Origin of the sequence: Staphylococcus sp. IVB6214 (assembly GCF_025558585.1) — a bacterium.
Classification (GTDB): Bacteria; Bacillota; Bacilli; order Staphylococcales; family Staphylococcaceae; genus Staphylococcus.
In genome coordinates this window covers 1,845,489-2,076,174 of the sequence record NZ_CP094723.1, presented here as the reverse complement: position 1 = coordinate 2,076,174, position 230,686 = coordinate 1,845,489, and the positions used below count along the sequence as shown (strand labels likewise).

Below are 230,686 nucleotides of genomic sequence, written 5' to 3'. Positions count from 1 at the left end.
TTGTTTGGAAATGTGTTAGTGGTGGAACGGCTGCATAACTGACACCTAAAAAGTCGACGCCTATATGATTACGTTGATCTGCCCAATACTGACGAATTGTTGGTGTAAGTGGCACTTGGTTGGTGCTTTCCAAGGCAACCATATCAATGGGGATGTCTGTTTCAAAAACACGTGCGACAGCTTCTGGATCCCAAAAAGCGTTCCATTCGGCTGTCCCGTCATGCTCAGGTTCTTCAACATTCCCTCTATCTAAAAATGTTCCACCCATCCATACGAGACGTTCGATATTATTTGTAATGTCTGGCGCTACATCTAAAGCTTTCGCAAGATCAGTTAACGGTCCAGTGAATAAGAGTATCACAGGTTGCTGAGAACCTTGTACCTTTTCAATAATATCTTCGTAAGCATGAGTTTTGAGTGCATGTGATTGTGTCGGGCGTTGTTCATTTAAGATGGGTAAGGCATCCATGAAGAATGCGTGCATGCGCCAATCTTTTGGAAAAGGGTTCTTTCCACGTTCATAAGAAGTGGCAACATCAATCGGATAGTGGCTAAAGCGATTGATCATTTTACGTGAAGCACTTTCAGCAGGTTCGACATAACAATCGGCACCGATTGCACTCACGCCAATCAACTCGATATTCTCCATATGTAGGAGTAGGAAGAGTGAGACTAGGTCATCCACACCACCATCGTGATTAAAGTAAACAGGTTTCATTATTTTTCTCCTTTATCTGTGATAGTTCTATCATAAGTGACACAATTCGAAAAATCACGAATTCATATGCGTCAAAAAATCGCCACAAAATAATCGAGACAGAAATTTTTATGACATGCTATAATAATGATAATCATTATCAATTAAGAGGTGGTACGATGAGAAAAGAAGGGGGTCATACATTTTTAGCAAAACTAGGGAAAACACGATTACGTCCAGGTGGAAAGCGTGCAACGGATTGGTTAATCGATAAAGGACAGTTTGCTTCAGATAAAAAGGTGTTAGAAGTAGCATGCAATATGTGTACGACGTCGATACATTTAGCGAAAACTTATGGCTGTCAAATCGAAGGTGTTGACTTGAATAAGACGGCGTTGGCACAAGGTAAGAAGAACGTAGAGGCGGCAGGGTTGTCAGATAAGATTCATTTACAACAAGCAAATGCGATGAACTTACCATTCGATGACAATAGTTTTGATATCGTACTGAATGAAGCGATGTTGACGATGTTGCCTGTTAAAGCAAAACAACAAGCATTAAAAGAATATTACCGTGTATTGAAGCCGGGTGGTGTGTTACTGACACATGATATTGTTATTCAATCGCCTGCTAAAGAAACAGAAATTATCAATGACTTGTCTCAAGCTATCAATGTAAATGTGTCACCACAATTGAAAGAGAAATGGCATGAATTATACCATCAAGCAGGTTTTGATCATATTGAAACACAACATGGGCCGATGACACTTATGACGCCAAAAGGAATGATTTATGATGAAGGTGTCAAAGGAACGTTGAAGATTGTCAAAAATGCACTTAAGAAAGAAAATAGACCAATGTTTATGCAAATGTTTAAGACGTTCAAACGTCATAAAGATGGTTTGAATTATATTGTACATGCAGCGCATAAATCGCAATAGAATTTCTATTACAAATAATGACTACATGATCGTTACGTACGAAGCGATGATGTAGTCATTTTATTTATGTGCGTGTTCACATTGCCACCACAAAGTAGTAGTATTAAGACAAATGATGTGGGAGGATAATCGAGTGGAATCATCAGTTAAAGAAACTAAGTTTAATTTTGTTGCGCTACTTTTGCTTATCGGTGTTTTTATGGCGGCATTGGATAACGGAATTATTAGTGCAGCATTGACAACGATTAATCAGTCGTTTGAAATACAGCCACAGATGGGCGCATGGGGAATTGCCATTTATACATTAGGGATGGCAGTTGCAACACCGATAGCTGGTAAGTTGGCTGACATGTATGGTCGCAAGAAAGTCTATATCGTTGAAGTTGTCTTATTCGGCGCCGGCTCGTTACTAGTCGCATTAAGTCCCAACTATACATTTTTCATCATTGCACGACTCATTCAGTCACTCGGCGGTGGGGGACTCTTTGTGATAGCAAGTGCACACTTTATTTCAACATATGATCGCTCTAAACAAGGGACGATGTTAGGTGCACTCGGTGCGATGAATGGGATTGCTTCTGTACTTGGCCCGAACTTAGGTAGCTTACTTATTAAGGTAACAGGTACATGGCATTGGTTGTTCTTGATTAATGTGCCAATCGCAGTATTTATTACAATATTTGTGATGCTAAAAATGACAGAAACACAACGTCCTGTACAGAAAAAGATGGATACATATGCGATTATCATGTTCTCACTTTCAACATTGTTTGTGATGTTCGGAATTTATAACATTCGCACAAGTAGTGCGATGAGTAGTACGATGCGATGGTCTGTCGTCGCCTTCTTTATACTCGCAATTCTTGGTTATGCGATGATGATTTGGATTGAAAAACGTAATGAAAATAAAAATATTGATGCATTTTTATCATATGAATTATTGCGTAAACCAACATTTTCAGCAATTCTCGTCATGGGGATTTGTTCAGGTATGTTGATCGGTGCTATTATTTTCATTCCATCTTTTGTCGAAAATGTCTTGCATGTGAGTGCGGCAGATAGTGGTTTCTGGCTCACTCCTCTTGCGCTTGCTTCTGGTGTTGGAGCATCAATGGGTGGTCGTATGGTGGATAAGAAGGGGCCGGTCTTTGCCTTAGTCGTTGCTAGTCTTATTAGTATTTTAGGATATGGTGGGTTAGCATTACTAACATCAGGTGTCATTACATTCTTAATCTTTTCTATCATAGCCGGTCTAGGGTTTGGCTTTACCATTGGTGCGCCGATGACTGTATTGGCAACACGAACGGCAGGTTATGGTGATGACCGAAACAGCACAGTCATTGCGACATTATCCGTCTCACGTCAAATGGGGATTACTATCGCTCCAACACTTTTTGCGACATTAATTCAACTCGGCTTCAGCAAAACGGTTTCAAAAGTGACGACAGCATTAACTGATCGACATTTGACACAACAAGACGTTCCGCAACCATTGATGTCCCAGGTTGAACAGGTGAACGGCAGTACTTATGCGTTATGGCAGAAACTTGAAACGATACCGAATACACCTGTGCGCCAAGCATTAATGGAAGGTTTGGATGCGGTTGCGAGCGCTGCATTTATGCCCGTATTCTTAACGGCAGCATTTGCGTCTGTTGTAATATTAATACTAACGTTATTCTTTAGACGTTCATTTAGTGAATAACAAATAATGAAGGAAGACTACCGTCATAGAGCGGGAAGTCTTCCTTTTTCACATTAAGAAGATATGTTTCATGTGGAACTTAAAAAAACACCTTAACAAAATCTTTATATTCACTTCAAATTCCCTTCAAAAATTAAAACTATAATGACATTGAATCTAATATTGAAAAGGGGTTTTTGAAGCATGAAATTACGTTCATCTTTAGGCAGTATCATGATTGCAAGTTCATTAGTCAGTGCATCTATTTTAGGGACAGCACCTGAAGTCAAAGCAAACAGTCATCAGCAAGGTCAAGTGACTGTCTATGGCGATAAAGAAAGTCCTAAAAATATTATTTTCATGGTAGGCGATGGTATGGGACCGTCCTACCAAACAGCATATCGATATTTTGCTGATAATCCGGATACAGAAGAGATGGAAGAAACAGCTTTTGATGATTATTTTGTCGGAAGTCAACGTACATACTCTGCAGATAAAGAAGAAAATGTCACAGATTCAGCAGCGGCAGGTACAGCTATTAGTTCAGGACATAAAACATACAACGGTGCTATTGGTGTTGATGCCAATCAAAAGAAAGTGGAGACTGTATTAGAACGTGCTAAGTCAATCGGTAAGTCAACAGGGTTGGTGACAACAGCTGAATTGACAGATGCAACACCTGCAGCATATGCAGCACACGTGACAGATCGAGATAAAAAGAATGAGATTGCGCAACAATTTTATGACGAACGCATTGATGAAGCGCATAAGGTAGATGTGTTACTCGGTGGTGGTGCAAAATATTTTGGTAAAGAAAACGGAAACCTTGATAAACAATTTGAAAAAGATGGTTATGATGTTGTGACGAACAAAGAAGGGTTAGCTGAATCAGATAGTGATCAAGTACTAGGCTTATTTGCAGATGAGAATATGCCACTACAAATTGATGCACCTGATGATGATCCGAGTCTAGCTGATATGCAGAAATCGGCTTTGGATCGTTTGTCTAAAGATGAAGATGGATTTTTCTTAATGGTAGAAGGCGCATCTATTGATAAGCAAGGTCATACACATGATGTAACAGGTGTGATGTCAGAGATGAAAGGATTCGAGAAGGCGTTTGAAGATGCGATGACATATGCCAAGTCAAATCCAGACACACTCGTTGTAGCAACAGCGGATCATTCAACAGGTGGTTTATCGGTAGGAAAAGATGGAACATATGCGTGGGATGCAGAGCCGATCCGCAATATGAAGCATTCGGCACAATGGATGACAGAACAGATTGCATCAGGAGAATCAATCGATGATACGATTCAGGCAGGTTATGGTTTTGATGTGGATAAGAAAGCAATGAAACAGATAAAACGAGAAGCAGATCAGTTAGCGAAAATCAATAAGAAGAAGGATGAAGAGAAATACGAACAGCAATATCAAGCGTTGCAAGATGCGATTCAAGAGCCAGTCAATCATGCCTCTAATACAGGATGGACATCATCTGGACACACTGGTGTAGACACGAATACTTATGCTTACGGTCCAGGATCTGAAGCCTTTCGAGGGAATATGAACAATGTAGAGAACGCAGATCGCATCTTTAAATTTTACGAAAATAAATAACATGACAACAGCCCATTCACACAAAACGAAGTGAATGGGCTGTTAGTGTTCAGAGGTTCTGCTCAATCCCTAAGCGCTTCTCTCACAACCTCGTGTTGTCAGTGTTCAAAGTACAGAGTTTGCGACAGAACTTTGTGGCTCTACAAAATAAAAAAGCGACTTTGCTCACCGCTCGGGTTCTGCTTAAATTCTAACCGTACTTTTCACAACATCGTTTGATGTCAGTGTTCGAGAAGCAGGGCTTTCGACAGAACGTCGCAATTCCCCAAAATAAAAAAGCTATTTTGAGAATTGCTTGGGTTCTGCTCAACCCCTAAGCGCTTCTCTCACAACCTCGTTATCTATTCGGCTTGGTGGATGTCTTCGGCGATATCTTGATAGTCGAATGTCTTATTGATGAAGCTTGGATCGGTTGATAAGTGTTGTTCCAAGGTTGCGCAGTTTTGAATTTGAACGGTTCCTTCTGCCAAGTCAAAGCCTAAAATATGCCCAACAAACTGCTGATCTTCTGAAATGAAGTGTGCATGAAAGCCAGCGGCACCAATACCGTGAAAAGCTTCGGGTGTATAGACTGCAACGATTGTGCCTGAGATGTGTTGACGGTGATATTCAGGTTGTACTTTTGCAGATGTAATCAAACGTGTATACGGTGGATCTTGTTTTGGCATGATGCGTATGTGCATGTGGCTGAATGTCCCTTTAATTTTAATCATTGCAAATAGGTTCTCACTCAGCATGTGTTGACGAATTTGTTGATATAGCGTTTCGTGATTTGCGGCAGTTGCTTCAAAAGTCGTATCTGCTGAGAATTTTGAGACAGATGCATAAGGTGTGAGTGCTTCCCCAGAAAGCACGCGCACCTTATCTTCTGTTGTTGTCGCATGAAATGCTTGACCGTCTACAAAAATCACTTCGCCATCGGAGCCAGTGAGTGTCGCAATACCATGATCGCCGTGCTCAAGTAACGTGTCGATACGGCATGTTCCTTCAAGTGCACCTGCCATCAATGTGCCTAATGTACCATGTTGATATAACGTATGTTGCATAAGTTGTTGCCACCTTTATTTTTATTGGTTAATGATAGTGTATAAGGCATCTATATCGGACACAAGTTTAAAGTTTGTGCGATAATGGAGGTAATGGTTGCTATATAGTAATGCAAAGAAAGGGGAGATACGATGACACGTCAAATTCAAAAGCTTTATATAGGTAAAGTAAAAGAATATGGGGACCCGAGCGCTGAAGACCTGATGTCACAAACATGGACGACTGCGGCTTTTAAACAAGAAACTTCAGAACCAGTATGGCTTGGTAAAGAAGGACTTCAAGGAGATGCTGTTGGAGATACACGTCATCATGGTGGCGCTGAAAAAGCATTATTTGCGTATGCTGCAGATCATTACGCAGTGTTTAGCACGCAATATGAACAAGATATTCCTGTTGGGAGTAATGGAGAAAATATTTCTGTGGTAGGAATGGATGAACAAACGGTTTGTATCAGTGATGTTTATCAAGTAGGAGAAGCGGTGATACAGGTTTCTCAACCGAGACGACCCTGCTGGAAACCTAGCCGTCGTTTAGGTATTCTGGACTTTGCTAAGATGCTAGAAGACACAGGCAAGACAGGCTGGTACTATCGCGTGCTAAAGGAAGGGCATATCCAACAAGGAGATGCATTATTACTGCAAGAACGACCACATCCTGATTGGACGATTCAGCGCATGAATGACACGCTACAAGGAAAGGCAGATAAGACAGACATACAAGCATTGCAAGAAGCAGGTTTTACGCCTAAAAGTTGGCATGCTAGCTTAGAGAAACGTCTGACTGGTGCATCGGTTGACGACAGTGCGAGATTGTATGGTCCCAATATCTAACCGAATATAATGAAATATCTACTTTTCTGAAAAGGTAGGTATTTTTAATGATTTTAAAATAAATAATTATTACCTTTGAATGTATAAAAATACAACGTTAAGTAATTACTTAACGTTATTAACCTACTTTACACCATTGTTTTGACAATGTTTAATTGTTGTTTTAGTTATATATATTCATAATAAAACATGTATGTTATTGAATCGAATTTGCATTAAAATGTAATCTTCGTTAGTCTAAAGCAGAAGTTATCTCATATTGTGCGACAGATTAATGAAGGGGGATTCATTGTGCATAAAGATAATAAATTGATGGATTGGATCGTCTTTTGCGGTGCAGCGTTTGTGTTGTTACTCGCTGTTATACCAATGATGGTATTTCCAAAACAAAGCCGTTCCGTCGTTGTTGCGATGAATGAGTTCGTTACAACAAATTTAGGTGCGACATATCTCGTGTTAGGTCTCGCCATTTTTTGTTTTGTATTATATATTGCGTTCGGTAAATATGGCTCGGTCACATTAGGACGTGCAAGCGATCGACCGGAATTTAGCGACTTTGCATGGGCATCTATGCTTTTCTGTGCCGGTATTGGTTCAGATATTTTATACTGGGGTGTCATCGAGTGGGCGTATTACTATCAAGGACCGCCACAAGGCGCAAAACCAATGAGTGATGCAGCTTTAAGCTATGCGACAATGTATGGCATGTTCCATTGGGGACCGATTGCATGGGCGATTTATGTCTTGCCTGCGTTGCCGATTGGTTATTTAGTTTTCGTAAAGAAACAACCTATTTTTAAAATTAGCCAAGCATGCCGTCCCATTTTAAAAGGACAAACAGATGGGTTTATTGGTAAACTCGTCGATATTTTATTCATTTTTGGTTTGATCGGTGGGACTGCGACATCACTTGCACTCGGTGTACCGATGATTTCAGCAGGACTCGAGAAATTGACAGGCATCGATGGCTCCAGCATGGTTGTAAAGAGTTGTGTTTTAGTAGGCATTACAATCGCCTTCGCATACAGTTCTTATCGTGGATTGAAGAAAGGGATTCAAGTATTAAGCGACTTGAATGTTTGGTTGTCGTTCCTATTACTCGGTTTTATTTTTATTATTGGACCAACTATTTTTATTATGGAAACAACAGTTACAAGCTTCGGGAATATGATTAAAAACTTCTTCCAAATGGCAACATGGCTAGAACCGTTTGGCGGTGTAGGCGGCCGTGAAGAGACAAACTTCCCACAACAATGGACGATTTTCTATTGGGCTTGGTGGATTGTATATGCACCATTTATTGGGTTGTTCATTGCACGTATTTCAAGAGGACGTACATTGAAAGAGGTCATTCTCGGAACAATTGTCTATGGGACATTTGGCTGTGTGCTGTTCTTTGGTATTTTTGGAAACTATGCGACATACCTACAAATCACAGGTCAATTTGATGTTGTATCATTTTTAAATTCACATGGTACGGAAGCAACGATTATTGAAGTGGTCAATCATTTACCATTTGCGCCGGTATTGATCGCATTGTTTATTCTATCAGCCTTTTTATTCTTAGTTACAACGTTTGATTCTGCGTCATATATCGTAGCGGCAGCAACACAATTACGTGTGAAGGGTGAACCGCTCAAAATGAATCGATTATTCTGGGCATTCGCATTGTGCTTATTGCCATTCTCATTAATGCTCGTCGGTGGTGAACGTGCGCTTGAAATATTGCAAACAGCTTCAATCGTCGCCGGTGTACCACTCATTATCATCTTTGTTATTATCATGATATCATTTATGATGATCTTGTCTGGTGACCGCATTGCATTACAAACACGTGCAGAACGTTTTAAAAAGATTGAGCGTCGTTCACTACGAATTTTACAGGTTAGTGAAAAAGATGACGAAGACAATAATTTATAGCAAAAAAAGAAGTCTGACACACGCTTGTCAGACTTCTTTTTTTAAGCATTTTCATCTGGAATTGGAAAGTAGTTAAAGATTTCCCCGGATTTAATCGCATCGCTGATTGAGTTGAGCCATTGATAATACAGTCTTGAGTGTGTCATGTGTGCTTTGACTTCTTCTGCTTCTTGTCTCACATCATCTTCTACATCATCAGCTGTTATAATCACATCAATCATCGCTTCTGCTTCTTGCAAGGCAGCCATATTAATCTTGATTTCACGATACCATTTTTGTGTGAAAAAGTTGCTGAAAAAAGCAAAGAAGTCCTTTTCAGCTTCAAAGTGTTGTTTACGGCTTCCACGTGTAAAGCGTTGTTTGACCACATCAAACTCTTGTAGCTTTTTGACCCCTGCACTCATACTCGGTTTACTCATCTGTAATTCGCTACGCATCTCATCCAAAGTCATGCTGTCTTCAAACAACATTGTGCCATATAAATTGCCTGTGCTGCGGTTGATCCCATATAAATCCATCGTCTCTGCGATAGAGTTGATAACGATATCTTTCGCTTCTTCTAATTGTGATGCGTAATCTGCCCCATTTGTCATTTTATGGTCACCTCCCTTAAGAAACCTATCGGCTAAATTGTACGCTTCTTTTTAACAGAAACACAAGTTTTTCTAAAAAAAAGAGTCATTTTAAAAAAAGTGCTGTGTATTTAATAGTACACCATAGGGAAAGTTGACACTATTTTAACATATGTGTTAGAGTTAAGTTTGTGAGATTCGTTAAATAAAAACTTAACAAACTTAACAGAGGTGTATAGGATGGAATCAATTAAAAATTTATCACGCCGTCAATTTATCGATGGTGAGTGGGTTGAAAGTAGTAATCAAAACACACGTGACATTATTAATCCATACAATCAAGAAGTCATTTTAACTGTTGCAGAAGGTACAACAGAAGATGTGGAACGTGCCATTCTAGCAGCACGTCGTTCATTTGATGAAGGAGAATATGCGCAAGCAACAGCTGAATATAAAGGGCAAAAAGTACGTGAACTTGCCGACAAAATTAAAGAAAATCGTGAAAATTTAGCAGAGTTAGAGTCATTAGATACAGGTAAGACGTTAGAAGAGTCTCGTGCTGACATGGATGATATCCATAATGTATTCATGTATTTTGCTGGTTTAGCTGATAAAGAGGGGGGTGAGTTAATTGACTCACCGATTCCAAATACTGAGAGTAAAGTTGTGAAAGAACCTATTGGTGTTGTCACACAAATCACACCTTGGAATTATCCTTTACTTCAAGCATCATGGAAGATTGCGCCAGCTTTAGCAACAGGTTGTTCACTCGTGATGAAACCTAGTGAGATCACACCATTAACAACAATTCGCGTATTTCAATTGATGGAAGAAGTTGGTTTCCCGAAAGGCGTTATCAACCTTGTATTAGGTGCAGGTTCTGAGATTGGCGACATCATGTCAACACATCCAGAAGTAGACTTAGTGTCATTTACAGGTGGTATCAAAACTGGTAAGCGCATTATGAAACAAGCTGCTGACCATGTAACAAAAGTTGCGTTAGAGCTTGGTGGTAAAAATCCAAACGTCGTATTTGATGATGCAGACTTTGACTTAGCCGTTGATCAAGCATTGAACGGAGCCTATTTCCATGCAGGACAAGTATGTTCAGCGGGTTCTCGTTTAATCGTGCACAATGCCATCAAAGATGAATTTGAAAAGGCGTTAATTGATCGCGTTAAACATATCAAATTGGGTAACGGCTTTGATGATTCAACAGAAATGGGTCCACTTATTTCTGCAGAACATCGTGAAAAGCTAGAAAGCTATATGGAAGTGGCGAAAGAAGATGGTGCAACAATTGCTATCGGTGGAAAACGCCCTGACCGTGAAGATTTACAAGATGGCTTTTTCTTTGAACCAACAGTGATTACAAACTGTGATACATCAATGCGCATCGTTCAAGAAGAAGTATTCGGACCTGTTGTGACAATTGAAGGATTCGACACAGAAGAAGAAGCCGTTCGCCTTGCTAACGACTCAATCTATGGCCTTGCAGGCGGTGTGTTCTCAAAAGATATTGGTAAAGCACAACGTGTCGCAAACAAACTACGCATGGGAACAGTTTGGATTAACGACTTCCACCCATACTTTGCACAAGCACCATGGGGTGGTTACAAACAATCTGGTATCGGTCGTGAACTCGGTTCAGCTGGTTTAGAAGAATATCTTGAAATGAAACATATTTTGACAAATACAAACCCAGAGCCAGTCAATTGGTTTAAAAAATAAGTTACACAGAGAGACAATCACTTGAAGTTAAACTGAAGGAGGATGTTCAATGGGTAAAGCATACGATAAAATGTACGACTATATTATTATTGGTGGCGGTAGCGCTGGATCAGTATTAGGTGCACGCTTAAGTGAAGAAAAAGATAAAAAGGTGTTAGTACTTGAAGCTGGTCGCAGTGACTATCCTTGGGACTTATTTATTCAAATGCCTGCAGCGCTGATGTATCCATCAGGCAATCGTTTCTATGATTGGAAATACGAAACAGATGGCGAACCACACATGGGTGGACGTAAAGTCTTCCATACACGTGGTAAAGTTCTTGGTGGATCAAGCTCAATTAACGGCATGATTTATCAACGTGGTAATCCATTAGACTATGAAAAATGGGGAAGCCCTAAAGGTATGGAAACTTGGGATTATGCACATTGCCTTCCATACTTCAAACGCTTAGAAACAGCATTCGGAGCGACACCTAATGATCCAATTCGTGGGTTGAACGGTCCAATTAAGTTACGTCGTGGACCAGCAGACAATCCACTCTTTCACTCATTCTTTGACGCAGCTGTGGAAGCGGGTTATAAGAAGACGCAAGACGTGAATGGTTACCGTCAAGAAGGTTTTGGTCCATTCGATAGTCAAATTCATAACGGACGTCGTGTGTCAGCATCACGTGCATATTTGCGTCCTGCAATGAAACGTAAAAACTTAACAGTCAAAACACGTGCCTTTGTAGAGAAGCTACACTTTGACGGAAATACCGTGACAGGCGTAACTTATAAACGAAACGGTCGCTTGCACAAAGTATTAGCACGTGAAGTGATCTTATCAGGTGGCGCATTTAACACACCACAACTATTACAACTTTCAGGTATTGGTGACACAGAATACTTAAAAACATTAGGTATCGAGCCACGCTTGCACTTACCAGGTGTCGGTGAAAACTTTGAAGATCACCTTGAAGTATACATTCAACATACTTGTAAGGAACCTGTGTCTATGCAACCAAGCTTAGATAAGTGGAAAATGCCATTCATCGGTTTAGAATGGATCACACGTCGTACAGGTGCAGCGTCAAGTAACCACTTTGAAGGTGGCGGATTCGTACGCTCAAATGATGACGTATCTTATCCAAACTTAATGTTCCACTTCTTGCCACTTGCTGTCCGCTACGATGGACAAAAAGCAGAAACAGCACATGGTTACCAAGTGCACGTTGGTCCAATGTACTCAAACTCACGTGGTAGCTTGAAGATTACATCAACAAATCCATACGTAAAACCTAAGTTTGTCTTCAACTACTTATCAACAGAAGAAGACAAGCGTGAATGGGTAGAAGCTATTCGTGTTGCACGTAACATCTTGAACCAACCAGCAATGGATCGCTTTAACGGTGGAGAAATCTCTCCAGGACCAAGCGTTCAAACAGATGAAGAGATTTTAGATTGGGTACGTCGTGATGCAGAAACAGCATTGCACCCTTCATGTAGTGCGAAAATGGGACCTGCTTCAGATCCAATGGCAGTTGTAGACCCATTAACAATGAAAGTACACGGCATGGAAAACTTACGTGTTGTTGATGCATCTGTTATGCCAACAACAACAAATGGTAACATCCATTCACCTGTACTTATGTTAGCTGAGAAAGCGGCAGATATTATCAAAGGTGTAAAACCATTAGAACCAGAACATGTTGATTACTATGTTCATGGTAAAAATGACCCAGAAGATGGCGCTGTAACATCATATCGTATTTAAAAATATAGGTCTTTAACGGCATATAGTTTGTGTCGTTAAAGGCTTTTTTGTTAGATGTAAGTTTTATAAAAAATAATTTACATAAATGAGGTATACGAACACAAGAACATCTAACGATAGTTGAGCCAAAAAGAGGATGTTATGTTGTTTTTGGTGAATAGAGATCAACTCTGATATCTTTTAGATCTTCTGTTTTGATTTCAGTTGAATAGCCATGTGCAAATGAATGTGCACATAACAATTCACATGATGCCAATACATACGAAAGTGATAAGTTTCATCATTGAATACCTAAAGGAAGGGGCTGGGACATAATAAATTTGTTTTCTTGGGAAGCAATATACGGTGTCTCAACCTTTTTAGTTCCATAAGGAAACATTGTTATTTGTTAAAGATAATGCATATTGAAGAATCGAACTGTACAAATAGTTATAAAAACCATGCCGCAATGATTTTGGGCATGGTTTTTACGGTTATCACCAATTCTCAATATCTTGGCGTTCGCCTTTAAAGTTGTTTTGTGTATTGTGTCGTTCGCTAAGCAATGATTCAACTTCTTCAATTGTTACGCCTTGTTCATGTAAGAGTACGAACAAGTGGTACAGTAGGTCGGCACTTTCTGCAATGAGTTCGGAACGGTCATTTTTCATAGCGGCAATGACGACTTCAAATGCCTCTTCACCGAACTTCTTAGTGATTTTTTCTTTACCTTCTGCTAATAGGTATTGTGTGTATGACTTATCTGATTGCTCGGCTGCACGTTGTTGAATCGTTGTTTCGAGTTGTTGCAGTTGGTAAGGTGCTGTTGTGTTGAAGCAACTTTGTGAGCCAGTATGACATGTGGGTCCTTGCGGGCGTACAAATAATAAGATCGTATCATCGTCACAGTCGAGTCGAATGTCGACAACCTGTTGTGTATGTCCGGAAGTTTCGCCTTTCTTCCATAAACGTTGCTTAGAGCGTGAGTAGAACCATGCGACACCGTCATTCACAGTACGTTCAAACGCTTCTTCATTCATATATCCTAGCATCAATACTTGTTGTGTTGTTGCATCTTGTAAAATAGCAGGTAAGAGTCCTTTGGAAAAGTCTGGTTTTAGTGCCATCTAACTGGAATCCCTCCTTGATCGAGTGTCGTTTTAATCGCTTTAACGGTTGTTTCTTTATCGTGTAGTATACTCGCAGCCAATCCAGCTGAGACAGGCGTTTCATTGAATAGCTCTACAAAGTGTTCGGCGTTTCCACCGCCTCCCGATGCGATGATTGGAATGTTCACACGTTGCGCAATGCCGTTTAAATGTTCAAGATCAAAACCATTTTTCATACCATCATAGGCCATACTTGTTACGAGTAATTCGCCTGCACCAAGTGCTTCTACTTCTTGTACCCATTCATACACACGCTTGTCTGTACGTTGTTTGCCACCATGTGTACAACAGTAGTAATCATCTGTTTCAGGATCATATTGGCTATCAATCGCAATACAGATACATTGACGTCCGAATTTTTCACTTGCTTGGCGAATAAGGTCGGGATTTTTGAGTGCTGCAGAGTTAAGAGATACTTTGTCAGCACCATGTTTGAGTAGCTGAGAAATATCATCTAGTGATGAAATGCCACCACCGACTGTTAGTGGAATAAACAGCTGGGATGCTGTTTTTTCAATAATATCTAATGTTAGATCGTGACCTTGTTCAGTTTTAGAAATATCTAGGAAAACAAGTTCATCAGCACCGCTATCGTTATAATACATCGCTAGTGCCACGGGATCTCCAATGTCGCGTAAACCTTTGAACTGGATGCCTTTTACGACCCGTCCATCCTTAACATCGAGGCAGGGGATGATGCGTTTTTTAATCATCGCAATCCCTCCCAGAAATCAGGTTGATTTGCGGCTTTTCCTACAATAGCTGCAGCAACACCTGTCTCTTCAAGTTGTTGCAAGTCTGCTTGATGACGAATGCCACCTGAAGCAACCACAGGAAGATGTGTATGTGCTGCAAGTTGTGCTGTTCGTTCAAAGTTAGGTCCTTGTAGCTTACCGTCTTTTGAGATGTCCGTATAAATCACACCACCGAGCGGTAAGTGTTCAATGGCAGATACATAATCAAATAAGTTCAATTTGGCATCTTCTAACCAACCGTTGATTTTAATATCTGTATCATACGCATCAACGGACACATAAAGTTTCCCGGGAAATAACGTTGCCATTTCTGTCAGCCAGTCAATATCTTGAATGGCTTTTGTGCCTACAATACAATAGTCAACGCCATGGGAGAAGTAATTGCGAATCGTATCAACATCACGAATCCCACCACCGACTTCGATAGGTTTTGTACTGCTATTGATCAATTGGCGAATGTAGTCCATTTCGATTGCACGTTGTGACTTGGCACCTATTAAGTCAATGATATGAATACGGTCGACACATTCGAACTGCTGATAAAATTGAATGCTGTCTTCTGCTGAACGTGTCATTGTCTCTGATGTGTTATAATCTCCCTCTGTTAAGCGCACGCTTTGTCCTTCGATAAGGTCAATTGCTGGCCATAGTTTAAGCATGTTGCCATCCTCCTTTAAGTGTTTGTGCGAGTATATCTAAGCCACTTTCACCACTTTTTTCCGGATGAAATTGAATACCGATATAACGTCCATTTTGCACAATACCTGGAATATCTGTGCCATATTCTGCATAAGCCACGACATCTTCATTCATCGGTGCTTGATAGCTATGAACGAAATAAACATCTTGAGTTAAGTCAGTTTTAGATGAGATTAAATTATTCCAACCAAGATGTGGAACGGTATAAGGGGTTTGTATTTCTGTAATACGCCCTTTTAGAAGTCCAAGACCAGACACATGACCTTCTTCACCCTCTTCATACATCAGTTGCATGCCGAGACAAATGCCGATGATCGGTTTGTCGTATTGTTGAAGGACTTGATCAAGTTCATATTGACGAATTGCTGTCATCGCATCTTTGAAATGTCCGACACCGGGTAAAATAAGTTGGTCAGCAGCTTGAATGGTTGTTGGATCACGTGATAAGACAACTTCGTATCCTAGGTGTGCCACGGCTCGTTTAACGTTATGAATATTACCGAGTCCATAATCTACAATGACAATCATGATTCAATCACACCTTTAGATGATGGAATACGTTGTGATTGCGCAGGTGCCAGTGCTTGCTTCAGTGCACGGGCAAAGGCTTTGAAAATCGCTTCGATCTCATGGTGTGTATTACCTTGGTGTAACAAATCGATATGCACCGTTAAGCGTGCATTAATCACAAATGCTCGGAAAAATTCTTCAACGAGTTCGGTATCAAATTGACCGACTTTCTCTTTACTGAATGTCGCATTGAAGTTGAGATAAGGACGCCCGCTAATATCTACAACAGCACGTGCGAGTGTTTCATCCATCGGTAAATATTGTTGGCCATAACGTTCATAGTAAGGATTTTCTTGTGTGAATTGTAATAGCAACTGACCTAAGACGATACCGATATCTTCTGTTGTATGGTGATCATCGACCCATGTATCCCCTTGAACATTAATATTCAGAGAAAGGCCACTGTGAAAGCTGAAGAGTGTCAGCATATGATCCAAAAATCCAACCCCCGTATGGATGGAGCTCTCTTGATTGGACTGCGATAGGCTCATATCAATTTTTGTCTCTTTCGTTTCACGTTTAATTTGAAAGGTCATGTTGTTCACTCCATTCTTTCACGATAGTTTCAAAACGATCCATATCTTCATCGCTTACAATCGAATAACGGACACAATCACTCATCTGTTGCTCTGTAATTGGATTATAGAATCGTGGTTGAAAACCATGTGATTTTACATATTCACCAAGTGCCACAGCTTGTGTTCCTGCTGTTAAAATAAAGTTTGTTTCACTTGGGTAGAGCACTAATTTTTCATCAACGTAGCGTTTGAAAATATCTTTAAGACGTTCGCTTAAAGCACGTTGTTTAGCGACAAATTTCTTCGTTGAATCTGGATGTTCAAACAAATATGTCGCAATACGCAGTGACAAAATGTTGAGTGGATACGGTTGTTCGATTTGACGTACAAGATCAAGTGTTGTTTCTGTCCCCACTAATACACCTATACGCAAACCGGCAAGCCCAAAAGCTTTTGATAATGTATGCATCACAACGATATGGTCTTCTAATGTGATATCAAGTGGTGTTGAAAAGTCGATATATGCTTCATCAATCACAAGATAACCACCAAGCATTTTCATTTTATCTGCAATTTGTAAGAGGTATGTTTCATCAAAACGCTGACCTGTTGGATTGTGTGGATTGCTTAAAATAAAGAAACTTGGCTTGACTTCATCGATACGTGTTAATACAGCTTCAATTGGAAATTGTAAATCTGTCGTTGCATCTACAAATTCAATTGGACGTCCCACTTGCTCAGCGAATGATTGATACATAAAGAAGTCGGGGTTTAATGTAAGACAAGGTCCTTCAGGCATAATAAACATCAATTTTTGAATGAGTTCATCAGAGCCATTGGCGGCACAGACCTGTTCTTTAGAAAAGCCGCCGAAATAGTTGGCATACGCTGTGCGGAAGCGGTCATAGTCATCATCATGATATAAGTTGTAATCTTGATTGTTGAGTATATCAAAGTATATTTCCGGTGATAAAGGTGTCATCGGACTTTCATTTTTATCCATTTTAATCATTGTGTTCCCCTCGCATTCTCACTATTAGAGATTGTTGATGATTGTATAACTGTTCGTCTTGTGCAATTGTTGCTGCGGCACGATACGTGTCTTGATACGTGTCTTGTGATAGTTGAATGACTGTATGTTTGGTTAAAAAGTCGTTGACTGACAAGCCGTGTTGAAAGCGTGCAGTACGGTTTGTTGGTAATACATGGCTAGGGCCCGCAATGTAGTCGCCAATGGCTTCGGGTGCATAGCCACCTAAAAATAGACTACCGACATAGTGAATATATGGTACAAATTGCTCTGGTTGTGCAGTTTGAATCGATGCATGTTCTGGTGCAATGTCATTCATCAGTTGACAGCATACATGAAAGTCCTCTGCATGAATGGCATAGTGATAGTTACGTAAACTTGCTACAACGATATCTCGACGCTCAGATGTTGTAACAAGTGCTTCTAATCGTGCTTCCAATTGTTCAAGCAAGTTCCAGTCTGTGGAAATGACATAAGTACGTGCCATTTCATCATGTTCGGCTTGTGCTAATACGTCATAAGCAACGGCTTCTACATCACATGTGTTATCAATGATAAGTGCAATTTCGCTAGGTCCAGCAATCTGGTCAATCCCCACTTCGCCGTAGACATATTTTTTGGCATAGGCAACGTATTGGTTTCCGGGGCCAACAATTTTATCTACTTTTGGAATTGTTTCTGTCCCATAAGCCAATGCAGCGATACTTTGCGCACCACCGACTTGATAGACATGATCGACACCGACAATATGACAAGCAGCTAACACGCTTTGAGCAACACCATTTTTCTGTGGGGGTGTTACAACAATGATCTCTTTGACACCTGCCACTTTAGCGAGCGTTGCAGTCATTAACACAGTAGAAGGGTAGCTTGCTTTACCACCTGGTACATAGACACCAACACGTTCAATGGGATGATATACTTCATACATTTCTTGGTTATTTTGTTGATTTTGGTAACGAATACTTGATTGATAGTCACGAATACGTGAATAACTCAGCTCTAAAGATTGGCGTAAGTCTGCATCTAATGTGTCATATGCTTGTTGTAATTGAACTTGTGGGACTTCAAGCGCCTCCACTGTTACACGATCAAACTGTTCATTATATTGATATAATGCACGGTCACCTTGTTGCTGTACGGTCTCACAAATTGCCGTAATTTGCTCATGCAAGCGAGTATCTAATTGGGCTGTTGTTTGGTATTGGTTAAGAAATTGTTGTGTATTATAAATCAATGAGCGACACTCCTAACATCTTAATAAAAGCATCAATCTCTGCCGATGCTGTAAAAAAGCTTTGACGGTTTGTAATGAGTTGTGCTTGCACATCTGTAATAAATTCCTTCTCGACCAGTCCGTTTGAACGTAACGTGTTACCTGTTTGAACGATATCAACAATCCCATCTACCATCCCGATAACACAAGCAAGCTCAATCGACCCAGACAATTCAATCAATGATACATCTCGGCCAGTTTCTTTAAAGTAGCGTTGTGCCGTTTTAGGAAACGATGTTGCAATTTTTCGGTATTCTGTCGTGTCTTCAAAGGCAGCTACTGAGAAATGGCAAGCACCAAATGGTAGTCGAATCAGCTGGTTCACATCATAGGATTGTTCAGCTAAAATATCGCTTCCTGTAATGCCGATATCCGCAATCCCTTGTTCCACATAAATCGGCACATCATTGCCTTTTACAAATAAGAAGTGATATTGCTCTGTTTGAATTTGAAGTTGCCGATCGCGAGACTCAATTAATTGAACTAATTCTTCTTCTCCTTGTTGCTTCAAATAAGCGATAAAACTTTTTAATAATCGTCCCTTGGCTAATGCAATTGTCAGCATGCCAGTACCCCCTTTGTATCCTTATAAAGTGAGACCGAGTCCAAATCCTTCAAGTGCACCCTTGTAGTAACCGCCATTTAATGTTGTTTGACGCTCTTTTAGCACCGCATTGATAAAAATTCCTTTGTAGTAAGAGCGTGGTGGTTGAGGCGTTAAGTCCAAATGGATTTTGTGAATTCCAAGAGAACGGAAGAAACGATCCCAGTGGTTGAGTGTTGCCACAATTTGATGGCTTGCATCAAAACGTGTATTGAGTTGTTGTAACTGTTCATGTGTCGGTGTCAACAACAGTTGCACAAGCGGATGATCGACACCGAGTTCCGTCTTCAATGCAGAGATGTTTCGTTGTGTAATCCACGTCATCACATTATCCGTTTGTTGATTGCCTAACAATAAATGAACAAGTTCGTAATGACCGATAATCACATAATCAATGCTATCGTTTAACGTGTCACGAATATAGTCATAGAATGTCGTGAAAGCTTGATGCATCGCTTGAATCGTCGGTTGATAACATTCGAGACCGAGTTGAGTGGAAACTTTTTGATGTCGAACAATCGGTCCAGAATATGCGACGGATTGATGTCGACGGTCATACTGCTGATAGTAGCGCACAAGTTGATCTGTAAAGTCATTGCGTAGGGCAAACAACTTCTCGTGATCTTGCCACACACTCCGTTCTTGCATTTGTTTCAAATCATCTGAAGTTAACGTCTCCCAATTCAACGTTTCAATAAACGATGTGTCAATCAGCTGAAATTCACGTTGTTCAGCTAAACGTAAAAAGGCAACTTCATTTAACTTCGACGTAATCAAAGCATTTTCCATTTTGCCAACCTCGCTTTCACTCTCTACCAAACTAAAGTGTTTTTATAATATGAATATCGTAGCATACAGAAATAGAGTTTTCAACAGAATAATCAGAAAAATATTTCAATTCTGTCTTGTAAGGGGTTGAATTTTGATGCGAGTCATAGAATGTTATAGTGAAAGGTGTTATGTTTTCAAATAGGGAAGTAAATACGGATAGTGGAACATCATTCAATGGGCATATAAATTTGATTAAAACTAAAAAAGAAAGTGAGTGGTTTAAATGAATCATGAAGAATTAGAATCTCAACTTTTATTAATCAAGCAATCCATAGATGTTTTACAAGAAACATTAGCACCTGATTTAAAAACAAAAGACTTAGTTTTATTGCGATACGGTTATCGTGTTCATGAAATTCAACGTTTAAATGATTACTTGTTCAAATTAACAACGAATAATGAAAAAGTGCCTAAGCAGGAATTTAGAAATAAACTATGTGAAATAAGAAGTCTTCCTACAATTCCAATGAGACAAGTAAATGATATTTTAGAAGGTTACAAAAATAGTCACTTACATGTGAAAGTGATCAACGATATGTTGCGTCATGATTAATTGAGGTGATTTATAAAAAATGAATAGAAGAAAAGTGTACTTAATATTGTTAATCGTGACATTTATTCTATTTAAACTTGTATTACCAGAAATAACAGGTAATTATAACTTTATCACACGCTTATTTGGTGTGATTCCATTTGTATTCTTTATTTTATTTATATGTAGCAGGGATAAAAAAGAAAAATAGGAATATGTATTGATAATGTAAAGAAAAAAGCAAAACTGAGCTTTTAGGAATGATACGCCGTACTCAATCAATCGGCTTTTGCCATACACAATGTTATAATTAAAATATCAAATAGAGAAATAGGAGCAGGATAACATGAACTACGAAAAATATATTGACCACACATTATTAAAACCAGAATCAACACGTCAACAAATTGATAAAATTATTGAAGAAGCGAAGGAATATCACTTCAAATCAGTATGTGTCAACCCAACACATGTGGCATATGCGGCAGACAAATTAGCAGATTCAGATGTACTTGTTTGTACAGTCATCGGGTTCCCATTGGGTGCTTCAACATCTGAAGTGAAAGCATGTGAAACGAAAGATGCTATTTCAAAAGGTGCAGATGAAATCGACATGGTGATCAATATCGGCGCATTGAAAGATGGACGTTACGATGATGTACAAGCAGATATCGCCGCAGTGGTAGAAGCATCTGGCGATAAAACAGTGAAAGTGATTATCGAAACAGTGTTATTAACAGACGAAGAAAAAGTGAAAGCATGTGAATTATCTAAAGCAGCAGGCGCAGACTTCGTGAAGACATCAACAGGTTTCGCAGGCGGTGGTGCAACACCGGAAGATGTGAAGTTGATGAAAGACACAGTCGGTGATGCCCTTGAAGTGAAAGCCTCAGGTGGTGTGCGTAACTTGGCAGACTTCCAAGCGATGTTAGAAGCAGGAGCAACACGTGTAGGCGCAAGTGCAGGCGTACAAATTATGCAAGGATTAGAAGCAGACACGGATTACTAAGAGAGACAAATCATACGAGGAGTGATTGTGATGACAGCACCATTTCAACGTGTTCATTTGATCGTGATGGACTCAGTCGGCATCGGGGAAGCGCCTGATGCGAAGGCATTCAACGATGAAGGATCACATACGTTAAAACATACATTAGAAGGCTTCGACCAAAAGCTACCGAACTTGGAACGTCTTGGACTCGGTAATATCGATGACTTACCCGTCATCGGTCGTGTAGACGAGACAGCGGCGTACTATACGAAGATGAGTGAAGCATCTGTTGGGAAAGATACGATGACAGGTCACTGGGAAATCATGGGCTTAAACATTAACGAACCATTCAAAGTGTACCCGGACGGCTTCCCAGACGAACTCGTTACGGAAATTGAACGTCTCACTGGACGTAAAGTCGTGGCGAACCGTCCAGCGTCAGGCACACAAATCATTGACGAGTGGGGTGCCCACCAGATGGAGACAGGCGACTTGATCGTCTACACATCTGCGGATCCCGTGCTACAAATCGCGGCACACGAAGAGATCATCCCGCTCGAAGAACTGTATGATATCTGCGAGAAAGTCCGCGAGTTAACGAAAGATCCGAAGTACTTGATTGGACGTATTATTGCCCGTCCGTATGTCGGTGAACCGGGCAACTTCACACGTACGAGTAACCGTCACGACTATGCGTTGAAACCGTTCGGTCGTACGGTGATGAATACATTGAAGGATACCGATCATGATGTCATTGCGATTGGTAAGATCAATGACATCTATGACGGTGAAGGTGTGACGGAAGCGATTCGTACGAAGAGTAACATGGACGGTATGGATCAGCTGATGAACGTTGTGAAGAAGGATTTCAAAGGCTTGAGTTTCTTGAACTTGGTAGACTTTGATGCGCTCTACGGTCACCGTAGAGACAAGCCAGGCTATGCGCAAGCGTTGAAGGATTTCGACGAACGTTTGCCTGAACTGATGGACAACATGCGTGAAGACGACTTGTTGATCATTACCGCTGACCATGGTAATGACCCGACAGCAGAAGGTACAGACCATACACGTGAATATATTCCGGTATTGTTTTACAGTCCAAAGTTTAAAGGCGGCGCAGCGCTTGAAGGCGACACAACATTCAGTTCAATCGGCGCAACAATTGCTGATAACTTCGGTGTTGAATTACCAGAATTTGGACGCAGTTATTTAGCTGAATTGAAATAATCCTATTAGAAGGGGCTGGGACATAGTACTCAGCTCCTATTTTTTAATGTAGTAATAAGTGTAATGGCAGTAGGTGTCTGAATTGAAAATGCGTTTATACAAACTTTTTCACTTCTAGTCACATTTGCCGGGGTAGGACGACGAAATCTTTTATAGCAAAAAAGATTCCTGTCCTACTCCCTTTTTTTGAATTGCTGAAGCATTAAAAATACAACGCCTTGTGAAATATTATTCAAATTTGATTGAAAGCGTTATACTAAAAATGATAAAGAGAAAGGGTGATGTATATGAAAAAGTTAATTCAAGATAAAACATATTTTTTGAAGGACATGCTTGAGGGTATGAAATTGACGAACCCTGATGTAGATGTGATTGAGGACACAGTTGTCGTTCGTGCTGAGAAAAAACAAAAAGGTGTGGCACTTGTATCGGGTGGTGGCAGCGGTCATGAACCTGCGCATGCGGGATATGTCGCACAAGGGATGCTAGATGCGGCAGTATGTGGTGAAGTATTCACATCACCAACGCCTGACAAAGTCTTAGCAGCGATCAAGGCGGTTGATAATGGTGATGGTGTGTTATTAATTGTGAAGAACTACGCCGGAGATGTAATGAACTTTGAAATGGCACAAGAGATGGCACAAATGGAAGATATCGCTGTGGAAATGGTTGTTGTAGCGGATGATATTGCGATTGAAGACATTGATAAACGCCGTGGTGTGGCAGGTACGGTACTCGTACATAAATACGCAGGATACCTATCTGAACAAGGCGTATCATTAACTGATTTGAAAGAAAAAGTAGAAACATTATTAACTGGTATTCGCTCTATTGGTATGGCATTGACACCACCGCTTGTACCAACAACAGGTAAATATGGCTTTGATATCGAAGCTGATGAGATGGAAATTGGTATCGGTATTCATGGTGAGCGTGGTATTACGCGTACGACAGTTGAAAGTGCAGAAGACATTGCAAAACGTTTAGTGACACGTTTGGTTGCTGAAGTTGAAGCAACAGAAGTGATTGTTATGCTGAATGGTATGGGCGGTACACCGCTATCTGAATTACAAATTATGGCGAAGTATGTATCAGAACAATTGACGGCACAAGGTAAGAAAGTGACGCATTGGTTGGTTGGTGACTATATGACAGCGTTGGATATGCAAGGCTTCTCAATTACGCTTGCACCACATGATGACAGCTTGCTAACAGCACTTAAAGCAGCGACAGACAGTCGTTATTTCAACTAAGGAGAGATGATGATGAATACAGCAACATTAAAAGAACGATTATTGGCATTAAGAGAAACATTTAAAACGGAAGAAGAAACATTGACGGACTTGGATCGTGCTATTGGTGACGGAGACCACGGTGTCAATATGTTGCGTGGTTTTGAAGCATTGCCAGATAAGTTGGACGATAGTTCAATGGCGAACTTATTAAAATCTACTGGTATGACACTGATGTCGAATGTTGGTGGTGCATCAGGACCGTTGTATGGATTTAGTTTTGTGAAGATGTCTCAAGTGGCAGAAGAAGAGATTGATCGTGAACAGTTAGGTGTATTAATTAATGCGTTTGCTGAAGCAGTAGCGCAACGTGGAAAAGTGATACGTGGCGAAAAGACGATGTTTGATGTGATAGACCGCGCACGTGAAGCTGTTCAAAATGGTGACACTGTGACATTAGAAACGCTACAAGGTTATGCGGAAGATACGAAAGCATTAGAAGCAACAAAAGGACGTGCCGCATACTTTAAGTCCGATTCTATTGGTCATATGGATCCAGGTGCCCAAAGTAGTGTCTACATCTTAAATGCATTGATTGGAGATGAATAAGATGACACAAATTGTACTCGTGAGTCATAGTGAAAAAATCGCACAAGGTACAAAAGATCTCCTTGAACAGATGGCACCGGGTGTATCAGTCGTTGCCATAGGTGGACATGACGGTGGTATTGGGACTTCATTTGATACAATCTTTACGACTATTGAAAGCTTAGAAGACGATGCTGTTTGCTTCTTTGATATCGGTTCATCTGAAATGAACTTGGATATGGCGCTTGAGATGTATGCAGGCAGTCACCGTGTTGAAAAGATAACGGCACCAATTGTCGAAGGTAGTTTTATCGCAGCAGTATCGATTTCAACAGGAAATGATATGGATGCAGTGATTCAAGCAGTGAATACAGAATTTTAAAAGCACACAAAAAGCCATTGGGACAGTCAGTATGGACTGACTACCAATGGCTTTTCGCATATTAGTTTATTTTTTTCACAACTTCTGATTTTAGACCAATTTGACCAAAACCAGGAATTTTACAATCGATGTCATGACCATCTTCTGGGTCGACGAGTTTGATGTTTTTCACTTTTGTACCTTGCTTAATTGCATTTGAACTTCCTTTGACTTTCAAGTCACGAATAACTGTAACAGTATCGCCGTCTTGTAGGATATTACCATTCGCATCACGTACAATCGCAGCTTCTTCTGCTTCAGCAACAGATTCAGCTGTCCATTCGTGTGCACACATTGGACATACGTATAAAGCACCATCTTCGTATGTATATTCAGAGCCACAACTTGGGCAATTTGGTAAAGCTGTCGTCATAATTTACTGAGACCTACTTTCATCATTTGATATTACTAATCTAGCATAATCATAGTGAAAGCACTAGTGTTGTTTAAGTGAAATGTTTGTATAGTATCATCTTGAGACAATCAGATGCGTCACATCAACATTTTCCATTCCGATTAGGTCGTCATTTGCCTTATAATAGAAGTGAATGGGGTGATGATATGAAGCGATATTCTGAGCAGGATGGCAAGCGTATCTTAAAACAGTATTTGACAATTAATGGTGTGAAACAAGGGATTATTATCGAAACACGTGATTTTGCGAATCCAATTCTATTTGTCATACACGGTGGGCCGGGTTTTCCGCTGTATCCGTTCTTTCGTGCACATCATATTGATTTGACACACTGGTTTACGGTTGTTTTTTGGGATCAACGAGGTACTGGGATGTCTTATACGAAACAACCAGTCAAAATGGAAGAAGTCATTCAAGATGCAGAATGGTTGATTCAATATTTATGTTATCACTACCACAAGGAACAAGTGTTTTTAATGTGCCACTCTTTTGGAACGATTATCGGGGCGATGTTGGCACATAGACGTCCATCTTGGATTACGGCTTATATCGGTGTTGGCCAACTTGGAGACGTGTATCGTAACGAGCGTGTGATTTTAGAAAGACTGCGTCGGTACGCACAGCTTGAAGAGGATACACGTGCCATTCAAGCACTTCAAAAGGTCAATCTTAGTCGTTACTTTAACAAAGATAAATATTATGACAAAATTCGGATGCGTTATACAGAACGGTATAAGAGTGGCTTTTCACGAAAAGGTTATTCAGCATTAAAGATGTTCCGTGCGATGATGTCGACACCTTATTACACATTGCAAGAACGTATGAACATTGTCAGAGGCAGTTTATCATCGTTTGAACAATTGACGACAGAGATGGTCGAGACGAATTTAATAACAATTGCCCGGGAAATAAAAATCCCATTTTATTTAATACAAGGGGAGCACGATTTACAAACAACCGACGTAGATAGTCGCGCGCTTTTTGACAATATCGGATCACAAGATAAACGCTATTACTATTTTGAAGAGAGCGCGCATGCACCATTTATTGATGAACGTGAGAAATTTTTAAAAATCATACGTGAAATTCTTGACCTTCACGCGACGTCATAGACTATAACGAAGGTAGGAGGTGAAGATCCATGGCGAATTATTCAATCGGTGAATTGGCACGCATGTTTGATATTTCAACACGGACTTTACATTATTATGATGAAAAAGGTGTCCTATCGCCCGCATCTGTTAACAAAAACGATTACCGTGTTTATACAGATACAGAAGTTGAAAAGTTAAAGCTCATACAAATTATGAAAGCCCTTGGCATGCAGTTGAAAGAGATTAAAACATTATTTGCATCAGAAGGAACACTTGATACAGTTCGTTTAATTTTGGATCAAAAAAATAAAATGTTAGAAGAAAATATCCAGAAACAAAAAATGCAACAAAAACAGATTCGAGCGATGCAAAACATGATTCATGAAACGTCTCAATCACCGGTCAATCATTTACAAGAGATGGATCAAATGCTTATGAAAAACAAAAATCTCAAACCATTAAGAATGAAAATGATCGCATTCGGAAGTGTGGGTACATTATGCTTGTGGTCAGGCATATGGACAGGTATTAAAACCAACCACTTGTTATATCCTGCCTTAGGAATAGGTGTGAGTATCGGTATTGCTGGTTATTTAACACATACCTATTATCATCAAGTTCAATATATGTGTCCGACATGCCAACATGTTTTTAGTCCTAGTATGAAAAATTTTATATTTGCTTCACATACACCATCGACCCGTTACTTAACGTGCCCATCGTGTCAGTCTAAAGGATACTGTGTCGAAGTGTATCAGCCACATTGAGCAAACCATATGCCAAACAAGGTGTTGTCATTGAAAGTTTTGTGAGAAACAAGCTTTCAATACGTGGCTAGCGATTGAGAAGAATCAGAGCAGCGAGTAGTAGGTGATGAATATGCGCCTACAAGTGTAGCAGAAGAAAATGATGTTTTTTACATCGATGAAGGGTTGGAAGTAATGACTTCCAACCCTTTATTATGCAATAGAGATATGATTTTTAGCGTACGATGTAGTCTAAAGATTGTGCACTTGTTGCATCAATTGTGCGGTATGAAATCACACCAAGCCCTTTTACGTTAGATTCTGAAATGACAATTGAACCATCATCATGTACTTGTTCTACAAAAGCAACGTGTCCGTAATAATTGTTTGCGCCTAGCTGACCAGGACGGAAAACAACAGTACTCTGTTTTGTTGGTTGTTTTGTCACTTTGTATCCTTTTGTATGTGCAGCGTTTGTCCATTCCCCAGCGTTCCCCATGTTCCCCGCAATTGGTTTGCCGAATTGTGCCATGCGATGGTAAACGTACCATGTACATTGTCCTTGTGGGTATGGAGAGTGACCTGATGTGTGGAAAGTTTTGAAACCACTGCCACTAACATCTTTGCCAGTTGATACAATATTAGATTCTAACAGTCTCGGCATTTTTTTCTGATCAAAGCGTGTTAAGTCGTAAGTTTGAATCAGTTGTTTTAGCTTTGTATCATAGTTTGGATCTGTTGCATAAGTTCCGACAAGTTCTGTCACGGCTGTACGATAGCTACTGCTTTCACTTTTCCAGACACCTTTATATATCGTTGGGTTTCCATCGATGCCACCTTTTATCAAATGCGCATAGTCTTCAAGAGAAGCTTTTTTATTCGGATATTTACGAAAGTCTGCTTGAATTTGATACATGTTGCGCCCATTTGACTCCAGTGTGTTAAAACCTGCTTTTTGTCCGTGATAAGTGCCTTTAATCCCAAACAAATTATGATTCGGTGACTGTGCTAAGGCGCTACGCCCAGAATCTGATTCTAAGATAGCTTGTGCAATCATAATAGAAGCATACAAATCTTGTTCTTGACCGATGCGATGTGCATCTTCAGCAATATCATTAATAAATTCACGTGTCGACTGATTCGGTGCTACACGAATATCCGAAATTGCGCCTGTATCCGCTCCATGTTTCGCCGGTGCATACTCTTGGAACCAAGTTGTTTGTCTTGCTGGTGAATGCTTCGGTAAATCATCGAATGTTTGAGCAGGTGCTTGTTGACGTGAACCAGTGTAAGCATCTTTCGACGGAATTTGTGGATTTTGCACATTCTGTTTCTCACTTTGTGTCTTTTGCTGTTTTGCCTGCGTTTTCTCAGCTTTGTCACTATATTGATCTAACAAAGCTTCGATTATGACATCGTCCTTCTTAGACGTCTCGCCTTCCTGAGTTACAGTATTCGTATCATCAGTCGGCGCGTCTGTTATATCATTCTCATCGTCAGATTCGGCACCTTCGTTTGTTATGTCATCCGAATCATCTGATTGCGTGTTGTCATCAGTTGTTTCTTCCCCTTCATCATCAGCAGGCGTTTCGAGTGTTTCATCAATGTCATCTTGCGTTGTGTCTGTCTCATCATCGACGGAGTTTGTTTCAGTCGGTTCATCTTGCGTTGTGTTTGTCTCATCGTCGACGGGGTCTGTTTCAGTCGGTTCATCTTCTGTTTGTATGTCGTCTGTCATGTCGTCGTCTTCTGAGACAATATCGTCAAATGGCGTTTCTTCATTCAATATGGCACTAAGATTATCGAAAAAGTCACGTTCATCCGTAGAAAGTCCTTCTGTCGGTGCAGGTGAAACACCTATTGATGGTGCATGTTCTGTGTCTACGTCAACATTTTGCGGTGATTCATTTTGTATATCTGGGTAATCGGTGTCATTCGCAGATGGACTTGGACGCCCTAATGCTGTTTGATAGAGCCATTGATCAAAAGCATCCATCATGAGTGACGAATCCGTCGTGTTGTCGTCTTGTGTTACAGATGATTTTTCTCGTTTATGGGTTTTAGCATCTTGATCCTCTTTTTCATGTGACGTATCGTTATTGTCGTCATCCGGTAGCATATCTAAAGGAGAGTCTGTGGTTGTGTCATCTAAACGTTGTGTCTCATCTTGTTCAAGTGCTGTTTGTGCCTTTTGCGTGACAGCTTCTGCAAGACCACTTGTTGTAGGAGTTGCAACAAGTGCTGTCGATAATAGAGCGGTGCACAATACTTTGCCTTTCATATATAACTGCCTCCTAAATTGAACTACTTCGCATCATATAAAAAATGGTCTGAGTGTACAAATGCGATGTGAAATTGTATACTATGTAAGGTTACCTAGTTAGTTGATAAGTGTCAACTAAAAATTACTATAAAAAGAGACGTATTTTTAGAATAGATGATAAGATGAATGTTGAATAGAGGTGTCAGAAGATGAAACAAGCATTCAAGTTGTTTTTAACGGACTTAAAAGGAATTGGGAAAGCACCGGGTGCATTGATATTGTTAGCAGGACTTGCTATTTTACCTTCATTTTATGCATGGTTTAACCTTGAAGCAACATGGGATCCATATTCTAACACAGGCAATATTAAGATTGCGGTCGTCAATGAAGATGAAGGGGATATGGTACGCAACGAGAAAATCAATGTAGGAAATAAAATAGAAGAGACTTTGCATAAAGATGATCATTTTGATTGGCAGTTCGTCAATCGAGAAGAAGCAGATAAAGGATTATACAAAGGGAAGTATTATGCTGCGCTGTATATTCCTAAGCAATTCTCCCATCAGATTACAGGTACATTAAGGAAAGATCCGCAACAAGCAAAGGTCACTTATAAAGTGAATCAAAAGCTGAATGCGATCGCACCTAAGATGACAGATGCAGGAACGAGTGAAATTGTTAAAAAGGCAAATGAAAGCTTTGATAAGGTCGTCACGAAAGTGTTGTTAGACGAAGCGAATCGACTAGGTATAAAACTCGAAGAACAAGTGCCAACGTATGAAAAAATTCGGGACGGTGTCGATACCGCATATCAAGCCTTACCTAAGATTGAAAAGTTCCGAAAAGCTATTATATATATTGATGAAAATCAAGGTAAGATTGATCAATATGCCGATCAGTTCCGCCATTTAGGTAGTTATAAAGATGAAGCAATGACGGCTGCGGAGAAACTCAACCAATTGAATGCGAGTATTCCTGCGATTAACGAGCGTGCCAAGTTGATATTAAAAGTCAATGAATATATGCCGGAAATCGAGCGTGTTTTACAAGTTGCAAGTGGTGTGCCAGATCATTTCCCACAGATCAATCAAGGTGTCGACACAGCGATTACCGGTACGGAAAAAGGCATGAAAACATTGGATACAGCGAGTCAATTGTTACCGACGATAGAGCAAAGAATCAATGTTTATGAAAAGGGTATTGATCAAGCAAGAGAAATTAATCGTGACTTTGCGGACAACTTGACACAACGCCAAGAACAGGGGACGCAAGGGAATATACCATCAGGAAGTGGCAACCTACAAAACTTCGGAGACAGCTTTACCGGTCATCAAGGACAAGCAAACCAGGGTGCGCCACAGAGAAATGGTTCTAATAACCAGACACCTACACAACCAGAAAGACAAACGAATCCAACAGCACCTCAACCAAATACTAATCAACAAGAAGGCAGTCAGCCATCTTCATCAGCGCCATCATCAAACGAAAATAGTTCAGGTGCTGAAGCGCAACCAGCAGAAAATAGTGAAACGAATGATACAGGTCGTGTCGAAACGGCACAACAAAGTGCCAAAGGGACACATTATCATACACTTCAGACGAGTACACAAGCAGAGCAAGATGTCACACCGTTACCTGACGGTCAAGTGATAACTGCAGATGAAGCGCAGCAAATGGGGAGTGACTATGAGCTTGCGTTGAATGGCGTCAATGACACCATTGCTTCACAACTAGAAGCGACACAACAAGATCTTGATGCGGCGAAAAATATAAGCTATGGTATTTTAGGAAGTAATCGACCTGATACATTTGAGCAACCGTTAGCACACTTGATTGCACGTATGAATCATGCGAGCAAGACGTTGCGTGATTATCGTGATTGGTTAACAGAGATTGAACAGTCGGAAGGTATTGATTTAAGCAATGAACAGGAGAAGTTGAAAAATACACAACAAGAGATTAAGGCAATGACGAAGCGTTTGAATGACTTACAAGATGCGATTACTTCTGGAAATACAGGTAAGGCAGAAGCGCAAGATGTCATTGATGCACTGGATGCATTGCGACAACGTTTGGCAGATGCAAATACGACAATTAAAAACGATATCACGCAAGCGTTGTTAGACGTATCAAAACGTGTAGACAGTTCACTTGAACAAGGTGCGGCGACGATAGATACGGTCCAAGAAAAATTACAAACAACGAAAGATATTGTGCGCAAAGGACAAGTCATCTTATCTGATGCGAATGAAAGACTGACGAAGTTGCGTGACGTATTGCCGACTGTTGAAGCAAAATACAATAAAGCGATGTCTATTGCACAGGCCTATTTCCCTGAATTTAAACAAAGTGTTGCACGTGCATCTGATTTTATAAGAAATGACTTACCAGAACTAGAAGCTAACATTGCGAAAGCAACAGATACAGTGAACACAAAGCTACCAGAAGCTTTCGAGAAATATGATACGTTGAATGCATTGTTAGATCGTAATCAACCAAAAGCAAAACGTATATTGTCTAACTTGGCAGACTTTGCACGAAATGATTTACCAGCGGTGGAACAAGATCTGATTAAGGCAGAGAAAGTTTTTAAAGAGTTGGATGAAGAAAATACACTAGAAGACTTGATCAGTTTATTACGCAACGACTTGAAGAAACAAGCGGGTGTCATTGCGCATCCAATCGAAATTGATCAGCACAATGTCTTCCCAGTCAAAGATTACGGTTCTGCGAGTACACCGTTCTACACAGCCCTTGCAATATGGGTTGGAACACTGTTACTCGTGAGTTTATTAACCGTACATAACAAGCATGAAGAACTAAAACCATATTTAACGATTCGTGAAACATATCTCGGCAAAATGGGACTCTTCCTGATGATGAATATGATTCAGGCCTTTATCGTTTCGGTAGGTGATATTGTGATACTTAAAGCATCTGTCGAATCTGTATCACTCTTCATCGCAGTGAGTGTTTATTCGGCGATGATTTTCACAACGATTGTTTATACACTTGTATCTGTATTAGGAAATCCAGGTAAAGCTTTAGCGATCGTTATTTTAGTATTACAAATTGCAGGGGGCGGTGGGACGTTCCCAATCGAAGTGACACCTGAATTTTTCCAAAAGATACATCCATTCCTCCCATTCTCTTACAGTATTGATGCACTGAGAGAAGCGGTAGGTGGACCTGTGCCAGAAATACTCATGCATAAATTGACGATGCTGACAGTCTTTGGTATTGTCTTCTTCTTAATCGGTATCATCGGCAAGCCATATTTAAATCCGGTGGTACATAAACTGGCTGAAAGAGCAGAGAAAAGTAATCTTTTTGAATAGTATTATAAAAACCCTATTGGATCGACGTTGAGCTGACCCCATATAGTGGGAACTTTATAAAAACACTTTCGTTGAATTCAGTTAAAATGAATTTACGGAGGTGTTTTTTCTATGCGCAGAGTGGCGTATTCAGTTGAAACAAAGTTTAAAGCAGTGAAGATGAAAGCAGAAGGTTATACAACTAAAGAAATTATGTGTGAATTAAATATTAGAAATAGCACACAGGTAAAAACATGGTGGAGATGGTATAGAAAGGGTGAAACATATCGATTTAGTCAACAAGTAGGCAAACAATACTCCTATAATAAAGGATTAGTGGAACTTTCTGAACTGGAACAATTAAAGTTAAAGAATAGAAGAAATCAAGCCGAAATAGATATTTTAAAAAAGTACAAGGAATTGGAAAGGAAGTGGTACCTGAAGTAGTGATAGAATTAGTGGATGAGTTAAAGCACAGGCATCCTGTGAAGCTGATTTTGGAAGTGTTGAATGTCCCTAAATCAAATTACTACCGTTGGAAAAATAAGAAGAAAACGGAAGATACAACAGTTAAAAAGGTTAAGGAATTATGTGAAGATAATCATTACACGTACGGCTATCGCAAGATAACTGCTCTGATGAATCAGGCCTCTAAACAACCGATAAACCATAAACGTGTACAAAGAATTATGAGAGAAAATAATTTGAATTGTAGAGTTAGAATTAAGAAATCTAAACGTCGAGGGAAGGCATATTATCTTACAAGCAATAAACTGAATGGTAACTTTAGAGCAAATCAACCTCTACAAGTACTGACTACTGATATTACGTATCTTCCCTTTGGTAATTCAATGTTGTATTTATCTTCAATCATCGATTTATATAACGGTGAAATTGTGGCTTATAAGATTAGCGATACACAAGATCAAAGTTTGGTAAATGACACCTTAAACCAAATTGATATTCCAGAAGGATGTCTACTTCATAGCGATCAAGGAAGCGTCTATACATCGCATGCTTACTACCAATTATGCGAAGAAAAGGGCATTATCAGAAGTATGTCTCGCAAAGGTACACCTGCTGATAACGCCCCGATAGAATGTTTCCATTCCTCGCTAAAGTGTGAAACATTTTATCTTAACAATGAGTTAAATAACTCTAATTTCATTGTAAAGGATATTGTCGAAAAGTACATTGAAAACTATAATAATAATCGAATTCAACAAAAATTAGGCTACTTATCCCCTGTGCAATACAGAAAATTAGCAGCCTAATTCAAGTGTTTTTATGTGAGTCCCATATTAAGGGTGCAGTGCCACGTCCAATAGGGTTTGTTATGTTATTGCTCAGTTGTATCACTTTGATCATCACTAGGTTGTGTCGATACATCAGATGATGCATCCGTTTGTGGTGCATCTTGTGTGTCATCATTAGTATTTTGTGATGGCTGCGGTTGAGCGGATGCACGATATTGTGGTGCTGTGTAAGCAGGTGCTTGTTCAACAGGTTGCGCATATGATGTATCTGGCTGTTGAACACTTTGTCCGGATTGTGCAGATGGATCTGTTACATCTTCAGTAGGTGTGTCATATGATTCTGTTGTGTAAGTGTCTTCTTGCGGTACGTCAGCATCATATACCGGTATTTCTTCTTCGGCTGTCTGCTCTTTTTTCGTCTGTTTAGGTTTTTCTTTCTTTTCTTTATCCTTGTTAGGCTTTTCCTTTTTTTCTTCTTTTTGTTTCGATTGCGTCTGTTCTTTTTTCGGTTCCGTATCATTATCAGTGATTGCTTTTGCTCCGAAAAAAACCATGCCAATCAAAATGAGCAGGATGACAAGGATGTTGACTAATTTTTGCATATTGAGCACCTCTTGCTAGTATGGTTTAACCATAGTATAGCGTTTTATCAGCTAAATACAAGTGTAGTCAGTGTGAATAACTCAAAAAAATAACGAGTTAAAGATTACGATTGTGATATAATATTCAATAGCTCGTGAATGAGGTGAAGTTTAACTTGAGCTTTTATGAATATATGCAAATTTACATTGGTGATGATACCCCATTAGGTGATTTGGCGAGATGCATTCATCTAGATTCTGAATTCCCTAAGGAGCTTCATAATTCCGATGAGATATTAGCGTGGTTTCGTGAAGGCTCTCGTCTCGGTCAATTGAATTTAGCGGACATTAAACGAGCAATTGCGATTTATACGCAATTTGGTGCCGCTAAGTGACGACCCAGCATAATCACATAAGTGTGCATGTGTCACCTGTACAAGGCGTCTCCTACCACTCAAGTTGGGGGGCGTCGTATTTTAATATTATTTCGTTAATAGGTAGGGATACAATGATTCAAGCAGATACAATATTAGAGAAAATGAAGAATCAAAAGATTAACTATGACAAAGTTTTGCGTAAAATGATTGTAAACTGGACGCGCAATGAAGAACGCCCAAGCATTTTGTTGCATAGTTGTTGTGCGCCATGCAGTACATATACATTGGAATTTTTAACAGAACATGCAGATGTAGCAATATATTTTGCCAATCCAAATATTCATCCAAAAAATGAATATTTGCGTCGTGCACGTGTACAAGAACAGTTTGTGAAAGACTTTAATGAACGTACAGGCGCAAATGTAAAGTATATTGAAGCACCTTATAAGCCGCATGAATTTATGAAAATGGCAAAAACACGAGGCCTTACAGATGCCCCTGAAGGCGGAGAACGTTGTTCAGCATGTTTTGGCATGCGTCTTGAGATGGTGGCAGAAGCAGCAGTTGAATTAGGGTATGATTACTTCGGTAGTGCCATTACATTATCTCCGAAGAAAAACGCACAGCTAATCAATGAAATCGGACTCGATGTACAACAACTTTATGATGTGAATTACTTACCGAGTGACTTTAAAAAGAACAAAGGGTATGAGCGTTCAATCACGATGTGCAATGACTACAATATCTTCCGTCAATGTTACTGTGGTTGTGTATTTGCAGCACAACAACAAGGCATAGACTTTAAAGAAGTGAACCAACAAGCGAAAGCATTTTTAGATGCACTCGCAGAAAAAAATAAAGTGCAATCCTAAAATGAAGCCACCCCTTTCTGTTATATGAAAAGAGGTGGTTTTTTAGTGTTTAATTTAACTGCTTTTCACGTGCTTGGACATCTTTGACAATCGCATCAATTGTGACGTTCTCAAGCACTTGTTCTAACGCATTTTGTGCTAAGTGAAAGATAGGTTCGATGGTTGCTTGAATATTTCGACCGACATCACAATTTGGATTAGGGTTGTCATGTATATTGAATAACGCATCATCTTTAACTGCACTGACCGCCTTGTATACATCTAACAACGTGATTGCCGTCAATTCCTTAGCCAATCGTGCGCCAGCAACACCCGGACGCACATCAATCAGTTCGGACTTTTTCAACATCCCCATAATTTTGCGTATCATTGCTGGATTCGTATTGACACTTCCGGCAATATATTCAGATGAGACGACTTCATCTTTAGTTGTTTCGATTAGCGTTAAAATATGAATTCCGATAGAAAAACGACTACTAATAGACATGATGAACTCCTTCTATTTTGGACATGTAATGATTTTAGTTACAAGTACAGTATAACGTAAATGACCTTAAGAACAAATCATCAGAATTATTGACAACAAGAACACCTGTAACTATAATAATTACAAGTAATTAAAATAGTTACAGGTAAAAGTGAGGAGACTATTAATATGAAATTAGGTATTATTGGAGCAAGTGGGAAATTAGGTCAGTTGATTACAAAAGAAGCAGTAGACAGAGGGCATGAAGTCACAGCGATTGTACGTAATAAAGCAAAAGTGACGAACGATAACGTTGCAGTGATTGAGAAAGACATCTTTGATTTAACGCAAAGTGACCTTAAAGATTTTGATGTGGTTATCAATGCATTTGGTGCGCCATTGGGTGAAGAACAAATTCATGTAGATGCCGGGAATGTATTAATTGAAGCTGCGAAAGGCACGGAGGTAAGAGTCATTGTTGTAGGAGGAGCGGGAAGCTTATTTGTAGATGAAGACAAAACAACACGTTTACTTGAGACACCTGAGTTCCCAGAAATATTCAAACCGACAGCAATCGGTTCATTGCGTAACTTAGAGATTTTAGAAAAAACAACAGACATGACATGGACATTTTTAAGTCCGGCAGCTGACTTTGACTATGAAGGAAAACGTACAGGTACGTATCAATTAGGCAAAGACAACGTGATCGTTAACGCAAAAGGGGACAGCTATATTAGTTATGCAGACTATGCGATTGCGATTGTAGATGAAGCTGAGCAAGGTCAATTTATCAATACACGTTTTACAGTTGTTGGAGAAGTAGAATAAGGGAATAAGATATCAACTCTTAAAAATAAAGATGAGAGGTTTTATACACGAAATATGTGCATAGAACTTCTCATCTTTTACTTATTTACGAGACTCTATATGTTGATGTATAAAGTCCCCTATAAATTTTGAAGCGGTACCTGTTTCAAAAGAACAGAAGCGCTGATGAAATGATTCTATCTGCTCTCGATAGTTTATTGCTACTTCAGACATATTTTGTAATCCTGTCAATAATTCATCAGTCGTTTGATAAATAGGACCTGGTAAATCTTTATGGTAATTCATGTAAAACCCACGAAGTTCTTGGTTATATTTATCAATATCATATGCAAAGAAGAATTGTGGACGTTTTAAGATGCCGTAGTCAAACATCACTGATGAATAATCTGTAATAAGTGCGTCACTGATTAAAAATAACTCAGAAATATCTGGGTGACCAGATACATCAATTGCAAATCCTTCTAGACCTGATAAGTCAAGCCGATTAGCGATGAAATAATGCATGCGTAATAATATAACATAATTATCCCCTAATGATTTTTGAAGTTTAGATAGGTCTAAAGTTAGTTCAAACTTGTAGCTGCCGACATAAAAATAATCATCATCACGCCATGTTGGGGCATAAAGTATAACTTTTTTACCATCAGGTATTTTTAGAGACTGTCGGATGTCTTGTTGTAATATTTTGTCGTCTTGATGATTTACGAGCAGATCATTACGAGGGTACCCAACTTCTAATATTCGATCAGTATCCATCCAAAATGCAGAACGAAAAATCTCCGTAGAATATTTATTTGGTGAAATGAGATAATCCCATCGACGTGTTGCTCTGTAAAAATTCTTTTTATATAGTGCTGTTGTAGTATTGGGAATGCGTACTTTATGCATATCGTTTGCTAGGCGTTTTAATGGTGTTCCGTGCCATGTTTGAATATAAAGCTGATTCTCTTTTTTCTGCATATGCAGTGGTAAACGAGAATTTAGTACCCAAACATGCGCTTTTTTATAAAGGTTGTAGTATGCTCTACTGTTCTTTACTACTATGTTTAGGTTATTTGGTGATTTAAACGTCTCTGAATTTTGGGCGACCCAATAGTACTTATACTGTGGATATCGTAATTTCATATATTCGTAAATACACTTAGGGTTATCACTATAACTTTTCCCACCAAAGGATTCAAATACGATAGTGTTGTTTTTAACTGCTCTCTTGGAGTTATACAGCATATAGTATGAAGCGTGTTTTGTTGGTTTATTTAATACAATGTTTTTTAGTAATCGGCTACGATATCGTAGTTTGTTGATCATCCATGCTGCTGGTACAAAATGATATTTTAACATCAACATTTCTAGTTGAAATAATAAGTTCTTTTTTTTGAGTATAACAGGCTTTAATAAAGGTAATATTTGAGATATAGATTTGTGATGATGATAGTAGCGTTCTTTAATATCTGGATGACTTGGATCAAATGAATGATAAATTGTATCGAGCATCATATTCAATAAATATCTACGTATAACAGGTTTTTTAGTAACATCAAGTGCATGGCAAAAAGATGAAATATAGTCTTTAAATTTTCTGTTGAACTCTTGTTCACGTATTTGCGTCGAATTAAAAGGGTTATAAACTTCCCCACAATAATAAAAAGAAACTCCAGATAAGCTAATATAATTTTGTATTAATTGTGAATACGAAATTAGAAAAGCAAAATCACTATATATGTGTTGAGAAGTGCTAAATTTTATGTTGTATTGTTTTATTATATTTGTTTTGAAAACAATATTACTCACCGATTTTTGATCAATAAGTGCCGTTGGATTATTTGCAATTGATTCTTTTACAACGTTTAATGATGATGATTCAAATTGATTAGGCACATTTACTGTAAATGGAGAAATAGGTGCAATCAAAGCATCATATTTTCCTAAATACTGTAAATATACATCTATGGCATATGGTGCAAGTGTATCATCTGCATCTAGAAACATTACATAAGGTGTTTCAACATAACTTAACGCGATATTCCTTGCGTGAGCATGGCCGCTATTTTTATCTAAATCCAACCATGTAAAGTCTCTACCATATCGTGAAAGTAATTGTTTAAGAGTGTTATCAGAACCATCTGTTGTTTTATCATTTATAATTAATAACTCGAACTTTTGGTTTGTTTGATTGATGACTGACGATATACAACTATCTATGTATTCAGCAGCATTATAAAATGGAATGATAATTGTAAGTTGATGTTCCATAAGTTCCCCTCACTTTTTAATATTAAAATATATACAAATATATCATACACTAATTGCGTAACCATTTCATAAAGTGATTGAGAGATTGCTATATTTGCTAATCTATTTAACGATTAAAATATCATACTAGAAATAGAAGATGTACTAAAAATATCAAAACCTTTCATTTTTTAAATCCAATGCTTTGGGAGGATAAAGATTATACTTTATTAGATTCTACTCGTTGAAATACATAAATCTTAAGGTTGTGATCATATTTTTTGACGTCGCTAATACTACTTAAACTGATTTATTTTTGTATGACGTAATCAATTACCAATTTAATATGTCGGTTATTGAGTCTTATACCGTGTGTCTATCTGTTTTGAATAATGTGTTATACTTTATGTTGCTTGAAATAGGTGATGCTTTATACTTATAATGAAGGTATTAAGAGAAACTTTTTTGAAGGGACTATAAAATAATGAAAAATGAACAAAACGTAAAGGTTAAGAAAGCGGTTATTCCAGCTGCAGGTTTAGGTACACGTTTCTTACCTGCCACAAAAGCAATGCCAAAAGAAATGTTACCTATTTTGGATAAACCGACAATTCAATATATTGTTGAAGAGGCATCTAAGGCAGGTATAGAAGATATTATTATTGTAACTGGTAAGCATAAGCGTGCGATAGAAGATCATTTTGACACACAAAAAGAATTAGAAACAGCATTATCTGAAAAAGGGAAACTTGAGTTGCTTGATAAAGTACAGTATTCAACAGACCTTGCTAATATTTTTTATGTTCGCCAGAAGGAACAGAAAGGTTTAGGTCATGCCATTTCAACAGCTAAGCAATTTATTGGAAATGAGCCTTTTGCAGTATTGCTTGGAGATGATATTGTAGATTCAGAAACACCAGCAATTCAACAATTAATGGAGAAATATGAAGAAACTGGAAAATCTGTCATTGGTGTTCAAACCGTACCAGAATCTGAAACACATCGCTATGGTATTATTTCGCCAAAATCTCAAACTAATCGCTTATATGAAGTGGAGAAATTTGTCGAAAAACCAGAACAAGGCACTGCACCATCAAATCTTGCGATTATGGGTAGATATGTATTGTCTCCGGAAATATTTGAATACTTAGAAACTCAAAGCGAAGGAAGCGGCGGAGAAATCCAATTAACAGATGCGATTGAACGTTTAAATAAAGATGATAAGGTATATGCATATGACTTTGAAGGTACACGTTATGATGTAGGTGAAAAAATCGGATTTGTAAAAACTACGATAGAATATGCATTAAAAAATGAAGAAATGAATGAAGAAATTAAAGATTATATTCGTTCACTAAACTTATAAATAAGAGGTGAGTAAGTTGAGAACACGATGGGAAGAGAAACTTTCAGAAAGCCTCATTGAACCATTCTATAATATTCAATCTGAAAAAGAAATTGAAGCTGGTTTCTCAGACGTTTTATCTTTTGGAACAGCAGGTATTAGAAGTACTTTTGGAATTGGTCCAGGTCGATTGAACAAGTTTACCATCCAAAAATTTGCATTGGGATTTTCCAAATATTTATTGAAGAAAACAACAAATCCTAAAGTTGTAATTCATTTTGATACAAGACATTTATCTAAAGAATTTGCGATAGAAATTGCAAAAGTATTAGGAACAAATGGTGTAAAAGTGATTTTACCAGAAGGTTTCAACTCCACACCTGAATTGTCTTTTGCAGTGAGACAATTAAATGTAACGGCTGGCATTATGATTACAGCAAGTCATAACCCTAAAAATTATAATGGCATAAAAGTATATGGATCAGATGGTGGACAATTATTAACAGAAGCATCTTTAGAGTTAAGTCAATATATTGATTCTGTTAAAGATGCTTTAAATATTACGGTAGAAGATTTTGAAAAATTAAAGCATCAAAATATGATTGTATCTTTTGACGAAGAGACAACAAATTTATATAAAAAAGCTGTGGGAAATCTAGTAGGTCCAATCAAGACGGCTTCTACAAAGACAGTACTAACAAGTCTACATGGGACAAGTTTGCCATTATTGTCGAATATTTTAGATGAAGTTGGTTATACAAATTATGTTATTGCGCAAGAACAATCTATACCAAATGGAGACTTTCCTACTGTTCCAATTGCTAATCCTGAAGTAGAAGATACTTTTGAAATAGGTAGACGACTTGCAGAAAAAGAAAATGCACAGTTAGTTATTGCAACAGATCCAGATGCAGATAGATTAGGTATTGTTGAGAGATATCAAGATGGAGCAACTCGTTATTTTAATGGGAACGAAATTGGTCTATTGTTACTTAAGTTAAGACATGATGACTTAGTGACAAAACAATCTCTGTATATGATTAAATCAGTTGTCTCTGGTGCTTTAAGTGAAAAATTCGCAAAGACATTAGACATAGAAGTGATTAATGTTTTAACAGGATTTAAATATATTTCAGAACAATTAAGAAATATGGAGCAATCATCTTCTCAGTTATTATTGGCTTATGAAGAGAGTCATGGATATTTAGTAGAAGACTTTTCTAGAGATAAAGATGCCATACAAATTGCACCATTATTAATTAAATATAAAGAGCAGCTTGCACAAGATAATAAAACGTTTAAAGATGTTTTAACAGAGATATATCACCAATATGGATATTATCATGATAAGACACTGTCCCCAACATTTGCTGGTGCGGAAGGGCAACAAAAAATTGAACGTATTATGACGTGTCTCAAGCAGCTGAAATCCGTTGAGATTGAGGGTTTAACACCACTATTTATTGAGAATTATAATAGCAGGATTTCATTAAATGTTGAAACAGGTCAAGAAGAATCAATTAACTTACCTGAGGCAAATTTAATTAAGTTTATTTTTGAAGAAGGATTTATTGCTGTACGTCCGTCTGGAACAGAGCCTAAAATGAAATTGTATTTTTCTTTAAATACTGATGATTTAGATCGAATTATAGAAGATTTTCACAGTAAATATATTGAAAAAATGTAAAAGTTTTTACTTTTGATAGTTATGTGAGTTAAACAGCGTAAGGTTATATGCCCTTATGCTGTTTTTTTAGTCGAATAAATCATGAGCATTTTTTTACATTTACAATAGGTTAAATATAAAAAAGTGGGACAGCATTTCATGCCATCCCACTAAGAAATTAAAAGTGTTTTTTGTATTATCTAATCGAATAAATTATTGAATTGTGTCAAAGCAATATCATTATACTTTTGAACGTTGTATTTTTCATATATTGGAGTTTCTTCTTTTAAAAATAGCTCTATTCCATCAGCAAGTGATCGAGCATCATTATTTTTTAACATACCATATTTACCGTTCTCTAAAATTTCTTTAGTAACCTCTAATTCTGAAGAGAGAACATTTTTGCCGAGAGCTAATGCTTCTAAAACAACCAGACCTTGCCCCTCATAGTGGGATGATAAGACAAAGAGATCTGCTTTATTTATTAAACTAAATGGATTTGATTGATGTCCTAGTAAATAAACTCTTTCTGACAGTCCACGACTATGGATCATTGTCTCTAATTTTGTGCGATCCTTACCTTCCCCTAATATATATAACATAGCATTAGGATAATCGTTAGCTATATAAGAGAATGCTTCAATTAAATTATCAAACCCTTTTTCTGGTGATAATCGGCCACTTGCAAATATATTGAAGTTATTATTATCAAAGTTGATAATTTCGACACCTGTTGGTGAATTTCCAATAAGAAGTTGTTTGTTTGGGTCCAATGTTTTAATAATATTCTCTTCTTTTTTGGCACCTTCATAAATTCTATTTAAATCAAGAAGGTTATTTACTGTTACAAATTTATTGTCTATATTAAATCGTTTTAATTTCTTTTTGTTAATTTGATGAATATTTTCTGAAACATTTATCAAATTATCGAATTTAGGATAAATAGTCATCAAGGATTTTAAGTTAATGATATGTGGTTTTTTATTACCTACAACTTTATGTAAATCTTCCATCATATCACTATGTAAGTATATAAATTTCTTTTTAGAAGGTGTTGCTAATATCAAATTAGACCAAAACATAGAATACCCACTAAAATCGATTACATAATCAAATCGACTATTCCCAAAAAGTCTTCTGAATTCTCTCCGATATGCCTTGTCAGGATACAGGAGACTTTCTTTAAGTGTAATGATACCTCTTTTTCTAACATAATTATTTCGATAATTCTCTATAAACGTTGCAAAAAATCCACCACTTCTCAAAAGGATTTTAACATTTTTATTTACTTTCGACATGTTATCTAATGCAATTTTATTTGCTCTTCTTTGAAGGAAAATAGTCACTTCAAATCGATTGTAATCTATATTTTGTAAAAGATTTAACAAAGAACTAGTAATACCATTATTCATTAATCCACCGGCATATATCAGTATTCTTTCTTTGTTATTTGATTGTTTTACAGGAGTACTAAAAATTTTATTTACAACTCTTTCTGTGACTCTACCATCATCATGAGGAACATATTGTTTTTTAAATTGCTTATACAAATCTAAGTATTTTTCTTCTTTATAGATAGCATTATTAATAGTAGTGATTAAATCATCAATATTAGTTGTAGTAGGACCAGGTAATGTATTAACATCAATGTATAGTCCACGTTCTTCTTTATACTTTTCATAGTCGGATGTAAAAAATATAATAGGTTTATCTGTAACTAAAAAGTCAAAGAAGATACTTGAATAGTCTGTAACTAATAAGTCAGCTAAACATAATACTTCATTAGGGTCTAATGAATCAGGTATTAAATATTTTTTAAACCTTGAATCTTCAACAACATTTGAATACATAAAAGGATGAACTTTCAATAAAATATTGTAGTCCGCGTTTTTTTCTAACAGTTTTACATTGTCTAATAATTCATCTATATCGTCTGAAGGGTCCATGAAGTTACCTCTATATGTTGGTGCAAACAAGAGTGTTTTTTCTTTCTTGAATTTAATGTTCTTATTATTGGAAATAAGATCTTCTTTAACTTCATCATATGGTGTGTTTATTGTTAAGTCAGTTCGTGGATAACCGTCTTCTACAAATTCTCCATGATATAAGCCATCTAGTTGGAATCCTTTTTTAAATACATTAGTTGTATGTTCATTCTGTGTAAGAAAATATTTGGTATGTAGAAAGTTACGCGTTAAATTTTGTATAGCAAGGATACTATTATCTAAATCCAATCCCAAATATTTTAATGGTGTTCCATGCCAAGTATTTATATAGACTTGCTCAGGTTTAGAGCAGAAATAAATTGAGAATGATGAGTTGTTAATTAAATATTTACATTGAGCCAGCTCTTTTAAATACTCATCGCCATGAATAACTACAAAAACAACTTGCTCTAAGTGACTGTATTTCTTTTTATAATATTTTCTAATTTCATTTGATTCGCATGCCCATACGTGTATAAAATCCTTATATTCAGGATTTGACATAAGATATTTAAATATAGCATAAGGAGAATCAGACATACTCTTTCCATCTCTTGATTGATATAAAATTCTATTTTCTTGAACAGGTAATTTTTCATAGTATTTTGCGTAATCCATAATAATTGAGATGTTATTGATGCCATAATAAGATTTTAAAGGTTCCATTAAAAATTGTAACTTGCGATCTGCATGTACTACAAATTTACCTTTTAATGACAACTCATTATAATTAAGAGCCAACTTTATCCCTCCTAAATAACTTTATTACTCTCTTAAAGAAATTTTTGACATTATAAAACATAATAGCATATAATCAATATATTTTCTATATAACATTAATTTGTTTTTATAATTGGTTATGCCATTTATAGAATTGATTATATATAGTTACTAATATAAATAATATTTATATATATACATCCATTCGTGACGCAATAAAATTTATTGAAGGTTAGTCATGTTAGACTGAATAACGGCATGGTTAATTTGTAATAAAAGTAATCAATTCACTGGAATGTTAGTTAATTCTAAAAGAAGATATAACAATGATTTTAAGATGGAGGCATTTCATTAGTAGAGTTTGGTGAGAAAGGTAATGGAAGTTTCAAGAGATATAGATATCCTATTCAGACATTAACAAGATGGTTACGTGTTAATTGTGAAGACGTTGAAAAATAAACCTCAATGAGAATGTATGTATAATATTATCCTAAAATAATTTATCTCTGTGATTTTAAAATGAGAAATGAAGCAATGTTCAGTGTTATAGGATCCATTCTTATTATTACAAATTAAAAAAGATTCATTCGATCCTAAATTATATGGACTTAATTAAAATTGACAAAAAATGTATAAAAACAATTTCATGATTTAGGTATTTCAAAAATTAAAAAGCACATAAATTGTGAGACAAGCTAAGCGTGATAAAATTCTCTTTTTACTGTATCTGTATTTTTAACATAAATCCAAAATTAAATAAGTCAAAAAAGTATGATTACTATTTTTTAAAAGTGTTTCCTTATTTTAAAGTTAATAGATTGATTTAATATCAGAATATTCGATGTAATTCAATGTGAAACTAACAATTATAAGTAAAAGATAATAATAATGATGAACAAAGTTAGTCTTTTTTGTATTTGAGTAAGCAGATGTTCTTTATTTTTGAAGGTATTTTCTCAGGATGTTTTCCAAGAGTATAGGTTTTATATAATTATTTTACATGATAGAATAAAGTAATGGTATATACTGTATTTGTGACCAGCAATGGTCTGAAATTAACATGTATTTCAAAAACAAATCTCAAAAAGATAAGTGTAAAAAATAATGATTAATTAGTTAAAGGAGATGTCTCTTTGAACAAAGTAAAAGAAATAAAGGATTTTTTATTGAATCCGGTGAAAGAAAACTTAAAAAATAAAAGAGTAAGGGATAATGCTTTTTATATCAATACAATCAGAACTTCACCAGTGAAAAAAAACGCCATATTATTTGAATCATATCATGGTGTCAATTTTACAGGGAATGTATATGCAATTTTTCGTAAAATGGTTGATGTATACCCCAATATGAAATTTTATATAGCAATTAAAGATACAAATGATCCAATGATTAAATGGATTAAAAAAACGCTAGATAATAAAAATATATTTGTTGTTAAGTATGAAAGTCGTGAGTATTTAAGGTTACTTGCGACCTGTAAGTACCTAATTAACGATACATCTTTTATGCCTTATTTTATAAAGAGAGATAATCAAGTATACGTTAATACATGGCATGGTACACCTCTTAAAACTTTAGGGATTGACATTAAAGATAGAGGGTTTAATGATCATAAAAACATTCAAAAGAACTTATTTTCAGCAGACAAATTGATTTTGCCAAACAAGTTTACTGCAGATAAATTAATTAAAAGTCATGACTTAGAGGGTATTTTAAATGCGGAAGTTGGTATTTATGGGAATCCAAGAGTGGACTTAACCTTAAATAGTAACCGAGAAGATGTTATAAATAAATATGGTTTGAATCAATCAAAAAAAATATTACTTTATGCACCTACATGGAAAAAAACGCTCAAAGATACAACAGATGAAGATATTCAAAATTTAGTAGATGAGGTTATCTTACTTCAAGAAAAAATGGGCGGGGATTATAAAGTATATCTTAAAGCACACTATTTTATTTATGAAAAGTTTAAAGAACTTGGTTTAGACTCACTCATGGTACCGAATTGGGTGGATACAAATGAGTTGTTATGTGCAGTTGATACATTAATTACAGATTATTCAAGTCTATTCTTTGATTACTTACCTTTGCAAAGACCAATTTATTTTTATATGCCAGATAAAGAAGAATATGAAGAGACGCGTGGATTTTATCTTGACATTGAAGGCTTACCAGGGAGCAAAGCTTATACCTTAAACGAACTCATGGATAATATCGATAAATATCAAGATGAGTATACTAAGATTTTTAAATCTGAGATTAACAGATACTTAGAAGATTTTTGCTTGTTTGATAATGGTATCACAGCAGGCCAGTCTTTAGACTTTATCATTGGCAAACGAAAAGAGCTGACTCGTTACAAATCAAATAAAAAAGTAATCGTATTTTATGGTGGAGGGTTCTATAATAATGGGATTACTAACTCTATTATTAATTTAAGTAAAAAAATAGATTATGATAAGTATGAAGTTATTTTAATCGAAAATGATAAAAAGTTTGATGATAAGATTAATAATATGAACAGACTTGATCAGAGAGTTCATGTTATAAGCAGATTTTCTAGGACAAATAGAAATGTAATTGATACAATAACGCAAAATTTATTGTACAGACAGGGTTACGACTCAAAATATATTTATAAGAAAATGATGAAAGCATACTTCAAGTTAGATTATAAAAGAATTTTTGGTAACTTAAATCCAGATATCATGATTGATTATGGTGGTTATAACAAGATGTTTACTGCTTTGTTCGCCTTTGCACCCGTAAAAAGAAAAGCTATATTCTTACATAATGATATGCAGGGTGAATATGATAAAGTTATAAATGGTCGTTATAAACACAGATGGAATCTAAAAGTTATTTTTAGCTTGTATGACCATTTTGACAAAATAGTTTCAGTGACTGAAAGTGCAAATGAAGCAAATAAGAAGAATTTAGCAAAATATATTACTCATCCAGAAAGTAAAATGGTGTCAATTAGTAATATTATAAATGGTGATGAAATCATAGAAATGGCAACTTCGGAAGACCATAGTCATTATTTTGATAAAGAGAATAGAAAGAACTATTTAATCTTCAAGAAAAATATTGAAGACAGTCAAGTAGCTATTAAAGCAGTTGAAATGCCTGATTCTAATTACCATAATTTTGTGAATGTAGCTAGGCTTTCACCAGAAAAAAATCACGAAGAGTTAATTAAAGCCTTTGTAAAGGTTGTTCAACGTCATAGTAACAGCCGATTGTATATCATAGGTGATGGACCATTGAAAAGAGAGCTAAAACAGTTGATTGCAAGACTGGGTATGCAAAACCATATATTCTTACTAGGATTCATTGAAAACCCATTTATTTTTATAAATAAATGTGATTGTTTTGTGTTGCCTTCTAATTATGAAGGGCAAGGAATGGTTGTTTTAGAAGCACAAGTTCTAGGTATTCCAGTCATAGGTACAAATGTTCCTGGAATCAATTCAATTATTAATGAAAAAAATGGATTATTAATAGAGAAGAATGTGGAGTCAATTGCAGATGGCATGAATCAATTTATTGAGAAGGGTATAGTCAAACCATATTTTGATTATCAAAAGTATAATGAAAAGGTTATCGATGATTTCAAAAAATATGTTTTAGAATAAAAAACAATAATACCAAACTTTTGAAGAGTTGTTTCAAAAGTTTGGTATTTTATTTATTCTTCCAATTGACGTTCCATTTCATCTGCTACTTGTTGCACATGTGTACCAATGATAATTTGTGCAGCGTGTTGTCCATTTTTAATGACACCTGCAGCTCCCGCAGATTTAATTTGTGCTTCGTTTAACTTTGTATTGTCTGCTACTTCTAAGCGTAAACGTGTGGCACAATTTGTAAGAGACGTAATATTTTCTTTACCACCCAGTCCTTCGATAATCGTAGTTGCAGTTTGCGTATATCTACTTACTGATGGTGATTCAGTTGTTGCGGCTGTATCTGTTACTTGTGATGTTGGAATGTTTGTTCCACGTCCAGGTGTGTTTAAGTTAAGTTTGATGATAAGAAAACGGAAAATAACATAGTATAAGACAAAGAACACAAGTCCTTGAATGATAAGCATAAATGGGTGATTAGCGAATGGATTGATCAATGATAAGACGAAGTCAATCAACCCAGCACTGAATGCAAATCCTGCTGTCCAATGGAACAATGCAGCGATAAAGAGTGACAATCCTGTCAACAATGCGTGTACGACATACAATAATGGCGCAACGAACATGAAGACGAACTCGATTGGTTCAGTAATCCCTACAATAAATGCGGAGATGGCACCAGCAAACATAATACTACCAATTTGTTTTTGGTATTTTGTTTGTGCAGTGTGATACATCGCAAGTGCAGCTGCTGGGATACCAAACATCATGATTGGGAAGAATCCAGCCATGTAGCGTCCTGTGATTCCTTTTGTACCCGTTTGTGATTGGAAGTTTGCGACATCATTGATGCCAGCAATATCGAACCAGAATACGGCGTTAAGTGCATGATGTAGACCGAGCGGAATGAGAAGACGGTTCGCAACACCATATATACCCGCACCAATTGCACCTAAGTCAATGATGCTCTTACCAAATGCAACGAGTGCGCTGTATACGAATGGCCAGATGAAGAGCAATAAGAATGCAAAGATAACTGAGAACAATGCAGTCATGATTGGAACGAGACGTTTACCACTGAAAAAGGCAAAAGCATCCGGTAATTCGACAGATGAGAACTTGTTATAAGAATGTGCGGCGATTAGCCCAACAGCGATTCCAACAAAGACATTACCAAAGCCGATATTTGCAAATCCAGGGTTAACCGTTTTTTCACTAATCCCTAAGTAGACTGAAATATTGGCTGGATCCAACAGCTTATCAACGACTAAAAAGCCGACGATTGCTGCGAGTGCCGTGGCACCATCATTTTTCTTCGCCATACCGATTGCGACACCAATAGCAAAGAGAAGCCCAAGATTTTCAAGAACGCCCATGCCTGCATTGAAGAAAAAGGCATAAGCTGCATTTTGCCCGATTGTTGCATCAATGATATTGGCAATTGCGACAAGAATTGCTGCAGCAGGTAAAACGGCAACCGGCAACATGAGTGATCGTCCAATGCGTTGTAAGTAATTAAGCATAAGAAAACTCCTTTTCATATAATATTTTTTATTTTGTATTATTGTGAAATAACATCATATCTCATTATATAATACTTTGTAAGAGCTTACAGCCTTTTGTAAAAAAATAAAGCCTACAAGAACTTGATTATTTAGGTTCTTGTAGGTTTAATGTCATCAATCATTCAGTTTATTTTCAATAAGCCAACCAGAGAATAAGAGACCGACTGGAATGCCTAACAATGGCGTCATAACTGAGCTTGCGAAGAAGGTAATAACCCCAGTAATGATCAGGTTTTTAGCATTAACTTTCATGTTTAAAAAGTCATCAAAAGCATTTTGAATTACATGTTTTAAACGCATGAAAAACACTCCTTTATCAAATTGATCTTAGTTTCAGTATAAAAGAATGAATTGGGTATGTCATCCGACTGTGGGTGTAAGCTATATTTTAGTTGAATCTACGACAGCTAGGCACTGAAATCTAACAGTTACGACATGGTGCACGCATTTCAAAGCGTATTTGCTATATTAGGAGTAAACGATTGATCCAAAAGTTGGGAGATGAATTTATGAAAAAACAAAATAATCGCTTTTCCATTAGAAAGTCTGTGTATGGCGCAGTATCTGTTGTTGTCGCAACGTGTTTCTTTGTCATTGAAGCACCTCAAGTGCAAGCTGAAGAAACATTACAAGCAGATGCATTTTCACAACACGTACAGGTGGAAAATGTTTCACAACAAGATCAAACGCAACAGATACAAGAGCGAGTAGCATCACCTGTATTAGAAAAAAAGGCATCAATAGAAGAAAGTCCATCTAAAGACCAACTAAGTCAAAAGAATATAGAAGAAACGGCGCAACATAACAATGTCGTAATGTTAAAAGAAAACAAGCAAATATCGGATATGAATGTTCAGCAATCTGATAGTGAAGTTGTACCTAGTCTTAAGAGCAAAGAGAAACAATCAGCAGTTGATCATAAAGCAGAACCTATTCTAGCGCCAGTTGATGATTCAGCAGATATACATAAAGAGACACAAGCAAAAAACACTGTGACGGATGTACCACGATTGGAAGAAAAGGATCAAGAGAAAGTAACTTCTTTGGATGCGGTAAAGACATCAGAAGTTAAAGAAAATACTAAGCAAATTGATCAAGCATGCGTATTAAGAAAAGCAGAAACACCTGTTCAAACAGCAAATCCAGAACAACCACAAAACCAACACCCATTTGTCTTTGTACATGGATTTATGGGGTTGGTCGGAGATGTTGCGCCTAAAGGAATGAACTATTGGGGTGGGACAAAAGCAAACTTACAAGAGTACTTGCGTAACAAAGGCTATGAAACATATGAGGCAAGTGTGAGTGCCTTGGCAAGTAATCATGAACGTGTGGTTGATCTGTACCACTATATTGTAGGTGGACGTGCAGATTATGGTGCAGCACATGCGGAGAAATATGGACATGAACGCTATGGTAAGACGTACAAAGGCATTCTACCTAACTGGCAACCTGGTCATCCGATTCATTTAGTGGGTCATAGTATGGGGGGACAAACCATTCGCTTATTAGAACATTATTTGCGTAATGGTAATCAAGATGAAATGGCGTATCAACAGCAACATGGTGGTACATTAAGTCCGCTATATCAAGGTGGTCATGAAGATATGATTACATCTATTACAACAATCGCCACACCGCATAATGGCACACATGCTGCAGATCAACTTGGAAATACACCATTCATTCGTCACTTGTTATATGGCTTTACCCGTACATTTGGGAATCATTTAGGCGATCTTGATTTAGGAATGTATCATTGGGGATTCAAACAGCGTGAAGGCGAGTCGCTGATTGATTACGGAAAACGTGTTGCTAAAAGCAACCTTTGGGATTCTGAGGATACAGCACTTTATGATCTGACAACGACAGGTGCTGAAAAGTTGAATCAACAAACAACGGTAAATCCAGATATTTACTACAAAACATTTAATGGTCAAGCGACACATAAAACGCTATCTGGCAAGCACATGATTGATTTTGGTATGGCTTTTGCCCACGTACTAACAGGGAATTTAATTGGCTCAGTGAAGGATGATATGTGGAGACCGAATGATGGTTTAGTATCAGTTGTTTCAGCACAACATCCAACAGGAGAGGCGCATGTTGATGTGACTGCGACTTCACCAATAAGAAAAGGAATCTGGCAGGTTATGCCGACAATGATAGGATGGGATCATAGTGATTTTACAGGCAATGATGCCATTGATACAAAGCATACGACGAAACAATTAACTGATTTTTATGATGAGATTACAACGTATCTTATGCGTATTGAAACGGAGAAGTCCAAAGCTCAAACAGCTTAAATAGCTATAAAAATAACCCCATTCATATATATAATCACTTCTAAGTATGAATGGGGAACATTGTTTTGATGGTTAAAAGGGCTTGGGTTCTGCTCAACCCCTAAACGCTTCTCTCACAACCTTGAGATGTCAGTGTTCGAGAAGCAGGGCTTTCGACAGAACTTCGCGGCTCTACAAAATTAAAAAGCAATTTTGCTCACCGCTCGGGTTCTGCTCAATCCCTAAGCGCTTCTCTCACAACCTCGTTGTTAGATCCATTGTATGACGTCTTCGGCTGGGCGACGTGTTTTTGCACGCTTTGGCTCTGCGTCGCGATAACCAAATGCCACCATGACAGATGGCCAGAACTCGTCTGTGTCAAGGTAGCCTTTGTCAGCTAACACCTTCGCAACATCTTCATATTGGAATCCTTCTATTGGGCATGAGTCGATACCTAAGAAGGCTGCGGCAGTCATCATGTTGCCGAGTGGGATATATGTTTGTTTGCTTGCCCAGTCCCATAACGCACGATCGCTCTCATAAAGGTGAAGATTGTCTCGTTGGAAGTTCGCTGTTTTTTCTACCATAGCAGAAACCATTTCTTCTGACATATGTCTAATCTCACGGACATGATATTGGAAGTAAGGTGATTCAGGACGAACGTTTTTACGTGCTAACAGTATGACGAAGTGACTTGCTGTATCCAGTTGTCCTTGTGCACCCCAGCTGATAGGCTTTAATGCTTGTCGTAACTCAGGGTCTTGTACAACAAGAAATTTCCAAGGTTCTAAGCCAAGTGAACTTGGTGACAGACGACCAGTTTCTAAAATTGTTTCGAAGTCTTTGTCGTCGATTTTTTTATCAGCATCAAAACGCTTTGATGCGAAACGATAGTTGAATGTGTCTAATAATTGTTGACGTTTATTTGTCATAATAGCGCACTCCTTTACGATATTTGATACAAAATAAGTATAGCGAATTGACTAGGAGTTTCAAACCAATCTGATTGCTTAGCTAGGCAGTAGGGTATGGTTATGATAAGAAGTGAATGAGGTGATTTTATGAAACAGCAATGGTATGAACAATTGCCGCTTGAAGATATCAAAACAATTACGCCAGTCAGTGGGGGTGATGTGAATCAAGCATACCGTGTTGAAACTGCGAAGGATGTATATTTTTTACTTGTACAATCACAACAACCGTCAGAATTTTATGCGGCAGAAATTGCAGGATTAAATGCTTTTGAACAGGCGAACATTACAGCACCACAAGTTATCGCAAATGGTTGCATCGAAGGGGATGCGTATTTATTGTTAAGCTATTTGGAAGAAGGGGTGATAGGAAGCCAAGAAGCATTGGGGCGTTGCGTGGCACACCTTCATCAAGTTAAGAGTCCAAATAATCAGTTTGGTTTTGATTTGCCGTATCATGGCAGTGCCATCAGCTTCGACAATCAGTGGCGAGCCACTTGGCATGACTTGTTTCTTCAGCAACGCATACAGCCACTCGTTCAGCGCATTGAAGCAGAAGGTCTATGGACGGAGCACGACTCTGTACAATTTGAACAGGTGTACAACCTAATGAGTCAGACGTTAAAAGTACATGAGAGTGAGCCATCGTTGCTACATGGCGATCTCTGGGCGGGGAATTACATGTTTTTAACAGATGGAACACCTGCGCTTTTTGATCCGTCTCCACTGTATGGAGATCGCGAGTTTGATTTAGGTGCGACCAAGGTGTTCGGTGGATTTTCGCCAGATTTTTATCGTGCTTATCATCAGGCTTATCCATTGAAAGAAGGAGCAACATTCCGCATACAATTTTACGAACTTTATCTGCTACTCGTCCATCTTGTAAAATTTGGGACGATTTATCTACCTACTGTAAGAGAAAAAATGGAGGGGATTATCAATGAAAAAAGTTAATTTATTCATACCTGTACTATGGTTAGGAGCTGTGATTTATTTAACAGACGTTTACGGGAATATCCCAAGTCAAATTGGAACACATTACGGTGCGCATGGGATGCCTGATCAGTATGGGGCAAAGTCATCGTTATGGAGTCTTCCACTGATTTTTATGTTGATTTGGACAATTATTACGATAATGGTGCGCTATCTTCCTAAAATAGAACGCAACCTTAAAGGAAAGAATGAAAGGAACACAGCAACACTTGGGACAGAGATGATTACCACTTTATTCATGATTGAAGTGGGTGTATGGCTACTCTTTGTGACGAATGTTTATTATTTATCACACGGTAAGAGTTACTTACCACCATATTTATTAACAGCTGTGCTCATTGTATTGTTAGTCTATATCATTGGTTTATTTTTGAAGCGTCTCATTCGTACAAGAAATTTAAAAAGAGACTGAGACATAATAAACTTGTACGCTACGAAATCAATTGTTAGTGCTCGAGATGTCAGTGTTCGAGAAGCAGGGCTTTCGACAGAACGTCGCAATTCTCCAAAATAAAAAAGCTATTTTGAGAATTGCTTGGGTTCTGCTCAACCCCTAAGCGCTTCTCTCACAACCTCGAGATGTCAGTGTTCAAAGTACAGAATTTGCGACAGAACTTCGCGGCTCTACAAAATTAAAAAGCAATTTTGCTCACCGCTCGGGTTCTGCTTAAATTCTAAACGTACTTTTCACAACCTCGAGATGTCAGTGTTCGAGAAGCAGGGCTTTCGACAGAACGTCGCGGCTCTACAAAATCAAAAAGCGATTTTGCTTGCCGCTCTCGTCCTGTTAAAATCCTAACCACTTTTGTTCCAATCTTGTATTAGATAAATTAAATGAGTGCAAAAATAAGTGGTAGTCCCATAAATAAAAGAAGATAAATGAATGTTAAAATCAATGACCAACGCTTATTGATATGCATTGTTGAATGAAGTGTTACGCCAAACAACCATGCAGAAACAAGAGTTGTCAGGCTGATTGCACGTAAAGCGTCATTATCAGGATCAAAGACATTCAATGAAGTGATTGAATACTGCGTCGCATCTATCCCAACTATCCATTGAATGGTAATTGCGACAAGCTGAATCAGTTGAATAATGATGACACGTAAAAGAAGGGAAGCGAAAATACTCTTCGGACGCGTTTCAGATTTGGAAATTTTATCAATAATGAATAAGACAAGGAACATAAAGCCAAGTGCGAAAAGTGCACCGATGACAATGCCAATTAAGGAAAAGTATTTTGTATAGGTTGCAAGTTGTTCGGAATCAACACCTTGTATGTTACTTTGTTCTGCAGTGAGTGCGTTGAAATCCAGCGCAAATCCAGAAACGACTGTGCTCGCTGCGAGAATGATAAGAAGGATTAAAAATTTGATTCCTACTTTAGGTTCGGAACGTTGCTTTTCAAAACTTTCAATATGTAATGGTTTAAAAAAATCCATAAAATAAACACCCCTTTCAAAGAATAATGTCATTATAACATAAGAAAAAATTCCGAAAATATTTGTATTCAAACACAAATATACGATATAACTGGAGATGGGAGTGTAACATAGAATTTTTTAGAAGTTGTTTTAGAATGATGTTCAAAAAATATTCAGGAGGTTATTCCATTGAAAAAACGCACGTTGATCATTTTAGCGGTCGCTGGTTTTGTTCTACTGTTAGGGATTGCTTTGGCAGTTAAGGCATTTGGCGATAATAAGACAGAGAAAGACGGTTATGATACATATCAAGTAAAAGAGGAGAAACCGATACGGGTAACAGGGAAGGTGTCACCTCATACAATTAAAACATATCAAAACAACAGTCAGCTAGGAGATTTTGTGAGCGTACAAGTAGAAGATGGTCAGTACGTACAACAAGGTACGCCGTTGATCAACTATGCCATTGATGGTGCGCAACGTCAGTCACTTGTTGACCAAGTGAATCAAGCGCAATCACAAGGCGATCAGAATGCGATTGATAAGGCATGGCGCCAGTTAAATCGTTATGACGGGCAAGTGAATAATAGCATTTATGCAACGTTCCCTGGTACCGTATCTCTTCAAAATTCAGAGAACGTAGGAGATGGTGAGGCGATTTTACAATTGATTTCTGATAATCCTGAGATTAAAACAACGGTATCGGAATATGACTTGGATAAGCTCAAGGTCGGAGATAAAGTGAATTTTGAAGTGAACAGTACAGGTAAAAAAGGAATGGGTAAAATTGTAAAAATTGATCAGTTGCCAACAAGCTATCAACAGCAAGAGAGTGGTGCTGCACAAGCAGGTGGCGCAGGTGCACAACTCGGTGGTGAAGAAGGCGAAGAAGGTGGTGCTTCACTAACGACGAGCAATCCAATTCAGAACAGCCCATCGGGTGGCAATGCGAATGAAACGTCTAAATATGAAGTGGTAGTCGGTGACTTAGACTTCAAGGTGCGCAATGGTTATTCAGTAGAAGCCAGTATTCCGCAAGACACATTAAAGTTACCAAAGTCTGTTTTAACAAAAGATGATCATGTGTATGTAGTCGATAAGCAAGGCAAAGCGCATAAAGTAAAAGTAGAATACAATGAAGAAAATGAGACACTGATTGTAACAAAAGGTGTGAAGAAAGGTGACAAGCTCATCAAAAACCCTGACAGCAAAGTGCAAGATGGCAAAAAAGTTGAGGTGTCTGAATGATAGAACTAGTAGATGTGAATCGTCACTTCAAGAATGGTAACGAAACGAATCATATTTTAAAGGATATCAACTTGCGCATAGAAGCGGGAGAGTTTGTAGCGATTATGGGGCCATCTGGTTCGGGTAAGAGTACTTTGATCAACATTCTAGGTTTTATTGATCGTGGCTATGATGGTGAGTATCGTTTTGGTGGTGCCAATTACAAAGAAAAATCAGACAATGCACTGGCTGAGATTCGAAATGAAACTGTTGGCTTCGTCTTTCAAAACTTCAAATTGATTCAAAACAATACAATTTTGGAGAATGTCAGTATCCCGCTGTTGTATGCGGGGTTAGGTGCACGTCAGCGAAAGCAGCGTGTTATTGATGTGTTGCATCAAGTCGGACTGTATGACAAAGAGAATCTTGTTCCGAACAAACTTTCAGGAGGACAACAACAACGTGTTGCCATTGCTCGTGCGATTGTTAATCAACCGAAGTTTATTATTGCGGATGAACCGACGGGGGCATTAGATTCTAAAACGTCTCAAGATATTATGGATTTGTTTTTGCAGTTGAATAAGGAACGTGGGACGACCATGATTGTCGTAACCCATGATCCAAGAGTGGCAGAACAAGCAGATCGTGTCATTCATATTTTAGATGGCCGTATTCAGCGAGAAGAGGTGAACCAGCATGAATAGCTTAGCGAATATCATTCATGTATCCCTGTTATCGATTATGAAGAATAAGCGGCGTAATATTTTCACGATGATTGGGATTATTATCGGGATTGCAGCCGTTATTACAATTATGTCTTTGGGAAATGGTTTCAAGAAGACGGCGAACGAAGAGTTCAGCAATGCTGGTGCATCCAAAGGAGCGGCACTGATCAATTACTTTGCGAAGGATCCGAATGCGCCGAACCGTGATCCGTTTACGGAAAGTGATATGGAGTTGGCACGCCAAGTGAAGGGTGTCAAAGATGCCCGTGTGAAAGAAGACGATACGTTTGGTTTGTCTTCTAAAGCGAGCACTGAGAAGAAGGAAACAGACATTGCGGTCGTGAAGAAAAAATCTGTAACGAGCCCAGAAGAAGGGGAAGGTTTTACAGAAGATGACAATCTGATGGAAAATCGTGTTGCCACGATATCATCGAATGTTGCAGACGAGTTGTTTAAAGGTAAAGCAATAGGCAAGACGATTTATATTGATGGTATGGGATTTGAAGTAGTCGGTATTCAAAATAACGGACAAATTCAAAATGCAGTAAGTATACCGACACGAACGGTGAAGCATTATTTACCCAATCTCAAGCCAGACGCACCTCAGCTAGAAATATTATTTGATGAAAAGCAAAACAAAAAGAAAATTGCCAATCAAGTTGCTAAAAAGTTGAATCAAAGTGGTTCAGCGGCAGGGCTTGGTGAATATCAATATACTGACTTAGAAGAAATGATGAAGAGTATCGGTAAAATCTTTGACTCTATCACATATTTCGTCGCAGCTGTTGCAGGTATTTCACTTTTCATTGCAGGTATTGGTGTAATGAATGTGATGTACATTTCTGTTGCAGAACGAACGGAAGAAATTGCGATTCGTCGTGCGTTTGGAGCAAAGAGTCGACATATCGAATTTCAATTCTTAATTGAAAGTGTGATTCTCTGTCTAATCGGTGGTATCATTGGGCTATTGCTTGGTATCTTGCTTGCATCGTTAGTTGATGCACTCACACCGGAATATATTAAGAGTGCCGTAAGTCTCGGTTCTATCTTATTAGCAGTCGGCGTATCAACATTGATCGGTGTGGTTTTTGGTTGGATTCCAGCACGCTCGGCTTCCAAGAAAGAATTAATTGATATTATTAAATAGAACAATGTGGAAAAGTGAACCGATGCATCGGTTCACTTTTTTGTTTTGATACTGTCTATTTTAGAACGAGAATGACTATGATTTCTTGTTTTTTGTAGTATAGTAGAGAGTAATAAAAGGAGATGATGATATGGCAAGACATCAATATTTTCATCATGTCGAGCACCGAAAACAACAAACGCATTCTAAGTCAACATTATGGCTCTCACTGATTATTACGCTAGTGTTTACAATTGTTGAATTTGTAGGGGGACTTGTGTCTAATTCATTGGCATTACTGTCGGACTCATTTCATATGTTGAGTGACGTTGCAGCACTTGGCTTATCGATGGTCGCCATTTATTTTGCGAGTCGTCCACCAACGTCACGTTACACATTCGGTTTTTTACGTTTAGAGATCTTGGCAGCCTTTCTGAATGGTCTGGCACTTGTATTAATCTCACTGTGGATTTTTTATGAAGCTGTGATTCGAATGATTTATCCGAAGCCAATCGATAGTCAGTTAATGCTTGTTGTGGCAATGATCGGCTTGCTCGTGAATATCATTCTAACAGTGATTCTTGTACGTTCGCTGAAGACGGAAAATAACATCAATATTCAAAGTGCACTTTGGCATTTTATAGGAGACTTGTTGAATTCAGTAGGGGTTATCGTAGCTGTGATTCTCATTCATTTGACGGGTATTCAACTGATTGACCCCATTTTAAGTATTGTTATCGCACTCGTTATTCTACGTGGGGGCTATAAAATTATGCACAATACATGGCAAATTCTGATGGAAGCCGTGCCAGAAGGATTGGATATCGATGACATTATCGATACGATGACTTCTGTTGAAGGTGTGTTAGATGTTCATGAATTTCATCTATGGTCTGTTACAACGGAGCATCATTCGTTAAGTGCGCACGTAGTATTGGAAAGTCTTGATAGTATCGATGCTTATGAAACCATTAATAAGCTTGAGCAGTTATTGAAAGAAAAATATCATTTGGCGCATACGACCTTACAAGTAGAACATCTCGATATCAATCACCTTGATGCACAATACTTTGAACATATGCGACAATAGCATAAAAGAGCGACAGGAACCGCCTGTCGCTCTTTTATTATGACATGTATCCGAGATAGTAGGGTTCGAGTGGCATTTGTGAAAGTGTTTTCAAAGTGTTACAATAGAAGTGAGAAGAATAAGTATTACAAAGACTTATGGCGTACACAGTCATGAGTCATGGATTATCAGTTCGAAATATTTGAGGAGGAATTGCTATGTATAACAACATTCTTGTACCATATGACTTTGGAAATAGCTTCAAAAATGTACCAGAACAACTCGTGAACTTAACGCATGCGAATGACAAAAGTAATATTGTCATTTTCAATGTTATTTCTGAAACAGAATTAGCAAATTATGTACGTTATCAAGGCAAGCATTTTGATGATGTGGTTAAAGAAAAAGAAGAAGAACTAAAGCCTTTCTTAGATAAGCTCGAAGCATTGAACTTGGCTTACAAAGTTAAGTTCACAACAGGTGCAGCAACAAAAGAAATTGTTACCGAAGTAGAACAAGGCGATTATGACCTTGTCGTGATGAGTAACAAGCGTTCAGAAATGGATATCAAGCACGTTTTAGGACATGTTACACACAAAATTGCGAAACGTGTAAACATCCCAGTATTGATTGTTAAATAATGAGATAATCCTGTCAAAAGAAGCGCAGTAGACAATTAAGTGTCTATTGCGCTTTTATCGTGTTATGCTCTAAGCAATCACGTAAGATGATGGCATGATTGTATGTCGTATCTTTTGCAGCATAAAGTAGAATGACTGTTTCGTCAGTTGCATTAATCATGTCTGCAAGTTCCTGATATGCGGCATGTTGCTTGTCATTATGTTGAAGTTCGGAGATGTACTTGTCTTTAAATGACTCAAACTTATCAGGATCATGATCAAACCACTGTCTGAGTGCTTTAGTGGGACCTACTTCTTTGAGCCATTGATCGAGTTGAGCGTCTTTTTTCGATACACCACGTGGCCATACACGATCCACTAAAATGCGCAAACCTTTACTCGGTTGTTTGTTGTAGATACGTTCGATTTTGACTGTCATTGGAACGGCTCCTTTCATAAAATGAATAGCATAAAGCTGTACATACCTTTATTATAGAATAGTTAGGACATCATAGTCACAAGTGAGGTGCAAAAATGGATATTAAACAGATGACATATTTTGTAGAAGTGGTAAAGCAAGGCGGCATGACACGAGCGGCAGAGACCTTGTATATCGCACAGCCAACCATTAGTAAGGCGATTAAAGAATTAGAGACAGAGTTGGGTGAGCCGCTCTTTGATCGAACGAAGCGACAATTGAGTTTGACGGATGTAGGGCGTGTTTTTTTCGATAAAGCCTCTGAAATTTTGTTGCTCTACGAAAACTTACCGAGTGCAATCCAAAGTATATTAGGGGTTGAAACAGGGCATATTTCGATTGCGCTATCTGCCATTATGGATATGCCGCGTTTCACAGAAGTGTTAGGGCTCTTCCACCAAAGATACCCGAATGTAACATTCAATCTTGTAGAGAATGGTGGGAAAACGATAGAAGCAAAAGTATTTAACGGGGATATCAATTTGGGCGTTACATCGCTACCTGTTGACAGCACACGTTTTGATGCCTTCCCGCTCTATGCTGAGCGATTCCAAGTCGTTGTGCATCGCTCACACCGTCTCGCACAACGAGAAATTGTATCACTCACTGACTTGCAAAATGAAGACTTTATTCTTTTTAATGAAGATTTCTATTTGAATGATCGCATTATCGCTGCGACACGTAAAGCTGGATTTGTTCCGAATATCGTCTCGCGTATTTCCCAATGGCATTTTATCGAACATTTGTTGATAGCAAAGATGGGGATCAGCATTTTACCCGAAACGATTTGCCGCATTATTCACCAAAATGATGAAGTGCGCGTTATTCAATTGCAAGATGAGATGTTGCATTGGGAGATGGGTGTGATTTGGAAGAAAGGGACACCGCTCAATCATGCGGCAAAGACATTTTTAGATTATTTAAATATTCACTTACCATTAACAGAAGGAATACAAACAGATGATATATAGCTAAAAGTAATAGGTTATATGAAAAAGATGTATTTTTATGATGGATCTATCAACGCTATAATGTATGTATCGAAACGAAGAGAGGTGAGTTGGATGAACGTATTGAAGTACTTAAATGTGATATGGCAAATTTCCCTGATTTATGGTATCACACGTCTAGGTAGTTGGCTTCAAACTTTCTTCCATGTGCCTTTAGCAGGAAGCATTGTAGGACTAATCCTATTCTATGTGTTACTGCAACTCAAAATTGTTCGCGTATCGTGGGTGAAAGATGGTGCAAATTTCCTACTTGCAACAATGGTGTTTTTCTTCGTTCCGTCTGTGATAGGTGTGATGGACGTCATCACTGAGATTGATATGAACTTTATTATCTTTTTCGCATTAGTTGTTGTAGGTACAGTACTCGTCGCATTAACTTCAGGAATAGTGGCTGAAAAGATGACGATGGGTAAAGTCTTCGATAAAGGACCCCATCGAAACATATGACAACATTAGAAACGATAACAATGATTGCACTCACAATCGTTATGTATATCATTGCGAAAAAGCTTTATAACAAGTTCAAGTCACCAATCTTGAACCCCGCATTGGTGGCATCTCTTGGTGTGATAGCCATACTTCTTCTATTCCAAATAGACTATCATACCTACATGGTTGGCGGTAAATGGATTAACCATTTACTGAGCTGTACTGTGGTATGCTTAGCATACCCGTTGTATGTAAACAGACATAAGATCGTAAAAAACTTTAAAACTATCTTCATGAGTGTAGTAACAGCAGTCATTTTGAACTTTTCCCTGATATTTTTCTCACTCAAATTACTCGGTTACCATCGTGAAGAGATTGTGACACTATTACCCCGTTCGATTACCGCAGCAGTCGGTATTCAAGTGTCACATCAACTCGGCGGTGAAGATACCATCACCATCATGTTCATCATCGCCACTGGCTTACTCGGAAGTATGTTAGGTGCCTTTCTAATCCGCATGACACATTTCAAATCTGCCATTGCGCGTGGTATGACTTTTGGAAATGCTTCTCATGCCTTTGGGACTGCCCGAGCCCTAGAGATGGATTTGGAATCTGGTGCATTTAGCTCAATTGGTATGATACTCTCTGCTGTATTGAGTTCAGTTATGCTTCCCGTATTATTAATGTTGTTTTATTAAATGATTCGTATCACCATGGCAATCCCCCAAGTTGCTATGGTGATTTTTTTATACAAATTGAGTCGTCACAATTTGTACATATTTTAATGATATAATAACCTTGTTTTATGATTTAAAAGGGTATGTATCTAAGGCTTTTATCAGTCCCATTTCTTTTGTTTTTATGGTAAGATAATCAAGAAAATCTTCAGAATGAGGAGTGTGTGGATGGCGTGACAGTATTATTGATCGTCCTAGCGATTGCTGTTATTGTCAGCTGGGTCATTGCAGTACGTTCTTTAGTAACAGCAACAAAAGGCGACAATTCAACAAATTTAGTGATAGTAGCAGCTATCTTGACAACTTTATATTTAATGTTGTTATTTATTGGAAGAGGTTAACAAATAAAAAGAAACGAAGTGTGAAATTGTGTACACCTACTATGAGGAATGTGCATGATTTCACACTTTTTTCATTGTTATAAAAAGACATAAAAAGTCAATATTATATTTGGATAAATTTGAAAATAAGTTTTGGCAAAATAAGAAATTGCCCAATAAATAATAAAAAAATACGATTGCGATTTGAGTGTATTGATGTTAAAATTCAATTGATAATGATTTTCATTTACATTATCATTGATTGTTTGTTAAAAGGAGACAGAGTGATGCGTAATTTAATGAATGGCTATGTGTTGTTTGCAGTACTCTGTGTTCTGACTGTGTGTTCTTTGTTTATTGGTGTGAGTAGTGTGCCGATTAGTGCGCTATTTACGTTCAATGACCATCAACTTAATATTTTGTTCGCAAGTCGAATTCCACGTACGGTGAGTATTTTAATCTCAGGAAGTACGTTGGCACTTGCAGGTTTGATTATGCAACAGATGATGCAGAACAAGTTTGTGAGTCCAACGACTGCCGGCACAATGGAATGGGCAAAGTTAGGGATACTGATCTCGCTACTGTTTTTCCCATCACAACATATTCTTGTCAAACTTGGTTTTGCAGTTGTATGTAGTGTAGGTGGCACTTTCCTATTCGTCCAAATGATTCAACGCATTAAGTTTAAAGATGTCATCTTTGTTCCACTGATTGGAATTATGTTGGGTGGAATCGTTTCAAGTTTTTCAACATTTTTGGCATTGCGTACAAACGCAGTTCAAAGTCTTGGGAACTGGTTAAACGGTAACTTCGCAGTGATTACGAGTGGCCGTTATGAGATTCTTTATCTCAGCATACCGCTACTCATACTTACATATGTTTTTGCCAATCAATTTACCATTGCAGGTATGGGGCGTGACTTCAGTAGAAACTTAGGATTGAATTATGATCTGATCATGAATATCGGTTTGTTTATTACAGCAACAATTACAGCATTAGTTGTAGTAACGGTCGGAACATTGCCGTTTCTAGGGTTAATTGTTCCGAATGTCGTGTCTATATTTCGTGGGGATCATTTGAAGAATGCTTTGCCACATACAGCAATGCTCGGTGCGATATTTGTATTGTTCTCGGACATTTTAGGACGTGTCATCGTATACCCATATGAGATTAACATCGGCTTAACGATTGGTGTTTTCGGGACATTCATCTTTATCATCATGTTGATAAGGGGGCGACGTCATTATGTCCAATAAGCCATTACAAAAACTACTCATCTTAGGTGTGGTGACACTTGTCGTTGCACTAGGCTATTTGTTAATCGGTATTGATTTTGAAATATTTGAATATCAATTGACGAGTCGTCTGCGTAAGTTCATATTGATTATCCTTGTAGGCGCTGCAATTGCGGCATCCACGGTCGTTTTCCAAGCGATTACAGTCAATCGTTTACTAACACCGTCGATTATGGGATTAGATGCAGTTTATCTATTTAGTAAAGTCTTGATATTATTTGTGTTTGGCACAGGTTCTATCTTCGTTACAAACTTCTATTTAAACTTTTCAATCTCACTCGTCGCTATGGTTATTTTTGCGCTGGTTTTATTTGAAGGGATTTTCAGAGTAGGACAATTTTCCGTGTATTTTATTCTTTTAATTGGTGTGATACTTGGGACATTCTTCCGCAGCATTACAGGGTTTTTCGAACTGTTAATCAATCCGGAAGACTTCCTTGTCGTACAAAGTGCGATGTTCGCCAATTTTGATGCATCCAATCCGAAACTTGTGACAATCTGTGGAGTGATTCTTGTTATATTGCTGATTGTGACAGTCATTATGATGCCGTACATGGATGTATTGCTGCTCGGACGTGCGCAAGCGATAAACTTAGGTATTTCGTACAGCAATTTGACACGTTTCTTATTGATTATCGTGGCGTTGATGGTTGCGATTGCGACTGCTTTAGTGGGTCCAATCACATTTCTCGGATTGCTGACTGTGAACTTGGCACATGAGTTGATGAAAACATTTGAACACAAATATATGTTACCAGCGACAGTATTTATTAGCTGGATTAGCTTATTTATTGCACAGTGGATCGTAGAGAATCTCTTTGAAGCAACGACGCAAATTAGTATTTTGATTAATTTGATTGGTGGTATTTACTTTATTTATCTATTGATGAGAAGGAGGACAACAACATGATTAGTATTCGAGGATTGAATCAATCAATTGATAACAAACAGATATTGACGGATATCAATGTCGATGTACATAAAGGTAGACTCACTTCACTCATCGGACCGAACGGAGCAGGTAAGAGTACACTGTTATCAGCAATCAGTCGATTGAACGATTATGATTCAGGTGATATCAAAATCGAAGGGAAGCGCTTAGAAGATTACGGTGATAATGTTTTAGCGAAACAACTTTCAATTTTGAAACAAACGAATCATACAGAATTGAATATTACGGTTGAACAGCTGGTGAACTTTGGACGTTTTCCTTATTCAAAAGGTTATATGAAAAAAGAAGATAAAGAAAAAGTGAATGAAGCGATTTCGTTGCTCAAGTTAGATGAGATTCGCCATCGATATTTGAAGACGCTATCAGGCGGACAGCGTCAACGTGCCTACATCGCAATGACGATTGCACAAGATACGGATTATATCTTACTCGACGAACCGTTGAATAATTTAGATATGAAACACTCTGTACAAATCATGCAGACGTTACGTGAGTTGGCTGCTTTTCATAACAAAACGATTATCGTTGTTTTACACGACATTAACTTTGCATCTGTTTATTCTGACGACATTGTCGCGTTGAAAGACGGTAAAATTGTCAAAGCTGCAGATAAACGAGATGTGATTCATTCATCTGTTTTAAGAGAATTATATGAAATGGATGTTAAAATCGAAACAATTCGAGGACAACAAATTTGTATTTATTTTGATGAATTACCATGTATGTATCATCAAATTCAAAATAAAAATTTAGCTGAGTTAACAGGAGGAAAATGATGAAAAAGTTAGGTTTATTAGTTGTATTCGCAATGATGCTTATTTTAGTAGCATGTGGCAATAACAGTAACAGTGATGAAAAATCAGAAAGTAAAGAAAGTAGTGAACCAAAAACAGTCGAAGTTAAAAATGACTTTATGATTGCTGGTGAAGCGGAAGACGGCAGCGAAGACAAAGCGTACAAAGATACAGTGAAAGTACCAGTGAAACCTAAAAAAGCAGTTGTATTTGACTATGGTACAGTAGATACAATGAAAGAATTAGGCTTACAAAGTAGTATTGCAGCATTACCAAAAGGTGAAGATAATGCATCATTACCTGACTTTTTATCAGAATTCAAAGACGAAAAATATGAAAATGTAGGTAGCTTAAAAGAAGTGAACTACGATGCAGTAGCAAAAGTAAAACCAGACGTAATCTTCTTATCATCACGTACAGCAAACCAACAAACAATTGATGAGTTGAAAAAAGCAGCACCTAAAGCAGCACTTGTATATATGGGTGCAGATTACAGCAAATATGTAGATTCAATGAAAATGAATGCTGAAACACTTGGCAAAATTTATGACAAAGCAGACGATGTTAAAAAGTTAAATGAAGATATGGATAAGAAAATTGCTGACATGAAAAAGAAAACAAAAGACTTAGACAAGAAAGCAATGTACTTATTAGTGAACGAAGGTGAATTATCAACATACGGTACTGGTGACCGTTTCGGTGGTATCATCTATGACACGTTAGGTTTTAAACCTGCAGACAACAATGTTAAATCAAGTGGACATGGCCAAAACGTAACGAATGAATATGTGAGCGAGAAAAACCCAGATATCATCTTTGCGATGGACCGTGGACAAGCAATTGGTGGCAAATCAACTGCAAAACAAGTACTTGGTAACGATGTCTTAAAAGATGTTAAAGCAATTAAAAATGATGAAGTTGTAGAAGTTGATCCGAAGTTATGGTACTTCGCATCAGGTTCAGTAACAACAACAATGAAACAAGTTGATGAACTTGAAAAAGGTCTAAACTTAGATAAATAAGATGATAAAGGCTAGGACGATATCGTTCTAGCCTTTTATGTGATGCCAAGGTTATAATGGCTGATGGAAGAGTGTGTCTACAAATTTTGTTATAATGAAGACAATTAATTGATTAAATGAGAGTGTGAGAGAAATGGTAAAAGTACTCGTTTTAACAGACGGTCGTGCGTTTACAGATCGTTATGTCAATGCATTGCTTTCTGAAGGGCATGATGTGTATGTCCAAGTGGCACCCGGTGTTACACAAACAACAAAAGGTAAAACCAAAGTCATTGATTTATTCAATACAGCTGACTTACAACAAGCGTTAGTAGATGTATCGTTTGTAGCCATCATCGGCGAGCCAATCCGTTCTTATACGGCCTTGACACAAGTGAGAAAACAAGACAGACAGCAATTGGTATATGACAATCTTGCACAAGCAATCAGTCAATCTCATGTTCAGCACGTCCTTGTCATGCAGTCAAAGCCTGTGAAGTGCTTAAAAGAGATATTTGCAGCATATGAGATACCTGTCACATATGCGTTACGACATAAAAACTATTTGCAGCAAGGTCGCAATGTGCTATCACAAGTGTCTAGGGACATCCATACAGTTCGTTCCGTACAAAGTCTCACGATACCTGAAGGCATTACAATGGAAGGCGCACTATCGTTCTATGGGCGTTTTTTGAGAACTTTAAACGGTCGGCTGATCAATGGGGTGTATGATGGTGAAAACTTCACAATTTTATTGGCGCCATTTAATCTTCCACTCATTCGAATGCAACATGCACAACAGAGTGATCGAGTGAATCGTGTTGTGATGAACATTACTGGTGGTTTAATGGTAGGGGCGAGTGAGCGTCAACCAAGGTTTGAGATACGACGCTGTCCACAAGACGCAGCACAATGCTTGATTGGACTGCATGATTTCGTGCCACGTCTACCGTGGGGAATTTACAAATATACGCAAGCTCCGATACATGTTATCGTATCGTTTTTGTTCGGAAAGTACTGGGAGAAGTTTCAACAATAAAATGTATCGTAACGTATTGAGATGCATCATCACATCTTGATACGTTTTTTTAATGTAATGTCGAGTTATTATATAAGCTTTATATTTGAATGTATGTACTGCATAAAATATAATATGGGCATACTTAGATTGTGATAAACAAAAGGAGACAGCATCATGACAGTGAAAAATGATTTTGAAGATATATTAATGGGTCGACGTTCTGTAAAAGTATTCGATCCAGAAGTGAAAATTCCACATGAAGAAATGGATGAAATCATCCGAAAAGCAACGAAAGCACCGTCTTCAATCAATATGCAACCTTGGCGTTTTGTCGTTGTAGAGTCAGAAGAAGGAAAAGATAAGTTGCGCCCGCTCGTTCAATTTAATACTCGCCAAAACGATACATCTGCAGCGATGATTGTTATTTTTGGTGATATGTTAAATTATGAATATGCCGAAGATATTTATGGTGCGGCAGTAGCACAAGGTTATATGCCACAAGAGATTAAAGATGATCTTGTAGGTCGCTTTGTAGAAATGTATAAGCAACTCACACCGGCGCAGATGAATGATATTGTCAAAGTGGATAGTAGTTTAGCAGCGATGCAATTGATGCTTGTAGCACGTCAATACGGTTATGATACAAATCCAATCGGTGGCTTTGATCATGCACATATCGCTGAAACATTCGGATTAGATCCGGAACGTTACGTACCTGTTGTAATTGTAGCAATAGGTAAGGGTGTCGAAGAAGGGAAGCGCACATCACGCTTGCCAGTCGACAAGATCCGCAGTTATCACTAATACAAACAATAAGAGTCATTAACGTAAGAGACGTTAGTGGCTTTTTATTTGGTGTGATCAACACGCTTTCATCTTAGAACGTTACATAGTAATCTAGAATAGAACAGAAGAAAGATTGGAGTGAATGTCATGTTTGTTGAAAAAACAGTCCCACTTAACATTGAAAATTTGAAAAAAGAAATTGCGGCTTATTCTCATCAAAGTCTTGAGATGACAGATAGCTTTGAACAAGTCTTGCAATTTGTGGAGTTAGAACATATATACGGTGCTGCTTTGGAAGAAATCAGTACCAAGCTACGTATTCTCGATGAAGACTTTCAATTAAAAACCGCACACAATCCAATCCATCATATGGAACGTCGTGTGAAAAAGCTACCCAGTCTCATCCAAAAACTAAAGCGTAAAGGACTTGAACTCACGGCAGACACAGCGAAAGAAACGATTCATGATATTGCAGGTATCCGTGTGATTTGTAATTACTTGGATGATATTTATACAGTAGAGAAGCTATTACTACAACAGTCAGATATTAAACTTTTAAAACGCAAAGATTATGTAGAGACGCCTAAAGAAAATGGCTATAAGAGCTTACATCTTGTTGTCACAGTTCCGTTGTTTTTAACAGATGGTGTTGTAGAAACGCCTGTGGAAATTCAATTGCGAACAATTGGTATGGATATGTGGGCAAGTTTAGAACATAAACTACATTATAAAACAGATAAAAACACAGATAGTTATCGTCATTTGCTGAAAGAATGCGCTGATGAGATTGCAAGTGTGGAAGATAAAATGCAACGTGTACATATGGAAATTCAAGAAGATAACCAGTATTAAAATGGTGTCCATAAATCAAAGCCCTTATCAGTTTAAAGTTGATAAGGGCTTTGATATGTCACTATTTAATATGAAAGAGACTATACTGTTTATCTGGAAGTGATTCGACATAAGGTTCTGGATCGATGGCATACGCATTACCGATTCCGCTTTTCATGCGTTGAAAGTGCAGATGCGGGCCTGTGGTGAATTCTCCTGTATTGCCAGACATGCCAATGACATCTCCTTGGCGTACAGTATCTCCTTCTTCAACTGAAAAAGTATTGAGATGGCCATACCATTGATAGTATGTGTGACCGGCTTCTTGCAGTTCAATCATTTTACCGCCATAACGGTCATTCATTGTTCGTGTAATCGTGCCATCTGAAGCGGCTAGGACTGGTGTATTCTTGGGTAGGTGATAATCCACACCATAATGGCGGTTGTCACCGTTGAATGAGAGACCGTTTTTATAATGCCCAAATGGTTGGGTTTGTCGATCAGGCTTCAGCATATGGCGTCCTGTCTCTTCGTACCACTCTGTCACAGGTTTGAAGAGCTGCTCTTGGTATTTATACGTTAAGAAAATAAGTATAGAAAAGCTACATATATAACAAAATACGATGATGATTCGTTTCATAGAGAATTCCTTTATTTATTCTGAGAAAGCAATGTAATATGCGTTTTATTGTAGCGGTATTGTAGCGCAAAGACAAATGAACCGCTTGATAAGAAAGAAGAAACCAAAAAAAGAGAGTGACGTTAATCACTCTCTTGAATCGTTTATGTTATGAAATTAGTGAATGTAGTTATATGAAGCAGCTTGGCTAGCTGATAAAGTACGTGAACTTACTTGACCAACACCAGTATAGTTCATTTCTGAAACTGTAACTGAACCATTAGCACCTACGTTTTCAACGTAAGCAACGTGACCATAACCACCAGCTGTTGTTTGCATGATTGCACCAGCTGCAGGTGTGTTATTTACTGTGTAACCAGCTGAACGCGCAGCGCTAGCCCAGTTATTTGCATTGCCCCAAAGTGAACCTACACGGCCACCTGAACGCTCGTATGCATAGTAAGTACATTGACCTGAAGTGTAAAGGTTACCTTGTCCACCTTTACCGTATGTTAAACCAGTTGCTGCAGGAGCACTTGTAGTTGTAGTTGTTGTAGTATTTGTTGTAGTTGTTGTGTAGTTGTAATCAGTGTTGTTGTTTGCTGGTGCAGCTGCAGGTTGTTGTGTGTAGTTAGCTGTAGTTGTTGTGTAAGGAACAGCTTCTACATAGTCAGCTGATTGTACGTTGTAGTCAGCGTTGTTTACAACAGGTGTTGCAACAGCTGTATTTTGAGTTGCATAGCTGTAATCAGCGTTATCATTTGAATAGTAGTAGTAGTTGTAAGTACCGTTTTCATCAACAACCCAGAATTTGTATGATTCGTTGTTGAACATTGATGGATCCCAGTTACCATCTAAAGTGTGGTGTTTGTTACCATTGACGTCAACAGTTACGTAGTCACCAGTAGCTTCAGAGTATGTAGTTGTATATTGAGAGTTTACGTTAAGTTGTTCAGCTGCTGATGCGTCATCTGCAGTAGCAGCACCAAATGTAACTAAGCCTAAAGTAGCGATTGTAGCAGTAGTTAATTTTTTCATGATTAAAAAGTCTCCTCTTGTCGTTTCTTTTTTTCATATTGTCTGAAAGCATCATAGCACATAACATTTCCGAATTGAACAGTTGTAAACATTTTTACGTCTGAATGTAACATAATTGAAATAAATGCTAATATACTGACTTATTCTCTATACGGAATGTTTGTCTGCTTGATGTTTCTATGTCGTCGTGTCAAAGTGGCGGGTTACAATAAATAAGATAAGGTTGAGACATCATAAAATCTTGCTTGTGTCTCAACCACATGAGATTGCTTGATTCATACTGGGATAAAACCCATAAAAAAAGAGCCTCTATCACGAGACTCTTTTAAGTTGTTAATGGTTCTTTAGATTAGAAGCCCCAAGCACTTAAACCTTGTGCATTGTAAGCTTTTGTTGCAGCAGCGATTTGTTGATCATAAGTGTTTGTAGCACCCCAACCTGGCATTGTTTGGAATAAACCAGAAGCACCTGATGGGTTGTATGCATTCAATTGACCGTTAGATTCACGCGCAATGATTGCTTCCCAAGTTGATGCCGCAACACCTGTACGTGAAGCCATTTCTTGAGCTGCACGTGATCCAACAGAACCAGCAGTGTTACCGTTTGATAATCTTACGCTTGAAGTTTGTGCAGTGTTGTAGTTGTATGATGGTGCTGCTTGAGCCGCTGGTTGGTTTGAATATGATTGTTGTTGTGTTTGAACGTATGATGCATTGTTTGATTCAGATTGAGTCATTGCAACATTGTTCACATCAGCAATTTCAGTTGGTTGTGCCATTGAAGATGCTGCTTCTACACTACCGTTTTCATTGTATTCATAACCGAAGTAAACACCATCTGACCAGAAGTGGTAGTTTACGCCGTCTAATGAGAATTTGTAGTCATATGCACCAGCGTGAATCGCACTTTCATTTAATGATGCATCGTTATTTAATGCTAATTGCGCTAATTCAGCTTTGTTGATTTGTTCTTCAGCTGCATTTGCGTCTGTTGTATGTGTAGCAACGCCTGTTGCTCCGATTGCTAAAGCTAATGATGAAGCTAATAATGTTTTTTTCATAATAAATAAGTCCTCCAATAATAGTTGCTTATTTTCATTTTCAAAAAATCACTTGTAAAAAATTCAACAACCACACTCTACCAAGCGAGAACCATTTTGTAAATGACGGGCAAGTAACAAAAAATTACAGTATGATGTCATTGTCTGCCTTTGTAATATGCACGACATGTATTTTTAGAATTAAAAATTATTTGAGAGATTGTTTAATTGACTGATATGAAGGTGTTTTTCGATTGATATCTGAAATATCTGTTATATTACAAATATTACAAGAAGAAGTGGAATTGTAATGTAAAAAGTCATCAAAAAAGTTCGAAATTCATTGGGCATTTGCCAAAAGTTAATGAAAATAACCCAATCATAACATGACAAATCTTCCTTTTACTGGAGAATATTTTGATATGGAAGAAGTAAATAATTACAGGAGTTAGGATTTGATTCGTCGTTGCTAAGCTGATTTTTAATTCAGTATAATAGAAGAATAGGGGTGAAATTATGAGCGAAAAGATTGAAAGATTACAATTGAAAGCAGCTGAGTTAACACGAAAAACACATGTATTAGGTATTCCGGTAATGATTGTTTTTGAAGGTGTACCCGCATCAGGGAAAACAAGACTTGCCAACGAACTATTACTAACATTAGATGCCAAGTATACACATTTTATTGCGACCAAGACACCATCCGATGAAGATTTACGCTATCAATTTTTACAGAAGTTTTGGCATACGTTGCCGTCTAAAGGGGATATCAATATCTATTTCCGAAGTTGGTATGCGCAATATATTGACTATAAAGTGCATGGCATTAAACAGAAGGTATTGAAAGACTATGACCACTTATATGATGATATACAGTCATTTGAGCAAATGCTTGTAGACGATCATCATGAAGTCATCAAGTACTACATCAATATAGATGAAGAAAAGCGTCAAGAACATATTGCGCAGATGAAAGAAAACCCTCTGACAAGTTGGAAAGCACAAGAATATGAAAATGTTGTACCAACGGATGTATATCAAGAAAAGTTTGCATCATTGTTAAGTTCGGATTGGAAAGTAATCGACTATACCGAACGTGAAGTGGCTATTGAAAAGATGTACAAACATTTCATTACACGCTTAGAAACTGCCATCGCACATCATGAAAAACGTGAACGCACCGTAGATGGCGCATTCACAGAAAACTTCCATACAGATCTGTTTGGACCCATAGACACAAAAGTAAAAAAACGGACTTACGAGTCCATCATAGAATCATTACAGTTACGTTTGAGAGAGTTGCAATTTGCGCTTTATGAACGCAAAATTCCGCTCGTACTTGTCTACGAAGGCATGGATGCGGCAGGCAAAGGGGGCAATATTAAGCGTGTACGTGAACTGCTTGATCCAACAGGATATGAAGTGAATACAACAAGTGCTCCAACGGATGTCGAGTTGAATCATCATTATTTATGGCGTTTTGCGAAAGTGATGCCAAAGAGTGGACATATTAGTATTTTTGATCGCAGTTGGTATGGTCGTGTCCTTGTTGAACGTGTAGAAGGTTTTGCGACGAAGGATGAATGGTCACGTGCGTACGATGAGATTAATCAGTTTGAGAAGATGTGGACGCATGATGGCGCTATTGTGTTGAAGTTCTTTTTGTCACTTGATAAAGATGAACAGTTAAAACGCTTTGAAGATCGTCAAAAAGATCCAACGAAGCAATGGAAGATTACAGATGAAGATTGGCGTAATCGTGAGAAGTGGGATGTGTATTTGGAAGCAAGCCATGACATGATCAACAAGACGAACACGGCACATGCACCTTGGCTTGTTGTACCAGCTGATCATAAAAAAACAGCACGTATTCAAGTGTTGAAATATATCATTCAAAAATGTGAAGAAAAGCTTTGGGGTGTCAAACAATATTAACAATTACGTCTCACGCACCATTCTCAAAATGACGTGTATCTACTATAATATATGAGTGTTATAATTATTGAAAACAATCATATTTAGAATAGTAAGAGGATAGAATATGTCACTAAACAATTATGAACAGACAGTTATGACATTAAAAGACCATGACGATGCACAGTTAGAGATTGTGACAATGGGAGATATGACATCAGATAAGGCAGTCGTATTGATACACGGTGCGGTGATGAATTATAAAATAATGACGGTATTTGCCAAATATATTCATCATGTAAGATTGATTTTTATCAATTGCCCTGGGCGTGGTGAGAGTAGTGAGCTAGCACGTGCATCCCACAGCTTAGTGGATTATGCCACACGTATTAATGAAGCATTGGTATCAATTGTCAATGAGACAAAACTTCAAGAGTTAGCGATTATTGGCTACTCAATGGGTGGACTGATTGCGACGAAGCTTGCAGGTTATAACACGTTACCGATTAAACAGTTGGTCTATCTTAATAGTGCTGCCAAAATTGATATTAAAGAATTGCGCATTTCTAAGCTACTAATGGAACTCGTTAAAGACATGAAGTCGGACAATCAAGATGGCATGATCAAGAGTATTCCAGAGTTAGTATTAGATCAAGGTATCTCTAAGAAGCATGAAAACAACACAAACTTTACAGATTACTTTGCACCAGTTGATGCAATGGTGACAGATTTGTTATATACGCTCGGATCAGATTATCTTGCGGACATTGATAAGATTGTTGATATGCCAAATGTGTTGTTTTTATTAGGAGAAGATGATGTAATCTTTCCGAACAAAGACTCTAAAGAAACACTCGAAAAGTTTGAGTCGCTCGGTGCAAGTGTGAAAAGTGTCATATATCCAGAAGTTGGACATTTAGACTTTTTACGTGTACTCGATAAAACGCATGACGGTGCGTTAAAAAGTATTGAATCGAATATTAACGAATGGCTACATATATAAATACAATTCAGCGTATAGAGAACAGCGATGCACTTACAACAGGTTAGATACCGCAAATGACAATGAGTTGAACGATAGAGATGTGCAAGAGATTGATCGCACGGAGACTTCATTGATGCACGAGTGGTTTCTTAGAGCAGAGACAAATGATGGCTCAACCTGTGTAGTGCATCTTTTTTATATTAAATTTTTAAAAATTTGTATTGTCAATCTGTCTGTTGACGTTTACGCTTATTAAATAAGATATTTGGGACAAGGGGGGATGACGATGTGGATAGATATTACACATACACTACATGAAGATATTGCACCGTGGCCGGGGGACCCTGCTTTTAAGTTAGAATATTTTACAACTAAAAAAGAAAATGGGAGTGCGAACATTGCGCATATCTCTGGCAGTAATCATATTGGTACGCATATCGATGCAGCCAAGCACGTCTCAGATGACGGATGGACTGCTGATGAAATAGACATTCAACGTCTTATTGGAGATGCAACGATATTGGTGTTTACTGACCAAACACATATCACACGTGAAGATTTGGAACGTTCACACATAGAAGGTACGATATTATTGTTGAAAACACGAACGGTGTCGCAGCCAACGGTCTTTCCAAATGAAATTACGGTGTTGACTAAGGATGCGATTGATTATCTTGCGACATGTGGGATTCAAGTCGTCGGTGTAGACGTCCCTTCAGTAGATGCACTTGACTCTGAAACATTAGATAATCATCATCAGCTTGCACAACATCAAATGTATCATATTGAGAACTTACGTTTAGATGATGTGATGGAAGGGCAATATCGTTTTATAGGATTACCGCTGAAGATTCAAGGTGGAGATGCGGCATATTTACGTGCAGTCGTAGATAAAAAGTAACATTATATTAAGAGAGATATGGGGAACTTTATATGACAAAGACAAAGCTTGATCTATCACATTTATCATTCATTATTTTATTAGGGGCAATGACAGCATTTGGACCGATGTTATCAGATATGTACAGTCCTGCTTTACCGCTTGTTCAAAAAGACTTGGGTACTTCTACTTCACAAGTACAATTAACATTATCAATCGCGATGATTGGTATTGCGTTCGGTCAATTTATATTCGGCGTCATTGCGGATCGTGTGCCGCGTAAAACTTTAGTATTGACGATCTTATCCCTTGTTGTTGTTGCATCATTAGCAAGTGCAATAAGTAGTAGTGTCAGCTTATTCATTATGGCACGTTTGGTACAAGGGTTAGCAGGAGGTGGAGCGATTGTAATTGCTCGTGCAACAGTAGCTGAATTGTATCATGGAGAAATTCTGAGCCGTTTTTTCACTGCTTTAATGGTCGTGAATGGTATCATTTCAATCTTAGCGCCATTAGTGAGTGCGTTGATTCTAACAGTGGCTGAATGGAGAGCGATATTCGTTGCACTTGCAGTGATCGGTGCAGTGATGTTTTTAGTAGTATTGACACATCCAAAAATGAAGACATTGAATACAACGCATGAAGCACATGATAACTTTGGAGCAATCTTTAAAGACTTTGGTCGTTTGCTGAAAACACCACACTTTCTCGTACCAATGTTTTTACAAGGTGTTACTTATATTATGATATTTAGTTATGGAGCGGGCGCACCGTTCATAACACAGAATGTTTACGGCTTATCGCCGCAAAACTTTAGTATGTTGATGGTATTGACGGGAATTGGTCTGATTATTTCGAGCCAATTGGCAAATATTCTATTACGTTTTTACAATCAATTGAATGTATTAGCAGGCTTCATTATTTTGCAAGTCATCGGTGCGACACTTGTGATGGTCGTATTGTTATTACACTTGCCACTTGTCGTCCTAATCATCGGGTTTATGCTTTGTGTGGCGCCAGTTACTGCAATTGGACCGTTGGCATATTCACTCGCAATGCAAGCAAGAACAGGTGGAAGTGGTAGCGCATCAAGTTTACTGGGGCTATTCCAGTTCGTCTTAGGGAGTTCGGTTGCGCCATTGATTGGTATTCAAGGACCAGACAGCGTCATTCCATACAGTGTTGTGCTTGGAACGACAATTGTCTTGCTATTAGTATTGATGTTTTTAACACGTGTCTTATTGAGAACAACATTGAATAAAGCATAAAGAAAAGTCCGTGCATGTTGACTGTTAGGTCAAGGTGCACAGATTTTTTCAAGTTAATAGAAGTCTGAAGACATCCATTCGACAAGTTTAAACTAAAGAAGGACTTAAAAGTTATCGTTTACTTCTGTATAATAGTATTTTCGTTCAAAAAAAGTGATATGTAATAAAAGTCACCTTAATTCGAGATGTAAAATAAAGTATCATAAAATTATTTTAAAAAATATATTGATTTTTCAAACTAATTAATGCAATATATAATGAAAGCGCTCGTATTAGGGGAGAGTTTTGATTCGATTATAGTATTATGGAGGGGGACAGACCGATGAAACTAATTGGAAAGTTATTATTAGGGATTATTGCGGGTATTTTACTTGGGATGTTAGATGTTGAAATTCTCAATAAAGTACTTGTAACAGTGAAGGGCGTCTTCGGACAAATCATCAACTACATGATTCCGTTGATTATCTTTTTCTTTATTGCTTCTGGTATTACATCACTCGGCAAAGGTTCAGGAAGACTTGTTGGTATGACAGTAGGTGTCGCATATACATCAACGATTTTAGCAGGTTTAATGGCGTTAACTGTTTCTTATAATTTGATGCCAGTGATTGCATCAAGTGGTAAAGTGCCTGGGGAAGCACCTGAGATTATGCCATTCTTCTCTTTTGAATTTGATCCATTAATGGGTGTATTAACAGCATTGATTACAGCATTTGCATTCGGTATTATTGCGCACAAAGTTGAAGCATTCACGATGATTAAGTTAATCGATGAAGGTCAGCGCATTGTAGAAGTATTAATTGAAAAAATTATTATTCCATTCTTACCATTCTATATCGCAACAATCTTTGCTGAAATGACAGCACAAGGGACAGTTGTCAGTATCCTAAAAGTATTTGGCATTGTATTGATCATTGCGATTGTTATGCACTGGGTATGGTTGACAGTTCTCTATGTGATTGCAGGTATTTTAAGCAAGAAAAGTCCGCTTACGTTGCTTAAAACAATGTTACCATCTTACTTCACAGCATTAGGTACAATGAGTAGTGCAGCTACAATTCCAGTTACATTGAAACAAGCGAAAAAGAACAATGTAACACCAGCTGTTGCAGACTTTAGTGTGCCATTACTTGCAACGATTCACTTATCAGGTTCTACAATTACATTAGTGAGTTGTTCAGTTGCGGCGATGATTGTTTTACCAAGCTTATCATTAGTAAGTGTGCCGACAATGATTGGATTCATCTTTATGCTTGGCGTTATCATGATCGCAGCACCGGGCGTTCCGGGTGGATCTGTAATGGCAGCAAGTGGTATCTTAGGTTCAATCTTAGGCTTTAACGAAGCAGCGATTGGCCTGATGATTGCATTGTACATGGCGCAAGATAGCTTTGGTACAGCAACGAACGTAACAGGTGACGGCGCAATCTCAGCGATTGTCGATCGTTTAGGTAAAAAGTATACAGAATAACCAATGAACTCAGAAGGGCAACTTGTTTTGCTTTTCTGAGTTTTTTTGCTACTTTTAAGGAGAACATTATAGGAAGAGAGGTTTTAAATATGTCTAGCCAAAATCCATTAACACAATATTTCCATGATACGTACGAAAAACAACCCCAACCTTATCCAGGTATTCAACGTGAAATGACACCAGTGCCAGACTGCGGTGAAACATCTTACCGTGGTGCTGAAAAATTAGTGGGTAAGAAGGCACTTGTGACGGGTGGTGATTCAGGTATTGGCCGTGCTGCAGCTATTGCTTATGCAAGAGAAGGGGCAGATGTTGCAATTGCATACCACCCTGACGAACAAGTAGACGCAGAAGATGTGAAAGCATTCATTGAAGCAGCAGGACAAAAAGCAGTATTGTTACCAGGAGACTTGCGTGATGCAGACTATGCGCGACAAATGGTTAAAGATGCCTATGAACAATTGGGTGGTCTTGATATTTTAGTACTCAATGCTGGTATGCAACAGTTCGAGTTCGATATTCAAAAGTTAGATCCGAAGCAGCTAACAGATACATTTGAAGTGAATGTATTTTCAACTGTCTATTCTATTCAAGAAGCATTAAATTACCTTGAAGCAGGTGCTAGCATTATCTTAACGTCGTCTATTCAAGCAGTAAAACCAAGTCCACAATTATTGGACTATGCGATGACAAAATCTTGTAACGTATCATTGGCGAAGGGATTGGCTGCACAGTTAGGGCCTAAAGGAATTCGTGTGAATGCTGTTGCACCAGGACCTGTCTGGACGCCACTACAAATTTCCGGCGGACAACCACAAGAAAAAATTCCTAACTTTGGTAAAAATCAACCGTTACAACGCGCAGGACAACCTGTTGAGTTAGCGGATGTATATGTATTACTTGCATCTGAAGGTGGTAGTTTCATTACAGGTCAAGTATATGGGATTACAGGTGGTGCACCGATCGTTTAATCACACGCAATAAAGGATTCGATAAGAAGTCATTTACTGATGAGTCGGTAAGTGGCTTTTTTTAGTGGAAAATTTCTCTCATGTTCTTACTTGTATTCTTTAGTCATCTTTATTATTATAAAACGTAATCATTTCGATTTACGTGGAGGCGTATCATTTATGTATGAATGGATTATTATAGGCGGTGGTGTCCATGCGACAACACTTGCATTACAACTACGATATTCAGGACTTCCTGGCGAACAACTGGCAATTATAGATTCACATGATGAACTGATGGGGAATTTTAAGATGCAAACATCACGATTAAGCATGCCTTATCTAAGATCTCCGCTTGTACATCATTGCTATCCTGAAGCGTTTGACCTTAAAAAGTTTGCAAAACAACAACAGTATACGCAAGCTATGATTGGTCAATTTCAACGCCCACGCTTAGATATGTTTTTAGACCATACTGAAAAATGGATTCATCACTATGCGTTAGATAAAGCACATATTCATCAAGAGTCAGTAAATATACAGCAGAAGGATCAGTATTGGGAAGTCACTTTGAATAATGGAGAGCAAGTTCAAGGGCATTATGTCGTATTAGCGATGGGCACACACCACACACCGAATATTCCTGATCTCTATGTTGAACAACCAGACGTGCAGCATATTCATCAAAAAGATTTTGATGCATCTATTACATCTTCTCATGTAGTAGGAAATGGAATATCTGCAGCCCACTTAGTAATTAAGTTGTTATCCGAAGAACGTTCTGAACCGATACATTTATGGTTGAAAAAGCCATTAGAAGTTTTTGATTTTGATGCAGAACCAGGGTGGTTAGGTCCTAAATATATGCGTTGTTTTCAATGTGAAAAGGATTTGGCAAAACGTGCTGAAATTAATCGCCAAGAGAGACATAAAGGGTCTATGCCAAAAGAAATGCATTTGAAGTTAAGACATGCACAAGAAGAAGGAAAGCTGATAATTCATCAAACACCTATTGTCAAAGTAGCTGATCATATGATTCATACCGAAGATCAAGTGATTCCATACGATGGTATTTACTTGGCAACAGGCTTCAAATTTGACTTAATGGAGCAGCCATTGATTCAATCCATCTTAAATCGTGAAGATGCCGATGTAGTTTCAGGTTTCCCTGTAATCACATCAACACTTGAATGGGTACCGAACCTCTATGTAACAGGTATGTTAGCAGATCTTGAATTAGGCCCATTTGCTCGCAGTATTACTGGCGGACGCATGGCAGCCCAACGCATTAGCGAAGTTTTTTTAAATGATCAACAAAATATGAAAAACGTCATATAAAATGATATGTTATCTTAGTAAAAAGGAATATCATTATGAACGGGATGGGATATTATGATTCATTGTGTATGCTTAGTAGAAAGAAAAGAAAACTACTTACGATTAGTTCAAGTACGAAATAGAGAAAAATGGTACTTTCCAGGTGGCAAAATAGAACAAGGCGAGTCGCATAAAGCCGCGCTTGTTCGAGAATTGAAAGAAGAGTTACAACTAGAATTAACTGAAAACCAACTCGAGTATGTCGGAACGGTTGTAGGACCTGCATATCCACAAGAGGGACAACTAACAGAGCTGAACGGCTTTCGTTCTAACAAACCTATCGATTGGTCCAAGATTCAGATAGATGCAGAGATTACAAACATTGATTGGGTAGAAATGTCTGACCCAGTCAGAATTGCACCAGCAGTCTGTCGATGGATTGAAAAGTTTGAATCAGAATAAAAATAATGACTGATATGAAAGCTAGATGATGGCTGTTTCATATCAGTCATTGAATTGTTAGGGTTGTATATCAATTCGATACAAGTTTGGGTATATACCAAAACGTGGATAATCAAATCCGACAGTATATACTTTTACTTGTTGGCCTTCTCGCAATGATTGATGAATATCTTTACTGTTAAATTTTGCATGTAACAAAATATCGGTATTTTCAATGGTTGTTTTTGTTTGTCCGTGTTGAACAACAATGTAATGGGATGTGCCAGTCGTCATCGCATGATTCTCGGTATATTTCTCAATGATTTCTCCCTTATAGACCGTACGATTCAGTTCGGGAATGACTGTTCCCAAAGCCAAGAACAAAATGAGAAGTAACCCAAAGATAACAAATATTGTCCGCATCATGCGTTGTCCAAGTCGTTCAAATAACGCATAAAAGAATTCGTTTAACTTTTTCATATGATCGCTCCTAATAATCGTATTATAACGAAAAAAGGAAATTCATCATAGGAAAGATACTGTGGGTCATCAACACAGTAATATATAACATTTTACAATTCTTTTGTGCAGATGACTAAAATGAGAAAAAACGCACAAATCATTGAATCTTTATTAAATATTGATAATAAAGTGCTCAAACGTTTAGGTTGCGCAACGCTTATTATTTTTAGCCCGCTATAAAATAATCACACCAAACTTATACGATGATTAATGATATAGTGTAATCATTGCGACAGATTGTGGTGGTAGCTGCACCGTATAAGCCCCTTCTTCAAAATCATGTTCATCCACGTTGAAAAGTGGCGTGTTGTATTGATTGAGTTTGAACTTCAACGAACTTGGAAACCTTCTTTTATCTTTAATCCCAGGTGCAATCATACTTTCAGCAGTGCCATGTTGATGGTTTAATACTTCGCTAGAAACAAGCATCGTCGTAGGCATACTCACATCTTGTAATGTAATATGAAAGTTTTGTACAGATGTGTTCGTATTGTATAGAAGGATATGATAATTATGCAAAGTCCGTGTGATGACGAAGTTTTTACCATAGTGACATGGATATTTTGAAAAGTTAAGAAGCATCATACCGAGAAAATAAAAGGTTGTCTTATTTTCGATACTATCAAAAAGAGAGACAGTTGGATTTGATACCTTTTTTTGTGTGAATGAAATGGATGCGCCTGCGATATAGCCTCTACATTTCAAAATTTCTTCTAAAAATAAACTTGTATGGCGCATGATTTCCGGTTTGTAAAATGTATCGTAATTTAAAAAGATTGTTTTGTTCGCATCGATGTTTTCCTTTAAAAAACGGCAAAGCGAATACTGTATTTTCTTCGAGTGATGACTCTTAGGTGATGATGGATAATGATTTTTAATTTTTTGAAAATCTATGATGTAAAAATCCGGATTAATTGCGCGAATCTCTTCTCCAATGGACTGAGAACTTAAATAATAGTCTGTCATATCTAGTGCTACTTCAATATGTATGCCGTACACATGTCTTTGTATATGATGAATATCGTGTATGTTGATGTTGTTTAAATCAAGTAACAAAAGTATTTTTTCGTCGTGAATGGAAGGCATGGGTAAATATTCACTCTCTAAATAATATAAATCCTCTAGTGCTTGCAAGATGAAATGATAGCTTTTAATATCTGTCAACCGCATAGCAATCGGTATTTTGACTTGAAACAACTTTCTAAGTTTTACAATCGTTTCATGTGTGTTTTCAGTGATGACATTTTCAATAGGTTCGTTGATATAGATGTATGACGCAAGTTTGCACGTTGAAAAATTTTTATAAAAGAAGTTCGGTTCGCTGATGATGGTGTCAATGTTAGCAAAGGGGCCGATATCCACTAAGTTAAAAAAGGAAAAGGGTGTTTCTTTGATAGCACGATCACTTAGGAACACAGTTGTCTTTTGTTCTGCTTCAATCAACGCTGGTGTTAATAGAGCAAGTTGACTTGGGTCAGATACCAAATTCGGAATATGTAATGCTTTGTTAGCAACGGGTAAAGATTTGTACTTCTTAGGAGTCATCCCAAGATATTTTTTGAAATGAATAATATAGTTCGTCGCACTCGGATACAGCCATTGATCTGCAATTGTTTTAATCTTGTCATCATGAATCGACACGTTCTCCAACGTCTTAGCAATTCTTAAAGAAGACGTATAGTCATAAAAGTTAATATTAAGGTTCTGTTTGCAGAGTGTTGAAATATAAGAAATAGATACGTGAAAATGCTTCGACAGTTTTTCTAGTGTTATACGTTCATGTATGTATGTGCGAATATAATGAATGATTTGTTGGAACATATCATCGGATGATGGTTTACGCACATATTTGAGCCTTGTGAGTTCTTTAACAAGATGTTGTATAACGTTGTGTGCCTGTTCTGTTTGTTGTTGATTTGTCAGGTGTAGTTTGAATAACAGAGATAAGTCAGACTTGATAATATCATACTGCTGAATAATGAAATCCTGCTTGAAGATATTTGTGTCATATGTGTTGAACAAATTGCTGGATAAGTAAAATAAGACGGCCGAATGTGAATGGATTTCGTATAAATCGGATTCGTTAATTAAATAGAGTGGTTGATTGTTAAGTGTTCGGCCCTCTATCTTAATGGTGGTATGTTTATCAACTGGCCAAACAAGTACTAACCCATCGAAGCATCTCACAGGTTCTATCATCGGTTCTGTTAAGTGATAGACTTTTGGAAACATCGCCATAACCTCCTTACATTTGAAATATAATTATTTGTTAGTCAATAAAATTGCGCAAAACTATATTAGCATAATCTTATGCAATTAACTACAATTTATATAATATTTTTTCAAATTTGTCTATAAAAATTTGAAAAATCCCATCAATCGCGTGAAAAAATTGAGTTTAATGAGAAAAATGCAAGGATTTATAGGATTTGTATCAATTATTTTATCTTGTCTATCATTGGTTGTTTTTACTTCGTTAATCGCAGTATAGGTAGAATTTGATTTGTATTAAAGACAGCATAATACTATTTTGGAATAGAAATAATATGTTGTGCAACTTAAAAAGTGGAGTGGAAGAGAAAAGTGTAATAAAAAAAGAAAAACCCGAGACCATTTATAGTAGTCTCGGGTTATATGTGTTTAACGTCTTTTGTAGAGATATTGTGCAATGCGAAGTAGGACAATACCATCAATTGTGTTCGGGTCCCAACCTGTGATCTCGTGAATTTTCTTAATACGATAATTCAAAGTATTACGGTGTATAAATAGGTCATTCGCTGTTTTGACAAGTTTTCCGTGATTTTTAAAATAGGCTTCAACCGTATCGTTCAAATACTTGTCTCCACCAAAAGAGACGAGTTTGTGATAATTTGCAATGAGTGACGCTTCCAGATTAGGTGTGTGGCGCTTAATATTTTGACAGATAAGGTCTAATTCATAATCTTTATAAGTATAAAGACCTTCTACTTTATTCAATGACTCTATTAAGTGTTTTAGTGTTTTTGCTTCATTATATGATTGAATTAAGCCGTCAATTCCAGTGTTAAAGTCACCTAAAGTAATGACCGTGCGTTCGAATAATTCATCATCCATCGCCTTTTGTATGAAGTGTTTCAGTTCTTCCTGTGTATTACCACGATGTGCATTGGCTTTGAAGATGAAGATGAGCTCCTGCGGTGTCAGTTCGAGTAGATCGTCATCATGTAGCTGCCAATTGCTCAAAACACTTTTTAATGCACTGATTTTTGATTTGCTCGTACTATGAATAGAGATGGTCGCAACAGCCAATCGACTGTTCAAACCGAGCGCTTCTACAATTTGTTTACGGTTATAACTATGTACAGAATGATCACGATTAAATAGAAGATTAGAAAGTGTTTGCGTTCGAGACATTTCATTCTTAAAGCGGTCAGAACGCTCGAATTCTTGTTCAATAATAAACTCTGCAGTAATTTTAAGAATATGAGAGAACTCTCTAACTTCTTCAGGTGGACCGGAGATAATGAGCGCACCGTAAGTTTCTTCATTATATTCAAAAGGCAAAATAATGCCGGGTGCTTTCACCTTCCAAAAGTTGAGATCTTGTTCTTCAATCTCAATTGGCAGATGACGCTGGATAGAGTGCAGCGCTGCACTATGAATTTCACCTAGTCTTTTAGAATTAGATGTTGCAATAATTTGCCCGCTTTGATTTGTGACTTGCACATTCCTTTTAATAATTGTTGCTACTTTTTTTACTACTTTTTGTGCCCAATGTTGGTTTACCATTACAAGCTAGCTCCCTCTAGAAATTAGTTATCGCTATGATTGTCTTTCGCACATGATGTATTGTGATGTTGGATTTGCTAGATGCCTGCGCTATCTATGAATGTCTGATGCCATACGACCATACATTTTATATACCCAATTTATAACACACAACAAACTTAATATAAATATTAATTATATTTTGTCATTTTGACTTGTGCATATGAACAAATGTATCGATGTTTTAGTCTGTTAAAGTGAAACGCTGAAACGCACTTGTGACGCAACTTTTTGTTAAAGAAATCACAAAAAATATCAATAATTCCAATTTCAAAAAGAAAATAATGATATAAAGCATAATTAGTTTAAAAATTGTATGTTAGAATTTTAATTGTAGTGCTCAATGTAACTTAAAATATAGGATATATTGAGCGGAAAAATTATATATTGTTAAGGGAGTAATGAAATGGCTAACAAAAAAACAAAAGGTTCAACGCGTTTCGACTTTTTGCCTAACAAGCAAAACAAATACTCGATTCGTAAATTCACAGTTGGCACAGCCTCAATCTTAGTAGGGGCGACACTTGTATTCGGCGCATATAATGATGCACAAGCTGAAGAATTAGATGGAACAACAACAGAAGCGGCATCTACAACAGATGAAGAAGCATCTTTAGATGAAGCAACAGCAACAGAAGCTGAGACACCAGCAGTAGAAGAAGCAACTACTGAAGAAACAGCACCTGCCGAAGAAACAACAACAGAAGAAGCGGCGACAGAAGCTGAGACACCAGTAGAAGAAGCGACTGCTGAAGAAGAAGCAACTACTGAAGAGACAGCACCTGTTGAAGAAGCAACATCAGAAGAAGCGACAACAGAAGATGCAGCAAGTACAACACCTGTTAAACCAGCTAACGTAGTAAAAGCGGCTGATACAGTAGAAACGCCAGCTGCAGCAACAGAAGCAGTAGCACCAGCAGAAAAAGCTCCAGCTACAACAGCTACGGAAACAGCACCTGCAACGACACCAGAAACTACTTCTAACACACCTGCCGAAGTACCTGCAACAGACATCAAAACTGTACAAGATGAAACAACAGCTTCAGATTATTTAGCAGCTGAAAAGAACATCTCTACAGAAGAAGCGAACAAAATTGCAAGTAACTTAAATGCAAGTTTAACTGAAGTAACACCTGAAGCATTGCAACAAGCAATTGTTGATTATTTAGCGAATGAGCAAAATAAATACAATGTTGATGGTACATTGGCAGCAGTGCGTGAAGAATCAGCATTAACAAATGAAGATGTTGTCACTGAAGAACCAGTAGCAGCAACAATGTTCCGTTCTGCAACGGCTACACGTGCAGCAGGAGACACAGTTGCAACAGCACCACGTGCGCATGAGAGTCAATTACAAAAAGACGCACAATCAGGCGCAATCTATGCACCTGGTACAGAAGGTCAAAAACAAAGCTACTCTGGTAAAGCATGGGTTTACAGAGATGGTAACATCAGTAACTTTAATGACAAAGAACCATTAGCAAACGCAAAAGTTTATTTACAATGGGTAAACGGTAAAGGTTTTGTATCACCTGTTTATTACACTACAACAAATCCAGACGGTTCTTACGTATTTGATTTATCTCAAAAATTAACAGACCCAGCTGGTCAAGAGCATCAATTCCAATTAGCGGGCGATTCTAAGTTCGCAGTAAGAACTTGGGTAGAAAATCCAGACCCATCAAAATACAATGTCATTAAACATGGTGACCAAAAATATGGTTTCCACACACGTACAAGCCGTACGAATGAATCTTGGGACTTTACAGCAGGCATCAACCGTATCGTTAACGGTCAAGTACTTATTCAAGAAATTCCACATCAAAACGACTGGTTAATGAAATCAGAAGATCAGTGGACAACAGCGCCTACTTCAGACGGCGTGTGGCCAAATGAAGGAATTTACGGTAAAGTTTCAGGTAACGTATGGTATGAAACAGGCGACCCAAGTGGTTCAGATGCACGTGCATGGAAAAAAGATTCATATGATGTAAATGCAACAGGCGTTAAAGTGGTTGCTTCATACGTCAATGATGATATCGCACGTCAATTCGATGCATGGAAAGCAGAACACAAAGGATACACTGTTGAAGATTTCAAAGCAGCACAACAAGAAATCGTGAATGCTTACCAAGCAGAAAACGGTCAAGGTTCTCACATTGCTGAAACAGTTGTTGGTACGGTTGAATCAGACGGTTCATACTATATTCCATTCAAAGGTTTATATGGTATTAGTGCTGATCGACAAGGTGGTAAAACGACTGATGAACAATATGGCAAAGTTCTTGCGGATGAAGATGTTAGTCATAGTGCATTAAATCAATGGATTGGCGGACCTCTCGCTAAAGTACACAGTCATATTAACTCTGACTATATGTATGTCACTGCACTTATTGATGACTATGCAATTTGGAGTAACAACTACCAAAACAACATGTTCACAACTGCAGATGCAGGACGTGATATTCACGATGCACAAATGCTAGCAGGTTCAAACGGAAGCAAACAAAACTTCGCGGCATTAGCACCACAACCAATGCACGATGTTATAGATTATGATTCTGATAAAAACTTTGCAATTCCTGGTGACACAGTTGAATCAACATCAGGTGGTTTATTACCATCACGTGAATACCAAATTCAATGGTTTAAAGATGGTGAGCCAATTGGTAATCCAGTGACGAAAACATCTAATGTTGACGGTACAATCGGTTCAGTACCTATTACAGTACCAGCAGACTTAGATAAGAACGCAACATACACATCAGCAATCTTCCAACCAAACGAATCTACAACTAACTTATATGATGCGTTAGCAGTAGACTCATTTACAGCAGTTGTTGATGACGATATTATCAACGAACCAGCTTATGAAGATACAGACGCTACAGCAGGAGAAGAAGCAAAAGTAACGCCAAAATTCACTAACAAAAATGGTGAAGAAGTTGCAACAAGTGATGTTCCATTATCATCAGAAGCACCATTCATTCTTGATCCTGAAGCAACTGATGTTCCTGAAGGCGTAACAGTAGATCCAAAAACAGGTGAAATTACATTCAAACCATCAGCAGATCAAATTGGTAAAACAATTACAGTACCAGTTGTTGTAACTTATGAAGACGGTACAACTGAAACAGTTAAAGCGAAATTCACTGTTACATCACAAGCTGACAAATATGATCCAGCAGTAACATCTGAAGAAGTAGCAAAAGGTGGAGAAGTTGACTTAAAAGACAACGTAGATTTAACTAAGTTACCAGAAGGTACAACAGTTAAAGACGTAACACCAGAAGGTACGATTAATACAGACCAACCTGGAGACTACACAGGTAAAGTAGAAGTAACATATCCAGATGGATCAAAAGAAACAGTAGATGTACCAGTAACGGTTAAACCATCACAAGCAGATGAAAACGATCCAACAGTAACACCTGAAGAAGTAGCAAAAGGTGGAGAAGTTGACTTAAAAGACAACGTAGATTTAACTAAGTTACCAGAAGGTACAACAGTTAAAGACGTAACACCAGAAGGTACGATTAATACAGACAAACCTGGAGACTACACAGGTAAAGTAGAAGTAACATATCCAGATGGATCAAAAGAAACAGTAGATGTACCAGTAACGGTTAAACCATCACAAGCAGACGAAAATGATCCAGCAGTAACACCTGAAGTAGTGGAAAAAGGTGGAGAAGTTGACTTAAAAGACAACGTAGATTTAACTAAGTTACCAGAAGGTACAAAAGTTGAAGATGTTACACCAGAAGGTACGATTAATACAGATCAACCTGGAGACTACACAGGTAAAGTAGAAGTAACATATCCAGATGGATCAAAAGAAACAGTAGATGTACCAGTAACAGTTAAAGAAAAATTAACAGATGCTGATAAAAATGACCCAACAGTAACGCCTGAAGAAGTAGTCAAAGGTGGAGAAGTTGACTTAAAAGACAACGTAGATGTAACTAAGTTGCCAGAAGGTACAACAGTTAAAGACGTAACACCAGAAGGTACGATTAATACAGACCAACCTGGAGACTACACAGGTAAAGTGGAAGTAACATATCCAGATGGATCAAAAGAAACAGTAGATGTACCAGTAACAGTTAAACCATCACAAGCAGATGAAAATGATCCAGCAGTAACACCTGAAGTAGTAGAAAAAGGTGGAAAAGTTGATTTAACAGACAACGTAGATGTAACTAAGTTGCCAGAAGGTACAACAGTTAAAGACGTAACACCAGAAGGTACGATTGATACAGACAAAACTGGAGATTACACAGGTAAAGTAGAAGTAACATATCTAGATGGATCAAAAGAAACAGTAGATGTACCAGTAACGGTTAAAGATGAGTTAACTGACGCTGATAAAAATGATCCAACAGTAACACCTGAAGTAGTAGAAAAAGGTGGAAAAGTTGATTTAACAGACAACGTAGATTTAACTGAGTTACCAGAAGGTACAAAAGTTGAAGATGTTACACCAGAAGGTGATGTTAATACAGACGAAACTGGAGATTACACAGGTAAAGTAGAAGTAACATATCCAGATGGATCAAAAGAAACAGTAGATGTACCAGTAACAGTTAAAGATGAGTTAACTGACGCTGATAAAAATGATCCAACAGTAACACCTGAAGAAGTGGAAAAAGGTGGAGAAGTTGACTTAACAGACAACGTAGATGTAACTAAGTTACCAGAAGGTACGATTGATACAGACAAACCTGGAGACTACACAGGTAAAGTAGAAGTAACATATCCAGATGGATCAAAAGAAACAGTAGATGTACCAGTTAGCGTAAAAGATACAGTAGCACCAGAAGCACCAACAGTAGACCCAGTGAAAGCTGGAGATACAACTGTAACAGGTAAAGGTGAACCAGGATCAACAATCACTGTTAAATTCCCTAACGGAGAAGAAGGAACAGCAACAGTAGATGAAAATGGTAACTGGACAGTAGACGTACCAAAAGGTACAGAAATCAAACCAGGTGACGAATTAGATGTAACAGCGACAGATGAAGCTGGTAACACATCAGACGTTACAAAAGTAAAAGTACCAGATACTGAAAAAGACATGGTAGCACCAGAAGCACCAATAGTAGACCCAGTGAAAGCTGGAGATACAACTGTAACAGGTAAAGGTGAACCAGGATCAACAATCACTGTTAAATTCCCTAACGGAGAAGAAGGAACAGCAACAGTAGATGAAAATGGTAACTGGACAGTAGACGTACCAAAAGGTACAGAAATCAAACCAGGTGACGAATTAGATGTAACAGCGACAGATGAAGCTGGTAACACATCAGACGTTACAAAAGTAAAAGTACCAGATACTGAAAAAGACATGGTAGCACCAGAAGCACCAACAGTAGACCCAGTGAAAGCTGGAGACAAAACTGTAACAGGTAAAGGTGAACCAGGATCAACAATCACTGTTAAATTCCCTAACGGAGAAGAAGGAACAGCGAAAGTAGATAAAGATGGTAACTGGACAGTAGACGTACCAAAAGGTACAGAAATCAAACCAGGTGACGAATTAGATGTAACAGCGACAGATGAAGCTGGTAACACATCAGACGTTACAAAAGTAAAAGTACCAGATACTGAAAAAGACATGGTAGCACCAGAAGCACCAACAGTAGACCCAGTGAAAGCTGGAGACAAAACTGTAACAGGTAAAGGTGAACCAGGATCAACAATCACTGTTAAATTCCCTAACGGAGAAGAAGGAACAGCGAAAGTAGATGAAAATGGTAACTGGACAGTAGACGTACCAAAAGGTACAGAAATCAAACCAGGTGACGAATTAGATGTAACAGCGACAGACGAAGCTGGTAACACATCAGACGTTACAAAAGTAAAAGTTCCAACTGATAAAGATACAGTTGCACCTGAAAAACCACAAGTAAACCCTGTAAACCCAGGCGACAAAGAGGTAACAGGTAAAGGTGAACCAGGATCAACAATCACTGTTAAATTCCCTAACGGAGAAGAAGGAACAGCGAAAGTAGATAAAGATGGTAACTGGACAGTGAAAGTACCAAAAGGTACAGAAATCAAGCCAGGTGACAAACTTATCGTTACAGCAACAGACGAAGCTGGTAACACATCAGAACCAACTGAAGTTATTGTTGGTGGTATGGCTGATAACGGTATGGCTGATATGGATCAAAATGGTAAAGACATGGGCGACATGGATAACAACATGAAAGACATGGATAACATGGATGCAATGCCTGGAATGAAAGCTGACATGAAATCGTCTAAAGATATGAACAATAACGGCAAAGAAATGAAAGAATTACCTGAAACAGGTAACGAATCAACAAATGCACCATTGTTCGGTAGCTTAATCGCTGCACTTGGTTCATTATTCTTACTTGGTAGACGCCGTAAGGAAAATGAAGAAAAATAATAAACGACTTTTCGTTTAGGAGAGGGGCTCGAGTATATTGCACGAGTTCTTTTCTTTTGTAGAATAAGATTATTTGAATATACAAATGGGGCTGAGACATAGGCGCTCAATTTCCCTTCAAAAAAAGCCGTTAAAATTCTTTTTTAAGATTTTAACGGCTTTTTTCTTATTATTTACTAAAAAACTAGCACTTATCTGGCTAGTTTTCTGATGTTTACTGCCATAAGTGCGATTCCTAATTCGCATTCAACCTTTGATTGAGTGCGAACTGATAACCTTTGGAAACCCAAATTAGCCTTCAGATTTCCAAATGCTGATTCGACATCTATTTTTCGTTTTTTGTAGATGCCTTTCGTTTTTGGATCTGAAAGCTGCTTATTTGTGAATGCTTTAAAATAATCCCAAGTTGGATTTTTATATAAGCTTTTTGTTGTAGTTGGGTTGGTTCTGTAATTCATACATTCATTTCGTAAAGGACATCCAACACAATCTTCACATTTATATAATTTGAAATCTCTCTGATAACCATATCCGTCTCTTCTTTTTCTATAACTTTTGAAATGCAATTCTTTGTTATTCGGACATACATAATAGTCATCTATTTCATTATATTTCCAATTAGCTGTTATGAATGGATTATTTTTATATTTTCTTTTCTTCTCTTTTAAATACATACTATATGTGATGAGTAGTGTTTTCTCGAATTCATCAAGAATCATCGTATAGTTTTGTTCGCTACCATATCCCGCATCAGCTACAATGTACTCTGGAATGTCACCGTATAATTCTTTGATTGATTTTAAAAAAGAAGGAAGTGTTCGCGTATCACCCGGATTACTATACACACCAAATGCCAAAATGAACTGATTGTTCGTCGCAATCTGCAGATTATAGCCAGGCTTTAATTGTCCATTCTTCATATGATCATTTTTCATTCTCATAAAGGTCGCATCATGATCTGTTTTAGAATAGCTTTTTCTGTCACCATAAATTTCCATCTGCTCATCATATTTTATTTTACGATCTTTAAAATCTTTGATTGCTTTTTTATATTTTCTAACTTTACTTCTTTGTTTTCTTAATGTCTTTCTTATTTCTACACTTTGAGATGCTTCAATTTTAGAAGTGAGCGTTTCATTTTTATCATCTAAATGCATCTCAATACGATTTAATTCTTCTTTCGTTAGTTCATCAGAAGATTCTCTCTTAATTTCAGGTATGATCTTCTCTGAAATTAACTGTTTATACACCGCATTGGATTTTTCAATAACCCCTTTACTAAAATGCTTAGTGCTACCTAGCCATTGAAAAGTATATTTATTGGCATTAGCCTCTATCTTCGTTCCATCTATATAAAGGGCGTCTTCTGTAATCACTTTGTCTTCTAATAATTGCGCTCTAAGACCCACAAATAGAACTTGTATAAAATCTATCATGTGTGGATTAACTCTAAAGCGATTGATTGTACGATATGAAGGGACTTGTCCTTGAGCTAACCACATCATACGACAACTATCTTTAAGTAGAAATTCCATTTTTCTACCAGAAAAGACAGACTGTGTATAGCTGTATAAAACGATTTTTAACATCATTTTAGGATGATAAGATGAAGGACCTCTATGGTTGTAATATTGATTAAAAGTTTCTTGGGGAATAGATTCTACAAGTTTATTAATAATGAGGGCAATATCACTCTCGGGAAAAGAAATTTCAGTTTCAATTGGCAGACTAAGCTGAGAAATGTTATACTCTTTATACATATAAGGCACTTCCTTTCATTGTTTTTGTGGTTATTAACAATTATACGGGAAGTGTTTTATTTTTTTAAATGATATCTATAAAAAAGGTCTAATTTAGTGTTTTTCGACACCAAATTAGACCTTTTTTGTAAAAGAGCTGGGAATTATGTCCCAGCCCCGTTTACCATTTAAGGAATCATATAGTTTAAGATGATTAAGCTGACAATTGTCAGACTGCTCCATAAGAGAAGGCCGAACAAGATGGGTTTAAAGCCAGCTTGTTTGAAATGTTGGAATTTGACGGTTAAGCCAACACCTGCCAGCGCGATAGTGATTAAGAAGTGTGCAAGCTGACGGAATACAGCGATAACAGAATCTGAGAAGTGGAAGATAGAACTCATCAACGCAGCGACTAAAAACCATAGAATAAACTTAGGAATCGCACGATACCATGGTTGTTTGGAATGTTGTGTGGTTGTTTGTTGTTTAGCTATCCAAAGTGCAAGGCCTAGTGTGATGGGAATGATAAATAATGTCCGTGTCAGTTTTACAATTGTTGCAACTTCTAATGCTTTAGGGCCGTATACAGCACTTGCAGCGACAACGCTAGATGTATCGTTAATGGCTGTTCCTGCAAAAAAACCGAATGTTTCTTGACTCATATGAAAGAGATGGCCGAGCGGTGGAAAGATGATGACACCGAGCAAATTGAATAGAAAGACGGTTGATAAGCTCAAAGCAATGACTTCTTCTTTGGCTTTGATGACAGGGCTTGTTGCAGCAATTGCAGAGCCACCACAGATAGATGTGCCAACGCCGATCAAAATACCGAGTGAGGATTCAATCTTCAACAGTTTCATCAATAGGATGCTTGCAACGAGACAGAACAATAAAGTAATCATTAGTATCGGTAAAGATTTTAAACCAATTGTGCCGATAGCATGAAAGCTCAATGTAAAACCGAGTGTGATAATACTATAATGTAACACTTTTTTACTGCTGTATTGGATAGCAGGTCGAAATGAATCAGGTAAGTTGACGATGTTGTTGATTATCATCCCTAGTACAATTGCGAAGACGGCACTACCTATAATAGGAAAAGACGTCCCCATAACAGTTGCGACTAATGCTATGATGACAGTGAGCAATAATCCTTTAATGTATGCCATAAAAAGACTCCTTTTTGATATGTTAGCTCAAGTATAAGCATCTCTATTCAGTTGTGCAATAGACCATAGGTGGTTAATAGAATGAATATTTTTACTAAAAAGTGTTGACATGTATATGAAACATCTGTATAGTATGAATTATCAAAAAATTAAGTGGTTGATAAGTAGTATTTGCAGCGTGTAGCATATAGAAAACTAACGGGTGATGTAAGTTAGTACACAGCAAAGATGAATTGGGCAATCGTTGACGACAAAAGAATGAATGATGTCAAAGAGAACATGTGAATCATGTTAATTAAGGTGGCACCACGGTAACGCGTCCTTAACAATGCGTTTTCTGTGGTGTTTTTAATTTGTAAAGAAGTATTCTGTGAGGATAAAGGAAGTAGCCGTTAGTCTCGGTAGTGTCAGAAAGTGAACGGGTGATGTGAGTTCACACCAACTAATGATGAAATGGGTTTGTCTGGAAGCAGCCAATGAAATAACTGTATGAGTGGATAGCTGAATGAAGGTTATCAAGAGAGGTGGTACCGCGTGTAAACGTCCTTTTTAGGATGTGACATGCGGTTTTTATTTTGTAATGGGAAGGGATGATGGAGATGGAAATATGTTATCGCGTGATAGATGCGCCTGTTAATCCAGAGACGTTAGCACGTCATAAGCAGCATAAAATTTTGTTTGAGAGTGCGACGACGAAACAAACGAAAGGACGGTTTTCAATTTTAGCATTTGATGTATATGGTGAGATGATTTTGACTGATAGCACATTGACGATAAAGACGCCAAAACAAATAGAAGTGATCGAACAACAACCATTTCAAGCGTTAAAAGAACGTGTAGCACAACAGAAAGCATCCGTTACAGATGTAGAACTAGCACAATTACCGTTTGTATCGGGCTTTATGGGGACGTTTAGCTTTGACTTTGTACGTCACGCTTATCCAGTATTACAACAATACCCGATAAAAGGTTCGAGTTCAGACGTGCAACTTTATATGGTGGAACAGGTGTATGTTTTTGATCATTTTAAAGAAAGTGTGTATGTGATTGCGACGAACTTATTTTCAGGTGTGGGCATAGAGGTGCTAGAACAGCGTGTTGAAAAAATGATAGCAGAGTTTGAAAATATAGCATTATTTGAGCCACCATTACCCAAAATATTGCCTGACAAAGAGATTAAAACTTCTGTGGATGATGAGACATTTAAACAATATGTGATGGACTTTAAGCGCTATATTTGTCAAGGAGATATGTTCCAAGTGGTACCGTCGCGCATTTATCACTATGCACATCATTTTGGTGATCAGCGTGATCCGTTGACTTTCCGATTGTTTCAAAGACTCAAGCGTAACAATCCGAGCCCGTACTTGTTTTATGTGAATATGGGAGAAGACATATTGGTGGGAAGTTCTCCAGAAAGCTTTGTGAAGGTGAAAGGGCTGGAAGTGTTAACGAATCCAATCGCAGGCACAATACGTCGTGGACAAAATGTACGAGAAGATGAGCAACTTGCAGATACGTTACTTGCTGATGAAAAGGAACTGAGTGAACATCGAATGCTTGTCGATCTGGGACGCAACGATATTTTAAGAATTGCGGAACCTGGTTCGCTCAAAATACCACAATTGATGACAATTGAACGTTATGAACATGTCATGCACATCGTCAGTGAAGTAACAGGACGTTTGCCACAAGATTATTCGCCGATTGATGTCATCGCCAGTCTACTACCGACAGGCACTGTATCCGGTGCGCCGAAGCTACGAGCGATTCAACGCATTTATGAACAACAACCTGTCCGACGTGGTGTATACAGTGGGGGTGTCGGCTACATTAACTGTAATCATGATCTCGACTTGGCATTAGCAATTCGTACGATGGTCATCGATGACACAGATGTCCGTGTTGAAGCGGGATGTGGCGTGGTGTATGATTCGATTCCGGAAAAAGAACTTGAAGAGACACGCTTAAAAGCAAAAAGCCTATTGGAGGTGGAACTATGATACTGATGATTGATAACTATGATTCATTTACATATAACTTAGTCGACTTGTTAAGAAAGCACGACGAAGTAGTCATCGTGTATCCTGATGACCCCAATGTTTATGATTATGAACCATCGGCTGTTGTATTGTCGCCAGGGCCAGGTCATCCGAATGAAAATGACTTGCTGCGACGTATTATTGAGTACTATCATGACTGTCCTATTTTAGGAATTTGTCTAGGAGCACAAGCACTGTATGATTACTATGGTGGTGTTGTCGAAGTCGGTGAGCGTATTGTTCATGGTAAGATTGATCAGCTTAAATACGAAGCACCATCGATACTATACAATGATATATCGGAATATTCTGACATTATGCGCTATCACTCACTCATCTGCCAGGAAGACACATTGCCTGATGCGTTAATAGTGACAGGACGAACACGTGATAGCATTCAATCGTTTGAGCATCGTAGCTATCCACACTTTGGTGTGCAATATCATCCAGAGTCATTTGCGAGTCCAGATGTTGCAAAGGTTGTCTCAAACTTTATGAATAGGGCAGTACAGGAGGAACGAAAAGATGACGTTACTTAAACAATTAATACATCAGCAAAACTTAAGCACCAGTCAAATAGAGCAATTTACGAAGACACTATTGTCGGATAGTACAGAACTCGCTGAAAAATTAGCATTACTGACAGCATTTACAATGAAAGGAACAACAGCAGACGAACTTTATGACCTCAGTCGTGCGATGATTCGAACGATGTATCCAGAACAACCGCATCTAACAGATAGTATTTGTGTTTGTGGAACAGGGGGCGACGACTCGAATAGCTTCAATATCTCGACGACAGTCGCTTTTGTAGTCGCGGCAGCAGGGGCTAAGGTTGTTAAACATGGTAATAAAAGCGTCACGTCACAGTCGGGCAGTGTCGATATTTTACAAGCGTTAGACGTTCCAATCACACAGGTAGCGGATGTGGCGAAACAAGTCGCATCTACCAATCTTGCCTTTTTGAATGCAACGAACACTTATCCGATTATGCGTCATCTACAACCTGTGCGTCAACAACTGCCTGTGCCAACTGTATTTAATTTGCTCGGTCCGATTATTAATCCATTTGCTTTAGATTATCAAGTGATGGGCGTGTATGATAAGACGAAAATGAACGATATTGCACATGCACTATATAAATTAGGGCGTCAACGTGCACTCGTTGTACATGGGGCAAATGGGATGGATGAAGCAACGTTGTCAGGTGATAATACGATTGTAGAGGTGAATCAAGAGACAGGAATGCGAATATACACGTTGAATGCACGTGAAGTAGGGTTACGTACCGCTGAAGATGCAGCTTTAGTTGGTGGCACACCTGAAGAGAACAAAGAGATTACGCTAGGAATTTTAAAGGGAGAAGACATGTCGTGTCGTCGAGATGTTGTGTTGCTGAATGCTGGATTGGCATTGTATGCCGCAAAACGTGCCGAAACAATTGAAGCGGGTGTAGCACTCGCACGTCAAACTATCGATGAAGGGCGCGCATATACACAATATGAAAAGAGTAGGAGTGTAGCAGTATGACAATATTAGATGACATCGTCGCATATAAAAGAACGCTATTACAGTCGGGATATTACGAGACATTACTTGGGCAGTTACCACGTAATGATGCCAATCATAAACCGACATTGGAATCATTGATTGAACAAGATGAACGAATTGCCGTAATTGCTGAAGTGAAATCGAAAAGTCCATCTGTATCAGATATTCCAACTCGTAACTTGGAAGGACAAGTGGCAGCGTATACAGAAGCAGGAGCGTCAGCGATTTCGATATTAACAGATGAACGATATTTTGGTGGGAGCTTTGAACGCTTAGCGACACTTACACAAAAAACATCATTACCTGTGTTATGCAAAGACTTTATCATTGATCGTCGGCAAATTGATGTGGCGGTTCATGCAGGCGCATCCATTGTGTTATTAATCGTCAATATTCTGTCAGATGTTGAATTGGAATCACTCCACACCTATGCACAACAACAAGGGCTAGAAGTTCTTGTAGAAGTCCACGATGAAGACGAACTCTCTCGTGCTTTGCGCATACAACCCACTTTTATCGGTATTAACAACCGAGATTTAAAGACTTTTAAAACAGACGTACAACATACTGTTAATATTTTAAAGTCACGTCAAGCAGGCATCCACTATATCTCAGAAAGTGGTATTCGCACGGTGGCAGATGTGTCACAAGTAGCGCAAGTGGGTGTCGATGGTGTACTCGTCGGTGAGACGTTGATGAAGGCAAATCACGTATCTGAGACGTTGGCTCGCTTGAAAGTGACGAAGAGAGCGAACTAAATGTACGTTAAGTACTGTGGTTTTACTCGTCTACAAGATGTACAAGATGCATGTGCGTGTGGTGTGGATGCGATTGGCTTTGTCATGTATCCACCAAGTGCGCGCTACGTTGATTTTGCAACAGTTAAAGCATTAACAATGTCTATTCCTGAGTCGATTGATCGTGTGGCAGTGACGGTTAATATGCCGTTACACATGGTAGAACAACTCATTGATGATACACGAATTAATACGATACAACTGCATGGTGACGAAACGATTGCATATATCGAATGTTTGCAGGCAATGTGTCCTAACATACAAATATTCAAAGCCCTTCATGGAAAGGAAGCACTTCAACAACAAGTGATGCAGTATGCGCCATTTGTAGATCGTATCATTATCGATACACCGTCAGAAACATACGGGGGTGTCGGGACGACATTCGATTGGCGTGTGTTACAAGACATCTCGTTGGATGATGTTGTCATTGCGGGTGGATTGAATCAAGAGACATTGCCTGCACTCTTATCACAAGTGCAACATGTGCGTGCGGTAGACATTGCCAGTGGTATTGAAGGCGCAAGGAAAGGTTATAAGTCACGAAATAAAATGATCGCAATTAAAAACGAATTAGGAGGCAGTAATGATGACAAATATACAACTACATGCAGATGAACAAGGATTTTTTGGGCGTTATGGTGGACGTTATGTCCCGGAAACATTAATGCCAGCAATTTTAGAGTTGAAAGAAGCATACGAAGCGGCGAAAGCGGATGAGACATTTCAAGCGGAATACCATCGCTACTTACAAGAATATGTCGGACGTGAGTCACCGCTTACTTATGCAGCATCGTTAACTGAGCAATTGGGCGGTGCAAAAATTTACTTGAAACGTGAAGATTTGAATCATACAGGTGCGCATAAAATTAATAATGCACTCGGACAAGCATTACTTGCACAACGAATGGGTAAGAAGAAGCTTGTTGCTGAAACAGGGGCAGGTCAACATGGGGTAGCAAGTGCGACTGTTGCAGCTTTGTTCGATATGGAACTTATCGTGTTTATGGGAGAAGAAGATATTAAACGACAACAATTGAATGTTTTTCGTATGGAACTTCTCGGTGCCAAAGTTGTCTCTGTGACGGATGGGCAAGGAACGTTATCTGATGCGGTGAACAAGGCACTTCAATACTGGGTGGCACATGTGGACGACACGCACTATTTATTAGGGTCAGCGTTAGGGCCGGATCCGTTCCCGACGATGGTGCGTGACTTCCAACGTGTCATTGGAGATGAGATTAAAACAGCGGTACAAGAACGAGAAGGACGCTTGCCGGATGCCGTTGTGGCATGCATTGGTGGCGGCTCCAATGCGATTGGAACATTCTATCCATTCATTGAAGATACAGATGTAAAGCTGTATGGTGTTGAAGCGGCAGGTGAAGGTGCGGAAACGGGACGACATGCACTCGCCTTGAACTGTGGAGAGGTCGGTGTGCTGCATGGTGCGAAAATGTATCTTATCCAAGATGATAATCATCAAATTGCACAAGCACACTCTATTTCAGCAGGATTAGACTACCCGGGTGTCGGACCGGAACATAGCTATTATCACGAAATTGGGCGTGTGGATTATGTTTCGGCGACGGATGATGAAGCAATGCAAGCGCTGATTCGCTTCTCTCAAGCGGAAGGTATTATTCCAGCTATCGAAAGTGCGCACGCAATCAGTTATGTAGAAAAGCTTGCGCCACAAATGTCTAAAGAAGAAATTATCGTTGTAACGGTATCTGGACGTGGTGATAAAGATATGGAGACGATTCGAACATACATGAAGGAACAGGAGGGGAACAAGCATGCGTAAACAATTTGTAGCTTATATCATGGGAGATGAGAACTTTGTTGAAAACTTAAAAATATTAGAGCAAGCAGGGGCTGATTTTGTAGAAATTGGTATTCCGTTTTCAGACCCAGTGGCAGATGGACCAGTCATTATGGCGGCAGGTCAACGTGCGATTCAACAAGGTATGACGGCGCAGCGTATTTTAGAAACGCTAAAGGCAGAACAACACCATGTACGAGTGCGTTATTTGTTGATGACGTATATGCATACGATTGAAGCTTACGGTGAATCGGACTTTATGCGTGATGCAGAAGAAGCTGGTGTCTATGGACTCATTATTCCTGACATGCCGGCAGAATATATTGTTGACATGAAATCACGCTATTCTAAGCGCAAACTGAAGCTGATTTCGTTGATTGCGATGACAGCGAATACGGAACGCATCGAGCATATTGCACGACAAGCAGAAGGCTTTATTTATACGGTGACGATGAATCAGATAACGGGGCAGAACGGAGAATTTCATCCGGAACTGAAAGAGAAGTTGGCACTTATTCAACAAAATAGTTCGGTTCCTGTGTTTACAGGGTTTGGTATTCGTACACCAGAACAAGTCCAACAGCTTGCGACATTGGCGGATGGTATTATTATTGGAAGTGAAATCGTACGCTGTTTTGAGATGGAAGGACGAAAGGATACGGAAAGTTACTTGTCGAGCATTCGTCAAGCATTGAATGAAATACAATAGAGTGCAAAAGGGAGTGGGACAGTCGTCCCACCTCGGTAAGGGTGACTAGAAGTGAAAAAGTTTGTAAAACCGCATTTCACTTCAGACACCTACTGCCATTACAATGATTTCTACATCTTAAAAACAGGAGCTAGGCACTATGTCTCAGTTCCTTTTGTATGTGTATCTACGACCACATGCCATGTGTTAGTTGAATCCCTTGTTCAGGTTTTTCATATAACACCAATGTTTGAAGTGACACATCATGCGGTAGTACAGCCGTTAATTGCTCCCATATCCAATAAGCAATGTTTTCGGCAGTTGTACTCATTTCGGAAAGGGTCTCGTTTAATAATTGCCCGTCTAAATAAGGCGCGAGATGTGTGTGATAGAGCTTATCAATGTGATGGAAGTCGACTGCAATCCCTTGTGCATTCGTTGTCGCTTGTAGTGTGAGTTCAAGATGATACGTATGGTGAGACAAGTCAACATGAGCCGTTTCTGAAAAATAGATGCGGTTATCACATGTGAATTGATAGTGTTTGATCACGTGAACAGTTGATTGTCGATATGCGAAGGTCTTAGGTGCTTGAAGATGATCGAATTGAGACATGTATTCTCCTCCTTTCTATTTAGACTATCATATCTTAGGTGATTTATAATATTTCTATAAAATTCGAAATAATGTGGCAAAATTGTGAAAAATCAAACGCCAAATACTTTTTCTGTTGATATATTTTGTATATGATAGTATACAAAGGTTATTTTTTGTAACTTTACATAAAAGTGGGAAATAACATAAAAGAAAGGATGGTGGTGATGCACCTTGAAAGTATTTCGAGATTTGAGTTGGTTTTTTAAACAAGAGAGAAAGAGATTTGTGATCGCACTTGTCGCAATGCTCATCACAACATTTTGTAGTTTAATACCGCCAAGAATGATTGGCTTTGTGATTGATCACATTACAGAAGGAACATTGACACCGCGTTTGTTAACCATCTGTTTACTCATCATGATTGGATTAGGTGTGATCATCTATCTTTTGCGTTTTGTATCTCGCATGCAATTGTTTGGTGCAAGTGCAAAGTTAGGGCGTATTTTGCGTGAGCGTCTCTATGAGAAATATACGATGATGAGTCCATCATTTTATCAACAATATCGTACGGGAGATTTGATGGCACATGCGACTAATGATATTCGTGCAGTTCAAAGCTCAGCCGGTATCGGTGTGATGACAATTGGTGATGCATTGATTACTGGCGGGATGACGTTGGCAATGATGGCAATCACTGTCAGTCCGAAATTGACATTGATTGCGATTATTCCATTGCCGATTCTCGTTTTAGCGACGAATTATTATGGCCGGTTGTTACACGATACTTTCAAAAATGCTCAAGCAGCTTTTAGTCAATTGAACGATAAGACACAAGAAAGTATTTCGGGTATCAAAGTAACGAAGTCTTTTGGCTATGAAGAAGATGATGAAGCGGACTTCCGTGAGTTGAGTGATGAAGTTGTAGGGAAAAATATACGTGTTGCAAAAATTGATGCACTGTTTGATCCAACGATACAGTTAGTACTAGGGACGAGTTATCTGTTAAGTATGATCTTTGGTTCAATTATGACGCTTAATGGAGAAATAACGATTGGTGATTTGGTGACATTTACGACATATCTCAATATGCTCGTATGGCCACTGTTAGCGCTAGGTTTCTTTTTCAACATTGTACAGCGTGGACATGCATCATATGATCGAATTCGTCAGATAGAAAGTGTTGAGAACGATGTCAAGCTGATAGAGAATATTGAAACGAAACCTACTGGAGATATCGTATTTCAAATGGATGCATTTCAGTTTCCCGATGAGCAAGTGGCACGTCTACACGATATTCACTTTACATTAAAACAAGGGATGACGCTTGGTATTGTCGGAAGTACGGGATCAGGCAAAAGCTTGATGTTACGTCTCTTGTTACGTGAATTCGATACCGATCATCCCGACGATATACAATATGGCGGTCGAGCAATTCGTTCGTATGGTATCGACCAGTTACGTGCACAGTTCGGTTATGTCCCACAAGAACACTTCTTATTTTCGTCGACGATCCGTGCCAATATCGCTTTCAGTCAACCGAATGTATCGGATGAGACGTTATATCATGCCAGTCAAATGAGTCACATTCATCGCGATATAATGGGACTACCAGAAGCATATGATACAGTCGTTGGTGAACGTGGGGTGTCGTTGTCTGGTGGACAAAAGCAACGTATTTCGATTGCACGTGCACTGATCAAAGACCCAGATGTGCTCATTTTAGACGACGCATTGTCAGCAGTAGATGCTGAGACAGAAGCGGCGATACTTCATAATTTGAAAGAGACACGTCAAGGCAAGACGAATATGATTACCGCACATCGCATGAGTGCTGTGATGCATGCGGATATGATTTTAGTTATGCGTGAAGGCACCATTGTTGAACGGGGAACACACGATGAATTACTCGCACAAAATGGTTGGTATGCAGAAACATTCCATGCACAGGCCATGCAAGCACGTTACACTGAAGATTTAACGGCGCAAGTAGAAAGAGGGGGTCAACATGGGGAAACACACTAAAGAAGTCGTTCAATTATCCGCCAAAGAACAATTACATGTACTTATACGACTGCTTCAGTATACGCTACCGTTTAAGAAATTAATTGCTGTATCATTGTTGACACTCAGTATTTCCATTGCTGCGAGTATGAGTATTCCGTATATTGTTAAGATTTTTATCGATGAGTATTTATTACAATCGAGACTATCAAATCAACAAGTAATCGGTTTGTTAATAGCTTTTATCGTTATTCAAATTGTGGGTGCAATGACGACCTATTTAAGTGTGTATTACTTAGAATATTTAGCACTAAAGGTCATCCAACAACTACGAATTGATGCATTCCATGATATTACACGATTAGGTATGGCATTTTTTGATGAAACGCCAAGTGGGAGTATTGTATCAAGGTTGACGAATGATACAGAAGCCATTATTGAGATGTTTACAGGTGTTTTAACTTCCTTTTTACAAGCTTTTTTGATGGTTATTGCAAGCTTTGTCATGATGTTTGTATTGGATATTCGTGTCGCATTATTTGCACTGCTGTTTGTGCCGGTGATTATCATAATACTCGCATGTTATCGTAAGTTCGCATCTGTATACTTTAACGAAACACGTCAGCGATTATCGGATTTGAATGCGAAGTTGGCTGAGTCGATTGAAGGTATGAAGATCATTCAAGTATTCAATCAGCAACAGCGTCTAAGAGAAGAGTTTGGAGCGATCAATGCTGAACATTATGAAAAGTCTATGAAGACGATTCAATTGGACAGTCTGATGTTACGTCCTGCGATGACGATGTTAGCCACATTTGCGACGGTGATGATTTTAGGGTACTTTGGTCTTTTAAGTTTCAGTGAGACCGTTACTGCAGGTGTGGTGTATGCGTTTATTCAATATATGCAACGCTTTTTTGAGCCGATTAATCAAGTGAGCCAGAACTTGAATATCTTCCAACAAGCGATTGTATCAGCGAGCCGTGTGTTTAAAATGATGGACAACGAGACGCATGCGCCAACACAACAAGAAGATGAAACAGCGACAATTCAACAAGGACGCATTGAATTCAAAAATGTGAGCTTCAGTTATGACGGTACACATGATGTGTTACATGATATTTCTTTCGTAGCGGAACCGGGCCAAACGGTGGCATTGGTAGGCCACACGGGATCGGGTAAAAGTACGATTGCGAATCTATTTATGCGTTTTTATGAGTTTGAACGTGGAGATATTTTAATTGATGGAAAATCTATCAAGTCTTATGCGCAACAGACGTTGAAGCAAAGTATCGGCCTTGTGTTACAAGACCCGTTTATCTTTTATGGTACAGTTGCATCGAATATCCGACTGTATCATCCGACGATGACGTTTGAACAAGTGGAAGCGGCAGCGAAGTTTGTTCATGCACATGATTTTATTATGCAGCTATCAGATGGCTATGATCATCAAGTAATTGAACAAGGGCGTGCATTTTCTAGCGGACAACGTCAATTGATTGCCTTTGCACGTACGATGGCAATGGATCCTAAAATCTTACTTCTGGATGAAGCAACCGCGAATATCGACTCTGAGACTGAAGAAGCCATTCAGAAGTCATTGGCGAAAATGAGACATGGACGTACGACTTTAGCAATTGCGCACCGCTTGTCTACGATTCAAGATGCAGATCAAATACTCGTGTTGAACAAAGGTGTTATTGCAGAAAGAGGGACACACGAAACGTTGCTAGCACAACGAGGCATTTACTATAACTTGTATCAGTTACAGTTGAGAGGCGAGTTATTATAAGAGGAAGTCCATTTTTTGTGGTGGGCAGATAATAAAAAGTAACTAATTTTATTTTTAACTTAATCATAACATGTAGTCATCTCTACATTCATTTAAGCGTACAGTTTAATTATTAATTGTGCGCTTTTTCTATACCATCATTTCTTTAATACTCGCTTGCCAAGGCGCCTCACTTCAACTAATTTTGGCTTTATTGAATAAAAGAAGCCAAAATGGATTTTCCGTTCGGCTTGTTGCCTTAGGCGTCTCGTATTAGAAATGATTTTAGATACACATCTCTAAGTGTGTTAGGACATATTAGATAGCGATTACTACGTAATATATTTATGCAGCGTTATTTATTAGTAAACTATCCTTTTTACGTCGTTGATATAGCTTAAAAATAATCAGTATCCTTGCCTTGAAGTTATTAAAGTTTCGATAGCCATATGATACACGTTTAATAAGCTTAATTTTATTATTGATACCTTCAATCGCTCCATTGTTTAACTTAGGGTGTTTAATTGTTGAATAAAGGATATACTCGTATTTTTTATAGAACCGAATGACACGCCAAACACCACGTGATACATGCTTCTTATCAACACTCATTAAAGTTTCTTTGAAACGTAACCAATCACATTGTTTTAATGCTTCTCGAAGGTGATGAACTAACATATATGTGTCATAGAGCTGCTGATCAAGATTTAATAGATACTCTAAAATATCTCTTGATGTCGTATACGTTTTGAAGGACTTCGACCAAAAGTATTCATAGCTGTTGATATCTTGTCTGTCAGAAAGGAAAAGTTTCCAGTGTTTTTTCATTTTCGTGTAATCTGTTGATGACTTATAGCGACAAGTATTCATTATAGAAATACGTTGCTTATTAAGTTCACGGTTAAGGTGCTGAACAATGTGAAAACGATCAAAGATTAAAATCGCATTCGGGAATACTTCATGAATGAAGTTAATGTAGGGTTCATACATATCGGCTGTGACCGTTTTGACAGCTAATCGTTCACGACGATCAAAACGATAGAAGTACTCTTTAAGTTTGTGAATACGTCTATCTTCTAAGATATCGATAATCTGATTCGTTTCATTATTTATAAACAGAAAACTCATCGCTGTTGTCACATTTTTAACGCTTTTAAATTCATCTATGGAGAGATGTTTAGGCAATCCAGATGAAGGTTTTACTATTAATGATTGTGAGATATGGTGAATACATCTCTTAACTGTGCTTGGTGAAACACTACAATCATTAGCAATGTCTATCTCAGACTGTACACGTGTGAGTTTGTCCTGAATCGCTAATTTCACACGGTTAGTAATAAAGCAATTACTATCAACAATGTTTGTTTGAGCCGTAAAAGTCTTTAAACAATGTAGACACTTAAAGCGTTCTTTCGCTAAATTAAGATAAACATTAGACTCTTGAGATTTTAATAGTGTTAAACGCGAAACACGTTTACCGTGCTTATGTATTTGTCCGTCATTGACACAACCACACTTCATACATGCCTTTGGTGTATAAGAAAGTGTTCCATAAACAACCGTAGAAAGCTGACCACGCACTTCTACATCTTCTTCCACTTTAAGAACTTGAATATTTTCATCTTTTATTTTTAATAGTTTTAATATATCATTACACATAGGCGCATCATGTCTCCTCTCATTTTTTGTTTAGGCACTTAAAATTATAGAGGCATGAGCGCTTTTTTTGTATCAAAATGATTTAAAAAACAAAAAAGGGCGGGACAGCAGTTCATGCCATCCCACCACAAAAGATTAAGACCCTTATAAGAAAGCACAGAAAAACGACTATTGCGAGATGGCAATAGTCGTTTTTGTATTTTATGATACTTTACGTAAGGATGGTTTAAAGTAATCTTCTGTTTCTTCCTTAACAACTTTGTACAACAGTAAGATACCGATTAAGTTTGGAATCATCATCATCGCATTGGCAACGTCAGCAAAAAGCCATACAGTACGCAAGTCTGCAACAGTTCCTAAGAACGTTGCTGCAACGTAAATCACGCCATATAACATCACGTATTTTACACCAAATAAGTATTCGAAACATTTCGCACCGTATACGAACCACGCAATAATTGTTGAGAAGCCAAAGAAGATAACAGAGAGTGATACCACGTATTCACCTAGCATGCCAAGACTAGAACCAAAGGCAACGCTTGTTAATGCGCCAGCTTCGAGTTTTGGATCGTGTGACACGCCTGATAATAAACCACCGCTCGGATCCCAGTAACCTGTCACAAGTAACACAAGTGCTGTCATCGTACAAACAACGATTGTTACGATGAATGTTCCTGTCATTGCAACGAGTGCTTGAATGGCAGGATGACCTGACTTCGCATTACCTGAGATTAAGGCAACCGTCCCTAAACCAGCTTCGTTCGAGAAAATCCCTTTTGATACACCGTTTTGAACGGCTTGCATCACCATAATACCTGTGAATCCCCCTGCAGCTGATACAGGTGTGAATGCATATTGGAAGATTAATCCGAATGCTGGAATGATTTTGTCGTAATTAATCAAAATAATTGTGACAGCAGCACCGATATAGAAAATTGCCATCATCGGTACAAAAACACCAGCGACGTTACTAATACGTTTAAGTCCACCGAAAATAATCAATGAGATAAGAATAGCTAAAATGATCCCTGTGATAAAGCCACTCACATTGAATGAGTTTGTCATAACGTCAGCGATTGTATTAGATTGAACACTGTTTCCGATACCAAGTGAGGCAAAGGCGCCAAACATGGCGAAAGCTACTGCTAAGAACTTGTAGCGAGAACCGAGTCCTTTTTCGATATAGTACATTGGACCACTTGAATACTCGCCATTTGCATTTTGCTCGCGATATTTCATCGCTAGTAATGCTTCGGCATACTTCGTTGTCATACCGAGTAAACCAACGACCCACATCCAGAATACAGCACCGGGGCCACCTAATGTAACGGCTGTCGCAACACCTGCGATATTCCCATTACCGATCATTCCGGCAAGTGATGTCATGAGTGCTTTGAAGTTACTGATGTCTCCTTCGCTATCATCTTGGCTCTTGTCTGGGACGAAAGCCAGTTTGAACGCATGAAGTAACTTCGTGAACTGCATACCTTTTAAGACAAAGGTTAAAAATAAACCTGTCCCAGATAATAAAATTAAACTTGGTGCTCCCCATAAAACACCATTAATTTTTTCTAGGATTTCTAACACACATAACCCCTCCAGTATATTCAATTCATAAGTAAACGCTTTCATTATTATATTATATAAATGATCTAGATGTAAAATCTCATCAAGGATGTTGGAATAGTACAATGTGTTCAGAGCCTATTGGCACTAAGGACATTGTATCCCGAACAATTCTCAACATAGGCATCAGTGATAAAGAGGCGCTTTATTATGAAATGGTACGATTTAATATTGGTATCGCACTCTAAAATTTTACATCTTTCATGATTAAAAAGCTACTTAAAATTAAAAAATAATAATGGTGTTTTCAAATGAATAAAAGGTTTTGGTTTTCTTTTATACAAAAGAATTCAAGAAGTTTTTATCATTTATTAAGACTGAATATCTGCAAAGAAAAAAACAGCAAAACCTATTGTGAAAATAGTGTTTCGCTGTTTCGATACATATGTTATTTCATATAGCGATATGTCATCAGTTCTTTCAACATATCAATTTCTTTTTGTAATTCAATGCCTTTATTTGTGTCGCGAATGAGCTTGCGTTCTAACTCTTCATCTACGACACGACGAATTGATAGCTCGTCTTCACCCGTTTCAAGGACGTTTTCTTTTGAGTTAAACTGTTGGTGTGCAACAAGCTGCATCCCGAACGAGTTATATAGCAAGGTGTAACCTGCAATCCCCGTTGTAGATTGATATGCTTTAGAGAAACCACCATCAATAACTAACATCTTACCATTCGCCTTGATTGGGTCTTCGCCATCACGTTCTTTAACAGGGGTGTGCCCGTTAATAATACGTCCTTGTTCAGGATCCATATCGAATTCTTTTAACATTGATTTGACGTATGATTCTTGTTCGCGCAAGTGATAATATGGATTTTTCTCTTCTTTATGGGTTGCCTTATCTTTGATGAAGTAACGTTCAAATGTTGTCATCGCACGCTTTCCGAAGAGTGATGAATATTTCCCGGTCCATAAGTACCAAATCAAGTCGGTAGAAAGGTCATCTTGTTCATCTAAGTGCTCATAAGCATGACGTACGTGTACTTCGAAGGCATCGATGAGTTCCCGGCCTGCTGCATATTGACCATCAATGATCATGCCTTCCATTTCGCCAGATTCATCAACTGGGATACAGCCATGAATGAGTAGGTTCCCATTATAGCGCAAATAGAGATTTCCTTTTTTCATTAAAAAGTCAATATGGCGGCGCAATTTCTCAGATTCTTGGAATGCGAGAATGAGTCGATCCATCACCTCTTGCTCTTCTTCTAAAAGTGCTGTTGGATTACGTGGGTCGACCGTTTTGAAACATGTATTTTCCAATGGATAAACGGTACCATTCAGTTCGAGTGTTTGTTCACGATAGTTCACTTTATCTAATAGTAGACGCGCATCCATGTCGAACTCCGGACGACGTTTGATAATCGGACCTTCAAGTTTGAACTGAATCATCGCAATTGCTTGATGAATTTTCGTGATTTGTAATTGTTCAGATACAGATGGTGTTTTTTCAGGATGTTTTTTCGGACGGAAAGCCGGATTGTCGTCATAGTATTTTTCGGCCAATGTAAGGAGTGGACGTAAGTTAATACCATAAGCATCTTCAATAATGTCTAAGTTGTCGTAGCGCGCGCAAATACGTAATAAGTTAGCGAGACAAACTTTTGAGCCGGCATATGCACCCATCCATAGCACATCGTGATTTCCCCACTGAATATCAACCGAATGATAGTCGATAAGTGTATCCATGATTTTGTCGGGATGTGGCCCACGGTCATAAATATCTCCGACAACATGTAAATGGTCAACTACAAGTCTTTGAATGGTGTTAGAGAGCCCGATAATTAATTTATCGGATTGGTTTAATTCAATGACTTGATGAATAATTGTTGAATAATAGTTACTTTTATTGTTGTAGCGATTTGTTTTATATAACAATTCTTCAATAATAAAAACGAATTGTTTCGGTAAAGCTTTTCTTAATTTTGAACGTGTATATTTTGAAGAAGTGAATGTAACTAACTCTAGTAGTTGATGAATCGTACATTGATACCATTCATTGCGGGCATCTTTAGAGTCGAAGTTTGCCTTGATACGTTTTATCTTATCTTCGGGATAGTATACTAAGGCAATCAATTCATTGATATCATCTTCAGAAAGACGCTCATCAAAAATATCATGAATTTTTGATTGGATATTTCCAGAACCATTGCGTAACACGTGCTGGAACGCATGATATTCCCCGTGCAAATCACTGACAAAATGTTCTGTCCCCTTTGGTAACTCTAAAATAGACGCCAAGCTGATCAGTTCTGTTGCAACTTTTTCTTCTGAATCGTATTTTTCAGCGAGCAAGTCGAGATACTGTTTCTTGAGTTCTGTTTCTTTTGCTGAATGCATGTGATAGACACCTCTTACTCAATCATTAATTTTATTTTAAGCGCTTCCATCTCTATTAAACCACATTATTCTTGTTACGTTAATAAACAACATTTGAACATTGAATGATTCATCATAAGGCATGGATTACGGAGGATAAAAGTATTGCAATAAGTAGAAAAAATGATGAGGATGAGTGTGTATGTCAAAAAAGTTTTTAGATATTTCGCATAAAATTATTTACTATTGCAATATAGTAAATAATTTGTATTAATGCTTGGTTTATAAGGTCTTCCAAACGCCTTGATGATGGTCTATGATACTAGTTTAATTGTGATAAAATGCACAAACTGAAACCGGTTTCTGAAGTGTTGAAAATTTTCTTGTAAACGTTTTACACCTGTGGTATATTCAAATTGCTAATTTGAAAGGTCATCTGATGACCTAATGAAAGCGGGGTAAAAATCATGACTAGAAAGAAAACAAATATCCGTTGGATGTTTGCAGGGTTTTTCTTCTTAATCGGGGTTATTGCTTATATGGACAGGGCTAATATCTCATATATCGCTGTTCCGATGATGGAAGATTTAAATTTAACAAAGACGCAATTTGGGTTCTTAGCGTCATTCTTCTCACTTGGTTATGCATTAATGCAAGTACCTTCAGGGGTCTTAGCTGAGAAGTTCGGACCGAAAAAAATGATTTCGGTCGCTTTAATTTGGTGGAGCGCATTCACAATCTTAACAGGATTAGTGAAAAACCACGGTTTACTATACTTAGTACGTTTCTTATTCGGTGTTGGGGAAGCACCGATGTATCCATCGAATGCTGTGTTCAATACACATTGGTTTGGTAAGAATGAAAAAGGACGTGCATCAAGTGCGTTATTAGCAGGTTCATACTTTGGTCCTGTATTAGCGCCATTTATTACAGTTGCTATCTACAACACATTCGGTTGGCAAGCCGTATTTTATATCTTTGGGGCAATCGGTTTCTTAATCGCTATGTTGTGGGCAATTATTGCAAAAGACTTACCTGAGCATCATAAAATGGTGAGCGAAGCAGAAAAACAATTCATCATGGAAAACCGTGATGTTGTTTCAACTGAAAAATCATCAGCACCATGGGGAATCTTTTTCACACGTTTTAGCTTCTATGCAATTGCGGCACAATACTTTATTGTACAATTCGCAATTACATTATTCTTAATGTGGTTACCAACATACTTAATGGAAACATTCCATATCGATAACTTAACAATGAGTAAAATCGCTGGTATTCCATGGTTTGTCATGTTCCTTTTAATTCTATCAGGTGGTTTTATTTCAGATAGAATTTTAAGCGCAGGAAAGTCACGCTTCATGGCACGTGCGTCTATCGCAATTGCAGGCTTCGTTGTTTTCGGTGTTGCGTTGAACTTTGCAGTAGGTGCGCAAACATTGGCAATGAATATTTTCTGGATGTCAGTATGTTTAGGTGGTATTGGACTTTCAATGGTTATGAGCTGGGCATCAGCAACTGACTTAGGTCGTAACTTTGCGGGTACAGTATCAGGTTGGATGAACTTATGGGGGAACATTGGAGCGATGTTAAGTCCGATTCTTGCAGGTTATCTTGCAACAATCATGGGCTGGCCTACAACATTACGTTTAATGTTAGTCTTGGTAGTCATTGCAATTATTTTATGGTTCTTTGTAAGACCAGATCATCCATTGATTAGAGAAGAATCAGAAGTTTAATCATATATGAATTTGAAAGTCAGGATACGCGCAATATCCTGGCTTTTTTGTATGGAAAGAAATCTCTGAACTTGATAACGAACCTCGAATAGCTTGTTAACTTATCGTGTCAAACGAATTCGTATAGGTATTTGTTTGGTTGTGTGGTAGAATGGTTCTAAATATTTTAGAGTAAAAGAGGAAACGAATCATGAAACAATTGAAAAATATTTTAGTACCGTTACTTGGTATTGTGCTTATTTTAGGTGGATTATATTTGGTATTCAAAACGAAAATTGATAGCTATTTTGCCCAACAAGAGACAGAGCAAAAAATTGAACAATATGAGTCAAAAAAGCAACCTGCGCAACAGGAGATACCAAAAGATAAATCTCAAGTAGTTGGTGTGTTGACGGTTCCATCAGTTGATATTAAAGAAGCTGTTTATCCGGGTGCAGCGACGCCTGAACAGTTGAAACGTGGATTGGCGTTTGCAGAAGAAGATGAATCATTGTCCGACCAAAATATTTCGATTGCAGGCCACACAGATTATAACTTATACAATCAGTTTACAGATTTGCATAAAGCAAAAAAAGGCGATGCGGTCACATTCAAAGTTGGAAATGAAGAACGAAAATACAAGATTACGTCGATTAAAGATGTTGATCCAACACAAGTAGAAGTCTTGGAAGAAATGAATAAAGAGAAAGATCAACTGACACTGATTACATGTGATGATTATGATCCGAACACAGGACAGTGGTTGAAACGTAGTATTTATGTTGCTGAAGCGGCATAAATTGACTTGATAGGATGGCTTATGAGCAGTGAGATGTTCATAAGTCATTTTTATTGGTTGTTTTTGAGAAACATCATCGCTATTTTAGAGATATAATGGAGATAGATGATAAACACAAAGAGGTGTAACAACATGAAAAAACGACTAGTCATTGCGCCAGATTCATTTAAAGGATGTATGACGGCAATGGAGGCAGCACAGGCGATAGAAGCAGGATGGCGTTCAGTCATGGGGGAGACATGGACTTATGACAAAGTGCCTATGGCTGATGGTGGGGAAGGAACAACACAATCCTTACACGATGCACTCAACGGCGTGTGGAGAATGATAGAAGTGACAGGACCACTCGGCGTACCCGTTCATGCGTCGTACAGTCTTGCATTTGATGGGACAACAGCTATTATCGAGATGGCAGCTGCGTCTGGCTTAGACTTGTTAACACCAGAAACACTGAATCCACTGATGGCTACAACGTTTGGAACAGGTGAACTGATAAAAGATGCGTTAGATCAAGGGGTATCACGTATTATATTAGGTATTGGTGGGAGTGCCACGAATGATGGTGGTGCAGGCTTATTACAAGCGTTAGGCGTGGAATTATTGGATGTCAAAGGAGCGTCTATTGAACGTGGTGGTGCTGCATTACAGCATTTAGCACATATCGATGTGACGAATATAGATAGCCGTTTGTCAGATGTGACATTCGAAGTTGCGTGTGATGTGACGAATCCGTTACTCGGCGAGACAGGGGCTACGGCAGTGTATGGCGCACAAAAAGGTGTTACGGACGAGACATTCCCAATCCTTGAACAAGCACTCACGCAATATCACAATGTGATCAAACAAGATTTACATAAAGCGGTGGCGGATATTCCAGGTGCCGGTGCAGCAGGCGGGCTGGGTGCAGGGTTACTTGCATGTTTACCTGTCTCGTTGCGCAGTGGTGTAGAGATAGTGCTAGACGTCACGAACTTTAGACATCACGCACTGAATGCCGACTTGGTTATAACAGGGGAAGGTCGTATTGATGGACAAACAGCATTCGGCAAAACGCCAGTCGGTGTGGCACAAGCAGCGAAAAAATATCATAAACCTGTCATCGCCGTAGCAGGTAGTATTGGTGAAGGATATGAAGCAGTGTTTAAATATGGAATTGATGCGGTATATAGTTTACTATCAGGACCTTGTTCTTTAGAAACTGCGCTAGCTGAAGGACCAATATCTTTAAAACGCTGGGCAGAGAATATGGCACGTTTTTATCAAATAGCACAGACACGTTAAAGGAGGGAGAGACATGAAAAAGTATCATTACAAAGAAAATTTTTGGGATGGTTCGACGAAAGAAATTTCTGTATTGAATGAACAGGACAAACAAGTAATGTCACTGCGTATCTTAAATAAAAAGAAGCGTAGTAAAATGTCATCTTGGTTAAGTGCGATGAAACAAGAATATGAGATTACAGATGGAAAAGACCTGTATGAAGTGCGTCGAGAAAGGTCACTGAGTACGCTATTCCTACCAGCTTGGCAAGTTTATCACAACCATAAGCCAATCGGAGAACTGAAAGCGAGTTTTAGCTGGGTAAAACCTAAGATGCGATATACAGATATGCAGGCAAATGAACTTAAGCTACAAACAGGGATTTTATCGCATAGCATTATCATAAAAGATGAACGGGAAACAGAACTCTTAAATTCAAAATCAAGTTATTTCAAACTTAGAACAGAACATCAAGTGACCATAGATACTGATCAATACCCACCCTTATTGTTGATGTTGCTATTCCAAGTGGCATTTGAATACTTTGAAATGGTGCGACAAAGTGCCGCATCAAGTAGTTCAAATTAAAATATGACAGTAAAAAAAGACTGGCGTGCTGCCAGTCTTTTTTATATTGTGATTATGCACTTACTTTTGGGAACAATACGTGGTTTTCAAGATGAACATGTGCGTGAGTCTCTTCTTCCAACGCTTCTAAGCGGTTGTAAACAAGACGCCATGTACCACATGCTTCTACTGGTGGTTGGTAGTCATTTGTCAATTCGCGCATTTTTTCAAGTAATGCACCTGTACCTGTGTGGTCATCAACAAGTGATTGTACTGCTTCTTCAAGATCCGGAACTGTTTCCCCATTATGTGCTTTGATTAATTTAGGGAATGTTTCTTTATCTTCTTCATCAGTGTGAGTTAACATACCTGATTTGTAAGTGTCGTAAAGTTCTTTGAGTTCTACTAAATATGGGTGACTTGGACCGTGAACACGCGCTAACTTTGTCACGTAAGGTGTTAATTGTTTTAACTCTTCACGTAATGTTTCGTGATAACGTGCTTCGATATATTGAATAAGTGAAGGAACATCTAGGTAGCTTGGGTTGATACCTTCTGCTTGAATTTTGCTTGCTTCTTCTAACTCTGGTAATAATGTATCTAACTCTGCACGTTTGCTATTTGCAGCTGCTTCATCGATTGAGATTTGACCACCACAACAAAAGTCGATGCCATACTTACGGAAAACATCAGCCGTTTTTGGATATTTTGTAACAACATCTGCTACTTTTTCTGTTGATTGAATCATTTTGGAACATCCTTTCCCTATATGAGTGATATCTCTAGTATACGCTCATTGTGATAATTTGAACATTAGGGAAAAGGCTAAGTTTGTGACGGGAAAATGACTAATTGATTCTCATTCTCAAAAAATGATTGCGAAAATAAAAGATTGATTGTGAGATGAAAGTACTTTATTTTCAAAGGTTTGAACTGTGGTATAAAACAAAAATCCATATTCTAAATGAGAATATATCTAAAAAAGGATACAACATCATTCTAGAAAAGCTCGAGAATGATGCTGTATCCTTTAGTGTAATGTTTACGCACGAAGATAGCGCGTAGTATGTCCTTCAAGTCGATGGAACACAAATTCTAATGCAATTGCTAATACCCAATAGAAAACAACAGCAATCGTATAAACTTCAACAAAGCGATAACCTTCGTTGGCGATGACGGCACTTACACCCATAATTTCCGGAATTTGTATTGCAAACGCAAGGGATGTCCCTTTGATGAGCATAATGAATTGATTTTCGATATTTGGAAGTGCATAACCATAAGCTTGTGGCAAAACAATACGTGTATAAAGATGCCATTTGCTCAATCCAATTGTTTGTGCAGCTTCATATTGATCTTGTGACACGGCTAATAACCCCCCCTTTGATACTTTCGGAGAGATATGCCACAGCGTGCAATGAAAAGGCGATAAGCGCAATGACAAGTGGATGGAACATATCTGGGTTCAACTTCCAATGAAATTGTGCATTTAGCCACAGAATAAGTGCGGGCAAGCCGTAATAAAAAATAAAGAGTTGCACAATAAGGGGTGTACTGCGCATAAATGAGTTATAGACGACAATGATCTGTGAAAGTACAGGAACACGTCGAAATTGAATAAGTGCAAAAAGGCTTCCAATCAATAACCCGACGATAATCGCAACGACTGCGACTGCAATGGTATAAGGAACGCCTTTTAAGGCTTCAGTAAAAGCTTCAATCATAAATGACATAGATAATGCCTCCTTATACTTGATATGGGCGACTTGAACGATGGGAAACAAATGCCAATGCACCTTGAACGATAAGTGCGAGTGCCCAGTAAATAATTGAGATGACAACATAAACTTCTAGCATACCGAGACCATAGTTATTGCCAATGATGAGTTGTACTTGCCCCATCATGTCGATAATGCCAATTGTAAAGGCAAGAGATGTGTCTTTGATCAGTTCGATAATTTGAGTCGTCAAGTTCGGTAAACTATTGCGTAATGCTTGTGGGACGATAATACGGCGTACCACTTGCGGATAGGTTAACCCAACAGTTAGACCAGCTTCTACTTGTGCGTATGGTACGGATTGATAGCCAGCGCGAATCACTTCTGACAGATAAGCACCTGAATGCAAAGTGAACGCTAAAATTGCGAAGAAAAGGCGACTCCATTGGTTAATGTCGATGCCGATAAAGAGCAATACTTGTGGTAGTGCAAAATACACAAGAAAGAGTTGCAAGACAAGTGGTGTGCTACGGCTAAACGACAAAAAGATACGTACGATTGGATTGAGAACAAGAACACGTCGAATGCGAATAATCGCAAGAATCAATCCGAGAATCAGTGCAAAGAAGAGCGCAGTGACAATCATGACGAGTGTGATAGGTAATTGTTGTAATACTTGTTGAAACAAACTTGGCCAATCAATGTTCATGTTACTGCACTTCCAATGCGTCGATATGTTGGTTAATTGTGTCTAAATCTTGGTAAATATCAATGTCAAAGTAGCGGTGTGACAATTCTTGTAACTTACCTTCTTCTTTGAGCGCTTTTGTGGCACGATCAATGTCATCGTGCAATTGTTTGTTTTCTTTGTTATAGACGATATGAAGTGGCTCTTTGGTTACGATACCGCCAATTTTAACGTCTTGATTCAATTCCTTTTGAATTGCCGTATACGTGTTCCAGTTGATAAACATCGCATCACGACGGCCTTGTGAGATCATCTTCAAGTTATCACCGTTAGAAGGTGAGTGAATCGTATCGATATCGATCTGTTCTGTATGTGATTCGTTATAGCGTGATAGGATAGAGTACAATCCACCACTCGGAGCCATTGGTGTGAGTTGATGATTCGTCATATCGTCTAAACTATGAATCGTATTGTTATCTTTATGTACAGTCAACATCGTCAATGAATAGCTATAATGTTCGTTTTGATATAAGAACTTTTCCTCGCGTTCAGGCGTCTTGAAGAACCAGTTAATAGCCATGTCGAACTTACCTGCACCGAGTCCTACTAAGTTGGCTTCTTCTTCTCCAATTTCATATTGAAAATCATATTGTGGTAACTTTTTCTCTAATAGCTTCATATAATCCATATCTAAGCCGATAAAACGATTGTTTTTGTCTGTATATAAGTATGGTGGATTGACTTCGGCAGAGACGGCTACTTTTACGACCTTCTTCTGATTTTGGGATGTATCTTCAGATTGACAACTTGCGAGTATCGTTGCAAGGCCAATGACTAAGAGCAGTTGGGACAAGCGTTTGATCATACAATCACCTGCTTCGTATCGACACGTTCTAAAAATTGTTGTAGACGTGGATGTTCACGATTATGTAAAACTTGTTCTGGAGAGCCTTGAGGAATAATCTCCCCATGATCAATAAAGATGATTTGATCAGCAACAGCTTCAGCGAATTGAATTTCATGTGTGACGAGCGTCATCGTCATACCTTGTTGCGCGATCTTTTTGATAAGCGACAGGATACCTGTGACAGATTCTGGGTCTAATGCAGATGTCGGTTCATCTAACAGAAGTAACTTCGGATTCAGTGCCAATGCACGTACGATACCGATACGTTGGCTTTGTCCACCAGAGAGTTGAATTGGATAATGATCCGCATGTTGACGCAAATTCACTTCGTCTAAAAGTTCATAAGCGATCTTTTCAGCATCTGCTTTTGAATATTTTTGACCATAAATCAAGCCTTCTGTAATATTTTCTAACGCTGTTTTATTGCTGAAAAGATTATAGTTTTGAAAGACCATCGCCGATTGGCTGCGCAGCTGTTTGATGCCTTGCTTTGTTGTATGTTCAAAGTCGACTGTGACATCATTGATTGAAATACTTCCTTTTTGTGGTTGTACGAGTGCGTTTAATGTTCTTAATAGCGTTGTTTTACCAGAACCACTTGGACCAATGATGGCAGTGACTGTACCTTGTGATTGTGAAAATGAGACATTGTTGAGTACGGTTTTTTCATGATATTTTTGGTGCAAATTTTTAACTTCTAACATGTCGTTCCCTCCTTGAACATTAAAATACCATATAAATCCTTATCGGTAAAGTCGGAATTCGAGAAAGTGATCTTTTTTATGATTTTGTCGAAATGTTCTAAAAAAATAGCGTATAATAGCTAACAAGATGTATCATACATCTAAGGAGGGAAAAATATGGGAACAATTGAAAATGAAAAAATGACGTTTAAAAAGTTTACGTTTAACGTATTAAATGGATTAGCCGTAGCCATTGTTGTTGGGTTGATTCCGAATGCGGTATTAGGTGGACTGTTTCAATATTTAGGGAAGTCGATGCCTTTTTTCGAAACATTACATCATGTTGTGTTAGGCATTCAATTCGCCTTACCTTTAATGGTTGGGGTGCTCATTGCATTTCAATTTAAGTTGAATCCGATGGAAACGGCAGTTGTTGGAGCGGCAGCGTATGTTGGTTCAGGTGCAGCACAAGCAACAGAAGCCGGTTGGCAAATTGTCGGTATCGGTGATTTAATCAATACGATGTTAACAGCTTCAATCGCTGTTTTAATGGTACTTTGGTTGAGTGGGCGATTAGGAAGTTTAACAATCATTTTATTACCTATTCTAGTAGGAGGGATTCCAGGACTTATCGGTCTTTTAACCTTGCCTTATGTTAGTAAGATTACGCTGGCAATTGGGAATGTGGTCAATACACTCACAACGTTGCAACCCATATTGATGTGTATGTTGATTGCAATCTTGTTTTCATTCATTATCGTATCACCTGTATCAACAATTGCGGTTGGTTTAGCAATTGGTATTTCTGGCCTTGCAGCAGGTGCAGCAGCAATTGGTGTTGCAGCCGCAGCAGTTGTCCTGTTTATCGGCACCTTGCGTGTGAATAAGCTGGGTGTCCCAGTGGCGATTATTCTTGGTGGAATGAAGATGATGATGCCGAATATTATTCGTTATCCTATTCTCTTATTGCCAATTGGTTTAACAGCAGGTGTTACAGGGATTGTCGGTGCACTTGTCGGTATTGAGGGTACAAAAGAATCTGCAGGGTTCGGTATCGTAGGTCTTGTAGGTCCAATTAAAGCATTAGAATTTTTGCAACATGGAACGATGATGAATGTATTAATAGCCGGTTTTGTATTTATAGGCGTACCTTTAGTTGTAGGCTTCATCGTCAACACATTATTCTGCAAAGTACTCAAGTTGTATCAACCAGACATTTATCGTTTCACAGCGAATGAAGAAGCATAACTTGTCTTGCTAGAAAATATTAAAGCTACACGCTCAGGGGTTTGCGTGTAGCTTTTTACGTTCTTTAATATATATAGGTAGGAGTATGTGAATTATATGTTTTTAGCCAACTGGTGTTAAGGGGGTAACACCATTAAAGTTAACCAATCGATATGCTTCTGCGACATCTTCATCTGTTGGAGGGGAGACATCCGTTAGTTCATATGGAATGCCAAGGGCTTGCCATTTATGAACGCCCAGCTGATGGTATGGAAGCAATTCGAACTTCTCAACGTTACCTAGCTGGTTGATAAATTCACCAAGTGCACGCAGGTCTTCTGGGGCGTCAGTTAAACCTGGCACTAGGACATGTCGTATCCAGATTGGTTGCTTCTTATCGGCTAAGTACTGAATATACTTTAATATATGGGTGTTAGGTTTTCCTGTTAAACGTTTATGCTTTTCATTATCAATATGTTTAATGTCGACCATCAATAAATCTGTATGGGGTAGTAGTTGGTCGAAATGTTTTCTAAAAGCTTCTGAATCATTGGCGCACCCAAGAGATGTATCAATACATGTATGAATGCCCTGTGCTTGAAGCTTTTCAAATAAATCTTCAATAAACGGCATTTGGAGAAGCGGTTCGCCACCACTTACTGTGACACCGCCTCCAGATGCTTGGAAGTAAGGGAGATACGGTGTAATTTCAGCCACAAGTTCATCAGATGTTGCAGTTCTTGACGGTTCATTGATTTTCCATGTGTCGGGGTTATGGCAATATAAGCACCGCAATAAGCAACCTTGTGTGAAGATGATGTAACGTAGACCAGGGCCGTCCACAGTACCTAAACTTTCTATTGAATGAATGTGACCTTTTAACATAGTATATCCCTCTGTTTCCTTTCGTTAATTCGTGTTTGAGAAGTCTCATTAGTGCATTTGAGATTGCAGGGGTCTGCTCAAATTCTAACCGCTTCTCTCCCACCTTCTATTGTCAGTGCTCAAGGAGTAGGGATTTCGACAGAATTTCGCAATTCATCAAAATTTGGAAATCAATTTTGTTCATTGCTCGGATTCTGCTCACTCCCTAAGCACTCCTTTCCCACCTTCTTGTTACCTTCTTGTTACATTGATTCGTGGAATGTACGTGAAATAACATCGAGTTGTTGTTCGCGTGTTAACTTGATGAAGTTTACAGCGTATCCAGATACACGAACTGTCAACTGTGGATATTCTTCAGGGTGTTCCATCGCATCTAACAATGTTTCACGGTTGAATACGTTGATGTTGAGATGGTGACCGTGTTGTAATGCATAACCATCTAAAATGCTGACTAAGTTTTGTTCTTGTGTATGATCTTCTTTACCAAGTGATTTTGGAACGATACTAAATGTATTTGAGATACCATCTTTACAGCAGTCATATGGTAATTTTGCGACAGATGAGAGTGATGCTAAAGCACCGTTTTCATCACGGCCGTGCATTGGGTTTGCACCCGGTGCAAATGGTTCACCAGCTTTACGTCCATCTGGTGTATTACCAGTTTTCTTACCATATACAACGTTAGATGTGATTGTTAATACACTCATTGTATGTTCAGAGTCACGGTAAGTTTTGTGTTTACGTAACTTTCTCATAAAGCTTTCAACTAATTGAACTGCGATGTCATCGACGCGAGGGTCGTTGTTACCGTATTTAGGGAAGTCACCAGTTGTTTCGAAGTCTACAACAAGGCCGTTTTCATCACGGACTGGACGAACTTCTGCGTATTTGATTGCAGATAATGAGTCAGCTGCAACTGAAAGACCAGCGATACCTGTTGCCATTGTACGGTGAACATCTGTGTCATGTAATGCCATTTCAATACGTTCATAGCTGTATTTGTCATGCATGTAATGAATAACGTTCAATGAGTTCACGTATACGCCTGCAAGCCATTCCATCATTTCATCAAATTGTGCATACACTTCATCGTAATCTAAAACATCAGATTCGATTGGTGCAAATTTTGGTGCGACTTGGTTGCCAGATTTTTCATCTTTACCACCGTTAATTGCGTATAATAATGTTTTTGCTAAGTTGGCACGTGCACCGAAGAATTGCATTTGTTTACCAATTCTCATCGCAGATACACAGCACGCAATACCGTAGTCATCGCCATAGCTTTCACGCATTAAATCATCGTTTTCGTACTGAATAGAGCTTGTTTTAATACTCATCTTCGTACAGTAGCGTTTGAAGTTTTCTGGTAAGCGTGTAGACCATAATACAGTTAAGTTTGGTTCAGGTGCAGGACCTAAGTTGTCTAAAGAGTGTAGGAAACGGAATGAGTTTTTCGTAACCATTGGACGACCGTCGATACCAACACCACCGATAGATTCTGTTACCCAAGTAGGGTCACCAGAGAAGAGTGCGTTGTAATCAGGTGTACGTGCGAATTTTACAAGACGTAATTTCATAATGAAGTGGTCAATGATTTCTTGAACTTCTGATTCTGTAATTGTACCTGCTTGTAAGTCACGTTCTGCATAGATATCTAAGAAAGTAGAAGTACGACCAAGACTCATTGCAGCACCGTTTTGTTCTTTGATTGCTGCAAGGTAAGCTAAGTATAACCATTGAACAGCTTCTTTAAAGTTTTCCGCTGGACGGCTCAAGTCGAAACCATAGCGTTCACCAAGTTCTTTTAATTCTTTAAGTGAACGGTATTGTTCAGACACTTCTTCACGTAAACGAATGACATCTTCAGACATAGTAGAAGAAAGGTCATTGAAGTCACGTTGTTTTTCTGCCATTAAGAAGTCAATACCGTATAAAGCAACACGACGGTAGTCACCGATAATACGACCACGACCGTAAGCATCAGGAAGACCCGTAATGATACCTGCTTTACGACAAGCTAACATTTCTTTAGAGTATGCATCGAATACACCTTGGTTGTGTGTTTTACGATAGTCTGTGAAGATACGTTCAGTTTCTTCGTCTAGTTCATATCCGTATGCTTCACATGCTGCTTTTGCCATACGAATACCACCGAATGGTTGCATCGAGCGTTTGAATGGTTTATCTGTTTGAACGCCGACGATTTGTTCTAGATCTTGATTTAAGTATCCTGCATCATGAGAAAGGATTGTTGAAACAACTTTCGTATCCATATCCCACATGCCACCACGTTCACGTTCTTCTTTTGATAACTGCATTACTTGATCCCATAATTTAGATGTTGCTTCGGTAGGACCTTCTAAGAAACTATCATCACCTTGATATCCAGTGAAGTTCAGTTGGATGAATTCACGCACATCTACGTTACGTGTCCAACGACCTGTTTTAAATCCTGACCATGCATTGTTTTGTTTCTTTGGTTCTTTAATCATGAGTATACCTCCTGTTAGGTTTTGTTCATCATTTCACAAACAGTATACCAACTCTTGTGAACAAAATCACGCAATTATTGAAAGCGCTTAACAGTTGTCAAATTTTAGATTCTAATTGGATATAATTCGGACATAATTTATTACAGTTTTTACATGATATTAGTTGACAAATCATTACGTTATTCTATTTTTTCAAAGGTGATTTGAGCGTTTATGTATATGTTTTGAACAAATTGAATGGGAAATCCCTTAATTCGGTAAAAAGGCTTTCGTAAAGGGATGGAACTCTGTAAAATGGAAGTATCATGATCAATGAATGGGTGAGAAAAAATGGTAAGAGATTTCGAAGGGATGTCAGACTTATTATCCGGATTAACGGATGAAGAGAGAGCGCAGTTTGAAGATGCGATGATGAAGCAGGGGATTTTACCTGAGCAACCAAACTCGATTATCGAATTAATGTCTGACTTAACGGTCGGTGATATTAAAAGACTGTGTAAGGCACATGATATCACAGGTTATTCTAGTATGAAGAAAGACGAAATGCTCGTTCACTTTATACAATCGCTTGTAACTGATAATTATATAAAAGAAGAAGTAAGCAAGATGAGTAAAGATCAGCGTTTAGCTTTTGCTTTAACACATCATTATAGCAAAGAAATGTTGCCGTTTATTTCTTCAATTACATTCCCTGATTGTTATCTGGTCTTTAATACAGATCAAGAAGACAATGGGTTGTCTGTATTGGAGATACCGGCAGAAGTTGCGACACGTGTAGGTGCATATATTGAGAAGGAAGACGAAGAATTACAAGCGATGATCTTGAAGTACCGTGTATTTGAAGCAGCAACCAACTTGTATGGTTTATATTCATATACACAATTACAAAATGTATTCAAAACTTATTTGGACGAAGAACATACATTGATGGAAATTCAACGATTCGTAAAACGTTGTGAACGCATTGCGCCAGAAAATATAAATTATCGTTTGGTAAACGGTGCGATTGTTTCATTAGGCTTACAGCTAGAAGAAGATGAATTTGCACATTTCTTAAAAGATGCACATTACTACATGCCAGAGACAATAGAAGATATGTTGTATTTTGAGAGAAATGTTTTCAACTTACCAGATGAAGACATGATTGACTTCTTATCTTGGTTAGATCGCAGTGTGAGAAAAGACAATAACTTTAATGCAACGGCAGATCAACTGAACATCGAATTGTTGACGATGATGAAGCATGCTATTTCATATGACATGGTTGCAGACGTCTTGTTATCGATGGTAAATGATGGTATTTTACGTAAACGTGTGACTGAAACACATCAAAATAAGGTGAAACCTGTTTATATGAAGATGCGTAACTGGATTTTCCACGGATATACGTTTGACGAATACATGCAAATTTTAGACAAAGAATACAAATATGATAGTTCGAAAATTATCGATATCAACGATCATAGAGAATAAATAATAAAAAGTAGGCCAACGATACTTTATATGTATTGTTGGTCTACTTTTGTGTTTAGAGAAAACTCGGGGCTGAGACATAGGCGCTCAATTTCCCTTCAAAAAAAGCCGTTAAAATTCTTTTTTAAGATTTTAACGGCTTTTTTCTTATTATTTACTAAAAAACTAGCACTTATCTGGCTAGTTTTCTGATGTTTACTGCCATAAGTGCGATTCCTAATTCGCATTCAACCTTTGATTGAGTGCGAACTGATAACCTTTGGAAACCCAAATTAGCCTTCAGATTTCCAAATGCTGATTCGACATCTATTTTTCGTTTTTTGTAGATGCCTTTCGTTTTTGGATCTGAAAGCTGCTTATTTGTGAATGCTTTAAAATAATCCCAAGTTGGATTTTTATATAAGCTTTTTGTTGTAGTTGGGTTGGTTCTGTAATTCATACATTCATTTCGTAAAGGACATCCAACACAATCTTCACATTTATATAATTTGAAATCTCTCTGATAACCATATCCGTCTCTTCTTTTTCTATAACTTTTGAAATGCAATTCTTTGTTATTCGGACATACATAATAGTCATCTATTTCATTATATTTCCAATTAGCTGTTATGAATGGATTATTTTTATATTTTCTTTTCTTCTCTTTTAAATACATACTATATGTGATGAGTAGTGTTTTCTCGAATTCATCAAGAATCATCGTATAGTTTTGTTCGCTACCATATCCCGCATCAGCTACAATGTACTCTGGAATGTCACCGTATAATTCTTTGATTGATTTTAAAAAAGAAGGAAGTGTTCGCGTATCACCCGGATTACTATACACACCAAATGCCAAAATGAACTGATTGTTCGTCGCAATCTGCAGATTATAGCCAGGCTTTAATTGTCCATTCTTCATATGATCATTTTTCATTCTCATAAAGGTCGCATCATGATCTGTTTTAGAATAGCTTTTTCTGTCACCATAAATTTCCATCTGCTCATCATATTTTATTTTACGATCTTTAAAATCTTTGATTGCTTTTTTATATTTTCTAACTTTACTTCTTTGTTTTCTTAATGTCTTTCTTATTTCTACACTTTGAGATGCTTCAATTTTAGAAGTGAGCGTTTCATTTTTATCATCTAAATGCATCTCAATACGATTTAATTCTTCTTTCGTTAGTTCATCAGAAGATTCTCTCTTAATTTCAGGTATGATCTTCTCTGAAATTAACTGTTTATACACCGCATTGGATTTTTCAATAACCCCTTTACTAAAATGCTTAGTGCTACCTAGCCATTGAAAAGTATATTTATTGGCATTAGCCTCTATCTTCGTTCCATCTATATAAAGGGCGTCTTCTGTAATCACTTTGTCTTCTAATAATTGCGCTCTAAGACCCACAAATAGAACTTGTATAAAATCTATCATGTGTGGATTAACTCTAAAGCGATTGATTGTACGATATGAAGGGACTTGTCCTTGAGCTAACCACATCATACGACAACTATCTTTAAGTAGAAATTCCATTTTTCTACCAGAAAAGACAGACTGTGTATAGCTGTATAAAACGATTTTTAACATCATTTTAGGATGATAAGATGAAGGACCTCTATGGTTGTAATATTGATTAAAAGTTTCTTGGGGAATAGATTCTACAAGTTTATTAATAATGAGGGCAATATCACTCTCGGGAAAAGAAATTTCAGTTTCAATTGGCAGACTAAGCTGAGAAATGTTATACTCTTTATACATATAAGGCACTTCCTTTCATTGTTTTTGTGGTTATTAACAATTATACGGGAAGTGTTTTATTTTTTTAAATGATATCTATAAAAAAGGTCTAATTTAGTGTTTTTCGACACCAAATTAGACCTTTTTTGTAAAAGAGCTGGGAATTATGTCCCAGCCCCGACTTGTATATCAAAATATTTATTGAATGGTCTTGTTCTTGTCTAAGATACCTTTATGAAAAGGTTCATCATCGATTTCTTGGCGAACAGCAGCTGATGAGGATGCTTGATTCTCTTCTAAGCGGAATACGACATAATTATAAACGAAGAAACCAATGATACTGAGTGAAAATGATTGCATCAGCAAGTATTGCCATGTGCCTGCAATTAAATATGTCTCAGCAATGGTCGTTGTAATGACGAGTGCTAAAAACAGTAACGTCAATTTTTTCAACATCTTTCTCAGCTCCTTTTTGCGATGATTAGATTTTGTAAAAAAGTCTTATATCAATTATAACATTTTTCAAATTAAAAAGATAGTGTTTTTTCAGAAAATTCCGTATTGAATTCGATTACAACTATATAAAGTAGGGGAGTAGACAACAAAAAAAGAAGTTTGAGATGGCTCGATATCTCAAACTTCTTTATCTATTTAACTTAATGTTGTTTATGAGAATACTTCTTCTTTGTTAGAGCTACCAAAGATTTTTTCTTTGATTGCTTGACCAGTAGGAGTACCAGCAAGACCGCCAATACCAGTTTCACGTAATGAAGCAGGTAAGTTACGACCAACAGTATCCATTGCCATGATAACTTCATCTACTGGGATACGGCTTTCAACACCTGCAAGTGCAAGGTCAGCTGAAATTAATCCGTTACCTGAACCGATTGCGTTACGCATAACACAAGGGATTTCAACTAAACCAGCAACTGGGTCACATACAAGACCAAGTAAGTTTGATAAGCTGATTGCGATTGCATGACCAGCTTGGTCAGGTGTACCACCAAATGTTTCAACCGCTGCAGCAGCTGCGATAGCTGATGCTGTACCAACTTCTGCTTGGCAACCACCGATTGCACCAGCAACTGATGCATTGTTTGCGATGATCATACCGCACATTGAAGCTGCGAATAAGAATTTAATCATTTGATCGTTGTCTAAGTCATGTGATTGTTCTAATTTGAAAAGTACGCCAGGGATTGTACCTGAAGAACCAGCTGTTGGTGTTGCACAGATAATACCCATAGCTGCGTTCACTTCGTTTGTTGCGATTGCGCCTTGTACAGCAGAAATCATATCGCTACCTGAAAGGGCTTTATGTGATTCATTGTATTTACGTACTTTAATTGCGTCTTGACCAGTGTAACCAGTCACACTCTTCACGCCTTCACCTGTTGAACCTTTTTCAACAGCATCGCGCATTGTATCTAAGTTTTGTTGCATTAAACCATAGACTTCTTCACGTGACATACCACGTGTTTCCATCTCATGTGCAATCATAATTTCAGCAAATGTTGTGTTATTTTTTTCTGCATACTCTATTAATTCTTTCATTGAATCAAACATGATTTGTTTTCCCCCTGATTATTCGATGTAAGAGAAATTAAGATCTGAATATTTCTCTCTCAACGATTCTAGTAGTGTTTCGTTCATTGATTTATTTAAATGTAATGCTAAGAGGCAACGTTGACCGCTCATTGTTTTAATTTCTTCGTTAATATCAACGCCTTGTTCAACAAGTTCATTGATTAAGTGGTTGATTTCAGAAATACCACGTTCACCATCAATTACAAGTAAGTTTGGTGTGTGTGATAATAGGATACACATACCGTTTACATGGATACTTTTTACTTTGAAAGCACCACCACCGATTGAGATACCATTAACCTCAACGTGACGACCGTCTTTCTCAACAATGATTAACGCACAGTTTGGATGCTCACCTAAGCTTGTGCCTTTTTCTTCAATAAATTCGTAAGGGATACCTTGTTCTTTAGCAATTTTTGTTGATGTCTTGATGCGTTCGTCAAAAGTACTGAAGCCAAGTAAACCACCAACGATTGCTAAGTCTGTACCGTGTCCTTTGTGTGTTTCTGCAAATGATTCGTAGTAGTGCACCTCGATAGATTCAGGTGTACCGCCTAAGACGGCACGAGCCGCCTTAGCGATTTTAACAGCACCTGCTGTGTGTGAACTTGAAGGTCCCATCATCACTGGACCGATAATATCGAATGCACTTTGAAAGTCTTTCGTACGTGCCATAATGAATTCGCTCCTTAGTTAGTTTGATTGTTTAATTTATTTGATTTGAAATTGAAATTAAAGTTACGTTTGCTAATAAATGTACCAATGATATAGCTTAAGATAATACTGATAACTGCTACAACAATAATTGTGATTACTGTTGGAACTACTTCGTTAAATCCAAGTGCTACGATTGGACCTGCGATAGGCGTTGCCATACCTGGTTGGTCTACAACTATACCCATGTAAGTGATGAATAAACCATTGACCGCACCGATTATTGCGTTTGAACCATATAATTGGATAGGGTATTTTGCGATAATGTCAATTTGTGTTAATGGCTCGATAGCAACCGCAAAGGCTTTACCAGGGTTACCGATTTTAAGTTTTCTGAATAACACAAAGTTAACGAATGAGCTACCCATACAACCGAATGCACCGATTGCCATTGGAATACCTGTTAAACCAAGTAAGCTTGTGAATACCATAGAACTTAATGGTGTCATACCAACAACTGGTACGATAGCACCGATTACTAATGCAAGTGCGTAAGGGTTGTTGTCACCAACAGCTGTTACTGCTGTACCGATTTGTTTCAATACTGCGATAACACTTGGTGATACGATTGTTGCAATACCGAATGCAACAGCAGGTGCTAATAAGATAACAACGATTAAATCTAAACCTTCTGGTACGCGTTTTTCGATTTCTTTTAAACCGAATGCAACAAAGTATGCTGCGATGAATGCAGGTAATAATTTGAAGTCAAACAAGACAAGACCTGTTAAAACTGCAAATACTGGGTTCACACCGAATTTTAAACAAGTAAGAATCCCAACTGCAACCCCGCCTAAGCTTCCTGCAATATCCCCAATTTTGACGAAGTAGTCAATGTGGAACACACCGCCAATTGCATATTTTAAGAAAGCTTCCGGTAAGAATGTCGCACAAGCCGCACCCGAGAGGGCTTGTAGACCAAGTTTACCGTTTGGCGCAAACTTTAAGAATAAAGTCATTGCCAGTAATACAACTAGTAAAGTACCAATACCTAAAATGAAATCCATAAACAATTCCTTCTCTCTAAATCTATTTTGTTTTTTTTACTCTCTCTCGAAGCACCTTCATCATAGAACCTTTTGAAAGCGTATGCAATACCCTTCTTGTTAATTGCATATAACATAAAATTGAATAGTGTAATATATAATAAAATTATTATAGAGATTGTGAAAAGTGTACCTTCTTAAACGCTGTTAAGCCTTTGTGCATCAACGCTTCTTCACATTAAAGTGTTAAAGGAACTAGGCTGAAACGCACTTATGTCCTAATTGTGAACGCATTGAAGTTCCAAGATTAACAATTTTCAGACTATAAATATTTGTGAATTGAATCACATAATATTGGATATTTGCAATAGTAATGTGTATACTTCGGGTGTATAAAGCGATAAAAAGAATAGGAGTGTTCATAATGAGAAAACTAATCGATAAGCTGATGGCTTCGGATGCATCATGTTATGATATTTACCAACATACGGGGGTGAATCAAGGCATTATTAATGACTTGAGATCTGGTTACAGAAGTATAGATGATATGTCTTTTCGAGATGTTGAACGATTATCTAAGTATGCTGAAGCATTACATTTATAAGTGAGAAAATACTTAGGACTTGAACAAAGCGTGAGAAACAATTTGCTCGTTGTGGAAAGTTATTGAATGTATTGTTTGTACTATTAGAAAGTTTGCATACTTTATAGGGGAGAGTTACAAAAGTATTGATAAAATGAATGGGTATTATCACAAGGTCAGACGATAGACTGATAGAAATTTCAATCTCCTGTCTGATGTGAACAATGAAAAAGAAAGGTATGATATAGACAGAGGTTAGGACATGTAGATGTCACCTCGAACAAAAGTAATCTTGGAGAACATGCAAGTTTACTGAAGTAGGAATAAGATTCTATTCCCATATGGATCAAGTGAAAGCAGATAAAACAATCCCTAAACCTTATACCCGAAAACACCTCCTAACTGAGATGTTACATGAAAACGCACGGACATGTTTCCCCCATGACCGTGCGTTTATCATTTTATAGAAGGCCGAGCCATTTCCAATATGTCATGCTGAAGAGAATGATGAGAAGATAGCCGGCGATTGTTAGTGGTAAGCCCACCTTTAAGTAGTCTTTAGCTGTAAATGTTTCTGTCCCATATGCTAACATACCTTGTGGTGAACTGACAGGTAATAAGAACCCAAAACTAATCACGAATTGTTGAATTAATACGAAGCCAATCGTGTGATCGCCTAGATTCAATGTTGTGGCTAAAGATATGAATACTGGAATCAGTGCAGATGATAAGCTGGTTGCACTAGCAAACCCTAAATGAATAAGAATGTTGAATAATGAAATCAAGGCAATAGTCGCAATGATTGGCAAGTGTTCTAGGCCCATAAGACCGAATGTTTTGTCACTTAACCATTGTGCAGCTGTTGTCTGTAAGAGAACATTCCCTAATGAAATACCTACACCAAAGACGATGATAGTGCCCCATGGAATTTTACTTTCTGCTTCTTTCCAACTCATAATACCGATCTTTGGCGTTAGCATGATAGCTAAGGCAAGCAATGTAATAGAAGATGAGTCAATTGGGTGCAAGACCTTTTCGGTCGACCACAGCACGAGTAGTGCAATAGAAATCGCAATTAAACGCCATTCTTTAGGTGTAATTGGACCGAGCTCATCAAATTGTTGTTTTACAAGACCGCTACCACCCTGAATATGATCTTGTTCAGGTGGGATTACCTTTAAAACAACAAAATAAAGGACTACTGACATAAGTGCTGACCATGGGGCAGCATATAAGAACCACTCACCCCATGATACGTCATGACCGAGTTGGTTGTTAATAAAGTTGATAGCCACGATGTTTTGTGCGGCGGCCGTTTTGATCCCAACACTCCAAATTGTAACAGCTTGTACAGCTGTGATAACAAGTAATGCAGCAAGACGACTATTTTTACTTGCACCAAATGCAGCAACCATACCGAGTAAAATTGGGACAATAGCACCAGTACGGGCTGTTGCAGATGGAACGAAGAATGCCAAAATAATTGCAACAGCTATGGCACCAATAACAATGTTTCGAGTTTTGTTGCCAACGAGTGACAGCACCCATAATGCTAAGCGTTTGTGTAAGTTAGTAATTTGCATGGCTGTTGCTAGGAATAAAGCAGCAGCAACTAATGCGACAGCGCTTGATGAGAAGCCGCTAAAAGCAAGTTTGAGTGCATTGTTTGTGCCGAAAGCAGTATCTCCTGAGATTGGTTCGCCACCTACCGTTGGATTGCCGAGAGATTCTGCTAAGTTTTGTACTGGGCTGAAACCGAGTAAAAGAATCACAAGACTGATAATAATGGCAGCAGAAACGGGGTAGCTAACAGCTTCTGTAACCCATAAAATAACAGCGAAAGCTAGAATGGCTAATGCAGCTTTACCCATAATCGGTAAGCTTGCAGGTGTTGGAACAAGTAATATAGTGATTAATGCAACAAATGCCAAAATGAACCAGAGTGGTTTGAAGTTGCTTGTAGATTGTGTTTTCTTAGATGTTCCCATACTGAAACGTCCTTTCTATTTTTGAAGTGTTTTTATTTTAACAAGCAATAATTTAATACATAATCATATGAATTTAATGTTCACAAAATAGACAAAAATTAATAAATTGTATTTAAAAAAGATTTGAATATCTACTATATTTATTTGTGAAAATGTGACGTGGGTCGTTCAATAATTTGTCAGAATTCTAATGGTAATATGAGGTGTAGTCAGTGGTACAATGAATTTGATGTCTGCTGACGTGTAAGCGTTATCGGGACACGGATATGCCACAATATACTTTTATCATTCAATTATAAGGAGATGTTTATATGAATAAACGTTATGTCAAAGTATTAGGGTTATATGTTGCAAGTACTGCGGTACCAGTATTATTGAACAAAGTTTGCAAGTTGGATGGCGTGTTGAAGTGGGCAGTACAAACAGCATTAGGATATAGCATTTTTGCATATGGTTTGAAAGTAATGACTCGACGCAAAAAAGCTGCACAATAAATGAAAAAAGCGATTTGAACACTTTTAAAATGTTCAAATCGCTTTTTACGTGCGCTTATTACTTAACCTTTTTTGGTGAGCCATTTAGGTAAGCGTATAGTAAACCAATCATCAAGCCACCACCGATGTAGTTACCGATGAAAGCAAAGACGATGTTTTTAAGAACGCCAAGACCACTTAATGCATCTAAGTTATAGAACAACATACCGACGAATAAGCCTGCATTATAAACAACGTGTTCATAACCCATAAATACGAAAATAATAACACCGATTGCAATGAAGAATGTTTTTGTTAAGCCTTCTTTAAACATGAGTGATACGTAGATACCAATGTTAATAAAGAAGTTAGCGAAGATCGCCTTCACTAAAATGGCATGCCATGTTGGTTCAACTGTTTTGGCAGCAACCGTTTTACTCAGTGCTTCGATCATTTCTGGTGTCATGACTTGTGTGCAAATCAATAAGCCGAATAGAACGAAAGCCCCTAAAATATTTCCTAAGAAACAAACAGCAAACAACCACATTGATTTTGCGATTGAGATCGTGCGGTAATACATGCCAATTGTTAGGAACATAAAATTACTTGTTAATAACTCTGAATGTGTCAATACAATAAATACTAAGGCGATACTAAATGCCATAGCTCCCATGAGATTGACAACACCCGGTAAAGCTCCAGCCATTTGTGTTTTCATTGCTAACATAAATATAGTTACGATTGCGAGTAGGAAGCCAGACATCATCGATTTTAAGATGTAACGTGGCATCGTACGATCCAGCATGATTTCTTTCATCGCTACGCTGTGGATAATACCTTCAACGATAGGACGTGATGAATAAGTATCCTGAACCGTTTTTGTTGGTTTTTCAATAGACACTGTAATTCCTCCATATAAATTACTGTGATTTAATTAACAACTATATTTTACTGTATTATTAATAGAATAAATAGGGGGATTTTAAAATAATGAGCCAACTATTACAGATTGTACACGACATTTTGGTAAAATAACGAAAAATATATAGAAAGGATGTGTGATAATGACACAACAATTTCGACTTGCAACTCTTGAAGATACCGATGCTTTACACAAGCTGATGTATCGTTCGTTTACGCCATTGCGTGAAGCGGGAATTAATTGGCCATCTGTCAATGCAACGCCTGAGATGATTGCAGATAATATTCGAGATAATGCGTGCTATGTATTAGAAGTTGATGATTGCATCGTATCAACGTTATCCATCCGTTTCCCTTGGGAGTCAGACACACCTGTTTCCAAATATCCATTTGTGTGGTGGTTAGCCACAGACCCAGAGATGAGTGGCAAAGGGTATGGAAGTCAGATGATGCGTTATGTTGAAGAAGTCATTTTACGAGATACATTGAAAGCCCCTGCGGTCGTACTCGGAACATCTGCCCGCAAAATGGCTTGGCTGGAAGATGTCTATCAACGACGTGGGTACGAAACATACTTTGAGATGGAAGATGAAGAATCCGGAGATAAAGGTGTCATGATGGTGAAAGTACTTATCCCAGAACGATATGATGACAAATTGTTAGCACCACCACCATGGGGCGAAGCCTAATACACCAGTCGTTCTCCTGTACGATAAATGGTATAAAATGCTTGAATAAAATCGATGATAGGGAATCCCCTTGTGAATAGATTAGGGGGTTCCCTATTTCTGTTTTTGGCTGTGAATGGAATCACAAAATGTATGTGAAATATATTACAATATAAGGGAGGGGGTGAAGCAGTTGCAGAAAACGATTTTGATTGTACATGGTATGCGTAAAGGTAAGTTGAATGAGACGCTTGAACAGTTTGTACACGAATTATTTGATGATACGTCGATTGATTATGATGTGGCGTTTTTGGAGTCGGAAGAACGTTCCTTAGACACAGTGATAAAAGCAACGGTACAGCAAGGCTATCAAGCAGTAAATTTAATGCCGTTGTTACTCTTTACAGCATCACATTATTATGAAGATATTGCAGATCAAATGAAGGTGTGGACAGCACAATATCCTCAAGTTCATTTTGTATTAGCAGAACCACTTGGAACGCATCCAGCAATGGCGGATTGGGTGTCGAAACAACTGGTGCGCTATGAGCATGAAATCGATGATACAACAGGTGTTGTGATTTTAGCACATGGTAATGCACGGTTTGATGAACCAGATCTTGCATTGACACAATTAGCTGAACAGCATTCGAATGAACAAATACAATGTTATCCGAGTATGGTGTATGGCAAGCTGAAGTTTAAAGAAACTTTACCACCACTTGCAACAGCGTATGACAAGTTGCTCGTTATTCCGTTCTTCTTTTATGATGGCTACCTTGTCAACAAAACGAAGCGGAAAATTGCGGAGATGGCGTTGCCAACAGAAATCGTCTACACAACTGCAATTAACTTTGACCCAGTGTTAAAAACGATTATTTTAGCGCGTATCGCGTCTTGTGAGGAGGCACGTCATGTATCCAATACAGCTGAACTTGTGTGACAAACACGTTGTGATAGTTGGTGGGGGGAAGATTGCATGGCGGAAATTCCAAGGATTGATTCATGAAGACTGCCGAATAGATGTGGTGAGTCCACAATTTTATGAAGGGTTCATGTCAAAGCAATGGCGGACATCAGTCAGATTAATACACAAAGACTATGAAGCAGATGACATTGCAGCGGCAGACTTAATCATTGTGGCGACAGATCGTGCTGACGTCAATGATCGTGTGGTTCGGGATGCGACAGATAGCCAATGGGTGAACCATACGGGAGACAGACATCAGTCGGACTTCTTCAACACTCTGAATATTAGGCACGACGACATGACAATCAGCATCAGTTCATCAGGACAATCGATTCGAAAGACACAAGCATACGCAAAGAAAATAAAGGCATATTTAAAAACGTTAGAGGAGGATATCCATGAGTAAAACGAAACTATTAATGATCGGTAATGGTATGGCGGGGGTTCGTACAATTGAAGAAATTTTAGAACGTGACCCTGATAAGTTTGACATCACAATTATCGGTAAAGAACCTTATCCGAACTACAACCGTATTATGTTGTCAAACATCTTACAAAATAAAATGACAGTCGAAGAGACAATCATGAACCCATATGAGTGGTATGAAGAACATAACATTCAATTGATTACAGGTGACAAAGTTATCAAAATCAACCGTGAAGAACAAAATGTTGAAACAGAAAGCGGTCGTGTTGTGTCATATGATCAAATGATTATCGCAACAGGTTCTGATTCGTTCATCTTACCAATTGACGGATCACGCTTAGATGGTGTTGTTGGTTTCCGTACGATTGATGATACAGAAAAAATGCTTGAAACAGCAAAAACGAAAAAGAAAGCCATTGTTATCGGTGGTGGCTTGTTAGGTCTTGAATGTGCACGTGGTCTTGTTGATCAAGGCATGGATGTAACAGTGGTTCACTTAGCGGAATGGTTAATGGAAGTTCAACTTGACCGTAAAGCAGGTGGCTTATTAAAAGCAGACCTTGAAAAACAAGGCATCAAGTTTGAATTACAAGCAAATACGCAAGAAATCATCGGTGAGAGTCATGTAGAAGGTATTCGTTTATCAGACGGACGTGTCTTAGATGCAGACATGGTCGTAATGGCAGTAGGTATCCGTCCAGTGACGAAAGAAGCACGTGCAGCAGGCTTAGAAATTGGTCGCGGTATCGTAGTAGATGACTTCATGAAAACAAGCGACCCTAACATCTATGCAGTTGGGGAATGTGCGGAACACCGTTCTAAAGTATACGGTCTTGTTGCGCCACTATATGATCAAGGTAAAGTATTGGCAGACCACATTACAGGTCAACCAACAGAAGGCTACCAAGGTTCTACAACATTTACATCATTAAAAGTATCAGGTTGTGACTTATTCAGTGCAGGTCGCATTACTGAAAATGAAGATGTACGTGGTATCGAAACATTCAACGGTGTAGACAATATCTACAAAAAAATCTTCGTCCAAGATAAGAAAATCGTTGGTGCGGTACTGTACGGTGATACAGAAGAAGGTAACCGTTTCTATAATATGATGAAGAAAGGTGACACAATCGACGAATACACACTTGTATCGATCTTGCATAAAGCAGGTGAAGTAGATGCGATTAGTGTTGCTGATATGGATGATGACGAAACAATCTGTGGCTGTAATGGTATCTCTAAAGGTGTGATCGTTAATGCGATTAAAGAACATGGTTTAACATCAGTTGCAGACGTAACAAGAGTAACAAAAGCAGGTAACTCTTGTGGTAAATGTAAAGGTCAAATCGGTGAGTTATTAGAATATACATTAGGTGGAGACTTCGTTGAAAGTGGTCCAACAGGTATCTGTGAATGTACAGACTTATCACGTGACCAAATCGTGACACAAATCCGTGCAAAAGGACTTAAAACATCTAAAGAAGTACGTCATGTGTTAGACTTCAAAAATAAAGGTGGTTGTCCTAAGTGTCGTCCGGCAATCAACTACTACTTAAACATGGTATATCCACATGACCATGAAGATGAAAGAGCATCACGCTTTGCCAATGAACGTTATCACGCAAACATCCAAAACGATGGTACATTCTCTGTTATCCCACAAATGCGTGCAGGTGTAACAGATGCGGATCAATTAATTCGCCTTGGTGAAGTGGTTAAGAAATACGACGTACCGCTTGTGAAAGTAACAGGTTCACAACGTATCGGTTTATACGGTGTGAAAAAAGAAGAATTACCACAAGTATGGGAAGATCTAGGCATGCGCTCAGCATCTGCTTATGCGAAGAAAACACGTTCAGTTAAGAGCTGTGTAGGTAAAGAATTCTGCCGTTTCGGTACACAATACACAACAAAACTTGGTATTCGTCTTGAAGAAACATTCGAATACATTGATACACCGCACAAATTCAAAATGGGTGTATCTGGATGTCCACGTAGCTGTGTAGAATCAGGCGTAAAAGACTTCGGTATCATCGGTGTTGAAAATGGCTTCCAAATCTACGTTGGTGGTAACGGTGGTACAGACGTAGTGAAAGCTGAATTCTTAACAACAGTTGAAACAGAAGATGAAGTTATCAAATTATGTGGTGCATATATGCAATACTATCGTGAAACAGGTGTTTATGCAGAACGTACAGCACCATGGTTGAAACGTATGGGCTTTGACCAAGTGAAATCAGTAGTATTAGACCCAGAAAAACAAGAAGAACTTTATAACCGTATCATGGAAGCAAAAGCAGCAATTCCTGAAGAACCATGGAACGATATTACAAGCGATGATATGAAACGTAAAATTTTCGAAGTGGAGAAGGTGTAAGACTGATGGCAGAAAAAGTAAAAGTAGCACATATGTCAGAAATTGAACCATTAATTGGTAAGAAAGTCATTGTTGGAGACAAACAAATCGGATTGTTCTTAACAGAAGATGGCGAGCTTAAAGCAATCAATAACGTTTGCCCACATAAACAAGGGCCATTATCTGAAGGGACAGTTAGTGGACACTATGTCTTCTGTCCACTTCACGATCAAAAAATTGATTTAAATACTGGTGAAGTTCAAGAACCAGATGAAGGCTGCGTTGAAACATACGAAGTAGAAATTATCGACGATGAGGTATATTTATGTCTGTAACAGGCAGCCCCTCAAAAGTATATTTAGTAGGAGCAGGTCCGGGTAATCCGTGCCTGCTCTCTAAAAAAGCGGAACGTTGTATCCAACAAGCAGATGTTATTTTGTACGATCAGCTCGTGCATCCATTTATTTTGCAATTGTCACGTCCAGATGCAGAATGGATACATGTTGGAAAAACACCATACACACGTTACATTAGACAAGAACGTATTAACGAGTTGCTTGTCGAAAAAGCGCAAGATTATCAGCGCGTTGTTCGCTTGAAGGGTGGCGATCCAGCCATCTTCGGTCGTGTCACTGAAGAAGTTGATACGCTTCGTACACATGGTATTGATTTTGAGATTGTACCAGGTATTACAGCAGCCAGCGCGGCCATCAGTCAATTGGGCCGTGGTTTAACAGAACGACAAGTATCGACAAACATTACATTTACAACGGGTCACTTTAAAGATGATGTTGAAAATGAAATTGATATTACAACGCTTGAAAACGGTGGTACTTTGGCAATCTATATGGGTGTCAAGCGCCTACCGTTATTGATGGATGAAATTATGACGAAAGTCGGTATTGATTATCCGGTTGCGGTGATTTTCAATGCAACACGACCGAACCAACAAGTAATTGGAGGTACAGTGACAACAATTGCTGATAAGATTGCACAATTGCCAGAGCGCCCGGGCCCGGGTGTCACTATTGTCGGTGAAGTGGTTCGTGATGTTGAAACGATTAAGCCAGCAGTAAATGATACGCCAGAAATGGTCTTGTTAAAGGGACATCGTTCACGTTGTATTGATGTCGCTTATGATATTTTTGAAAATGGTGGTGCCGCGCTAATTGATGATCGTCAAACTTCACAATTACATCCAAGTCAACATGAAATTATCACAGCGTGGTTGGAACAATATCACTTTACATCAGAACGAACAGTTGAATAATAGATAGAAGCATCGTACAAGAGATGGATTGATCATTCTCTCAATGTACGATGTTTTTTTGTGGTAGAAGCATTGATTTATAAGATAACTTAATGTACGCATTTACGTACGCTATAATAGAGTTGTATAAATCGAGGGGGGATATGTATGAAAATAATAACACCTACTAATGCTAGAAAAGAGTTATATAACTTATTAAGAAGTGTTAATACCAATAATGAACCTATTATTATTAATGGTAAAAATGAAGAAAGTGATGCAGTGCTTTTAAGTTTAAAAGATTGGAATAGTATACAAGAAACTTTATATCTTGAATCTGTTGGTGTCATGGATAAAGTGAGAGAAAGAGAAATGGATGAGAGTGGCTTCATAGATGTAGACGATATTGATTGGGATAATCTATGATGTATAACGTGAAGATAAAAAATTCTGCTAAAAATGATTTGAAGAAAATTAAACAGTCACAGTTAAAAATCAGTTTCTTAAAATAGTAGATATTTTAAGAAAGATTCATATTTTCCAAGTCAATCTTTTGATCAATTACAACCTAAACATCTAGGACGGTATTCAAGAAGAATCAATCATCAGCATAGAGTCGTTTATACAGTTGATGATAAACTTAAAGAAGTATATATCTATTCTGCTTAGACCCATTATGAATAAAACCTAAAAAGTGTATAGCTAACTACCTCTACTGATATTTGATGCCTATGATTTTCAAACAGTTGAATAGAAGATAGAAGCATCGTACAAGAGATGGATTGATCATTCTCTCAATGTACGATGTTTTTTGTGGTTGCTCAATAACACTTATAATTTTTGTAATTATTAATAAAACTATTAGAAAATTTATAAAATACTCAATTTGTTTATGCTACGATAGAACTGTAAGTCAAATCATAAGGAGGGTCCAAATGAAGCAAACAGTTTTTCGATGGGTGGCAGTATTTGCATTGATTCTAGGTTTTTGTGGGGTTGTCAGGCATGGATCGGCATATGCAGAAACAACTGATGTAGCAGATTCTGCAACGAACCAAGCAGTAGAAATGGTTGCAGACACAGTGGAAGAGTCACCGGTATCTACCGATGAAATGAATGGTGACAATTCGGATCATGAGCGTGGAACAGAGCAACCTGTCGTTGCTGAGAATGAAGCAGTGACGGAAGAAGTACAACCTGAAGCGGTAGCGGAACCGACAGTTTCACAAGATGAGAAGGCAGCACCGCAAGAAGAAACGACAGTAACGAAGAATGAGGCTGTTACTCAAAACGAAACAGAACCAAGAACACATACAATCTTACATACGAATGATATTCATGGCCGTATGATTGAAGAGAATGATCGTGTCATTGGGATGGCAAAGTTGAAAACATTAAAGGAACAACAACAACCTGACTTGATGGTCGATGCAGGAGATGCGTTCCAAGGCTTGCCTGTTTCTAACTTATCAAAAGGGGAAGAAATGGCGAAAGCGATGAATGAAGTTGGCTATGATGCAATGGCCGTTGGGAATCATGAGTTTGACTTTGGCTATGATCAACTGAAAAAATTGGAAGGCATTCTGAACTTTCCATTACTGAGTGCTAATGTCTACAAAGACGGCAAGTTGGCATTCAAACCATCAACTGTTGTTAATAAGAATGGTTTGAACTATGGCATCATCGGTGTCACAACACCTGAAACTGCAACGAAGACGAGTCCAGAAGGGATTGTAGGTGTGTCATTTGCAGATCCAGTTGAAGCGGTAAAACGTGAAATGACAAAGTTGAATGGTCAAGTAGATGCTTTCGTAGTGTTATCACACTTAGGTATTGATCCATCTACGCAACAAAAGATACGTGGTGATTATTTAACAAAACAATTAAGTGCGATGAAGGGTTTCAAGCATCCGATGATCGTGATTGATGGTCATTCACATACTGTGTTAGAACAGGGACGAATATTTGGTAAAGATGTATTGGTACAAACTGGCACAGCTTTGGCAAACGTCGGAAAAGTGACATTTGATGTAACAGATGGTCAATTAACCAATGCGAAAGCGACATTGATCAATGTGAAAGATGTAGCTGATTTAATGCCAAATGCAGCGTTGAAAAAGCAACTTGATAAAGCAAATGCTGAATATTTAGAAGCAACATCTGAAGTGATCATCCCGAATAACAAAGTACACTTCAAAGGTGAACGAGATGATGTGCGTACAAAAGAAACAAACTTAGGGAACGCAGTTGCTGATGCAATGGAAGCATACGGTCAACATGGATTCAGTACACCATCTGACTTTGCTGTAACGAACTCAGGTGGTATTCGTGCCTCTATCGCACCAGGTACAGTGAAACTGAGCGATATTATTACAGTATTGCCATTCGGTAACACAATTGCTCAGATCAAAGTAACAGGTGAAAACGTATTGAAAGCATTTGAACATAGCTTGAGCGCACCGACGCAAACAGTTAATGGCAAAACACAATTCACAGCGAACGGTGGTTTGCTACAAATCTCTAATGGTGTCCGTGTATACTATGATATGAACAAGGCACCAGGACAACGTGTGAATGAAGTACAAGTGTTGAACAGAAAAACAGGTCAATATGAACCACTAGACTTAACACGTATTTATAACGTTGCAACGAATGACTTTACAGCGTCAGGTGGCGATGGTTTTGACATGTTTGGCGGACCACGTGAAGAAGGTGTGTCACTCGATAAAGTCATGGCGGATTACTTGAAAACGGCTGACTTATCGCAATATGACACAACGGAACCACAGCGCATGATTATGGGTCAACCTGTCAAAGGTGAGGACTCAGTGACAGTGCCACCTGCAACGGAAGACCCGAATCATCCAACGCAAACACCGCAGCCAACGGTACCGGGCAAAGTAATTCCATTCCCAACTGTACCGGAACAACCAGCTGTAACAGAAGATAACGGTGTAGTGGCGACGGCAATGTCAACAACGGATATGCCAGATACATCGCTGCAAGCGAATACTGTGCATATGCCGATGACGTTGCAAGGACACTCTGTAACGATGTCTGGCAACGACGAAGATATGTTGCCAGAGACGGGTGGAACGCCAGCGGGAACGACGGCACTGGCCTACTTGTGTATCGGTGCAGGTGTCTATGCGATGAGACGTAAACGAGTAGCATAATTTTTTATAATAGGGTCAAAATAGACAGTGCTTTTTTGAGAAAAGGCGCTGTCTATTTTTGTATATTAGGACATATTTTTTGGGTGTTCAGAAATGAGTGAGAACCGTTATCAACTAGGCGTAGCAAGGGATACAAGAGTTTGTGAAAAAATTAACAATTAGGGAATACGGAGATATAAATAGGTAAATCCCTAGTATCGTGAAAAAATTAGCAAAGGTACAATAGACATAATAAGGAAAGCCTATGTCTATTGAGGAGGATGAATATGGCAAAATTTGGATTAAACTTCTTTAAGCCGACTGAAAAGTTTAACGGCAATTGGTCAGTTTTGGAACATAAGAGCCGTGAATGGGAAAAAATGTACAGAGAAAGATGGAGTCATGACAAAGTCGTACGTACAACACATGGTGTAAACTGTACGGGATCATGCTCATGGAAAGTGTTTGTAAAAAATGGTGTCATCACTTGGGAGAACCAACAAATCGACTATCCAAGCTGTGGACCAGATATGCCAGAATTCGAACCTCGTGGCTGTCCACGTGGTGCGTCGTTCTCATGGTATGAATACAGTCCACTACGTATTAAATATCCATACGTAAGAGGTAAGTTATGGGACCTATGGAAACAAGCATTAAGTGAACATGGCGATCCGATTAAAGCATGGGCGTCTATCGTTGAAGATGAGCAAAAAACACGTATTTACAAAGCAGCACGTGGTAAAGGTGGCCATGTGCGTGCAAACTGGAGAGACGTAGCGCAACTTATTTCAGCACAATTAATCTACACAATTAAGAAAGATGGTCCAGACCGTATCGCAGGTTTCACACCAATCCCAGCGATGTCTATGATCAGTTATGCAGCGGGAGCACGTTTTATCTCATTACTTGGTGGAGAAATGTTAAGTTTCTACGACTGGTATGCGGATTTACCACCAGCGTCTCCACAAATCTGGGGTGAACAAACAGACGTACCAGAATCAAGTGACTGGTACAATGCCGCATACATTATGATGTGGGGTTCTAACGTGCCATTAACACGTACACCAGATGCCCACTTCATGACAGAAGTTCGTTACAAAGGTGCGAAAGTTGTTTCAGTTGCACCTGACTATGCAGAAAACGTTAAGTTTGCGGATAACTGGTTAGCGCCAAACCCTGGTACTGACGCAGCGATTGCGCAAGCGATGACACATGTTATCATGCAAGAATTCTATGAAGATGAACCATCAGAAATGTTCATCAACTATGCAAAACAATATTCAGATATGCCTTTCGTCATCCGTTTAGACAAAGATGCGAATGGATACAAAGCAGGTCGTTTCTTACGTTCAAGCGACTTCGGTAGCACATCTGAAAACAGTGAATGGAAACCAGTCGTATTCGATACGTTAACAGATACAATTCAAGTGCCAAACGGTACAATGGGTCAACGTTGGGAAGAAGGCAAACAATGGAACCTTAAGTTAGAGAACGAACAAGGTGAGAAAATTGATCCAGCGATGACAGTTGCAACAGGTGAATATGCACTTGCAACAGTTCAATTCCCATATTTTGATAACGCAGGTAACGGTGTATTCGAACGTCCAATTCCAGTGCGTAAAATGACATTGGCAAATGGCGAAGAAACACTTGTTACAACAATCTATGACTTAATGGCTTCACAATATGGTGTGAAACGTTTCGGTCATGAATTAGAAGCAAAAGGCTTTGATGATGCAGCGTCATTCTACACACCTGCATGGCAAGAAAAAGTTACTGGCGTGAAAGCAGACGTTGTGACGCAAGTTGCACGTGAATTTGCACAAAACGCTATTGATACAGGCGGTCGCTCAATGATTATCATGGGTGCAGGTATCAACCACTGGTTTAACTCTGATACGATTTATCGTTCAATCCTTAACCTTGTTGTGTTATGTGGTTGTCAAGGTGTCAACGGTGGTGGCTGGGCTCACTACGTTGGACAAGAAAAATGTCGTCCAATTGAAGGTTGGAGCACAATTGCATTTGCGAAAGACTGGCAAGGTCCACCGCGTTTACAAAATGGTACAAGCTGGTTCTACTTCGCAACAGATCAATGGAAATATGAAGAATCTGGCGTAGATCGTCTTGCATCACCACTTGCAGAAAATATTAAGTTACAACACCCTGCAGACTATAACGTTCTTGCAGCACGTAACGGATGGTTACCATCATATCCACAATTCGACCGCAACAGCTTATTATGGGGCGAAGAAGCACGTGATGCAGGTGAGTTTACAAACGAAGCAATATTAGCACGTGCATTAGAAGACGTTAAATCACGTAAGACGAAGTTTGCAGTAGAAAACCCTGGATTGCGTAAAAACCATCCGAAATCATTATTCGTATGGCGTTCAAACTTAATTTCAAGTTCGGCTAAAGGTCAAGAGTACTTCATGAAGCACTTATTAGGTACGAAGTCTGCATTAATGGCTGAACCGAACGAAAGAGACAAACCAGAAGAAATCGAATGGAGTGAAGACACAGTTGGTAAGTTAGACTTACTTGTTTCTTTAGACTTCCGTATGACTGCAACACCATTGTACTCAGACGTTGTCTTACCAGCTGCAACTTGGTATGAAAAGCATGACATCTCATCAACAGACATGCACCCATTCATTCACCCATTCAATCCAGCAATTGATCCATTATGGGAATCACGTTCTGACTGGGATATCTTCAAGACATTGAGTAAAACATTCTCAGATATGTCTCGTACACACTTAACAGGAACGTACAAAGACGTTGTGACAGCACCATTAGCGCACGACTCTAAACAAGAAATCTCATTGTCATTTGGTGAAATCAAAGACTGGACAAAAGGTGAGGTTGAACCAATCCCAGGTAAAACAATGCCAGGATTTGCGGTTGTTGATCGTACTTACACAGATGTACATGACAAGTTCATTTCAGTAGGACCATTACTAGAGAACGGTAAAGTCGGTGCACACGGTGTCAGCTTCTCAGTTAAAGAAGAATACGATGAGTTACGCAGCATGGTTGGTAAATGGGAAGACGATACAGTTAAGAATGATAAGCCACGTATTGATACAGCACGTAAAGTAGCAGATGTTATCTTAAACGTATCTTCTGCATCAAATGGTCGCGTATCACAAAAATCATACGAAGATCTTGAGCAACAAACAGGTATGGAATTGAAAGATATTTCTGCAGAACGTGCATCAGAAAAGATTACGTTCTTGAATATCACATCACAACCACGTGAAGTGATTCCAACAGCTGTATTCCCAGGTTCTAACAAACAAGGTCGTCGTTATTCACCATTCACAACGAACATTGAACGTCTCGTACCATTTAGAACGTTGACAGGTCGTCAAAGTTACTATATTGACCACGAGGTATTCCAACAGTTCGGTGAAGCATTACCAGTATACAAACCAACATTACCGCCAATGGTATTTGGTACGAAAGATAAAGAAGTAAAAGGTGGCGTTGATGCACTAGTATTACGCTACTTAACACCACACGGTAAGTGGAATATCCACTCAACATATCAAGATAACCAACATATGTTGACATTATTCCGTGGTGGTCCAACAGTATGGATCTCAAATGAAGATGCAGCACAACATGATATTAATGATAACGACTGGTTAGAAGTATATAACCGAAATGGTGTTGTAACAGCACGTGCAGTTGTATCACACCGTATGCCACGCGGCACAATGTTCATGTATCATGCACAAGATAAACATATTCAAACACCAGGATCTGAAATCTCTGGTACACGTGGTGGTTCACACAACGCACCAACACGTATCCACCTAAAACCAACACAATTAATGGGTGGTTATGCACAAATTAGTTATTCATTTAACTATTACGGACCAATCGGTAACCAACGTGACGTATACGTTGCCGTTAGAAAAATGAAAGAGGTGGATTGGCTTGAAGATTAAAGCACAAGTAGCGATGGTATTAAACCTAGACAAATGTATCGGTTGTCACACATGTAGTGTGACATGTAAGAGCACATGGACAAACCGTCCAGGTGCAGAATATATGTGGTTCAACAACGTAGAAACAAAACCAGGTATTGGTTATCCAAAACGTTGGGAAGACCAAGAGCATTACAAAGGTGGCTGGACACTTAATAAGAACGGTAAGTTAGAATTAAAATCAGGGACACGTATTAACAAAATTGCTCTTGGTAAAATCTTCTACAACCCAAACATGCCAGTCATCAAAGATTACTATGAGCCATGGACTTACAACTATGAGCACTTAACAAATGCGAAAGACTCAGAACACACACCTGTTGCGAAAGCACACTCAGTGATGACAGGTGAACGTATGGATATCGATTGGGGTCCAAACTGGGAAGACGACTTAGCTGGTGGTCACATCACTGGTCCTCAAGACCCTAACATCCAAAAAATCGAAGAAGAAATCAAATTCAACTTCGACCAAACATTCATGATGTACTTACCACGTTTATGTGAACACTGCTTGAACCCAAGCTGTGTAGCATCATGCCCATCAGGTGCAATGTACAAACGTGATGAAGACGGTATCGTACTTGTAGACCAAGACGCATGTCGTGGATGGCGCTACTGTATGACTGGTTGCCCATACAAAAAAGTTTACTTCAACTGGAAAACAAACAAAGCTGAAAAATGTACATTCTGTTTCCCACGTGTTGAAGCTGGTTTACCAACAGTATGTTCTGAAACATGTACAGGTCGTATGCGTTACTTAGGTGTATTGCTTTACGACGCTGACCGTGTACAAGAAGCAGCATCAACTGAAAACGAACAAGACTTATACGAAAAACAATTAGAATTATTCTTAAACCCATTTGATGAAGCGGTTATCGAACAAGCTGAAAAAGATGGTATTGCACAAGAGTGGATCGAAGCAGCACAAAACTCACCAATCTACAAATTGGCGATTGAATACAAATTGGCATTCCCGTTACACCCAGAATATCGTACGATGCCAATGGTTTGGTATTGCCCACCACTTAGCCCAATCATGAACTACTTTGAAGGTAAAAACTCTGCGAACAACCCAGACGCAATCTTCCCAGCAATTGAAGAGATGCGTTTACCGGTTCAATATTTAGCAGAATTATTCACAGCGGGTGATACAACAGCTGTGAAAGGATCATTACAACGTATGGCAATGATGAGAAGTTATATGCGTGCTGAAAACACAGGTCGTGAATTCGATATGTCCCGTTTAGAACGCGTTGGCTTAACTGAACGTCAAGCAAAAGATATGTATCGCTTGCTTGCAATCGCAAAACACGAAGATCGTTTCGTTATTCCAACATCTCACAAAGAACAATACATGGACACTTATGCAGCGCAAGGTAGTCAAGGTTATGGTGGTGAATACTTCGGTGCAAACTGTGACGGTTGCGGCGTGCCAGTAGGTGCTAGCGACAAGTCAGGTCAAGAGATTTACAATGAAAGTTTCTATGGAGGGATTTTCCGTGATTAATCTTGAAATGCTGAAATACTATAAAGACACATTAGGATTTATGAGTCAGCAATTAAGTTTCCCGGAGAAGTTAACATTCCACCCAAAAACATTTGAAGACGTCTTTAATGAAGAACATCCAGCGTATACGCATGTCATGAAATATCGCGAATTAATGTATGAAAGAAGCTTGTCAGATATTCAATCACTGTACACGGATACATTTGACTTCAATGAAAAAACAACGCTCTATATGACATTCAATAAATTTGATACGCAAAAAGAACGTGGTCAAATGTTGGCAAAACTCAAGGTCTTATATGAAATGTTTGGCCTTGAGATGCCATCTAATGAACTATCAGATTATTTGCCGCTGATGTTAGAGTTTCTCTATGCGGCAAATATTGATGGCGATAGTCGTGCACAGGAAAACATGCAGTTACTTGTGATGATTATTGAAGATGGCACATATCCAATTATGAAAACTTTAGAAGAACAAGGAAATCCGTACAGTCATTTAATTCGTGGTCTACGTGAAACATTGAAGCGCTGTATAGTAAAAGACGATGAGGTGAAGCATCATGTTTAATCAATTTTTATGGGTTATTTTCCCATACCTTTGCCTTGCCATCTTTGTCATTGGTCATATTGCTCGTTATAAGTTTGATCAATTTTCATGGACGGCAAAGTCGAGTGAATTTATCGAAAAGAAGCAGCTTAAGTGGGGCAGCTTGATGTTCCACTTAGGGATTATCCCAGTATTCTTTGGACACGTTGTAGGGCTTTTAATCCCCGCACATTGGTTAGAAAGTGTCGGTGTTAATAACCACCTCTACCATATCGGTGCTGTGTATATCGGTAGTATTTTTGGTATAATCACGTTGATAGGTATGTTCCTATTAACAGCAAGACGTGTGACGAAACAAAACGTTCGCCGTCTAAGTTCAGCATCAGATATTTTTGTAAACTTTCTATTATTAACAATTGTCTTTGTTGGTTGTTACGCAACATTAGTTACAAACGCAACAGTGCCAGATTTTGATTATCGTCAAACGATTTCAATCTGGTTCAGAGGGTTATTTATGCTTAGCCCAGATGCAAGCTTAATGGTTAATGTACCACTTGCATTCAAATTGCACGTATTACTTGGCTTTACAATTATGGCATGTTGGCCATTCACACGTCTTGTTCACGTGTGGAGTGTTCCGTTGACATATGCAAGTCGTAGTTATATTATTTATCGTAAACACAAAAATTAATATGGAGTGATGACCGTGAACCAGATTGATTTTTCACAACATGATTATCAAGATGAGTTAGACAGATTACGTCACAAATATCAATTTGACTTTGCCGGAATCGCACTACCTACTGAAGATCATGTTGGCACGAAAATCAAATGGAGATACGTGTCAGGTAACTTGAACGAAAGGTATCAACGCATTGAACTGCGCTATGGCCGTGGCGTTGCCGGGAACGTTATGAAAACTGGCAAGCCGATGATTATTCATGATGCGAACGAAGAACAGATTCAAGTTGCACTGTTCAATTATCCTATCTTGATAAGCGAACAACTCACTTCAATGATTGCAATACCGCTTTGGCACAATCATCGTGTCAAAGGGGTGTTGTTATTTGGTCAACGTGATAACTCACCACTCCCAAAAGTCGTGAGAGATGTCTCAGTGATTCATGGGATTGGTGGCTTAACAAGCGAGGATAGGGTGGTGCGATCATGATACAACAACATAATAAGACGAAAGAACTTTCAACATTTTTGAATGCATATTATCACCAAACATCAGAGATGATCATTTTTATAGATGGTGAGGGGAAAGTCATTTATATGAATGAAGCGGCTGAGCGTGTCATATCACCGGAGAATGACTTGAGTGGTATCTCCAATACGATATGTGGACGTTGTGAAGGCTATACGAATGAGCATGCATTACAGACTTGCTACAATTGTTTTCTCAAATCTGAAGACTTAGGCAATGCGGCTTTTCAAGTATTTATGAAGACAACTGATAACAAAGTAGAGCCTTTCACTGCCACGTATCAAACAATTGATGAAGAGAACGATATTAAAGCATTCACATTACAAAATGTAACACCACAAATTCAAAGACAAGAAAAACTATATCAACGTAATATGATTCAAAAGACAATCGCAGCACAAGAAAATGAACGCAAACGAATCTCACGTGAGTTGCATGATGGTGTCGTGCAAGAACTCATCAACGTGAGTGTCGAGTTGCGTCTTTTGAAATATCAGCAAGAAATGGGTTCTCTACTAGATGGTGCGAAAAACATTGAAGGCTTGATGACTAAGCTTATTGATGATATTCGTAACTTATCATTGGAACTCAGACCGTCTTCATTAGATGATCTCGGATTAGACGCAGCATTCAAGTCGTATTTCAAACAATTAGAGTTGAATTATGGATTGATTGTGAATTATCATTTTGATATGATGCCACAGCGTTTCGACAGCGAGATTGAAACGGTCGTCTATCGTGTCGTCCAAGAAGCGGTATTCAATGCGATGAAATATGCTGGCGTCGATTCAGTAGATGTTTATATTAGGAGAACTGAAGACACGTTGTATGCGGAAGTATCTGATCAAGGACAAGGCTTTGAACCGAGTGATTCGCCAAAAGGTTCGGGACTCGGACTGTATGGTATGAATGAACGTGCTGAACTGGTTAATGGACACCTAGATATTGAAACACAAAAAGGGAAAGGTACGATTGTGTCACTTGATGTACCAATTAACCAAAAGTGAGGGGAACAAGCATGAAGATCGTAATTGCAGATGATCACGCGGTTGTACGTACAGGCTTTTCGATGATTTTGAACTTCCAAGAAGATATGGAAGTTGTCGGAACTGCCGCAGATGGGGTAGAAGCGTATCAAAAAGTCATGGAGCATGAACCAGATGTGCTTATTATGGATTTGAGTATGCCGCCTGGTGAGTCCGGATTGATTGCAACAAGTAAGATACTAGATAGTTTTCCAAATACTAAGATATTGATTCTTACGATGTTCGATGATGAAGAATATCTTTTTCATGTCTTGAGAAGTGGTGCCAGTGGTTATATTTTAAAAAATGCACCTGACGAACAGTTGCTTTTGGCAATTAGAACTGTTTACAAAGGTCAAACCTATATTGATCCAAAGATGACGACATCATTAGTGAAAGAATTTGTACAATCTTCTAATGACGATGCGTACTCTAATGATCCATTTAAAATACTCTCTAAGCGCGAATTAGAAATTTTACCGTTGATTGCAAAAGGATACGGGAATAAAGATATTGCCGAGAAACTTTTTGTATCCGTAAAAACAGTTGAAGCGCATAAGACACGTATTATGGATAAGCTTGATTTGAAATCAAAACCAGAGCTTGTCGAATATGCTTTGAAGAAGAAGTTACTTGATTTTTAGAAAATATAAAGCAATTTTGTCTGTGAAATCACAAATGAGCTGACCCCATATAGTGGGAACTTTATAAAAACACTTTCGTTGAATTCAGTTAAAATGAATTTACGGAGGTGTTTTTCTATGCGCAGAGTGGCGTATTCAGTTGAAACAAAGTTTAAAGCAGTGAAGATGAAAGCAGAAGGTTATACAACTAAAGAAATTATGTGTGAATTAAATATTAGAAATAGCACACAGGTAAAAACATGGTGGAGATGGTATAGAAAGGGTGAAACATATCGATTTAGTCAACAAGTAGGCAAACAATACTCCTATAATAAAGGATTAGTGGAACTTTCTGAACTGGAACAATTAAAGTTAAAGAATAGAAGAAATCAAGCCGAAATAGATATTTTAAAAAAGTACAAGGAATTGGAAAGGAAGTGGTACCTGAAGTAGTGATAGAATTAGTGGATGAGTTAAAGCACAGGCATCCTGTGAAGCTGATTTTGGAAGTGTTGAATGTCCCTAAATCAAATTACTACCGTTGGAAAAATAAGAAGAAAACGGAAGATACAACAGTTAAAAAGGTTAAGGAATTATGTGAAGATAATCATTACACGTACGGCTATCGCAAGATAACTGCTCTGATGAATCAGGCCTCTAAACAACCGATAAACCATAAACGTGTACAAAGAATTATGAGAGAAAATAATTTGAATTGTAGAGTTAGAATTAAGAAATCTAAACGTCGAGGGAAGGCATATTATCTTACAAGCAATAAACTGAATGGTAACTTTAGAGCAAATCAACCTCTACAAGTACTGACTACTGATATTACGTATCTTCCCTTTGGTAATTCAATGTTGTATTTATCTTCAATCATCGATTTATATAACGGTGAAATTGTGGCTTATAAGATTAGCGATACACAAGATCAAAGTTTGGTAAATGACACCTTAAACCAAATTGATATTCCAGAAGGATGTCTACTTCATAGCGATCAAGGAAGCGTCTATACATCGCATGCTTACTACCAATTATGCGAAGAAAAGGGCATTATCAGAAGTATGTCTCGCAAAGGTACACCTGCTGATAACGCCCCGATAGAATGTTTCCATTCCTCGCTAAAGTGTGAAACATTTTATCTTAACAATGAGTTAAATAACTCTAATTTCATTGTAAAGGATATTGTCGAAAAGTACATTGAAAACTATAATAATAATCGAATTCAACAAAAATTAGGCTACTTATCCCCTGTGCAATACAGAAAATTAGCAGCCTAATTCAAGTGTTTTTATGTGAGTCCCATATTAAGGGTGCAGTGCCCAAACGAGGTTGCTTTTTTATTTTGGACAAAAAGAAACCCAATGCTTCAAGGATGTATTTACACTTGAAACATTGGGTATTCGAGTTTGAAAAACTTATGGCTTTGACTTCATAAGTATTGATGTGAGTGGACGATAAACGATAAGTGTGCCACCTAATAACAGAAGACTGTATATAGTAAAAGGTGATACTGAACTTACACCACCAGTGTTAGGTAAAACGGTCAATCGAGCATGTGATGGTTGTGGTGTTTGAGTTTGTTGAGTAACTTGTGGTGGTGATGACTGATTAGGTTGCGGTGTTTGAGTTTGTTGAGAAATACGTGATGATGAAGGCTGATTAGGTTGGGATGTATAAGTATCTGACAGACTTGATAACAATCGATCGATATCTTTAGTATCTTTAAGCCCTTTATATTTTTTCATCAATGTTTTAGCCGTGATCTGACCTGTGGTATATGGATCAGGCAAAAAAGGCTCTTCCGTAGGTTCAATTTGGTCTTGTGGAATGTCATAATCTGTGGGAGTAGGTGGTTTTGTTGGGTCAGTTGCCGTGAAAATATCATCACGAGATTGATTGTTTGAAGCTGCGTAAGTATTGTTAGATATAGTGACTAAGCTTGTAGCTATCAATGATGTAGTTAGTAATTTTTTTAACATAGTAATCACTCCGTACTTTAAGTATGATGAATTAAACTTTTGACTTACTTATAGAAGCAAAAGGTCGATAAACGATAAGTGTACCACCTAATAACAGAAGACTGTATATAGCAAAAGGTGATAATGAATGTACACCACCAGTGTTAGGTAAAACGGTCAATCGAGCATGTGATGGTTGTGGTGTGCTTGATATGTTAATATTTGTTTGATTTGAAGGTGTAACAGTCTTAGCTGAATGAACTTGTGTGTCATGATTAATTTTTGTATTTGCTTTGTCATTAGGAACAATAATGAAAGGTGGTTCTTCTCCGATAGGTATAGCTTTATCTTGTGGAAAATCATAATTTGTTGGTGTAGATGGTTCTGTTGAATCATTTGCTGTGAAAACATCATCGCCAGAATCATTGTTTGAAGCTGCATAAGTATTGTTAGATATAGTGACTAAGCTTGTAGCTATCAATGATGTAGTTAGTAATTTTTTTAACATAGTAATCACTCCGTACTTTAAATATGATGAATTATTCTTTTGACTGACTTATAGAAGCAAAAGGACGATAAACGATAAGTGTGCCACCTAATAACAGAAGACTGTATATAGCAAACGGTGATACCGAACTTACACCACCAGTGTTAGGTAAAACGGTCAATTGAGTATTTGGCGCTTGTGGTGTTTGAGTTTGTTGAGAGATTCGTGGTGATGAAGACTGATTAGGTTGCGGTGTTTGAGTTTGTTGAGAAATACGTGATGATGAAGGCTGATTAGGTTGAGACGTATAAGTATCTGACAGACTTGATAACAATCGATCGATATCTTTAGTATCTTTAAGCCCTTTATATCTTTTCATCAATGTCTTAGCCGTGATCTGACCTGTGGTATATGGATCGGGCAAAAAAGGCTCTTCAATAGGCTTGAATTGGTCTTGAGGATCTTCATAAGGTGTAGGTGTAGGTGGTTCTGTTGGATCAGTTGCCGTGAAAATATCATCATCAGAATGGTTGTTTGAAGCTGCATAAGTATAATTTCCGAGGGTTAATAAGCTAATTGTAATTAATGAAGTCGAGATTGTTTTTTTCAACATGATAATCACTCCTTTTATTTTGTGGCTTTTATATCAATATAGCCGATCCATTTGTTTTTATTATTGTATAAAGTGTAATATTTCTTTTTGTTTCCAAGCGTATAGAGCCCTTTTGCTTTGAAAGTTTTGTTGTAGTATTTGCTTGTTGGCGCAATTTTTCTAGACCAGAAAAAATCTCCCCATATGACGTCTTTTTTCGAAACAATCTTAACGGTCTTATTTATTTTTGTCGCAATTAAATCTTCCGTATCTCCTTTGTCTACGTAACCTATTAAATGATTGTGATTGTCAAATAAAGAAAGATATTTATGACCGTTTAAATGTGTATAAATATTTTTTGCTTGATAGACCTTACCTAACTTCACATCTTTATTGGAACGACGTGTGTACAGATTTAAATCTTTCCATATTTTTATGTTAGATTTAGTAATCGTAATGTTTTTGTTATATTTACTAGGCTTTGGATCAGCACTCCACTTCTTGATAAGGGCTAGTTTTTCTTCATTTAGTCGTGTACCACTGTTGACATTTATGCCACCATAAGTGTGGACGGCGACAATAAGATTTTTTGAATTCCAAACGGGGCTGCCACTTTGGCCACCAAATGTATCCATATCGTAGTAAATTTGATGATTTGTAAAGTCTATTATCTTTCCTTTTGAAGTATATTGCGTATTTCCCCCTTTATCACCCGGGAATCCAGCTATTTGTAAGGGTTCTTTCGCATTTATACTGGATGATAAAGAAAAGCTTCCTGTTTTTTTCCCTAGATTGTTATTCAACTTAATAACAGCGAAGTCGTAATCATGAGAAGCAGTATCTCGATACTCTTTAGGGACGAATTTCTGTGTTGCGACTGCTTCTCCAATTTTTGCACCTGACTTTGATGCTCCCGCATAAACTTTTATGCATTTTGCGTACCCACCATCCTTTTTGTTATAAACATTATGGGCTGCTGTTAATACCGTATTATTGTTGATTATTGCACCAGTTCCTCTATAAGTATGTTTACCATTAATAATATTTAACAGTACAATTTTTCTATAAGGATTTTTGAGATAGTCTTTTACAATAGTGCGACTGTCTTCCCCTATAACACTTTCTGGAAAAGATTCTTCTTCAACTGGTACAGGCTTTAATCCTTCTTGTGGAATATCATAGTTTGTTGGTGTGGGAGCTTCAGTAGCAGCGGTGGCTTTCAAAACATCATCATTTTGTGCAGATAGTGTGTCTGCATTGCCAAACAAGTAAGTTGTTGCAAGTAAGCTTAATGCGAATGTGACAAATCCTTTTCTTAACATATATGACTCCTTTCTATTATCACCAATTTCTCTATAAGTGATTTGATAACAAAAAAGTAACACTTTTCATCTAAGGGGTGAATATTTTTGTAAAATAGCTTTTGTATGTAGAAAATTCTTTTTGTGAAAAATTCCTATAAGTTAGATGGGAGAACGATAGAAGAGATTTCAAGGAATATAGTTGAAAGTATGGTTTTTATAGGCTTTAGGAGCATATTGTTTGAGATTACAATAAATAACTATTGATTCTATTGCATGTTCATTAGGGTTATCTTTATGCTTATGCACAAGTTGTTCTTGTTAGATGATTGTTTTATTACAATAATGAAGGCTATTTTAATTAATTATCAGATAGGTGAAACGGATGCTTATTATAAGTATAGTTAAGTAGTATCTTAAAAAGGGTTTAACAGTGCGTTAAGATGTTTTTTAGATGTGTCCGTTTTGTGTTAGGGGATACCCCTGCAAGAGTATAGGGGAAGTCCTTATGTTATGTATTTCACAATAACGTTACACTGAAAGTGAACAAGCGTATCAAAAGACAATAGCATCAAAAGACAATAGCATCATAACCCTTTTTGATACAAGAGATCTATTAAAGAAAAAGGTGAATCAATTATGGATAAGTCAAAAGCTGGTTTGCAGTTAGGGCTTCAAACGCTCAGTTTAGTTGCTGGGTTCATGGCATGGACAATTATTGCACCATTAATGCCATTTATTTCCCAAGACATCGAGATTACAAGCGGTCAATTATCAATTATTTTAGCTATCCCTGTTATTTTAGGTTCAGTATTACGTGTGCCATTCGGTTATTTAACAAATATCGTTGGTGCTAAATGGGTATTCTTTACAAGTTTCGTTGTATTACTTATCCCAATCTTCTTATTGAGCCAAGCATCAACACCAGGTAACTTAATGTTCGCAGGTTTCTTCCTAGGTGTAGGGGGCGCGATCTTCTCAGTAGGTGTTACATCAATTCCTAAATACTTCGCAAAAGACAAAGTCGGTCTTGCAAACGGTATTTATGGTATGGGTAACTTAGGTACAGCTGTATCAGCATTCTTAGCACCACCAATCGCAGGTATTATTGGTTGGCAAAATACAGTAATGAGTTATTTGGCTGTTATGGTAGTATTTGCATTAATCATGTTCTTCTTAGGTGATGGCAATGAACCGAAAGTCAAAGTACCTTTAGTAGAGCAATCACGTATTCTATTGAAAAACTACAAATTGTACTACTTAAGTTTCTGGTACTTCATCACGTTCGGTGCATTCGTAGCATTCGGTCTATTCTTACCAAACTTCTTAGTAGAACACTTCGGAGTAGACAAAGTAGACGCAGGTATTCGTACAGGTGTATTCATCGCTATCGCAACATTACTTCGTCCTATTGGTGGTATGTTAGGAGACAAATTTGATGCGGTAACAATGTTAAAAGCATTCTTCTCAATCATGATTGTAGGTGCATTAATCATTGGTTTATCTGACGGCATCTTATTATTCACAGTGGGCTGTTTAACAGTGAGTGTTTGTGCAGGTATCGGTAACGGTCTTATCTTCAAACTTGTCCCACACTACTTCTCAAAAGAAGCAGGTGTTGCAAACGGTATCGTATCAATGATGGGAGGTCTTGGTGGCTTCTTCCCACCACTTGTTATCTCTGCAGTCACTTCAATGACAGGAAGCAGTAACTTAGCATTCATCCTACTTGCTATTTTCGGTGTTATTGCATTATTAACAATGTTTAACTTAGCAAAACGCGAAAAAACAGCAGGTGTTCAATAATATTTGAAAAAAGACACTGTCTTTATCATCAACGATAAAGATAGTGCCTTTTGCTGTTTATATGCTTAAAAAGTGTTTTCGTATAATAGACGATAAAACGACAGGTAGTTCTTCAAACGCACTTTTTTTATGAATACGTTCAGTGACTTTATGCGCATCTTTTCCGATAGGACCGCAATTCATAAGAGGGGCTTGAATATTTTCAATCGCTTGAAATGGAATGGAATAAGTATTATTGAAAACAGGTGTGTTACCTTCATAAGCTTCAAATCCCGCTCCGTTTGGCGAAGGTGCCACATAACTTAAATCACTAATGCCGTTGAAGTAGTGAATGCGTTTTGATGCACGTTCAAACTGTTTTTGCAACGTTGTATCAATCGTTGAACTAATTGCTTCAGTCAATGGATGATAAGAAGCATTAGTTGCTGGATAATAAGGGGGTGCAAAGAACGTTATAACTGTTGGTCCAAGCTCTCGGCATAGGTTCATCAATGCATCTACAATTGCGATGGATTGAAGGTGTGGTTCACTTTCCGTTTGAACCTGTGCCTCTATCAGTTGTTGTACGGCATCTTGTCCATAATGTTTAATGGCATATTGCAATAAATGATCATACGTCATCAACTGCATGTCGAGTGGTTTGATATCCGTCTTTGCGATGCGTTGTTGATACTCAGAGAGCCCTTTCTTCAAACCTTTTGCTACGGCATCATTGAATAAGTCAAAAAGTTCATTCGCATGACGTTTGAAGAGAAATAGATTGAAAAGTGCTACCGATCGAAAAGGTGTCTGAACATCATAATGCTGTTTAATATCTGTGACACGTAAACTGACCGGCAAGGGTGTTTCTTCATCTTCAAATTGTTCTTGAAAACGTTCATGATATTCAATCTCTTGTTGGATATAACTCAAAATAAAGTTAGAACTCAATCCTATGGCAGGTGTACCAACATGTGTTTCTCGCCCGTAAACGAGCACGCTCGGCATAATTTTTCCGATAGATCCTGTATAGTGATAGTGGTTCGTATCATGATGTGCTTGTTGGAATGTTGGTTCACTGTTTAAATGCAAGGCAATGGATAAATCATGTTGCTCACAGAGTGTATCTAAGTGCGCAACTGCCGCATGCATCCCTTTTGATGTCACTTCTTCGTCAGGTACAGTCATCAATACAAGATTGACGTCCCATTGCTCTAATATGGCTTGTTCAATCAATGACATATGAAGCATTAAGCCGGGTTTCATATCCATAGAACCACGTCCAAATAGATATTCCCCAGATAATAAATCTTCCTTACTCATGTCATCTAAATAGCGCATATCTTCTTGGAATGTTGCAGTGAGTTTCTCCATATCAAATGCGTACGTTTGATAAGGGCCATAATCTTCAATGCCTACCGTATCAAAATGGCTGATTAAAGTGACTGTTTGGGTAGCTTTAGGTGAAAGATATGTTGCGACAACGGCATTTCGATGATCAACAGTAGGGACTAGTTGTATGTATTCTGGATGTTGCTGGAAGTAAGGGAGCGACATGAGTAAATCATGTACGTATGTAGGGAAAGTGACTTCTCCTTGTGAATGCGTTACACTTGAATGTGCAACGAGCTGTTTTAGCAGTTCTGACCGTCCTTCGGGTGTTTGCCAGTTTGTTTCCATAAAAAAATCTCCCTTCGTTTGAAATGTCGATATTTCTATTGTAAGTGTTTTCTTATAGGATGTTCAAATGATTTAAGATTTCTAACGATTATGTGACGCAAATAGATGTTTGTGATGAAAATCGTGTAATTGTGATAAGATGTATCATATAGACGAAGTTGGAGGCGCATCCTATGGCAAAAAAAATTCTAGGCTTTTTATTAGCAGCAATTGTAATATTTGTTCTTGTCGGTGCAGGATTTTTTGGATATAAAGGTTATCAAAAGAGTCAAAACTTAAAACTGATCGATCAATATTTAACAGAGCAGCATTTGGATAGTAAGGTCATTAAACAAAAAGAAGAATACGATCCGCGTAAAGGTATTTTTTATAAAGAATTGACGTTAGAGGGCGATACAAAAAATACGTACATTGCACAACCGATTCATTTAAAACGTGGACTTTTCTTACAAGGATTTAATACAGAAACAAAAAAACATGATAAGAAAGCAAAATATAACTTCTTTGATGAGAATTATAAAATGAAATAAACATAAATCTTGGTAAAGCATGCCTATCACATCACTTTGCTGAGATTTTTTGTTTTTCAAACACAGAATATACAACATCTTAAATCTTTTGGTATGATGGTGAATAGAAAGAGAATAAAGGGGAGTGTATCAACAATGACAGAAACAAAGAAATTACTAAAACACTTAACAGATTTGGATGGGATTGCTGGGCACGAATATGATGTCAAAAATGCAATGAAAGCATTGCTAGAGCCTAACAGTGATGAAATGATCTATGATAATCTCGGCGGTGTTTTTGGGAAGAAGGCATCGCAAAAAGGTGACCGCACACTCATGATCGCTGGTCATTTAGACGAGATTGGGTTTATGGTGACGAAGATTGATGAAAATGGCTTCATTAATTTTACACCAATCGGGGGATGGTGGAATCAAGTGATGCTTTCACAAAAAGTGACAATTACAACAGAAGATGGCAAAAAGGTTCGAGGTATTATTGGTTCAAAACCACCACATGTACTTGAAGAGGCTGAACGTAAAAAACCAGTCGCAATCAAGGATATGTTTATCGATGTCGGTGCACGTGATAAAGCTGAAGTAGAAGCAGCAGGTATTGATATTGGTGATATGGTAACGCCATACTCAGAGTTTGAAACGTTATTGAATGATGATTATATGACTGCGAAAGCATTTGACAATCGCTACGGTTGTGCGCTTGCTGTTGACGTTTTACGTGCCTTAAAAGGTGAGTCAGTCAATATCAATCTAGTGGCAGGAGCGAATGTTCAAGAAGAGGTCGGTTTACGTGGTGCACAAGTAGCAGCACATAAGATTAAACCGGATCTTGCAATCGCTGTGGACGTTGGTGTTGCCTATGATACACCGGGAATGACTAACGATGGAGACGTCAAAGTAGGTGGCGGTCCATTGGTCTTAAACATGGACGCAAGTAATATCGGACACGTTGGATTGATTCGCCATATTAAGAAAGTTGCTAAAGCTCAAAACATTGAACTTCAGTGGGATTCGTTACCGGGTGGTGGAACAGATGCTGGTAACATTCATAAATCATTAGACGGTATTCCGTCTATCGCATTGTCAGTGCCACTCCGTTATATGCATTCAAACGTTTCTGTGATGAGCCAGTCAGATTACGAACAAGCTGTGAAGCTTGTCGTTGAAGTTGTTAAGTCATTAAGTGACGACGTTGTAGATGAAATCATTTGGTAATGATATAACGATATAAAGAGAAACCTTGTTTGTGTGCAGTGAGAGGCACAGCAAGGTTTTTCCTATTTGTATAGGAAAAACGGGATTGCGGATTACAAAAGAAACATGTTAGATTGATAGAAATAGCGTTTAATAAGGGGGAGTCATATGTCACAACAACATCAAAAACGCTGGATCGGTTATTTACTTGTAATTATTGGTGCATCTTTTTGGGGGATTGGGGGCACAGTTTCACAGTGGTTGTTTCAACATGCGAATATTGAAGTGTCATGGTTTGTTGCAGTCCGATTGATCATTTCAGGGCTCCTTTTAATTGTGATTGCTTTCATGACACAAGGTGTAAAAGTCTTTGTTATCTGGTGGGATAAACGTGCAGCCATTCAAATGATTATCTACGGTATTTTTGGTATGCTCGCCGTACAATATACATTCATGTCTTCAATCAGTCATGGCAATGCGGCAGTTGCGACGTTGTTACAATATTTGGGACCTATTTTTATTATATTTTACTTAGTGATGACAAAAGTGACAAAGTTTGGTGTAAAAGAAGCGCTCGCCATTATACTAGCTTTATCTGGGACGTATTTGTTACTGACAAACGGTCATCTCGAAAACTTACAAGTACCTAAGCCTGCGATTGTTTGGGGGTTGTTATCTGCAGTGGCGCTTGCCTTTTACACAGTGTATCCGGTTCGTCTATTAGCACGTTGGGGTTCACTAAACGTTGTAGGATGGGGAATGCTCATTGGTGGTCTCGCTTTGAGTTTTGTCCACCCACCATGGCACGTCATATTGTCTGATTGGACATTGCAAACGCACTTGCTATTTTGGTTTGCTATCATTTTCGGTACAATGCTCGCCTTTTGGTTTTATATTGATAGTTTACATTATTTGTTTCCACATGAAGCGGGACTATTAGGGACGATTGAACCATTAACAGCACTATTGACATCTGTCATATGGTTGAATGTTTCTTTTGGCGTATGGCAATTATTGGGGATTGTTTTCATTATTTTGATGGTTGTCGTACTCTCAGTCGTTAAAAAATAGCAACAAATAAGCATCGGTGAACATACGCCGATGCTTGTTTGTTGTTATGAAGTTTAGTGATGATGCGAATGTGATTCCATGTGCATGTCATGAATTTTCATCATCAAACCATGTGGAATATCATCGTGTGCAACAACTTCTTGTTTTACGAATTCATGATCGCCGCCTTTTTTAGCAATCAATTTAACGAAGTCGCCTTTTTGTGGTTTGAATTGATCATCCGTCTCCAAAGTGACATGTTCTTCTACTTCATTATTAGAAGCGTTGACAATCTTTTCTGCCGTTGTATCATCCATCATGTAGCCATAATAAGTTTCTTTTTGACTTGACATCATAATAGCTATTACAATCCCAGCTGTTACAACGAGCATAGCAACAATGATGATGATTCCGAGTGTTTGTTTTTGTTTCATCACGTATTGACTCCTTTATGTAAGATAGACCTATTGTATCGAAAGAAAACGGATACAGAAAGTGATAACTTACATTCTTTGTGTGACAAAATTGTGACTTTAAGTGATTTTGCCATAAAATTTGCGGGAAATCCCTTTAGAAAATGATGGCAGAAGTTCAATATATGAAAGCGATGAAGAATGATTAAGTTCTATCATTTATGAACAAAACACATGTTTAATTATGATAAGATTAAGATAAATGACAGTAGGAGGTTGTACTAATGACCAATCAATTATACGGGAAGCGCGTCAAAGATCAATGGCTGCTTGTCATTGGTATTATTCTTATTGCAGGGACATTACGTGCACCTTTGACAGCAGTAGGGCCAATTATCAATGAAATAAAGATGGATTTACATATAAACAATGGAGTGGCAGGACTTATTACAACGATCCCATTAATAATTTTTGGTATCTTTTCTCCAATTGCGTCCAGAGTATTACAGCGTTATTCTATGTCACACGTTCTTTTTTATGCGGTGTTATTAACAATTGTAGGGCTTGTTTTGCGTGTCAGTGGTGGCATCACTTGCTTTTTCATAGGTACAATCGTTCTAGGTATTGCCATTGCTTTTGGTAACGTAACTTTACCTGCATATGGTAAGTGGCGTTTTCCATTACAAATTGGTTTGATCACTGGTATTTATAGTGCAACAATGAATTTCACTGCAGGATTAGGGGGTGGGTTAAGTTACCCGCTTTCCACTTTAACACCATTATCTTATCGTTTCTCATTGGTGTTTTGGGTATTAATTGCCGTATGTGCAATTTTAGTATGGTTGCCCCAGTTGAGAAGAACGAATGATAGCATTGATGATGCTGAAACACTCAATCCAACAGAACAGAAACCGATTAAAATATATCGTTCTAAGTTAGCATGGGCGGTCGCATTGATGATGGCATTTCAATCGATGATGTTTTACAGCATTGTCGCCTGGTACCCATCTATTTTGGCAAGTAAAGGTATTGAACCAGAATCTGCAGGATACTTTTTGATGCTCAATCAGTTTGCACAGCTGCCCATGACTTTTACCTTCCCTATCATTGCTGCCAAAATGCAAAGTCAGCGTAAACTTGTTTATATTATTGTGAGTTTGATGGGGATAGGATTCAGTCTATTATTTACAGATAACTATTGGTTATTGATTCTTGCTATGATCTTAACAGGTATGGGCATCGGGGCATGCTTCAGTGTTTGTATGACATTATTCTCAATACGTGCTAGAACAACACGGGTGAGTATGGCACTCTCAGGATTCGGTCAGTCGATAGGGTACTGGGTTGCGGCAATTGGACCATTTCTTATCGGAGTCGTGTATGACATGATGCATACATGGTCTGTGGTGATATGCTTATTGCTAGTTATGAACGCTATGATTTTGATATTTGGTTGGTATGCAACGAAAAATGAATATATTGGGTAAAAGAAAAAGCTGGGTGTGAATATCCAGCTTTTTTGTTAGAAGCGGTGACATGCATCAGTTAAATCAAATGCTGACGTTTTGTCGCTTTTGTTTTATATATTTTAATCAGTTTTACTTCGTTATGAAGTAATGTGACATGCAACGTTTTGTTGTAAAAATCATGGACGGTAATGTGCGGTTGCAGTTGGAATGTCTGATGGAGATGCTGAATATCTGGAAGTGGAATATAGTAATCTTCAATATCTATCGCAATGCCATTTGTCACATCGGAATATTGTGCATCATATGTATATGTCGTGACGAGTTGTTTCGCTAGTGTATCGGATGACATAATATTGAAGTGATAAGATTGTTTTGGTGCATGTTCTGTTTCAAGGTTAAATATGTTTGAGCCTGACAACAGAATGAGATACGCATCTTCTGTTTCGTGCAATATATAGTGATCTGATTCCGTATTGAGATGTCCTGCAAAACATTGATGTATTTGATACATATAACTATAAGGCAATTGATGTCCATAAGTATTGAAGTAGCCAATAGGTTGCTGTTTCGTCGCTACAAAAGAGATACCTACACCTAAAATGTTTATGGGCAACTGCAATAGCAACGCTAAAAATTGTTGCGGATAATCAGTTGATGTTGATGGATAGAGATGATTCAATGCCTGCGCAGATAGCCCTGTCAAAACGATTGGGGTATCGAAGTCTTTTAACAACGTTCTATAAGGTTCCATCGAACGTGTCTCACATGAGATGAATGCTTCAAATGGCATGCAGTAAAAGTCTATTTGAATGGACTGTTCCTTGAAAGACTCGAAGTATTTATGATGTATCGGTCTAACAGGATACGATAAGTGCAATGCAAACTGACAGTTGGGTAAATATTTATGAATCCGCTGCTGAATAAACTTGACTTCTTGTACATTGAAAAAGTGTGGTGAAACAGCAATAGACAATGTGAAGTCATTCGGCGATAGAACAGTTGGTTGTGCAGTCATCATGCGTATGAGTGGCTGCAAGAACAAATGGTCAAATGACTCAAATTGTTGCATGTTATTCAGGCAAAACACTAGATGATAGTGACGTTTTTTGAGTAGATGACAAAAGTGATCGAAATCAGCTGAGTTATGAAACTTCAAAGCTTCATTGGTAAAATCTTGAAAAAGTAATGTCAAGGTTGTCTGCGCAAAGATAGGGTTAGTTTGAGAAATGATCTGCTTCAGTACTTCATAAATATGGCAATTGGTGATTTCAAGAAACAACTGACGATCAGAAGTATAAGTTTGTTGGTTCGATTCACTGAGATTAACGGTAAGGTTAACAGTCGATTCTGAAGTGTTATTGAATGCTAAATAGTGATTAAAGTATTCAATGTCGTAAGGTCGAATGGAGACAATCGCTTCAGGATAATCCGATTGGTTGCGATAGTCAGCTGGACGTATACCTATGTATAGATTGAATATTTTAGAGTAATGATTATAATTAGAAAACCCAAAGTGCAAGGCAATGTTTTGTATGGTATCATCAGTCGCTATTAGTGTTGGTAAAGATAATCCGAGTCTCAATGTATCAAAGTACTTTTTGAAACTAAAGTCTAGATATTTCGTGAAGAGAATAGAAATATAAGACGGTGACACGAAAAAGTGTTCACTTATATTTTTCAGAGAGAGTCGTCTATCCAAATTGTCGTATATATAAACTAAAACTTGTTCGAGAAATGTGTGTGTACACATCATTGTCGGTAAAAAATATGGAGAAGTCAGTATGAATGCTTCGTCACAGAGCAGTTTTAAAATATCATATATTAAAATATGATGTTGCTTCTGGATAGGCTGCTGTATGATCTGCTTTAATAATGTAATGATACGCTCATGAGATGTGAGTGCATCTTGGGCAAAATAACCGTCACGATATGCAGGGATATATTTTGAGAAGAAATGCATTGGGATGCAGACTTTGATAAGTGATTGGGCGTGAGAGATTTGAATGATATCTAAGCGATTTACAATCAGTAGTTGATCATAACATGAAGTGTGTCTACCATTGTGCTGTACTTCTAGGATACCGTCTAAGGATACGAATAATTGTACTTCATCTAGCAAGCGATAAGTCTCAGATTGATGATGCGTCAATAAGTCAATTGTAATACCTCGCATAGTTTCCCCATCCATTCTAAAGAGACATAATAAACATTTTTAATTATATAGTTGCGTGCAGAGCGCCTCAATGTGTTTTAGTGAATTGTAAATTTTTAGCATGTTTTAAAACAAAACAACATATTGATTGGTATAAAAAGAGTAAAAAAATGACACATGAGTAAAGAAATGAAGTAAAGTATTAAAAAAATAAGTATAGAAAAGGGAGATAAAGATAAAAAATCTGTACATATGATAAAAGAATGAAAGGGCTTCTGAAGTCTAAATTAATGAGAATAAGAGAAAGTCATGAAACTATGACTTAAATCGTCATGGTCAGAAACTAGTGATTTCTAATATTGAGTGTGTTCATACTATAACACAGAACACATGTTCTGTAAATGAGAATAGACATTCTCTTTATGACTAATTTATAAACGTTAATAAAAAAATTTCACCATTTCAAAAAAATAAGATTGATAATATATGTGTAATTGATTAAAATGAAATCAAGAAAGTTTTGGTACCGGTTCCATTATTGAAATGACGGTCATCAATTAAAATAAAAAATACAGATTTACATATATAGGAGGGATTATATGGCGTACGAAAAAGAATCCAAAATTATCTTAGATGCCATTGGTGGTCAAGATAATATTGAAGAGATGGGGCATTGTGCTACACGTTTGAGATTATCGTTAAAAGATGAAAGTATTGTGGATGAGAAAACATTGAATGACTTAGATGTCGTTAAAGGAACGTTCTCAACATCAGATCAATACCAAATCATTATCGGTTCGGGGACAGTCAATCAAGTATATGCGCAGATTGATCAATTAATAGGTGGTACTGCTCAAGCAGATGAGTCAAAAGATAAAAGTGTCAAGAAAGAGAAGAAAAAAGGTAATCCATTACAAAGATTTGTCAAAATGTTATCAGATATCTTTGTGCCTATCATACCTGCAATCGTAGCAGGTGGTTTGTTAATGGGATTGAATAATATCTTTACAGCGAAAGGTATTTTTGCTGATAGTCAATCTCTTGTTGATATGTATCCGCAATTTGCACAGTTTGCAAATATGATTAATATTTTCGCAAGTGCACCTTTTGCATTATTACCTATCTTGATTGGTTTTAGTGCAGCAAAACGCTTTGGCGGCAACGCTTTCTTAGGTGCTGCATTAGGTGCAATCATGGTACACCCTGATTTGATGAATGGTTATGCTTATCCGGAAGCTATCGCAAATGGTGACCCAATTCCGAAATGGGAATTCTTAGGTCTATCAATTGCGCAAGTAGGTTATCAAGGTCAAGTCTTACCAATTCTTGTATCAGCATATATTTTAGCAATGCTAGAGCGTGGATTACGTCGCATTATTCCAACAGTATTAGACAACTTATTAACACCGTTGTTCGCATTATTATTTACGGCATTCGTCACATTCTTATTCGTAGGACCTATCACACGTACAATGGGTTACTGGTTAACAGATGGATTAACATTCCTGTATGAAGCAGGTGGTGCCATTGGTGGTTTGATTTTCGGATTATTCTATGCACCGATTGTGATTACAGGTATGCATCATAGCTTTATTGCTGTTGAAACATCATTAATTGCAGAACAAGCGAAAACAGGCGGTTCATTCATCTTCCCAATCGCAGCAATGTCAAACATGGCACAAGGTGGTGCAGCACTTGCAGCATTCTTATTAATTAAACAAAATAAAAAGTTAAAAGGGGTTGCATCTGCAGCAGGTGTATCAGCTGTATTAGGTATTACAGAACCAGCGATGTTCGGAGTAAACTTGAAGTTACGCTATCCTTTCATTGGCGCAATGGTTGGCTCAGGTCTTGGCGCAGCATATGTTGCATTCTTCAAAGTTAAAGCAACAGCATTAGGTGCAGCAGGGATTCCAGGTGTCATCTCTATTGCACCCGGTTCTTGGACGCACTACATTATCGGTATGTGTATTGCATTCGTAGTAAGTATTGTTGTGACATTTGTCTTGTCTAAACAAAAGAAATATCGTAATGCAGAAGAATTATAAAAAGGCATATAAAGAAGCGAGTAAAATTTGGGGATTTTACTCGCTTTTTCTTATGTGTAGAGATTATTTGTTGCTGCGCCATAACAAGGTGGATGTAATCAATACAAGTGTAAACGAAATAACAATGATAATAATCCAAGAAAGTGCACTATGATCGTCGATAGGTAGTGGCACATTCATACCAAAGAAACTAAAAACTAATGTTGGTAAAGTGAGTAGCACGGTGAAAATCGTCAAAGTCTGCATCGTGGTATTGAGTTGATTAGATAAGAGTGATGCATATGAATTTGACATACTTTCAACAATACGCAGATAAAGCTCAGTCGTTTCTACCGCCTGTTGATGTTCGTTCTGTAAGTCTTCAAGTAGTTCTTCGTCTTCATCAAACCGTTTGATGGCAGGGAGACGGAATAATTGTCGAATTGTTGATGCATTTGTTTTAAGTGAACCTAAGAAATAAACCAAGCTTTTCTCAATTTCGCTCAACAAGTAGAGGCGGGTATTTGTGACACGTTGTTGCAAGTTATGCTCGACTTGTCGACGTTCTTTGTTTAATAAGCGTAAACTTCGGTTGTATTGTGCGGCCATCTCGTACATTAACTTCAAGGCAAATTGACTCTTATAGTTCAAGTTAATGCACTTCAAGGTGAGATGTTCTAAGTACGGGACGGGTTTGGCACAAACAGTGACAATCAGATCTTTACCGATAATAATACCGAGTGGCAGTGTTGTGAAGCTTTTGAGTTCATATTTTCCAGACTTGCTAATGGGTAAGTCACTAATAATCAATGAGTAGCCACTGTCATCATCATATTCAATACGGGAGCTTTCTTCACTGTCGAGTGCATCTTCGAGAAAGTCTTTTGGGAAGCCATATGTTTGAATTAATGATTGCACTTCATCATGCGTCGGTTTAGTCACGTTCAGCCACTGTGCATCTTGCCATGTTTCAGTAGTGACAACTTCAAGTGCGTCATTGTTTCGATATGCTGTAATCATAGAGTATCTCCTTTGTTTCAAGTGAATAACACTATCATACGCTTTTTTGGGCGTAAAGAACATACAGGATCAGATATAGTGATGATTTATTTAAGAAAAAATATGGATTCAACAACGATGGGAGTGGGACTAGAAGTGGAAAAAGTTTGTAAAAACGCATTTTCACTTCAGATACCTACCGCCATTACACTTATTTCTACATCTTAAAAACAGGAACTGAGCACTCTGTCTCAGCTCCTTACGTCCCATTTCCGACGTGAGAAAAGAAATTAAAACAAAATTCACACCATCTTAACATTAAATTTACATTTATCGGTCATACTGTGAATTGTATCGATTTTGAATAAAATGTAAAAAAATAAAAGACATATATTTTAGAGGTGAAATCATGGAAATGTCAATCACACAAGTCATCTTTTCATTCTTAGGAGGACTTGGTATTTTCCTTTACGGATTGAAAGTAATGGGAGACGGTTTACAAGCTTCAGCAGGAGATCGTTTGCGCGATATCTTAAATAAGTTTACATCTAACCCACTATTAGGTGTATTAGCAGGTATGATTGTGACCATTTTGATTCAAAGTAGTTCGGGGACAACAGTTATTACAATTGGACTTGTTACTGCTGGATTTATGACGTTAAAGCAAGCAATCGGTGTTATCATGGGGGCAAACATCGGAACAACGGTAACAGCCTTCATCATTGGTATCGACTTAGGCGAATATGCAATGCCTATTCTTGCCCTCGGTACATTCTTAATTTTCTTCTTTAAAAAGTCTAAGATTCAAAATATCGGACGTATTTTATTTGGTTTTGGTTCACTTTTCTTCGGTTTGGAGTTTATGGGTGGTGCTGTGAAGCCATTAGCCGAATTAGATGGATTCAGACAGATTATGCTTGATATGTCATCGAACCCATTATACGGTATTATAGCTGGTGTTGGTTTGACAGCACTTGTACAAAGTTCAAGCGCAACAATTGGTATTCTTCAAGAATTTTACGGTGAAGGCTTAATTGAACTTTACGGTGCAATTCCAGTCTTACTTGGTGATAACATTGGAACAACGATAACAGCTGTATTAGCAAGTTTAGCCGGTTCATTAGCAGCGAAACGTGCGGCATTCGTACATGTTATCTTTAATGTAATCGGTGTGATTATCTTCTCACTGTTCATGCCATTGGTTATTCATGCAGTTGGCTTTATTCAAGAAGCATGGAACTTGAAGCCAGCGATGGCAATTGCCTTTGCGCATGGTGCGTTCAACGTAACAAATACATTAATTCAATTACCATTTGTGGGTGCCCTTGCCTGGATCGTAACGAAAATTGTACCGGGCAAAGATATTACAGAGGAATACAAACCACAGCACTTGAATCATGACCTTGTATACCATGCGCCAAGTGTCGCACTACAAGAAACGCAAAAAGAATTACAAAATGTGGGGCGTATTGTTCAAACGATGTTAGATGATGTGCATCACACAGATGCCATTGATAAAAAGTTCATGAAACAAATTGAACAAAAACATCAAGCTGTCGAAACAATCACAGATAGTATTAGAAGTTATCTTGTACGTATTTCAACAAAAGATGTTAATAAAAAAGATGTTGAGCGTTTAGCAGTGATGTTAGACATAAATCGAACAGTCTTAAAAGTATCGAATCGCATTAAAGAATATATTGATCTCATTGATCGTCAGAATCAGAAGGATATCAATCTTACAGACGATGCGCAAAAGGGTATCGACAAACTCTTTACGTTCGTAGAGGAGTCATTCGATAAAGCGTTAGAAACACTTGATGTATATGATACAACGAAAAAAGACGAAGTGGCTGCACGTAGTCAAGAAGCCTTTACGATTGAACACCGATTGCGTAAAGACCATATTAAACGTCTTAACCGCGGTGTATGTTCAACAGACGGTGGATTATTATATGTTGATATGATCGGTGTATTAGAACGTATCGGATACAATTCACGTAACATCTCAGAAGCGATGGTAGGTCTGAATGATGATGTAGTGGTTGAAGAAGAAACTGTCACAACTTAATAGATAGTTTGTATGGCACCTTTTAATCGGTATAAAGTCCGATTGAAAGGTGTTTTTTAGCATGTCCTAAAATTTATACTTGAAACAAATATAAATGTAGCGCATGATAGATAATATATGATATTTATATTGTCTTAAAGCATTGTTTATAATATATGTTTTGAGAAGGATGCATTATGGGAGGTAAGTTATGAGTATTGCAAGACGTACAGGGCTATTATGGGGGATACTTATTGCGATGATTTTTGTAGTAGGGGGATATTTTAATGTAGCATCTGCACATGTTTCATTAGAAAACCACCAGCCAATGCAAGATGAAGTGGTATCCAATGCGCCTGACGAGATTAAGTTAAAGTTCAGTGATCCAGTGAATGTACGTTACACAGAAGTACAACTTTACAATGATAAAGGACATCAAGTAGAACAACTACATTCTGATCAAACGGGCTATTCCGATACAGTCATTTTTCGAACGCAACAGTACGATGAAGGGACATATGCAGTAAAGTGGCAAGCGGTATCACCCGATGGTCATGAAGTTTCAGGACAGTATCAATTTTCAATTGGTACACAAACCGCGAAGTATATTGATATTTCAAAACCATTTTATGCTGATGCTTACTGGTGGTTGGGTGTTTTACGGTTTGTGATGCAAGGAACTGTATTGCTCTTAACAGGTCTCTACATCGTTAATCGTATTATGGCACAGGCGAGTGCGCCGACATTTGATGTTTTGCCAAAGTATCGAAGTATTGCATGGATACTCGTGATGTTGATAGGAGCAACGAGTTTGGTTTATTTAATGACTCTATCACGCAATGCGATTCAACAACTATTACGACTTGACTTGTCAACATGGATATCCTTTCCATTTCTTCTCGCAATGGTAGCGTTGATGATAACAGTCATTTTATTTTCGCTTAGACAGATGGAACCTATTTGGTATCATGCAATGCCAGTATTAATATTGATCAGTTTAGCAAGTTCAGGACATGTTTGGGCACAAGATATTCCGCTGTATGCCTTGTTATTGCGAACTTTACATTTAGTAGGAATTGCTGTGTGGCTTGGTAGTTTCATTTATCTCTATGCTTATATACAGTCACATCAACAGCATTCGTATGTTTTAATTTTACGTGATGTATTATTAAAAACAAACATAGGGGCTGTCATTGTTATTATTGTGACGGGCTTACTGATGTCAATAGATGCAACATCTATTCAGGCGATTGTGACACAACAAACAACATATAGTGTTTTATGGTTAACAAAGATTAGTTTGACAATTGTATTGATGGGATTAGGTGCTATCCAAACATTTTGGGCGATGAACAAAAAGCGGAAAATTCAGCAACCGATGTTATATTTTGAAATAATAATAGGAGTTTTACTCATACTAGCAGGAGTTATTATGAGTCAAATTGCAGCGCCATTATAAAATAATAGGAGTGATTGGATGAAATTAAATAAATTATTGGCAAGTTTCGGATTTGTTGTTGTAACAACTCTCGGAACGGTAGGTGTGGCAGAAGCGCATGTCACGTTAAACCCACAAGTCAGTGAACCGGGATCATATGAAGAGTATAGTGTGCGCGTACCAGTAGAGCGTAATGATCAGACGGTGAAGTTAGAGTTGGAAGTGCCTAAAGGTGTATCGCTATCGACTGTACAACCTGTGAATGGCTTTAAACATAGCTTTAAGAAAGATGGTAAAGGTAATATTGAGAAGGTTACTTGGACGGCAACAAACAAAGGGATTGGTCCTCATGAACATGTTGACTTCCCGATTGTAGTAGCGAACCCGGAAGAAGCGGGTGAATTCAAATGGAAGGCGACTCAAACATACAAAGATGGGACAGTGGTACGTTGGACAGATGAAGATGAGAAGAGTGAGACACCTGCTCCAGTGACGAAGGTGAAGGCGGCGGATACTGAACATGAAGAAACACCATCAACAGGTGGACAAACAGCATTATGGATTGTATCGATACTTGCGTTGATTGTGTCTGCGGTTGCATTGTTTAAACAGCGTAATCTTACGAAAACTGACAAGTAATTGACATTGACAGTCTCTTTAGAAATAAGGATAATGATACGTGAAATAATGCAAGAGATTGGATGCTGTTTATCAAATTTTTATTTCATATATCCTATCTCTTTGTGTAAATATGGAGTGTGCGTTACACATGAAAAGAATTTTATATGCGTTTATGTTTTATACTGTACTTGGATTGTTTAGTGGTTTTGGTTATCGCGAATTAACATTGCACTATAACTTTACAGGAGATACACAAATGAGTGTGATGCATACACACTTGTTGACATTAGGTATGTTTGTATTTTTAATATTAATCTCTATTGAAAAGCTATTCAAAATTAGTAGCTACTATTTGTTCAATTGGTTTTATATTATTTACAACACAGGTGTGATTGTGACAGTGAGTATGCAATTTGCTAAAGGCTTTATGCAAATTTCTGGACAAGAAGTACCCGCTTCATTTTCAGGCTTTGCAGGAATCGGCCACGTTGTCATTACAGCTGGCTTTATCCTGTTATTCTTCTTACTCAGACAAGCCATTCTAAAAGAACCAAGAGACGCAGAATAGCAAAAAGGGGCTGAGACATAGGCGCTCAATTTCCCTTCAAAAAAAGCCGTTAAAATTCTTTTTTAAGATTTTAACGGCTTTTTTCTTATTATTTACTAAAAAACTAGCACTTATCTGGCTAGTTTTCTGATGTTTACTGCCATAAGTGCGATTCCTAATTCGCATTCAACCTTTGATTGAGTGCGAACTGATAACCTTTGGAAACCCAAATTAGCCTTCAGATTTCCAAATGCTGATTCGACATCTATTTTTCGTTTTTTGTAGATGCCTTTCGTTTTTGGATCTGAAAGCTGCTTATTTGTGAATGCTTTAAAATAATCCCAAGTTGGATTTTTATATAAGCTTTTTGTTGTAGTTGGGTTGGTTCTGTAATTCATACATTCATTTCGTAAAGGACATCCAACACAATCTTCACATTTATATAATTTGAAATCTCTCTGATAACCATATCCGTCTCTTCTTTTTCTATAACTTTTGAAATGCAATTCTTTGTTATTCGGACATACATAATAGTCATCTATTTCATTATATTTCCAATTAGCTGTTATGAATGGATTATTTTTATATTTTCTTTTCTTCTCTTTTAAATACATACTATATGTGATGAGTAGTGTTTTCTCGAATTCATCAAGAATCATCGTATAGTTTTGTTCGCTACCATATCCCGCATCAGCTACAATGTACTCTGGAATGTCACCGTATAATTCTTTGGTTGATTTTAAAAAAGAAGGAAGTGTTCGCGTATCACCCGGATTACTATACACACCAAATGCCAAAATGAACTGATTGTTCGTCGCAATCTGCAGATTATAGCCAGGCTTTAATTGTCCATTCTTCATATGATCATTTTTCATTCTCATAAAGGTCGCATCATGATCTGTTTTAGAATAGCTTTTTCTGTCACCATAAATTTCCATCTGCTCATCATATTTTATTTTACGATCTTTAAAATCTTTGATTGCTTTTTTATATTTTCTAACTTTACTTCTTTGTTTTCTTAATGTCTTTCTTATTTCTACACTTTGAGATGCTTCAATTTTAGAAGTGAGCGTTTCATTTTTATCATCTAAATGCATCTCAATACGATTTAATTCTTCTTTCGTTAGTTCATCAGAAGATTCTCTCTTAATTTCAGGTATGATCTTCTCTGAAATTAACTGTTTATACACCGCATTGGATTTTTCAATAACCCCTTTACTAAAATGCTTAGTGCTACCTAGCCATTGAAAAGTATATTTATTGGCATTAGCCTCTATCTTCGTTCCATCTATATAAAGGGCGTCTTCTGTAATCACTTTGTCTTCTAATAATTGCGCTCTAAGACCCACAAATAGAACTTGTATAAAATCTATCATGTGTGGATTAACTCTAAAGCGATTGATTGTACGATATGAAGGGACTTGTCCTTGAGCTAACCACATCATACGACAACTATCTTTAAGTAGAAATTCCATTTTTCTACCAGAAAAGACAGACTGTGTATAGCTGTATAAAACGATTTTTAACATCATTTTAGGATGATAAGATGAAGGACCTCTATGGTTGTAATATTGATTAAAAGTTTCTTGGGGAATAGATTCTACAAGTTTATTAATAATGAGGGCAATATCACTCTCGGGAAAAGAAATTTCAGTTTCAATTGGCAGACTAAGCTGAGAAATGTTATACTCTTTATACATATAAGGCACTTCCTTTCATTGTTTTTGTGGTTATTAACAATTATACGGGAAGTGTTTTATTTTTTTAAATGATATCTATAAAAAAGGTCTAATTTAGTGTTTTTCGACACCAAATTAGACCTTTTTTGTAAAAGAGCTGGGAATTATGTCCCAGCCCCTTTTTTATGACGGTAAATATTTCTTGTTAGCTTCTCGGAATACTTCATTGTGACTTGAAACAAAACCATCCTTAGTCGCTTCAGGCTGAACATATTGTTTGGCACTGTTAGCAGCATGTGCGCCATCGCTAATAGCACTAGCGATAAGGTGTACTTTGGCCGGGTGTTGTACGATATCTCCGCAGGCAAAGACGCCGGGAACTGTTGTTGTAGAATTTCCTTGGCCGGCGATGAAATATTCATCGATCAAGTCGATATCCAAGTTGACATCGTGTAGAAGGCTGATATCTCTTTCGAAGCCGTGACCAATAATCACTTCATCAACCTTAATCGTAGTTTTTGAGCCTGACTCCGTATGTTCTAATATCACTTCATCAATCGTATTTGGATCATGATCGGTATTGTTGAGCTGGACAATTCTGTGATTCGGCATCTTTTTGACGTCGAGATCGTGAAGAATCTTAGACATCGCTTCATGTCCAGAGATATCTTTTTTGCGATAGACTAATGTCACGCTTTTGGCATAGTTAGATAAGTCTCTTGCCCAGTCTAGAGCTGCATTGCCAGATCCTGAGATGAGTACGTGTTTATCTTTGAAGTGTTCATATTTTTGAACAACGTAGTGTAAGTTAGTCAGTTCAAAGCGTTCTGCTCCAGCAATATTCAGTGATTGGGGTTTAATAATCCCCCCACCAATTGCCAAAATAACAGAACGAGATGTATAAGATGTCCCATCTTCAGTGATGATTTCAAAATGTTGTTCCGCATGCTTTTTAATATCGATGACTTTTGTGTTGAGATGAACTTCTGGGTTAAAGTGTCTGCCTTGTTGAATCATATCTTGAATAATTTCATAACTTGTTTTTGGCGCAATGCCCCCAATATCCCAAATAATCTTCTCCGGGTAGAGTTGCATCTTGCCCCCTAAATGTGGTTGTACATCAATGAGACGCACGGACATCTCCCTTAATCCCGCATAAAAACTTGCAAAGAGACCGGCTGGCCCGCCCCCGATGATTGTTAAATCTTTCATTTATAGACACCTCTCGCATAGTTATTACTTTTATTATCTTACAAATGATAATGAATATCAATTAACGATGCAAAAATCATAATATAAAAGAGCAAGTGAACAATGAATGTCACTTGCTCTTATAATCGTGATTGTGTTTTATTCCTGTCCCATATCGATAATCATACGTCCTTGATGAGAAGGGGTATTGAATGACTTGATTGCATCAGTTAGTTTATCAAAAGGAACTACTTGCTTAACTGTATGAAGATGATCAGGTTTCAAATCAGTTGCTAAACGGTCCCAAATAGATTGACGATAAGGCATTGGTGTATAGACTGAATCAATGCCGATCAAACGAACGCCACGTAAGATGAATGGAAATACAGAACTTTCAAAAGAAGCGCCCCCGGCATTGCCACTTAATGCAATCGCACCTGATGGATGGATACGCTTGAGCACTTCTCCCAATGACGAGCCGCCAACTGGGTCAATGACACCTTGCCATTCCGTTTTATGAAGTGCTTTTGATGTAAGTTCATCAATGCGGTCAATACATTGTGATGCGCCTATTGTCTGAAATACTTCGAATTGTTCTGTAAGGCTAGAGCTTGCAATGATATCGTAACCAAGTCGATGTAACATCATGATTGCCATCGTTCCGACACCGCCAGAAGCACCCCGTACTAGGACAGGACCTTTTTCTGGTGAGAGTCCGTTTTGCTCAAGTGCAGATACAGATAGTGCAGCGGTATACCCTGCTGTTCCGATAATCATCGCTTCTTCCAGAGTCAGATTATCTGGTAATGGCACAAGCCAATCTCCTTTGACACGTGCAACTTCACTAAAGCCACCGTCATGTGAGACACCGATATCGTACCCTGTTGCAAGTACACGGTCTCCTTTTTGAAAGTTTGGATGTTGTGATTCGATGACAATGCCCGAAAAGTCAATGCCAGGAATGCGTGGATATTGTCGGATTATTTTGTTGCTCGGTTGTGTTGCCAGCATATCTTTGTAATTAATGCTTGAATAATGGACTTGGACTGTCACATCCCCTTCGGATAAGTCATCAAAGGTTAATGTTTTGAATCCTGCTGTCGTGCCTTCTTCAGTTGTTGTTAAAACATATGATTTGAATGATTGCATGGGTGTAACCTCCTCAGTTGTTGTGAGATATGTACAACTTCACTATAACAGGGTTTGAAAGATTGTTGCAATGAAAGGCATGAATAGGTTATAACTAAAGTGACAGGGCAAGGAGGGATTGAGATGGACTATCGTTTTGAACGCGTAACGACTGAACAAGTGGAGCTATTACGACGTGTGAGTATAGAAACGTTTGAAGATGCGTATCGTGAAGATGACGAAGATGATCAATACTTTCAAGATTACATTGATTCTGCGTTTTCTTATGAATCATTGACACGAGAAGTGACGCATTCAGAATCACAGTTCTATTTACTTGTAGTAGAAGGAAGAGTCGCTGGATACTTCAAGTTAAACGTGGGGAACGCACAGACTGTTGATAAAGGTGAAGATTACGCTGAAATTCAACGAATCTATTTATACGAAACATATCATGGTCAACACTTAGGACAGTTGATGTTTGATAAAGCGTTAAACCTAGCAAGAGAAGCAGGTAAGACGGCAATTTGGTTAGGTGTGTGGCCAGAGAATCGTCAAGCCATTCATTTTTATAAGAAGCAGGGAATGGCTAAAACTGGAACACTAGACTTTGTGATGGGTGGACATGTTGAAGAAGATGATTTGATGGAGATGCCGATTGCGACAGATACTTTAAAACAATAATGTGACATATTAGGAAGATTATTTGTTATGTGCGTTAAAAGGTGTAAAATATAGTCAAGTAGTGCATATAAATAACTTGGAGGTAATATTTATGAAAAGATTATTAGCCGGCCTTTTTGCATTCGCACTTGTATTAGCAGCATGTTCTAACGATGACAGTAATAACGAATCAAAAGACAAGAAAACAGAACCAAAAACAGAACAAAAACAGCAAAAATCAACAGAGAAAGATGAAAAAGCATCAAAAGAGACAGAAACAAATCATGCTGAGAAAGACAAAACAGAGAATTCTCAAACAGATGATCAAACACAACAAGCAGCAACTGCTGATGATCATGAGCAAACAGCTAAAACACAAAACAATGATCAACAAGCAACTGCACCAACGAATGCGACAGGTCCTTATCAAGGTCAGAATGTCGTTCCGGTTGCACAAAACCTGGTGCGTCAACCATTAAGTGATCAACAAGCACAGGAATTGTTACCAGAATTTCAAGGTGCATTACAAAAAGCAAATGCAGAAGTAAATCAATTCAATGGTTATGATAATCCTTATAATGATTATGCTGCAGAAGGTGAAGATGGATATTATATGTATGTTTTCAGCTTCTTAAATCAAGCAAATCCAGGTACGTATACTATTGTGACTGTTGATAAAGCAGGAGATGTAAAAATTGTAGATCCTGCATATCGTCAATAATATGAACTAAGAGGGTTGGATGTGATGCATCCAATCCTTTTCTTTTTTTAAGGTAGTCTGACCTTTATATAACACTTGATTATAAATTCAAAACAACTTAATTGTTGAATGTTATGGAAATAGTGTAGAATAAATCCCCTAAGAAAATATCTTATTTTAATAAACGGTTGTGGGAAAATGGAAAATATTTTTTATTATAAAAAAATTAAGATAACATATTGATTTGCTATAATATAAGTGGTATATTTTACATGTGAAATAAATCACAATCAGATTTATTTTAAAGTAAGTAAATAAATATTAAAGGAAGATGAAAGAGATGTTAGTACATTCATTTGATCCATTCCAAAATCTTGCGCTATCTGCATTGGTCGCAAGTATCCCGATTGTTTTGTTTTTACTCTGTTTAACAGTATTTAAAATGAAAGGGATTTATGCAGCATTAACGACATTAGTCGTTACAATTATTGTTGCGCTATTTGTGTTCAAGTTACCAGTTGGTATTGCGACTGGTGGAATTGTAGAAGGCTTTTATCAAGGTATATTACCAATCGGGTTCATTGTTATGATGGCCGTTTGGTTGTATAAAGTCACTGTTGCAACAGGTCAGTTTTCAGTTATTCAAGACAGTATTACAACAATTTCTGAAGACCAACGTATTCAACTGTTATTAATCGGTTTCTGTTTCAACGCATTCTTAGAAGGGGTTGCAGGCTTTGGTGTACCGATTGCCATTTGTGCCGTATTACTTGCACAATTAGGTTTCGAACCATTAAAAGCCGCAATGCTTTGTCTAATCGCTAATGGTGCTGCGGGTGCTTATGGTGCGATCGGTCTACCAGTCGCAGTGATTGATACGTTAGGCTTACACGGCAACATTACTGCATTAGATGTTGCACGTTCACTCAATTATAGCTTACCGATTCTTACATTCTTTGTACCATTTTTATTAATCTTTATCCTAGATGGTTTCAAAGGAATTCGTGAAACATTACCAGCAATTATTGCAACAGTTGTACCTTATGTTGTATTACAAATTATTTTAAGTTTTGTTCAAGGGCCAGAATTAGTTGATATTTTACCACCGTTAGCATCTATGGCAACGTTGGCATTAGTATCTAAAAAATTCCAACCTAAAAATATCTTCCGTTTAAACACAGAAGAATCTAAAGTCGAAGTGAAGCGTCATAATGTGAAAGAAATCTTATATGCTTGGAGCCCATTCGGTATCCTAACAGTACTTGTACTTATCTGGAGTACAAATACATTTAAAGGTTTATTTATGGAAGGTGGCGCTTTAGAATTCTTAACAATTAAGATTCCACTTCCAGGCACAATGAACGATGTTTCGAACCAACCGATTACATTGTTATTCAACTTATTGAATCAGACTGGTACAGCATTATTAATCACTGGTGTTATCACAGTTATTTTAGCGAAAACAATCGATTTCAAACGTGCAGGTGAGTTGCTCGCTGAAGCCTTCAAAGAGTTATGGTTACCAATTCTAACAATCTGTATGATTTTAGCGATTGCGAAGTTAACAACTTATGGTGGCTTAACAGCTGCAATGGGTGAAGGTGTCTCAAAAACAGGTGCTATCTTCCCATTCTTATCACCTATCTTAGGTTGGATTGGTGTATTTATGACAGGTTCTGTTGTAAATAACAATGCATTATTTGCACCAATTCAAGCATCAGTAGCGCCTCAAGTAGGTACAAGCGGTGCACTTCTAGTCGGAGCAAATACTGCTGGTGGTTCGATTGCAAAATTAATTTCACCACAATCTATCGCGATTGCAACTGCAGCCGTTAAACAAGTTGGTAAAGAATCAGAACTTCTAAAAATGACATTAAAATATAGTTTTGCACTATTAATCATCTGGTGTATTTGGACGTTCATCTTGTCACTATTGATTAGTTAATGAATGGTCAACATATAAAAAAGCGTTCATCTTTCCTAAGTGAAGGGGAGATGAACGCTTTTCATGTTGTATATGAAGTTTATTTATCAAGTGAAGCTAACATATTGTTAAATTGTTCGTAAATTTTTTCAGGTGCATGCGCTGCGACAGTCTCGTAACCAGCAGCTTTAATCTGTTTAAGATGTTGACCGTGAAGTTTTTGGATAATATCTAATAATTGAAGGCTGAGCTTTTCAACATTGCCGTAAGGAACGAGAAAACCATTATGACCATGTTGAATCAGTGATGAAGGGCCAACGTTCTCATCGAAGCTCACGATAATACTCCCTTGATTCATTGCCTCTAATATCGTTAAACCAAAACCTTCGTTACGGGATGGGATACAAGTGATTTTACTTTCTGCCATGTGTGTACTGAGTTGCTGTGTGGTTGGACGAAGAAACACGATATCTTGAAGGCGCATATAATTAATTGTCTGTGTCAATGCTTCTTTCTCCGTTCCGTCTCCAAAGATATGTACGGTATATCCTTCTTCGCGCAGTTCTTCCTGAATGTGATAGATAGCTTCAATGAGTAAGTCAAAGCCTTTCTCATATGAAAAGCGTCCTGCAGCGATGATTTGATTTTTCTTCATCATATGATGACGTTTTTCTGCAAGCATATTTGTAACAATAAAAATAGGTGTTTCAGGAAGTGCCTGTTGATAAAGTGCTTGATCTTTAGAAGTGAGTGTTGTTACTGCATCTAACTGTGTATAGGAGCGTAATATTTCTTTGCGAAAATCTTCTGTATGTGCAGTAAGATTCATATGCTCCATGCCGATGCGGTATTGCTTTTTTTGTCCATAACGCGCAAGCAAAATATTAAAACTTGCACGTGTGCCGACAAATACATCAGACGTATCTTGTTGAATTGCACGTATAAGTTTGCGTTCCACATAACTGGAGAATTGCGTGTATCCAGGCTCATGCTTTGAAAGTTTTTTTGGCTTGAGTAAAGGTGTGAACTTACGAATACGATTGGCAAACAATGGTATGACATTGCGAATTTTTAACTGATAGTCAACAAGAGAGACCACTTCAACACGTGAATCTAACTCAAAATATGGTTGTTTTTTTGATTGAAAAATAGAAATGATTTTAACAGGATGACCCTGTCTGGCAAGTTCATTAGCGAGATTGCTAATGGTTTTAACAGTACCACCCATAGCATAAATATTATGCATTAAGAATGTAACTGACTTCATGATGCATCCCTCAATTTGCTTCTTTTTGCTCATTATAGCATAGAAACTTAAATGGAAACGTATGTAACCTTTGATATCAGTTGTTTTAAATAGTTTGTTTGCCTATTACTTAGAGTCATCACTTAAAAAATCAGTAAATACAAGGATATATACCTGTGAAAATTAAAGAATAAATGATTTTTATATATGTGAATAATTTTTATAAGTAAGCGCTTTTTTATTAAGGTCTTTAGCGTTATAATTGAAGTATTAAGAATTTTTATATATTCAGCACTAAAGTTGCAGAGAGATGAGAATCACGTTGTCATTGACGAAGTGAGTAAAGCAACAGATTGTGAAAATGGGTAACACCTATTTTTGCCGGGGAAATCATCACACTTTGTATAACGTTGATTTTTATGTCACACAAAATATGAACAAACGAAAAGGGGGACTGGATTGTTATGAATAACTTACATAACAAGACAGATGTTGTGCTCATTGGTGGCGGTATTATGAGTGCGACGCTAGGTATGCTGTTGAAAGAAGTACAACCAGATTGGGAGATTAGTGTGTTTGAGCGTCTCGGAAAGTGCGCCGAAGAAAGTTCGAATGCATGGAATAATGCAGGAACAGGGCATTCCGCATTGTGTGAACTCAACTATACGAAAGAGCAGGCGGATGGTTCCATTGATATTACGAAAGCCATCCATATTAACGAACAGTTTCAAGTATCTAAGCAGTTTTGGGCGCATTTAGTTAAAACAGGGCAACTACCAGAACCTAAAAAGTTTATTCGTTCTGTACCACACATGAGTTTTGTGACAGGGACGGACAATGTACGTTTCTTGAAAGCGCGTGTTGAAGCATTGAAAGATAATAATCTTTTCAAAAATATGACGATTTCCGATGAGCCAGACACATTGAAAGAATGGATCCCATTAATGATGGAAGGCCGTCAAAATTTAACGACACCAATCGCTGCAACACGTGATTATTCAGGTACAGATGTGAACTTTGGTGCATTGACAGGACAATTGCTCACACGTATTGAAGAGCGTGGTGCAGGTGTTTATTATGAACATGAAGTGTTGGACTTGAAGCAAAATAAAGATAAGACATGGACGATTAAAATACGTGATATTAAGGAAGATAAGGTGTTTACAGTCGTATCTAAATTCGTCTTCATTGGTGCGGGTGGTGCAAGTTTACCATTGCTCCAAAAAACAGGTATTCGAGAGTCCAAACATGTCGGTGGTTTCCCGGTAAGTGGCTTGTTCCTTGTATGTAAAAATCCAGATGTTGTAGAAAAACATCATGCGAAAGTTTACGGTAAGGCAAAAGTAGGGGCACCACCAATGTCAGTACCTCATTTAGATACACGATATATTGATGGAGAACGTACATTGTTATTCGGACCTTTTGCGGGATTCTCGCCAAAATTCTTGAAACAAGGCTCATATTTTGACTTGATCAAGTCAGTAAAACCGAACAATCTCTTAACGATGTTAGCAGCGGGTGCAAAAGAGATTCCATTGACAAAATATTTAGTGCAACAACTGATGTTATCTAACGATGAACGTATGGATGATTTACGTGAGTTCGTGCCAAACGCTAAAAATGAAGATTGGCGTGTTGTAGTTGCAGGTCAACGTGTTCAAGTCATCAAAGATACAGATAAAGGCAAAGGGACATTACAATTCGGTACAGAAGTTATCGCATCTCAAGATGGCACATTAGCTGCATTGCTCGGTGCATCTCCGGGAGCATCAACAGCAGTGCCAGTAATGTTAGACGTCTTACAACGTACATTTGGTGGCACATTCTCTGAATGGGAACCAAAAATTAAAGAAATGATACCATCGTTCGGTACGAAATTAAGTGATGATAATGCATTGTATGAAACAGTCAATCAAGATGTTGTGAAATATTTACAATTAAATTCTGAAGCAAAATAAAAAGTAGCCATTGGATTGAAAAGACAGTTATCAAAAACGACTTTCTTTCAGCCAATGGCTTTTTTGTGTTTAAGTGTTTGGTAATGTCATAGTAAATACCGTACCAACGTTAGGCGTACTTTGTACATCAATGGTACCACCGTGCCGTTCAATAATAGATTGTGTAATTGACAATCCGAGTCCATTACTATCGGTATGTGAAGAAGCTTTGTAAAAGCGTTCAAAAATATGTGAGATTGTTTCTGGATCCATTCCTGGGCCATCGTCTTCAACTGAAATAACGATACCGTTGGTCTGTTGAGATAATTGAATGTCTATCATACCAAATTCTGGCGTGTATTTAACCGCATTGCGGATAATATTGCCAATCGCTTGAGTCAAAAGACGCTGATTGCCTGTATAGGAGATATCCGCTAATTCATAAACGAGACTCAGTGATTTTTGTTCGATTGTATAGCGTTCATTCGTCAATATATCTTGAATGAGCGTATTCAATTGGAAAGTCTCATCGAATTGGAGATGTCCCCCATTATCCATTTCTGATAAAAGCAGAAGTTGTTGTGTCAGCTGACTTAAACGATGGGTTTCATTGTAAATACGTTGAATAAACTGTGTTTGTATTTCTTGATCGGACTCATTTTGCAATTGTGTCAACAAATGGTGAATATGCGTTAAAGGTGTCTTAAACTCATGTGATACATTTTGAACAAAATGTTGGCGCATATCATCGAGTTGCTTGAGAGACACACGCATCGTATCAAAATGTTGTTGTAACGTACCAATTTCATCCGTCCGTGTAACAGCAATAGGCGTAGTAAAATCACCAGCCATCATCCGTTCTGTTGCAGTTTTTAATTGTTTAACAGGCTTAACCAATGCATAAGTCGACCAAATGACAAGAATGATTGAAAATGCTACGAGAAGGAAGATTAATACGACTAAGAAATAACGAAACTCTCCTAATAAATAATTGATGTCTGGACGTATAAAGACAGCATAGTTGCCCGATGTAGTTTCGAATCGCATACCGACAGTATTGCGTGACTCGTTATCAAAGAATCCTGTAATGACAGGATTAAACGGACGTTCACGAATACCATGATAGTCTTCTCCAGCGAGCACGTGATCAATCGTATTGTCATTCAAATTGTACTGACGAAATGCAGCGCCATAATGCTTAGTATTGTGCTTTTCATCAACTGCAATCACTTGGTAGTTTAAATCGCCAAGTAGGTTCAAATATTGAGAAAATGATGCTTCGTTATGCATGTTTTCGGAGCTATTTGCACGTTTCAATGTCGTCATGATTTTAGCATCATTTTGTTCCTTCAATACAAAGTGATAGTACACATTCGTAACGAGAAAGCTTAACATCGCACTAATCAACATAACAGTGATCGTGTAAAAGGCGAGACGATAGTAGAGTGATTTAAACATGATCTGTCACCCGGTATCCTACCCCACGCATTGTTTCAATTTGAATAGTTGCGCCCAGTTTTTTCAAACGCCCACGCAAGCGTTTAATGTGTACGTCAACTGTGCGGGTATCTCCTTCATAATCAAACCCCCAAATTTTTGTAATCAGTGTTTCACGTTCAAATACTTGTTCGGGATAGGCAATGAGTAAGTTCAATAATTCAAATTCTTTATTGGGAAGCACAAGCCCTTTTGACCCGATCTTAGTTGTACGTTCAGCTTGATTAATCACAACGTTGCCAAGTTCAATTTGTATTGCTGTTTGCACTTGATAACGGCGTAAGACAGCCTTAATACGAAACATCAATTCTGCCACTTCAAATGGTTTTGTGACATAGTCATCTGTTCCTGCTAGGAAGGCACGCTCTTTATCACTTAATGCATCACGTGCAGTCAGCATGATGACAGGGTAGTTATAATCGTATTTCAATGTTTGGCACAGTTCAAAACCATTCATACCATCCATCATAACGTCAACAATCGCAATATCAATGGCGTGATCAGCGACATAATCAAGCGCAGATTCCGCATTAGGTTGTGTCACTGCGTGGTATCCTTCACGCGTAATATGAGTAGCGACGTATGACAGAATATCTGGATCATCATCAACAATTAAACAAGTGATAGTCATAAGTATACCTCTTTCGTTTTCATATAAAGTCATTCTATCATAGCACACATGATGGTGGATGGAAGTACGTATTGGTGTTACCCGGGAAATATTTTAGAAAATGCCCAAGTTGTTCATATTGTGTTCATATAAGACCGATATAGTAGAGACATGATATGAACGAGAAGGGAGATATAAACAATGAAATTAGCGATATCAGAATTAACATTTTACAAATTTCGCTATGCACTCATCTTATTTATAGTTGTCTTATTAGCGAGCATGGTGCTATTTATTACAGGGCTCGCACAAGGATTAGCACGTGAAAATGTGTCTATGCTGAATGGTTTTCAAACAGATCGATATGTAGTTCAGAAAGATTCCGAGAACTTGTTAGAAAAGTCTCGATTCACACCTGAAACACAAGCAGAAATTGAAAAAGTGACTGAGGATCAACCGATAAAAATAGCCCAAGTGTCTACAAAGTTTAATGACTATAAAGAAGACATGTTGTTTACAAATATTCCTAAAAAAGAATGGCCACAATTAGAAAAAGGGGAGTACCCTCAAAACGAACGAGAAGTCGTTTTGAATAGTAAGCTAAAAGGGGAAGGGATTCAAGTTGGCGATTGGATTCAGATTCCAGAACGTGACCAAAAAATACAAGTCGTTGGATTTTTTGACCATGCGATGCACTCACACGCCAATGTAGCAATGATGACTGATGAAGGTTTGACACAAGTTGCAGGCAAACAGATAGCGACAGCAGTTTATCCATTGCATGATAGCGGTAAAGCGACAGTGACAGAACTTGAATCGATTGATGGTGTTAAAGTTGTAACAAAAGATGACTTGAAGGCAGCGATTCCGAGTTATCAAGCGGAACAATTACCGTTGAATATGATGGTTGTGAGTTTATTTGTGATTACAGCGATTGTCTTAACTGCCTTTTTCTATGTTATGACCATTCAAAAAACACCTGAAATCGGTATTTTGAAAGCAGTCGGCATCAAAACAGGTCATCTGTTATGGGCGCTTATTCTTCAAATATTATTCGTAACCATGTTAGGTGTCTTAATTGGCATTGGATTAGTCGTTGGATTATCGATGTTTTTACCAGCGACAATGCCATTTATTGTCACACCGACATTGATCATGTTGACGATTGTTATTTTTATTTTCGTCACATTAGTTGGTGCCTTATTATCATTTATCCGTGTTTATAGGATTGATCCAATCGAAGCAATAGGAGGCGGTGTTGCATGAGTTTAAAAGTTAAAAACTTAGTAAAGACTTTTGGTCAAGGTGATGCAGAAACAGTCGTTTTAAAAGGGTTAGATTTTGAAGTACAACCAGGAGAATTTGTCATTTTAAATGGCGCATCAGGATCAGGGAAGTCTACTTTACTAACAATACTAGGTGGCTTATTAACACCTTCTGAAGGACAAGTCATCATAGATGGGGAAGACCTTACACAATTGTCAGCAAAAGAAAGAACAGAGAAGCGTCTAAAGAACATTGGATTTATTTTTCAAGCTTCACATTTATTGCCGTATTTGAAGGTGAAAGAGCAATTGATTTTAGTCGGTCAAGAAGCCGGGATGTCTAAAAAAGAAGCCGGTACGCGAGCGACGACGTTGTTAGAGCAAATTGGTCTTGGTCATCGACTCGATGCTTACCCACACATGCTATCAGGTGGCGAGAAGCAACGTGTTGCGATTATGCGTGCATGGATGAACCAACCGAAGTTACTTTTAGCAGATGAACCAACAGCAAGCTTAGATGCAAAACGTGCCACTGAAGTTGTCGATATGATTAAAGCACAAGTACGTGATGAAAAGGCGATTGGGATGATGGTAACCCATGATGAACGATTGTTTGAATATGCTGATCGTATTTTTTACTTGGATAGTGGACAACTCGCTCAGAAATAAATTTAAAAGGATCCTACAAATGTTGTATCGACATGTTGTAGGGTCCTTTTTATAATAAGGTAGATAGGATTAGTAGAAGCGTTAAGGTAAACCACGCAACTGGATGATGTAATAATAACCCGCAATAATCATGTAAGTATGAACGTGCACGATAGCGTAATGGAGAGATAGCGCCATAACCGTTGGCGGGTAACTTCGATTGCTGTGCAATACGTAAAGCACGCATAAGATGGAAGTCACTTGTCACAATGATAGAGTGACTGTCAGTCTCTATAAGTGGCCGACTATATGTGATGTTTTCCTGTGTATTCGTCGATTGTGCTTCTAATAGAATATGCGTTTTTGATACACCTTGTTGAATTAAGTAGCGTTGCATTGCCAGTGCTTCTGAGATCGGTTCGTCCGCACCCTGACCACCACTGACGATCCACTGAGTATCCTTGTGTGAAATACTAAGCGCAGCATCAAGTCGTGCTTGTAACAATGGTGAAACTGATTCTGTCTCAATCCCTGCACCGAGTACTAGCAAAGTATCGGGTGCTTTTTTAGGGTGCGTATGTCTTAAATACCATGAAAAATACAAATAGTAAGGGAAACTCATCAGAAAGACGAGTGATAAGGCATATAACAGTTCAAACCAGAAGCGGATGAATGTTGGCATGATTGTTGAAAGGAGAAGACTTCCAACACACAGGCTTATGATAGCTATGATATAACAACTCAAACGCCACAAAAACCATCTCCCATCTGGTTGCGATAACAGGGAATCTCGTTGTTTTATAAAAAGAACTGTGAATAAAATAATTATTAAAAAGATGCCTTCATATGGTGGACGTTGTGTTGTAATACTGATCCATGCAGTGAAAACATTTATCCATAAAATTACTTGGAAAGGGATTAATGGTCCGTGTTTCCATGGGATATATTTCGCCATACATAAAAGAATAAGATATAATAATGTCATAATTGAATGTATGATGCCCATATTCAAGCTCCTTTATTAAAAATATATAGTCCATGATACTAAATTTTTGGGATATGGATAAGAATTAACAGTTTCTATATTAAGAAATGGTTGATAAAGGTGATGCGTTATGGGGATGAAAAACAGAGGAGTGCAAGCCATGTCAAATCATGACATTATGAATCAGCATATTCGTTTTATGGGTGAATTCATGACGAATATGAACGCCTTGACAGCGGGCGTCCTAAAAGATTTACGCGCACAATACGCTATATCAAATGAACAGTCAAGTGTCTTATTGATGCTGTCACACGAAAAAGCATTAACACTCACAGAGATTACGATACGACAAGGGGTTAACAAAGCAGCAGTCAGTAGACGTGTCAAGAAGCTTCTAGATTTAGAACTTGTGCAGTTTGCATATACGAATGATGATGCAGATCGACGATTGAAATATGTTGAGTTGACTGAATACGGGATGGACTTTGTGCATGACTCTCGAAACCTTATAACAGAGTTAGCGACAGAAGTGTTATCAGACATCCCACAAGATGAAATAGAAGAAACACGTGCAGTTTTAGAGAAAATTGATACACGTTTGAAAGGACTTGTGCGAAAGAGCGCAACTTCCAATCACCTAGAATAAAGTGGGTTTCATTATGTTTTTTATTGGCAAGTCTTAGGGTGAGATGTTATCTTTAGCATTCATGACGATGTGCTACGTGTGTGACTGGTATAAAAGTGGAGGTGGAACTATGAAGCAATGTCCTTATTGTCACAAACAACTGAATAAACAACAAGTATGCCAACATTGTCGACTACAAGTACATTTTGCTGTGGATCCACCGTCAAAAAACAAACAGTCTCAGACGCAGAAAACAGAAAATGACAAGTCATCAGAAAAAGGCACGAAATCTATAAAAAAATGGATTCCGTTTATTATTATAGGATTTATTACAGTTTTATTATTAATCTTATTTTTACTGTTGCGAAATTTTAACTCTCCAGAAGCACAGGCTAAAATTTTAGTGAATGCGGTAGATAACAATGATACAGCAAAAGTCTCAAACTTGATCAGTACGAAACAAAATAAAGTTGGACGTCAGGAAGCAGAACGATATATTTCATATATTAAAGATGAAATGGGTATCAAATCTTTTGAAAAGAAAGTACTACAACATGTAGAACAATTCGATGAAGGTTCCCCTGTGTCGTATGTTGTTAAGACTGACAAAAATCAAGAAATCTTACACATCAGTAAAAATGGGCGTCGTTATTTAATTTTTGATAATTTAAGCTTTCAAGCACCGATGAAAAAAGCTGTATTAAAACCAGATACAGAAGCCACATATGAGTTTTCTGCGAACGACAACAAAAAGAAAGTAATGGGTAAAGGGAAAGAAGCGGTTGAAATCGGACATTATATTCCCGGTGACTATGTATTGGACGTAACAAAAACAACATCACGTGGTACATATAAAGGCAAGTTAAAGTTTAATACTGGCTCAAGTGATCATGACACAGTCAATGTCGCAGAAGATTTTGAAGAAACGCGTGTGAAGGTACATTTGAAAAATGGGGATGCACTAGATGAAGGTACGCAAAAAGTTGTGATAAATGGAGAAACTTTAAATGTGACGAAAGATGATACGTATGGCCCATTTCCATTGAATAAAGACCTAACAATCACTGCGCAAGGTGAAATACAAGGTAAGAAATTTAAAGCGTCATCTCAAACGATTGCAGAGAAAGATGTGAAAGATTCCAATGAAGTCACTGTGGCATTTGACAGTGAAGCAATTGAAAAATATAAAAAAGAGCAAGAAAAAGATATGAAAGATAAAGTCAGTGATTTTATCAAAAAATATATTTCTGCACGCAACAAAGCAACTCAAAACAATCGCATCGAGGACATCAAGCCATATTTACTGGAAAACACTACATTTTATAAATCAATGACGTCGGATTTATCAAAACAAAAACCATTGCAAGATCCGCAAGTGACATATATTAATAAGTCTAAAAACTTTTATTCAGTCATTGTAGAAGCGGACACGAAACAAGGAGATTCTGTCCGTTCACATTACTTACTACAAGATGGTGAAAATGACAAAAACTTTAAAATCGTCAACTACGAAGCGTATTAAAAATCGTAGTGACGATTTTTTTATACAATCATTTCTTAGTTTCTGCTTGCATTTTGTAACGACATTTGAGATGTTGACATTGTTAAGATGAAAAGGGGTTGAAATTTATGACAACATTTACGGAAAGGTTGTTTAATCGTGTTGAACCAATTTGGCAAAGTTACTTGGAACATCCATTTGTAAAAGGGCTTGGTGATGGGACGCTTGACAAAGAGAAGTTCAAGCATTGGTTAAAACAAGACTATGTGTATCTCATTGATTATACACGTCTGTTTGCTTTAGGCGTTGCAAAAGCACGAGACTTAAAAACAATGACGCTATTCGGCACACTCGTTCATGAAACGTTGCATACCGAAATGCAATTACATAGAAATTATGCGGCAAAATTCGGGATTTCTGAACATGAATTAGAAGAAACATCGCCTGCCAGTACGACAACAGGTTATACGAGCTATATGTTAGATCATGCACAGCGTGGTGATATTGCACATGTCATTGCGGCAGTACTCACGTGTACTTGGAGTTATAACTATATTGGTCTTGCGTTGAATCAAAAAGAAGGCGCATCAGATCATCCGTTTTATGGTGAATGGATTCAAACATATAGTGATGATGCATTTACCGAACTTTCAGATGAATTGATAAAGATGATGGATTGTGTTGTTGAAGGTAAAAGCGAAACAGAATTGCAAGCGTTAGAAGATATTGTCGTGCGAACAAGTTATTATGAGTACATGTTTTGGGATATGGCAGAACATAAAGAAATGTGGCCAGTAGAAGATTAAATCACAAAGTCGAAGCGGCATCAATTCGGTTCGACTTTGTAATGTTTATAATCGTGTTCCAATTTTTCGATTGCGGAAGAACAAACTAATGAGATATAGAAAAGCAGCAATACCTGTATAGATAATCGCGTTGTGAACAGCATTTGATTCGGCAAGTAATGAGGTTGCTTCTATATTTCCAACTAAAGATTGTAATGGTTCAAGTGCACTTGCTAATTGTGTAGCGGCGTCACGAATGATGTATAGCAAGATAACTGGAATCAATAATACGCCTAATGACACAATAAAATTTAAAATTTTGAGTAATGTGCGATTAAATACAAGCGTTAATATCGCTAAAATAATATTGACGAAACATAACACGAAAAAGATATTGATCATTGATAATAACCGAGATAATTCTTCTTCAAAACTTGATACATCGATAAGCCCTTGGCTGCCTAGTTGTTGTGTGAACTGTTGGAATTGATGATAATTCACTTCTTGATTGAGAAAACTAGATGTAAACAAAGGGTCTCGGTACATACTGTAAGCGGCCATAGCAGTAAGGACCATGGCAATTAAAGTTAGAATAAAGCTCACCCACGAGCGTCGTTTTTTCGGTTGTCGCGTGTAATAAACCCTCTGTGTATCATTTAAGGTTGATTGATTCATAAATAGCCTCTTTTCTGTAAGCTGAATAGTGTAACAGCCCACAATAATGTATCATTATATTATAAGATATGAATCTTTCAAAGTTATTATATAAGATTCATCGAAAATGAAAGACAATATGATAAACTATACAAGAATCATAGCTATATTAGAGCGTGTACATGCGTGAATAAAAGCATAGATTTATCCTTAACACGCTTTCATTTATAGATATAGCTCATTATAATGTGTTTATAATAAAAAAATAAAGTGAGGGATCGTATTGAAACGAAATATTATGAGTAAGTTAATGGGGCGTTATTTGTCTCATCAACGACATATGAAATTTAAGACAGAGCCAGAGATAGAAGCTTTTTTAGATAAACGTCGCGCGTTAAACGAAGAAAAGCATAAACAACCCGACCAGATTAATATTAAATCTAATCTTGTTAAAGATAAATTTGATGAGATGCAAGTCTTTCGTTTTAATTTCGGTCATCACATTAAAAATAAAATTTTATATATTTATGGTGGTACGTTCGTATTACAACCTTCTGCATTTCATTGGCGTTTTATGGACAAGTTGGCATACGAAACATTACATGAAGTTGTGATGCCAATCTATCCGAAAGCACCAACTTACACATATCGTGAGACACACGCTGCCATTGAAGAAGCGTATCGTCGTTTATTGAAAGAAACAGAACCTGAAAATATTGTCATCATGGGTGATGCATCTGGTGGAAATATGGGGTTGAGTTTTGTTCAACATTTATTAAAACAAGATGAATTACCATTGCCAGGTAAACTATATTTAATTTCACCATGGTTGGATTTATCATTATCTAATCCCGATATTACAGAACAAGTACAAAAACAAGATCCAATTCAAAACATCTTCACATTACAACAAATTGCGAAAGTATGGGCAGGTGATTTAGAACGTAAAGATCCACGTATTTCCCCAATGTATGGTAGTATGCGCGGATTACCACCTGTGTATATGTTTGGGGGAACAAGTGAAATCTTTTACCCTGATATGTGTCAGTTACGCAACTATTTTGATGCAGAGCAACAGCCATTGCATTTCTATGAATACAAAGATATGGTAACGGCATTCCCACTTTATCCAATTGTGGAATCACATAAAGTATTGAAACAAATTCGCAAAACAATAGATCAATAAATAAGTTTTAAAAGAGCTGATCATACGTTTTTACGTATTTCAGCTTTTTTCGAACCTTTTTATGAAAAATTCAAAAAATTTCCGTGCAATTAATAAAAATATTTAGTAAAATAACTCTTATATAAAATTTTAGAAATAAAGTAGTTAATCAGTGGAAAAATTGTCAAAGGATATTTTCACTTTAGTAACCAAGCGGTTGGGATAAAAGCCTGCTTCTCAATCTCTTGAATTTTAAGACTAAGAGGAGAGATTCTATGGATTTATTGATTGGTACATTATTTTTGATTTTGGTTTTAGTTATTTTTACGTTATTTACTTATAAAGCACCGAATGGGATGCGCGCGATGGGGGCGTTAGCAAACGCTGCAATTGCGACTTTTTTAGTTGAAGCATTCAATAAATATGTCGGCGGTGAAGTGCTAGGTATTAAATTTTTAGGTGAACTAGGAGATGCGGCAGGTGGTTTAGGCGGTGTGGCAGCAGCCGGATTAACTGCCCTTGCGATTGGTGTGTCGCCTGTATATGCGCTTGTTATTGCTGCGGCATGTGGTGGTATGGATTTGTTACCCGGATTCTTTGCAGGGTATGTCATTGGTTATTTGATGAAGTATACAGAAAAATATGTGCCAGATGGTGTGGACTTAATTGGGGCAGTCATCGTTGTAGCTCCGCTTGCACGTTTAATTGCGATGGGCTTAACACCAGTGGTTAATAATACACTATTAAAAATAGGGGATATCATTCAAAGCTCGACAGATACGAACCCAATATTTATGGGAATTATGCTTGGTGGTATTATTACCGTAGTAGGAACGGCGCCACTGAGTTCTATGGCGTTAACAGCGCTGTTAGGCTTAACGGGTGTGCCGATGGCGATTGGTGCGATGGCAGCCTTTAGCTCAGCATTTATGAACGGGACATTGTTCCATCGCTTACGACTTGGTGATCGAAAAGATACCATTTCAGTGAGTATTGAACCACTATCACAAGCGGATATCGTATCAGCCAATCCGATTCCAGTCTACTTAACGAACTTCGTCGGTGGGGCAGCCGCAGGGCTTGTGATTGCGCTATCAGGTTTGATTAATGATGCCACAGGGACTGCAACACCGATTGCCGGCTTTCTCGTGATGTTTGGTTTTAATGACTGGTCAACAGTTGTGATGTACGGTGTTGTAATGGCAGTGATTGGCTTCATTTCAGGATTGTTAGGCGCTATTGTCTTCAAAAATTATCCTGTTGTTACAAAAGGAGAGATGATTGCGCGTGGTGAAACTGACGCGTAGTATGAAAAGGTCGATTGCCGTGTGGTTAATCGACCTTTTTTGTATCAAAATTCATCAAAAGCTTGTATTGGCGGTGAAGATTGTTATAGTGTAAATAAAACCAATGTCAAAGAATGAAGGGGATGTTAATGATGAAATTAGGATTGATTGGTATTGGAAAAGTAGGAAGCCAAATTCTAACAGATATTCAATATTTGAATTTGTTTTCTGAAATTGTTGTCATTGATACGAATGAACAGTTAGCAAGGGGAGAAGTTGTGGATCATCAGCATGCACAAGGACTAAGGTCAACAAATCATATTCAGATTAAATGTGGAGATTATCAAGACCTATCTGATGCGGATGTTGTAGTTGTGACAGCAAGTGTTGAAACCGATCCAAATATGCCTGATCGAACGGCGCTGACAAAAGGGAACGTTACAGTGGTTACGGACATTATGAATCATATCAATAATGTAACTCAGCAACCATTAATTGTTTTTGTGTCGAACCCAGTAGATACGGTGACGTATATCGCAACACAAGTCAATGATTATCCAAACGACAAAATTATGGGGACAGGTACGTTGTTGGAAAGTGCGCGCTTTAGAACTTTAATTGCGAATCACTACGAAATTGACCCGAAAAGTGTAGAAGCCTTTGTGATCGGAGAACATGGGCAACATGCGGTGCCTGTGTGGAGTAAAACAACAATTGCGGGCATGCCATTGGCAGAGTTTGAGTCACTCTCTAACAAACCTAAAATTGACCGTACACATATCACGCAACAGATTGATAAAGTATCTTTTGATGTGTTTCACGATAAAGGATGGACGAATGTAGCAATTGCAAAGACAACGGTGGAGTTAGTGAAAAGTTTGATGTTCAATGAAAAGTCAATTCTGCCACTGACATCTTTAGCATCGAATGGCTGTTTAGCGGTGAGTTTACCAACATTAGTGACACGTCAAGGTATCGAGTATGTCTTTGAGATTACATTAGATGAAACGGAACGAGAACAGTTTGAACAGGCACAATCCTATATTCAACAAACGATTGACACGCATTATCAACGTTAACATAAAAACACCGAAAATGAGCGGTTCTGTTCATTTTCGGTTTTTTTGGGTCTTAATCTTTTGTGGTGGGATGGCATGAACTGCTGTCCCGCCCTTTTTTGTTTTTTAAATCATTTTGATACAAAAAAAGCGCTCATGCCTCTATAATTTTAAGTGCCTAAACAAAAAATGAGAGGAGACATGATGCGCCTATGTGTAATGATATATTAAAACTATTAAAAATAAAAGATGAAAATATTCAAGTTCTTAAAGTGGAAGAAGATGTAGAAGTGCGTGGTCAGCTTTCTACGGTTGTTTATGGAACACTTTCTTATACACCAAAGGCATGTATGAAGTGTGGTTGTGTCAATGACGGACAAATACATAAGCACGGTAAACGTGTTTCGCGTTTAACACTATTAAAATCTCAAGAGTCTAATGTTTATCTTAATTTAGCGAAAGAACGCTTTAAGTGTCTACATTGTTTAAAGACTTTTACGGCTCAAACAAACATTGTTGATAGTAATTGCTTTATTACTAACCGTGTGAAATTAGCGATTCAGGACAAACTCACACGTGTACAGTCTGAGATAGACATTGCTAATGATTGTAGTGTTTCACCAAGCACAGTTAAGAGATGTATTCACCATATCTCACAATCATTAATAGTAAAACCTTCATCTGGATTGCCTAAACATCTCTCCATAGATGAATTTAAAAGCGTTAAAAATGTGACAACAGCGATGAGTTTTCTGTTTATAAATAATGAAACGAATCAGATTATCGATATCTTAGAAGATAGACGTATTCACAAACTTAAAGAGTACTTCTATCGTTTTGATCGTCGTGAACGATTAGCTGTCAAAACGGTCACAGCCGATATGTATGAACCCTACATTAACTTCATTCATGAAGTATTCCCGAATGCGATTTTAATCTTTGATCGTTTTCACATTGTTCAGCACCTTAACCGTGAACTTAATAAGCAACGTATTTCTATAATGAATACTTGTCGCTATAAGTCATCAACAGATTACACGAAAATGAAAAAAACACTGGAAACTTTTCCTTTCTGACAGACAAGATATCAACAGCTATGAATACTTTTGGTCGAAGTCCTTCAAAACGTATACGACATCAAGAGATATTTTAGAGTATCTATTAAATCTTGATCAGCAGCTCTATGACACATATATGTTAGTTCATCACCTTCGAGAAGCATTAAAACAATGTGATTGGTTACGTTTCAAAGAAACTTTAATGAGTGTTGAAAAGAAGCATGTATCACGTGGTGTTTGGCGTGTCATTCGGTTCTATAAAAAATACGAGTATATCCTTTATTCAACAATTAAACACCCTAAGTTAAACAATGGAGCGATTGAAGGTATCAATAATAAAATTAAGCTTATTAAACGTGTATCATATGGCTATCGAAACTTTAATAACTTCAAGGCAAGGATACTGATTATTTTTAAGCTATATCAACGACGTAAAAAGGATAGTTTACTAATAAATAACGCTGCATAAATATATTACGTAGTAATCGCTATCTAATATGTCCTAACACACTTAGAGATGTGTATCTAAAATCATTTCTAATACGAGACGCCTAAGGCAACAAGCCGAACGGAAAATCCATTTTGGCTTCTTTTATTCAATAAAGCCAAAATTAGTTGAAGTGAGGCGCCTTGGCAAGCGAGTATTAAAGAAATGATGGTATAGAAAAAGCGCACAATTAATAATTAAACTGTACGCTTAAATGAATGTAGAGATGACTACATGTTATGATTAAGTTAAAAATAAAATTAGTTACTTTTTATTATCTGCCCACCACAAAAAATGGACTTCCGTTTTTTTATACTATTTGCGTGGAATACCAATTTGATGACCACGTTGGTTTGGCCATTCTTGTTTACCTTGAGATGTGTAATAATGCGCCAGTTGTTCATAAATATCATCTGGATAAGGTGCTGCACGACGTGTTTCATTATCAATTCCCATCATCATCGTTTCACCAGTTGCACATAATGTGTCTGTTTCGATATCAAATAACTCCATAAAAAAGTGTGTGCGTTTATCATCATAATCATAAATACGTACTTTTATATCCAACGTATGATCTTGTTCAACTTCGCGCAAATAGGTGATGTGTGTCTCGAGTGTAAATACGGTGTAGTTACGTGCTTTACGCTCAGGGGTTGATAAGCCAATTTGATCATGAAAATGATCGATTGCAAGACTGAAAACACGTGCATATTCCGCATCGTTCATATGGCCATTTCGGTCAATCCAATCAGGTTCTACAAATGTATGGTCGATAAAAGGATAAGTTAACATAACAATCACTCCTTCTGTTTCACTGTATTTTAAATATAGCATGAAGCAGTATGAAAAAACATTAAAGGTTGCGCTAGCTAGGAACCGTGTTATATACTTTAAAACGTAACGATTACGATTTAATAAAGGTGGGCTATCAATGATAGAGAAAAAAGTACCAGTCACGGTGTTGAGTGGTTATTTAGGTTCTGGAAAAACAACGTTACTCAACCATATTTTGAATCATCGTGAAGGACGCCGTATTGCGGTGATTGTTAACGATATGAGTGAAGTCAATATTGATAAAGACTTGATTGCAGATGGTGGTGGGCTTTCACGTACGGATGAAAAGCTTGTTGAATTATCAAATGGTTGTATTTGCTGTACGTTGCGAGAAGACTTATTACGAGAAGTAAAAGCAATTGCAGAACGTGGTGGTATCGATCAAATTGTGATTGAATCGACAGGAATCTCTGAACCGGTACCTGTGGCACAGACGTTCTCTTATATCGATGAAGAAATCGGTATTGATTTAACAGAGTTATGTCAATTAGATACGATGGTAACGGTTGTAGATGCACACCGTTTTATGAGAGATTATCAGTCAGAAGACTTGTTGTTAGATCGAGATCAAGCAGTTGCTGAAGAAGACGAACGTACGATTGCAGACTTACTTATTGATCAAATTGAGTTCTGTGACGTACTCGTACTCAACAAAACAGATTTAGTTTCTGAAGATGAAATGAATCGATTAGAAGCAATGTTGAGAAAGTTACAACCAACAGCTAAAGTGATTCGAACAGTTAAAGGGCAAGTTGACTTAGAAGAGGTATTGGATACGGGACTATTTAACTTTGAAAAAGCTAGCCAATCTGCAGGTTGGATTCAAGAGTTAGAAGCGGGTGGCCATGAAAATCATACACCTGAGACAGAAGAATACGGCATTTCATCATTTGTATACAAACGTCGTCTACCGTTCCATGCAGAACGTTTTAACGATTGGTTAGAAGGTATGTCTAAAAACATTGTACGTGCTAAAGGGATTGCATGGTTAGCGCAATACAATGAAGTGGCATGTCTTGTATCACAAGCAGGTAGTGTTGTCGATATTCATCCAGTAACTTACTGGGTGGCAGCGATGCCAAAAGCTGAACGTGGAGCAATTCTTCAAGAGCGTGAAGATGTACGTGCAGATTGGGATCCAGAATATGGAGATCGTCAAACGCAACTTGTTGTGATTGGTATTGATTTAGATGAAGCAGCGATTACGAAAGAACTTGATGATTGCTTGTTGAAAGCACATGAAATCGATGCAGATTGGTCACAATTAAAAGATCCATATGGTTGGCAGATTAGACGCCAAGCATAATAAATTAAAAGCACGATGCCACTTATACTGGCATCGTGCTTTTTAAATTTACGGTCTGAATGATTCAATGAATAATGTAATAATTGGTACACCAAGTAAGTCTACAAGGAAGGCACCTACAATTGGTACAACCAAGTATGCACGTGGTGAGTTACCAAACTTTTTCGTAATGGCATCTAAGTTCGCCATCGCGTTTGGTGTTGCACCAAGTCCGTGACCGATGAAACCACCAATCATTACAGCGGCATCGTAGTCTTTGCCGAGTAAGCGGAAGACGACGAAGATAGAGAATAATGTAACGAAAAGAATTTGGAATAACACGATAATTACAAGTGGTAGAGCAAGGTTGTAAATTTCAGTTAATTGAATACTCATCAACGCAAGTGATAAGAATACGCTTAATGAAATATCACCAATTTGGTTTGTTAATTTCAAATCAACAAGGTTTAAGTTGAAGAGTTCTGAAATATTTCGAATAATAACAGCGATAAACATAGATGCGACATAAAGTGGAATGTTAAATCCAGTTGCAGCACTGAATTGCTCACCAAGGTATGTCCCTAATGCCATACAGAATAAAATAATCGCCATTTGAATAAAGAATACTTCGTTTAATGAAAAGTTTTTGTGTAAACGTTTGTTAATATCAATTTCTGAATAATCTTTTTGAACTGCATTAATGTTGTTCGGTGCTAAATCATATTTTTTGATGAGATAGCGCACAACAGGTCCGCCTAATAAACCACCTGCAACAAGCCCCAATGTTGCAGCAGCGAGTGCGGCTGTTACAGCCGAGTCAATCCCGTAGTTTTGAATTGTTTGACCGTAAGCCGCAGCATTACCATGTCCACCTTCCATAGACATTGCCCCAGCAGTTAGACCGAGAAGTGGATCAATATTTAATAATTTTGCGACAGATACACCGATGACGTTTTGGAATGTTGCGAGTACACCGCATAGAATCCAGTAGACGATCAGTACTTTTCCACCTAATTTTAATAGTTTAAATGATGCACCAAGCCCGATTGTTGTGAAGAATGCTAACATAAAGAAGTCTTGGAAAAATTTACCGTCTAATTGAATTTTAAGTACACCTGTTGACGATAAGATAGCTGAGATAATCGCAAAAATTAATCCACCAATAACTGGTGCTGGAATGCTCAAACGATTAAAAATCTCCACCTTATTGATGATTGCTTGTCCGATAATAAGTAACAGACATGCGATAAATAATGTTGTAATACTATTTAATTCGATCATACTATGTATTCCCCCTTAGTTGTGAATTGAGAAAAGGCTTACAATACCACACGATATCATTATACTTTTTAACAAATAAAAAATCTATATCAAAATGAATATTTGGTATAATTATGTAATTTGTAAAACTAAAATACCTAGTCATCAAATCATACCATAAACATATGCACGTCATTTGAATACTCAAAAACAAGGCGTTTTTTTCCAATTAGGGTGTGTTGTGGATACCTTTCTTTTTGCGATACATCGTAGGTGTCACACCGAAAAACTTTTTGAATGCTTTGGAGAACATCAATGGTTCATGATAGCCAACACGTGTCGCAATTTCTTGGCAATGCAAAGATGTTTCGTGAAGTAGTTTTGCTGCTTGAGACATGCGGAGTTGCATCAAATAACTTTGTGGTGATTGATCGAAATTCTGTTTGAACAACTTATAAAGATAGCTGCGACTGATATTGACGTGACGAGCGACTTGTTCAATTGTGATGGACTGCATGTAAGACCGATTCATATAGCGGATAGCTTCTTTTACATTTTCGTAGATATCTGCTTCTTGTTGATTGAACTTTTTAGGTGATGCTTGGTAAAGGGCGTAGAGTAAATTGTATAAGTCACTCATATGTTGAATGTCATCAGATTGCTCAATTGTGTAACTCTGAGCCGTGTAACACATACGTTCTACTAATTTTGAAATCTTACTTGTGTCAGTATGTGTAATGACAGGATTGTCGATAAGTTGTGTACGATTCAAATAGTCAGTTACGAGTTGTCCGCTAAAACCAACCCAATAGTATATCCAAGGGTCGTCTAAGGAAGCGGTGTAGTTTACATTCATTCCACGTTGTAACAAAAAGATATCGCCCGTTTCTAAAAAATGCGTTTTACCATTGTAACTGAAGGTACCACTCCCAGACATGACAACATGGAGTACAGCATGTTTAGTCACTTGATACTCATAGCCTGTGTACGGGGCACCTACTTCGATGCCACACTCATCAATATTTGCTTCTATGTATTGTTTTTTAAATTTTTTCCATAATAATTGCATTCACTCTACCATCCTGATCCATCCATCATATGGAAACATTTTAGTATATATTTTCATTATAATTGAATATAACTTTTAATATTTTTGTGCTAAATTTCTATGGTAAAAAAATAATTAAAAGCAATGATGCAGGAGAGAAATTTATGGTTGAAAGACAGTTTAAAATGTTAAAAAATATAAAAGATTATAGTTGGATGGAAAGGTATCGTCTGCCTTACAGTAGTCATCAAGAGTATTATAATCATCCCGCCATTCAGCAAATACATGCGATTACGCCACTGTATGGAGAATGGAAGTCACTGAGTAATCATGTAGGACAATCAATAGGGTATACAAAGAAGTTTAAAATCAAAGACTATGACCATAGCAAGGACTACTTTTTAGATACACGTCTGTTATCACAAGAAACACAGCTTTGTGTGAATGGAACCCCCCTTAATAACACGAGTCTATCTAGAGAGATGTATAACATCACACACGTTGTTCATGCTGGGCTTAATACGATTACCGTCCATGTGCAATCTCATTTTATGTTAGAACAGTTGTTACAAGAGTTGGAAAAGTTATGGGTAATTGAACGGGCTAATGATCGAATTGTTAGTTTTGATGTAACAGTTGAGAATGTGTGCGAAGCCAAATGTTTGCATATTAAATTGAAAATTACAAATATTGAAGGTGCACCGATTCCGACGTATATTTTAGTTAATTCTAAAGGGGAGACAATGATATCAGGAGACATTCGTTTAGATGGTATCAATGACATTATTTGGATGTATGGTGAAGATGAATTACAAGGGGAACGTTATCAACTGTTTATAGACACAGAAGATGAAACACTTGTTCATACGATTGAAATATCTGATTAAGATAATATTTTAGAGCGTTACAATGAAACTTTTTATAATTTTTCGGCGTACGCTTAAATAATGACATACTATATTGCAATGTATAGTACTGGGTGATATAATTTACTTAAATTCACTACTATATATTAAATAGTACTGATTAATGCATATTGAGGTGAAAATATGAATGTACAGTTTAAAAAAGGTGCGCTAGAGATGATTGTTCTGCTTATTATTAAGCGTGCACCACAATATGGTTATTCTTTAGTACAAAATATTTCAAGGCATATGTCCATTGCAGAAGGGACGGTTTATCCGATATTAAGAAGATTGGTGAAGGAAGGTTACTTATCAACTTATTATCAACCCTCTTCTGAAGGACCGGCACGAAAATATTATGAGATGACACCGGAAGGATCAGAGCGTTTGAAAGAATTGCGTATGCAGTGGGAAACATTTGCTGAAATTGTATCAGTATTTATCAAGGAGAGTGAGGAACAGTGACGAAGAAAGATTATTTAAATACACTATATTACCATTTGAAGCGACTTCCAGAACAAGAAAAGCAAGACATCGTTGCAGAGTATGACAATCATTTTGTCGAAGGGATGCACGATGGGAAGACGGAAGAAGAAATCATCGCAACATTAGGAGATCCAAAAACGATTGCCAAAGAGTTAGTGGCAGATTCAGCGGTAACACAAGTGGAAGAAACAGGTGGTGCACGTAATATGCTTGGGGCAATCTTATCAGTGATTGCATTAAGTTTTCTCAACTTTGTCATCGTGTTAGGGCCTCTATTAGCAGTATTAGGTTGTTTAGTTGGATTGGCAATTGCAAGTATCGTAATGATTGGATTGCCTGCATTTTTACTCTGGGCAAACTATTTTTATGACCATATTCAGCTTATCACGCCAGATTGGTTTGCAGCTTTTGGTTACTTTGGCTTAGGGTTAATACTGTATGTTTTATGTTTCTACCTAACGAAATGGACATTTATTTTATTAATTAAGTACTTAAAATTCAACGTCAAAGTTGTGAAAAGGAGTGCACGAGGATGAAAAAATTCAATCTTATTATTTTAATCGTTGGAATCGTATTCGCACTCATTGGAACAGTCGGCGCATTTTATTATTCTAAAGTTGATAATAAATATGAAGAACAAACAGTTCATGTATCACAAACATTTGATGGAAAAGCAATAAAAAATATCGATATTAACTTGAAGAAGACAAATCTTAACGTGGTTGCTGGAGATGAGTTGAAGATAGAAGGACATAATGATGGAAAGAAACCAGTTATTACAGAAAAAGGAGATACGTTGACGCTTGGGTTAGAAGGGGAAGAAAATCCGCAAGTGAATGTGAATGTCAATCCATTTCATATTAATAAAGGGGCGAATTACACATTAACAGTGCCACAGTCAGAATTATCTCGTTTGAATGTAACGAGTGAGTGGGGAGCGGTTGATGTTGAACATCTTAATACGAAACAAATGGTAGTTAAGATGAACAAAGGTTCTTTTGATATGGAGAATAGTCGAATTGGCAGATTAGAAGGTCAATTGACGTACGGTGCTTTTGACTTGAGCGCCTCACAATTGAAAGAAGTAGCGATGAAAGTGCGTAAAGGCGATGCGACGCTTGATGATGTACCTGCTGATATTCCAATGACATTGGACAATCAATTTGGGAACATCGACGTAACATTTGTGAAAGTACTTCAAAATGTTAGTATCACAACGAAAAATAGTGACGGGATAATAGATTTGGAAGATCTTACTAATTACACATCTATTATGCAACAAAGTGAAGAACAAAGTAACGTCATTAAAATTACAAATAATAAAGGTACTGTAACATTGTTAGATTAAAGGGAATGTAACGCAAGAACTGGTATTTTGAAAAATTGATAAGCAATATGTCAGGAACAAGAATCTCGGCAGAACTTGGGGCACTACAACGAAAATGATGATGAATCTCGTTGTAGTGCCCTTGTAAGTGTGATTAGAGATGTGAGAAGCCTATAAAGCATAGGCACATATGAATCACCTATTACTTGCAATTCCACAAAATAAGAAGCAATTTTGATTGCCATTTTGGTTCTGCTCAATCCCTAAGCGCTTCTCTCACAACCTCGTTTTTCGCCAAGTTTCGTCGGGATGTTGACGATCACGCACACGCATATGAGATACAAAAGGGTTGCCTTTCACTGTGAAGCGTAAAGGTGCGTCGGTCCATTTGCCTTTATTTGGAATACCAATCCGTGGACTTTCTTCAATTTCTCTCGGGTATTTTCGATTTTTCGTATCAATTTTTAGGCGACCTTCATTAAGCCGTGTGCCGTCAATCGTTCGAGGGATAGACATAGCTGTCGTAAACTTACCCGGTCCATTGGTAACTTCATAGCCACGCTTACCACGATTACGTATCATTGCTTCTAGCCCTTCTTCTGGCTCAATCGCACGTATTAAAACTCCTTCAGGAATTCCTTCGGGTTGTGTGACGAAGTTGATAAGCAAATAGCGATGCATCATATGACCGTAAATCGTGCCACCTTTACGATATAATGAGTGAACACGAGGTGTATGTTTACCTTGATAACTATGAGCAGCTTGATCGATTGTACCAAGATAAGCTTCTGTTTCTACAATATAACCAGAAAACGTTTGTGTAGGGGATTCGTAAACCAGTTTGACACCAAGCAATGATTTGGCGATATCTGTTGTAGGGCGTGTATTAAAATTCATAATTGACTCCTTAAAACCATATTTATACTGATTGTATCGAATATACGGTGTGTTTCCAATAAGTACAAACCATTCATCACTTTATAATTATTGTTTTTTATGCGAAGAAATATGATAAAATCTGAAATGTAAAAGGTAATGAAGGAGGAAAATATGATGTATGAATTTCCAAGAGTAGGGTTTGTAGAAGCATTCAAACTTTTTTGGATAAACTATGTGAATTTTAAAGGGCGTAGCCGACGCAGTGAATATTGGTGGGTGGCGCTATGGCACACGATTATTACCGTTTCAATCTCATTAATTGCAGTCATCATGATTTTCGTTCCAAAGATTGGCCCTTTTATTGCGTTATTATTATGGCTTTTAATCGGATTGTACAGTTTGGCTGTCATTATTCCTAACTTGGCACTGCTCGTACGTCGGTTTCATGATCGTAGTATGTCGATGCTGATTCCTATGTTAGGGTTAGTTTTATCTATTATTTATAACGTGGTATATTTTATTGGCATGTGGGATTCAGGGATTTTATTTTCACCTGAATCGGTTAATGAATCGCCATCAATGCTTCCTGCAGAATCAGGTTGGTTTATTGTTGCAGGGATAGTGATTGTTATCTTGTTTATCGTGCAAATTATTACATTTATTATTACGTTGCTAGATAGTAAAAAAGAAGCCAATCAATATGGTCCATCACCAAAGTACACAGAACAAGCCACACAGACTAACAATTCTCAAGATGAAATAACAACAGACAACACTGCATCACTTGATAAAGATGACAAACCTTTGGCTGACTTGGATGAATTGGAAGCACAACATAGAAAACCACAAGATGATCCATATAAATATTGAACGAGGTTGTGGAAGAAGCGTTTAGGGATCGAGCAGAATTCGAGCAGTGATCAAAATCGCTTTTTGATTTTGTAGAGCTGCGAAATTCTGTCGAAAGCCCTGCTTCTGTAACACTGACAATCAATTGCTCGACACACAATTTGAATATGTCTTAGCCGAATTACAGCAGGTTACAAACAAATTGTTTGGCCTGCTTTTTTATTGAGAGATGTGTCGTGTATATTTGACATGAAAGTGTGATGTCGTGTATATTTGACACAAAGGGAGTCAGTGACTCATCGTAAATGGCAGAATTGGGAGGTCATCATGACACTGGTGAATAGAGTGAAAGCATATCGTGTCGCAAAAGGTGTATCGCAATTGGAACTCGCACGACGTGTAGGTGTATCGCGTCAAACGATTAATATGATTGAGAATGATAAGTATAATCCAACCTTGAACTTATGTATTCGAATTGCAGAAACGTTAGATGTGACTTTAAATGATTTATTTTGGAAGGAGAGATAATATGCGTATGTATAAAAGATTTGTTGGTTTGACAACAGAACCGGATGAATATCAAAAAAGTAAAATTGATGAAATACTCGCATTGGCTAATATTATGGGAATGGTTGGCTTAGGATTGTTAATCCTACTTTCATTTGCGATTGATATAGAGACAAATCAAATTTCTGCTTTCACAATTGGAGGGCCTATATTATTGATAGTTATTGGGATGCGTAGTGTGACATTGTTGAAAGACTATACAGATCATAAATACTATGTTGATACAGAAGAAGAGGCACAACAATTGAAACGTCATTTGAAGCGAAAATACTTTATTTATATGATTTTATTGTTTTTGTATTTAATCATTTCTCTGAATGTAATAGCACCTATATTAACAGGACAATTGCCATATTGGCACAGCACTGAATCAATTTATGTACTTTTATTCATTGTACCTACTATTATATGGGCTTCTTCAATAAAAAAACGCGTTCAAGTGAGAGGGGATGAGGATGATGGGATTTAAACAAGAATTGTTAAATACATTTAATGGTGAACAAGTTAAAGATGAATATGAAATTCAACATTCTCGACATGTGCAAGCTGGAAATTTTCTTTGGTTTTTCTGGGGACTTATCATTCTCCTTAACATCTCTATTTGGATAAAGATTTTCTTGCAACAAAACATTGCAATCGAAGCGTTAGGATTGTTGTTGTTTCTTAGTATTACTTTTTGGATAGAACTCAATTTAAGGAAATATCGCGCAAATAATACAGAAGTGGATGATCCACAAAGTTATGCGCAAATGATCCACAAGTTACGACGTGGTGCGGCACTTTTTGGTGTCTTGATGTTCGTTGGGATGACATTCGTAGGAATTTTAGTTTATATGGGATTATCTGACGATCCATTATCACTTCAACACATCATGTTGGTATTGGCAGTCATGATTCCCTATTCGATATTAAGTTCTATCGCCATTTATATGTATGGTAAAAAGAAAATAGACAAAACTTATAAAGATAAATAAAATTGTCTTTTTGACAAATTCAATTGTCAAAAGGTTAAATTTTATATACAATAATAAATAACAAAGTGAAGGAGGGAAGACAATGTCATTAAATATTTCTCATGTGACAAAGAGATTTAAAAGCTTTACAGCCGTTGATGATATCAATTTGACATTAGAAAAAGGAAAGATGTTAGGTTTTCTCGGGCGTAACGGTGCAGGTAAAACGACAAGCTTCCGGATGATTTTAGGGTTGATGGAGCCGACAGTAGGAGAAATTACATATGAAGGTAAACCGATTACATCAGATATGTATGATGTGATTGGCTATTTGCCAGAAGAACGTGGCTTACATCCGAAACTGACTGTCAATGAAGAACTCACATATCTTGCGACGTTAAAAGGAATGAAGCCGAAAGCAATCAAACAGGCAATTGATACGTGGTTGACACGTTTTGAAATTACGGAAAATAAAGATAAAAAGATTGAATCACTGTCGAAAGGGAACCAGCAAAAGGTCCAATTGTTGGCGAGTATTTTACATGAACCTGAGCTATTAATTTTGGACGAACCTTTTAGTGGCTTGGATCCTGTCAATGTGGAATTACTAAAAGGGGCAGTGAAGGAACTCAATGCGAATGGTTCGACGATCATTTTCAGTTCACATCGTATGGAGCATGTTGAAGAACTTTGTGATGATATCTGTATTTTGAATGCAGGGAAAATGGTGGTTCAAGGGTCGATACATGAAGTGAAGGAAGCATTTGGTTATAAGCGTGTGGCGATTGAAGCAGATTATGATTTGACAGCACTTGCGGCATATCCTGGTGTAGTGAAGTATGAGCAACAGGGTGAAACAACTTATTTAACAATTGATGATGTGGCCGTAGCAGAGTCATTGTTTGCATATGTACAACAGCATGGATTTGTACGTCGCTTCCAAGTATTAGAACCAACAATCAATGAAATATTTATTCAAAAGGCAGGTGAGCAACATGTCTAAATTTTTAGCAACTTTTCGACTCACATATATGAATAAAATCAAAGCGAAGTCTTTCATTATTACGACACTTCTTATGATGTTATTGATTGTGGGTGGCGCAAATATTGATAAGATTGTCGGCTTGTTTAATGGTGGAGATAACGCAGAGCAAGTAGCGATTGTGACACAAGATGATGGCGTGTATCAAGCGATTAAAACACAAGGTAAAGTCATCGATGAAAAAGTTGCTTATCAACATTTAACGAAAGACAAAGCAACGAAAGCACTGAAAGATGATGACATAGACTATATTGTCGAAGTGACACAAATAGAACAGCAACAACTTAAAGGAACGATTATTGATACGGAACATGTATCTGAAAAGGACAAAGCAATGTGGCAAGCCACGCTCTCACAAATTCAAAAAACAATGGTTGCGCAAGGCTTGGATCTGTCTCAAACAGAGTTACAGCAGTTACAGGCTGAGAGTCAAGTGACAGATAAGATGATTGGTGAAAATGGCAAAGGTGCCGATCAAAACGTATCAGAGATGGATGAAGTGATATCCAGTGTGATGGTAAGTATCCTGAATGTATTAATGTTCTTTATTGTCGTAAACTATGCTAACCAAATAGCTATGGAAGTGGCGACAGAAAAGACATCACGTGTGTCTGAGATGATTATTACAAGTGTGAAACCTGTCGTCCATATTGCTGCAAAAGTATTGAGTGTGATTGCAGTCTCATTAACACAATTGCTTATTATTATCGCAACGGGCATTGTGAGTTTTTATGCATTTAACTTAAGTGAAAAGCTAGGGAAAATTGATTTTGAATGGACAGCGCATTTAACACGTCTGTTAACGTTTGGCATTATCTTTTTTATCATCAGTATCATTGCATTCATTATACTTGCTGCGATACTTGGTAATATGACAGCACGTATTGAAGATATCTCTCAATCACTTATGCCGATGACGTTATTGATGATAGGGGGCTTTTACGGCGGCTTCTTCGGTGCAACGAATCCAGATCATCTCATTGTACGTATATTGAGTTATGTCCCATTCTTCTCTCCATTTGTGACAGTGACAAGATTATCACTACCGAGCACGCCAACGATGGAGGGTATCATTGCAATTGCAATTCATATCGTATTAATTGTTGTTCTCGCATGGCTTGCTGCGAAAACATATAAAAATGCTGTACTTACATTTGAAAAAGGAATCGTTGCAACCTTTAAACGTGTATTCCAAAAAGAAAATCATTCATAAAGATGAGCAAACACCCAATTTCGCACATACAGATTGCGGGATTGGGTGTGGTATTATATTGACGTATTTCAGGATATTACAAATCATCAGAAGCTGATATAATAAGGTTAAAGAATATGAGGTGATAAGATGCATTTTGTCTACGCAACGGCAATTTTTATTTTAGCGGGCTTATGCGAAATAGGTGGTGGTTACCTCATATGGTTATGGCTGCGTGCGGATAAGCCAATGTGGTTAGGTTTCTTGGGGGGCATCGCATTGATACTATATGGTATCGTTGCAACGCTGCAAACTTTTCCAACATTTGGACGTGTCTATGTGGCATATGGTGGTGTGTTTATCGTCTTAAGTCTCATGTGGGCTTATTGGGTCGATAAGGAGCCACCAGATAAGTTTGATATCATTGGCGGTATCATTTGTGTGATTGGTGTGCTAGTGATGGTTTTACCTTCTAGGGGTTGAGGAGTGAAAAGGAGTACGAGTCTGTATGGATGTTATTATTGAGCAACAAACGAATGGAATTGAACTGATCAAGATTAGTACGAAAAAAACAAAAGTCGTCTTCTCGAACTACGGTGCAAGTATCGTGAGTTGGAAAATAGATGACAACAACATTGTTCTAGGGAATGCAGTCGAAGCGGATGAATTTTACCCATCACATCCGTTCTTCTTTGGTGCAGCAGTAGGACGTTATGCTGGTCGTATTGAGAATGGAGAATTTACACTGAACGGACAGTCATACCGTGTGGAACAAAACGATGCACCACATCATTTGCATGGAGGCAGTCACGGCCTATGGCAGCACCTTTTTGAATATGAAGTACAAGAAGAAAGTGACGAAGTACGTGTGATTTTTACTGCAACCTTGCAAAGTGATCAAGACGATTTCCCGGGTGATATTGAAGTAAAGATTGTGTATACATATGACACAACAGATACGTGGACGATTGAATATTTTGCGGAGTCAACAGAAGATACGTTATTTAATCCAACGAATCACGTTTACTTCAATCTAAATCGAGATAACAAGGTCATTGATAACCATGAAATAACGAGTGATAAGCTCTATATGTTCCCTTTGAATGCAGTTGGTATGCCGGAACAGGATGTCATTGATTTGGGACGTTACTTCAATACGCAATCGCTCAAACTGGATACGATTTTTACGTCAACCAAACCAGCAATTGCAGAACAAGTTGTGAAGGTAGGCGGATTAGATCATCCTTTTGAAGTACATGAAGGGAAGTTAATCGTGTCTAACCATGATTGTGCGCTTTATGTGGAGACGGATATGCCACAAATGGTACTTTATACTTTCAACGACCCAACTGGTTGGGAGAGTCAAATGAATATCTATAAACCACATTCAGGGATTACGATTGAAACGCAAAGTTTACCAAATGATATCAATATATATGGTGGAGAAGCGGCATCAATCTTGCCAGCACATACGCCATTTTACTCAAAAACATCTTATCAATTAAAGATGAAGTCTTAAATTGTCAGTACAAGTATTGTAAGGGGATTTTACAGAAAGAGGTGACATAGATGCGCAATCGACTTAAAGAGTTGCGAGCGAGAGATGGTTATAATCAAACACAACTTGCACAAAAAGTAGGCGTTTCTCGTCAAACCATTTCGTTAATAGAACGTAATGTATTTGTGCCATCTATTGTGACAGCCATGAAAATTGCACGTGCGTTTAATGAACCGGTAGAACGTGTGTTTATTTTTGAAGAGGAAACAGTGGAATAAAATTTTGGTAGAACGGAATGGGAGGGCCATATGGATACGAAACAATTGAAACGAATGACATTAGAAGAAGCGGTTGCACGTATTGAAGATGGTATGGTACTAGGCATTGGGACGGGCAGTACAATCGAGTTGCTTGTACCAGAAATTGGGAAGTTAGTCAACGATAAAGGGTATCAATTGACGGGGGTTTGTACGTCAAAAAGAACGGAAACACAGGCGAAATCACTCAATATACCTGTGATACACGTCAACGATGCGACACATATTGATCTTGCGATTGATGGCGCAGATGAAATTGACCCAGAACTGAATTTGATAAAAGGCGGTGGCGCTGCGTTATTCCGTGAGAAAGTAATTGATGAAATGGCTGAACAGTTTGTCGTATTGGCAGATGAGACAAAGCTTGTCGATTATTTAGGACAAACGTTTAAGTTACCTGTCGAAGTGGATTGTTTTAATTGGCGACTGGTCTTACAACGCATTGACGCACATATTGAAGGAACAGTTGAATTGCGTATGACAGACGGTGAACCACTCGTCACAGATAATGGTAATTATATTTTGGATGTACATTTAACTGAAAAGACGGATCCTTATGCATTTCATGAATTTTTAATTCATTTGACGGGCGTTCTAGAAACGGGCTACTTCTTAGATATGGCTACGGAAGCAATTGTTGGTACACAACAAGGTGTAAAAGTCTTAAAACATTAATATATAAAGCGGGATGTTCGCATTGTCGAACATCCCGCTTTGACTATGATAATGTTGTTTTGTTTGACGTATCAATATCTGATTCGCTTGTCACTTCAGTTCCCGATTCGGAAGTGGCAACTTCTGAATGTGTATCGATAGATGTTTCTGATGCTGATTCTGAAGTAGCAATCTCTGAATGTGTCTGAACGACGGGTGTTTCTGCTACTGTTTCAGCTTTAGCCGCTTGGCGTCGACGGCGGAAGAAGTTGAGAATGCTGAACAATACACCGAGTGTCACAACGACAATTGCAACGCCACCGGTACCGTAAGCAAGTACTTTCATTGAAAAGACATCGCCGAGTTCTTCACTGAAAAAGAAGACTTTCGCAAAGTTCATAGCAGCATGGAAAACTGTTACGATGTAAATCGCACGTCCACCTGTACCACGAATGAGTTCGCCGATAATCATTGAGAATGAAAAGACATAAATGGCACTATACATAGTGTAAGGCATACCAAATGCAGTATTTACATCCCAAATCAAATATAGGAAGCTGACAAAAACATTTGCGAAAAAGTGAGGCATTTTTGATTCGACTAAGTTAAACAAATAGAGACGGAATCCAAATTCAATGAAAAATGCCATTAATAAGTGACCGATTAAGATTGTCCAAATCGTTTCTGATAAATCTTTAGCTTGTAATAAGATGAAGCTGTCAGCATATGTATTGAACATATACATTCCAATGATAAAAATAACTAGCGGGATTGCCATCGCAAGTAATAAGCGTTCAATCACTTTAAAGTTGATGGTTAACTTGAGACCGAATAGCTGCTCGCGCTTGTGCTTAAAAATAATCAAGCATACAACTGCGGCGATAAATGGCCCTAGACTATTAAGCGCAAATACAAAAGGCTTAAAGCCAGACGCTTTTTGGAAGTCTTGTAAAATCAGCGGGCTTGCATAGGCTAATATAAAGAAAATAAAAATAGACATTGCCCATTGAAAGCCTGAGATACGCGATTGATTCATATTAAATCCTCCGTTTAAAGGTTCACTATTATAGTAAGTATGAGTCATGATTGTCTGATATTTCGTAAACTGTGTCGTTATTGTGATATAGGGTTGAGTCATCATAAATTTGCATCCTGAGAAACCAATTCTCAACAGAACTAACACGATTTTGGCAAAATTTGATGAGCGATTTTGATCGCTACTCAGATTCTGCTCAATCCCTAACCGCTTCTTTCACAACCTCGTGATGTCAGTGTTCAAGAAGCAGGGCTTTCGACAGAACGTCGCAATTCCGCAAAATAAAAAAGCTATTTTGAGAATTGCTTGGGTTCTGCTCAATCCCTAACCGCTTCTTTCACAACCTCGTTTAATAATATGTTACCACACAGTCAATCAAGTCTCGATAATAATCTATGCCCCATTATAACCATAACGATACAATAAATAAATTGTTTCATAATATTTATCATCTAATTGTAAAGAAACGGTAGTGCAGTTGAGATACAATTTATATGACAAAAGATATTGCATGTATATTCATGAAGGTTTGAAAATCATGTATCAACACACGTATACTAGAAGTAAGAGAAAAGAGGGGGACGAAGTTATGTATCAACAGCCAAATAAAGACATATGGACAGGTCGTTTAGATAGTGAATCAGATCGTGCTGCATTTCGCCATTTTCAAACGGTTGCGTTTGGTGACCTGTCGTCTGAAGTAGAAGATAATCCAGGTGTTGCACTGCTCGGTTATGCAATTGATGAAGGTGTAGCCTTGAATCAAGGGCGCATCGGTGCCAAAGAAGGTCCAGACGCTATCCGACGAGCATTTTCTGGATTACCAACGATGTCAGATATGCCAATCACTGACTACGGCAATGTGACGCATGATGCCGATACATTATATGAAACGCAGCAAGCCTTTGGACAATATGTCTCGCAACTATTACAACAACACTCACGCACATTCTTGCTTGGTGGTGGGCATGATATTGCATATGCACAGTATCTGGGTGTGCGCGCAGCCAATCCGGGGAAATCTATTGGTGTGATTAATATCGATGCACACTTTGACAATCGTTATGCGGAAACGTCCACATCAGGTACAAGCTTTCGTCAAATGCTGGAACAAGATGAACAATTGGATTACTTTGTTTTAGGTATTCAACGTGCTGGTAATACGCAGAGCTTGTTCGATTATGCCGATGAAAGTCAAACTGAATACGTTCTTGCAGATGAATTGAAGGGACGTATTGATCCACGTATTCGTAATAAAATCGAGAGCTTTATTCATCAACACGATGTCATTTTGTTTACGATATGTATGGATGTCATTGATAGTGCATATGCACCGGGTGTAAGTGCGCCGGCAGTGTTAGGCTTAATGCCGGGTGTGGTCTTAGAGTTGGCGGAACGTATATTACAGTCAGATAAAGTGACGTCTTTGAGTATCGCAGAGATGAATCCAACATACGATATTGACAATCGAACGGCAAAGCTGATTGCACATATGCTGACGTATCTGATTCATGATTAAGCATTAAATAAGAAGTATAGATATCTTTTCAAAGTGAAGGGTATTTATGCTTCTTTTTTGTTAGACTGTCCCCCAATAATGCTGACAAGCTGCCACTAAATCTTGAACATGTGAACCGTATTGGCGATGGCGTGCATAGTTAATATAAATAGTCCGCTTGATGGTTGGGAGAATTTTGATGGCACTCAAGCGCTGTGTGTGGCGTGACTGATAGTACATTCTTGGAATTACCGCATAGCCCATACCTTGGTGAACAAAGTTCGTCGCCGCTTCAAAACGTTCGACTTCCATGACGATATTTGGTCGTTCTTCCAAATGTGTGAAATAATCCTCGATATGCTTACGAACTTGATAGGGTTTGTTCGGAACGATGAGTGGCAGCCCTTTAATTGAGATAGATTTTTGTTGTGAGAACTGATCTTCAGGAACGAGTAAGACGTAATCTTCTTCATATAAAGGAACGGATACGACATCTTCATGACGTATTTGATCGTTAGAAATCCCTAGATGTAGTTCAAAGTTAATAAGTTTCTGTGCGAGTATTTCCGGATTTAATGTCTCGGTAATTTGATAATGCTGATCCGGATGTTTTTGCTGATGTTGCTGGATGACTATGGAAACCCAATAAGCCGTTGATTCAATTGTAGACATTTTAATTTTTGGTGTTTGACTCAATTTCAAGTCATACATGCGTTCCATCGTTTGATGATACTGTTGCACTAATGTCACAGCATGATTGTAAAATTGTATGCCTTTTTCAGTAATAGTCATCTCTTTCGTACTGCGTTTTAAGAGCTGATAACCTAAGTCGTGTTCCATTTTTTTTATAGTTGCTGTGAGTGAAGGTTGACTGATGTGTAATGCTTGAGCTGCTTTCGTAAAACTATTGCGGTTGACGACTTCAATAAAGTATTCCAACTGTACGATTTTCATATATGCCTCCTGTTTATAGTTTTAAGTTATCAATAATTAGTTTATTAATATTAGTTATTTATAGAATAGCATACTACAATGTGAATGAGGACGATAAATGTGTCATGTCACAATAAAAAGGTATTTGGAAAGATAGCAAGTATTGAAATCAGATAATTCCGAACGTAAGAAAGTAACAAAAATTTTAGGTGCTTAAGTCACAAGAGAATATACAAAGGGGTGATGTGATGAATAGACACCAACGAGAAACACGAAGGAATGACATGAAGGGGAAAGACATGTGGCAGTTCTGGGTGTACAGTGGACTCGGTATTATTTGTTTTTTCATACCACTGCGATTAGGGGACAATGAAACGATTCTAGTCGATCATGCGCATTTAAGTTTTAGAGCATTGATGGGAGAAGCAATGCCTTACTTAGCTTTAGCGATGATATTAGTCGGTGCGTTGTTACCATTGAAAAGAAAAGATTTTCAGAAGTCCGTGACAGATGCAATTTTAGTCATATTCAAAATATTGGGGGCTATCATCGGGGTTATGTATGTCTTCAAAATAGGACCCGCAATTCTATTCAAAGAAAGTTACGGTCCGTTCCTATTCGATAAATTAATGATGCCATTAAGTGTACTTATTCCAATCGGTGCAGTGGCACTCTCATTGTTAGTCGGTTATGGACTTTTGGAATTTATCGGCGTACTCATGCAACCGATTATGCGACCAATATTCAAAACACCGGGTAAGTCAGCGATTGATGCGGTAGCGTCATTTGTCGGCAGTTATTCATTAGGATTGTTGATTACGAATCGCGTATACAAAGATGGGATGTATAATAAAAAAGAAGCAGTCATTATTGCGACTGGCTTTTCCACTGTATCTGCGACGTTCATGGTGATTGTAGCGCGGACACTTGACTTAATGAATCACTGGAATCTCTATTTCTGGCTCTGTTTAATCATTACGTTCACAGTAACAGCTATTTCCGCACATCTACCACCGATTTCTAGAGAGTCGGAAGCTTATTATGATGATCAACAAGGTGAGCAGGAAGAAGCAGTAGAGGGGAGCCGCCTTGTTGCAGCATGGCAAGAAGCGAAAAAGCAATCTCATCAGTCGTTACCATTGTTAAAAAATATTTGGGTGAATATCAAGGATGGCTTAGAGATGACGATTGCAATCTTACCATCTATTCTATCCATTGGGTTTATTGGCTTGTTATTGGCAGATTACACACCTGTGATTGATTGGCTGAGTTATATTTTTTATCCAGTCGTTTATTTGTTCCCAATCGCTGATCAAGCATTGCTGGCAAAAGCATCAGCAATATCCATTATTGAAATGTTTCTGCCATCATTAATCGCAGCACAAGCAGCATTAGAAGTTAGATTTGTTGTCGCAATCACGAGTGTTTCGGCGATCATTTTCTTCTCAGCATTAGTACCGTGTATTTTGGCTACTGAGATTAAAATTCCTGTTTGGAAACTTGCTGCAATCTGGTTTATCCGTGTTGTTTTGACATTATTAATTACGATTCCAATCAGTTTATTGATTTTCTAAAACAAAGGAGAGATGTTTTATGTCTAGAGTTGTAAAAGCGAAAAAAGGTTTAGATATTGAGTGTAAAGGATGGGAGCAAGAAGCAGTTTTACGCATGTTATACAACAATTTAGATCCTGAAGTTGCAGAACACCCAGATAAGCTTGTTGTTTATGGTGGTATCGGTAAAGCTGCACGTAACTGGGAGTCATTTGATGCGATTGTCAATACATTGCGTCGCTTAGAAAGTGATGAGACAATGCTTGTACAATCAGGAAAACCAGTTGCTGTGTTCAAGACACACGAAGAAGCACCACGTGTTTTACTGTCTAACTCTGTACTTGTACCCAAATGGGCAAACTGGGAACACTTCCATGAGTTGGATCGTAAAGGCTTAATGATGTATGGTCAAATGACAGCAGGAAGTTGGATTTATATCGGTTCTCAAGGGATTGTACAAGGGACTTATGAGACGTTTGCCGAGCTTGCCAATCAACACTTTAATGGTTCATTAAAAGGAACAATTACTTTGACGGCAGGTCTTGGAGGCATGGGTGGTGCTCAGCCACTTGCAGTCACAATGAATGAAGGAGTTGTGATTGGCGTAGACGTGGATCCGTCACGTATTGAAAAGCGTATTGAGACACGCTACTGCGATATAATTACTTATTCGTTGGATGAAGCACTTGAACGTGCACAAGATGCGAAAGAGAAGGGTGAAGCACTTGCGATTGGTTTAGTTGGCAACGCAGCAGAAGTGCATCACGAAATTTTACAACGTGGCTTCAAGATTGATATTGTGACAGACCAAACATCTGCACACGATCCATTGAATGGTTATGTACCTGAAGGGTATTCATTGGAAGAGGCGGATACGTTGCGTGAAACAGATCCAGAACGCTACGTGACATTATCGAAGCAATCGATGAAAAAACATGTAGAAGCGATGCTTGCATTCCAACAACAAGGTGCAGTTGCATTTGATTACGGTAATAATATTCGACAAGTGGCATTCGATGAAGGGTTGGAACATGCTTTTGACTTTCCAGGTTTCGTACCAGCATATATTCGACCATTGTTCTGTGAAGGAAAAGGGCCTTTCCGCTTTGCCGCACTGTCGGGTGATCCGAAAGATATCGAACGTGCAGACGAATTGATGCGTGAATTGTTCCCTGAAGATGAAAAACTGATGCGTTGGTTAGATATGGCAACTGAAAAAATTGCATTCCAAGGCTTACCATCACGCATTGCATGGCTTGGTTATGGTGATCGTGCCAAAATGGGACTTGCATTGAATGAATTAGTGCGTAAAGGTGAAATTTCTGCACCTATCGTTATCGGACGAGACCATTTAGATGCAGGTTCGGTAGCGTCACCAAACCGTGAGACAGAATCAATGAAAGACGGTTCGGATGCAGTTGGTGACTGGGCGATTTTAAATGCGCTTGTGAATACGGCTGCAGGTGGATCATGGATTTCTGTGCATCATGGTGGCGGTGTCGGTATGGGTTATTCATTACATGCCGGTATGGTAGTTGTAGCAGATGGAACAGAACGTGCAGAGCGTAGATTGAAGCGCGTCTTGACAACAGATCCTGGTATGGGTGTTGTAAGACATGCTGATGCAGGTTATGATATTGCGATTGAAACAGCGAAACAGAAAGATGTTGATATGCCAATGATTACACGTAAAGGTGAGGATAAATAATGAATGATTTAATCATCCAAAACATTAAACAATTGATTTTACCAAAATCGACAGATCGCCCATTAAAAGGAAAAGAATTGGACGAATTGAAGATTGTTGAAAATGGAACAGTTGTTGTAAAAGACGGTCGAATTGTTTATTCGGGTCCTTATACAGATGAATATGAAGCACAAGAAGTGATTGATGCGTCACACAGTGTTGTTTCCCCTGCACTCGTAGATGCACATACACATCTCGTGCACTGTGGTTCTCGTGAACATGAGATGTCGTTGAAACGCCAAGGCCTGTCATATCTTGAAATTTTAGAACAAGGTGGAGGTATCTTATCAACAGTTGAAGCTACGAGAACAGCAACAGAAGATGAGCTGTTTGAGAAGGCTGAACATGATTTGTTGACGATGATTCATCACGGCGTATTAGCTGTTGAGAGTAAGAGTGGCTATGGCTTAGATAAAGAAAATGAACTGAAGCAATTATATGTATCACGCCGTTTGCAAGAGAAGTATGGCATTGAGATGCGTCATACGTTCTTAGGACCACATGCTGTTCCAAAAGAAGCGGCATCTAATGAAGCTTTCTTGCAAGAGATGATTGACTTATTGCCTGAAGTGAAAGAACTTGCAGACTTTGCGGACATTTTCTGTGAAACAGGTGTCTTTTCAATAGAAGATTCAAAGCGCTATATCCAAGCAGCGAAAGCACAAGGCTTCCGTGTGAAAATTCATGCCGATGAAATCGATCCGCTAGGTGGACTTGGTTTAGCGATTGATGAAGGTGCGATTTCAGCAGATCACTTAGTCGCAGCAAGTGATGAAGATAAAGAGAAGTTAGCAAATACAGATACTGTGGCGGTATTATTACCGGGAACAACGTTCTATCTCGGCAAAAATGATTATGCAGATGCAAGGGGTATGCTTGAGAACAATGGTGCCATTGCCATTGCAACAGACTTCAACCCGGGTAGCTGTGTGACAAATAACTTACAAATGGTGATGGCGATTGCTGCGTTGAAGTTGAAGTTATCTCCGAATGAAGTATGGAATGCAGTAACGGTGAATGCGGCGAAAGCAATGGATGTCGATGCAGGTACGATTAATGAAGGTGATAAAGCCAATATCGTCCTATGGCATGCACCAAACCATGAGTACATTCCTTATCACTATGGTATCAACCATGTCGATACAGTGATACACGAAGGACACGTTATCGTTAGAAAAGATTTAACTTTAAAATAATAATAAATAGTTATACACGTATGTACGGATGGGGGTACATGCGTGTTTTTTTATGGGTCACCATATGTTACAGATTACATTTCTTTGGTAGAATAGAACGTAACCTACATAGATAAAAAGGGGATGGAATCTATGCAAGCATGGTGGGAAGATTATCGTGCGTCATGGATAGGGGACTATTACCAAAACTTTATCGCAGGATTATTAGTTGCATTGGCGATGTTACCAGGTGCGATTGCATATAGTTTTATTGCAGGGGTCAGTCCGACAACGAGCATGATTAGTACATCAATGATGATGGTATATATGAGTTTTTTAGGCGCACGTACTCTGATGGTATCAGCACCGAGTAGTGGTGTGTCGCTGATTGTAGTCATGATTACTGCATCTTACAGTTTAGATGTGTTAGCTGCAGCCATTATTGTTATGGGTATCGTACAAATCCTATTTGGCTACTGTCATGTATCCAAAGCGATCACTTTCATTCCTGTACCGGTGGTGATTGGTTTTATGAATGCGCTGGGTTACTTATTATTTGTCGCACAGCTCAAACACATTTTCGGGCATAACATGACAACGTATGTGTATGGGCTACTGAGTATGTGCATCATTTGGTTTGTGCCGAGATGGACAACGAAGATACCCGCCGCACTACTGTCGATTATCACGCTGACGTTATTATCATTTATGACACATGCTGATTTAAAACTTGTGCATGATTATGCGGATATTCACGTGAGTATTCCGAGCATGTCTCTACCACATCTTGATTGGCAAATTGGGACAATCGTCCAAGTTGTCGTATTCGGATTGATGCTTGCGACGGTGGCAACGATACAAACCACATTGATTGCACAAATGATGGATGATTTGACACAAACTAAGAGTGACAAAGATAAAGAATCTCGTGGACAAGGAATAGCGAATTTGATCATTGGTCTGTTTGGTGGATTGGCAGGGAGTGGTCTCGTTGGGCAATCAAAATTCGTCTATTTGAGTGGTGCGACGTCAAGACTGTCTATGTTAGTCATCGGTGTGATTATGGGGTTATTCGTATTTGTTCTAGGACCAATTGTTGGGCAAATTCCAATGGTCGTTTTGGCAACCGTACTCATTAAAGTTGCTCTGAAGGCATATGATCCTAAAACGAAAACACTCATCGTGCAAAGACGCTATTTTGACTTTTTCATTATGTTATTAACAATCGGTTTGACGATTGCCACTAAAAACTTAGCATTTGGTGTATTAGCAGGAACCGCCTGTTATTATTTGTATAAGGGAGTTGAAAAGCTATGGCAGAGTTCACGGAACAATTGATTACTTGGAGGCGCGCATTTCATCAAGTACCAGAATGTGCACATACAGAAGTTGAAACGACAAAACGATTGCGTGATATTTTAGTATCGTATGACATTACGATATTAGAGACGCCACTTCAAACAGGACTCATTGCAGAAATTGGACAAGGAGATACATTTATTGCAGTGCGTTCAGATATCGATGCCTTACCGATTATTGAACAAACAGATTTACCATTTGCTTCGAATTATAAAGGTGTCATGCATGCATGTGGACACGATATTCATATGGCATCAATTCTTGGAGCCGCTATTCGTTTGAAGGCACGTGAACAGCAATTACCGGGACGTGTGCGTTTTATTTTTCAAGCGGCTGAAGAAGTTAGTCAAGGTGCTAATGCAGTCGTTCAAACAGGCGTATTAAAAGGTGCAAAAGCAATTATTGGGTTTCACAATGATCCGACGTTACCGGTTGGTACATGGCGTGCGAAGTCAGGTTATATGACTTCAAATGTTGATCGCTTCAAAATCGACGTGACTGGTGTTGGCGCACATGCGGCAATGCCACAAGATGGGATAGATCCACATATCATTCTTAGTCACTTGATCAGTGGGCTTCAAACAATTGTGAGTCGCAACGTGGCACCGTATGATGAAGCGGTCGTAACCATAGGCCAAGTACATAGCGGTGATACGTGGAATGTTATTCCAAGTCACGGCATGATTGAAGGGACTGTCCGCACATTGACACCAGAAGTGCGTGACTTAGTAGAGATGCGCATGCAACAGTTGTGCGAAGGGTTAGCGATGCAGTATCAAGCATCGGTTGCGTTGGATTATCAACGATTGACGGATGGTGTGAACAACGATGATGCATTGCAGTCAATTGCTTGGCAAGCAGCAGAAAAAACAGGTTATGAAGTGCAAGCACAACCGCGCGCCCAAATGATTGGTGAAGACTTTGCGAGTTACCAGCAAGTTGCCCCTATACATTTTGCGATGATAGGATCAAATAGTGCGTATCCATTACATCATCCTCAATACAATCCGGATGAAGCAATACTCGACAAAACACCTGATTATTTTGTAAACTTTGTAGAGTGTCTCTTTGAGCAAGAGATATAAGATAGTTGATATAGCGTTACAATTTTAAAATAAAACATAGAGCAAAACGAGTATGGGGTGCAGGAGCAAAAACACCCCATGCTTATTTTCACGAAGGAGTTTCAACAATGCAAAGAGAAGAGAGAGCGCATGCATGGGCACTCATCCCCTTAGTCGTCTTTATTGGGGTATTTTTAGGTGCAGGTATTATCACAAAGGATTTTACGTTTTTACCGCTTAATGTTGCGGCATTGATTGGTGTGATTGTCGCTTTACTAATCAATCCTAAAGAAAAGTTTACACATAAAGTTGAAGTTTTTGCACGTAAGGCAGGGCATCCTAATATTATTTTGATGATGTTGGTGTTTGTGTTAGCGGGTGCATTTTCACAAACAGCTGAAGCAATGGGTGGCGTGGAATCAATTGTTAATCTAGGATTATCACTCATTCCACAACATTTTTTAATTGTAGGTATTTTTATTATCTGTATGTTTATCTCTATTTCAATGGGAACATCAGTTGGAACGGTGGCTGCAATCGCGCCGGTAGGATTCGGAATTAGCGAGGCAACAGATATTCCAGCTGCATTAGCGATGGCAACAGTAGTTGGCGGTGCAATGTTTGGTGATAACTTGTCGATGATATCAGATACAACAATCGCTGCTGTCCGTACACAAAATACACGCATGGCAGATAAGTTCAAAGTGAATTTCCGAATTGTTGTACCCGGTGCATTTATCACACTATTGATTTTATGGTGGTTAACGCACGGGAATAAGATCGACCAAACAGCAAATTACCAATATGAAGTGATCAAAGTCATTCCATATTTACTTGTTCTGATACTTGCATTAGTAGGTGTCAATGTTGTAATCGTATTGATGGGAGGCATTTTGCTGTCAGGCATTATCGGAGGTCTTGATGGTTCATTCGGAATGAAGGGCTTTTTGACGGCAGCATCAGAAGGCATCATTGCAATGGAAGATATTGCGATGATTGCTTTACTAATCGGTGGCATGATTGGGCTAGTGGAGCACTATGGTGGTGTGACGTGGTTACTGAATTATGTGAAACAACGTATCCATTCTCGACGTGGTGCGGAATTGGGTATTGCAGGACTTGTGAGTATGGCAGATATTGCAACGGCGAATAATACGATTTCAATTATTATGGCTGGACCACTTGCGAAAGATATTGCTGATGAATACGATATTGATCCGCGAAAATCAGCAAGTATTTTAGATATTTTCGGCAGTGCTTTTCAAGGTATCTTGCCGTATAGCCCACAGGTGATTGCAGCAGCAGGAGTTGCTGGGCTTTCACCGATTATGTTAGTGCCATACTCTGTGTATCCTGTGATGCTTGCGTTATGTGGGATTTTAGCGATTGTTTTTAACTTACCACGTTTAAAGTCTGCCCCTGCTAAAACGAAATGATAAAAGACAAGGTCACATCGGTGAAATCATTGGGCAATTTGATGAAATACAGTACAATAGAATGAGTAGGACATCTCATGTAAGAACGGAAGTGATAGGATGCAAAATGAAGTGATTGAAATAGAAATTGTACGTTTGATGAAGACAACGACAGCCAATGCGTATCGTGCATGGATCAGCCCAGATGATATGAAACAATGGCTGATGACGACACCGGTTACCAACACATCTATCCAGAGTGAGGCAACAGAAGGTGGGACATACGAAATCCGTGATAGAGGACGGGACAAAGAACGTGTTGTGACAGGAACATATGAACAACTTGTTCCGTACGAACACATTCGTCTCACAATACAAATGCCTGAGATTAGTGATGAGACGGATGCGATTGATGTTTATTTTGAAGAGCGCAGTCCAGGCATCACTCAGATGACGTTCAGATATCAAAGTGTGATGGAGAAACCACGTGGTATGTCTAATCTTGTCTATAAACAAGAAAAGAAAGCGTACCATGATCATACAGCACATGGTTTTGAACTGATGTTTGACACGTTGCAAGCCTATTTAGAAAGTCAGCCGGACTAATAGAGAAGCACCTTTTCCAAACTGCGGAAGAGGTGCTTTGTTTATGAAATATAGGTTTGTTGATGGGTATGTTGTGGTCGACTTGCATAGTAGATGTCGATATGTCTTGTCGCCAACGTGCGAATTAAGTTCATCATAACGGTCGGACGTGTTGTTACTTTTAAACGATGCTGTGAAAAAGTATAGGTGAGATGTTCAGATTGAAACTCAGCCAACACATCGATGACTTTATCTTTAATAAATGGGTCTGTTAAGCCGTCAATCACTACTTCATAATGCTGCTCATCTGCAGGGAGTTCGGGAATCGGCGTCAACGTATGGACTTGTTGTGTTCGTACGAGCTGTTAAATAGAAAATCGATGGAAACAAAGCAAACTTACAAAGTATGGCAGCGCACGTTTTGGTAGTTGAACGCGCAAGTAATAGGATTGTTTAATCTTGATGCATTGATATTGTATAGGGACATCGAAAGCAATCGTATCCAATAGTTTCATTAGGCGACGACGCTCAGTACGGCGTTCCAGTTGGTCAATATTCAGTGTGTAAGATGCTATTTTATCAATCATTCTCTTCAAGCCTCATTTGAAAATATTTGTTATCTTTATTGTAGCATGAGAATGTGGAGAATTCAGTCAAACTTCAGTAGTAATTAGAAAGAAAGAGAATATGTACATTTAGGTCTGATTGCAGAAATATCGTTCGTTTTTCATCGTTTTTATAAGTTACAAATGTCTATCAAGGTGTAAAAGAGTTGTAAAAAGTTATAAAAACAAGGTTGTCGTCTCATTTTAATTATGCTAATATTCTGACTATTAAATAACTAAGGGGTGTCTTTCATGTTACAGCGTATTGGCCATTTTGCGTCAAAAACATTTTTAGTATGGGTATTGTTAGTGAGTATCATCGCATTTACTGCACCACATTTATTTTCAGGGGTAAGTGATATGATTCCTTATTTATTAGGTGTCGTAATGTTGGGGATGGGGCTGACAATCAAAGTAAGTGATTTCAAGTTAGTTTTTCAATATCCAAAACCAGTAATCACAGGTGTTGTTTTACAATATACCATTATGCCATTGTTAGCTTATTTGATTGTTAAAGCATTTCAGTTACCACCAGATATCGCAATCGGTGTACTATTAGTTGGATGTTGTCCGGGTGGTACGACAAGCAATGTAATGAGCTATATTGCAAAGGCAAATGTAGCACTTTCGGTGACGATTACATCAATTTCTACAATTCTTGCACCAGTTTTAACGCCAGGATTTATGTATTTGTTTGCGAGAGAGTGGATGGATGTATCATTTATGAGCATGTTTGCTTCTGTTACTAAAGTCGTGCTCGTACCAATTTTGATTGGCTTGCTCGTTCAACGTTTCTTTAAAACTTTCTCAGAAAAAACTGAAGATGTCTTACCACTCGTATCGGTTATAGCGATTTCAATTATTTTAGGTGCTGTGGTAGCGGGTAGCCGTGAGTTGATTATTCAAACAGGTCTATTAATCTTTACAGTTGTTATTGCACACAATGTTTTAGGATATGCGACAGGTTATTTCTTAGCGAATGTGTTGAAGTTGAATTACCCGGATAAAAAGGCAGTGTCTATCGAAGTGGGCATGCAAAACTCTGCGTTAGCAACGTCATTGGCAACTGTACATTTTAACCCGCTTGCAGCAGTTCCGGGTGCAGTATTTAGCTTAGTACATTGTATCACGGGTCCAATTCTCGCAAGATATTGGGCGAAACGTGCAGAACAAGTAGAACGATCAAAAAGAAGTATTGCATAATTAACAAGGTGTGACAAAGTTGGGACTTGATTCTTCCATTTACTCGAATCAAATGGAGAATGTCTCAGCTTCGTCTCACTTTTTATTTGGTTTACAAAAATATTAGGTTATGCGAAAATGAACCTTAATATGAAAAGGATGTGACACGATGTTACTTGTGCTAAGGCGTTATTTGATAACTTGTATGCTCTTGTTGACAATGCTTGTTTTGGCATTTGGTTTTTTGACGTATTATGCCAATGGTGGTCGACTACTGTTTGTGATGACCATTAGTGTGACAGCGTTTAGTGTTATATTAGAGACTTGGTTGGCACGGTCAAAACTTTCAATACAAAAGGTGCGTTTTATACAGACATTGGCGTTTCCTACTGCTATTATTATCATAGGGCTCGTTTGCGTCGCCCTCTTTCCCAACCCATTGTAAGGCATACGTTTAACCAGCAATGCGATGGGTAGAGAAGAATAGACAACAAGATTTACTAGCGGGGGATTGATAATATGTCATTGATTCAAGGGCATCATCATATTTCAATGTATACAAAGGATAAAGTGGCAAACAGACGATTTTATACAGAAGTATTAGGATTGAAACTTGTCAAAGAGACGTTCAATCAAGATGACGAAGAAATGGTACATCTGTTTTATGGAGACAATCAGGGAACGGTAGGAACATTATTAACTTTTTTTGAATTGCCAAATGCAGGACAGATGCGTAAAGGAACGGATATGATTGCACGTATCGGATTGTTAGTAGAAGGCGAAGATAGTTTGAACT

204 protein-coding genes and 4 pseudogenes (2 of these 208 only partly in view) are annotated in these 230,686 nt (G+C 38.0%); 134 read left to right on the top strand and 74 right to left on the bottom strand.

Annotation, left to right across the window (positions count from 1 at the left end; genetic code table 11):
* Window positions 1-718: the 5' portion of a nucleoside hydrolase gene (locus tag MUA51_RS10220; protein ID WP_262559746.1), read on the bottom strand. Its footprint begins 224 nt before the window's first position; 718 of the gene's 942 nt are visible here — the first part of the coding sequence; its start codon is at window positions 716-718; the stop codon falls past the left edge of the window.
* A gap of 158 nt (window positions 719-876) precedes the next feature.
* On the opposite strand from MUA51_RS10220, the gene MUA51_RS10215 reads away from it, so the two are divergent.
* The 3 genes from MUA51_RS10215 (at window position 877) to MUA51_RS10205 (ending at window position 4,942) form a co-directional block, all read left to right on the top strand.
* A complete protein-coding gene (locus MUA51_RS10215) occupies window positions 877-1,638 on the top strand; it encodes a class I SAM-dependent methyltransferase (RefSeq protein ID WP_262559745.1) in 762 nt (253 codons plus the stop codon).
* A gap of 133 nt (window positions 1,639-1,771) precedes the next feature.
* Entirely contained in the window at window positions 1,772-3,343 is a 1,572-nt protein-coding gene (locus tag MUA51_RS10210) for an MFS transporter (RefSeq protein WP_262559744.1), read from the top strand.
* A gap of 183 nt (window positions 3,344-3,526) precedes the next feature.
* On the top strand, window positions 3,527-4,942 hold the full coding sequence (locus MUA51_RS10205; protein ID WP_262559743.1) for an alkaline phosphatase: 1,416 nt from the start codon (window positions 3,527-3,529) through the stop codon (window positions 4,940-4,942).
* Window positions 4,943-5,283: 341 nt separating this feature from the next.
* Here MUA51_RS10205 and budA read toward each other — a convergent pair whose 3' ends face one another.
* Window positions 5,284-5,988, bottom strand: coding sequence for an acetolactate decarboxylase (gene budA, locus MUA51_RS10200; protein WP_262559742.1), 705 nt, complete (start codon window positions 5,986-5,988; stop codon window positions 5,284-5,286).
* Window positions 5,989-6,120: 132 nt separating this feature from the next.
* Between budA and MUA51_RS10195 the strand changes: the two genes are divergently transcribed.
* Together MUA51_RS10195 and MUA51_RS10190 are read left to right on the top strand one after the other, a co-directional pair.
* Window positions 6,121-6,819 carry an MOSC domain-containing protein gene (locus tag MUA51_RS10195; protein ID WP_262559741.1) on the top strand — a complete coding sequence of 233 codons (699 nt, stop codon included), beginning with the start codon at window positions 6,121-6,123 and terminating at the stop codon, window positions 6,817-6,819.
* A gap of 312 nt (window positions 6,820-7,131) precedes the next feature.
* Window positions 7,132-8,739 carry a BCCT family transporter gene (locus MUA51_RS10190; protein WP_262560898.1) on the top strand — a complete coding sequence of 536 codons (1,608 nt, stop codon included), beginning with the start codon at window positions 7,132-7,134 and terminating at the stop codon, window positions 8,737-8,739.
* A 41-nt stretch (window positions 8,740-8,780) separates the two neighbouring features.
* Here MUA51_RS10190 and cudC read toward each other — a convergent pair whose 3' ends face one another.
* Window positions 8,781-9,332 carry a choline uptake/conversion transcriptional regulator CudC gene (gene cudC / locus MUA51_RS10185; RefSeq protein WP_262559740.1) on the bottom strand — a complete coding sequence of 184 codons (552 nt, stop codon included), beginning with the start codon at window positions 9,330-9,332 and terminating at the stop codon, window positions 8,781-8,783.
* A 219-nt stretch (window positions 9,333-9,551) separates the two neighbouring features.
* On the opposite strand from cudC, the gene betB reads away from it, so the two are divergent.
* On the top strand, window positions 9,552-11,042 hold the full coding sequence (gene betB / locus MUA51_RS10180; protein ID WP_262559739.1) for a betaine-aldehyde dehydrogenase: 1,491 nt from the start codon (window positions 9,552-9,554) through the stop codon (window positions 11,040-11,042).
* Window positions 11,043-11,091: 49 nt separating this feature from the next.
* Window positions 11,092-12,798: a choline dehydrogenase gene (betA, locus tag MUA51_RS10175; RefSeq protein WP_262559738.1), complete on the top strand. Its 1,707-nt coding sequence runs from the start codon at window positions 11,092-11,094 to the stop codon at window positions 12,796-12,798.
* A 476-nt stretch (window positions 12,799-13,274) separates the two neighbouring features.
* Here betA and hisIE read toward each other — a convergent pair whose 3' ends face one another.
* From hisIE to MUA51_RS10135, 9 genes are read right to left on the bottom strand one after another with little or no spacing between them, the layout of a single operon-like run.
* Window positions 13,275-13,904, bottom strand: a complete 630-nt coding sequence (gene hisIE, locus MUA51_RS10895; RefSeq protein WP_481906503.1) for a bifunctional phosphoribosyl-AMP cyclohydrolase/phosphoribosyl-ATP diphosphatase HisIE — start codon at window positions 13,902-13,904, stop codon at window positions 13,275-13,277.
* A complete protein-coding gene (gene hisF / locus MUA51_RS10890) occupies window positions 13,895-14,659 on the bottom strand; it encodes an imidazole glycerol phosphate synthase subunit HisF (protein WP_481906502.1) in 765 nt (254 codons plus the stop codon). Before hisF ends, hisIE begins: the two co-directional genes overlap by 10 nt.
* Window positions 14,656-15,360: a 1-(5-phosphoribosyl)-5-((5-phosphoribosylamino)methylideneamino)imidazole-4-carboxamide isomerase gene (gene hisA / locus MUA51_RS10165; protein ID WP_262559737.1), complete on the bottom strand. Its 705-nt coding sequence runs from the start codon at window positions 15,358-15,360 to the stop codon at window positions 14,656-14,658. The genes hisF and hisA overlap by 4 nt, the downstream gene beginning before the upstream one ends.
* A complete protein-coding gene (gene hisH, locus MUA51_RS10160; protein ID WP_262559736.1) occupies window positions 15,353-15,928 on the bottom strand; it encodes an imidazole glycerol phosphate synthase subunit HisH in 576 nt (191 codons plus the stop codon). Before hisH ends, hisA begins: the two co-directional genes overlap by 8 nt.
* A complete protein-coding gene (gene hisB, locus MUA51_RS10155) occupies window positions 15,925-16,506 on the bottom strand; it encodes an imidazoleglycerol-phosphate dehydratase HisB (protein WP_262559734.1) in 582 nt (193 codons plus the stop codon). The genes hisH and hisB overlap by 4 nt, the downstream gene beginning before the upstream one ends.
* Complete coding sequence (locus MUA51_RS10150; RefSeq protein ID WP_262559733.1) at window positions 16,490-17,500, bottom strand: pyridoxal phosphate-dependent aminotransferase; 1,011 nt, start codon at window positions 17,498-17,500, stop codon at window positions 16,490-16,492. Before MUA51_RS10150 ends, hisB begins: the two co-directional genes overlap by 17 nt.
* Window positions 17,493-18,755: a histidinol dehydrogenase gene (gene hisD / locus MUA51_RS10145; protein WP_262559732.1), complete on the bottom strand. Its 1,263-nt coding sequence runs from the start codon at window positions 18,753-18,755 to the stop codon at window positions 17,493-17,495. Before hisD ends, MUA51_RS10150 begins: the two co-directional genes overlap by 8 nt.
* Complete coding sequence (gene hisG, locus MUA51_RS10140) at window positions 18,745-19,359, bottom strand: ATP phosphoribosyltransferase (protein ID WP_262559731.1); 615 nt, start codon at window positions 19,357-19,359, stop codon at window positions 18,745-18,747. Before hisG ends, hisD begins: the two co-directional genes overlap by 11 nt.
* A gap of 21 nt (window positions 19,360-19,380) precedes the next feature.
* A complete protein-coding gene (locus MUA51_RS10135) occupies window positions 19,381-20,187 on the bottom strand; it encodes an ATP phosphoribosyltransferase regulatory subunit (RefSeq protein WP_262559730.1) in 807 nt (268 codons plus the stop codon).
* A 265-nt stretch (window positions 20,188-20,452) separates the two neighbouring features.
* Here MUA51_RS10135 and MUA51_RS10130 point away from each other — a divergent pair, with 265 nt between their 5' ends.
* The 7 genes from MUA51_RS10130 (at window position 20,453) to dhaM (ending at window position 25,181) form a co-directional block, all read left to right on the top strand.
* Entirely contained in the window at window positions 20,453-20,782 is a 330-nt protein-coding gene (locus MUA51_RS10130; protein WP_262559728.1) for a hypothetical protein, read from the top strand.
* A 19-nt stretch (window positions 20,783-20,801) separates the two neighbouring features.
* Window positions 20,802-20,972 (top strand): hypothetical protein, encoded by a 171-nt coding sequence (locus tag MUA51_RS10125; RefSeq protein WP_262559726.1) that lies wholly within the window; start codon window positions 20,802-20,804, stop codon window positions 20,970-20,972.
* 135 nt (window positions 20,973-21,107) lie between these two features.
* Entirely contained in the window at window positions 21,108-21,770 is a 663-nt protein-coding gene (gene deoC / locus MUA51_RS10120; RefSeq protein WP_262559725.1) for a deoxyribose-phosphate aldolase, read from the top strand.
* Between the two features lie 30 nt (window positions 21,771-21,800).
* On the top strand, window positions 21,801-22,979 hold the full coding sequence (deoB, locus tag MUA51_RS10115; protein WP_262559723.1) for a phosphopentomutase: 1,179 nt from the start codon (window positions 21,801-21,803) through the stop codon (window positions 22,977-22,979).
* A gap of 287 nt (window positions 22,980-23,266) precedes the next feature.
* Entirely contained in the window at window positions 23,267-24,232 is a 966-nt protein-coding gene (gene dhaK / locus MUA51_RS10110; RefSeq protein WP_262559722.1) for a dihydroxyacetone kinase subunit DhaK, read from the top strand.
* 12 nt (window positions 24,233-24,244) lie between these two features.
* The gene (dhaL, locus tag MUA51_RS10105) at window positions 24,245-24,820 is read left to right on the top strand and encodes a dihydroxyacetone kinase subunit DhaL (RefSeq protein ID WP_262559721.1); all 576 of its coding nucleotides are present in this window, start codon (window positions 24,245-24,247) and stop codon (window positions 24,818-24,820) included.
* Between the two features lies 1 nt (window position 24,821).
* A complete protein-coding gene (gene dhaM, locus MUA51_RS10100; protein ID WP_262559720.1) occupies window positions 24,822-25,181 on the top strand; it encodes a dihydroxyacetone kinase phosphoryl donor subunit DhaM in 360 nt (119 codons plus the stop codon).
* A gap of 61 nt (window positions 25,182-25,242) precedes the next feature.
* On the opposite strand, the gene MUA51_RS10095 is transcribed toward dhaM, so the two are convergent.
* Window positions 25,243-25,593 (bottom strand): zinc ribbon domain-containing protein YjdM, encoded by a 351-nt coding sequence (locus MUA51_RS10095; RefSeq protein WP_262559719.1) that lies wholly within the window; start codon window positions 25,591-25,593, stop codon window positions 25,243-25,245.
* 86 nt (window positions 25,594-25,679) lie between these two features.
* On the opposite strand from MUA51_RS10095, the gene MUA51_RS10090 reads away from it, so the two are divergent.
* Window positions 25,680-26,747: an alpha/beta fold hydrolase gene (locus MUA51_RS10090; protein WP_262559718.1), complete on the top strand. Its 1,068-nt coding sequence runs from the start codon at window positions 25,680-25,682 to the stop codon at window positions 26,745-26,747.
* Window positions 26,748-26,776: 29 nt separating this feature from the next.
* Window positions 26,777-27,496, top strand: coding sequence for a MerR family transcriptional regulator (locus MUA51_RS10085; RefSeq protein ID WP_262559717.1), 720 nt, complete (start codon window positions 26,777-26,779; stop codon window positions 27,494-27,496).
* Window positions 27,497-27,710: 214 nt separating this feature from the next.
* Here MUA51_RS10085 and MUA51_RS10080 read toward each other — a convergent pair whose 3' ends face one another.
* A complete protein-coding gene (locus MUA51_RS10080) occupies window positions 27,711-29,756 on the bottom strand; it encodes a glucosaminidase domain-containing protein (protein WP_262559716.1) in 2,046 nt (681 codons plus the stop codon).
* 191 nt (window positions 29,757-29,947) lie between these two features.
* Here MUA51_RS10080 and MUA51_RS10075 point away from each other — a divergent pair, with 191 nt between their 5' ends.
* Together MUA51_RS10075 and MUA51_RS10070 are read left to right on the top strand one after the other, a co-directional pair.
* Window positions 29,948-33,076 carry a YhgE/Pip domain-containing protein gene (locus tag MUA51_RS10075; RefSeq protein WP_262559715.1) on the top strand — a complete coding sequence of 1,043 codons (3,129 nt, stop codon included), beginning with the start codon at window positions 29,948-29,950 and terminating at the stop codon, window positions 33,074-33,076.
* Between the two features lie 111 nt (window positions 33,077-33,187).
* Window positions 33,188-34,329 (top strand): IS3 family transposase gene (locus tag MUA51_RS10070; protein WP_262559450.1). Its coding sequence is split into 2 segments (ribosomal slippage): window positions 33,188-33,458 and window positions 33,458-34,329, totalling 1,143 coding nucleotides; the frame shifts between segments, so codons are not numbered across the junction.
* Between the two features lie 65 nt (window positions 34,330-34,394).
* On the opposite strand, the gene MUA51_RS10065 is transcribed toward MUA51_RS10070, so the two are convergent.
* Entirely contained in the window at window positions 34,395-34,913 is a 519-nt protein-coding gene (locus MUA51_RS10065) for a hypothetical protein (protein ID WP_262559713.1), read from the bottom strand.
* Between the two features lie 134 nt (window positions 34,914-35,047).
* Here MUA51_RS10065 and MUA51_RS10060 point away from each other — a divergent pair, with 134 nt between their 5' ends.
* Together MUA51_RS10060 and MUA51_RS10055 are read left to right on the top strand one after the other, a co-directional pair.
* Window positions 35,048-35,287, top strand: coding sequence for a YozE family protein (locus MUA51_RS10060; protein ID WP_346657950.1), 240 nt, complete (start codon window positions 35,048-35,050; stop codon window positions 35,285-35,287).
* 113 nt (window positions 35,288-35,400) lie between these two features.
* Window positions 35,401-36,141: an epoxyqueuosine reductase QueH gene (locus MUA51_RS10055; RefSeq protein ID WP_262559709.1), complete on the top strand. Its 741-nt coding sequence runs from the start codon at window positions 35,401-35,403 to the stop codon at window positions 36,139-36,141.
* 49 nt (window positions 36,142-36,190) lie between these two features.
* Here the strand turns inward: MUA51_RS10055 and MUA51_RS10050 are convergent, their stop codons facing one another.
* Entirely contained in the window at window positions 36,191-36,628 is a 438-nt protein-coding gene (locus tag MUA51_RS10050) for an Rrf2 family transcriptional regulator (RefSeq protein WP_262559708.1), read from the bottom strand.
* A 168-nt stretch (window positions 36,629-36,796) separates the two neighbouring features.
* On the opposite strand from MUA51_RS10050, the gene MUA51_RS10045 reads away from it, so the two are divergent.
* Window positions 36,797-37,435 carry an NAD(P)-dependent oxidoreductase gene (locus MUA51_RS10045; RefSeq protein ID WP_262559706.1) on the top strand — a complete coding sequence of 213 codons (639 nt, stop codon included), beginning with the start codon at window positions 36,797-36,799 and terminating at the stop codon, window positions 37,433-37,435.
* Between the two features lie 81 nt (window positions 37,436-37,516).
* Here the strand turns inward: MUA51_RS10045 and MUA51_RS10040 are convergent, their stop codons facing one another.
* A complete protein-coding gene (locus tag MUA51_RS10040) occupies window positions 37,517-39,688 on the bottom strand; it encodes a bifunctional glycosyltransferase/CDP-glycerol:glycerophosphate glycerophosphotransferase (protein WP_262559704.1) in 2,172 nt (723 codons plus the stop codon).
* Window positions 39,689-40,151: 463 nt separating this feature from the next.
* Between MUA51_RS10040 and galU the strand changes: the two genes are divergently transcribed.
* On the top strand, window positions 40,152-41,033 hold the full coding sequence (galU, locus tag MUA51_RS10035) for a UTP--glucose-1-phosphate uridylyltransferase GalU (RefSeq protein WP_262559703.1): 882 nt from the start codon (window positions 40,152-40,154) through the stop codon (window positions 41,031-41,033).
* 16 nt (window positions 41,034-41,049) lie between these two features.
* Window positions 41,050-42,699 (top strand): phospho-sugar mutase, encoded by a 1,650-nt coding sequence (locus MUA51_RS10030; protein ID WP_262559702.1) that lies wholly within the window; start codon window positions 41,050-41,052, stop codon window positions 42,697-42,699.
* Window positions 42,700-42,878: 179 nt separating this feature from the next.
* On the opposite strand, the gene MUA51_RS10025 is transcribed toward MUA51_RS10030, so the two are convergent.
* Window positions 42,879-45,404: a glycosyltransferase gene (locus tag MUA51_RS10025; protein ID WP_262559700.1), complete on the bottom strand. Its 2,526-nt coding sequence runs from the start codon at window positions 45,402-45,404 to the stop codon at window positions 42,879-42,881.
* Between the two features lie 1,112 nt (window positions 45,405-46,516).
* Between MUA51_RS10025 and MUA51_RS10020 the strand changes: the two genes are divergently transcribed.
* On the top strand, window positions 46,517-49,024 hold the full coding sequence (locus MUA51_RS10020; protein WP_262559699.1) for a glycosyltransferase: 2,508 nt from the start codon (window positions 46,517-46,519) through the stop codon (window positions 49,022-49,024).
* 53 nt (window positions 49,025-49,077) lie between these two features.
* On the opposite strand, the gene nagE is transcribed toward MUA51_RS10020, so the two are convergent.
* Together nagE and MUA51_RS10010 are read right to left on the bottom strand one after the other, a co-directional pair.
* Window positions 49,078-50,538, bottom strand: coding sequence for an N-acetylglucosamine-specific PTS transporter subunit IIBC (gene nagE / locus MUA51_RS10015; protein ID WP_262559697.1), 1,461 nt, complete (start codon window positions 50,536-50,538; stop codon window positions 49,078-49,080).
* A gap of 156 nt (window positions 50,539-50,694) precedes the next feature.
* Entirely contained in the window at window positions 50,695-50,880 is a 186-nt protein-coding gene (locus MUA51_RS10010) for a VraH family peptide resistance protein (RefSeq protein ID WP_262559696.1), read from the bottom strand.
* A 209-nt stretch (window positions 50,881-51,089) separates the two neighbouring features.
* Here MUA51_RS10010 and lip point away from each other — a divergent pair, with 209 nt between their 5' ends.
* Window positions 51,090-52,889, top strand: a complete 1,800-nt coding sequence (gene lip, locus MUA51_RS10005) for a YSIRK-targeted triacylglycerol lipase (RefSeq protein WP_262559695.1) — start codon at window positions 51,090-51,092, stop codon at window positions 52,887-52,889.
* Window positions 52,890-53,137: 248 nt separating this feature from the next.
* Here lip and MUA51_RS10000 read toward each other — a convergent pair whose 3' ends face one another.
* A complete protein-coding gene (locus tag MUA51_RS10000) occupies window positions 53,138-53,800 on the bottom strand; it encodes an NAD(P)H-dependent oxidoreductase (RefSeq protein WP_262559694.1) in 663 nt (220 codons plus the stop codon).
* A 129-nt stretch (window positions 53,801-53,929) separates the two neighbouring features.
* Here MUA51_RS10000 and MUA51_RS09995 point away from each other — a divergent pair, with 129 nt between their 5' ends.
* Together MUA51_RS09995 and MUA51_RS09990 are read left to right on the top strand one after the other, a co-directional pair.
* Window positions 53,930-54,793, top strand: coding sequence for a fructosamine kinase family protein (locus MUA51_RS09995; protein ID WP_262559693.1), 864 nt, complete (start codon window positions 53,930-53,932; stop codon window positions 54,791-54,793).
* Complete coding sequence (locus MUA51_RS09990) at window positions 54,780-55,244, top strand: DUF1648 domain-containing protein (RefSeq protein ID WP_262559692.1); 465 nt, start codon at window positions 54,780-54,782, stop codon at window positions 55,242-55,244. Before MUA51_RS09995 ends, MUA51_RS09990 begins: the two co-directional genes overlap by 14 nt.
* Window positions 55,245-55,662: 418 nt before the next feature.
* Here MUA51_RS09990 and MUA51_RS09985 read toward each other — a convergent pair whose 3' ends face one another.
* Entirely contained in the window at window positions 55,663-56,274 is a 612-nt protein-coding gene (locus MUA51_RS09985) for a YIP1 family protein (RefSeq protein ID WP_262559690.1), read from the bottom strand.
* Window positions 56,275-56,445: 171 nt separating this feature from the next.
* On the opposite strand from MUA51_RS09985, the gene MUA51_RS09980 reads away from it, so the two are divergent.
* The 5 genes from MUA51_RS09980 to MUA51_RS09960 all read left to right on the top strand — a co-directional run bounded on the left by MUA51_RS09980 (window position 56,446) and on the right by MUA51_RS09960 (window position 61,044).
* Window positions 56,446-57,504 (top strand): efflux RND transporter periplasmic adaptor subunit, encoded by a 1,059-nt coding sequence (locus MUA51_RS09980; protein WP_262559689.1) that lies wholly within the window; start codon window positions 56,446-56,448, stop codon window positions 57,502-57,504.
* Window positions 57,501-58,187, top strand: coding sequence for an ABC transporter ATP-binding protein (locus tag MUA51_RS09975; RefSeq protein WP_262559688.1), 687 nt, complete (start codon window positions 57,501-57,503; stop codon window positions 58,185-58,187). Before MUA51_RS09980 ends, MUA51_RS09975 begins: the two co-directional genes overlap by 4 nt.
* Entirely contained in the window at window positions 58,180-59,355 is a 1,176-nt protein-coding gene (locus tag MUA51_RS09970; RefSeq protein WP_262559686.1) for an ABC transporter permease, read from the top strand. The genes MUA51_RS09975 and MUA51_RS09970 overlap by 8 nt, the downstream gene beginning before the upstream one ends.
* Before the next feature lie 130 nt (window positions 59,356-59,485).
* The gene (locus tag MUA51_RS09965; protein WP_262559685.1) at window positions 59,486-60,424 is read left to right on the top strand and encodes a cation diffusion facilitator family transporter; all 939 of its coding nucleotides are present in this window, start codon (window positions 59,486-59,488) and stop codon (window positions 60,422-60,424) included.
* A gap of 197 nt (window positions 60,425-60,621) precedes the next feature.
* Window positions 60,622-61,044: a universal stress protein gene (locus MUA51_RS09960; protein WP_262559684.1), complete on the top strand. Its 423-nt coding sequence runs from the start codon at window positions 60,622-60,624 to the stop codon at window positions 61,042-61,044.
* 43 nt (window positions 61,045-61,087) lie between these two features.
* Here the strand turns inward: MUA51_RS09960 and MUA51_RS09955 are convergent, their stop codons facing one another.
* On the bottom strand, window positions 61,088-61,462 hold the full coding sequence (locus MUA51_RS09955) for a DUF488 domain-containing protein (protein WP_262559683.1): 375 nt from the start codon (window positions 61,460-61,462) through the stop codon (window positions 61,088-61,090).
* A gap of 95 nt (window positions 61,463-61,557) precedes the next feature.
* On the opposite strand from MUA51_RS09955, the gene cidR reads away from it, so the two are divergent.
* The 11 genes from cidR (at window position 61,558) to MUA51_RS09900 (ending at window position 70,701) form a co-directional block, all read left to right on the top strand.
* The gene (gene cidR / locus MUA51_RS09950; protein ID WP_262559681.1) at window positions 61,558-62,472 is read left to right on the top strand and encodes a cidABC operon transcriptional activator CidR; all 915 of its coding nucleotides are present in this window, start codon (window positions 61,558-61,560) and stop codon (window positions 62,470-62,472) included.
* Window positions 62,473-62,565: 93 nt separating this feature from the next.
* On the top strand, window positions 62,566-62,958 hold the full coding sequence (locus tag MUA51_RS09945) for a CidA/LrgA family protein (RefSeq protein WP_262559680.1): 393 nt from the start codon (window positions 62,566-62,568) through the stop codon (window positions 62,956-62,958).
* Complete coding sequence (locus MUA51_RS09940) at window positions 62,955-63,641, top strand: LrgB family protein (protein ID WP_262559679.1); 687 nt, start codon at window positions 62,955-62,957, stop codon at window positions 63,639-63,641. The genes MUA51_RS09945 and MUA51_RS09940 overlap by 4 nt, the downstream gene beginning before the upstream one ends.
* Before the next feature lie 212 nt (window positions 63,642-63,853).
* The gene (locus MUA51_RS09935; protein ID WP_262559678.1) at window positions 63,854-64,021 is read left to right on the top strand and encodes a hypothetical protein; all 168 of its coding nucleotides are present in this window, start codon (window positions 63,854-63,856) and stop codon (window positions 64,019-64,021) included.
* Between the two features lie 266 nt (window positions 64,022-64,287).
* The gene (locus MUA51_RS09930; RefSeq protein ID WP_095117936.1) at window positions 64,288-65,256 is read left to right on the top strand and encodes an ABC transporter permease; all 969 of its coding nucleotides are present in this window, start codon (window positions 64,288-64,290) and stop codon (window positions 65,254-65,256) included.
* Entirely contained in the window at window positions 65,246-66,205 is a 960-nt protein-coding gene (locus tag MUA51_RS09925) for an iron chelate uptake ABC transporter family permease subunit (protein WP_262559676.1), read from the top strand. Before MUA51_RS09930 ends, MUA51_RS09925 begins: the two co-directional genes overlap by 11 nt.
* Window positions 66,202-67,023 carry an iron ABC transporter ATP-binding protein gene (locus MUA51_RS09920; RefSeq protein ID WP_095117931.1) on the top strand — a complete coding sequence of 274 codons (822 nt, stop codon included), beginning with the start codon at window positions 66,202-66,204 and terminating at the stop codon, window positions 67,021-67,023. The genes MUA51_RS09925 and MUA51_RS09920 overlap by 4 nt, the downstream gene beginning before the upstream one ends.
* A complete protein-coding gene (locus MUA51_RS09915) occupies window positions 67,023-68,063 on the top strand; it encodes a ferrated catecholamine ABC transporter substrate-binding lipoprotein SstD (protein WP_262559675.1) in 1,041 nt (346 codons plus the stop codon). Before MUA51_RS09920 ends, MUA51_RS09915 begins: the two co-directional genes overlap by 1 nt.
* 133 nt (window positions 68,064-68,196) lie before the next feature.
* Window positions 68,197-69,081, top strand: a complete 885-nt coding sequence (locus tag MUA51_RS09910) for a hypothetical protein (protein ID WP_262559674.1) — start codon at window positions 68,197-68,199, stop codon at window positions 69,079-69,081.
* A gap of 156 nt (window positions 69,082-69,237) precedes the next feature.
* The gene (locus MUA51_RS09905; protein ID WP_262559673.1) at window positions 69,238-69,867 is read left to right on the top strand and encodes a nitroreductase family protein; all 630 of its coding nucleotides are present in this window, start codon (window positions 69,238-69,240) and stop codon (window positions 69,865-69,867) included.
* Between the two features lie 129 nt (window positions 69,868-69,996).
* On the top strand, window positions 69,997-70,701 hold the full coding sequence (locus MUA51_RS09900; RefSeq protein WP_262559672.1) for a GTP pyrophosphokinase: 705 nt from the start codon (window positions 69,997-69,999) through the stop codon (window positions 70,699-70,701).
* 61 nt (window positions 70,702-70,762) lie between these two features.
* On the opposite strand, the gene MUA51_RS09895 is transcribed toward MUA51_RS09900, so the two are convergent.
* The 3 genes from MUA51_RS09895 to MUA51_RS09885 all read right to left on the bottom strand — a co-directional run bounded on the left by MUA51_RS09895 (window position 70,763) and on the right by MUA51_RS09885 (window position 73,397).
* Complete coding sequence (locus tag MUA51_RS09895; protein ID WP_262559670.1) at window positions 70,763-71,320, bottom strand: M23 family metallopeptidase; 558 nt, start codon at window positions 71,318-71,320, stop codon at window positions 70,763-70,765.
* A gap of 156 nt (window positions 71,321-71,476) precedes the next feature.
* Window positions 71,477-72,337, bottom strand: a complete 861-nt coding sequence (locus tag MUA51_RS09890) for a CHAP domain-containing protein (protein ID WP_262559669.1) — start codon at window positions 72,335-72,337, stop codon at window positions 71,477-71,479.
* 349 nt (window positions 72,338-72,686) lie between these two features.
* On the bottom strand, window positions 72,687-73,397 hold the full coding sequence (locus MUA51_RS09885; RefSeq protein WP_262559668.1) for a transglycosylase SLT domain-containing protein: 711 nt from the start codon (window positions 73,395-73,397) through the stop codon (window positions 72,687-72,689).
* 495 nt (window positions 73,398-73,892) lie between these two features.
* On the opposite strand from MUA51_RS09885, the gene MUA51_RS09880 reads away from it, so the two are divergent.
* The 8 genes from MUA51_RS09880 to MUA51_RS09845 all read left to right on the top strand — a co-directional run bounded on the left by MUA51_RS09880 (window position 73,893) and on the right by MUA51_RS09845 (window position 82,623).
* Window positions 73,893-75,311: a phosphate--AMP phosphotransferase gene (locus MUA51_RS09880; RefSeq protein WP_262559667.1), complete on the top strand. Its 1,419-nt coding sequence runs from the start codon at window positions 73,893-73,895 to the stop codon at window positions 75,309-75,311.
* A 106-nt stretch (window positions 75,312-75,417) separates the two neighbouring features.
* Window positions 75,418-76,293, top strand: a complete 876-nt coding sequence (locus MUA51_RS09875; RefSeq protein WP_262559666.1) for an alpha/beta fold hydrolase — start codon at window positions 75,418-75,420, stop codon at window positions 76,291-76,293.
* Window positions 76,294-76,561: 268 nt separating this feature from the next.
* Window positions 76,562-77,176, top strand: coding sequence for a cyclase family protein (locus MUA51_RS09870; protein ID WP_262559664.1), 615 nt, complete (start codon window positions 76,562-76,564; stop codon window positions 77,174-77,176).
* 32 nt (window positions 77,177-77,208) lie between these two features.
* Window positions 77,209-78,423, top strand: a complete 1,215-nt coding sequence (locus tag MUA51_RS09865) for a Bcr/CflA family efflux MFS transporter (protein ID WP_262559663.1) — start codon at window positions 77,209-77,211, stop codon at window positions 78,421-78,423.
* Window positions 78,424-78,745: 322 nt separating this feature from the next.
* Entirely contained in the window at window positions 78,746-79,894 is a 1,149-nt protein-coding gene (locus MUA51_RS09860) for a dicarboxylate/amino acid:cation symporter (protein ID WP_262559662.1), read from the top strand.
* A gap of 89 nt (window positions 79,895-79,983) precedes the next feature.
* Complete coding sequence (locus MUA51_RS09855; RefSeq protein WP_262559661.1) at window positions 79,984-80,865, top strand: SDR family oxidoreductase; 882 nt, start codon at window positions 79,984-79,986, stop codon at window positions 80,863-80,865.
* A gap of 159 nt (window positions 80,866-81,024) precedes the next feature.
* Complete coding sequence (locus MUA51_RS09850; RefSeq protein ID WP_262559660.1) at window positions 81,025-82,182, top strand: lysine N(6)-hydroxylase/L-ornithine N(5)-oxygenase family protein; 1,158 nt, start codon at window positions 81,025-81,027, stop codon at window positions 82,180-82,182.
* Window positions 82,183-82,236: 54 nt separating this feature from the next.
* Window positions 82,237-82,623, top strand: a complete 387-nt coding sequence (locus tag MUA51_RS09845) for an NUDIX domain-containing protein (protein ID WP_262559659.1) — start codon at window positions 82,237-82,239, stop codon at window positions 82,621-82,623.
* Window positions 82,624-82,680: 57 nt separating this feature from the next.
* On the opposite strand, the gene MUA51_RS09840 is transcribed toward MUA51_RS09845, so the two are convergent.
* The 3 genes from MUA51_RS09840 to MUA51_RS09830 form a co-directional block, all read right to left on the bottom strand.
* Entirely contained in the window at window positions 82,681-83,082 is a 402-nt protein-coding gene (locus MUA51_RS09840) for a hypothetical protein (protein WP_262559658.1), read from the bottom strand.
* A gap of 249 nt (window positions 83,083-83,331) precedes the next feature.
* Window positions 83,332-85,356 carry a helix-turn-helix transcriptional regulator gene (locus tag MUA51_RS09835; RefSeq protein ID WP_262559656.1) on the bottom strand — a complete coding sequence of 675 codons (2,025 nt, stop codon included), beginning with the start codon at window positions 85,354-85,356 and terminating at the stop codon, window positions 83,332-83,334.
* Between the two features lie 408 nt (window positions 85,357-85,764).
* Window positions 85,765-86,892, bottom strand: a complete 1,128-nt coding sequence (locus MUA51_RS09830; RefSeq protein WP_262559655.1) for a CdaR family transcriptional regulator — start codon at window positions 86,890-86,892, stop codon at window positions 85,765-85,767.
* Window positions 86,893-87,337: 445 nt separating this feature from the next.
* On the opposite strand from MUA51_RS09830, the gene MUA51_RS10810 reads away from it, so the two are divergent.
* Window positions 87,338-93,349: a Rib/alpha-like domain-containing protein gene (locus MUA51_RS10810; RefSeq protein ID WP_276580943.1), complete on the top strand. Its 6,012-nt coding sequence runs from the start codon at window positions 87,338-87,340 to the stop codon at window positions 93,347-93,349.
* 191 nt (window positions 93,350-93,540) lie between these two features.
* Here MUA51_RS10810 and MUA51_RS09815 read toward each other — a convergent pair whose 3' ends face one another.
* Both MUA51_RS09815 and MUA51_RS09810 read right to left on the bottom strand, forming a co-directional pair.
* Complete coding sequence (locus MUA51_RS09815; RefSeq protein WP_262559623.1) at window positions 93,541-95,109, bottom strand: IS1182 family transposase; 1,569 nt, start codon at window positions 95,107-95,109, stop codon at window positions 93,541-93,543.
* Between the two features lie 167 nt (window positions 95,110-95,276).
* Window positions 95,277-96,257, bottom strand: a complete 981-nt coding sequence (locus tag MUA51_RS09810; RefSeq protein ID WP_262559654.1) for a YeiH family protein — start codon at window positions 96,255-96,257, stop codon at window positions 95,277-95,279.
* 599 nt (window positions 96,258-96,856) lie between these two features.
* On the opposite strand from MUA51_RS09810, the gene MUA51_RS09805 reads away from it, so the two are divergent.
* The 7 genes from MUA51_RS09805 to trpA are packed head-to-tail and all read left to right on the top strand — an operon-like array spanning window position 96,857 to window position 103,181.
* On the top strand, window positions 96,857-98,260 hold the full coding sequence (locus MUA51_RS09805) for an anthranilate synthase component I (protein WP_262559652.1): 1,404 nt from the start codon (window positions 96,857-96,859) through the stop codon (window positions 98,258-98,260).
* A complete protein-coding gene (locus MUA51_RS09800; protein WP_262559651.1) occupies window positions 98,257-98,838 on the top strand; it encodes an anthranilate synthase component II in 582 nt (193 codons plus the stop codon). Before MUA51_RS09805 ends, MUA51_RS09800 begins: the two co-directional genes overlap by 4 nt.
* Window positions 98,825-99,829 carry an anthranilate phosphoribosyltransferase gene (gene trpD, locus MUA51_RS09795; protein WP_262559650.1) on the top strand — a complete coding sequence of 335 codons (1,005 nt, stop codon included), beginning with the start codon at window positions 98,825-98,827 and terminating at the stop codon, window positions 99,827-99,829. Before MUA51_RS09800 ends, trpD begins: the two co-directional genes overlap by 14 nt.
* Window positions 99,826-100,608: an indole-3-glycerol phosphate synthase TrpC gene (trpC, locus tag MUA51_RS09790; protein WP_262559649.1), complete on the top strand. Its 783-nt coding sequence runs from the start codon at window positions 99,826-99,828 to the stop codon at window positions 100,606-100,608. Before trpD ends, trpC begins: the two co-directional genes overlap by 4 nt.
* Window positions 100,609-101,265, top strand: coding sequence for a phosphoribosylanthranilate isomerase (locus tag MUA51_RS09785; protein WP_262559648.1), 657 nt, complete (start codon window positions 100,609-100,611; stop codon window positions 101,263-101,265).
* Window positions 101,237-102,454 carry a tryptophan synthase subunit beta gene (trpB, locus tag MUA51_RS09780; RefSeq protein ID WP_481906613.1) on the top strand — a complete coding sequence of 406 codons (1,218 nt, stop codon included), beginning with the start codon at window positions 101,237-101,239 and terminating at the stop codon, window positions 102,452-102,454. Before MUA51_RS09785 ends, trpB begins: the two co-directional genes overlap by 29 nt.
* Window positions 102,447-103,181: a tryptophan synthase subunit alpha gene (trpA, locus tag MUA51_RS09775; protein ID WP_262559646.1), complete on the top strand. Its 735-nt coding sequence runs from the start codon at window positions 102,447-102,449 to the stop codon at window positions 103,179-103,181. Before trpB ends, trpA begins: the two co-directional genes overlap by 8 nt.
* Before the next feature lie 166 nt (window positions 103,182-103,347).
* Here the strand turns inward: trpA and MUA51_RS09770 are convergent, their stop codons facing one another.
* Window positions 103,348-103,773, bottom strand: a complete 426-nt coding sequence (locus MUA51_RS09770; RefSeq protein WP_262559645.1) for a 6-pyruvoyl trahydropterin synthase family protein — start codon at window positions 103,771-103,773, stop codon at window positions 103,348-103,350.
* Between the two features lie 213 nt (window positions 103,774-103,986).
* Between MUA51_RS09770 and MUA51_RS09765 the strand changes: the two genes are divergently transcribed.
* Window positions 103,987-105,777 carry an ABC transporter ATP-binding protein gene (locus tag MUA51_RS09765; RefSeq protein WP_262559644.1) on the top strand — a complete coding sequence of 597 codons (1,791 nt, stop codon included), beginning with the start codon at window positions 103,987-103,989 and terminating at the stop codon, window positions 105,775-105,777.
* On the top strand, window positions 105,761-107,548 hold the full coding sequence (locus MUA51_RS09760) for an ABC transporter ATP-binding protein (RefSeq protein WP_262559643.1): 1,788 nt from the start codon (window positions 105,761-105,763) through the stop codon (window positions 107,546-107,548). Before MUA51_RS09765 ends, MUA51_RS09760 begins: the two co-directional genes overlap by 17 nt.
* 324 nt (window positions 107,549-107,872) lie before the next feature.
* Here MUA51_RS09760 and MUA51_RS09755 read toward each other — a convergent pair whose 3' ends face one another.
* The 3 genes from MUA51_RS09755 to MUA51_RS09745 all read right to left on the bottom strand — a co-directional run bounded on the left by MUA51_RS09755 (window position 107,873) and on the right by MUA51_RS09745 (window position 113,156).
* Complete coding sequence (locus MUA51_RS09755; RefSeq protein WP_262559205.1) at window positions 107,873-109,186, bottom strand: ISL3 family transposase; 1,314 nt, start codon at window positions 109,184-109,186, stop codon at window positions 107,873-107,875.
* 201 nt (window positions 109,187-109,387) lie between these two features.
* Window positions 109,388-110,773, bottom strand: coding sequence for an alanine/glycine:cation symporter family protein (locus tag MUA51_RS09750; protein ID WP_095117867.1), 1,386 nt, complete (start codon window positions 110,771-110,773; stop codon window positions 109,388-109,390).
* 427 nt (window positions 110,774-111,200) lie between these two features.
* Window positions 111,201-113,156, bottom strand: a complete 1,956-nt coding sequence (locus MUA51_RS09745) for a fructose-1,6-bisphosphatase (RefSeq protein ID WP_262559642.1) — start codon at window positions 113,154-113,156, stop codon at window positions 111,201-111,203.
* 446 nt (window positions 113,157-113,602) lie between these two features.
* Here MUA51_RS09745 and MUA51_RS09740 point away from each other — a divergent pair, with 446 nt between their 5' ends.
* From MUA51_RS09740 to MUA51_RS09725, 4 genes are all read left to right on the top strand, one after another.
* Complete coding sequence (locus MUA51_RS09740) at window positions 113,603-114,874, top strand: pyruvate MFS transporter (protein ID WP_262559641.1); 1,272 nt, start codon at window positions 113,603-113,605, stop codon at window positions 114,872-114,874.
* A 190-nt stretch (window positions 114,875-115,064) separates the two neighbouring features.
* Window positions 115,065-115,652: a class A sortase SrtA gene (gene srtA / locus MUA51_RS09735; RefSeq protein ID WP_262559637.1), complete on the top strand. Its 588-nt coding sequence runs from the start codon at window positions 115,065-115,067 to the stop codon at window positions 115,650-115,652.
* A gap of 132 nt (window positions 115,653-115,784) precedes the next feature.
* Window positions 115,785-116,933, top strand: a complete 1,149-nt coding sequence (locus MUA51_RS09730) for a glycerate kinase family protein (RefSeq protein WP_262559635.1) — start codon at window positions 115,785-115,787, stop codon at window positions 116,931-116,933.
* A 13-nt stretch (window positions 116,934-116,946) separates the two neighbouring features.
* Window positions 116,947-117,501 (top strand): tubby C-terminal domain-like protein, encoded by a 555-nt coding sequence (locus MUA51_RS09725; RefSeq protein ID WP_262559634.1) that lies wholly within the window; start codon window positions 116,947-116,949, stop codon window positions 117,499-117,501.
* Between the two features lie 52 nt (window positions 117,502-117,553).
* On the opposite strand, the gene scdA is transcribed toward MUA51_RS09725, so the two are convergent.
* From scdA to MUA51_RS09700, 5 genes and pseudogenes are all read right to left on the bottom strand, one after another.
* Window positions 117,554-118,228 carry an iron-sulfur cluster repair di-iron protein ScdA gene (gene scdA / locus MUA51_RS09720; protein ID WP_262559632.1) on the bottom strand — a complete coding sequence of 225 codons (675 nt, stop codon included), beginning with the start codon at window positions 118,226-118,228 and terminating at the stop codon, window positions 117,554-117,556.
* Window positions 118,229-118,522: 294 nt separating this feature from the next.
* Window positions 118,523-119,213 (bottom strand): annotated as a pseudogene (locus tag MUA51_RS09715) (amino acid ABC transporter permease).
* Window positions 119,214-119,226: 13 nt separating this feature from the next.
* On the bottom strand, window positions 119,227-119,907 hold the full coding sequence (locus MUA51_RS09710) for an amino acid ABC transporter permease (RefSeq protein WP_262559630.1): 681 nt from the start codon (window positions 119,905-119,907) through the stop codon (window positions 119,227-119,229).
* A 1-nt stretch (window position 119,908) separates the two neighbouring features.
* Window positions 119,909-120,751 (bottom strand): transporter substrate-binding domain-containing protein, encoded by an 843-nt coding sequence (locus MUA51_RS09705; RefSeq protein WP_262559629.1) that lies wholly within the window; start codon window positions 120,749-120,751, stop codon window positions 119,909-119,911.
* Window positions 120,748-121,497 carry an amino acid ABC transporter ATP-binding protein gene (locus tag MUA51_RS09700; protein WP_262559628.1) on the bottom strand — a complete coding sequence of 250 codons (750 nt, stop codon included), beginning with the start codon at window positions 121,495-121,497 and terminating at the stop codon, window positions 120,748-120,750. The genes MUA51_RS09705 and MUA51_RS09700 overlap by 4 nt, the downstream gene beginning before the upstream one ends.
* A gap of 156 nt (window positions 121,498-121,653) precedes the next feature.
* Between MUA51_RS09700 and MUA51_RS09695 the strand changes: the two genes are divergently transcribed.
* Complete coding sequence (locus MUA51_RS09695; protein WP_262559627.1) at window positions 121,654-122,724, top strand: PTS sugar transporter subunit IIC; 1,071 nt, start codon at window positions 121,654-121,656, stop codon at window positions 122,722-122,724.
* A gap of 102 nt (window positions 122,725-122,826) precedes the next feature.
* On the opposite strand, the gene pflA is transcribed toward MUA51_RS09695, so the two are convergent.
* Together pflA and pflB are read right to left on the bottom strand one after the other, a co-directional pair.
* Window positions 122,827-123,588, bottom strand: a complete 762-nt coding sequence (gene pflA, locus MUA51_RS09690) for a pyruvate formate-lyase-activating protein (RefSeq protein WP_262559626.1) — start codon at window positions 123,586-123,588, stop codon at window positions 122,827-122,829.
* 242 nt (window positions 123,589-123,830) lie between these two features.
* Window positions 123,831-126,080 carry a formate C-acetyltransferase gene (gene pflB / locus MUA51_RS09685; protein ID WP_262559625.1) on the bottom strand — a complete coding sequence of 750 codons (2,250 nt, stop codon included), beginning with the start codon at window positions 126,078-126,080 and terminating at the stop codon, window positions 123,831-123,833.
* A gap of 330 nt (window positions 126,081-126,410) precedes the next feature.
* On the opposite strand from pflB, the gene MUA51_RS09680 reads away from it, so the two are divergent.
* Window positions 126,411-127,553 (top strand): hypothetical protein, encoded by a 1,143-nt coding sequence (locus MUA51_RS09680; RefSeq protein WP_262559624.1) that lies wholly within the window; start codon window positions 126,411-126,413, stop codon window positions 127,551-127,553.
* Between the two features lie 172 nt (window positions 127,554-127,725).
* On the opposite strand, the gene MUA51_RS09675 is transcribed toward MUA51_RS09680, so the two are convergent.
* The 5 genes from MUA51_RS09675 to MUA51_RS09655 all read right to left on the bottom strand — a co-directional run bounded on the left by MUA51_RS09675 (window position 127,726) and on the right by MUA51_RS09655 (window position 132,581).
* Window positions 127,726-129,294, bottom strand: coding sequence for an IS1182 family transposase (locus tag MUA51_RS09675; RefSeq protein ID WP_262559623.1), 1,569 nt, complete (start codon window positions 129,292-129,294; stop codon window positions 127,726-127,728).
* A gap of 177 nt (window positions 129,295-129,471) precedes the next feature.
* On the bottom strand, window positions 129,472-129,729 hold the full coding sequence (locus MUA51_RS09670; protein ID WP_262559622.1) for a hypothetical protein: 258 nt from the start codon (window positions 129,727-129,729) through the stop codon (window positions 129,472-129,474).
* Window positions 129,730-129,939: 210 nt separating this feature from the next.
* On the bottom strand, window positions 129,940-130,839 hold the full coding sequence (gene sdaAA, locus MUA51_RS09665; protein WP_262559621.1) for an L-serine ammonia-lyase, iron-sulfur-dependent, subunit alpha: 900 nt from the start codon (window positions 130,837-130,839) through the stop codon (window positions 129,940-129,942).
* Between the two features lie 18 nt (window positions 130,840-130,857).
* Window positions 130,858-131,535 (bottom strand): L-serine ammonia-lyase, iron-sulfur-dependent subunit beta, encoded by a 678-nt coding sequence (sdaAB, locus tag MUA51_RS09660; protein WP_262559620.1) that lies wholly within the window; start codon window positions 131,533-131,535, stop codon window positions 130,858-130,860.
* A gap of 14 nt (window positions 131,536-131,549) precedes the next feature.
* Window positions 131,550-132,581: a PTS sugar transporter subunit IIC gene (locus MUA51_RS09655; protein WP_262559618.1), complete on the bottom strand. Its 1,032-nt coding sequence runs from the start codon at window positions 132,579-132,581 to the stop codon at window positions 131,550-131,552.
* Window positions 132,582-132,984: 403 nt separating this feature from the next.
* Between MUA51_RS09655 and MUA51_RS09650 the strand changes: the two genes are divergently transcribed.
* The gene (locus tag MUA51_RS09650) at window positions 132,985-133,164 is read left to right on the top strand and encodes a hypothetical protein (RefSeq protein WP_262559617.1); all 180 of its coding nucleotides are present in this window, start codon (window positions 132,985-132,987) and stop codon (window positions 133,162-133,164) included.
* Between the two features lie 440 nt (window positions 133,165-133,604).
* On the opposite strand, the gene MUA51_RS09645 is transcribed toward MUA51_RS09650, so the two are convergent.
* A complete protein-coding gene (locus MUA51_RS09645) occupies window positions 133,605-135,131 on the bottom strand; it encodes an SLC13 family permease (protein ID WP_262559616.1) in 1,527 nt (508 codons plus the stop codon).
* A 311-nt stretch (window positions 135,132-135,442) separates the two neighbouring features.
* Here MUA51_RS09645 and MUA51_RS09640 point away from each other — a divergent pair, with 311 nt between their 5' ends.
* The gene (locus MUA51_RS09640; RefSeq protein ID WP_262559614.1) at window positions 135,443-135,625 is read left to right on the top strand and encodes a hypothetical protein; all 183 of its coding nucleotides are present in this window, start codon (window positions 135,443-135,445) and stop codon (window positions 135,623-135,625) included.
* A gap of 58 nt (window positions 135,626-135,683) precedes the next feature.
* Here the strand turns inward: MUA51_RS09640 and MUA51_RS09635 are convergent, their stop codons facing one another.
* Window positions 135,684-136,505 carry a formate/nitrite transporter family protein gene (locus tag MUA51_RS09635; protein WP_262559612.1) on the bottom strand — a complete coding sequence of 274 codons (822 nt, stop codon included), beginning with the start codon at window positions 136,503-136,505 and terminating at the stop codon, window positions 135,684-135,686.
* 163 nt (window positions 136,506-136,668) lie between these two features.
* Between MUA51_RS09635 and MUA51_RS09630 the strand changes: the two genes are divergently transcribed.
* The 17 genes and pseudogenes from MUA51_RS09630 (at window position 136,669) to MUA51_RS09550 (ending at window position 155,540) form a co-directional block, all read left to right on the top strand.
* Window positions 136,669-137,214 (top strand): GNAT family N-acetyltransferase, encoded by a 546-nt coding sequence (locus tag MUA51_RS09630; protein ID WP_262559611.1) that lies wholly within the window; start codon window positions 136,669-136,671, stop codon window positions 137,212-137,214.
* A gap of 172 nt (window positions 137,215-137,386) precedes the next feature.
* Window positions 137,387-138,136, top strand: coding sequence for a sirohydrochlorin chelatase (locus tag MUA51_RS09625; protein WP_262559610.1), 750 nt, complete (start codon window positions 137,387-137,389; stop codon window positions 138,134-138,136).
* The gene (locus MUA51_RS09620) at window positions 138,108-138,569 is read left to right on the top strand and encodes a precorrin-2 dehydrogenase/sirohydrochlorin ferrochelatase family protein (protein WP_262559609.1); all 462 of its coding nucleotides are present in this window, start codon (window positions 138,108-138,110) and stop codon (window positions 138,567-138,569) included. Before MUA51_RS09625 ends, MUA51_RS09620 begins: the two co-directional genes overlap by 29 nt.
* Window positions 138,562-140,967, top strand: a complete 2,406-nt coding sequence (nirB, locus tag MUA51_RS09615) for a nitrite reductase large subunit NirB (protein ID WP_262559608.1) — start codon at window positions 138,562-138,564, stop codon at window positions 140,965-140,967. The genes MUA51_RS09620 and nirB overlap by 8 nt, the downstream gene beginning before the upstream one ends.
* A gap of 5 nt (window positions 140,968-140,972) precedes the next feature.
* Entirely contained in the window at window positions 140,973-141,281 is a 309-nt protein-coding gene (gene nirD / locus MUA51_RS09610) for a nitrite reductase small subunit NirD (protein ID WP_095117799.1), read from the top strand.
* Window positions 141,272-142,216 carry a uroporphyrinogen-III C-methyltransferase gene (gene cobA, locus MUA51_RS09605; RefSeq protein WP_262559607.1) on the top strand — a complete coding sequence of 315 codons (945 nt, stop codon included), beginning with the start codon at window positions 141,272-141,274 and terminating at the stop codon, window positions 142,214-142,216. The genes nirD and cobA overlap by 10 nt, the downstream gene beginning before the upstream one ends.
* Before the next feature lie 147 nt (window positions 142,217-142,363).
* A complete protein-coding gene (locus MUA51_RS09600) occupies window positions 142,364-142,621 on the top strand; it encodes a type II toxin-antitoxin system Phd/YefM family antitoxin (protein WP_262559606.1) in 258 nt (85 codons plus the stop codon).
* Window positions 142,618-142,864, top strand: a pseudogene (locus tag MUA51_RS09595) (Txe/YoeB family addiction module toxin). The gene MUA51_RS09600 and the pseudogene MUA51_RS09595 overlap by 4 nt, the downstream one beginning before the upstream one ends.
* 266 nt (window positions 142,865-143,130) lie before the next feature.
* On the top strand, window positions 143,131-145,371 hold the full coding sequence (locus MUA51_RS09590) for a 5'-nucleotidase C-terminal domain-containing protein (protein WP_276580942.1): 2,241 nt from the start codon (window positions 143,131-143,133) through the stop codon (window positions 145,369-145,371).
* Window positions 145,372-145,637: 266 nt separating this feature from the next.
* The gene (locus MUA51_RS09585) at window positions 145,638-149,309 is read left to right on the top strand and encodes a nitrate reductase subunit alpha (RefSeq protein WP_262559605.1); all 3,672 of its coding nucleotides are present in this window, start codon (window positions 145,638-145,640) and stop codon (window positions 149,307-149,309) included.
* Window positions 149,299-150,855 carry a nitrate reductase subunit beta gene (gene narH / locus MUA51_RS09580; RefSeq protein WP_095117789.1) on the top strand — a complete coding sequence of 519 codons (1,557 nt, stop codon included), beginning with the start codon at window positions 149,299-149,301 and terminating at the stop codon, window positions 150,853-150,855. The genes MUA51_RS09585 and narH overlap by 11 nt, the downstream gene beginning before the upstream one ends.
* Window positions 150,848-151,423: a nitrate reductase molybdenum cofactor assembly chaperone gene (gene narJ / locus MUA51_RS09575; protein ID WP_262559604.1), complete on the top strand. Its 576-nt coding sequence runs from the start codon at window positions 150,848-150,850 to the stop codon at window positions 151,421-151,423. Before narH ends, narJ begins: the two co-directional genes overlap by 8 nt.
* Window positions 151,416-152,093, top strand: coding sequence for a respiratory nitrate reductase subunit gamma (narI, locus tag MUA51_RS09570; RefSeq protein WP_095117784.1), 678 nt, complete (start codon window positions 151,416-151,418; stop codon window positions 152,091-152,093). The genes narJ and narI overlap by 8 nt, the downstream gene beginning before the upstream one ends.
* Before the next feature lie 15 nt (window positions 152,094-152,108).
* Complete coding sequence (nreA, locus tag MUA51_RS09565) at window positions 152,109-152,573, top strand: nitrate respiration regulation accessory nitrate sensor NreA (protein WP_481906612.1); 465 nt, start codon at window positions 152,109-152,111, stop codon at window positions 152,571-152,573.
* Entirely contained in the window at window positions 152,570-153,619 is a 1,050-nt protein-coding gene (locus MUA51_RS09560; RefSeq protein ID WP_262559602.1) for a sensor histidine kinase, read from the top strand. The genes nreA and MUA51_RS09560 overlap by 4 nt, the downstream gene beginning before the upstream one ends.
* An 11-nt stretch (window positions 153,620-153,630) precedes the next feature.
* A complete protein-coding gene (gene nreC, locus MUA51_RS09555; protein WP_095117776.1) occupies window positions 153,631-154,281 on the top strand; it encodes a nitrate respiration regulation response regulator NreC in 651 nt (216 codons plus the stop codon).
* Between the two features lie 117 nt (window positions 154,282-154,398).
* A protein-coding gene (locus tag MUA51_RS09550; RefSeq protein ID WP_262559450.1) for an IS3 family transposase occupies window positions 154,399-155,540 on the top strand; the annotation gives its coding sequence in 2 pieces (ribosomal slippage) (window positions 154,399-154,669 and window positions 154,669-155,540; 1,143 coding nt in all).
* 138 nt (window positions 155,541-155,678) lie between these two features.
* Here MUA51_RS09550 and MUA51_RS09545 read toward each other — a convergent pair.
* The 4 genes from MUA51_RS09545 to MUA51_RS09530 are packed head-to-tail and all read right to left on the bottom strand — an operon-like array spanning window position 155,679 to window position 158,622.
* Entirely contained in the window at window positions 155,679-156,242 is a 564-nt protein-coding gene (locus MUA51_RS09545; RefSeq protein WP_262559601.1) for a hypothetical protein, read from the bottom strand.
* 31 nt (window positions 156,243-156,273) lie between these two features.
* Window positions 156,274-156,729 (bottom strand): hypothetical protein, encoded by a 456-nt coding sequence (locus MUA51_RS09540; protein ID WP_262559599.1) that lies wholly within the window; start codon window positions 156,727-156,729, stop codon window positions 156,274-156,276.
* A gap of 31 nt (window positions 156,730-156,760) precedes the next feature.
* Window positions 156,761-157,321 carry a hypothetical protein gene (locus tag MUA51_RS09535; RefSeq protein ID WP_262559598.1) on the bottom strand — a complete coding sequence of 187 codons (561 nt, stop codon included), beginning with the start codon at window positions 157,319-157,321 and terminating at the stop codon, window positions 156,761-156,763.
* Window positions 157,322-157,335: 14 nt separating this feature from the next.
* A complete protein-coding gene (locus tag MUA51_RS09530) occupies window positions 157,336-158,622 on the bottom strand; it encodes a trypsin-like serine peptidase (RefSeq protein ID WP_262559597.1) in 1,287 nt (428 codons plus the stop codon).
* A gap of 618 nt (window positions 158,623-159,240) precedes the next feature.
* Between MUA51_RS09530 and MUA51_RS09525 the strand changes: the two genes are divergently transcribed.
* Entirely contained in the window at window positions 159,241-160,407 is a 1,167-nt protein-coding gene (locus MUA51_RS09525; RefSeq protein ID WP_262559596.1) for a nitrate/nitrite transporter, read from the top strand.
* A gap of 57 nt (window positions 160,408-160,464) precedes the next feature.
* Here the strand turns inward: MUA51_RS09525 and MUA51_RS09520 are convergent, their stop codons facing one another.
* On the bottom strand, window positions 160,465-162,066 hold the full coding sequence (locus MUA51_RS09520; RefSeq protein ID WP_262559595.1) for a M20/M25/M40 family metallo-hydrolase: 1,602 nt from the start codon (window positions 162,064-162,066) through the stop codon (window positions 160,465-160,467).
* A 173-nt stretch (window positions 162,067-162,239) separates the two neighbouring features.
* Here MUA51_RS09520 and MUA51_RS09515 point away from each other — a divergent pair, with 173 nt between their 5' ends.
* The 3 genes from MUA51_RS09515 to MUA51_RS09505 all read left to right on the top strand — a co-directional run bounded on the left by MUA51_RS09515 (window position 162,240) and on the right by MUA51_RS09505 (window position 164,855).
* Window positions 162,240-162,596 (top strand): DUF3139 domain-containing protein, encoded by a 357-nt coding sequence (locus MUA51_RS09515; RefSeq protein WP_262559594.1) that lies wholly within the window; start codon window positions 162,240-162,242, stop codon window positions 162,594-162,596.
* Window positions 162,597-162,731: 135 nt separating this feature from the next.
* The gene (locus tag MUA51_RS09510; protein ID WP_262559586.1) at window positions 162,732-163,805 is read left to right on the top strand and encodes a M42 family metallopeptidase; all 1,074 of its coding nucleotides are present in this window, start codon (window positions 162,732-162,734) and stop codon (window positions 163,803-163,805) included.
* Between the two features lie 147 nt (window positions 163,806-163,952).
* Entirely contained in the window at window positions 163,953-164,855 is a 903-nt protein-coding gene (locus MUA51_RS09505; protein WP_262559585.1) for an EamA family transporter, read from the top strand.
* Between the two features lie 53 nt (window positions 164,856-164,908).
* On the opposite strand, the gene MUA51_RS09500 is transcribed toward MUA51_RS09505, so the two are convergent.
* Window positions 164,909-165,268 carry a DUF4889 domain-containing protein gene (locus tag MUA51_RS09500; protein WP_262559584.1) on the bottom strand — a complete coding sequence of 120 codons (360 nt, stop codon included), beginning with the start codon at window positions 165,266-165,268 and terminating at the stop codon, window positions 164,909-164,911.
* 263 nt (window positions 165,269-165,531) lie between these two features.
* On the opposite strand from MUA51_RS09500, the gene MUA51_RS09495 reads away from it, so the two are divergent.
* Window positions 165,532-166,734 (top strand): CynX/NimT family MFS transporter, encoded by a 1,203-nt coding sequence (locus MUA51_RS09495; RefSeq protein ID WP_262559582.1) that lies wholly within the window; start codon window positions 165,532-165,534, stop codon window positions 166,732-166,734.
* 58 nt (window positions 166,735-166,792) lie between these two features.
* Here the strand turns inward: MUA51_RS09495 and MUA51_RS09490 are convergent, their stop codons facing one another.
* On the bottom strand, window positions 166,793-168,889 hold the full coding sequence (locus MUA51_RS09490; RefSeq protein ID WP_262559580.1) for a helix-turn-helix domain-containing protein: 2,097 nt from the start codon (window positions 168,887-168,889) through the stop codon (window positions 166,793-166,795).
* 578 nt (window positions 168,890-169,467) lie between these two features.
* Here MUA51_RS09490 and MUA51_RS09485 point away from each other — a divergent pair.
* Window positions 169,468-170,916, top strand: coding sequence for a sucrose-specific PTS transporter subunit IIBC (locus tag MUA51_RS09485; protein ID WP_262559579.1), 1,449 nt, complete (start codon window positions 169,468-169,470; stop codon window positions 170,914-170,916).
* Between the two features lie 63 nt (window positions 170,917-170,979).
* Here the strand turns inward: MUA51_RS09485 and MUA51_RS09480 are convergent, their stop codons facing one another.
* On the bottom strand, window positions 170,980-171,915 hold the full coding sequence (locus MUA51_RS09480) for a magnesium transporter CorA family protein (protein ID WP_262559578.1): 936 nt from the start codon (window positions 171,913-171,915) through the stop codon (window positions 170,980-170,982).
* Between the two features lie 394 nt (window positions 171,916-172,309).
* On the opposite strand from MUA51_RS09480, the gene MUA51_RS09475 reads away from it, so the two are divergent.
* From MUA51_RS09475 to MUA51_RS09460, 4 genes are all read left to right on the top strand, one after another.
* A complete protein-coding gene (locus MUA51_RS09475) occupies window positions 172,310-173,965 on the top strand; it encodes a Na/Pi cotransporter family protein (RefSeq protein WP_262560896.1) in 1,656 nt (551 codons plus the stop codon).
* Window positions 173,966-174,155: 190 nt separating this feature from the next.
* Window positions 174,156-175,403 carry a copper resistance CopC/CopD family protein gene (locus tag MUA51_RS09470; protein ID WP_262559577.1) on the top strand — a complete coding sequence of 416 codons (1,248 nt, stop codon included), beginning with the start codon at window positions 174,156-174,158 and terminating at the stop codon, window positions 175,401-175,403.
* An 18-nt stretch (window positions 175,404-175,421) separates the two neighbouring features.
* Window positions 175,422-176,021, top strand: a complete 600-nt coding sequence (locus tag MUA51_RS09465) for a YcnI family copper-binding membrane protein (RefSeq protein ID WP_262559576.1) — start codon at window positions 175,422-175,424, stop codon at window positions 176,019-176,021.
* A gap of 130 nt (window positions 176,022-176,151) precedes the next feature.
* On the top strand, window positions 176,152-176,571 hold the full coding sequence (locus tag MUA51_RS09460; RefSeq protein WP_095117734.1) for a DUF2871 domain-containing protein: 420 nt from the start codon (window positions 176,152-176,154) through the stop codon (window positions 176,569-176,571).
* A gap of 110 nt (window positions 176,572-176,681) precedes the next feature.
* On the opposite strand, the gene MUA51_RS09455 is transcribed toward MUA51_RS09460, so the two are convergent.
* The 3 genes from MUA51_RS09455 to MUA51_RS09445 form a co-directional block, all read right to left on the bottom strand.
* Window positions 176,682-178,250, bottom strand: coding sequence for an IS1182 family transposase (locus MUA51_RS09455; protein ID WP_262559575.1), 1,569 nt, complete (start codon window positions 178,248-178,250; stop codon window positions 176,682-176,684).
* 162 nt (window positions 178,251-178,412) lie between these two features.
* Window positions 178,413-179,441, bottom strand: a complete 1,029-nt coding sequence (locus MUA51_RS09450; protein WP_262559574.1) for an NAD(P)/FAD-dependent oxidoreductase — start codon at window positions 179,439-179,441, stop codon at window positions 178,413-178,415.
* Between the two features lie 138 nt (window positions 179,442-179,579).
* Window positions 179,580-180,569, bottom strand: coding sequence for an oxidoreductase (locus MUA51_RS09445; RefSeq protein WP_262559573.1), 990 nt, complete (start codon window positions 180,567-180,569; stop codon window positions 179,580-179,582).
* 123 nt (window positions 180,570-180,692) lie between these two features.
* Here MUA51_RS09445 and MUA51_RS09440 point away from each other — a divergent pair, with 123 nt between their 5' ends.
* The 3 genes from MUA51_RS09440 (at window position 180,693) to MUA51_RS09430 (ending at window position 183,856) form a co-directional block, all read left to right on the top strand.
* On the top strand, window positions 180,693-181,232 hold the full coding sequence (locus MUA51_RS09440; RefSeq protein WP_262559572.1) for a GNAT family N-acetyltransferase: 540 nt from the start codon (window positions 180,693-180,695) through the stop codon (window positions 181,230-181,232).
* 91 nt (window positions 181,233-181,323) lie between these two features.
* On the top strand, window positions 181,324-181,932 hold the full coding sequence (locus MUA51_RS09435) for a hypothetical protein (RefSeq protein ID WP_262559571.1): 609 nt from the start codon (window positions 181,324-181,326) through the stop codon (window positions 181,930-181,932).
* 319 nt (window positions 181,933-182,251) lie between these two features.
* Window positions 182,252-183,856 (top strand): L-lactate permease, encoded by a 1,605-nt coding sequence (locus tag MUA51_RS09430; RefSeq protein ID WP_262559570.1) that lies wholly within the window; start codon window positions 182,252-182,254, stop codon window positions 183,854-183,856.
* Window positions 183,857-183,935: 79 nt separating this feature from the next.
* Here MUA51_RS09430 and MUA51_RS09425 read toward each other — a convergent pair whose 3' ends face one another.
* Window positions 183,936-185,102: a glycosyltransferase family 4 protein gene (locus tag MUA51_RS09425; protein WP_262559569.1), complete on the bottom strand. Its 1,167-nt coding sequence runs from the start codon at window positions 185,100-185,102 to the stop codon at window positions 183,936-183,938.
* 443 nt (window positions 185,103-185,545) lie between these two features.
* Between MUA51_RS09425 and mqo the strand changes: the two genes are divergently transcribed.
* Entirely contained in the window at window positions 185,546-187,039 is a 1,494-nt protein-coding gene (gene mqo / locus MUA51_RS09420) for a malate dehydrogenase (quinone) (RefSeq protein WP_262559568.1), read from the top strand.
* Window positions 187,040-187,108: 69 nt separating this feature from the next.
* On the opposite strand, the gene MUA51_RS09415 is transcribed toward mqo, so the two are convergent.
* Together MUA51_RS09415 and MUA51_RS09410 are read right to left on the bottom strand one after the other, a co-directional pair.
* A complete protein-coding gene (locus tag MUA51_RS09415; protein ID WP_262559567.1) occupies window positions 187,109-188,476 on the bottom strand; it encodes a sensor histidine kinase in 1,368 nt (455 codons plus the stop codon).
* A complete protein-coding gene (locus MUA51_RS09410) occupies window positions 188,469-189,146 on the bottom strand; it encodes a response regulator transcription factor (protein ID WP_262559566.1) in 678 nt (225 codons plus the stop codon). Before MUA51_RS09410 ends, MUA51_RS09415 begins: the two co-directional genes overlap by 8 nt.
* Before the next feature lie 180 nt (window positions 189,147-189,326).
* On the opposite strand from MUA51_RS09410, the gene MUA51_RS09405 reads away from it, so the two are divergent.
* Together MUA51_RS09405 and MUA51_RS09400 are read left to right on the top strand one after the other, a co-directional pair.
* Window positions 189,327-190,391 carry an ABC transporter permease gene (locus tag MUA51_RS09405; protein ID WP_262559565.1) on the top strand — a complete coding sequence of 355 codons (1,065 nt, stop codon included), beginning with the start codon at window positions 189,327-189,329 and terminating at the stop codon, window positions 190,389-190,391.
* Window positions 190,388-191,059: an ABC transporter ATP-binding protein gene (locus MUA51_RS09400; protein ID WP_262559563.1), complete on the top strand. Its 672-nt coding sequence runs from the start codon at window positions 190,388-190,390 to the stop codon at window positions 191,057-191,059. Before MUA51_RS09405 ends, MUA51_RS09400 begins: the two co-directional genes overlap by 4 nt.
* Window positions 191,060-191,108: 49 nt before the next feature.
* On the opposite strand, the gene MUA51_RS09395 is transcribed toward MUA51_RS09400, so the two are convergent.
* Window positions 191,109-192,044 carry a YdcF family protein gene (locus tag MUA51_RS09395; protein WP_262559562.1) on the bottom strand — a complete coding sequence of 312 codons (936 nt, stop codon included), beginning with the start codon at window positions 192,042-192,044 and terminating at the stop codon, window positions 191,109-191,111.
* A gap of 139 nt (window positions 192,045-192,183) precedes the next feature.
* Between MUA51_RS09395 and MUA51_RS09390 the strand changes: the two genes are divergently transcribed.
* From MUA51_RS09390 to tenA, 3 genes are all read left to right on the top strand, one after another.
* Window positions 192,184-192,669, top strand: coding sequence for a MarR family transcriptional regulator TcaR (locus MUA51_RS09390; protein ID WP_262559561.1), 486 nt, complete (start codon window positions 192,184-192,186; stop codon window positions 192,667-192,669).
* A gap of 109 nt (window positions 192,670-192,778) precedes the next feature.
* Window positions 192,779-194,170, top strand: a complete 1,392-nt coding sequence (locus MUA51_RS09385) for a membrane-associated protein TcaA (RefSeq protein WP_262559560.1) — start codon at window positions 192,779-192,781, stop codon at window positions 194,168-194,170.
* 107 nt (window positions 194,171-194,277) lie between these two features.
* A complete protein-coding gene (gene tenA / locus MUA51_RS09380) occupies window positions 194,278-194,955 on the top strand; it encodes a thiaminase II (RefSeq protein ID WP_262559559.1) in 678 nt (225 codons plus the stop codon).
* A 45-nt stretch (window positions 194,956-195,000) separates the two neighbouring features.
* Here the strand turns inward: tenA and MUA51_RS09375 are convergent, their stop codons facing one another.
* On the bottom strand, window positions 195,001-195,609 hold the full coding sequence (locus MUA51_RS09375) for a hypothetical protein (protein WP_262559558.1): 609 nt from the start codon (window positions 195,607-195,609) through the stop codon (window positions 195,001-195,003).
* 262 nt (window positions 195,610-195,871) lie between these two features.
* Between MUA51_RS09375 and MUA51_RS09370 the strand changes: the two genes are divergently transcribed.
* The gene (locus MUA51_RS09370; protein ID WP_262559557.1) at window positions 195,872-196,774 is read left to right on the top strand and encodes an alpha/beta hydrolase fold domain-containing protein; all 903 of its coding nucleotides are present in this window, start codon (window positions 195,872-195,874) and stop codon (window positions 196,772-196,774) included.
* A 253-nt stretch (window positions 196,775-197,027) separates the two neighbouring features.
* Here MUA51_RS09370 and MUA51_RS09365 read toward each other — a convergent pair.
* A pseudogene (locus MUA51_RS09365) lies at window positions 197,028-197,120 on the bottom strand (hypothetical protein); the annotation flags it as partial.
* Between MUA51_RS09365 and MUA51_RS09360 the strand changes: the two are divergent.
* The 3 genes and pseudogenes from MUA51_RS09360 (at window position 197,110) to MUA51_RS09350 (ending at window position 200,624) form a co-directional block, all read left to right on the top strand.
* Window positions 197,110-198,060, top strand: coding sequence for a PTS sugar transporter subunit IIC (locus MUA51_RS09360; RefSeq protein WP_346657949.1), 951 nt, complete (start codon window positions 197,110-197,112; stop codon window positions 198,058-198,060). The pseudogene MUA51_RS09365 and the gene MUA51_RS09360 sit on opposite strands and share 11 nt — an antisense overlap.
* 128 nt (window positions 198,061-198,188) lie before the next feature.
* Entirely contained in the window at window positions 198,189-199,118 is a 930-nt protein-coding gene (locus MUA51_RS09355) for a lactate/malate family dehydrogenase (protein ID WP_262559555.1), read from the top strand.
* Window positions 199,119-199,309: 191 nt separating this feature from the next.
* Window positions 199,310-200,624 (top strand): annotated as a pseudogene (locus MUA51_RS09350) (ISL3 family transposase).
* Between the two features lie 333 nt (window positions 200,625-200,957).
* Here MUA51_RS09350 and MUA51_RS09345 read toward each other — a convergent pair.
* Window positions 200,958-201,434, bottom strand: a complete 477-nt coding sequence (locus tag MUA51_RS09345; protein WP_262559554.1) for a thioesterase family protein — start codon at window positions 201,432-201,434, stop codon at window positions 200,958-200,960.
* A gap of 139 nt (window positions 201,435-201,573) precedes the next feature.
* Between MUA51_RS09345 and MUA51_RS09340 the strand changes: the two genes are divergently transcribed.
* Window positions 201,574-202,782, top strand: coding sequence for a GTP-binding protein (locus MUA51_RS09340; protein WP_262559553.1), 1,209 nt, complete (start codon window positions 201,574-201,576; stop codon window positions 202,780-202,782).
* A gap of 48 nt (window positions 202,783-202,830) precedes the next feature.
* Here the strand turns inward: MUA51_RS09340 and gltS are convergent, their stop codons facing one another.
* Both gltS and MUA51_RS09330 read right to left on the bottom strand, forming a co-directional pair.
* The gene (gene gltS / locus MUA51_RS09335) at window positions 202,831-204,042 is read right to left on the bottom strand and encodes a sodium/glutamate symporter (RefSeq protein WP_262559552.1); all 1,212 of its coding nucleotides are present in this window, start codon (window positions 204,040-204,042) and stop codon (window positions 202,831-202,833) included.
* 208 nt (window positions 204,043-204,250) lie between these two features.
* Complete coding sequence (locus MUA51_RS09330; protein ID WP_262559551.1) at window positions 204,251-205,090, bottom strand: AraC family transcriptional regulator; 840 nt, start codon at window positions 205,088-205,090, stop codon at window positions 204,251-204,253.
* Window positions 205,091-205,233: 143 nt separating this feature from the next.
* On the opposite strand from MUA51_RS09330, the gene MUA51_RS09325 reads away from it, so the two are divergent.
* The 4 genes from MUA51_RS09325 to MUA51_RS09310 all read left to right on the top strand — a co-directional run bounded on the left by MUA51_RS09325 (window position 205,234) and on the right by MUA51_RS09310 (window position 207,808).
* Window positions 205,234-205,956, top strand: a complete 723-nt coding sequence (locus tag MUA51_RS09325) for a hypothetical protein (RefSeq protein WP_262559550.1) — start codon at window positions 205,234-205,236, stop codon at window positions 205,954-205,956.
* A gap of 162 nt (window positions 205,957-206,118) precedes the next feature.
* Complete coding sequence (locus MUA51_RS09320) at window positions 206,119-206,439, top strand: PadR family transcriptional regulator (protein ID WP_262559549.1); 321 nt, start codon at window positions 206,119-206,121, stop codon at window positions 206,437-206,439.
* Window positions 206,436-206,996: an HAAS signaling domain-containing protein gene (locus tag MUA51_RS09315; RefSeq protein ID WP_262559548.1), complete on the top strand. Its 561-nt coding sequence runs from the start codon at window positions 206,436-206,438 to the stop codon at window positions 206,994-206,996. Before MUA51_RS09320 ends, MUA51_RS09315 begins: the two co-directional genes overlap by 4 nt.
* Complete coding sequence (locus tag MUA51_RS09310; protein WP_262559547.1) at window positions 206,993-207,808, top strand: DUF4097 domain-containing protein; 816 nt, start codon at window positions 206,993-206,995, stop codon at window positions 207,806-207,808. Before MUA51_RS09315 ends, MUA51_RS09310 begins: the two co-directional genes overlap by 4 nt.
* 255 nt (window positions 207,809-208,063) lie before the next feature.
* On the opposite strand, the gene MUA51_RS09305 is transcribed toward MUA51_RS09310, so the two are convergent.
* The gene (locus MUA51_RS09305) at window positions 208,064-208,684 is read right to left on the bottom strand and encodes a DNA-3-methyladenine glycosylase (protein WP_262559545.1); all 621 of its coding nucleotides are present in this window, start codon (window positions 208,682-208,684) and stop codon (window positions 208,064-208,066) included.
* Window positions 208,685-208,840: 156 nt separating this feature from the next.
* Between MUA51_RS09305 and MUA51_RS09300 the strand changes: the two genes are divergently transcribed.
* The 10 genes from MUA51_RS09300 to rpiA all read left to right on the top strand — a co-directional run bounded on the left by MUA51_RS09300 (window position 208,841) and on the right by rpiA (window position 215,759).
* Window positions 208,841-209,536, top strand: coding sequence for a DUF805 domain-containing protein (locus MUA51_RS09300; RefSeq protein WP_481906533.1), 696 nt, complete (start codon window positions 208,841-208,843; stop codon window positions 209,534-209,536).
* A 306-nt stretch (window positions 209,537-209,842) separates the two neighbouring features.
* Entirely contained in the window at window positions 209,843-210,043 is a 201-nt protein-coding gene (locus MUA51_RS09295; RefSeq protein WP_262559541.1) for a helix-turn-helix transcriptional regulator, read from the top strand.
* A 7-nt stretch (window positions 210,044-210,050) separates the two neighbouring features.
* On the top strand, window positions 210,051-210,551 hold the full coding sequence (locus tag MUA51_RS09290; RefSeq protein WP_262559540.1) for a hypothetical protein: 501 nt from the start codon (window positions 210,051-210,053) through the stop codon (window positions 210,549-210,551).
* Window positions 210,541-211,056, top strand: a complete 516-nt coding sequence (locus tag MUA51_RS09285; RefSeq protein ID WP_262559539.1) for a hypothetical protein — start codon at window positions 210,541-210,543, stop codon at window positions 211,054-211,056. Before MUA51_RS09290 ends, MUA51_RS09285 begins: the two co-directional genes overlap by 11 nt.
* Before the next feature lie 82 nt (window positions 211,057-211,138).
* The gene (locus MUA51_RS09280; protein WP_262559538.1) at window positions 211,139-212,038 is read left to right on the top strand and encodes an ABC transporter ATP-binding protein; all 900 of its coding nucleotides are present in this window, start codon (window positions 211,139-211,141) and stop codon (window positions 212,036-212,038) included.
* Window positions 212,031-213,290: an ABC transporter permease gene (locus MUA51_RS09275; RefSeq protein ID WP_262559536.1), complete on the top strand. Its 1,260-nt coding sequence runs from the start codon at window positions 212,031-212,033 to the stop codon at window positions 213,288-213,290. The genes MUA51_RS09280 and MUA51_RS09275 overlap by 8 nt, the downstream gene beginning before the upstream one ends.
* A 129-nt stretch (window positions 213,291-213,419) precedes the next feature.
* Window positions 213,420-213,752: a YnfA family protein gene (locus tag MUA51_RS09270; RefSeq protein ID WP_262559535.1), complete on the top strand. Its 333-nt coding sequence runs from the start codon at window positions 213,420-213,422 to the stop codon at window positions 213,750-213,752.
* 25 nt (window positions 213,753-213,777) lie between these two features.
* Window positions 213,778-214,788 (top strand): aldose epimerase family protein, encoded by a 1,011-nt coding sequence (locus MUA51_RS09265; RefSeq protein WP_262559533.1) that lies wholly within the window; start codon window positions 213,778-213,780, stop codon window positions 214,786-214,788.
* Window positions 214,789-214,838: 50 nt separating this feature from the next.
* Window positions 214,839-215,045, top strand: coding sequence for a helix-turn-helix transcriptional regulator (locus MUA51_RS09260; protein ID WP_262559532.1), 207 nt, complete (start codon window positions 214,839-214,841; stop codon window positions 215,043-215,045).
* A gap of 30 nt (window positions 215,046-215,075) precedes the next feature.
* Window positions 215,076-215,759, top strand: a complete 684-nt coding sequence (gene rpiA / locus MUA51_RS09255; RefSeq protein ID WP_262559531.1) for a ribose 5-phosphate isomerase A — start codon at window positions 215,076-215,078, stop codon at window positions 215,757-215,759.
* 43 nt (window positions 215,760-215,802) lie between these two features.
* Here rpiA and sdpC read toward each other — a convergent pair whose 3' ends face one another.
* The gene (gene sdpC / locus MUA51_RS09250; protein WP_262559530.1) at window positions 215,803-216,774 is read right to left on the bottom strand and encodes a peptidoglycan release complex CPBP-like subunit SdpC; all 972 of its coding nucleotides are present in this window, start codon (window positions 216,772-216,774) and stop codon (window positions 215,803-215,805) included.
* A 589-nt stretch (window positions 216,775-217,363) separates the two neighbouring features.
* Between sdpC and hutG the strand changes: the two genes are divergently transcribed.
* Window positions 217,364-218,293, top strand: a complete 930-nt coding sequence (hutG, locus tag MUA51_RS09245; RefSeq protein ID WP_262559529.1) for a formimidoylglutamase — start codon at window positions 217,364-217,366, stop codon at window positions 218,291-218,293.
* 60 nt (window positions 218,294-218,353) lie between these two features.
* On the opposite strand, the gene MUA51_RS09240 is transcribed toward hutG, so the two are convergent.
* A complete protein-coding gene (locus MUA51_RS09240; RefSeq protein WP_262559528.1) occupies window positions 218,354-219,226 on the bottom strand; it encodes a LysR family transcriptional regulator in 873 nt (290 codons plus the stop codon).
* Window positions 219,227-219,453: 227 nt separating this feature from the next.
* Here MUA51_RS09240 and MUA51_RS09235 point away from each other — a divergent pair, with 227 nt between their 5' ends.
* The 7 genes from MUA51_RS09235 to MUA51_RS09205 all read left to right on the top strand — a co-directional run bounded on the left by MUA51_RS09235 (window position 219,454) and on the right by MUA51_RS09205 (window position 228,124).
* Complete coding sequence (locus tag MUA51_RS09235) at window positions 219,454-220,779, top strand: YjiH family protein (protein WP_262559527.1); 1,326 nt, start codon at window positions 219,454-219,456, stop codon at window positions 220,777-220,779.
* Between the two features lie 19 nt (window positions 220,780-220,798).
* Window positions 220,799-222,466, top strand: coding sequence for a urocanate hydratase (hutU, locus tag MUA51_RS09230; protein WP_346657948.1), 1,668 nt, complete (start codon window positions 220,799-220,801; stop codon window positions 222,464-222,466).
* Window positions 222,466-223,701 carry an imidazolonepropionase gene (hutI, locus tag MUA51_RS09225; RefSeq protein WP_262559525.1) on the top strand — a complete coding sequence of 412 codons (1,236 nt, stop codon included), beginning with the start codon at window positions 222,466-222,468 and terminating at the stop codon, window positions 223,699-223,701. The genes hutU and hutI overlap by 1 nt, the downstream gene beginning before the upstream one ends.
* Before the next feature lie 132 nt (window positions 223,702-223,833).
* Window positions 223,834-225,018: a SulP family inorganic anion transporter gene (locus MUA51_RS09220; RefSeq protein WP_262559523.1), complete on the top strand. Its 1,185-nt coding sequence runs from the start codon at window positions 223,834-223,836 to the stop codon at window positions 225,016-225,018.
* Window positions 224,994-226,124 carry an amidohydrolase gene (locus tag MUA51_RS09215; protein ID WP_262559522.1) on the top strand — a complete coding sequence of 377 codons (1,131 nt, stop codon included), beginning with the start codon at window positions 224,994-224,996 and terminating at the stop codon, window positions 226,122-226,124. The genes MUA51_RS09220 and MUA51_RS09215 overlap by 25 nt, the downstream gene beginning before the upstream one ends.
* A gap of 107 nt (window positions 226,125-226,231) precedes the next feature.
* On the top strand, window positions 226,232-227,539 hold the full coding sequence (locus MUA51_RS09210; protein WP_262559520.1) for a Na+/H+ antiporter NhaC family protein: 1,308 nt from the start codon (window positions 226,232-226,234) through the stop codon (window positions 227,537-227,539).
* A 99-nt stretch (window positions 227,540-227,638) separates the two neighbouring features.
* Window positions 227,639-228,124, top strand: a complete 486-nt coding sequence (locus tag MUA51_RS09205; protein WP_262559519.1) for an SRPBCC family protein — start codon at window positions 227,639-227,641, stop codon at window positions 228,122-228,124.
* A 41-nt stretch (window positions 228,125-228,165) separates the two neighbouring features.
* Here MUA51_RS09205 and MUA51_RS09200 read toward each other — a convergent pair whose 3' ends face one another.
* Window positions 228,166-228,438 carry a hypothetical protein gene (locus tag MUA51_RS09200; RefSeq protein ID WP_262559518.1) on the bottom strand — a complete coding sequence of 91 codons (273 nt, stop codon included), beginning with the start codon at window positions 228,436-228,438 and terminating at the stop codon, window positions 228,166-228,168.
* Window positions 228,439-228,468: 30 nt separating this feature from the next.
* Entirely contained in the window at window positions 228,469-228,690 is a 222-nt protein-coding gene (locus tag MUA51_RS09195) for a hypothetical protein (RefSeq protein ID WP_262559516.1), read from the bottom strand.
* Between the two features lie 270 nt (window positions 228,691-228,960).
* On the opposite strand from MUA51_RS09195, the gene MUA51_RS09190 reads away from it, so the two are divergent.
* On the top strand, window positions 228,961-229,911 hold the full coding sequence (locus tag MUA51_RS09190; protein ID WP_262559515.1) for a bile acid:sodium symporter family protein: 951 nt from the start codon (window positions 228,961-228,963) through the stop codon (window positions 229,909-229,911).
* 498 nt (window positions 229,912-230,409) lie between these two features.
* Window positions 230,410-230,686 carry the beginning of a VOC family protein gene (locus MUA51_RS09185; protein ID WP_262559513.1) on the top strand. It continues 572 nt past the right edge of the window, so only the first 277 of its 849 coding nucleotides appear in the window; its start codon is at window positions 230,410-230,412; its stop codon lies off the right edge, out of view.

Coding starts and splice junctions, on each gene's coding strand:
- MUA51_RS09280 (WP_262559538.1), top strand. CDS start 211,139: ATGTCATTAAATATTTCTCATGTGACAAAGAGATTTAAAAGCTTTACA.
- MUA51_RS09870 (WP_262559664.1), top strand. CDS start 76,562: ATGTGGATAGATATTACACATACACTACATGAAGATATTGCACCGTGG.
- MUA51_RS09240 (WP_262559528.1), bottom strand. CDS start 219,226: ATGAAAATCGTACAGTTGGAATACTTTATTGAAGTCGTCAACCGCAAT.
- MUA51_RS10130 (WP_262559728.1), top strand. CDS start 20,453: ATGAATCATGAAGAATTAGAATCTCAACTTTTATTAATCAAGCAATCC.
- nirD (WP_095117799.1), top strand. CDS start 140,973: ATGGCAGAAAAAGTAAAAGTAGCACATATGTCAGAAATTGAACCATTA.
- MUA51_RS09960 (WP_262559684.1), top strand. CDS start 60,622: ATGTATAACAACATTCTTGTACCATATGACTTTGGAAATAGCTTCAAA.
- betB (WP_262559739.1), top strand. CDS start 9,552: ATGGAATCAATTAAAAATTTATCACGCCGTCAATTTATCGATGGTGAG.
- MUA51_RS09865 (WP_262559663.1), top strand. CDS start 77,209: ATGACAAAGACAAAGCTTGATCTATCACATTTATCATTCATTATTTTA.
- tenA (WP_262559559.1), top strand. CDS start 194,278: ATGACAACATTTACGGAAAGGTTGTTTAATCGTGTTGAACCAATTTGG.
- MUA51_RS09590 (WP_276580942.1), top strand. CDS start 143,131: ATGAAGCAAACAGTTTTTCGATGGGTGGCAGTATTTGCATTGATTCTA.
- MUA51_RS09815 (WP_262559623.1), bottom strand. CDS start 95,109: ATGTATAAAGAGTATAACATTTCTCAGCTTAGTCTGCCAATTGAAACT.
- MUA51_RS09290 (WP_262559540.1), top strand. CDS start 210,051: ATGTATAAAAGATTTGTTGGTTTGACAACAGAACCGGATGAATATCAA.
- rpiA (WP_262559531.1), top strand. CDS start 215,076: ATGGATACGAAACAATTGAAACGAATGACATTAGAAGAAGCGGTTGCA.
- MUA51_RS09905 (WP_262559673.1), top strand. CDS start 69,238: ATGACAGTGAAAAATGATTTTGAAGATATATTAATGGGTCGACGTTCT.
- hisIE (WP_481906503.1), bottom strand. CDS start 13,904: ATGGCACTAAAACCAGACTTTTCCAAAGGACTCTTACCTGCTATTTTA.
- dhaM (WP_262559720.1), top strand. CDS start 24,822: ATGACACAAATTGTACTCGTGAGTCATAGTGAAAAAATCGCACAAGGT.
- MUA51_RS09785 (WP_262559648.1), top strand. CDS start 100,609: ATGTACGTTAAGTACTGTGGTTTTACTCGTCTACAAGATGTACAAGAT.
- betA (WP_262559738.1), top strand. CDS start 11,092: ATGGGTAAAGCATACGATAAAATGTACGACTATATTATTATTGGTGGC.
- MUA51_RS09265 (WP_262559533.1), top strand. CDS start 213,778: ATGGATGTTATTATTGAGCAACAAACGAATGGAATTGAACTGATCAAG.
- pflB (WP_262559625.1), bottom strand. CDS start 126,080: ATGATTAAAGAACCAAAGAAACAAAACAATGCATGGTCAGGATTTAAA.
- MUA51_RS09320 (WP_262559549.1), top strand. CDS start 206,119: ATGAATGTACAGTTTAAAAAAGGTGCGCTAGAGATGATTGTTCTGCTT.
- MUA51_RS09680 (WP_262559624.1), top strand. CDS start 126,411: ATGGTAAGAGATTTCGAAGGGATGTCAGACTTATTATCCGGATTAACG.
- MUA51_RS09725 (WP_262559634.1), top strand. CDS start 116,947: ATGAAAAAGTATCATTACAAAGAAAATTTTTGGGATGGTTCGACGAAA.
- MUA51_RS09940 (WP_262559679.1), top strand. CDS start 62,955: ATGACAACATTAGAAACGATAACAATGATTGCACTCACAATCGTTATG.
- MUA51_RS09190 (WP_262559515.1), top strand. CDS start 228,961: ATGTTACAGCGTATTGGCCATTTTGCGTCAAAAACATTTTTAGTATGG.
- MUA51_RS09300 (WP_481906533.1), top strand. CDS start 208,841: ATGTATGAATTTCCAAGAGTAGGGTTTGTAGAAGCATTCAAACTTTTT.
- MUA51_RS09390 (WP_262559561.1), top strand. CDS start 192,184: ATGTCAAATCATGACATTATGAATCAGCATATTCGTTTTATGGGTGAA.
- MUA51_RS09880 (WP_262559667.1), top strand. CDS start 73,893: ATGAGCGAAAAGATTGAAAGATTACAATTGAAAGCAGCTGAGTTAACA.
- galU (WP_262559703.1), top strand. CDS start 40,152: ATGAAAAATGAACAAAACGTAAAGGTTAAGAAAGCGGTTATTCCAGCT.
- MUA51_RS09850 (WP_262559660.1), top strand. CDS start 81,025: ATGTATGAATGGATTATTATAGGCGGTGGTGTCCATGCGACAACACTT.
- MUA51_RS09450 (WP_262559574.1), bottom strand. CDS start 179,441: ATGAAAGATTTAACAATCATCGGGGGCGGGCCAGCCGGTCTCTTTGCA.
- MUA51_RS09745 (WP_262559642.1), bottom strand. CDS start 113,156: ATGCATTCAGCAAAAGAAACAGAACTCAAGAAACAGTATCTCGACTTG.
- lip (WP_262559695.1), top strand. CDS start 51,090: ATGAAAAAACAAAATAATCGCTTTTCCATTAGAAAGTCTGTGTATGGC.
- MUA51_RS09235 (WP_262559527.1), top strand. CDS start 219,454: ATGAATAGACACCAACGAGAAACACGAAGGAATGACATGAAGGGGAAA.
- MUA51_RS09965 (WP_262559685.1), top strand. CDS start 59,486: ATGGCAAGACATCAATATTTTCATCATGTCGAGCACCGAAAACAACAA.
- MUA51_RS09830 (WP_262559655.1), bottom strand. CDS start 86,892: ATGGTAAACCAACATTGGGCACAAAAAGTAGTAAAAAAAGTAGCAACA.
- mqo (WP_262559568.1), top strand. CDS start 185,546: ATGAATAACTTACATAACAAGACAGATGTTGTGCTCATTGGTGGCGGT.
- MUA51_RS09360 (WP_346657949.1), top strand. CDS start 197,110: ATGCGCGCGATGGGGGCGTTAGCAAACGCTGCAATTGCGACTTTTTTA.
- MUA51_RS09460 (WP_095117734.1), top strand. CDS start 176,152: ATGAAAAGAATTTTATATGCGTTTATGTTTTATACTGTACTTGGATTG.
- MUA51_RS09275 (WP_262559536.1), top strand. CDS start 212,031: ATGTCTAAATTTTTAGCAACTTTTCGACTCACATATATGAATAAAATC.
- cidR (WP_262559681.1), top strand. CDS start 61,558: ATGGATATTAAACAGATGACATATTTTGTAGAAGTGGTAAAGCAAGGC.
- dhaK (WP_262559722.1), top strand. CDS start 23,267: ATGAAAAAGTTAATTCAAGATAAAACATATTTTTTGAAGGACATGCTT.
- MUA51_RS09915 (WP_262559675.1), top strand. CDS start 67,023: ATGAAAAAGTTAGGTTTATTAGTTGTATTCGCAATGATGCTTATTTTA.
- nirB (WP_262559608.1), top strand. CDS start 138,562: ATGAGTAAAACGAAACTATTAATGATCGGTAATGGTATGGCGGGGGTT.
- hisG (WP_262559731.1), bottom strand. CDS start 19,359: ATGCTGACAATTGCATTAGCCAAGGGACGATTATTAAAAAGTTTTATC.
- hutG (WP_262559529.1), top strand. CDS start 217,364: ATGTATCAACAGCCAAATAAAGACATATGGACAGGTCGTTTAGATAGT.
- MUA51_RS09500 (WP_262559584.1), bottom strand. CDS start 165,268: ATGAAACAAAAACAAACACTCGGAATCATCATCATTGTTGCTATGCTC.
- MUA51_RS09260 (WP_262559532.1), top strand. CDS start 214,839: ATGCGCAATCGACTTAAAGAGTTGCGAGCGAGAGATGGTTATAATCAA.
- nagE (WP_262559697.1), bottom strand. CDS start 50,538: ATGCTTAATTACTTACAACGCATTGGACGATCACTCATGTTGCCGGTT.
- MUA51_RS09340 (WP_262559553.1), top strand. CDS start 201,574: ATGATAGAGAAAAAAGTACCAGTCACGGTGTTGAGTGGTTATTTAGGT.
- MUA51_RS09855 (WP_262559661.1), top strand. CDS start 79,984: ATGTCTAGCCAAAATCCATTAACACAATATTTCCATGATACGTACGAA.
- MUA51_RS09650 (WP_262559617.1), top strand. CDS start 132,985: ATGAGAAAACTAATCGATAAGCTGATGGCTTCGGATGCATCATGTTAT.
- MUA51_RS09295 (WP_262559541.1), top strand. CDS start 209,843: ATGACACTGGTGAATAGAGTGAAAGCATATCGTGTCGCAAAAGGTGTA.
- MUA51_RS09670 (WP_262559622.1), bottom strand. CDS start 129,729: ATGTTGAAAAAATTGACGTTACTGTTTTTAGCACTCGTCATTACAACG.
- MUA51_RS09835 (WP_262559656.1), bottom strand. CDS start 85,356: ATGTTTCCAAAAGTCTATCACTTAACAGAACCGATGATAGAACCTGTG.
- MUA51_RS09730 (WP_262559635.1), top strand. CDS start 115,785: ATGAAAAAACGACTAGTCATTGCGCCAGATTCATTTAAAGGATGTATG.
- MUA51_RS09755 (WP_262559205.1), bottom strand. CDS start 109,186: ATGTGTAATGATATATTAAAACTATTAAAAATAAAAGATGAAAATATT.
- trpC (WP_262559649.1), top strand. CDS start 99,826: ATGACAATATTAGATGACATCGTCGCATATAAAAGAACGCTATTACAG.
- MUA51_RS10125 (WP_262559726.1), top strand. CDS start 20,802: ATGAATAGAAGAAAAGTGTACTTAATATTGTTAATCGTGACATTTATT.
- hutI (WP_262559525.1), top strand. CDS start 222,466: ATGAATGATTTAATCATCCAAAACATTAAACAATTGATTTTACCAAAA.
- MUA51_RS09465 (WP_262559576.1), top strand. CDS start 175,422: ATGAAATTAAATAAATTATTGGCAAGTTTCGGATTTGTTGTTGTAACA.
- MUA51_RS09640 (WP_262559614.1), top strand. CDS start 135,443: ATGAATAAACGTTATGTCAAAGTATTAGGGTTATATGTTGCAAGTACT.
- MUA51_RS09425 (WP_262559569.1), bottom strand. CDS start 185,102: ATGAAGTCAGTTACATTCTTAATGCATAATATTTATGCTATGGGTGGT.
- MUA51_RS09445 (WP_262559573.1), bottom strand. CDS start 180,569: ATGCAATCATTCAAATCATATGTTTTAACAACAACTGAAGAAGGCACG.
- hutU (WP_346657948.1), top strand. CDS start 220,799: ATGTCTAGAGTTGTAAAAGCGAAAAAAGGTTTAGATATTGAGTGTAAA.
- MUA51_RS09210 (WP_262559520.1), top strand. CDS start 226,232: ATGCAAAGAGAAGAGAGAGCGCATGCATGGGCACTCATCCCCTTAGTC.
- MUA51_RS09285 (WP_262559539.1), top strand. CDS start 210,541: ATGGGATTTAAACAAGAATTGTTAAATACATTTAATGGTGAACAAGTT.
- MUA51_RS09220 (WP_262559523.1), top strand. CDS start 223,834: ATGCAAGCATGGTGGGAAGATTATCGTGCGTCATGGATAGGGGACTAT.
- MUA51_RS10205 (WP_262559743.1), top strand. CDS start 3,527: ATGAAATTACGTTCATCTTTAGGCAGTATCATGATTGCAAGTTCATTA.
- MUA51_RS09895 (WP_262559670.1), bottom strand. CDS start 71,320: ATGAAACGAATCATCATCGTATTTTGTTATATATGTAGCTTTTCTATA.
- MUA51_RS09710 (WP_262559630.1), bottom strand. CDS start 119,907: ATGAACATTGATTGGCCAAGTTTGTTTCAACAAGTATTACAACAATTA.
- nreC (WP_095117776.1), top strand. CDS start 153,631: ATGAAGATCGTAATTGCAGATGATCACGCGGTTGTACGTACAGGCTTT.
- narI (WP_095117784.1), top strand. CDS start 151,416: ATGTTTAATCAATTTTTATGGGTTATTTTCCCATACCTTTGCCTTGCC.
- scdA (WP_262559632.1), bottom strand. CDS start 118,228: ATGATTCAATCAACAGAAAAAGTAGCAGATGTTGTTACAAAATATCCA.
- MUA51_RS09955 (WP_262559683.1), bottom strand. CDS start 61,462: ATGACAGTCAAAATCGAACGTATCTACAACAAACAACCGAGTAAAGGT.
- MUA51_RS09995 (WP_262559693.1), top strand. CDS start 53,930: ATGAAACAGCAATGGTATGAACAATTGCCGCTTGAAGATATCAAAACA.
- MUA51_RS09435 (WP_262559571.1), top strand. CDS start 181,324: ATGAAAAGATTATTAGCCGGCCTTTTTGCATTCGCACTTGTATTAGCA.
- MUA51_RS09205 (WP_262559519.1), top strand. CDS start 227,639: ATGCAAAATGAAGTGATTGAAATAGAAATTGTACGTTTGATGAAGACA.
- MUA51_RS09515 (WP_262559594.1), top strand. CDS start 162,240: ATGGCAAAAAAAATTCTAGGCTTTTTATTAGCAGCAATTGTAATATTT.
- gltS (WP_262559552.1), bottom strand. CDS start 204,042: ATGATCGAATTAAATAGTATTACAACATTATTTATCGCATGTCTGTTA.
- MUA51_RS10190 (WP_262560898.1), top strand. CDS start 7,132: ATGGATTGGATCGTCTTTTGCGGTGCAGCGTTTGTGTTGTTACTCGCT.
- MUA51_RS09215 (WP_262559522.1), top strand. CDS start 224,994: ATGGCAGAGTTCACGGAACAATTGATTACTTGGAGGCGCGCATTTCAT.
- MUA51_RS09860 (WP_262559662.1), top strand. CDS start 78,746: ATGAAACTAATTGGAAAGTTATTATTAGGGATTATTGCGGGTATTTTA.
- MUA51_RS09840 (WP_262559658.1), bottom strand. CDS start 83,082: ATGAAAAAGTTAAACGAATTCTTTTATGCGTTATTTGAACGACTTGGA.
- MUA51_RS09695 (WP_262559627.1), top strand. CDS start 121,654: ATGGGAACAATTGAAAATGAAAAAATGACGTTTAAAAAGTTTACGTTT.
- MUA51_RS09630 (WP_262559611.1), top strand. CDS start 136,669: ATGACACAACAATTTCGACTTGCAACTCTTGAAGATACCGATGCTTTA.
- cudC (WP_262559740.1), bottom strand. CDS start 9,332: ATGACAAATGGGGCAGATTACGCATCACAATTAGAAGAAGCGAAAGAT.
- dhaL (WP_262559721.1), top strand. CDS start 24,245: ATGAATACAGCAACATTAAAAGAACGATTATTGGCATTAAGAGAAACA.
- MUA51_RS09415 (WP_262559567.1), bottom strand. CDS start 188,476: ATGTTTAAATCACTCTACTATCGTCTCGCCTTTTACACGATCACTGTT.
- MUA51_RS09600 (WP_262559606.1), top strand. CDS start 142,364: ATGAAAATAATAACACCTACTAATGCTAGAAAAGAGTTATATAACTTA.
- MUA51_RS09355 (WP_262559555.1), top strand. CDS start 198,189: ATGATGAAATTAGGATTGATTGGTATTGGAAAAGTAGGAAGCCAAATT.
- MUA51_RS09470 (WP_262559577.1), top strand. CDS start 174,156: ATGAGTATTGCAAGACGTACAGGGCTATTATGGGGGATACTTATTGCG.
- MUA51_RS10045 (WP_262559706.1), top strand. CDS start 36,797: ATGAAATTAGGTATTATTGGAGCAAGTGGGAAATTAGGTCAGTTGATT.
- MUA51_RS09310 (WP_262559547.1), top strand. CDS start 206,993: ATGAAAAAATTCAATCTTATTATTTTAATCGTTGGAATCGTATTCGCA.
- MUA51_RS10075 (WP_262559715.1), top strand. CDS start 29,948: ATGAAACAAGCATTCAAGTTGTTTTTAACGGACTTAAAAGGAATTGGG.
- MUA51_RS09495 (WP_262559582.1), top strand. CDS start 165,532: ATGACCAATCAATTATACGGGAAGCGCGTCAAAGATCAATGGCTGCTT.
- MUA51_RS09705 (WP_262559629.1), bottom strand. CDS start 120,751: ATGATCAAACGCTTGTCCCAACTGCTCTTAGTCATTGGCCTTGCAACG.
- MUA51_RS09985 (WP_262559690.1), bottom strand. CDS start 56,274: ATGGATTTTTTTAAACCATTACATATTGAAAGTTTTGAAAAGCAACGT.
- MUA51_RS09525 (WP_262559596.1), top strand. CDS start 159,241: ATGGATAAGTCAAAAGCTGGTTTGCAGTTAGGGCTTCAAACGCTCAGT.
- MUA51_RS10085 (WP_262559717.1), top strand. CDS start 26,777: ATGGCGAATTATTCAATCGGTGAATTGGCACGCATGTTTGATATTTCA.
- MUA51_RS09505 (WP_262559585.1), top strand. CDS start 163,953: ATGTCACAACAACATCAAAAACGCTGGATCGGTTATTTACTTGTAATT.
- MUA51_RS10135 (WP_262559730.1), bottom strand. CDS start 20,187: ATGGAAAATGCTTTGATTACGTCGAAGTTAAATGAAGTTGCCTTTTTA.
- sdaAB (WP_262559620.1), bottom strand. CDS start 131,535: ATGGCACGTACGAAAGACTTTCAAAGTGCATTCGATATTATCGGTCCA.
- MUA51_RS09675 (WP_262559623.1), bottom strand. CDS start 129,294: ATGTATAAAGAGTATAACATTTCTCAGCTTAGTCTGCCAATTGAAACT.
- MUA51_RS09345 (WP_262559554.1), bottom strand. CDS start 201,434: ATGTTAACTTATCCTTTTATCGACCATACATTTGTAGAACCTGATTGG.
- MUA51_RS09195 (WP_262559516.1), bottom strand. CDS start 228,690: ATGATTGATAAAATAGCATCTTACACACTGAATATTGACCAACTGGAA.
- MUA51_RS10215 (WP_262559745.1), top strand. CDS start 877: ATGAGAAAAGAAGGGGGTCATACATTTTTAGCAAAACTAGGGAAAACA.
- MUA51_RS10080 (WP_262559716.1), bottom strand. CDS start 29,756: ATGAAAGGCAAAGTATTGTGCACCGCTCTATTATCGACAGCACTTGTT.
- MUA51_RS10000 (WP_262559694.1), bottom strand. CDS start 53,800: ATGACAAATAAACGTCAACAATTATTAGACACATTCAACTATCGTTTC.
- MUA51_RS09975 (WP_262559688.1), top strand. CDS start 57,501: ATGATAGAACTAGTAGATGTGAATCGTCACTTCAAGAATGGTAACGAA.
- MUA51_RS09400 (WP_262559563.1), top strand. CDS start 190,388: ATGAGTTTAAAAGTTAAAAACTTAGTAAAGACTTTTGGTCAAGGTGAT.
- MUA51_RS09930 (WP_095117936.1), top strand. CDS start 64,288: ATGCGTAATTTAATGAATGGCTATGTGTTGTTTGCAGTACTCTGTGTT.
- MUA51_RS09920 (WP_095117931.1), top strand. CDS start 66,202: ATGATTAGTATTCGAGGATTGAATCAATCAATTGATAACAAACAGATA.
- MUA51_RS09375 (WP_262559558.1), bottom strand. CDS start 195,609: ATGAATCAATCAACCTTAAATGATACACAGAGGGTTTATTACACGCGA.
- MUA51_RS09485 (WP_262559579.1), top strand. CDS start 169,468: ATGGCGTACGAAAAAGAATCCAAAATTATCTTAGATGCCATTGGTGGT.
- hisF (WP_481906502.1), bottom strand. CDS start 14,659: ATGATTAAAAAACGCATCATCCCCTGCCTCGATGTTAAGGATGGACGG.
- cobA (WP_262559607.1), top strand. CDS start 141,272: ATGTCTGTAACAGGCAGCCCCTCAAAAGTATATTTAGTAGGAGCAGGT.
- MUA51_RS09440 (WP_262559572.1), top strand. CDS start 180,693: ATGGACTATCGTTTTGAACGCGTAACGACTGAACAAGTGGAGCTATTA.
- pflA (WP_262559626.1), bottom strand. CDS start 123,588: ATGTTAAAAGGTCACATTCATTCAATAGAAAGTTTAGGTACTGTGGAC.
- trpB (WP_481906613.1), top strand. CDS start 101,237: ATGACAAATATACAACTACATGCAGATGAACAAGGATTTTTTGGGCGT.
- MUA51_RS09305 (WP_262559545.1), bottom strand. CDS start 208,684: ATGAATTTTAATACACGCCCTACAACAGATATCGCCAAATCATTGCTT.
- MUA51_RS10195 (WP_262559741.1), top strand. CDS start 6,121: ATGACACGTCAAATTCAAAAGCTTTATATAGGTAAAGTAAAAGAATAT.
- MUA51_RS10010 (WP_262559696.1), bottom strand. CDS start 50,880: ATGCGTTTAAAACATGTAATTCAAAATGCTTTTGATGACTTTTTAAAC.
- MUA51_RS09490 (WP_262559580.1), bottom strand. CDS start 168,889: ATGCGAGGTATTACAATTGACTTATTGACGCATCATCAATCTGAGACT.
- MUA51_RS09760 (WP_262559643.1), top strand. CDS start 105,761: ATGGGGAAACACACTAAAGAAGTCGTTCAATTATCCGCCAAAGAACAA.
- MUA51_RS09540 (WP_262559599.1), bottom strand. CDS start 156,729: ATGTTAAAAAAATTACTAACTACATCATTGATAGCTACAAGCTTAGTC.
- MUA51_RS09800 (WP_262559651.1), top strand. CDS start 98,257: ATGATACTGATGATTGATAACTATGATTCATTTACATATAACTTAGTC.
- hisB (WP_262559734.1), bottom strand. CDS start 16,506: ATGACCTTTCAAATTAAACGTGAAACGAAAGAGACAAAAATTGATATG.
- MUA51_RS09805 (WP_262559652.1), top strand. CDS start 96,857: ATGGAAATATGTTATCGCGTGATAGATGCGCCTGTTAATCCAGAGACG.
- deoC (WP_262559725.1), top strand. CDS start 21,108: ATGAACTACGAAAAATATATTGACCACACATTATTAAAACCAGAATCA.
- MUA51_RS09845 (WP_262559659.1), top strand. CDS start 82,237: ATGATTCATTGTGTATGCTTAGTAGAAAGAAAAGAAAACTACTTACGA.
- MUA51_RS09970 (WP_262559686.1), top strand. CDS start 58,180: ATGAATAGCTTAGCGAATATCATTCATGTATCCCTGTTATCGATTATG.
- MUA51_RS09925 (WP_262559676.1), top strand. CDS start 65,246: ATGTCCAATAAGCCATTACAAAAACTACTCATCTTAGGTGTGGTGACA.
- MUA51_RS09620 (WP_262559609.1), top strand. CDS start 138,108: ATGTATCCAATACAGCTGAACTTGTGTGACAAACACGTTGTGATAGTT.
- MUA51_RS10055 (WP_262559709.1), top strand. CDS start 35,401: ATGATTCAAGCAGATACAATATTAGAGAAAATGAAGAATCAAAAGATT.
- MUA51_RS10150 (WP_262559733.1), bottom strand. CDS start 17,500: ATGATTAAAATGGATAAAAATGAAAGTCCGATGACACCTTTATCACCG.
- MUA51_RS09770 (WP_262559645.1), bottom strand. CDS start 103,773: ATGTCTCAATTCGATCATCTTCAAGCACCTAAGACCTTCGCATATCGA.
- MUA51_RS09510 (WP_262559586.1), top strand. CDS start 162,732: ATGACAGAAACAAAGAAATTACTAAAACACTTAACAGATTTGGATGGG.
- MUA51_RS09585 (WP_262559605.1), top strand. CDS start 145,638: ATGGCAAAATTTGGATTAAACTTCTTTAAGCCGACTGAAAAGTTTAAC.
- MUA51_RS09900 (WP_262559672.1), top strand. CDS start 69,997: ATGTTTGTTGAAAAAACAGTCCCACTTAACATTGAAAATTTGAAAAAA.
- MUA51_RS09890 (WP_262559669.1), bottom strand. CDS start 72,337: ATGAAAAAATTAACTACTGCTACAATCGCTACTTTAGGCTTAGTTACA.
- trpA (WP_262559646.1), top strand. CDS start 102,447: ATGCGTAAACAATTTGTAGCTTATATCATGGGAGATGAGAACTTTGTT.
- MUA51_RS09270 (WP_262559535.1), top strand. CDS start 213,420: ATGCATTTTGTCTACGCAACGGCAATTTTTATTTTAGCGGGCTTATGC.
- MUA51_RS10050 (WP_262559708.1), bottom strand. CDS start 36,628: ATGTCTATTAGTAGTCGTTTTTCTATCGGAATTCATATTTTAACGCTA.
- MUA51_RS09990 (WP_262559692.1), top strand. CDS start 54,780: ATGAAAAAAGTTAATTTATTCATACCTGTACTATGGTTAGGAGCTGTG.
- MUA51_RS09560 (WP_262559602.1), top strand. CDS start 152,570: ATGATACAACAACATAATAAGACGAAAGAACTTTCAACATTTTTGAAT.
- MUA51_RS09410 (WP_262559566.1), bottom strand. CDS start 189,146: ATGACTATCACTTGTTTAATTGTTGATGATGATCCAGATATTCTGTCA.
- MUA51_RS09480 (WP_262559578.1), bottom strand. CDS start 171,915: ATGATTACAGCATATCGAAACAATGACGCACTTGAAGTTGTCACTACT.
- MUA51_RS09395 (WP_262559562.1), bottom strand. CDS start 192,044: ATGGGCATCATACATTCAATTATGACATTATTATATCTTATTCTTTTA.
- MUA51_RS09645 (WP_262559616.1), bottom strand. CDS start 135,131: ATGGGAACATCTAAGAAAACACAATCTACAAGCAACTTCAAACCACTC.
- MUA51_RS09700 (WP_262559628.1), bottom strand. CDS start 121,497: ATGTTAGAAGTTAAAAATTTGCACCAAAAATATCATGAAAAAACCGTA.
- trpD (WP_262559650.1), top strand. CDS start 98,825: ATGACGTTACTTAAACAATTAATACATCAGCAAAACTTAAGCACCAGT.
- deoB (WP_262559723.1), top strand. CDS start 21,801: ATGACAGCACCATTTCAACGTGTTCATTTGATCGTGATGGACTCAGTC.
- sdaAA (WP_262559621.1), bottom strand. CDS start 130,839: ATGTTTGATTCAATGAAAGAATTAATAGAGTATGCAGAAAAAAATAAC.
- MUA51_RS09475 (WP_262560896.1), top strand. CDS start 172,310: ATGTCAATCACACAAGTCATCTTTTCATTCTTAGGAGGACTTGGTATT.
- MUA51_RS09910 (WP_262559674.1), top strand. CDS start 68,197: ATGGTAAAAGTACTCGTTTTAACAGACGGTCGTGCGTTTACAGATCGT.
- MUA51_RS09885 (WP_262559668.1), bottom strand. CDS start 73,397: ATGAAAAAAACATTATTAGCTTCATCATTAGCTTTAGCAATCGGAGCA.
- MUA51_RS09655 (WP_262559618.1), bottom strand. CDS start 132,581: ATGGATTTCATTTTAGGTATTGGTACTTTACTAGTTGTATTACTGGCA.
- MUA51_RS09535 (WP_262559598.1), bottom strand. CDS start 157,321: ATGTTGAAAAAAACAATCTCGACTTCATTAATTACAATTAGCTTATTA.
- MUA51_RS09875 (WP_262559666.1), top strand. CDS start 75,418: ATGTCACTAAACAATTATGAACAGACAGTTATGACATTAAAAGACCAT.
- MUA51_RS09455 (WP_262559575.1), bottom strand. CDS start 178,250: ATGTATAAAGAGTATAACATTTCTCAGCTTAGTCTGCCAATTGAAACT.
- MUA51_RS09520 (WP_262559595.1), bottom strand. CDS start 162,066: ATGGAAACAAACTGGCAAACACCCGAAGGACGGTCAGAACTGCTAAAA.
- MUA51_RS10810 (WP_276580943.1), top strand. CDS start 87,338: ATGGCTAACAAAAAAACAAAAGGTTCAACGCGTTTCGACTTTTTGCCT.
- sdpC (WP_262559530.1), bottom strand. CDS start 216,774: ATGAATCAATCGCGTATCTCAGGCTTTCAATGGGCAATGTCTATTTTT.
- MUA51_RS10065 (WP_262559713.1), bottom strand. CDS start 34,913: ATGCAAAAATTAGTCAACATCCTTGTCATCCTGCTCATTTTGATTGGC.
- MUA51_RS09530 (WP_262559597.1), bottom strand. CDS start 158,622: ATGTTAAGAAAAGGATTTGTCACATTCGCATTAAGCTTACTTGCAACA.
- MUA51_RS09945 (WP_262559680.1), top strand. CDS start 62,566: ATGAACGTATTGAAGTACTTAAATGTGATATGGCAAATTTCCCTGATT.
- MUA51_RS09325 (WP_262559550.1), top strand. CDS start 205,234: ATGGTTGAAAGACAGTTTAAAATGTTAAAAAATATAAAAGATTATAGT.
- MUA51_RS10040 (WP_262559704.1), bottom strand. CDS start 39,688: ATGGAACATCAACTTACAATTATCATTCCATTTTATAATGCTGCTGAA.
- MUA51_RS09385 (WP_262559560.1), top strand. CDS start 192,779: ATGAAGCAATGTCCTTATTGTCACAAACAACTGAATAAACAACAAGTA.
- hisH (WP_262559736.1), bottom strand. CDS start 15,928: ATGATTGTCATTGTAGATTATGGACTCGGTAATATTCATAACGTTAAA.
- MUA51_RS09330 (WP_262559551.1), bottom strand. CDS start 205,090: ATGCAATTATTATGGAAAAAATTTAAAAAACAATACATAGAAGCAAAT.
- MUA51_RS10095 (WP_262559719.1), bottom strand. CDS start 25,593: ATGACGACAGCTTTACCAAATTGCCCAAGTTGTGGCTCTGAATATACA.
- MUA51_RS09810 (WP_262559654.1), bottom strand. CDS start 96,257: ATGGCATACATTAAAGGATTATTGCTCACTGTCATCATAGCATTAGTC.
- MUA51_RS09430 (WP_262559570.1), top strand. CDS start 182,252: ATGTTAGTACATTCATTTGATCCATTCCAAAATCTTGCGCTATCTGCA.
- budA (WP_262559742.1), bottom strand. CDS start 5,988: ATGCAACATACGTTATATCAACATGGTACATTAGGCACATTGATGGCA.
- MUA51_RS09405 (WP_262559565.1), top strand. CDS start 189,327: ATGAAATTAGCGATATCAGAATTAACATTTTACAAATTTCGCTATGCA.
- srtA (WP_262559637.1), top strand. CDS start 115,065: ATGAAACAATTGAAAAATATTTTAGTACCGTTACTTGGTATTGTGCTT.
- MUA51_RS09545 (WP_262559601.1), bottom strand. CDS start 156,242: ATGTTAAAAAAATTACTAACTACATCATTGATAGCTACAAGCTTAGTC.
- hisA (WP_262559737.1), bottom strand. CDS start 15,360: ATGCTTAAACTATGGCCAGCAATTGACCTTATCGAAGGACAAAGCGTG.
- MUA51_RS09740 (WP_262559641.1), top strand. CDS start 113,603: ATGACTAGAAAGAAAACAAATATCCGTTGGATGTTTGCAGGGTTTTTC.